Here is a 223,783-nt window from a genome sequence, read left to right on the forward strand (position 1 = left end):
GATGGCGGCGCCGTTCTTGTCCAGCAGCGGCACGCCTTGGGCCAGCGTGGATTGGCAAAACGTACAGGCGAGTGCGCAGTTCATACGTAGGGCGGCTCATCGTCGGGTGGGCGGGCGGCGCCGCAATAAACGGCGCCTTGCCCCTAGACAACGGCCTGGCGGGCCAACTCTTAAGCCGGCGCAAATCCCTAGGACAAAGCGAGTCGGCCGAACGGATGAGCCAGCCGGCGACGCTTACGCCGCATAGGCGGGCCGCAGGGCCACCGGGGCGGGTTCTGCCGTCATGTCGATGATGGTTTCGGCGGGTACCTTGAAGAAGGCTGCGGTGGCGGCCAGGCGCTTGGCCTGATCCTCCAGCGAGGCCGCGGCCGCGGCGGCCTGCTCGACCAACGCGGCATTTTGCTGCGTCACGTCGTCCATCTGCGTGACGGCACGGTTGATCTGGTCGATGCCGATGGACTGTTCGGTGGACGCCTCGGTGATCTCGGCCATGATCTGGGTCACGCGCTGCACCGAGGTCACGATTTCCTGCATGGTCTCGCCGGCCTCGCGCACCTGCGCGGCGCCGCTGTCCACGTTGTGGGTGGATTGCTCGATCAGATCTTTCACTTCGCGGGCGGCTTGCGCGCTGCGTTGCGCCAGCGAACGCACCTCGCCTGCCACGACGGCGAAGCCCTTGCCCTGTTCGCCCGCACGGGCGGCCTCCACCGCGGCGTTCAGTGCCAGGATGTTGGTCTGGAAGGCAATGCCGTCGATCACCGAAACGATCTCGGCGATGCGGCGCGAGCTGTCCGAGATGCGCGTCATGGTCTGGACGACCTGGTCGACGGCCTGGCCGCCGCGCAGCGCCACGCCGCGGCTTTCGGCCGCGAGCCCGTTGGCCTGGTGGGCGTGTTCGGTGTTCTGCTTCACGGCCGTGGCCAGCTCTTCCATGCTGGCCGCAGTTTCTTCCAGGGAGGCGGCCTGTTCTTCGGTGCGCGAGGACAAGTTGGTGTTGCCCGACGAGATCTCGGCAGCGCCGGTGTTGATCTCGTTCACGCTGCGGCGCACTTCGGCGACGGTGCGGGTCAGGCTGTCCTGCATGCGCTTGAGCGCCGCGAACAGCACGCCGATCTCGTTATGCGCGCCGACGGCCACGCGTTGGGTCAGGTCGCCCGAGGCGATGCGGTCGAAGTGCAGCGCGGCGTCTTTCAGTGGCAAGAGCACCTGACGGCTGATGAAGCGCCAGCATCCGGCTGCCAGGACGACCGCCAGGACCAGCATGATGATCGTGGCCAATTCCGCCAGGTTGTAGCGCTGGTCGGACGCTTCGTTGATCTGGGCGGCGCGCCGTTCAGTGTGCGCCAGGAAGGCGACGACCCGTTCTTCGAAGCGGGTGTCGGCCGCGCGGGCTTCGGCGACGGCGGTAACGTAGTTTTCCGCGGATTGCTTTTGCAGGGCCTCGCCCAGCGCATCGATGCTGCGCACATAGGCGTTGAAAATGCCGTCCAGGTCAGCGGTCAATTTACGCGCCGCCTCCGTGACTTTGGGCACGCGCTGGAACGTGGCGTAGCGTTGGCGGGCGTCGGCCAGAAACTTGCCGGCCTGGTCCACGCTGGCTTGCGCTTGCGCGCCACGGCCGGCTTCCACATCCAGGTAGGCGGCCACCAGCGTGATGCGGGTGCGCAGCAGTAGCACCTGGGTTTCGTAGAGCGGGCGGGTCTGTTCGGTGGCGACGCGGTTCAGGTCGTCGACGGCGTCGTCGGCCGCGCGGGCGAACACCCAGCCCATGCTGGTGGCGCCGGCCAGGGCCAGCACGAAAAGGACCAGGACGGCGAGCAGTCCGGTTCGGATTTTCAGGTTCTTAAGCATGCGCACGGCTCCTGCATAAGGCGGCCGGCGGGCCGGCAGCCAAGATCTAGTGGTAAACCCGTGGCAAATGTAAGTTTGAATTACATTTTTAACAATTGATCATTTTTCACTGGGACATTCTGGTTTCGGCAACGCCACGGCGGCCGTGTGCAGACAGGGCGGCCTGGGCCGGCGGCAGGCGCGCGCGGTCAGAACAGGGGAGAAGCGTCGCTGCGGATGAAGCGCAGGAACCGTTGGGCGGCGTCCGGCAAGGGCCGGGAGACATGCGTCTGGACCTGGATCTGCCCGCCGTTGAGCAGCGCGTCGTTCATCGGGCGGCAGACCAGCCGGCCCGAATCCAGGTGCTCGGCCGCCGACAGGCGCGCGCACAAGGTCACGGCGTTTCCGGTCAGCAGATAGTTGTAGACCGCCTCGGGGTGGTTGGACGTGAACGCGGGCGACAGGGTGGTGTTGTACAGGCTGGAGGCCATGTCCAGCACCCGGCGCAAGGCGCTGCCGCCTTCGGGCAGGGCCAGGGGATATGCCGACAGTTGGGTCAGGACGAGCGGCGACGTTGACGGCAGGACGCCGTCGCTAGCCAGCGGGTGGCCGGGCCGCATCACGGCGACGATCTCGGCCGGGCGCGCAACGATCACGGCAATGTCCTTTTCTGCCGCATGGCTATAGGTGAAGCCGATGTCCGCCTGTGCGGAGCGCACGCGTTCCGTGACCAGGCCGGCATCCAGGATGGTCAGGTTAAAGCGCACGGAAGGGTGCTCGGCCTGGAAGGCGGCGAATTTGCGCGGCAGTGCCTGGGCCGCGAAGCCGTGGGCGCCGGCGACCTTCACCGTCTGGGTAAAGCGGCCGTTCTGCCCGCCGATTTCGGCGTAGGTGCGTGCCGCGTCCGCTTCCACTCGGCGTGCATGATCCGCCAGGATGCGGCCCACTTCCGTCACGCGCATGCCCTTGGGATGGCGTTCGAACAGCTGGTTTTGCAAGCGTTGTTCCAGGCCGGCGATCTGTCGGCTGACGGCGGAACTGACCACATTCAGGCGTGCCGCCGCGCCATTGACGGACCCGGTGTCGACGACGGTCAGGAAATAACGAAGCGCGGTGCTATCGAATTGGAATCGCTTCATTGATGTGAATGCCGTAAATCTCAATGTCGAGTCCAGGCGGTTGGCAGCCGCAAAAATAGCGCGCGAGGTGGCAGTGGGATAGCCGCCCGCCACGGCGTCTTGTGAACGCGCAGGCCAACAGGTACGGACCAGGGAAGCGATGGCGGGTTGCGCCATGGATAGGCCGACAAGCGTCATCCGGAGAGTCCGGCGCGCCAGGACGCCAGCCCCGACGTGGCGGGACGGGCCGATGTGCCAGGGGTGGAATTTATTCCAGCTCCACCTTTTGCCACAATCGCAAATTTATCAATATTGCATTCTAATTTCGGCAATCGCGGCCGGCCTTGGCTTGATGCCGTTGCGGGCAAGCCTCGGAAATGCAAAACGCGCCCGAAGGCGCGTGCAGGAGTAGAAGGCGGGGGCGGCTTAGTCCACGACGAAACCACCCGGGCCGCTATGGCCCAGCAGCTCGCGTGCGCATTGAATCGCTTCACCAGGCGTTGCCACCGCCAGGAACGGCATGCCGAACGCGCGGGCCATTTTCTCGCCCTGCTTGCGGACCTTGTCCAGCGCATCCGTGTCGCGTTCGACCGCGATGAAAGCCCGGCAACGCGCCCTGAGCCGCGGCATGTTGGTGGTCTGCCATTCGATCATGGCCTTGCGATCTTCGTGGCCGGCTTCCTGGCGCATGTCGGGCACGACCATGACGAACGTCTGCGGGTTGTCCACCAGCAATTCCATTTCGCGAATCCAGCTGGTCGAATAGCCCTTGGGTGCACCGCCGTGCTTGGCGGTGACGATGGGGAATTGGGACAGGTCGTGGAAGAAAAACTGATCGCGGTTCATTCGAATTCTCCGTTGGGGTGGGCAGGCGCGCCGGGCTTGCAGCCGCAGCCGCCATAGAGCACCAGACTGTAGGAATCCAGCGCGAAGCCGCTGCGCTTGGCGATCTTCCTGACCAATTGCGCCATGGCGGGATCGCTGGATTCCAGGATCTGCCCGCAATGCGTGCAGACCATGTGGTCGTGGTGCCCCTTGTCGTTGAGCTCGAACACGGTGGTGTGCGCGTCGAGCTGAGTACGTTTGAGTAGGCCGGCGTCCTCAAGTTGCGTAATGACGCGATAAACCGTCGCCAGGCCGATGCTGCTGTGGTCCGAGATGAGGCTGCGGTAGACGTCTGCCGCGCTCATGTGCTGATTGGCCTGCTGATAAAAGATGTCCAGGATCTTCAGCCGGGGGAAGGTGGCTTTGATGCCGGCGTCGCGCAGCCGCGTGGTGTCCATGTGGTTTCTCCGTTCGGGGGGCTGATGCCCGACTGATGAGAATGATGTACATTTTCAACTGAACCCGCTAACGGGAACCCGTCAACCTGTAGCTCAAACCTGCCAACCATGCTTCATGTGGCTATCGCCGACCCGCTTCCCGACGTGCTGCTGACTCCGTTCAGCGTGCAGGGGCGACGCGAGTCCAAAGGCATTGCCGTGCCCTCGCATGTCCATGCCGAGGGCATGCTGGTGCTGGTGCACGAGGGGCTGGTGGTCGTGCAGGCCGGGACCGAGGTCTGGACGGTGATGCCGGGCAGCCTGGGCTGGATCCCGCCGGGCACGCCGCACGGCGCGCGCTGGTTCGGCGATGCGCGCGGTTCGTTCCTGTATGTGCGGCGCGACGTGTGCGACCGCCTGCCGGCGCACTGCCGTTCCTGGCCGTCGTCCAAGCTGATCGAGGCCCTGATCGACCGCTTCACCAGCAACCAGGACGGCGGGGTGTCGGGCGCCTATCAGGCGCAGCTGTTCGAGGTGCTGCTGCAAGAGCTCAAGCACCGCGAACACGCGCCCCAATTGCTGCCCATGCCGGTTGACGCACGCCTGCAGGACCTGGCCAATACCTTGCTGGATACGCCGGACGATACCGCCGGCATCGATGAATGGGCGCAGCGGCTGAACATGTCTTCACGCACGCTGATGCGCCGCTTCCGGCAGGAAACCGGCGTGACGCTAGGGCAATGGCGCCAGCAGGCCCGGTTGCTGCGCGCGCTGGAAATGCTGAGCCGCGGCGGCTCGGTGACCGAAGCCGCGCTGTCGGTCGGCTACGAAAGCACCAGCGCGTTTATCGGCAGCTTTCGCAGCGCCTTCGGCATGACGCCGACGCGCTACCTGGCGGACCGCTGACCGCGCGGGGCCGCGGCCTTCCGCCTTTACGCATCTTCACGTTTCTCCGACATTTTTGCGGATCTTCATTCGCGCCCTGTCCCTAGTATGGCGTCAGGGGTGGGCGGCTGCGTTCGTCCACCCATGATGTTTTTGGGGTGAGAAATGAATGACCTTTCGAGGCCGCATCGCACCGGTGCGCTGCTTATCCATGGGTTGGGCGGTACGGAGTTCGATATGGGCGCGCTGCACAAGGTGCTGGCGCGCGCGGGCGTGGAAACGCACGGCGTGACCCTGCCCGGCCACGCCGGACAGCCCGAAGACCTGCTGGATGTGCGGGTAGAGGACTGGATGGCCGTGGTGACCCAGCGCTATCGCGAGCTTTGTGGGCAATACGAGGTGGTGCACGTGATTGGCATGTGCCTGGGGGCGCTGCTGGCCGTGGAATTGTGCAAGCGGGAATCGCACACGCGTGGCGCGCTGGTGGTGCTGTCGGCACCCGTGTTCCTGGATGGCTGGAGCACGCCCTGGTATCGCGGCCTGCGGTATCTGCTGTACCACGTGCCGGGCGTGCCGCGCCGTATCCGGGTGCAGGAAGAAGACCCCTACGGCGTGAAAAGCGAGCTGGTGCGCGCGTTCATCAAGGCGGGCTTCGCGCGCGGCGACGGCTTTCATTACCAGTGGGTGCCGTTGGCCTGCGTACGGCAGGTCGACCGCCTGCGCGGCATGGTCCAGAAAGGGCTTGAGCATCTGGATTGCCCGACCCTGATCATGCATGCGGAAGAAGACGAGCTGACCAGTCCGCGGTCCGCCCGCTTCCTGGGTTCCCGCATCCCTGGCGCCACGGTGGTGATGTTGCAAGACAGCTATCACATGATCTGCGTCGACCACGAGCGTGACCGCGTCATGCGCGACGTGCTGGCCTTCCTGGGCAGGGACCCCGATCTGGTGCGGGTGCGCAAGCGGCCGGCGGCCGCCGATGCGGGTGTGCCGGCTCAGGCCGCGGCGGGCTGGTCCGGCAGCAGCGGACCTTGCGGGTCGTTTTCCGCATCCGGTCGCGGCGGCACCGGCGGCAAGCCCAGCCCCATGCGCAGACGCTGGCAATCGGGATTGGGCGAGCCGTCCGGCATCCAGATGTCGAATTCGCGGCACGGGGTGGGGCGGTTTTCGTAGATGGCGCAGTGGATGCCCGGCTGGCCGAGTTCGCCGCGCAACGAGATGCAGCGGCCGCCGCCCATCTCAGTGCCCTTCATACAGGCGCGCAGCGGGCTCATCTGGGTGACCAGTTCCACGGGGACGTGGCCGCCGTTTTCGCCCGCCAGTTCGCCGCAATAGAACGACACCCTGAAGTGGGAGCAACAGGCTCCGCAATCGAGGCAGGGGTTGGCGTCCGGTTTGTCACCGGCCAGCACGGCGGGTGAAACGAACGTCAGGACAGCGGTCTCTAGCAGGGACATGGAGGTGCGCGCGGACACGGCTGGCGCGGGATCTGGGGCGCAAATAGTAGCGGGATTCGGACTGCGGCCGCTACGACTTTTTTCGGGGACGTTGCTGCGGTAGCATCGGTGGCCTGATTGCCGCCTGGAGCGATGCCTTGAACGCTAAAACCGAATATCCTGACGGCCTGGCCCGCTGCGGCTGGGTGGATACGTCCGCCGAATACATGGCCTATCACGACAACGAATGGGGCCGTCCGCAAGGCGATGACCGCGCCTTGTTCGAACAGCTTTGCCTGGAAGGTTTCCAGTCGGGCCTCAGTTGGCGCACCATCCTGAACAAGCGCCAGGCGTTCCGGCGCGGCTTCGCGGATTTCGATCCGGCCAAGATGGCGCGCTTCGGTGAAAAGCAGGTCGCCGCCTTGCTGGCCGACGCCGGCATCGTGCGGCATCGCGGCAAGATCGAAGCGGTGATCAACAACGCGGCACGCGCGTTGGAAATGATCGAAAAGGAGGGCTCGCTTGCGGCGTTCTTCTGGCGCTTCGAAGCGCCGGCCGGCGCGCCGTCCACCTTGGGCGCGTCAACCTCCGAGCAATCCGTGGCCTTGTCCAAGGCGCTGAAGAAGCTGGGCTGGAAGTTCGTGGGGCCCACCACCGTCTACGCGTTCATGCAGTCGGTGGGCATGGTGAACGATCACAGCCCCGGGTGCCATTGCCACGCGCCCAGCGAAAAAGCGCGCAGGGAATTCAGGCGGCCGGCGGTCCGGCGGCCGGCGGACCGGCGGCCGGCGTAGCGGCGGGCGCGGCGGCTTGCTCGGGCACGTGGCCCGGCAGGCTGTAGCGGCCTTCGCGGTAGGCCCAACTGGGCCACAGCGCGTGCGCCAGCGCCTCTGTCGCCAGCGCCGGGTCCAGCGCCACCGGCGCGTAGTCTTCCGGCGCGGTATAGCGGTACTGCACGGGCGTCTTGTTGGGCGCCAGTACCAGCAGATCGTTTTCCTTCAGATAACCGTAGGTGCTGTCGTACTGCATGATGGCGCGCCCCGGTGTGCTGCGCGTCAGGTCGTGGCCGATCATCGGGTGCTCGGTGTCCACGCCGATGAGCGACAACAGGGTGGGCGGCAGGTCGATCTGGCTGATCAGGCGGTCGTCGCGGCGCGCTTCGATACCAGCGCCCAGGATCACGGCCGGGATGTGGAAGTGGCGCACGGGCACCAGGCTGGCGCCGAACACACGGGAATCGTGGTCGGCCGCCACCAGGAAGACGGTGTTTTCCCAATAAGGCGACGCCTTGGCGCGTTCGAAGAAGCGGCCCAGGGCCCAGTCGGCGTAGCGCACGGTGTTTTCGACGGTGGCCGGGTTGCCTTCAGTCTGGATGCGGCCGGCGGGGTATTCCCACGGTGAATGGTTCGATACGCTGAAGGCCAGCGTGAAGGTGGGCTGGTCGGCGTCTTCCCGCAGCAAGCGATCCAGCTGGTTGAACATGTCTTCGTCCGACGCGCCCCAGGTGCCCACGAAGGCCGGGTCCACGAAGTCGGCACGGTCGACGATCTGCTTGAAACCGTTGCCCAGGAAAAAGCCCTTCATGTTGTCGAAGTGCGATTCGCCGCCATAGATGAAGCGCGAATGGTAGCCGTGGCGGCCCAGCAGATCAGCTAGCGAGAAGAAGCCGCGTTGCGAGCGGGGCAGTTTCAGCACGGCTTGCGCGGGGGTGGGCAGAAAACCCGTGACTACCGCTTCCAACCCGCGCACCGAGCGGGTGCCGGTGGCGTAGGCGCGCGTGAAGGCCCACGATTCCCGCGCCAGCGCGTCCAGCTCCGGCGTGAGGTCGGCGCCGCCCAAGCCCGCGCTGTACTGCGCGCCCAGGCTTTCTTCCAGGATGATCACCAGGTTGAGCGGACGCGGCGTCTTGCGCGTGGCGGGCTGGCGATGCAGGCTGGGGTAGTCGGGGTTGGAGGGCGGGTTGGGCAGTTGGGCCTGCGCCAGCACCAGATCGTGCATCTTGGCGTCGTCCATGCCGCCGTATACGTCCGATGCCGACTTCTCGTTCTTCATGCTGTAGATGGCGTAGAACACGTTGTAAAGCGAGTTCAGGGCTAGCGTGTTGAGCATGCCATCGGAGCAGTAGGCGACCGAGGACGGGTTAATGGGGCGGTGGCCCAGCGTGCCGCGTATGGCCAGGATGACGATGGCCAGGATGGCCACGCTGGCAAGCGGCATCTGCCACCAGGTCAATTGCGCATCGGGCTGGGCATGGCCGAACAGTCCGAATGCGCCCCAGCCAATCACCGCCAGCCCGCCCAAGCCGCCCAGCAGCGCCAGCTTGTAGCCGCGCCAAAGCATGCCGGAGACTTCGCGCGGATGCTTCAGGTATTCCACGAACAGCCGGTTGGGCCGGGAGTCGTATTCCAGGATGAAAGGGGGCGAGGCGACTTCCAGGAAGGCCAGCAGGATGAACGCGACCAGATACCAGTAGCCGGCGATGGTCGCGGCGATGGGGAAGTGCCCCAGCAGGGGCGACAGCACCGCGGGCAACGCGGCCAACACGGCGATCTGGTGCGCGTCGATGCGCAGGCCGCCCAGCAGCAGCGGAAACAGGCCGCCAGCGTTACGCACGCGCTGCCATTGCCATGCGGCCAGCGCCAGGCGGCTGAGCGTCAGCAGCGCAAACGCCGCCACCACGAAAATCAAGGTTGAATGCCGCATCGGGCCTCCAGGTTGTTCTGCTATCCGACCCGAGGGGGCGGAATCAATCGTCCGCGCATTGGAGCAGGGCGCGCGTCGAAAATTCAGTGAGGTACTGCCTTCCGGTCACTTTCCCGGGGTCACAGCCATTTCGTTTTGTAACTGCCTGGCGCCAGGCCGGGAACACGGCGTGCTGCGCAAACCCGCAGGCGGCGATGTGTCGCCGTAAGGCGAAGGCCGGCCGGACGTTTCGCGGGCGGAAAGATCCGCACACATTATGGGGCCGGTTGGCTTAACCCTTGCGGTGCGCCGCGATACCCTTACCGGTAACAGAGGGCCGGCGGTCGGAGGCCGGCCACAACGCCAAGGATAATAACCATGACGCGCACAAGAAAAATAGCGATCGGGATTGTAGGGGGTCTGGCCCTCGTCGTGCTCGTGTTGGGAGTGGTCATCGCGACTTTCGACTGGAACCGGGCCAAACCCATGATCAACGAGCGCGCCAGCGCCGCCATCGGTCGACCGTTCGCCATCAATGGCGACCTGAGCGTCAAATGGGAGCGCGAGCCCGACGAAGGCGGCTGGCGGGCCTGGGTGCCGTGGCCGCACGTCATCGCCAACGATATCTCGGTGGGCAACGCGCCGTGGGCGAAAGCGCCTTACTTCGCCACGCTCAAGCGCGGCGAGTTCAGCCTGGCGCCGCTGCCCCTCTTGCGCCAGCGGGTGGTCATTCGCCGGATCCAGCTGACCGAGCCCGCCGCCGACCTGGAGCGGCTGGCCGATGGCCGCGCCAACTGGGTCTTTACCTTGCCCGAGACCGGCGAGCCCTCTCCGTGGGTGCTGGACATCAACGAAATCGGATTCGACAAGGGCCGGGTGGGGCTGGTCGACGAGATACTCAAGGCCGACCTGACTGTGCTGGTGGACCCGCTGGGCAAACCCGTGCCCTTCGCGGATGTGGCCGGCTCCGCCTTCGTGCCCGCGGACGGTGCGGCGCCCGCACCCCGCGACTACGTGTTCGGCTGGAAGGTGGACGGCAAGTTCAAGGGGCTGGCCACCAAGGGCGAAGGCAAGGTGGGCGGGATGCTGGCCTTGCAGGATGCCAAGCAGCCCTTTCCGGTGCAGGCGGACGTGGCGATCGGGGGTACCAAGGCGTCGGTGACGGGGACCTTGACCGATCCGGCCAACCTGGGCGCGCTCGACCTGCGGCTGAAACTGTCCGGCGCCTCGATGGCGCAGCTGTATCCGCTGACGGGCGTGACCTTGCCCGATACGCCGCCTTACTCCACCGACGGGCATCTGGTCGCCAAGCTGAACAACCCCGGCGGCGCCGTGTTCGACTACAAGGATTTCAACGGCAAGGTGGGCAACAGCGACCTGCATGGCGACATCACCTTCGCCTTGGGGGCGCCACGGCCCAAACTCACCGGCAAGCTCTCGTCGAAGCAACTGCGCATGGTCGACCTGGGGCCGCTGATCGGCGTGCCCGCGGGCGGCACGGCGGCGGCGCCCGCCGACCGCGCCAAGGATGCGCCCGCCAAGCCCAAGGGCGGCAAGGTGCTGCCGACGCAGGCTTTCCGCACCGACCGCTGGCGCGACATGGATGCCGACGTCTCGCTGGACGCGGGGCGCATCGTGCATGACAGCAAGCTGCCGCTGTCGGACCTGACGGTGCACGTGGTGCTGCAAGACGGCAAGCTGACGCTGGACCCGTTCCGTTTTGGCATTGCCGGCGGCAACATCAACGGCACCATCAAGCTGGACGGCGCCAACGAAGCGCTGACCGGGCGCGTCGATCTGCAGGCGCGCCGTCTGCGCTTGAAGCAATTGTTCCCCGCGACGGAAGCCATGCAGAAGACGCTGGGCGAATTGAACGGCGACCTGGCGATCAGCGGCACCGGCAATTCGGTCGCGGCGTTGCTGGGCTCGGCGACGGGCGACGTGAAGATGCTGGTCAACGACGGCGTCATCAGCCGCAGCCTGATGGAGATCGCCGGCTTGAATGTGGGCAACTACGTCATGTCCAAGCTGTTCGGCGACGACGAGGTGAAGATCAATTGCGGCGCCGCCGACCTTGCCATGAAGAACGGCGTGATGACGCCGCGCGTGTTCGTGTTCGATACCGAGAACGCGCTGATCAGCATCACCGGCACCGCCGATTTCAAGAACGAAACGATGGACATGGACATCACGCCGGACAGCAAGGGCTTCCGCATCTTCTCGTTGCGCTCGCCGCTGTACGTGCGCGGCACCTTTGGCTCGCCAGACGTGGGCGTGCATGTGTTGCCGCTGGCCGCGCGCGGCGCAGGCATGGTGGCATTGGGCGTGCTGTTGACGCCGGCGGCCGGTTTGCTGGCGCTGATCGCGCCCAGCACCACCGATGAAAACGCCTGCGGCCCGCTACTGGAACAGATGCGCAAACCGCCCAAGGCGCCTGCGCCCGCCGCGCCGAAGGGGAAATAGCCGCACGCCGGGCGCAGGCGTCTGCAGGGTCAACCCGGCAGATTAGCCCCGAAGGTCAGCCCGGCGATACGCGGCGCGAGCCGTCACGCGTGTCGTCGTCGGCGACGCACACGGTGTTGCGGCCATGGTTCTTGGCGTAGTACAGCGCCTGGTCCGCGCGTTGCAAGACGGCGTCCAGCGTGGCGCCGTGATCGGGGTAGCGCGCCACGCCCACCGATGCGGTGATGGGCGAACTGATGGCGCCCGGCGCGGGCTGCGCCGCCAACCGCTGGCGCAGGCGTTCGGCTGCCGAGACGGCTGCCGCCAGCGATGCGCCGGGCATCAGGATGACGAATTCTTCTCCGCCGGAGCGCGCCAGCGTGTCACCGCTGCGCGAGCCTTCGCTCATCAGCGTGGCCAGGGCTTGGAGGGCGCGGTCGCCGGCCGTGTGGCCATAGCGGTCGTTGATGGCCTTGAAGTGGTCCACGTCCAGGACCATCAGCGCTACCGGAGATTCGTCGGCTTGCAGCATCGCCAGCGCCTCGTCCAGGCCGCGTCGATTCAGCAGGCCCGTCAGCGTGTCGGTCGTGGTTTCGCGGCGCAGGTCGCGGATCTTGTGGTGGATCGACGCCAACCCCATCAGCAGCGCGCGCTTGAGCTGCGCCGCCTCGAAATACCAGGACCGCACATTGCGGATGCGGGCCGCCGAATCCGGATCCTGCATGTGCCGCGCGATGCCCGCCAGTTCACCCAGCGGGCGCGCGATCCAGCGCGACAGCAGCCAGATCAAGATCACCGACAGCAACAGCAACGGCAGGGCATTGCGGGCGGTGGCCATGAGCAGGTCGCTCAAGGGTTGCAAGGTGCTGTCCACCGGACGCTGCGCAATGATGCTCCACCCGGTGCTGGGCACCGGCGCATAGCCCGCCAGCATCTCGCGGCCCAGGCTGTCCGTGAAGCGCCGTTCTCCCGTCTCGCCGCGCCGGGCCGCGGCGAAGGCTTCGTCGTCGGGCGCCTTGTGCCCCAGCCGGCTGCGGTCGGGGTGAAAGATCAGCGTGCCATTGCGGTCCACCACATACAGGAAGGAATCGTCGCGGTAGAAATGCTGGCCCAGCAGGCGGTCCAGCACATTGTCTTCATGTAGGTACAAGGTGCCCGCGATATAGCCAAGATAGCGATAGTCGTGGGAGAAGATGGGGTACGAATACAGAATCAGCCAACGGCCGGTGCTGGTCTGATAGGGCTCGCTGATGATCGGTTGCTTGGTTCGGATGGCGGTCTTGGAGGCGTCGCTCGTCAACTGCTGGCCCAGCAATTCCGGATAGGCGGAGGACACGGCAATCACCTTGCCCTGTGGCGACACCACCACGCTGGAATTGAAGTGCCCCAGCTGTTCCTGCTGGCGCCGCGTTTCTTCCGCCATCAGCGCGGGCCGCGTTTCCATGTCGGCCAGCACGTCAGCGCTGTAGGCCAGATACCGCCTTACGTCGTTCAGGAAGGTATCGGTGGTCGAGGCCAGCTTCGAGGCATAGACGCGGTTAACCTCCAGCGCGTTGTGCAGCAACAGGTCGCGCTGCACCAGATAACTGGCGTGCAGGCCGCCGGCCAGCACCAGAACGACCGACAGCAGGCTGATCCACAGGATCAGGCGCCGAAGGTCGATGCGGAACATGGCCGACTCCGTCAGGATCGGGCGGGGCCCGGCGGCACGCCGGAAGGGGGCATGGCCCCAGTCAGCGCGTCCCAGGCGCACATGGCCTGACGCGCCACCGCTTGCAAAGTCTTGCGGGTGGCGCCGTCGCGCGCCTGGATGGACATGCCGTGCAGTACGGTCGTGTAGAAGGCCGCGAGGCTCTTCGTGTCGGCGCCGGCAGGCAGCTCGCCTTGCCCGACGCCCGCGTTCAGTCGGGCCAGGATGCGGCCTTGCATCTCGCGGCGGTTGTCGCACAGGAAGCCGCCGACGCTGGCGTGGTTGACGCTGCCCGACGGCGCGCCCAGCACGATCATGCAGCCAGGCGGCAGGCCGGGCGCGGTGAAGCGTTCGGCGGCGGCAAGCAACATGGACTGGATGCCGCCGCGGGCGGTGGGCGCGTCTTGCAGCGCGCGCCGGGACGATCCGCCTTCCGTTTCACGGTAGAGCTCGACCGCTTCACGAAATAGTCCTTCTTTTGAGCCGAATGCCCCATAAAGGCTGGGCGAGTTAATGCCCATCGCTTCCGTCAGATCGGTTAGCGATGCTCCTTCATATCCCTTCGACCAGAAGACTTCCATGGCCTTTTGCAAGGCCTGGGCCCGGTCGAAGTTCCGGGGGCGCCCACGTTCTGCCATGGGGCGATTTTACTCGCGACCGATATTTTGTGTTGATCGATAAAAAAATGATTGACGAGCGTGACATGGCCCGGCGATGATATTTGTACTGATCACTACAAATTAAGGAAGAACGATGGGCAACCTGACTGGAAAAGTGGCTTTCGTGACGGGCGGCAGCCGTGGCATCGGCGCGGCCATCGTGCGGCGCCTGGCGGCCGACGGCGCCAACGTGGCGTTCACCTATGTCAGCGCGTCGTCTGCGGACGCCGCGCAGGCGCTCGCCAAGGAACTGGCCGTGGACGGGCGCCGGGCGCGCGCCATCCAGGCCGATTCCGAAGACGCGCTGGCTGTGCGGCAGGCGGTGGAAGCGGCCATCACGGAGCTGGGTCCGGTGGACGTGCTGGTCAACAACGCTGGGATTTTTGTCGCCGGCCTGATCGGCGACACCAGCCTGGACGACTACGAGCGCACGATGGATATCAACGTGCGTGCGCCTTTCGTCGCGATCCGTACGGCACAGGCATCGATGCCCGACGGCGGGCGCATCATCAATATTGGCAGCTGCCTGGCCACGCGCGCCGGCCGCGCCGGCGTGGCCCTGTACTCCGCCAGCAAGTCCGCGCTGACCGGCCTGACGCAGGGCCTGGCGCGCGACCTGGGCACGCGCGGCATCACGGTCAACGTGGTGCACCCCGGCCCGATCAACACCGACATGAATCCGGCGGACGGCGAACGCGCGGGCGAACTGGTGGCCGTGCTGTCCTTGCCGCACTATGGCGAAACGCGCGACATCGCCGGGATGGTGGCCTTCCTGGCGGGCCCTGAGGGCCGCTACATCACGGGCGCGAGCCTGGCGGTGGACGGCGGCTACGCCGCTTGATATCGCACGTCAGAAAAGTTTTTTCGCACACGACTTGCACAAACCAAAAAACCTACATATAATCTTGCTTCTTCGCACTACACACATAACGGAACGCAGACAGCAGCAACGCACCGGCAACGGTAAAGAGCAGCTGAAAACGAATCGGAACTGAGTGGATTGCAGGGCTGTTAGCTCAGTTGGTAGAGCAGCGGACTCTTAATCCGTAGGTCGAGTGTTCGAGCCACTCACAGCCCACCAGAATTCAAAAACGCCTTAGCCGCCCAGCGACTAAGGCGTTTTTTCATTGGCGCGCCGTTTGAGCATGTCCTAACGATTCAAGCGCCAGACGCGACTCATACGCCCGACGCGTGTGGGCAAGCGCGTGAGATTGGCCGCCCCATATCTGCGGGTAAAGTGGACACCTCCACTCCGACTCACGCCCGGCATGCCAACGACCTTTGACGACGTTTACCTGATCACCCCGAAACAAGTGCTCGCTCGCTCGGACGAGGTCGACGCGCTGGAGGCCTGGCTGGGGGCGGAGCTGCCCTCCGGGTATCGCCAATTCGTCACCACGCTTGGCCAAGGCACCTATTGCGGTCGCTTGATGGTGCTGATGCCGTCGCAGATTCAGGCCGACTGCGAATCCGAACGCGCTTTTGTCCGGGAATACTTCGACGATTTCTGGGGCGAAGGCAGTTCGCTCTCGATGCAGGATGCGGCGCAGGGCGTGCCGTTTGCCGCTACGGTAGACGGCGACAAGATCTTCTACAGCATCGTTCGCCGCCAACTCTTCGTGTTGCCTCGGCACGGCCTCCACGTCCTCTGGATGCCGCAAGGCCTGGTCGACCCGCTGGATTGGGGCCTGCCAGTGCTTGAAGGTGCCTGGCGCTACTTTGATTCGCACATCGACCGCAGCATTGTCGAGTTGTTTTCGTCGGGCGCTTTTCAGCTTTCCGACATCGCAGCGCGAATCTGCCGGCGGTGGCCGCCCGCGCATCGGATCGATGCGGCATGGGGCTCCCGCTTGTTTCTGCCGGACCTCCGTGGCGCGGCACAGCTGACTCAAGCCCCCGGCGATACACGCGTCGGCGTGCGTCTGGAGTTTGACGACGCCGTGGCCAAGCACGTGGCGCCTTTCATCGCAGACCTGACGGATGAGGGCTTCCGGGTGACGGCTTCAGTGCGCAGTCAAAGCGCCGGGTCCTGATCACCCGCCGCACATCTTCGACCGGACTACCACGGCACGACGGACAGCGCCACCGACAAGACGACCACCAGCACAACAAGCGTCAGAATGTGATTGGTTCGCATATTTCCCTTTAGAGTATCGTGAAGCGTATCGAAGCCGCGGCGGCGTTCGCCGCGTTGCCTGTTCGTTGAGACAGCAAGATTTGTGCCCGGGGAGAGTCATGCGCGACGTTGTGCAATTGCGTCCTGAAGGCCTGTACTGTCCGGCCGGCCAGTTCTACATCGACCCGTGGCGGCCGGTGGCCACCGCTGTGCTGACCCATGGACATGGCGATCACGCCAGGGTGGGAATGGGCTGCTATCACACCAGTGCCGAAGGCCTGCCGATCCTGCAATGGCGATTGGGCGAGCAGGACTATCGCGTGCACGCCTACGGCCAGCCGTTCACGCTGGGCAATGCCCGTGTATCGCTGCATCCGGCCGGGCACGTCCTGGGTTCCGCACAAGTACGCATCGAGGCGGACGGCCAGACCTGGGTCGTGTCGGGGGACTACAAGCGTCAGCCGGACCCTACCTGCAGCCCATTTGAAGTCGTGCCCTGCGACACCTTCATCACCGAAGCCACGTTCGGGCTGCCGATCTATCGCTGGCCCAGCGCGGCGGACGTCGCCCGCGACATCGTGCAATGGCGAGATCTGTGCGCCGCGCGCGGCGAGGCCGCCATTCTGTATTGCTACGCGCTGGGCAAGGCGCAGCGCGTCCTGGCCGAGCTCAAGCCCTTCATCGACCGGCCTGTCTACGTGCATGGCGCCATCGCGGCCGGCGTGGACGTGTATCGGCAGGCGGGCATCGACATGGCCGACACGCGGCTGGTGATCGATGCCGACGGCAAGTCGCAGGCGGCGGCCGGCTTTGCGGGGGAGTTGGTCATTGCCCCGCCGTCGGCCGCGGGCAGCGCGTGGTTGCGGCGTTTTCGCCGCGCGCAGCAAGGCTTCGCGTCGGGCTGGATGCGGCTGCGCGGCAACCGCCGCCGCCGCAATATGGACCGTGGTTTTGTGGTGTCCGACCATGCGGACTGGCCGGATCTGCTGCGCACCATCCATGACACCGGCGCGCGCCGCGTCATCGCCACGCATGGCGACACGGACGCGCTGGTGCGCACGCTGAACGAAGCGGGCGTGGCGGCTGAAACGCTGGCCACGCAGTATGGCGAAGACGACTAGACATCGGAGGCGTACCCGGGCATGAAGCGATTCGCAGCGCTGTATCAGGAGCTGGACCGCAGTACCGCCACGTTGGACAAGCGGGCGGCGCTGGCCGCGTATTTCCGGGATGCGCCGCCGCGCGATGCTGCTTGGGCGCTGTACCTGCTAGCGGGCGGAAAGATCACCAGCGCACGCCGCAAGATTGCGGGCGTGGCCGAATTGCGCGCGTGGACCGCGGCAGCCTCAGGTACGGCGCCCTGGCTCGTCGACGCGAGCTATGACCAGGTCGGGGACCTGGCCGAAACGCTGGCGTTGCTGATGCCCGATCCCGCTCATCCGGCGCCGGAGCGCGGCTTGGCGGATTGGATCGAAGAGGTGTTGCTGCCGGTCGCCAACCGCGACGAGGTCGAGCGGCGCGACGTCATCGTATCCGCCTGGCTCGGCCTGCCGTTCGAGGAACGTCTGGTCTTCAACAAGCTGCTGACGGGCGCGCTGCGCGTGGGTGTGTCCCAACGCATGGTGCAGCAGGCGCTGGCCGAGATGTCGGGCGTGCCGATCGCGCGCATCGCCCAGCGGATGTTGGGCACCTGGGAACCCAGCCCCGCCTTTTTGCGCGACTTGCTCAGCGCCGAAGACCTGCCCGGCGACCGCCAACAGCCGTACCCGTTCTTTTTGGCGTCGCCGCTGGAGGGTTCGCCGTCTGCGCTGGGCCCCATCCAGGACTGGCTGCTGGAATGGAAATGGGACGGCATCCGCGCCCAGCTGATCCGCCGCCATGGCGAGGTGGCGTTGTGGTCGCGGGGCGAAGAACGCCTGGACGGCCGCTTTCCGGAAGTCGAGGCGGCCGCCGCGGCGCTGGACGTGGACTGCGTGCTGGATGGCGAACTGCTCGCCTGGCAGGAAGACGCGATCCAGCCCATGCCGTTCTCTGCCTTGCAGACGCGCATCCAACGACTTAAACCGGGTCCCAAGTGGCTGGCCGACGCGCCTGTTCGAATGTTGGCCTACGACCTGCTGGAGCTTGATGGCGCCGACTTGCGCGAACTGCCGCAGGCCGAGCGCCGCCGGCAGCTGGAGGCGCTGCTGCGTCGTCACCCGGATGCGCGCCTGGGGCTGTCGCCTTTGGTGGCGCCGGACAGTTGGGACGCCGCCGCCTCATTGCGCGAAGAGGCCCGCGAACGCGGCGTGGAAGGCTTCATGCTCAAGCGCAGCACTGCGGTCTACCAGAGCGGTCGGCGGCGCGGCGACTGGTGGAAATGGAAGATCGACCCGCTGACGATCGACGCCGTGCTGCTGTATGCGCAGTCTGGTCATGGTCGCCGCAGCACGCTTTACACCGACTACACGTTCGGCTTGTGGCAGGGCGACACGCTGGTGCCCATTGCCAAGGCGTATTCAGGCCTGGACGATAAAGAGATCCTGGCGCTGGACCGCTGGTTGCGCGCTCACACGCGCGAACGCTTTGGTCCTGTGCGCTCGGTGGAACCTGTCCAGGTCTTTGAACTGGGATTCGAGGGCGTCAATCTGTCCAAGCGCCATAAGTCCGGTGTGGCGGTACGCTTTCCGCGCATCTTGCGCTGGCGGCACGACAAGCCGGCAGCCGAGGCCGACCAGTTGGACACCTTGAAGGCGCTGGCACGATGACGGCAGCGCGGCGGGGTTGGGATGCGCCGCTGTCGGCCTGGTTCCAGGCGCAGGGCTGGAAGCCGGCGCCGTTTCAGCGTGAGACCTGGCGCCGTTATCTGGATGGCCAATCGGGGCTGCTGCACACACCGACCGGCAGTGGCAAGACGCTGGCCGCGTTCGGCGGGCCGCTGCTAGAGGCCCTGGCCGATCCGGCCACTGCGCACGGCGCGGCAGGCGCGGGGCCCCGGGTGCTGTGGGTCACACCGCTGCGCGCGCTGGCGGCCGATACCACGCGGGCGTTGTCCCAGGCGGCGCAAGCGCTGGAGGTGGACTGGACGGTTGCGCTACGCACCGGCGACGCCAGTGCGCGCGACAAGCGTCTGGCGCGCCAGGGCAAGGCGGACGTGCTGGTGATCACGCCCGAATCGCTGGCGTTGTTGCTGTCCTACGCGGATGCGTCGTCGCGCTTTCGCGCGCTGCGCTGCGTGGTGGTCGACGAATGGCACGAATTGCTGGGGAACAAGCGCGGCGTGTTGCTGCAGCTATGCCTGGCGCGTTTGCGCCGCTTGTCACCGGCGTTGCGCACGTGGGGCCTGTCGGCCACGTTGGGCAACCTGGATGAGGCGCGTGCCGTGTTGCTGCCTCATGCGCCGGATAGCCCGCTGGTGGCGGGAGCGGCGCCGCGCAAGGTCGTGATCTCGACGCTGCTGCCTGAGCGCAGCCGTGCCTTGCCGTGGGCCGGGCATCTGGGGCTGTCCCAGTTGCCGCGCGTGTTCAAGCGCTTGTTTGACGTCCGCGCCAGCCTGCTGTTCACCAATACCCGCGCGCAGGCCGAGCTATGGCATCGCGCTCTGGAATCCATCTGGCCCGAAGCGCCGTCCACGCTGGCGCTGCATCACGGTTCGTTGGACCCCAAGCTTCGGACGCAGGCTGAGCAAGGCTTGCGGGATGGCAGCTTGCGCTGTGTGGTCGCGACGTCCAGCCTGGATCTGGGCGTGGATTTTCCCGCGGTGGATCAGGTATTGCAGATCGGCAGCCCCAAAGGCGTCGCGCGGCTGTTGCAGCGCGCCGGCCGCGCCAAGCATCGGCCGGGTGAGTCCGGCCACGTGATCTGCGTCCCGGCGCAGGCGCTGGAACTGATCGAATACGCCGCAGCGCGTCAGGCCATCGCGCGCGGCGCCATCGAGTCGCGGCCGCCACCGCGCGGCAGCCTGGACGTCTTGGCGCAGCACGCCGTCACCCTTGCGCTGGGCGGGGGCTTCGACGCCGCTGCGCTTTATGAGGAGGTTCGCGGCACGCATGCCTACGCCGGGCTGGATGCCGCCACGTGGCAGGCCGTGCTGGATTTCATCGTTCAAGGTGGACGCGCCTTGTCGAACTATCCCGAGTTCCGCCGGGTGCAGCAGGATGACGACGGCTGCTATCGCGTCCATGATCGCCGCATCGCGCTGCGGCATCGGCTGTCGATCGGTACCATCACCGCTGATGGCGCCGTTTCGGTGAAGTACTTGCGGGGCGGCGGGCTGGGCTCGGTGGAAGAGGGCTTCCTGGCGCGCCTGCGCCCCGGTGACCACTTCCAGTTTGCCGGCCGGACGCTGGAACTGGTGCGGCTGGAAGGCATGACGGCCTACGTGCGCCGCGCCAAGGGCGGCAACGGACCGGTGGCGACCTGGCAGGGCGGGCGCATGCCGTTGTCCACCCAGTTGGCGCGCGAGGTCGAAAGCCTGTTCGCGCATCCTGGCAAGCACCCGGAGATGCGCGCCATGGAGCCGCTGTTGCGGATCCAGCTCGAGGCCAGCGCGCTGCCGGACCGGGGACGTCTGCTGGCCGAGCGCATCGGCACGCGCCGCGGCATGCACCTGTTCCTGTTCCCGTTCGCCGGGCGCGCCGTCCATGAGGGCATGGCCGCCATGATCGCGCTGCGGTGGGGGCGGCGGCAGGCCAACACGTTTTCATACACGGTCAACGACTACGGCTTGATGCTGACGCTGGCGGAACCCGCGGACCTTGACGACGCGCTGCTGCGTGAACTGCTTAGCCCCGAGCAGATGGCGGGCGACTTGCGCGATGGCGTCAACCTGGGAGAGCTGGCGCGCCGCCAGTTCCGCGAGATCGCCCGGGTGGCGGGACTGTTGACGCCTTCGCTGCCGGGCCGCGCGGCACGTTCCCTGCGCCAGGTGCAAGCTTCCAGCGGCCTGCTGTACGACGTGTTGCGCCGCTACGACCCGGACCATCTGTTGTTGGCGCAAGCCGAAAGGGAAGTCCTGGAATTCCAGTTGGAGGCGCCGCGGTTGCAGGCTGCGTTGCAGGACTGCGCGGCGCGGTCGCTGGAGCTGCGCGCGCCCCGCGCGTTGACGCCGTTGTCCTTTCCGCTATGGACGGAAAGCTTGCGCGGCCAGCTCAGCACGGAAACCTGGCAGGCCCGCGTCAAGCGCGCCGCCGCGCAATTGGAGAAGCGCTATGCCCGGATCGGGTGACGACGCCCTGCCCATCAAGCTGGCGAATGAACCGGTGGTGTTGCTGGGCGCGCGCGCCCTGTACTGGCCGGCACGGTCGCGCTTGATCATCGCGGATCTGCATCTGGGCAAGAGCCATGTCTTTCGCCAGGCCGGCATCGCCGTCCCGCGGGGCGCGACGCAGGATGACCTGCTGCGCCTGACCCGGTTGATCGACTCTACTGCCGCGCGCAGCCTATGGATCGTGGGCGATGTGCTGCATGGCCCGATGGCCCAGGCGGGGTGGCGGGATGCCTGGGCGCAATGGCGCAAGCTGCATGCGGACCTGGACGTGGCGGCCCTGACGGGCAACCATGACCGCGCCTTGGACGGCGCGGCGCTGAACCTGCGGCAACTGGGCGAATCTTTGGCCGACGGGCCTTTCCTGTTCCGGCATCTGCCGCACGCCGACCCCCATGGCCTGCACGTCATCGCGGGCCATGTGCACCCCAAGACTCGCGTGCCGGGCGTCCCCCGCAGTTGGCCGGCTTTCTGGCTTCGGGAAGGCATTACCGTGTTGCCCGCGTTTTCCGATTTCACGGGCGGGCACGCGGTCGGCGCCGGGGACGGCAGCGCCCTGGTGGCCTGCGTGGAGGGAAGCGCTTTGGCAGTGGGGCGCCTTGCGTCTTGCGGAACGAATCGCGAATAAATTATTATTAAGAATAATTCGCATTTATTTCTGGGCGCAGCAAGGCCCCGATCCTTTCGTCTCCCACAACCAGGTTTGCCCATCATGTCCGCGCCCGGGGCTCCCGCCCAAGCTATCGAAACGCTCTATGGCGACCATCACGGCTGGCTGCGCGGTTGGTTGCGCAAGAAGCTGGGCAACGCCTTCGACGCCGCCGACCTGGCGCATGACACCTACGTGCGGATCATCGCGGCGGGTACGACGCCGCAACCGGAACAGTCGCGCCGATACCTGACCCAAATCGCCAACGGCCTGCTGATCGACCTGTACCGCCGCCGCAATATCGAAGCCGCCTATCTGGACGCCGTCGCTTGCCTTCCCGAGGCGCAGGCGCCCTCGGAAGAGGCGCGGGCACTGGTGCTGGAGGCGCTGGTCGAGATCGACACCATCCTGCACAAGTTGCCGGCCAAAGTGCGCATGGCATTGCTGCTGTGCAAGCTGGACGGCTTGAGCTACCGCGATATCGCCGAACGCTTGAACGTGTCGGTGTCGTCGGTGGAGAAGTATGTGGCCGCCGCGCTGCTGGCTTGCTATCAAGCGCTCTACGATGACGCGGGCTGACGCGACGCCAGGAGTCGCGGGCCCGATCGATCCCGCGATTGTCCGACGTGCGTCGGAGTGGATGGCGCGGCTGTGGTCGGACACCGCGTCGGACGCGGACCTGGCGGCCTGTGCCCAGTGGCGGGCGGCGCATCCCGACCATGAACGTGCGTGGTCCCGTCTGCAGCTCATGGACGCCAAACTGGGCAAGGCGGCGGCCCCCGGCGCCAGCCGAGCCTTGCTGGAAGCGCCGTCGCGCGGGCGACGCCGGGCCTTGCAGGCCTTGGGCCTGGCCGTGGCGGCGGGCGGGACGGCGCTGGCTCTGCGCGAGTCCGGCGATTGGCAGGCCGTGCTGGCGGATCATCGCAGCGGCACCGGCGAGGTCCGCGAAGTGTCCTTGCCCGACGGCACCCGCGTGGTGCTGAACACCCGCACGGCGATCGACGTGCGATTCGATGCGGGCGAACGCCGCGTCATCCTCAGGCGGGGCGAGATCCTGGTGACCACCGCGCCGGATACAGCGCCTGCGCATCGTCCGTTCCGCGTGCAGAGCCGCCAGGGCATGGTGCAGGCGCTGGGCACGCGCTTCACGGTGCGCCAAGAGGCGGACCTGTCCCATGTGGCGGTTTTCAATGGCGCGGTCGATGTGTATCCCGCTGACGCGGTTGGGGCGGATAGCGGTGTAGTCCGCGTCAATAGCGGCCAGCGGACGGTTTTTTCCGTGCAGCGGGCGGAGCCGCCGGTGGCCGTGCGCGAGAGCGCCGCGGCGTGGTCGCGCGGCGTGCTGGTGGCGGAAAACATGCGGGTGGCGGATTTCCTGGAGGAACTGGGCCGCTACCGCGCCGGTTTCCTGCGTTGCGATGCCGCCGTGGCCGATTGGCGGGTGACGGGCGTGTTTTCGGTGCAGGACACCGACCGCGCCTTGCGCAACCTGATGCTGGGGCTGCCGTTGACTGTGAGCTACCGCACGCCGTACTGGGTGACCGTGCACGCGAAGGAGCCCGCGTAACGGGCGGAGCAGCGCGGTTGCAATTTATTTTTGCCAATCATTGAGGATTCCGCAGGTTCGTTCGGAAGACGTCAAAAGCACCTTCATCGTCCGTACTTCCAGGAACCTGCCGATGGCACGCCGCCGCACCCTTGAACTGAACCGCCACGTCGCCGTGGCCTTGATGCTGGCCGGGACTTCGCTGCTGCCCGTGTCCGCCGCGCAGGCGCAAGCCGCGAACCCGCTATCCACCCCCGAATCTCCCCGCCGCTACGACATCCCCGCCGGACCGCTGGACCGCACGCTGAATCGCTACGCCAGCGAGGCGGGCGTGGAGTTGTCCGTGGATGGGGCGTTGATCCAGGGCAAGACGTCGGCGGGGCTGGCGGGCAGCTACGGAGTGCAGGAGGGCTTTGCGGAGCTGTTGCGTGGGCAGGGCCTGCGCATCGTGCGCGGGGCCAGCGGCGCCTATTCCCTGCGGCCTGCGCCGGTGCCCGAGGCCGACGCGCGTGGCGCGACCACGTTGCCCGCGGTGACGGTGACGGGCAGTGCGGAATCGGCCGCGGGGCCGGTCGACGGCTATCTTGCCAAGCGCAGCGCCACCGGCACCAAGACCGACAGCACTATCCTCGAGACCCCGCAATCGATCTCGGTGGTGTCCGCGGATTTCATCAAGGAGATCGGCGCGTCCCGCCTTAAGGAAAGCCTGTCCTATACGCCGGGCATCAACACGTCGCCGTGGGGATCGGATTCCCGGTTCGACTGGACGATCATCCGGGGCTTTGACGCGCAGACGCCCGGCTACTACCTGGACGGTTTGCAGCTGCGCAACAACAACAGCTGGGCCGTCTGGCAGACCGAGGTCTACGGGGCCGAGCGCATCGAGGTGCTGCGCGGGCCGACGTCGGTGCTGTATGGGCAGAACGGGGCTGGTGGCATGATCAACGTGGTCAGCAAGCGGCCCACCGAGGAACCGTTGCACGAGATGGAAGTGCAGGTCGGCAACAACGCGCGACGCCAGGTAGCGGCGGATTTTTCCGGGCCGGTCGACGAGGCGGGCAAAGTGCTCTACCGCATCACCGGCCTGGCGCGCGACGCCGAACTGCCCGCCAGCGGCTTGCCGAACGACCGCTTCTACATCGCGCCTGCGCTGACCATCAAGCCGTCCAGCGACACGACGTTGACGCTGCTGTCGCACTATCTGCGCGTACGCGATGGCAGTTCGTATGGCAGTTTCCCGGAAGCGGGCACGTTGCAGCCCAACCCGAACGGCAAGTTCTCGCCGAAGACCTACGTGGGCGAACCGGGCTTTGACCGCTTCAACCAGGAACAGTGGATGGTCGGGTATATGCTGGAGCACCGTTTCAACGACACTTGGACGGTGCGGCAGAACGCGCGCTACGGCTATACCAGCGTGGACTATCGGCAGGTCTATGTGCGCGGCTTTGCGACGGTCGACGCCGACAATCCCAGCGATCCCTCCAATTTCCGCCTGTTGGACCGTTATCCGTTCGGCAGCAACGAGAACGCTCGGCTCTTCACGATCGACAACCAGGCGCAAGCCAAGTTGAGGCTGGGCGATTGGCAGCACACGTTCCTGGCCGGGCTGGACTACCAGCATTCGCGCAACTATCAGGCCACCTACAACGACGGCACGGTGGGACCGATCGACGGCTATTCGCCGGTGCACGGCAGCCCCGTGAACCCCGCCGACCCTTGGTTCGACGGCACCACCCGTCTGGCGCAGACGGGCTTCTATCTGCAGGACCAGATCAAGTGGGGCAACTGGGTCGCCACCCTGGGCGGTCGTTATGACCGGGCCTCCGCCGATGTCAGCAGCAATATCGACGGGTCGCGGACCAAGGTCGACGAACACAATTTCAGCGGCCGCGGCGGGCTGGTGTATCTGCATCCGAGCGGTATTGCGCCGTACTTCAGCTATGCGGAGTCGTTCTCGCCGACGGCCACCATCGATCCCGTCACCAACAGTCCGATGAAGCCGGAGACGGGGCGCCAGTACGAAGTGGGCGTGCGCTACGAGCCGCCGGGCGGCACCAGCCGCTACAGCGTCGCGGCGTTCGACCTGCGGCGCCGCAACTACATTACCTATACCGAGGATTTCCTGCCCAAGCAGACGGGCGAAGTGCAGGTGCGCGGCCTGGAGTTCGAAGCCGGGTTCCGCCCCGTGCCGCAGATGAATGTGGTGGCGGCCTACACCTATACCCCCAAAGCCGATGTGACGGCCAGCAGCACGCCCAGCGAAGTGGGCAAGCAGATGCAGGCAGTGTCGCGCAACCAGTTTGCGCTGTGGACCGATTACCGCTTCGGGTCGGGCATCAAGGTGGGCGTCGGCGCGCGCTACACCGGACCCAACCAGGGCTACGCAGAATCCGCATCGAAAAAACTGCCGGGCTACACGCTGATCGACGCGATGGTCGGCTATCAGATTCAGCGCTGGAATCTGGCGCTGAATGTGCGCAACCTGACCAACAAGACCTATCTGAGCAATTGCAGCCAGGGCGACTGCCGCTACGGCGACCTGCGTACGGTGCTGGCGACCGCCACCTACCGCTGGTAGTCCGGCATTAAGGGCCGGCTTAACGATGGGTAAACGCCCGCTAAATCACAGCGGGCGTCCGGCTCTTTATAGTGGCCGCATTGCCATCCAAGGAGCGCCGCATGTCCGATTCCACCGATACCCCTGTCCCGTCCGGCTACCCGCAAGCGGTGCTGTTCGACCTGCTGACCGCCTTGCTGGATTCCTGGACGGTCTGGAATCGCGCGGCGGGCAGCGAAGCCCAGGGCCGAGCCTGGCGCGCCGATTATCTGCGCCGCACCTATGGTTGCGGTGCGTATCAGCCCTATGAGCAATTGGTGCAAGAGGCGGCCGCCGCGGTGGGGCTTCCTGCCAGCGCGCCCCAGGCGCTGGAAGCGCATTGGGTGGAGCTGCCCGTCTGGGATGGGGCGCGCGAGCTGCTGCAGGCTTTGCGCCCGTATTGCCGCCTGGGTGTGGTTACCAACTGTTCCGACCGCCTGGGCCGCCAGGCAGCCAGTCTGCTGGGCGTGGACTGGGACGTGGTGGTGACGTCCGAAGAGGCGGGTTTCTACAAGCCTGATCCCCGGCCGTACGCGTTGGCGTTGGCGCGCTTGCAGGTGCGGCCGGAAGATGCCGCGTTCGTCGCCGGCTCGGGTTACGACCTGTTCGGCACCAGCAAGGTGGGCCTGCGCACGTACTGGCACAACCGCGTGGGGTTGTCCTTGCCCGAAGGGGCGCCCGCGCCGGAACGTGAATCCCCCCGCCTGGATGAGGCGCTGCCGTGGCTGGCCCGGTTCCGTACCGCCTGACCCGTTCGGGCGTCCCGTGGTGGTCCTTTTGGGGCCGTCCGCCAATACAAAATGTTGCTGGTCGCGCGGCCTCCCCTTGCTAGCATGGTTTACGCCGGAATGATCCGGCGCACCGATGGGATAGTGGAGGTTGCCATGAACTCAAGAACAATATTCAACCGGATCGCGGTAGTCGCGGCGGCGGGCGCGTTGCTGGCGGGGTGCGCCACGCAGCAGCAGACGAACACCGCCGTGGGCACCGGCGCGGGCGCGGCGGTCGGCGCCGGTATCGGCGCCTTGATCGGTCACGGCAAGGGGGCGGCCATCGGCGCCGGCATCGGCGCGGTGGCGGGTGGACTGGTCGGGTACAACTGGAAGGTCGTTAAGGATGACGTGCAGCAGTCTGGCGCGTCGTCCCTGGGGATCGATGTCGTGGAAATGCCCGACGGCAGCCTCAAGGTCAATATTCCCAGCGGCGTGTCGTTCGACACGGACAAGACGCAGTTGAAGCCCGCGTTGCTGCCGGTGCTCGACAGCGTCGCGCGTTCGCTCAACCAGCATCCGGAGCTGCGCACCAAGGTGGTCGGCCATACGGATAGCACCGGCGCGCTTGCGCATAACCAGACGCTGTCGGTCAACCGCGCCAAGAGCGTGACGGACTACCTGGCCAAGCAAGGCGTGGCGGCCGGGCGCATGGCGGTGGAAGGGCGCGGCCCGAACGATCCCATCGGCGATAATGCGACCGCCGAAGGGCGCGCGCTGAACCGGCGCGTGGAAATCTACCTGTACGCGGTCAAGCAATAAGGTCTGTCATGAGCATGTTTCCTCCCGCCCGTATCGGCACCGATATCGCCGTGGCTGCGTTGTCAGGCTGGCAGGCCGTGGCTACGCGCGATGCCATCGAGAAGCGCTTCCGCTTCCCGAATTTCAACGCGGCGTTCGGCTTCATGGCGCGGGTGGCCATGTTCGCGGAAAAGCTGAACCACCACCCGGAGTGGACCAACGTCTACAACCGGGTGGATGTGACGCTGACCACGCATGATGCCGGCGGCGTGACCGAACTGGATGTGCGCATGGCGCAGTTCATGGACGAGGCCGCCGCGCAGATGGGCGCGACGGCGCCGAAGGCAGGCGCTTAGGCGCCTTCGCCCGGTTCGCCGTCTTCGCGCGCTTGCAGATGGTCGATCAGGCGATCCAGCATGTCGCCCAGGACGCGTTGTTCGTCGGCATCCAGGCAAGCGAAGATCTCGTCATTGCGTTGCGCGATCAGCGCGATGATGCGCTGGTACTGCGCCACGCCTGCGACAGTCGGTGTCAGCACCACGCCGCGTCCGTCGGCGGCCGATAGGGCTTTTTCGACCAGTCCGCGTTCAACCAGCGCCTGGGCCGATCGGCTGGCCTGACCCTTGTTCAAGTTGGCCGACCGGGCCAGGTCGTTGACGGAGAGCGGCGCGTAGCGGCCGATCGCCGCCAGGCAGCGCGCTTCGCCTAACGGAATGCCGCAGTCTGACAGGTAGGCGCGATTCGTATCCCGGTCCGTGATCTTGTTGAGCACGTGCAGGCGATAGGTCAGGAATCGTTCCAGGGCAGGCGTTTTCACGTCGGGCGGGCAGGAGTGGCGGCGGGATAGTTTGCCACAGCGTCATCGCCCCGGCAGGCGCTTTCCGCCTGTGCCAGCGATGCCAGCGCGGACGCTGCATCCGGTTGCCGGCTCAGTAACGACAAACCGAGTATCGACAGGAACAGCGGCGCGTTCGATTCGCCCACGCGGGTCAGCGCCTGCGCCATGCCGGTATAGACCTGGTCCAGTTCTTCGTGGTTCATGCTTGGGCTTCCTTCTTTGCGGGCAGGGCGATCGAGGGATAGTAGGGAATGAGGGCGGTGCGCAGGGTCGCTGCGTCGGGGGCGGTCCAGCGGCCCAGCACATAGCCATCGGGGCGCAGCAGGTAGACCATGCCGTCAGCCGCGCCATAGCGTTGCCGCACTTGGCCATGTGCATCGTGCCAGCCGTCGGCGCCCACACGGACGACTTGCAGGGGATGCGGCAAGCTTTGCGTTGCCGCAGCCAGCGCATCCAGTTCCGCCGAGAGGGGCGCAGGGGGCGAGACCGCCAGCGCCACGAAGCCGCGGCCGAAGCATTCGCTCAGGTAGCGCGGCGCATCGCCGTCCTGCAGCAGGGCGTCGAGCGCGGGCTGGCCGGGTGCGGCGGCGGGGCCGGCCTGGGGGGCGCCATCCGCCAGATTCAGGGGCGAGGTGTCGTACGAAATGGGTGCGGATTGGCGCGGGTTGATCAAGGACCGCACGGTCTCGTCCGCCAACGCCAGCCGCAACGCGGCCTCGCGCATCAGGCGAAAACCGAAATCCGGTGGCGCCATGAATTCGGTGCTCTTCGCGCCGTAGGCCAGGTTTTGTCGGGTGGCGTGTACGCGTTCGACGCTGTAGCTGTCCAGCAGCTTGGCCGGCGCTAGGCCCTTCAGCACCCAGGCGAGTTTCCAGGCCAGGTTGCCCGCGTCGTCCAGGCCGGAATTCAGGCCCCGCACGCCGAAGATCGGCACCAGGTGGCCGGCGTCACCGGCGAACAGCACGCGGCCATGCCGATACTGGTCCAGCGTCAGGCACTTGGCGTTGTAGATGGAGATCCACAGCGGCTTCCAGGGGGCGGTCTCGCCGATCATGTCCAGATGGCTTTGCACGCGCGGTAGCACGTTCTCGGGCTTGACGGCTTCGTCGGGGTCTTCGTCGTCTCGGATCTGATAGTCCACGCGCCACACGTTGCCCGGCTGCCGATGCATCAGCAGCGTCGACCCGGGGTTGGAAGGGGGATCGAACCAGGCCAGGCGCTCGACGGGGCGGCTGGAGGCTTGCTCGATATCGACGATGACGTAGCGGCCTTCGTACTGCATGCCTTCCAGTTTCAGACCCATCGCTTCGCGCACCGTGCTGCGTCCGCCGTCGCAGGCGATCAGCCAGTCGGCGCGCACGGTCTGGCGCTGGCCGCCAGCATCCACCTCGACCGTGACGCCATCCGCATCCGCCTGCAATCCGGCTACCCGGGCCGACCATTGCAGCGCGGCCTGTCCGGGATGGCGCTGCATGGCTTGATGGGCGTATTCCTCGATCGAGTACTGCTGGATGTTCACCATCGGCGCATAGCGCTGCAACGGGTCATGCGGCATTTCAAAATGCAGGACTTCCCGGTCGCGAAAGTAGCTGCGCCCGCCGGTCCAGGGCAGCCCGGTTGCCATCAAGGGCTGGTCGGCGCCGGCCCAGCTCAGGATTTCCTGGGACCGGCGCGAAATGCAGATGGCGCGGCTGCCGGCGCAGTAATCATCGTCGGCTTCCACGGTGAGCGAGGCGATGCCGTATTCGGCCAGCAGGGCGGCAAGCGTGAGGCCGACGGGGCCTCCGCCGGCGATCAGGACGGGAACGTGCGAGGGGAGCGGCATCTTGTCTCCGATATGTAGTTGTGTGCGCAACTATATTCCCGAAAAGGTTGTGTACGCAACTACTTGCTCAGGACGAAAAAAAACCCGCCGGATCAGGGCGGGTCTTCGCGGGCGGAGCCCTGGGCGTCAGTTGCGCACGTAATAGATGCGCATCGCCTGCTGCTTCTGGCCGCCGTCCATCACGCGCAGCACCACCACCTTGGGGGTGAAGCCGTCGGGCAGTTTCAACTGACCCAGTGCGTAGTCGTAGCGGTCCACGTTCAGCGCCGGGCCTTCCGGCGTGACGGTGGCGGAGCGGCCGTTGGGGTAGCTGCCATCGATGGAGAACGTGAGCGTGCCCTTGAAGGGGGCGCCGGTGCGCTCTTCGCGCATGACCAGCACCTGGTAGTCCAGCTGGCCGGGGGCACGCTTGAAGGTGGCCGAGCGGATGCCCAGGTTGCCGCCGCGCGGATCGGGCGGCATGGCGTCCTGGAACAGGACCAGTTCCTTGTTCATGGTTTCGATCTTGCTGCGCGCGTCGGCCAGATCGGCGGTCAGTTTTTCGTGGCCCGACTTGTTGGCGTCGCGCTGCTGGGTGGCTTCGTCCAGTTGCGTCTGCAGGCGCTGGCGCTCCAGGTTGGAGGCGCTCAGTTCGCTATGCAGCGACTCGGACTGCTCTACCGTCAGGCGTTGCGGACCATAGTTGGTTTGCAGGAAGAGCACGCCGCCTGCACCCAGGGCAATTCCCACAAGAAGCAGGACAAGCCAGCGCGGCAGGCGTCGCGTGCGTTGACCGGGTTGGTATACGGAGGGCTTGAACACGGCCCGTTGCGATCTTCCAAACATCCCCATTCCTAGAAAACTTCCTGTGTGTTGCTCGTCCGCGCGGTGCCCGCGCGTGCCAAAGCGTCTGAGAATACCCCGTTAGTCGGGGGCGTTGGGTGCGCGGAAAATCCTGGTTGCGCACCTTGATATTGTGAAATATGTGAGCGTCAACGCGCCGCTGCGAGGAGCTCGGCGTCCAGGTCGGCAAGCCGTTCAGGGGTGCCGACATCAGTCCATCGGCCGGTATGGTGTGCGCCGCGCGCCAGGCCCTGAGCCATCGCCTGCCTAAAAAGGGGCAGCATGGGCATGGCCGTGCCGCGCGGGACATCCGCGAACAACGAGGGATGGTAGACGGCGATGCCTGCATAGGTCAAACGCGGTTCCCCCTGGGCGTGCAGGCTGCCGTCGGGCGCCAGCCGGAAATCGCCGTTGGGATGCTGGGCGGGGTTGTCCACCATCAGCAGCCAGGCTCCGCCGTCGGGCAGGCTGGCGGCCAGGCCAGGGGCCGCCGCAGGGTCCCAGTCGCACCAGACGTCCCCGTTCATCACCAGAAAAGGCGCGTTTCCCAGCAGTGGAAGCGCCTGGGCGATGCCGCCGGCCGTCTCCAGCGCGGTGCCTTCCGCCGAATAGCGGATCCGCACGCCGAAGGCGCCACCATCGCCCAATGCGCGCTCGATCTCGTGGCCGAGCCAGGCGTGGTTGATGACGACGTCGCGGATGCCGGCCGCAGCCAGGCGCTCCAGGTGCCAGACGATCAGCGGCTTGCCGCCGACCGCCAGCAGGGGCTTGGGAAGCTTGTCGGTCAGCGGGCGCATGCGTTCGCCGCGGCCCGCGGCAAGAATCATGGCTTGCATCAGAACGTGTACCCGACGCGGACCTGGCGGTCGTCCAGCTTGTCCAGCAGGCGCAGCAGGGGGGTGAAGACGCCATAGCGCTGGACGACCTGGCGTACGTAGCCGTTCACGCGTGGCATGTGGGCCAGGTAGTGCGCCTTGCCGTCGCGGTGGTTCAGGCGTGCGAACACGCCCAGGATGCGCAGGTTGCGCTGCAGGCCCATCCATTCGTAGGCGCGGTGGAAATCGGCGAAATCGGCCTCTACCGGCAACCCGGCGGCGCGCGCCATTTCCCAATAGCGGATAGCCCAGTCCAGCTGCTGCGGCTCTTCCCACGTGGTGCGGGCGTCGGTTACCAGGGACGCGAGGTCATAGGTGATCGGGCCGGCCAGGGCGTCCTGGAAGTCGATGATGCCCGGGTTGGGGCCGTATTGCGGCTGATCGCAGACCATGAGGTTGGGCGAATGGAAGTCGCGGTGCACCAGCACTTGCGCCTGGCCGCCATTGCTGGCCGACAGCAGCGCGAAGATCTTTTCCAGGGCGTTCGCCGTCTTGTCGTCCAGCGTCACGCCGTGGTGCGTTTGCACGTACCACTCGGGAAACAGCTTGAGCTCGTCGGCCAGGCGGGCCGAGTCATAGGACGCCAGTCCGGCGGTGGAGGCCTTCTGCAGCTGGACCAGGGCGGCCAGCGCCTCGCGGTAGAGCGTCTGGAGCTGGCTGTCGGACAGGCCGTCCTGGATGCGCTGGTAATAGGTCTGTTCGCCCAGGTCGGAGAGCAGCAGCAGGCCCAGGCCCAGGTCCTGAGCCAGCACTTTGGGCACATTCAGGCCGGCGTCGCCCAGCAATTGCCCCACGTGCAGAAAGGGGCGGCAGTCTTCATGGGCCGGGGGCGCGTCCATGACAATCAGGGTGCGCTTACCGGCGTCCAGCCTGAAATACCGGCGGAAACTGGCGTCGGCGGAGGCCGGGCGCAGCGTGTCCACGGCCAGATCCAGGTCGGCGGGCAGGCTTTCCAGCCAGTTGCGGATCTGCGCCAGGCGGGGGTCGTGATCGTTTTTCAAGGAAGATCCGTGTCAGAAAGGCAATATTGCTGAAATTTGCGTTCGGCGCACATAAGGCTGGGCGTATGGCGCGGCTTCTCTATAATACCGGCTCGTTTCCGTTCGCATTGGCCCTTCCGTGGCGCCCGTGCCAGGTTCCCCCATCGTCAAAAAAGGGCTGTTTTCACTCGTGCGCAAGGTTCGGTGGTTGATCCTCTCTGCTGTCAGCGTCGCCGCCGGGGCCGTTCAGGCCCAAGGTAGCCAGGGTCCGGCTTCCGCCGCATCATCCGCTACCGCGTCGCCCGCGGCCCCCGTGCTGCGCACGTCCCCCGGTTTGCGGGTGCATCGCTTGCCTGATGGCAGCATCCCCGCCTACATGGAAGCGGACAGCATCGAGGGCGATCCTGATTCCGACCTGACCCTGACCGGTAGCGCGCAAGTGCGCCGCATCGACGGCATCATCAAGGGCGACCGCATCAATTACCGCAAGGATACGGGCGAAGTCGACGTGCAGGGCAGCGCGCGCATGATGCGCGACGGCACGCTGGTGACCGGTCCGAACGCCAAGTTCAACGTCGACAAGTATTCGGGCGAAGTCGAGAAGCCCAACTTCTGGATGGGGGCCACCGGCGGGTTTGCCGTGGCCGAGCACGCGGACATCTTCAGCAAGTCGCAGATGCGGCTGCATACCGTCACGTACAGCGGCTGCGCGTGCGAGACGCCGTCCTGGTACATCAAGGCCAACACGGTCGACATCGACTTCGACGAGAACGAAGGCGTGGCGCGCAATGGCGTGCTGTATTTCAAGGATGTGCCGATCCTGGCGTCGCCCTACATGACCTTTCCGGTCAAGAAGGAACGCAAGTCCGGCTTCCTGATGCCGACCTACGGTACGACCAGCCAAGGCGGTTTCGATTTCTCGCTGCCCTACTACCTGAACCTGGCGCCCAACTACGACGCGACGATCCAGCCGCGCTACTTCTCCAAGCGCGGCATGCAGCTGGGTGGCGAATTCCGCTATCTGGGGGCCGGCTATTCGGGCACGCTTGACGGCACCTATCTGCCGAATGACAACATCACCAGCGAAGACCGCTGGATGTACTGGTGGCGTCATCAACAGCAGTTCTCGCATGGTTTCTATGCGGACTGGGACGTTGCTAAGGTGTCCGACGACAACTATTTCCGGGACATTTCCCAACTGGGCCTGAACCAGGCGTCCACCACCTACCTGCCGCAGCGTGCGCGGGTAGGCTGGTCCTCGACGTATTGGAGCACGTACGCACAGGTCTACAAATACCAGACCTTGCAAGATCCGGACGCTCCGCTGGTGCCACCTTACGACAAGGTGCCCGAGCTCTACCTGCGCGGTGCCCGCTATGATTGGGGCGGCTTCGACGTGGACTGGACGTCGACGGCGGTGCGCTTCCAGGTGCCCATGGTGGCAGGCCGCCGCAGCGGCCCGGAAGGCGATCGCCTGCAGTCCTATCCCACCGTGTCCTATCCGATCGTGCGGCCGGGCTGGTTCATCATCCCGAAGGCAGGCGTGAACTATACCCAGTACCAGACCAATTGGTATGGCAGAGACTGGTTGGGCCTGAATTCGGGCACGTCCAGCGCGGGCACGTCTTTTGGCTATCCGTCGACGCAATCGCGCACGGTGCCGATCATGTCCCTGGATGCGGGCCTGATCTTCGAACGCGACACCACATTGTTCGGCAAGGCGTCCACGCAGACCCTGGAGCCGCGCCTGTACTACCTGCGCGTGCCTTACCGCGATCAGTCCAAGCTGCCGGTCTACGATACGTCGCTGTCGGATTTCAGCTTTTCGCAGGCCTTTGAAGAGAACATCTACACGGGCGGCTGGGACCGTATTTCCAATGCCAACCAGCTGACTGCGGCGTTGACGACGCGGTGGCTGGACGCCAACACCGGCTTCGAACGCATGTCGCTGGCCGTGGCGCAACGACTGTATTTCGAAGACCAACAGGTCACGCTTCCGGGCGAAACGCCGCGTGAAAACGTGCGCTCCGACTTCCTCGTGGGCGCCAGCGCCGCACTGACCGACACGCTCAGCACTGACGTGGCGGCCCAGTACAACCCGTATGAAAACCAGTGGTCGCGCGGGTTGATCAGCGCGCGCTGGTCGCCGCAGCGCCTGACGACGGTGGCCGTGTCCTACCGTTATCAGCGCGACCCCCAGACCGGGGTTTCGTACCAGCCGCAGGGCCAGAATCAGGTCAGCCTCGCGCTGCAATGGCCCTTCACCAAGCGTTGGTACGGCGTTGGTCGGGTGGACTATTCCCTGCGTTCCGGGCCGTCCAGCACGGTGGCCAACACCACGGAATCGCCTCGCGTGACGCAGGCTATTGCGGGTCTGGAGTACAAAGGCGATTGCTGCTGGGTGGGCCGCGTGGTCTACCAGCGCTATGCCGTATCGGCTACGGACGCCAACTCCGCAGTGTTCTTCCAGCTTGAGCTGACGGGTCTGGGTTCCCTGGGAACCGATCCGATGAACCTGCTGAACAGAAGTATCCCCGGCTACACCAGCATTACACCGCCCGTGCCGGCTGGGACCACATTTGAAAGGTATGAATGATGCGTAGGTTGCACTCTTTGCGCCGCCTGTCCGGCAGCGCGCTGTTGCTGGCTCTTTGCGCCGGCCTGCCCGCCGCGCATGCGGCCGAGCAGACTGGCCGGGCCGCAAGCAATGGCGCCAAGGCCGCCCCGCAGGCTGCGGCTCCCGCAGCGAAAGGCGAGCAGTTCGTCGATGGCATCGCGGCCGTGGTCGACAAGGATGTGATCACGTTGCGTGAATTGCGCGAAGCATCGCTCCGCATTTCCGGTGAACTGAAGTCGCGCGGCATCCAGGTGCCCGATGACCAGACCTTGCAGCACCAGGTCCTGCAGCGTTTGATCATGGAGCGCGTCCAGCGCCATGAAGCCGACCGCCTTGGCATCCGTGTGGATGACGCCCAGGTCGATCAGGCGATCCAGACCATCGCCGGGCGCAACAAGATCAGCGTGGCGCAATTGCGCGGCGAAATTGAAAAATCAGGCACGACCTGGGATGCCTACCGCAAGTCGCTGCGCGATGAGATCCGCACGGATCGCCTGCGCCAGCGCGCGGTGGATTCCACCATCGTCATCTCCGATACCGAAGTCGATGCCTTCCTGAAGGACCAGCGCCGCAATCCGGCGTTTGGCGCGTCGCCGCAAGCCCAGCCGCAGCCGCAGGCTCAACCGGAACCTGCGCCCGAACAGGCTGCTGCGCCGTCCGGCCCGATGCTTTACGCCTTGGCGCAGATCCTGGTCCGCGTGCCGGAAGGCTCGTCGTCCGAACAGCTTGCCGCGTTGCGCAAGAAGGCCGAAGGCATCCTGGCGCGTGCCAAGCGCGGCGATGATTTCGCGAGCCTGGCGGCGGCGGCCTCGGACGGCCCCGAAGCCTTGCAAGGCGGTGTCATGGGCGTGCGTCCGTTGGACGGCTGGCCCGACCTGTTCGTCAAGGCCATCAGCAATCTGCAGAAGGGCGAGGTGACGAACCTGATCCAGAGCGGCAACGGTTTCCACATCATCAAGGTGATGGACCGCGGCACGGCGCAACCGGCTCCTGGCCGTACTGCGCGCGCCCCGGCGCCGGCACAGGCCCCGCAGCCCACGGCGCGTCCGCCGCAGGCCCCCGCCGCGCCGCAAGGTCCGACGGAAGTCATGCAGACCCGCGCGCGTCACATCCTGATCAAGACGTCGACCGTCATGAGCGACGAAACCGCCCGCCAACGCCTCGAACAGGTGCGTCAGCGCCTGGTGGCCGGCGATGCGAAGTTCGAAGACATGGCGCGTCAGTATTCGCAGGACTCCACAGCACCGCAAGGCGGCGAACTGGGATGGCTGAACCCGGGTGAAACCGTTCCGCCGTTCGAAGCTGCCATGAACGCCTTGAAGCCGGGCGAAATCAGCCCCCCGATCCAGTCGCCTTTCGGTTGGCACTTGATCCAGGTTGAAGAGCGCCGCCAACACGACGTTACGGACGAATTGGCCCGCATGAAAGCGCGCCAGATCCTGTTCGAGCGCCGTGCCCAGCCTGCTTTCGAAGATTGGCTCGACCAGTTGCGCGCGCAAGCGTACGTCGACAACCGTCTTGAAAAGCAGCAGAAGATCCAGCAGAACAACCGCTAAACGCATTACGGGCTTTTCATGTCTCAACACCAGGCGCGCAAGCGCTTTGGCCAGAACTTCCTGACCGACGAAAGCGTCGTCGAGTCCATCGTCCGGGCGGTTGCTCCCGCCCGTGACGATGCCGTGGTCGAGATCGGCCCGGGTTTGTCTGCGCTTACCCGGCCGCTGCTCGAGCGCTTGGATCACCTGACCGCGGTCGAGATCGATCGCGATCTGGCCGCCCGCCTGCGTAAGCAGTTCGAGGCAAGCCGCCTGACGGTAGTCGAAGCCGACGCGCTGACGGTGGATTTTTCACAGTTCGGCAACGCCCTGCGCGTCGTGGGCAATCTGCCGTACAACATCTCCAGCCCGTTGCTTTTCCATCTGATGGAGTGGGCCGACCACATCCGCGACCAGCATTTCATGCTGCAGCGCGAAGTGATCGACCGCATGGTGGCGCAGCCGGGGTCCGGCGATTTCAGCCGCTTGTCCGTGATGCTGCAATCGCGCTACCGGATGCACAAGCTGTTCGACGTGCCGCCGGAAGCGTTCGACCCGCCGCCCAAGGTGGTGTCGGCCATCGTGCGCATGGTGCCGCTGCCTGCGGACCGGCTGCGTCCGGTCAGTACGCGGGCGTTTGAAACGGTGGTGGCGCGCGCGTTCTCGCAGCGCCGCAAGATGCTGCGCCGCGTGTTGGCTGACTGGGCGCCGCAGGTACCTTGGGAAGCCCTGGATATCGCACCCACCGCGCGTGCGGAAGACATCTCGGTAGATCGCTACATCCGCCTGTCGGATGCGCTGGTGGAAGCGGGCATATTGCAGTCCGCTTGAGCCGCGATCCTCAACGAAAAAGCCCGCTGATGCGGGCTTTTTCGTTGGAGCGGAACGTGAGTCGAACCGGTGCGGCGTCCGATGGGTTGCGCGCGTTCGCCAATCACAGCATGCGCTTTTGCGCCGCCATCCACAGCAGCATCACATCGCGCGCGCGATCGGCAAGCAGCTTTTCCGCATCCGCCAGCGCCTGTTGCAGCGTGATGGGACCGGGGGCCAGGCTGAATGCCGCGCTGATGCCGCAGGCGTGCAGTGCTTCGTAGCCGTCGCCCAGCGAGCCCGCCAGCGCGACCACCGGCACGCCGGCCTGCTGCGCGATCCGGGCCACGCCTGCCGGTGTCTTGCCGCGCAGCGTCTGCGCGTCCATCCGGCCTTCGCCGGTGAACACCAGCGTGGCGCCCTCGATGGCCTGCGCCAGCCCGCCCAGTTCCGCCACGATCTCGACGCCGGGCCGGAAGTGCGCTTGCAGGAAGGCCTTGGCGGCAAACCCAAGGCCGCCGGCGGCGCCGGCGCCGGGTTCGTTGCGATGGTCCGCGCCCAGGTGCTGCGCGCAGACGTCGGCGAAATTCGTCAGCATCTGATCCAGCGCCAGCACCTGTTCTGGCGTGGCGCCTTTTTGCGGCCCGAAGATGTGCGAGGCGCCTTGCGGGCCACACAGCGGGTTGTCGACGTCGGAGGCGATGTCGATGCGGATGCCGGCCAGGCGCGGGTCCAGGCCACGCGTGTCGATGCGGGCCAGCTTGCCCAGCGAGCCTCCGCCTGGCGGCAGGCTGTGGCCCTCCGCGTCCATGAAGCGCACGCCCAACGCCGTCAGCATGCCGGCGCCGGCGTCGTTGGTGGCTGAGCCCCCCAGCCCCAGGATGATGCGCGTGGCGCCCGCGTTGATGGCGGCCAGCATCAGTTCGCCCACGCCGTGGCTGCTGGCGCGCATCGGGTCCCGCTTGGACGGGGCGATCAGTTCCAGGCCGGCTGCCGCCGCCATCTCGATGACGGCGGTGCCGTCTTCCAGCAACCCCCAGACCGCATCGACCTTATGGCCCAGCGCGTCATTGACGGTCAGTTGCCGCTCCTGGCCGCCGGTGGCGGCCAGCACGGCTTCGACCGTGCCTTCGCCGCCATCGGCCATTGGCACGCATACGGTATGGGCGCCGGGGCTGGCGGCTTTGACGCCGCGCGCAATGGCTGCCGCCGCATCGGGCGCGGAAACGCTTTCTTTGAAAGAGTCGGGAGCGATAACGATTTTCACGGGTTTGATTGGCCTGGTTGTAGGGTGGTGTGATGACCATGATACCCGTGCGGACGCAGGCGGCGTACCATAACGCTTTCGTTGTTTTCGCGAGAGTGGACCGTCATGCCTGTATTGCGCCGCACCAAAATTGTCGCCACCCTGGGCCCTTCGACTTCGTCGCCCGAACGCATTGATGCATTGATCCGCGCCGGCCTGGATGTGGCCCGCCTGAACTTCTCGCACGGCAGCGCGGACGACCACCGCGAACGCGCCCGGCTGGTGCGCGAGATCGCTGCCAAGCAAGGACGCTTCGTTGCCATCATGGGCGACCTGCAAGGTCCCAAGATCCGCATCGCACGCTTCACGGACAAGCTGGTGCAACTGCAGGTCGGCCAACCGTTCACGCTGTCGCGCGTGCATCCCAAGGAAGCCGGCAACGCCAGCATCGTGGGTATCGATTACCCGGAACTCGTGACGGACTGCCGCGTCGGCGACGAACTGCTGCTGGATGACGGCCGCGTCGTGCTGGTGGTGGACCGCGTCGAAGGCGACGAGGTCCACACGACCGTGACCGTGGGCGGACCGCTGTCGAACAACAAGGGCATCAACCGCCGCGGCGGCGGCTTGTCCGCGCCCAGCCTGACCGACAAGGACCGCGTTGACATCAAGCTCGCGGCCGAAATGGAACTGGACTATGTGGCCGTGTCGTTCCCGCGCTATGGCAGCGACATCGACGAAGCGCGCACCTTGCTGGCCGAAGCCGGCAGCCAGGCGTGGATCATCGCGAAGATCGAGCGCGCCGAGGCGGTGGCCGATGACGAAGCACTGGACGCCCTGATCCGCGCCAGCGACGGCGTGATGGTGGCGCGCGGCGACCTGGGCGTGGAAGTGGGCGATGCCGAACTGGTGGGCATCCAGAAGCGCATCATTCAGCACGCGCGCACGCTGAACAAGGTCGTGATCACGGCCACGCAGATGATGGAGTCGATGATCTCCAGCCCCATGCCCACGCGCGCCGAAGTGTCGGACGTGGCCAATGCAGTGCTGGACTATACGGACGCCGTCATGCTGTCGGCCGAAAGCGCATCGGGCCAGTATCCGGTGGAAGCCGTGCAGGCGATGGCGCGTGTGTGCCTGGGCGCCGAAAAGCACCCGACCACGACGAAATCGCATCACCGGGTGGGCGAGACCTTCACGCGCTGCGACGAGACCATCGCGTTGGCGGCCATGTATGCGGCCAACCACTTCCCGGGCGTGAAGGCGGTCATCGCGCTGACGGAAAGCGGGCATACGCCGTTGATCATGTCCCGCATCCGATCCGGCGTGCCGATTTACTGCTACAGCCCGCATAGCCTCACGCAGAACCGCGTGGCGATGTTCCGCGGCGTCTACACCGTGCCGTTTGCGCCGTCGGATTACGAACCGGCGGACCTCAGCAACGCTGCCATCGACGAATTGCGCAAGCGCAACCTGGTGAAGACGGGCGATTGGGTCATCCTGACCAAGGGCGATTTCTACCGCGACAGCGGCGGCACCAACGGCATGAAGATCCTGCTGGTGGACTAAGGCGGCGCATGCGGGGCGCCAGGCCCCGCTGCGGCGCTTAGCCGAAGAACCAGTAGCACACGCCGATCGCGGCCAGCACGCCGGCCAGGTCGGCGATCAGCGCGCAGCCCACCGCGTGGCGCGCGCGCAATATCCCCACCGATCCGAAATACACCGCCAGCACGTAGAAGGTGGTCTCGGTGCTGCCTTGCACCACCGCGGCCAGCAGCGCGGGGAAACTGTCCACGCCGTGGTGCGTCATGGTTTCCAGCATCATGGCGCGTGCCGCGCTGCCCGAGAACGGCTTGACCAGCGCGGTGGGCAGGGCGTCGACGAAACGCGTGTCCCAGCCCGCGTATTGCGCCAGCCAGCGGATGCCGTCCAGCAGGAAGTCCAATGCGCCCGAGGCCCGCAGCACGCCTACGGCGCACAGCATCGCTACCAGGTAGGGCAGCAGGCTCTTGGCGATGTCGAAGCCTTCCTTGGCGCCCTCGATGAAGGCCTCGTAGACCGGCACCTTCTTCCAGGCGCCCGCGATCAGGAACGCCAGCAGGATGCCAAAGAGCGTCAGGTTGCCCAGCAGCGACGACAGCGTGGCGATGGCAGCGGCCGACATGCTGGCCAGCAGCGCCATGAAGCCGCCCATGATCAGCGCCGCGCCGCCCAGCCACAACATCACGACCGGGTCCGTCAGGCGCAGCCGCTGGCAGGCGGCGACCGCCAGGAAGCCCGCGAGCGTGGATGCGCTGGTGGCCAGCAGGATGGGCAGGAACACCAGCGTCGGGTCCGCAGCACCCTGTTGCGCACGGAACATGAAGAGCGTGACCGGCAGCAGGGTCAGCGACGAGGCGTTCAGCACCAGGAAGAGGATCTGCGCGTTGCTGGCGGTTTCCGGCGTGGGGTTCAGCGATTGCAGTTCCCGCATGGCGCGCAGGCCGATCGGCGTGGCTGCGTTGTCCAACCCCAGGCCGTTGGCAGCGAAGTTCAGCGTGATCAGGCCAATGGCGGGGTGGTTGCGCGGCACCCCCGGCATCAGGCGTGCGAACAGCGGCCCCAGCAGCCGGGCCAGTTTTTCCACCATCCCGGCGCCTTCGGCGATGCGCAGGAAGCCCAGCCACAGCGTCAGCGTGCCGAAAAGCAGCACCATGACTTCGACGGATACGCGCGCCATGTCGAACAGGCTGGCCACCATGAGCCGGAAGACATCGGGGTCGCCGACGGCTAGCCAGCGGTACAGGGCGGCGGCTGCGGCAGTCAGGAAAAAGCCCAGCCAGAGTTTGTTCAGCATGCGGAATGTGCCCGGATAGCGGTTGATTGCGCACCAGCGCGGCGACGCCCATTGTCGCAGAGTCGGCACGCTCCAGCTTGGCCGCCTGCCGCCAATTCTGGTACTTTGGCCCGATACGCCCTAGGGCCATAACAGTGAGGGACACTCATGGATTTCAATGCCTGGCGCCGGCGCCGCATCTCGGAACCTGCGTATCGCTGGGCGCGCAACGCCCTGCCGCCCATGTCCGCGACCGAGCGCGAGGCCATCGAGGCCGGAGACACCTGGTGGGATGCTGACCTGTTCACGGGCAACCCCGACTGGCGCAAGCTGCTGGACGTGCCCGCCGCCACATTGACCCGCGAAGAACAGGCCTTCATCGATGGCCCCGTAGCCCAGCTATGTGCGATGCTGGACGAATGGGACATCACCTGGCGCCGGCGCGACCTGCCGCCGGAGGTCTGGGCGTTCCTGAAGGCGCAGCGCTTCTTCGGCATGATCATTCCGCGGCGCTATGGCGGGCTGGGCTTTTCGCCCTATGCGCATTCCGAAGTCGTGCGGCGGATTTCGGCGTACTCCGTGACGGCGGGCGTGACGGTCATGGTGCCGAATTCATTGGGCCCAGGTGAACTGTTGATGCAATTCGGCACGCCGGCGCAGCGCGACTACTGGTTGCCGCGCCTGGCCGACGGCCGCGAAGTGCCGTGCTTCGGCCTGACGAGCCCCGAGGCGGGCTCGGATGCCGCATCCATGGTGGACACCGGCGTCGTCTGTCGCCAGGTGGTGGACGGCCGTGAACTGATCGGCATCCGGCTGAACTGGCACAAGCGCTACATCACCCTGGGGCCGGTCGCCACGGTGCTGGGCCTGGCTTTCAAGATGTCCGACCCCGACGGCATCCTGGGCGGACCCAAGGACATTGGCATTTCGGTGGCGCTGGTGCCCACCGAGGCGCCGGGTGTCGAGATCGGGCGGCGCCACCTGCCCGCGATGCAGGTGTTCCAGAACGGCCCCAACAAGGGGCGCGACGTGTTTGTGCCGCTGGACGCGCTGATCGGGGGCGAGGCCCGCGCGGGCCAGGGCTGGAAGATGCTGATGAGCGCGCTGGCGGCGGGGCGCGGTATCTCGCTGCCTTCGCTGTCGGCGGCCGCAGCCGTCATGTGCGCGCACACGACGGGCATGTATGCCCGGGTGCGCGAGCAGTTCGGCATCCCCGTGGGCAAGTTCGAAGGCGTGCAGGAACAACTGGCCCAGCTGGCGGGCAATGCCTATATGGTGGAGGCCGCCCGGCGCCTGACCTGCGCCGCGCTGAACCAGGACGTGAAGCCGGCGGTGGTGTCGGGCATCATGAAATACCACGCGACCGAGCGCATGCGCGGCTCGGTCAACGCCGCGATGGACGTGCACGCCGGGCGCGCCGTCATCGACGGACCCAGCAATTACCTGGGCGGGCTGTACCGCGCGGTGCCGATCGCCATCACGGTCGAAGGCGCCAACATCCTGACGCGTAACCTGATCATCTTCGGCCAGGGCGCCATCCGTGCCCATCCCTATCTGATGCCGGAAATGCTGGCGCTGGCCAACCCGGACGAAGAGCGCGGCATCGAGGTCTTCCACGACGTGTTCTGGCGTCACCTGCGACATGCCGGCAAGAACACGCTGCGCGCCATCGGCCGCGCATGGACGGGCGCGGTGCTGGCGCCGTCGCCGGTGTCGGGCCCCACGGCCGGCCATTACCGGCGGCTGGGGCGCTATTCGTCCGGCTTCGCGCTGCTGGCGGACGCCACCTTGGCGCAACTGGGCGGCGGGTTGAAGCGGCGCGAAATGATTTCGGCGCGCTTGGGCGACATCCTGTCCGAGTTGTATCTGCTGTCGGCGGTGCTCAAGCGCTGGGAAGACGAAGGGCGCAAGCACGACGACCTGCCGCTGGTGCATTGGTGCATGGAGCAGGGCTACGCCAGCATCGAGAAAAGCCTGGACCAGGTGCTGCGCAACCTGCCGGGGCGGGTGCTGGCCTGGGGGCTGCGTGCAGCCATTCTGCCGCTGCGCCTGGCCAGGGGGCCGAATGACGCCTTGACGCGCGAATGCGCCGAGCTGCTCTTGAAGCCGTCTCCCACGCATGTGCGGCTGGCGGCCGACCTGCAGCGGGAACCGGGCAATCACCCGGCGACGGGCGTGCTGTTGGGAGGCGGCCGGGCGGGCGGCGACCCGTTGGGCGAGCTGACTCGCGCGTTCGCGCTGGTGGATGCCGTGCAGCCAATCCGCGACCGCCTGCGGCAATCCGGCGTGCGCGACTGGCGCGAAGCGCATCAGCGCGGCGCGATCACCGACACGCAGGCCGCGCAGCTGGAAGCGGCGGAGGCTCTGGTGTCGCAGGTCTTGCAGGTGGATGATTTCGCGCCGGAAGACTTGTCGCCGCAGGCGGCAACCGCAGCAGATGCGCCTGCTGCGGCGCATCCGAACCCGGGCGGTTAGTCGTCGGCGTTCGGGTCCATGCCCGGAAACAGGATTTCGGTGAAGCCGAACTTCGAGAAATCCTGGATGCGCGACGGATACAGGCGGCCGATCAGGTGGTCGCATTCATGCTGCACCACGCGGGCGTGAAAGCCTTCGGCTTCGCGCTCGATCAACTGGCCGTAGGGGTCGCGCCCGCTGTAGCGGATGTGGCGATAGCGCGGCACCTGCCCGCGCAGCCCGGGCACCGACAGGCAGCCTTCCCAGCCGTCTTCCATCTCGTCTGACAAGGGCGTGATGACGGGATTGCACAGGATGGTTTGCGGCACCGGGGGCGCATCGGGGTAGCGTTCGTTGCGGTCGAAGCCGAAGATCACCAGCTGCAGGTCCACGCCGATCTGCGGCGCAGCCAGCCCCACGCCTTGCGCGGCCGCCATGGTTTCGAACATGTCGTCGATCAGGGCGTGCAGCTCGGGCGTGTCGAAACGCTCCACCGGAGGCGCCACGCGCAGCAGGCGCGGGTCGCCCATTTTCAGGATGGGATGAATCATGATGTATGTCTCTTCTACGCGGTAGTTCTTTACCCGCCGGGCCGCCCCAAGGGGGAAAGGCCCCCCTCGGGGGGCAGCAAGCGCGCGTAGCGCGTGCGGCGTGGGGGCTATTTTTCGGCCGCCGGGCCGCCCCAAGGGGAAAGGGCCCCCTCGGGGGGCAGCAAGCGCGCGCAGCGCGTGCGGCGTGGGGGCTCTAGTCCTGCCGTCCTTTCTTCTGGATGAACTCGATCTTGTAGCCGTCGGGATCTTCCACGAAAGCGATGACCGTCTTGCCGTGCTTCATCGGGCCGGCTTCGCGGGTGACCTTGCCGCCGCGTTCCTTGACCTTGTCACAGGCTTCGTAGGCGTTGTCGACTTCCAGGGCGATGTGGCCGTAGCCGTTGCCCAGGTCGTATTTTTCGGTGTCCCAGTTGTGGGTCAGCTCGATGACCGCGCCTTCGGTTTCGTCCTGATAGCCCACGAAGGCCAGCGTGAACTTGCCTTCCGGGTAGTCGTTGCGGCGCAGGACGCGCATGCCGAGCACGTTGGTGTAGAAATCGATGGATTTGTCGAGGTTGCCGACTCGCAGCATGGTGTGGAGCATACGCATGGATATCTTCCTTAAGCGATGAGGGGTTGCGGGAAGCGCGGCGGAGCTCCGGCGCTTTCCCGAGTGATGCCGATGTCGCGCAGTGCGCCGCCCATGGCGTCGACCGCAAGCCGCATCTGTTCGGCGCCGAAAGCGCCAATGCAGCCGACCCGGAACGAGGGGTGTTCGGTGTTGCTGAAATTGCTGAGCACGTAGCCGCGGGCCTTGAGCGCGTCGACGAACAGCTGCAGGTTCCAGGTTGGGGCGTCCGGCGCGCAGACGTTGACGACGATGGGGCCCTGCAGGTCGCGAGGCAGATTGGGCGCAAGGCCCAGCTCGATCACGCCATCATATAGCGTGCGCATGTTCGCCGTGTAGCGCGCCAGACGGGCGACACGGCCTTCCTGCCGGTACAGGTCCAGCGCCACGGCCAGCGCCGCCAGCGTGGGCGCGGGCGGCGTGAAACGGGGGCCGGCATTGGGGACCAGCGTGTGCTGGTAGATATCGGCCAGGTCCAGCGACCAGCTGCCGGCGTTGCCGCGCGCAGCTTCCAGGCGGTCGATGCGCGCCACCACGAAGGCGGCGCCGGGCAGCCCTTCCAGGCATTTGTTGGCGGTGAGCACCACGGCGTCGACCGCGGGCAGCGCAGCCAGGTTCAACGGCAGCGCGCCGAACGCGGATACGGCGTCGACGATGACGCGGCGGCCCATCGCGTGGGCGATACGCGCCAGCTCGGGCACGTCATGGCAGATACCGCTGCCGGTTTCGCTGTAGACCAGCGCCAGGTGCGTCAGCGTCGGGTCCCGTTCCAGCGCCGCGGCGACGGCGACCGGGTCCACCCGTTCGGTCGCACCGACGGGCAGGGGCACGGCGACCCGGCCGGCCTCGCCCGCCAGCTTCTGCAGGCGGGACGCGTAGGCGCCCGTGGACGGCACCAGCAGGCGGCCGCCCGGCGCTACAAAGGTGCGGATCGCGGCTTCCACCGCGAAGTGCCCGCAGCCGGGCAGCGCCAGCGCGGCGTGTTCGTCGGGCGAGGCCTCGGCCACCCCCAGCACGCCCGCGCACACTTGGCGGTAGGTTTCGCGGAAATCGTTGTCCCACGGCGCGTAATCTTGCGCCATGGCGGCCTTCACCCGCGCGTCGGTCGTGACCGGGCCCGGAATCAGCAGCAACATTTTTGTGTCTCCAAGTCGCCTCAGAATTGAGGCAGGGAAGCGGGGTCGTGGCGCCGCAGAATATTCTTGGCGTCTTCGAAGTCAGGCAGGATCTGTCCCACTTCACGCCAGAAATCCTGACTGTGGTTCATTTCGCGCAGGTGGGCAAGCTCGTGCGCGATCACGTAATCGATGATGGCGGGCGCGAAATGGATCAGCCGCCAGTTCAGCATGATGTTGCCGTCGCTGGTGCACGAGCCCCAGCGCGTGGCGGCGGAAGACAGCCGCCAGCGGCGGATCTTCAGGCCGCTCACCTGCAGGAAATGCGCCAGCCGCGCGCCGAACCAGGCGCCGGCCCGCTGCTGCAACCAGGCTTGCGCCGCGTCGCGGATGCGGCTTTGCTCGGCCGTGGAGGGCAGGGCCAGCCAGAGGGTGTCGCCGTCCTGCGGCGCTTCCGCGTCGCCGGACAGGCGGGCCTGGCGGCTGTCGCCGCCCACGCCGATCAGGATGCGCTTGCCCAGGTAGGGCAGTTCACCACCCGGCTGCCAGCGCGTATGTGCTATGGCCAGTTGTTGCTTGCGGGCGTGCCATTCGCGCAGCTTGGCAAGGATCCAGCGCGCTTTCTCACGCACCGCGTCGTCGATCTGCGCCAGCGTGACCCAGCTGGGCGCGGTGACACGCAGGCCGTCGTCGGTGATCACGAAACCGATGCTGCGGCGGCGCGAGCGCAGCAGGACGAAACCGATGGGCTGATGTTCGGTCGGCACCTCGCGCCAGCGCGCGCCCGGGGGCAGCGGTTCGGGGCACGGGGTGGGGACGCGGGAGGACGCGTTGGGTGACAGCGTCAAGAGCGGCTCGCCCGCGGGGGCGGCGTCCGCTGGCGCGTCGGGGAAAAGCGTCTTCGGGGTGACGGGCTGCGGGGGCGTGGCCCGGGGCGCAGCAGGCCTGGGCGCGGCGGGCGGCTTCGGCGTGGCGATCAGCGGCGACGCGCCCTGGGGCGCGTCGTCTTCTTGCACGTCGAACAGGAGTTCGAGCTGATCAGTGCTGGACATACCTTTCAGGGTTGAGACGCCGCATTTCCCCTTCGATCCAGTCCTGGACCTTTTGGTTCAGTTCTTCGGGGGAGAGTCCCTTGGATTCTATCGCGGGACCGATCGATAGGGTGACCATGCCGGGATATTTGACGAAAGCGTTGCGCCGCCAGCACTCGCCGGCGTTATGCGCCACGGGTATGACCACCGCGCCGGTGCGCGACGCAAGCAGCGCGCCGCCCATCTTGAAACGCGCCGTCTTGCCCGGCGGCACGCGCGTGCCTTCGGGGAACAGCAAGGGCCAGCGCCCTTCGTCCAGGCGGGTCTGGCCTTGCTTGACCACCTGCTCAAAGGCATCGCGGCCCTTGGCGCGGTCAATGGCGATCATCCGCAGTAGCGCCAGGCCCCAGCCGAAGAACGGCACCATGTGCAGTTCTTTCTTGTAGACGAAGCAGACTTCGCGCGGCATGTGGGCCGGGAAGAACAGCGTTTCCCAGGCCGACTGGTGCTTGGACAGGATGACGGCGGGGCCGTCGGGTAGATTCTCCCAGCCCTTGACCTGCCAGCGGATGCCGCAGAACACCTTGGCGCCCCAGATGGCCAGGCGCGGCCAGCCCACGGTCAGCTTGTAGCGCCAGTGCAGCGGCAGCGGCGCCCACAGGATGCAGGCGAAGGCGTAGGGGATGACCGTGAGGGCCAGGAACAGGAAATACAGCAGCGAGCGTAGCCGGGCCATCGAATCAATTGTCCTGAAGCAGGGCGTCGGCTACGGCCGACAGGTCTTCGCATACGCGCGTGTTGTCAGGCAGGCCACCTTTGGCCAGCGTCTTCTTGCCGTTGCCGGTCTGCACCAGCCAGGGCGAGCAGCCGACGGAAGAGGATGCCTGCAAGTCACGCAACGAATCGCCCACGGCCGGCACGCCGGTCAGGTCGATGTCGTAGCGATGGCCGATCTGCTCGAACATGCCGGGACGCGGCTTGCGGCAGGTGCAGTTGTCATCCGGACCGTGCGGGCACAGGAACACGGCATCGATGCTGCCGCCGACTGCGGCCAGCTCGCGCCGCATCTTGGTGTGGATGGCGGTCAGCGTGTCCATGTCGAACAGGCCGCGCGCCAGGCCGGACTGGTTGGTGGCGACCACCACCTTCCAATCCGCCTGCGTCAGTCGGGCGATCGCTTGAAGGCTGCCCGGCAGGGCGATCCATTCGTCGGGATTCTTGACGAACGCATCGCTGTCCTGATTGATGACGCCGTCGCGGTCGAGGATGATCAGTTTCACTGTGCCAGCCTGGAAATGTCGGCCACCTGGTTCATCAGGCCATGCAGCTGGCTCAAGAGAGCCAGCCGGTTGGCGCGCACGGCCGGGTCTTCGGCCATGACCATGACGTCGGCAAAGAACGCGTCCACCGGTTCGCGGGCCTGGGCCAGCGTGGACAGGCTGCCGGCGAAGTCGCCGCCGGCCAGTTGGGCCTCGGCCTGCGGGCGCAGGGCGGCGACCGCGGCAGCCAGGGCCTTTTCGGCGGGTTCCACCAGCGCGGCGTCGTTGACCGCGCCGATGTCGCCTTCGGCCTTCTTCAACAGGTTGCCGATGCGCTTGTTGGCGGCGGCCAGGCTGGCGGCTTCGGGCAGTTGCGCGAAGGCGGCGGCGGCGCGCACGCGCTCGGCCACCTGATGCAGCGGCGGCGTCAGCGCGATCACGGCTTCCACCGCGTTGCGGTCGAAGTCGTTGATCAACTGGTTGCGGTAGCGCTCGTAGATGAAGGTGCGGACTTCAGCCAGCGTGTCGGCCGGGATCTTGCCGGCGGGGAACGTGCCCGCGGCCTGGTCCAGCAGGCCGTCGAGAGACAGCGGGCCGTCTTCGCTGATCTTCAGCCAGCCGCCGGCGGCCAGTTGTTCGAAGGCGCTGATCAGGCCCAGCGCGGCGCGGCGCAGGCCGAAGGGGTCGCGTTCGCCCGTGGGCGCCAGGCCGATGGCCCAGATGCCGACCAGCGTTTCCACGCGTTCGGCGATGAAGAGCGTGGCGGCGGTCAGCGTGTCTTGGGTGACCGGCGTGTCGTAGCGGTTGCGGTACTGGGTGCGCAGCGCTTCGACGACGCTGGCGGGCTCGCCATCGCCGGCGGCGTAGTACGCGCCCATGATGCCTTGCAGCTCGGGGAATTCGCCCACCATGTTCGAACCCAGGTCGGCCTTGGCCAGCATGGCGGCCCGGTCGGCGGCCGATACGTCGCCGCCCAGTTGGCCGGCCACGCCGCGGGCGATGGCGCGCACGCGTTCGACGCGTTCAAGCTGGGTGCCCAGCTTGTTGTGATAGACGATCGAGCCCAGTTGTTCGACGCGCGCAGCAAGCGGCGTCTTGCGGTCGGTTTCGAAGAAGAACTGCGCATCGGCCAGGCGCGGGCGCACCACGCGCTGGTTGCCTTCGACGATGTTCACCGGATTGTCCGTGTGCATGTTGCTCACGATCAGGAAGCGGTGCGTCAGGCGGCCGGTGGCCGGGTCGAACAGCGGGAAGTACTTCTGGTTCAGCCGCATGGTCAGGATCAGGCATTCCTGCGGCACTTGCAGGAACTGCTCTTCGAACTGGCCCACGTAGACGGTGGGGTGTTCGACCAGCGCCGTCACTTCGTCCAGCAGCGCAGCCACTTCCGGGTCATCGCCCAGGGTGGCCGACAGGCGGCCGGCATGGTCCAGCAATTGACGCTGGATCTCGTCGCGGCGGCCTTCGAAGGACGCCACGACGCGGCCCTTTTCTGCCAGGGTGGCGGCGTAGGAATCTGCGTCGGCGAACGACACCGGGCCCGTGCTCATGAAACGGTGGCCCAGCGTGTCACGGCCGGCGGTAAGGCCCAGCGCGGACACCGGCACCACGTCGGCGCCGAACAGGGCGACGAGACCGTGCGCCGGACGCACGAACTTGACGGACGTGACGCCATCAGCCAGCTGGTAACGCATGACCTTGGGGATCGGCAGGTTGTTCAGCGCGGTGTCCAATCCTTCCTGCAAACCCACGGCCAGTTGCGCGCCGGGGGCGGTGCCGCGGGCAACCAGGTAGTCCTGCTTGCCATCGGATTCGCGATCCAGCGTGGACAGATCGATGTTTTCCAGGCCCTTGGCGGCCAGCTTCTTTTGCAGCGCCGGGGTGGCGCGGCCGTCTTCGGTCAGGCCGATCTTCACCGGCATCAGCTTTTCGGCGTAGGGCTGGTCGGGCGCCTGCGCCAGCACGGCGGACAGGTGCACGGCCAGGCGGCGCGGCGTGGAATACGCAGTCACGGCGCAGCCGTCAGCCAAGAGGCCATGGCGCGCGAGCGTGGCGCGCACGCCTTCGGCAAAGGCCTGGCCCAGCTTTTGCAGGGCCTTGGGCGGCAGTTCTTCGGTCAGCAGTTCGACCAGCAGCGGGCGGATGTTCGTCGTCATTTATGCAGCCTCCCCGGCGGCCTTGGTGCGGGCCAGCATGGGAAAGCCCAGTCGTTCGCGGGAATCGTAGTAAGCCTGGGCGACGGCGCGCGACAGGTTGCGGATGCGGCCAATGTAGGCGGCGCGCTCGGTCACGCTGATCGCGCCCCGCGCGTCCAGCATGTTGAAGGTGTGCGCGGCTTTCAGCGCGGCCTCGTAGGCCGGCAGCGCCAGCGGCACGTCCATCAGGCGCTTGGCTTCGGTTTCGTAGTCATTGAAGTGCGCGAACAGCATGTCGGCCGACGAGTGTTCGAAGTTGTAGGTGGATTGCTCCACCTCGTTCTGGTGGAACACGTCGCGGTACAGCACGCGATTGCCGTTGGCGCCTTCGGTCCAGACCAGGTCGTACACGCTTTGCACGTCCTGCAGGTACATGGCCAGGCGTTCCAGGCCGTAGGTGATTTCACCCGTGGTCGGCGTGCAGTCCAAGCCGCCCACTTGCTGGAAATAGGTGAACTGCGTGACTTCCATGCCGTTCAGCCAGACTTCCCAGCCCAGGCCCCAGGCGCCCAGCGTCGGGTTTTCCCAGTCGTCTTCGACGAAGCGGATGTCGTGCTGCGTCGGGTCGATGCCCAGCGCCTTCAGCGAACCGATGTAGAGGTCCAGGATTTCCGGGGGCGCCGGCTTCAGCACGACCTGATATTGGTAATAGTGCTGCAGGCGGTTGGGGTTCTCGCCGTAGCGGCCATCCTTGGGGCGGCGCGAAGGCTGCACATACGCGGCGCGCCACGGCTCCGGGCCGATCGCGCGCAGGAATGTGGCCGTATGCGAAGTACCGGCGCCGACTTCCATGTCGTAGGGTTGCAGCAGGGCGCAACCCTGCTTGTCCCAGTATTCCTGGAGCGTAAGGATGATTTGCTGAAAGGTGAGCATAGGATTCTTGGAATTCGACTCGCCGGGGCAAGGCTTGCCTTGGGCGTGGGAAACCCGGCATTTTAACTGGCCCGGGCCTGTCCTGTTTCCCGATGGCCGTCGGGCAGTTACATCTACGTCTTTTGGACGCCCTCCGGGGCAGCGGGGATGTGGCCGAGGGGGGGCAGGGGAGTGGCGGGCGCCTCGCGGTTGTGCTGCTGGCGGACGCCGCGGCGGTCGCCGGCTGCGCCCGCAAACCAATGATCGTATGATTCCAGGTTGAGCCTCAAGTCTTATATAAAACCCGGAACCCGACGACACCCCGGGATTCCGAGAATTCCTGGAAGGAGCAGTCCCATGTCAGACCTGATCACGGTGGAAGTTACCGACGGCATCCAGATCATCACGATCAACCGCCCGGAAGCCAAGAACGCCATCAACCTGGAAACCGCCCAAGCCATGGCCGCCGCGCTGGACCAGCTGGACAGCCGCGACGACATCCGCATCGGCATCCTGACGGGTGGTGGCGGCACGTTCTCGTCGGGTATGGACTTGAAGGCATTTGCCAAATCGGGCCAGCGCCCCTACGTGGAAGGCCGTGGTTTTGCCGGCTTGAACGAAAAGCCGCCCAAGAAACCGCTGATCGCGGCCGTCGAAGGCTATGCGCTGGCCGGCGGTTGTGAAATGGCCCTGGCCTCCGACCTGATCGTGGCCGCCAGCAACGCCAAGTTCGGCCTGCCGGAGGTCAAGCGCGGCCTGGTGGCCGGCGCCGGCGGCATGCTGCGCCTGCCGCGCCGCCTGCCGTACCATATCGCCATGGAAGTGATCCTGACGGGCGAAATGCTGAGCGCCGAGCGCGCCTACTCGTTCGGCCTGGTCAACCGTCTGACGGAACCGGGCGGCGCGCTGGCCGGCGCGCTGGAACTGGCGCGCGCCATCGTCGAGAACGGCCCGTTGGCTGTGCAGACCGCCAAGAGCGTCGTGTCGCAGTCCGGCGACTGGGAGCAGGAAGGCATGTTCGACCGCCAGCGTCCGCTGATCGCGCACATTTTCTCGTCCGCCGACGCCAAGGAAGGCGCCACCGCTTTCGCCGAGAAGCGCAAGCCCGTCTGGCAAAGTAAGTGAGCCCCCACGCCGCACTCGCTGCGCTCGCTTGCTGCCCCCCGAGGGGGCGTCTTTTGCCTTGGGGCGGCCCGGCGGCAAAAGATATCTTTTCTCCACTGCGGCTGGCCAATTAGGCCGGTCGCGTTTTCATGTTTTTTCAAGCTCGTAAATCGCCATGTCCGTCATCATTAAAGAAGAAGACTTGATCCAGTCGATAGCCGATGGCATCCAGTTCATCAGCTATTACCACCCCGTCGACTACATCCGCCACTTGGCGCGCGCCTACGAGCGCGAGGAAAGCCCCGCCGCGCGTGACGCGATGGCGCAGATTCTCACCAATTCGCGCATGTGCGCCGAAGGCAAGCGCCCGCTGTGCCAGGACACCGGCATCGTCAACGTCTTCCTGAAGATCGGCATGAGCGTGCGCTTTGACACCAAGCGCACCCTGCAGGATCTCTGTGACGAAGGCGTGCGCCGCGGCTACCTGAACCCGGACAATCCGCTGCGCGCCTCGGTGCTGGACGATCCGCTGTTCGCGCGCAAGAACACGCGCGACAACACGCCCTGTATCCTGCACGTCGAACTTGTCCAGGGCGACAAGGTCGACGTGCAAATCGCTTCGAAGGGTGGCGGTTCTGAAAACAAGACCAAGTTCGCCATGTTGAATCCCAGCGATTCGCTGGTGGATTGGGTGCTGAAGACCGTTCCGACGATGGGCGCCGGCTGGTGCCCCCCGGGCATGCTGGGCATCGGCGTCGGCGGTACCGCCGAAAAAGCCATGCTGATGGCCAAGCAGTCGTTGATGGAAGACATCGACATGTACGAACTGCTGGCCCGCGGCCCGCAGAACAAGCTGGAAGAGCTGCGCATCGAACTGTACGAAAAGGTCAACGCGCTGGGTATTGGCGCACAGGGCCTGGGCGGCCTGACGACCGTGCTGGACGTGAAGATCAGCACCTTCCCGACGCACGCGGCTTCCAAGCCCGTCGCGATGATCCCGAACTGCGCCGCCACGCGCCACGCGCACTTCGAACTGGACGGCTCGGGTCCTGCGCGCCTGGATCCGCCGTCGCTGTCGGAATGGCCGGAAGTGCACTGGGCCCCCGACTACAACAAGTCAAAGCAAGTCGACCTGAACACGCTGACGAAGGAAGAAGTCGCCAGCTGGAAGCCGGGCCAGACACTGCTGCTGTCGGGCAAGATGTTGACCGGCCGCGATGCCGCGCACAAGCGCATCCAGGACATGCTGGCCCGCGGCGAACCGCTGCCCGTGGACTTCACCAACCGCGTGATCTATTACGTGGGCCCGGTGGATCCGGTGGGCGACGAAGTGGTCGGCCCCGCCGGCCCCACGACCGCCACACGCATGGACAAGTTCACCGACATGATGCTGGAGAAGACCGGCCTGATCTCCATGATCGGCAAGTCCGAACGCGGCCCGGTCGCCATCGAGGCGATCAAGAAGCACGGCTCGGCCTACCTGATGGCCGTCGGCGGCGCTGCCTACCTGGTGTCCAAGGCCATCCGCGGCGCCAAGGTGCTGGGCTTTGCTGACCTGGGCATGGAAGCCATCTACGAGTTCGACGTGAAGGACATGCCGGTGACCGTGGCGGTGGACGCCCAGGGCACCTCGGTCCACACGACCGGCCCGAAGGAATGGCAGGCCAAGATCGGCAAGATCCCGGTCGCGGTGGCGTAAGCAACGCGTGACATGAAAACGGCCGCTGAATCAGCGGCCGTTTTTTTTGGGCTAGCCGGCCTGCAACACCTGCAACACATTGCGCGCCGCGCCGACGCCCATCTTCACGTACGCGTCATGCGTCACGCCACCCACATGCGGGCTCAGGATCAGCCGTTGCTGGCCCTGGAAGCAGTGCGAGGCCGGCGGCGGTTCCTGCTGGAAACTGTCGAGCCCGGCATAGGCCACTTTGCCGCTGCGTACCGCGGCCAGCAGGTCGGCCTCGTTGACCAGGCCGCCGCGCGCGGTGTTGACCAGCAAGACGCCGTCACGGCACTGGGCCAGCGTGGCGGCGTTGACCAGTTCGCGGTTGTTGTCCGTCAGCGGGCAGTGCAATGAGATCGCGTCCGACTCGGCCCACAGCCGGGCAAGGTCGACCGTCTCTATCCAGGCCGGAACGCTTTTGGCGTATGGGTCATGCCCGATCACCCGCATGTCCAGGGCGCGCGCGACGGTGGCCACCCGCAGGCCGATGGCGCCCAGGCCCACCAGTCCGATGCAACGTCCGGCCAATTCGATGCTCTTGTGCGTGGCCTTGTCCCAATGGCCGGCGTGCATGCGGGCGTCCAGCGGCACGACGGACTTGGCGCAGGCCAGCAGCAGGGCGATGGCGTGTTCGGCGACCGCCGCGGCATTGGCGCCGGCCGCGGCTTTCACCGCGATGCCGCGTGCGCTTGCCGCCGCGCTGTCGATGGTGTCGATGCCGCTGCCGTGCTTCGCGATCACCCGCAGCGAGCGGGCGGCCTCGATCAGCGACGCGCTGACTTTGCCGTAACGGACGATCATCGCGACGGGGTCGTGCTGGCGCACCAGTGTCAGCAGGTCGTCTTCGGTCGGGCGCGCGCCGGCGTAGACCAGGCGATAGCCCCGGAGCTCGCGCACGGCCTCGTCCGCCAGATCAGCGCCGGTCACCAGCACGACGGATTGGGCGCCCGCAGTCATAGCGCTTCCCCTGCGGGCAAAACGCCGGCCGCGCGCAGCGCGTTGGCCAGCCACGGCGCACCGAGTTTGCCGGCCTTGATCTCCGCGATGCGGCGGGCTTCGGCGTCCACTTTCTGCTGGGCCAGCACCAGGATCTCGGCGACGTTCTCGCGCGGCACGACCACCACGCCGTCAGCATCGCCGACGATCAGGTCGCCCGGATTGACGGTGACACCCGCCAGCGACACGGGCCAATTCACGCGGCCGGGCAATCCCTTGGTCGGCCCGTTGGGGTTGGTGCCGACCGAGAAGACGGGAAAGCCGCTTTCGATGATCTCGTCGGAATCGCGCACGGCGGCGTCGACCACGAAGCCGGCCAGCCCGCTGGCCTGCGCCTGTGTCGTCATGATGGTGCCGCACAGCGCGGCCGAACGGTCGCCTTTGCCTTCGACGACGATGACGTCGCCGGGTTGCGCCAAGGCCAGCGCGGCATGGAACATCAGGTTGTCGCCGGGACGCAGTTCAACGGTGAAGGCTGGGCCGGCGACTTTCATCCGGGGCGATAGCGGCGCGATCCGGCCGCCCAGCGCGCCGCGGCGGCCGCCCACGTCGGCCAGGATCGCGGCCTGGAATTGGCTGGCCGCGCGGACCAGATCGGGGCTTACGCGCTGGATGTCGCGGCGGATGGCAGGGAGGGGTTTTTCGCTCATGATGGCAGTCTTGTCGTCGGGGGAATCGGGGTACGGGATCAGTCGATGCGGGCGCCGGATTGCTTCACGATGCCTGCCCACAGCGCGTGGTCCTTGCGCAGGCGTTCGCTGAACGCTTCGGGCGTGCCGCCCAGCACTTCGCCGCCTTCGGCGCGGATCTTTTCCTGGTATTCGGCGCTGGCCATCGCCTTGTTGGCGGCCGCGTTCAGGGTCTGGATCACGTCGGGCGGCGTGCCTGCCGGCACCATCAAGCCAAACCAGGTGTTGGCGTCGAAGCCGGCGTAGCCCGCTTCGCTGACGGTCGGCACATCGGGCAGTTCGGCCACGCGCTTGGCGGAGGTGACGGCCAGTGCGCGGAGCTTGCCTGTGCGGATCTGGCCCAGGGCCGTGGGGATGGACGACATGAACAGCTGCACCTGGCCGCCGAACAAGTCGTTCAGCGCCTGATTGGCGCCCTTGTAGGGGATGTGCTGCAGCTTGATGCCAGCGGACTGCTGCAGCATTTCGGCGGTCAGGTGCGCGACGGTGCCGTTGCCCGGCGACGCGAAGTTCAGTTCACCCGGACGGGCCTTGGCCTGCGTGACCACGTCGGCCAGAGTCTGGTAGCGGGAGTTGGACGCCACCACCAGCACCAGCGGGGCCGTGGCCACCAAGGCGACGGGGGCCAGGTCGCGGGCGGGGTTGTAGGACAGCTTGCTGTAGAGCGACGGATTGATGGCCAGGTTGCTGGTCTGACCCAGCACCAGCGTGTAGCCGTCCGGTGCGGACTTCACGGCGGTTTCCACGCCCAGGTTGCCGCCGGCGCCGGGGCGGTTCTCGGCCACCAGATTCCAGCCCGAGGTCCTGTTCAGCGCCACGCCCAGCTCGCGGGCGATGATGTCGGTGCCGCCGCCGGGCGGGAACGGAACGATCAGTCGGATAGGGCGGTCGGGGAAGGATTGCGCGAGCGCGCTGGCGCCGATCACGAGGCCGCCGATCAGCGCAGCCGCTTGGGAAAGCAGTTTCATGGTTGTCTCCAGTCTTATCGGAATGCTTGGTTGCGCCGGCCCGTCGTGTGCGGACCTGTGGGCGGGATCCACTATAGGAATGCGTTCCGCTCTATACAATGGCGTTTCGTCTGGTAAAACGCGGTGCGTACCGTGAAACGGAAAGGGACATGAAGAAAACGCCTGAAGTGCCTGTAGAACCGGCCCCATCCCCGGCGCCGGATGCGCGTGAATCGGGCGGCGTCATTGCGGTGGCGCGCGCGCTGCGCCTGCTGGAAGCGTTTCAGGTGGACGACGCGTTCGTGTCGCTGGCCGAATTGAGCCGCCGCGCAGGCATGCACAAGACGACTACGCTGCGCATTGCGCGCACGCTGGCCGAAGCGCGGTATCTGGTGCAGCGCGAAGAAGACGGGGCCTGGCGTTTGGGCCCGGCCGCAGGCTGGCTGGGCGCGCGCTACCAGGCGTCGTTCGACCTCAACAACGAGATCGAACCGACGCTGCGCGAACTGACACGCGAGACGGGCGAAAGCGCGTCGTTCTTCGTGCGCGAGGGCGACATACGAACGTGCCTTGTCCGGGTAGAAGGGCCGAAGGCGATCCGACACCACATCCGCATGGGTGAAGTGCTGCCGCTGGAAAAGGGCTCGCCGGGGCGCGTGCTGCTGGCCTTCTCAGGCGAACCGGGCGAGCCTTACGAAACTATCCGCCGCGACGGGTTCTATATTTCGATCGGCGAGCGCGAAGCGGAAATCGCCAGCGTGTCGGCGCCCGTGTTCGGCGCCAACTGGCGCTTGCTGGGCGCGCTGAGCGTGTCCGGGCCCGGCGGGCGCTTGCCGGGGGCGAAGCTGCAGAAATTCGCCAAGCTGATCAAGCAGAAAGCCAGCCACCTGTCGTATGTGCTGAGCGGCGGCGCGCAGCGCCAGGCGCCCACGCGCACGCAATGGCATCCGTAGCGCGCCCGCCGTCCTAGGCCGTCTTTGCGGTCGCCGCCTTGAACGCCGCGATGGCGTCGGCCGACTTGCCCAGCACGTCGCGCAGCACTTCCTCGGTGTGCTCGCCCAGCATGGGCGGCGCGCGCCGATACACGACGGGCGACGCCGAAAACCGCAGCGGGCTGGCGGTGACGGGCGCCGTGCCGCCGGCCGGATGCGGCAGGTCTCGCCGCAACTGCCGGGCCTGCGCCTGCGGATGCGCGAACGCCTGCGCGATGTTGTTGATCGGGCCGCACGGCACCCCCACCGCTTCCAGCTTGGCGATCCAGTCGTCGCGGCGGCCTTCCAGCATGATCGCCGTCAGGATGCCGATCAGCGTTTCGCGGTTGGTGACGCGCAGCCGGTTGGTGGCAAAGCGCGGGTCGTCGCCCAGTTCCGGCGCGCCGATCGCGCGGCAATACGCGCGGTACTGCGATTCATTGCCGGTGGCCACGATCAGGTGGCCGTCGCTGGCGGCGAACACCTGATAGGGCACCACGTTCTGATGCGCGTTGCCGGCGCGCGTGGGCGCGACACCGGAGTTGAAGTAGTTGGAGTTCTGATTGGCCAGCAGCGCCACATGGCTGTCCAGCAGGGCGATGTCCAGATGCTGCCCCAGGCCGCTGCGATGGCGCTCCTGCAAGGCCGCCAGGATCGCGACCGTGGCGTACATGCCGGTGACGATGTCCGTCACCGCCACGCCCGCCTTCTGAGGGCCGCCGCCGGGCAGGTCATCGCGTTCACCAGTGATGCTCATCAGCCCGCCCATGCCCTGGATCATGAAGTCGTAGCCGGGGCGTTGGGCAAACGGGCCGTCCTGGCCGAAGCCCGTGACCGAGCAGTAGATCAGGCGCGGATTGATGGCCTTCAGGCTGTCGTAGTCCAGGCCGTACTTGGCCAGGCCGCCCACCTTGAAGTTCTCGACCAGGATGTCGCTTGCCGCGGCCAGTTCGCGGATCAGCGCTGCGCCTTCGGGCGTGGCCATGTCGGCTTCGACCGAACGCTTGTTGCGGTTGGCGCTCAGGTAGTAGGCGGATTCGCTGGTGTCCCGGCCGTCGCCGTCCTTCAGATACGGCGGACCCCAGGCGCGCGTGTCGTCGCCGACATGGGGGCGTTCGATCTTGATGACGTCGGCGCCCAGATCGGCCAGGTTCTGCGTGCACCAGGGGCCGGCCAGGATGCGCGACAAGTCCAGCACGCGGATGCCGTCAAGCGCGGGCGGGCGCGTCATGATTGCACCGTCGCGGTGCCGTGGCTCATGACCACAAGATCGCGTTCGCGCGACCGCACCTGAAAGCGGATCTGTCCGTCAGGCATGCGCCAGATGTCGCATTGCAGGGTCTCGCCGGGATATACGGGCGCCGAGAACCGCGCGTTCAGGCTGGTCAGCCGCGACGCGTCGTAATCGCAGCAGCTTTTGACGATGGCGTGCGCCGCCACGCCATACGAGCACAGGCCGTGCAGGATCGGCCGTGGATAACCCGCCTGATGCGCGACGTCGGGGTCGGCATGCAGCGGATTGCGGTCGGCGTTCAAACGGTACAGCAGCGCGGCGCTGGGCGGAACGCGCAGTTCGCACTGCAGGTCCGGTTTGCCGCCGGGCACGGCGGGCAGGGCTTCGGGGCTGTCGTCGCCCTGGCCGAAGCCGCCGTCGCCGCGGCAGAACGTGCTTTGCCGCAAGGTGGCCAGGCAGGCGCCGCTTTCGTCGTGCAAGGTGCGCTCGGTGATGACGATGGCGCCCTTGTCCGCGCCCTTGTCGATCACATGCGTGTTGCGGCTTTTTCCGATGACGACGCCCGATGTCGGCAATGGCGCGTGCACGGTCAGGCGCTGCTCGCCGTGCACCACCTTCACCCAGTCGATGCCGGCGCGCGGGTCTTGCACCCAGAAGCCCGGGTAGCCCAGCACCACGCTCATCGTGGGGAAGGCCTGCAAGTCCTTTTCGTACACGTAGCGCAGCTGGCCGGCGTCTTCGGGGTCCTGGCCCAGGCCGATCCCCAGCGCATACAGCATGGTGTCTTTCTGCTCGTAGCGCTGACGCACCTCGTCAAAACGCCAGTTCTTTACGGTCGCGTAATCCAGGGGCATGGCGGTCTCAGATGGGATCCCAGTCGATCACGTCGGGCGAACGCTCCAACGTGTAGAAGTGCTTGCGCATGGCGGGCACGGCAATTTCAGCAATGCGTTCCGGCGTCCAGCCTTCGCTGTTGTGCACGGTGCGCAAGGGCCGCGGCTGGCTCATCAGCATGATCTCGTTGGCGCGCACGGCAAATATCTGCGCGGTGATTTCGCTGGCCGCATCGCTGGCCAAGTAGACGGCCATTGGCGCGACCTTGCCGGCTTCCATCTTCTTCAACTTTTCGACGCGGGCCTTCTCTTCGTCTGTTTCTGCCGGGATGGAACTCGTCATGCGGCTCCAGGCAAAGGGCGCGATGCAGTTCGAGCGCACGTTGTAGCGCGCCATGTCCAGCGCGATGGATTTGGACAGGGCCACGATGCCGAGCTTGGCGGCCGCGTAGTTAGCCTGGCCGAAGTTGCCGATCAGGCCGGAGGTGGACGTCATGTGCACGAAGGCGCCCGATTCCTGCTCGCGGAAATAGGGGGCTGCGGCGCGGCTCATGAAGAACGAGCCGTTCAGGTGCACGTCGATCACCTGGCGCCATTCCTCTTCACTCATCTTGTGGAAAACGCGGTCGCGCAGATTACCCGCGTTATTGATCACGGCGTCGATGCGGCCGAACGCGTCGATGGCGGTCTGCACCACGCGGCTCGCGCTGTCGTAGGCCGCCACGCTGTCGGTGTTGGCAACAGCCTGTCCGCCGGCCGAGACGATCTCTTTCACCACCGCTTGCGCGGGGCCTTCCGCGCCACCTTCGCCTGTCAGCGACACGCCGATGTCGTTCACGACCACCTTGGCGCCCGCCTGAGCCATCGCCAGCGCAATGCTGCGCCCGATGCCGCCACCCGCGCCCGTGACGACCACTACCTTTCCGGAAACCATGCCGCTCATTGCCTCTGACTCCTGTACTGCGGCGCATACGCCGCCTGTGGAAAACAGTTCCGCATCAACCCGTAGGGTTCGCGGAGTCGGGGCCTGCTAGTGTTAACAGGCCCTGGTGCATGGTAGATTCGACCCGGCATTCGAAGAATTCAAAATTAGAAATGCCCCCCTTCTGCGTGGTGGAACATGAGACATGATTTGACTGACCTGCGTTTGTTTCTGAACGTAGGGGAAACACTCAATCTGACCCGGGCTGCGGAACGCACCTTCCTGTCCTTGCCGGCGGCAAGCGCGCGGGTCAAGCACATGGAAGAGGCCTTTAAGGCGCGGTTGCTGGTGCGCCTGGCGACAGGGGTTGCGCTGACGCCGGCGGGCGAGGTGCTGCTCAAGCACGCCAACGCCGTCTTCCGGCAACTGGAATGCCTGAACGCCGACCTGCAACCCTATGCCAGCGGGTTAAAGGGACGCTTGAGGTTGCTGGCTAACACCACGGCCACCAATTCGTTCCTGGCCGACGCGCTGTCCACGTTCCTGGCGGAAAACCCCGACGTGGACGTGGAGCTTGAAGAGAAGATATCCGGGGACATCGTCATCGCGATCCGCGCAGGCGCCGGAGATCTGGGGTTAGTGGCCGGCAACATCGATGTGGAAGGGCTGGACGTCACGCCCTTGTTCCGCGATGAACTCACGGTGGTGACGTCGCTGGAGCATCCGCTGGCGGCCTCGAAGTCCGCGCATTTCGCAGACCTGGTCGACGCGTATCAGTTCGTCGGCATCCATCCCGACAGCGCCATCCAGACCTTCCTGGAAGACATCGCCAGCGGCCTGGGCAAGCGCATCTGCCAACGCGTGCACGTGGGCAGTTTCGAAGCGGTGTGCCGCATGGTGGAGGCCGGCGCGGGCATCGCGGTCGTGCCGCGCGCCTGCGCCGCGCGCTACAGCCGCCCCGACGCGCTGCATGTGCTGAAACTGGAAGACCCCTGGGCGCTGCGCGACCGCCTGCTGTGCCGCCAGCGAGGCCGCGACCTGCCCAGCTTCGCCGAGTGCTTCATCGAACACGTGCAGCGCGCCGCGCGCGGGCAATGAACGAAACGCAGCGGGGGCCGGATGGCCCCCGCCCCGTTTTCCCTAGGCCAAGTGTCGTATCCACGCGTCGCGCAGGCGCAGATTGTGTCCGCTTACCGAACTTTCCATCCCGTGCGAAAGAGGGGCTTTTGAAAATGTGTAGCGGCGATTGCCCGCGCTCGGAAAATAATAAATAAGAGCGGCGGGCAGCAGTTCTTGAAGCTTGACCGTGAATAACACCAAGACTCAGGAGACTGCAGTGATTGATCCTCAACGCCGCCGCGTCGTCGCGGGGCTGGGCGCCGCGTGCGCGGCCACCATCGTGCCCACCTTGTTTCCGGCCACCGCCCGCGCCGCCACGTGGCCCGGGCACGCCGTGACCTTCATCGTGCCTTTTCCCGCCGGCGGTCCGGTGGACACGACCGCGCGTTTCACCACGCAACCGCTTGGACAGTTGTGGTCGGTGCCTACCGTGGTGGACAACAAGTCGGGCGCGGGCGGGATCGTCGGTGCGCAGTTCGCGGCCAAGGCCGAGCCCGACGGCTACAACTTCTTCTTCGCGTCCATCCATCACGCGGTGCTGCCCAGCCTGCGCGACAACCTCAGCTACGACATCAGCCGCGACTTCGTGCCGGTCGGCATGGCGGCGGTGTTTCCCATCGTGCTGGTGGTGAACGCGTCCCTGCCCGTGAACACGGTGAGCGAACTGATAGCCTACGCCAAAGAGAACCCGGGCAAGCTCTCGTTCAGCTCGTCCGGCACCGGCGGCGGCACGCATCTGGCGGGCGAACTCTTCAATGCGATGGCCGGGGTGCGGATTCAGCACATCCCGTATCGCGGAAGCGCGCCGGCCATGCAGGACCTGCTGGGCGGGCAGGTGCAAGTGATGTTCGCGGACGGGCCGTCCGCCGTGCCGCACTTGAAGGGCGGCAAGGTGCGCGCGCTTGGCGTGGGCAACCCCACGCGATCGAGCATGTTGCCGGATGTGCCCACCATCGCCGAATCCGGTTTGCCGGGCTACGAGGCCTATTCCTGGAGCGGCGTGATGGCGCCCAAGGGCACGCCGCCGGACATCGTGAAGCGCATGAACGCCGATATGGTGAAAGTGCTGTCGGACCCCGCCACCGCCAAGGGCATGATCGCGGCCGGCGCCGAGCCCAAGCCCGGCACGCCCGAACAGTTCGGCGAATTCGTCCGCGACGAGATCGTGAAGTGGCGCGACCTGATCAAGACCGCGAACATCAAGCTGGAATAGGGCAACAGCGATCTTCGCGGCCGACGCTGGCGGGCCTGGGTTCAGGCCCGCCGCCTTGGCGTTTCACGCGGCCTGCAAGGCGTTGCGGGCGCTGCGGTATTCCGCTTCCAGTTGATCCACCAGCGTGGCGATGGGCAGGATCTCTTGCGCGGCGCCCACGCCCTGGCCCGCGCTCCAGACGTCCTTCCAGGCTTTGGGCCGGGAATTCTTGTCCAGGTTGGCGGGCGGCGCATCGCCTTGCCGGGCCAGTGCCAGGGGATCCAGTCCCGCGGCCTGGATGCTGGCGGAAAGGTAGTTGGCCGGCACGCCGGAGAAGTACGGGGTATAGGTCACGTCGGCCGCCTGCGCCTGCAATACCATTTCGCGATAGGCCTCGCCAGCCAGCGACTCCTGCGTGGCGATGAAGCGCGTGCCCATGTAGGCAAAGTCGCAACCCAGGACCTGGGCCGCCAGGATGTCCTTGCCGTGGCTGATGCAGCCCGATAGCGCTAGCGGGCCGTCATAGAACGCGCGGATCTCGTTGACCAGCGCAATGGGGTTGATCTGGCCCGCATGGCCGCCTGCGCCGGCGGCCACCAGGATCAGGCCGTCGACGCCCGCCTCCAGCGCACGCTTGGCGTGGCGTACGTTGGTGACGTCGTGGTAGACCAGCCCCCCGTAAGGGTGCACGGCCTGCACCACGGCTTCCGGCGCATGCAGCGACGTGATGATGAGGGGCACGCGCCGTTCGGCGCAGATGGCCAGGTCGCCCTGCCAGCGCGAATTGCTGGGATGGACGATCAGGTTCACGCCATACGGCGCGACGCGCGCGTCGGGGTCGGCCTGGCGCTTGGCGGCCAGGCCTTCCTCGATGCGGCTGATCCACTCGTGCAGTTGTTCCTGCGGACGGGCGTTCAGCGAGGGGAACGTGCCGATGATCCCCGCCGCGCATTGCGCCACGACCAGCGCCGGCCCAGAGACCAGGAACATGGGGGCGCCGATGATCGGCAAGCGGGTCTGGGCTTGTAGCGCAAGCGGAGGAGGCATCTGGGGCTCCGGGTGGGGTCAGTTCGCCTGGATGTTGGCGCTTTGGATGACGTCCGACCACAAGGCGTACTCGCGGTCGATACGGGATTGCAACGCCTTCGAATCGCCGGCGTTGATGGTGTAGCCGCCTTCGGTCATGGCCTGGCGGAAGGCGGGATCCTTGGATACGTCGTCCAGTGCGCGGGTCAGGCGAGCCGAGACGGCCTCGGGCAGCTTCTTGGGGCCGACCAGCGCGTACCAGCCCACCACTTCGTAGTCCTTCATGCCCGCTTCGATCATCGTCGGCACGTCGGGCAGTTCGGGGTTGCGGGTCTTGGACGTGACGGCCAGCGCGCGGGCCTTGCCGCTCTTGATGAAGGGGATGGCGGTGCTGGTGATGTCGAACATGAAGGTCACCTTGCCGCTGATCACATCCATCATGGCTGGTGAATTGCCGCGGTACGGAACGTGCAGCATCGATGCGTCGGCCTGCTTTTTCAGCAGCTCGGCCGACAGGTGGTTGGATGCGCCAATGCCGGCGGACCCGAACGACACGGCATCGGGATGCGCGCGCGCGTAGCCGACGAGTTCGCCCACGTTCTTGGCCGGAATCTGCGGGCCGATCAGCAGCACATTGGCGTAGTCGACCACCAGCCCGATCAGCGAGAAATCGCGGCGTGGGTCGAACAGCGTGCTGCGCTGGACCAGCGGCGACATGGTCAGGGTGGGGCTGGCGGCAAAACCCAGCATGTAGCCATCAGGTGGGGCCTTGGCGGTGGCGTCGGACGCGATCATGCCGCTGGCGCCGGCGCGGTTTTCCACCACGACGGTCTGGCCCAGCTTGTCGCCCAGGTATTTGGCGAAGACGCGGGCCGTGGTGTCGACGGGGCCGCCAGGGGCGTAGCCCACCAGCAGGCGGATGGGGCGTTCGGGGTAGGCGTCTGCCTGGGCGGACGTCGCCGTGGCAAGCGCCGCCACGGCGGTGGCCGCGGCGAAGAGGGTCTTGATGTTCACGCTGTTGTCTCCTTGTGTATAAGTGGCCGGTCGTGGAGCGGAACAGCGGGTCCGCGCCTACGCCAGCCCTTCTTTCAGCGGCTGCTTCAGGATTTTTCCGCTGACGGTCGTGGGAATGGTCTCGATGAGGATGATCCGTGCGGGCCGCTTGTAGGGCGCCAGTTGCGCGCGCAGATGCAGCATCAGCAGGTTGGTGTCGATCGTGGCGCCGGGCAGGGGTTCGACGAAGGCGATGACTTCCTCGTTCTGGTCGGCCGTGTTGCGTCCCACCACGGCGGATAGCCGCACGCCGGGGAATGCGTTGATCACCGATTCGACTTCGATGGGATACACGTTGAAGCCGGACCGGATGATCAGGTCCTTGGAGCGGCCGGCGATGAACAGCGCGCCGCTGTCGTCCACGAAGCCGATGTCGCCCGTGTTGAGCCAGCCGCCGGGCAGAAGCGCCTGCGCCGTCTGTTCCGGGCTGCGGTAGTAGCCCAGCATGACGCCTGGGCCGCGGATCAGGATGTCGCCGCGTTCGCCGGGTGCGGGGGTGCCGCTGTCGGGGCTGCCAATGCGCATTTCCACGCCTTCCACCGCATAGCCCGCCGAGCAGTCTGCGCGCGGGGCGTCGATGCGCGTGATGAACATCGACCCCGCGTATTCGGTGATGCCGTAGCCATGGTGCATCGGCACCCCGAAGTAGCGTTCGGCGTCGCGCTTGAGCGTGGGGTCGAGCGCCGCGCCGCCGGTGTACAGGTAGCGCAGCGCGGGCGCGCGCAGGTCGGCGCGCGGCGGCGCCACGGCCATCATGCGGCTGAACATGGTGGGCACGCCCTGCAGGATGCTGACGCCCGGGTGCGCCAGCGCCTTGAACGCGTCTTCGGCGTCGAAGCGGCTGCGCAGCACCAGGCTGGCGCCCGCATGCACGGTGGCCATCAGCACCGTGGCAATGCCGAAGATGTGCGACATGGGCAGCGCCGCATAGCCGATGTCGTGAGGCGTCAGCCGGCGGGACGCCGCGGATACGCGCGCAAAGTGCAGCAGGCCGCGATGCGGCACCATCACGCCCTTGGGTGCGCCCGTGGTGCCGGAGGTGTAGATCACGGTGGCCACTTCCGCCGCCAGCTCGCCGGCTTCCGCCTGCGTGGGCGTCGCGGCCCGCGCGGCCTGCACGCCCGGCCCCCAGACGGCGGGATTGGCGTCTTGCGCGGCGGCCGCCACGGCATGTGCGGCCGCCGCGGACGAGACGTCCGTGGTGTAGAGCAGCAGTTCGGGCTGGGCATGCTGGCGGATGTTGTCGACTTCGCGTGCGGACAGGCGGGCGTTCACGCCCACCGGCCAGGCGCCCGCGAGGCCGCATCCGAACAGTGCCGCAATCATCGCCGTGCAGTTTTCCCCCACCATCAGCACCCGGTGGCCGGGTTGCACGCCCTGGTCGCGCAGCCAGCCGGCGACGGCCTGCACGCGTTGCCACAGTTGGGCGTAGGTCAGCGTGCCGCCGCCCTCTTCGTACAGGCAGATGGCGTCGGGCCGCTGTTGCGCCTGCAGCGCGACGACTTCGTGGATGCGGGTGATGGGTTCTGCGTGGGACATCGGTGTTGCCGTGGCGTTCAAAGGGTGGCCTGGGTGCCCAGGATTGCGGTGGATTGGCTGGACAGCGTGCCGCCGTTGCCATGCACCAGCGCCAGTTGCGCATCGGCGACCTGGCGTGCGCCGCCTTCGCCGCGCAGCTGCCGGACGGCTTCGATCATGATGAACACGCCGTACATGCCGGGATGCACGCAGCACAGGCCGCCGCCGTTGGTGTTTACCGGCAGTCTGCCGCCCGGCGCGATGGCGCCGTCCGCGATGAAGTCCTTGCTTTCGCCCTTGGCGCAGAAGCCCAGGTCTTCCAGGAAGAGCAGGGTATTGATGGTGAAGGCGTCGTACAGTTCGACCACGTCGATGTCTTTCTGCGACACGCCCGCCATGTCGAAGGCGCGCTTGCCCGATTCGGCCGCGGCCGTCACGGTCAGGTCCTCCATGGACGAGATCTGCCGGTTCCAGACCGCGGTGGCGTTGCCCAGTACGTAGACGGGCGGGTGCGGCAGGTCGCGCGCACGGTCGGCGCGCACCAGCACGTAGGCGCCGGCGCCGTCCGTGACCAGGCAGCAATCGCGCACGCTCAACGGGTCCGACACCATGCGGGCCGACAGGATCTGGTCCAGCGTGGCGGGCTCGCGCAGTTGCGCCTCTGGATTCAGCTGCGCCCACTGGTTGGCTGCCAGGGCCACTTGCGCCAGATGTTCGCGGCGCGTGCCGTACTGGTGCATGTGGCGCGCGGCGGCCAGCGCGTACGACGACAAGGGGCTGAGCGGATCGTAGGGCGTTTCGTAGGGCTGGGGATCGAACTGCTTGCGGACCCGGCCGATTTCGGCCCGGCTCAGCGTGGAGGTGCGTTGCGTGCTGCCGTAGCAGACCAGCACCGCGTTGCACTGGCCGGAAGCCAGCGCATGCAGGGCGGGCATCAGATGCGCCACGAAGCTGGAGCCGCCCAGCATGGTGCTGTCGATGAAGGTCGGGCGAATGCCCAGGTGTTCGATCACCGGCATGGCCCACATCGGCGCGGCGACGCTGGCCGTGCAGATGCCGTCGATGTCGCGCATCGTCAAGCCGGCGTCGGCCACGGCGCGCTGCGCCGCCTGCACCAGGATTTCCATTTCGGTGTAGCCCGCGGCCTGTCCCAGGCCGGCGTGGCCCACCCCCGCCACGGCGACGGCGCCGCGCAGATCTTTCAGCGTCATGGCGCCTCCTTGTTGGGTACGAAGACCACGAGGCCGTGGCCGTCCTGCTGCGCCACCTGGGCGCGCACCGCCATGCCGATGTGCACGTCGGCGGGGGCGATGCCCTGCACGCGGCTCATCAGCCGGACGCCTTCCTGCAGGTCGACCAGCGCCACGTTGTAGTCGCCGCCCGCCTCGGGCTTGCGCCGCACCACGGTGGTGGAATAGATGGTGCCGCGGCCGTCGGGTTCGGCCCATGCCAGCTTGTCCGCCCCGCAGTGCGGGCAGATCATTCGGGGATAGAACACCGCGCGGTCGCAGCCGGCGCAATGCTGGATAAGAAAGCGGCCCTGGTCGAGCGCCTGGCGGTACTGCGCCTCGACGCCCTGCGACACGCCTTCCTGGTGATCGGGAACAGTCATGGTGCGATGGGATTCCAGTGGATGACGGCTGCTAGTGTCGGTACTGCCGCCGGGTTCGGCCATTCTTCATTGCTGAAGCAGGCCTTTTGCGGACCTGTAGTGGGGGGCGCCCTACATCCTGCGCGAAGCCGGTCTTCGGAAGAGGCAGATTGCCGGCCTCTCGGGGCCGTGGCTAGATACCGGGCAAAGGAGGTAGACCATGAACCTGACCTGGACGCGAGAAGAGCGCCAATTCCGCGACGAGGTGCGCGCATTCGCCGCCGCCAAGCTGCCGGACGACATCCGCGACAAGGTGTTGCGGCATCAACGGCTGGAACGCGAGGACTACGTGCGCTGGCACAACATCCTGGCCGACCACGGCTGGGGCGCGCCCAACTGGCCTGTGGAGCACGGCGGCACGGGCTGGAACGCGTTGCAACGCCTGATCTTCGAAGTGGAGTGCTTCAAGGCGGGCGCGCCGCGCCTGCTGCCCTTCGGCCTCTCCATGATCGGGCCCGTACTCATGAAGTACGGCAGCGCCGAACAACAGGCGCGCCTCTTGCCGCGCATGCTGCGCGTGGCGGACTGGTGGTGCCAGGGCTATTCGGAGCCGGGATCCGGCTCCGACCTTGCCTCGCTCAAGACCCGCGCGGTGCGTGACGGCGACGAATACATCGTCAATGGCCAGAAGACCTGGACCACGCTGGCGCAGTATGCCGACTGGATGTTCTGCCTGGTGCGCACCCACCCCGACGCGCGCGCGCAGCGCGGCATTTCGATGCTGCTGCTGGACATGCGCGCCCCGGGCGTGACGGTGCGCCCCATCCGCACGCTGGACGGCGGCCACGACGTGAACGAGGTCTGGCTGGAGGACGTGCGCGTACCGGTGTCCAACCTGGTGGGCGAAGAGAACCAGGGCTGGACCTACGCCAAGTACCTGCTGGGCCACGAGCGCACCGGCATTGCCGGACTGGGCCATTGCCATCGCGAACTGGGCATCTTGAAGCAGATGGCCGCGCGCGCGCAGTCGCACGGCAAGCCGCTGCTGGCCGACAGCCGCATCCGCGACCGTATTTCGCGGATCGAAGTCGACATCATGGCGCTGGAAATGCTGCTCCTGCGCGTGGCGTCCAGCAACGACGGCACGCCGGGCCCCGAGGCCTCGGTGCTGAAGATCCGGGGCTCCGAGATCCAGCAGGATCTGGCCATGCTGCAAATGGAAGTGGCCGGGCCGGACGCGTGGCCGTATGACCCCGACTGGCTGCAGGCCGGCGGCGATTTCCACGGTCCGGGCCCCGAGATGGCGGCGGCCGCAGGCGCGGGCTACGCCGATATGCGCAAGACCTCGATCTACGGCGGCACGACCGAAGTGCAGAAGGGCATCATCGCCCGCCTGGTGCTGGGCCTGTAGGCCCGCCCACGCGCAATCCGACAGGAAGACACGCATGGATTTCATCTACACCGAAGAACAGCGCATGCTGGCCGACAGCCTGCGCCGCCTGGTCGACCAGGCATGGACGTATTCCCAGCGCCGCGCCCGTCAGGCGGACGGCAAGCTGGACCCCAAGGCCTGGGGCGCGCTGGCCGAACTGGGCGTGCTGGGCCTGACCATCTCGCAGGACTTCGGCGGCTTTGGCGAAGTGCCTGCCAGCCTGCTGCCGGTGCATGTGGAACTGGGCCGCGGGCTGGTGTCCGAACCGGTCATTCCCAGCGCCGTCATGGGTGCGGCGCTGCTGGACGCCTGCGGCGACGCCGTGCGCGGCCGCTGGCTGCCCGCCATCGCATCGGGCGAGGCCATCGTCAGCGTGGCCTACCAGGAACCCGGCCGCCGCTACGACACGAACCCGCAGGGCTGCCGCGCGGCCAAGACGGCAGAAGGCTGGCGCCTGGACGGCGTCAAGCATCTGGTGTGGCACGGCGCCGCGGCCTCGGCATGGCTGGTCAGCGCGCTGGGCGCTGACGGGCAGACCCTGCTGCTGGCGGTGCCGGCCGACTCGGCGGGCGTGCGCGTCACCGATACGCCGACGCTGGACGGGGCGCGCTGCGCCCGGCTGGATTTCGACGCGGTGGGCCTGCCTGCCGACGCCTTGCTGGCCGAGGGGCCGGCGGCGGACGACGCACTGGCGCAGGCCTTGCAGTGGGGCACGGCGGCGCTGTGCGCGCATGCGGCGGGCGCCATGGACCGTTTGCTGGAGATCACGGTGGACTACCTGAAGACGCGCAAGCAATTCGGGCAGCCGCTGGCGTCGTTTCAGGCCTTGCAGCACCGGCTGGCCGAGATGTTGGTGGCCAAGGAGCTGGCCCTTTCGATGGCCTATGTGGCGGTCGCGGCCTTGACCGAACCGGATGCCGCGCAGCGCCGCCGCATGATCGCGTCGGCCAAGCTGGAAGCCGCGCGCGCGGGTCGCCTGGTGGCGCAGATGGCCGTGCAGTTGCATGGCGGCATGGGCATGACGGACGAACTGGACGTGGGCGACTATTTCAAGCGCTTGACGGTGGTGGACCAACTGCTGGGCGACACCGCCGAGCAACTGGCCGTGCTGGAGGAGCTGGCATGAGCGCGGCAACGTCACACACGGCCGAAGGCGGCGAGTACACCCAGATCCGCTTCACGTTGGATCAGGGCGTGGGCGTCATCACGCTTAACCGCCCCGACCGGCTGAACAGCTTCACCGAAGTCATGCACGCCGAACTGGCGCGCGCGCTGGACGCCATGGAGGCCGATCCGGGCTTGCGCGGGCTGGTGATCACGGGGGCCGGCCGGGGCTTTTGCGCCGGCCAGGACTTAAGCGAACGCAAGCCTTCTGACGACGGCTCGCGCCGCGACCTGAGCCAGATTCTTGAGAAGTGCTACCGGCCGTTGATTACTCGCCTGCGCGCCTTGCCCGTGCCGGTGGTTTGCGTGATGAACGGCGTGGCGGCCGGTGCCGGGGCCAGCCTGGTGCTGGCGTGCGACGTGGTGTTCGCCGTGGAGTCCTCGCGCTTCATCCAGGCCTTCAGCAAGATCGGCCTGCTGCCCGATGCGGGCGGCACCTGGTTCTTGCCGCGGCTGGTGGGGTCGGCCCGCGCCATGGGGGCGGCGCTGTTCGGCGAAGCGGTCAGCGCCCGGCAGGCGGAATCGTGGGGCTTGATCTGGCGCGTGGTGCCCGACGATGCGCTGGCGGCCACGCTGGCGGACGTCACGGCGACCTTGGCGGCCGGGCCCACGCGGGCCTATGCGGCGACCAAGGCGGCGCTGCATGCGTCCAGCGGCAACACGCTGGCGCAGCAGTTCGACCTGGAATGCCGGTTTCAGCGCGAGCTTGGCTACACCGACGATTACCTGGAAGGCATGCGGGCATTCGCGGAAAAGCGTCCGCCGGCGTTCACCGGCACCTGAGGCGGCTGGCGGCGCAGGCTGCGGGCATCAAGGCGCCCGCGGCACCTGGATCTGTTCGATGAGCTCGCGGGCGCAGCCGGGCAGGGCGTCGATGTCGCGCACCAGGAGCTTGCGCTCCCGCACCACCCACGGTTCGTCCAGCTCCACCACGCGCAGCTTGGTGTCGGCGCCGTAGCGACGGGCCGCGGAATCGGGGATGACGCCGATGCCGACGCCGGCCTGCACCATGCGGCAGATCGAATCGAAGCTGTAGAGCTGGATGCGTTGCGGCAGGCGCTGGCCGACGCGCTCCAGCTGGTCACGCAGGAAGGCAACCAGCGTGGAACCTTCGTGCATGGTGATGAACGGATAGCGCACGGCGTCCACCAGCTTGACCTTTTCCTGGTCCTGCAGCGGATGCCCGTTGGGCACCACCAGTACCAGCCGGTCGGTGCTGAAGTGGATCGTCTGCAATTCGGGCGCGTCCACGGGGCCCGCCACGATGCCCAGGTCGGTCGTGCCGTCCAGCACGCCGCGCACGATGTCGCGCGTCAGGCGTTCTTGCAGGTCGACCGTGACGCCCGGGTGGCCCGAGAGGAACTGCGCCAGGATGTCCGGCATGAATTCGGTGACGGCCGTGGTGTTGGCGAAGATGCGAATGTGGCCCGCGTCGCCGTCGGATTGCTCCTGGAAGTCGTGCTTCAGGTGGTCCACCTGCCGCATGATGACGCGGGCGTGCTGCAGCAGCTTCTGGCCGGCGGGCGTGATTTCCACGCCGCGGCTGTCGCGGTACAGCAATCGGGTGTTCAACTGGTTTTCCAGCGCTTTGATCCGCACGCTGACGGCGGCCAGGGACAAGTGCGCCCGTTTGGCCGCCTGGGTCAGGCTGGGGGATTCCGCGATGTGGATGAACAGGCGTAGGTCGGCAAGGTCGAAGTGCATGGGGCATATATTACGGCGCGCGGCGCCGGGGCTGGGCATGGGCGGTCGATTCAGGCGCCGCAAACCCCGCCTTGAGGAAAAACGAATTCACAACGGGGACGGCTTGCGGGCATGCTTCAGCTTGAAAAAACCCCACCAAAGGATATCGGCATGACTTCTACAGATCCGGCAGGCTGGATCGGCAGCGGCGAACGCAAGGCGGACGCGATGGATCCCGGCCACGCGGCGCGCATCGCAGCCACCCTGGGCGGCGCCGCGCCGGCCCAGGGCGAGGCCCTGCCGCCCCTGTGGCAATGGGCGTTCTTCATCAGCACGGTGGGTATGGACGGATTGGGGACGGATGGCCATCCCTCGCGCGGCGGTTTCCTGCCGCCGGCCCAGGACCGCAACCGCATGTGGGCGGGCGGTCGGGTGGAATTCCGCCAGCCGCTGAAGGTGGGCGTGCCCGCAGAACGCGTATCCACGGTGGCCGACGTTAAGGAAAAGACGGGCCGCACCGGGGCGCTGCTGTTCGTGACCGTGCGCCACGAATACCACCAGGCGGGCGAGATCGTCATCCTGGAAGAGCAGGACATCGTCTACCGGCAGCCGTCGCCGCCCAAGCTTGCGGGCAGCGAACCCGCGCCCCAGGCGCAATGGCGCGATACGGTCAATCCGACTTCCGTGCTGCTGTTCCGCTATTCGGCGGTGACCTTCAATGGCCATCGCATCCATTATGACCATCCCTACGTGACCGGCACCGAGGGCTATCCCGGCCTGGTGGTGCACGGTCCGCTGATTGCCACCGAGATGGTGGCCGCCTTTACCCGTGCCCATCCCAAGGCGCGCCTGACCCATCTGTCGTACCGCGGCCTGCGTCCGCTGATTTCGCCCGCGCCCTTCCAGGTGGCCGGCCGCTTGACCGAGCCGGGCGTGGCCCAGCTTTGGGCCGAGCAGGACGGCACGCTGGCCCACCAAGCTGAACTGAGGTTTACCGAATGAGCACGCAGGCAACCCGCCCCTTGGACGGCATTACCGTCGTCAGCCTTGAACACGCCATCGCCGCACCGTTCTGCACCCGCCAACTGGCCGACATGGGGGCGCGCGTCATCAAGATCGAACGCCCCGGCAGCGGCGATTTCGCCCGCGGCTACGACGAGCGCGTGCGTGGCCTGTCCTCGCATTTCGTCTGGACCAACCGCTCCAAGGAAAGCCTGACGCTGGACCTGAAGCGCGACGAAGCGGGCGGCATCATGGACCGCCTGCTGGAATCGGCCGACGTGCTGGTGCAGAACCTGGCGCCTGGCGCCGCGGCGCGGCTGGGGCTGTCGTTCGATGCCCTGCACAAGAAGTACCCGCGCCTGATCGTGTGCGACATCTCGGGCTATGGCGAAGGCGGTCCTTATCAGGACAAGAAAGCCTACGACCTGTTGATCCAAAGCGAAAGCGGCTTTCTGTCGGTCACGGGCACCAAGGACGATCCGGTCAAGGCCGGGTGTTCGATCGCCGACATCGCGGCGGGCATGTACGCCTATTCGGCCATTCTGAACGCCTTGCTGCTGCGCCAGCGGACCGGCCTGGGCAGCCGCCTGGACGTGTCCATGCTGGAAAGCATGGTCGAATGGATGGGCTTTCCCATGTATTACGCGTTCGAAGGCGCCGCGCCACCCGTGCGCGCCGGTGCCGCCCACGCGTCGATCTACCCCTACGGGCCGTTCCCGGTGGGTGACGGGTCCACCATCATGCTGGGCCTGCAGAACGAGCGCGAATGGCGCGTGTTCTGCGCCCAGGTACTACGCCAGGCAGACCTGGCCGAAGACCCGCGCTTCCTGTCGAATTCGCAGCGCACCGCCAACCGCGACGCCTTGCGCGACCTGATCGTGGCGGCCTTTGCCGACCTGTCCATCGCGCAGGTCACCCAGCGGCTGGAAGACGCGCAGATCGCCAACGCCCGTGTGAACGACATGGCCGGCGTCTGGGCGCACCCGCAACTGCAGGCACGCGCCCGCTGGAGCCAGGTGGACAGCCCGGCCGGCACGCTGCCGGCGCTGCTGCCGCCGGCCAGCAGCAATGCCTTCGCGCCGCGCATGGCCGCGGTGCCCTCCGTGGGCCAAAACACCGATGCGGTGCTAGCATCGTTGGGATACGCGCCGGATCAAGTGGCGCAGTTCCATGCCTCGGAGGTCGTGTGACGCATCCCGTCGTTCGTAGCGCCCTGTTCGTGCCGGCTTCGCGCGCCGAGCGCATCCCCAAAGCGCTGGCCGCCGGCGCCGACGCCGTCATCGTCGATCTGGAAGACGCCGTCGAGCATCTGGCTAAGGCCTCCGCTCGCGAAGCCCTGTGCGACTTCCTGGGGACGCATCGCCAGACGCGGCTGTGGGTGCGCATCAACGACGCGTCCACGTCCTGGCACGACGACGACCTGAAAGCCTGCCGGGGCCAGCCGGGCGTCGCGGGCATCCTCCTGCCCAAGGCCGAAAGCCTGGCGCAGGTGCGGCACGTGGCGCAGACGGGCTTGCCCGTCATCCCCATCATCGAAACGGCCCGCGGCCTGTTGAACGCGGCCGAGGTCGCCGCTACCCCCGGAGTGGCGCGGCTGGCCTTCGGCAGCCTGGACTACGGGCTGGACATGGGCCTGACGCCCGACACCCCCGGCGCGGAAACGGTGCTGGACCACGCGCGGGTGCAGGTATTGCTGCACACCCGTTCGGCCGGGCTGGCGCCGGCGCTGGACGGCGTCCATGCCGGCGTGCAGGACCAGGCGGGGCTGGCGCTTGCGGCGGGCCGCGCCCAGCAGATGGGGTTTGGCGGCATGCTGTGCATCCACCCCACGCAGGTGCCGGTGATCCACGCGGCCTTCGTGCCGGCGCAGGAAGAACTTGCCTGGGCGCGGCGCGTCGTGGCCGCGCACCGCGAGACGGCGTCGGGCACCTTCATGCTGGACGGCAGGATGGTCGATGCGCCTGTCATCGCGCGCGCACGCCTGGTGCTGGCGCAAGCCGGGGAGCAGGCCGGCGCCTAGCCGGGGCGGATCTCGCCTATCCTCGGGGTTCCCTTCCATTTTTCACAGGCTGCGCCATGAGCGATGCGCTCTTCATCGGACACACCTATATCGACGTCACCGTGCTGGCCGACGAATGGCCCACGGGCGACGAGAAGAGCGTGGCGCGGGACTATGCCGTGTCCTTTGGCGGCAACGCCGTCACGGCGGCATTCGCCTGCGCACGGCTGGGTTCTCCGCCTGACCTGATCTGCTCGCTGGCGCCCGACTGGCTGGGGCACATGTACACGGACATGGCGGCCGCGCATGGGGTGACGCTGCATGCGCGCCACGTGCGCCGCTCGTCCTTGTCCTTCATCATGCCCAACCACGGCAAGCGCGCCATCGTGCGCGCACGCGACGCGGACTACCTGAACGATTACCCCCGCCTGGACATCAGCGGCTATCGCGCGCTGCACCTGGACGGCCACCAGCCCGACGCCGCGCTGCACTACGCGCGGGCCTGCCGGGAGGCGGGCGTGCTGACGTCGCTGGACGGCGGCGGCGTGCGCGAGAACACCGACGAGCTATTACGCTATATCGACGTCGCCGTCTGTGCGGAGCGCATGTGCGAACAGCTGGGCCTGACGCCGGAAGGCTTGCTGGACTTGCTGAAAGCGCGCGGCTGCCGCATCGGCGCCGTGACGATGGGCGAACGCGGCATGCTTTGGTACGACGAGGACGGCCGCGTCGACACGCTGCCGTCGCTGGACGTGCCCGGCAACCGCATCGTGGATACCTCGGGGGCGGGCGACGTGTTCCACGGCGCCTATGTCTGGTCCTACCTGAACCGTCCTGACCAGCCGTGGGTAGAACACTTCACCTTCGCCCGCGCGGCGTCAGCCCACAAGATCCAGCATCTGGGCAACGAGGCCGGCCTGCCCAAGGTGGAAGACGTGGAACGGGCGATGATGGCATTTACGGCCAAGGCGGGGTGATCGTGTTTGGGGCGTCGGTGGGATGATGGGTTGCGCGCGCTTGGCGCCCGTTTCCTGAGCTGGACTCTCTCGCGCTCCACCCATCCTACCGGCCGCTTCCGTCAAGCCCGGGACCGTCGGTCGGTGCGGGGCAGACTTCGTAGGATGGGTGGAGCGCGAAAGCATGTGGCCAAAGACGCCGGCTCCAAACGCGCGGAACCCATCAGGCCCGGCAGCTATTCAACGATCCGTTCAATCGGCTGGTCATGGATCGCGTCGATCCATTCGCTGATCGGCTTGCCCTGCACGGCAATCTCCGGTGCCAGGTCGCGCAGCGGCATCAGCACGAATGCGCGCAGGTGCATGCGGGGGTGGGGCAGGATCAGCCGTTCGTGGTCCAGTTCCGTCTCGCCATACGCCAGCAGGTCCAGATCCAGCGTGCGCGGGGCGTTCTTGTAGGGGCGCAGGCGGCCATGGCGGTTTTCCAGCGCCTGCAGCGCATCCAGCAAGGCCAGCGGCGGCAGGCGTGTGTCCAGCGCCGCCACGGCGTTCACGAAGTCGGGGCCGGTGGCCTCAACGGGCGCGCTGCGGTAGAACGGCGACGCCGTCACGGCACTGACGCCGTCGGTGGCCTGCAGTTCGGCCAGCACGCGGCGCAAGGTGGCCGCGCTGTCGCCCAGATTGGCGCCCAGGCCGATGTAGGCGCGGACCAAGGGGGGCGACACGGTGTTATTCAGCGCTGGCCGGGCCGCGCGGCGATGAGCGGCGCGGACGGCGGCGCTTGCGCGGGGACGACGAAGCCGCCGGTCCGCTGCCGCCGCCACCAGCGTCGCCGGCTTCGCGCGGCAGGCGCGAGACCTCTTCGATCATGTCGGCGCGGGTGACGTCGTCGGCGTTGGCCAGGTCCATCCACCATTGCGCCAGCACGCTGTCGAACTCGCCGGCGGCGGCGCGCAGTTGCAGGAAGTCGCAGGCGGCGCGGAAACGCGGCTGTTCGATCATGCGGAAGATCGTCTTGCCCATGCGGCGCTCAAAACGCGGCTGCATGAACCAGATCTCGCGCATGTCCGACGAGAAGCGGCGCTGGATGGCCAGCTTCTCGGTCTGTTCGTCCAGCACCGAATCAGCGGCTTGCGACAAGGCGGGAATGGTGTGCTCGCCCTGGGCGCGCAGCTGCTTCCAGCGCACGTCCACCTGCTGCCACAGCAGGGCGGCAAACAGGAAGCTGGGGCTGATGGTCTTGCCGGCGCGCACGCGGGCGTCGGTGCGTTCCAGCGCCAGTTCCACGAAGTGTTCGCCGCCGGGTTGTTCCAGCACCACGTCCAGCAGCGGCAACAGGCCGTTGTGCAGGCCGTCGGCGCGCAGTTGGCGCAGGCAGTCCATCGCGTGGCCGCAGGTCAACAGCTTGAGCATTTCGTCGAACAGGCGCGAGGCCGGCACGTTTTCGATGAGCTCGGCCATGGTGCTGATCGGCTGGCGCGTGGCCGGGTCGATCGTGCCGTTGAGCTTGGCGGCGAAACGTACGGCACGCAGCATGCGGACCGGGTCTTCGCGGTAGCGCTTGACCGGGTCGCCGATGATGCGGACCTGGCGCTTCTTCAAGTCGGCCACGCCATTGTGGTAGTCGATGACTTCCTCGTTGTGCGGGTCGTAGTACAGCGCGTTCATCGTGAAGTCACGGCGCTTGGCGTCTTCTTCCTGCGAGCCGAACACATTGTCGCGCAGGATGCGGCCGTGCTCGTCGGTTTCCTGGTCTTCCGAGGCGGGCGCCCGGAACGTCGAGGTCTCAATGATTTCCTGGCCGAACACCACGTGCACCAGCTGGAAGCGGCGGCCGATGATGCGGGCGCGGCGAAACAGCGGGCGGATCTGTTCGGGCGTGGCGTTGGTGGCCACGTCGAAGTCCTTGGGCTCCAGGCCCACGATCAGGTCGCGCACGGCGCCGCCGACGATATAGCCTTCGTAGCCATGCTGGCGCAAGACTTCGCAGACCTTGATGGCGTGGCGCGAAACGTTACGGCGGTCAATGCCGTGCTTGTCGCGCGCGATGCGCAACGGCCCCCGGGGTGCCGGCGCGAACAAGCGGCCGACGAATTTTTTTATGGTTTCAGTGATCATTTAGGACTTCGAATCTTCCATGTGGTCGAACAAGTCGATCACTTGCCAGCCACGTTCCTGGGCGATATTGCGCAGGGTCGGGCTGGGGTTGGCGGCGATCGGACGGGTCACCTTTTCGAGCAGCGGTACATCATTGACCGAATCGCTATAGAAAAACGATTCGGAGAAATCCGCAAGCCCCAGGCCCATATTGGACAGCCAATCGTTCACGCGCACCACTTTGCCTTCCTTGAAGCTGGGCGTGCCCAGGATGCGGCCGGTGTAGCGGCCGCGCAGGTATTCGGCATCGGTGGCCACCAGGTGCGGCACGCCGAAGGCGCGGGCGATGGGGGCGGTGACGAAGCTGTTGGTGGCGGTGACGATGGCGCACAGGTCGCCGGCGTCCAGGTGGGATTGCACCAGTTCGCGCGCGTCGGTGGTGATGGACGGGCGGATGACTTCGCGCATGAATTCCTCATGCCAGTCCGCCAGGTCGTACGGCGAATGCGCCGCCAGCAGGCCGAGCATGAACTCGGCGGCCTGCTCGGCCGTGAGTTCGCCGCGGTTGTAGCGGTCCATCAGGTCGTCGTTCTGGCGGCGGGCGATGTCGGGGTCACCCGCGCGGCCCGTGCGTGCCAGATAGTCGGCCCATTGATAGTCGCTATCCAGCGGCAGCAGGGTGTGATCCAGGTCGAACAGGGCGAGACGTCGGGAGGTCATGTGCGTTGCGAATCAGGGTCTGCGAGCATGGCCCGCAGCAAGGGCAGGGTGATGGGGCGGCCGGTGGCCAGGGAATAGCGGTCCAGCGCGTCGAGCAGCGCGGCCAGTTTGCGGATGTCGCGCTCGTGGTGGATCAACATCCAGTTGATGATTTCGGGCGCCAGGTGCATGCCGCGTTCGGCGGCCTGGGCGGACAGCGCGGCCAGCTTGTCGGCGTCGGACAGAGGGTCCAGCCGGAACACCAGGTCCCAGCCCAGGCGGGTGCGCAGGTCTTCGCGCAGCGGCATCGACAGCGGCGCGCGGTCGCCGGCCAGAGCCAGCGCAAACGCGCGGCCCGTCGCGGCGGATTCACGCCAGCGGTTGTACAGCGCAAACAGGGCGGCCTGGCGGCTGTCGTCCATGCGGTGCACATCGTCCACCGCCACGAACTTGGGCATGGGCGACTTGGAATCGGCTTCGGCCAGGCGGCGCAGCATCATCTCGCCATTGGCGGGGTCGACGAAGACGGCGTCCGGGCGCGCAGTCAGCGCGCGCAGCAGATGGGTGCGGCCGCAGCCCGCCGCGCCCCAGATATAGAGGGCACGGCCAGGATTGAGCGCGCGCACGGCTGCCAGCGCTTCCCCGTTTGGGCCGGCGATATAGTTGTTCAGCGATGGCGCTGGCGCGGGAAGAACGTCGAGCAGCAGCTGGCGGTTCATGAGAGGTTATCGATCAGGCTTGCAGCGTCGCGAGGACATGCCGGTGTTGCCGGAAAAGCCAAAAAACGGTGATACAAAGGGCCGGCGCAAGATTAACCCGCCAGAAACTGGCAAAATCCATACCGGCCAACCCAACACTTTAAACCACCTGGGTGGATGGTGTCGCGCCCAAGCGCTTTGCCTGGCTTGGGTTTGCGCCATTTTTGCCCGCCAGCCCGCCTGGCCGGCTCCCGCCGCAATCGCCGCGCCCGGCTGGCTTGAACCCTGCTCCGGCCCGCAACATCGTAAAATGCAGGGCGTTCCACCAAATTCCCAGCAATTGTTACATACCCCACGGCATTTCTCATGACGAATCAACCTAAAGCCCCCTTGACCTACCGCGATGCCGGTGTCGACATCGACGCGGGCGACGCCCTGGTCGACCGTATCAAACCCCTCGCCGCGCGCACCATGCGCCCCGGGGTGCTGGCCGGTATCGGCGGCTTTGGCGCGCTGTTCGAAGTGCCGAAGAAGTACAACGAGCCCGTGCTGGTCTCGGGCACCGACGGCGTGGGCACCAAGCTGCGCCTGGCCTTCGAGTGGAACCGCCACGACACCGTGGGCATCGATCTGGTCGCCATGAGCGTCAACGACATCCTGGTCCAGGGCGCCGAGCCCCTGTTCTTCCTGGACTATTTCGCCTGCGGCAAGCTTTCGGTGGACACGGCGGCGTCGGTGGTGGGCGGCATTGCCAAGGGCTGCGAATTGTCGGGCTGCGCGCTGATCGGCGGCGAAACCGCTGAAATGCCGGGCATGTACCCGGACGGCGAATACGACCTGGCCGGTTTTGCGGTGGGCGCGGTGGAAAAGTCCGCGATCATCGACGGCAAGTCCATCAAGCCGGGCGACGTCGTGCTGGGCCTGGCCTCCAGCGGCGCGCATTCCAATGGTTATTCGCTGGTGCGCAAGATCCTGGAACGCGCCAACGCCAAGCCCACCGACGACTTCCACGGCCAGCCGCTGGTCGACGTCGTGATGGCGCCCACGCGCATCTACGTCAAGCAAGTGCTGGCCGCGCTGGCCAAGCACGGCACCGACATCAAGGGCCTGGCCCACATCACCGGCGGCGGCCTGCTGGACAACGTGCCGCGCATCCTGCAGCCCGGCCTGTCGGCCAAGCTGCACCGCGACGGCTGGGAAATGCCCAAGCTGTTCCAGTGGCTGCAAGAGCAGGGCGGCGTGGAAGACACCGAAATGCACCGGGTGTTCAACTGCGGCATCGGTATGGTGCTGGTGGTGGATGCGGCCCAGGCCGACGCCATCGCCGCGACCCTGCGTGAACAAGGCGAGACCGTCAACAAGATCGGCGAGATCGTCGAGCAAACGGAAGGCATGGCGCAGACCTTCGTGGTGTAAGCGCCCGCAGTCAAAAGAAAACCTGCCTTCGGCAGGTTTTTTTTCGGGTCTCGTCTTTGTGATGGCTGAAGGTTAGGGTTTGCCGGCCAGGGCCATCGCTACCGCGTCGATGGTCTGGGGCACGGCATCCGCCGCCAGGCAGTCGACGATGACGCGTTCGGGCTGGGCGCGCAGCCAGGTGATCTGGCGCTTGGCCAACTGGCGCGTGGCGGCGATGCCTTGTTCGCGCGCGGTGTCCAGGTCGATCTCGCCGTCCAGATGCGCCCACAGCTGGCGATACCCCACGCAGCGCACGGATGGTAGGCCGGGATGCAGATCGGACCGTGCGCGCAGGCCGCGCACTTCGTCCAGCAAGCCGTTGGCCAGCATGGCGTCAAAGCGCTGCTCGATCCGCGCATGCAGCGCACTGCGGTCGGAAGGTTCAAGACTGATGGTCAGGTACTGGTTGGCGTTGTCGTCCGGCGTGCGTTGGTCGCGCTGCAGCAGGGCGGACATGGGCTGCCCGGTCAGTTGGCATATCTCCAGCGCCCGCTGGATGCGCTGGCTGTCGTTGGGCGCCAGGCGCGCCGCCGTGACGGGGTCCTGCCGTGCAAGTTCGGCATGCAGCGCGGGCCAGCCCTGCGCGGCTGCGCGGGCTTCCAGTGCGGCGCGCAGGGCCGGGTCGGCCTGCGGCAGGTCGTCCAGCCCGTCGCGAAGCGCCTTGTAGTACATCATCGTGCCGCCGGCCAGTAACGGAATGCGTCCCCGCGCGCGGATCTCGTCGATCAGGCGCAGCGCGTCGGCGCGGAACTCGGCCGCCGAATACGACTGCGCCGGGTCCAGGATGTCCAGCAGGTGCTGCGGCACGCGGGCCTGTTCTTCCAGTGAGGGCTTGGCCGTGCCGATATCCATGCCGCGGTAGATCGTGGCCGAATCGACGTTGACGATCTCCATCGGCCAGCGTTCGGCCAGGGCCAGCGTCGAGGCGCTCTTGCCGGCGGCGGTGGGGCCGGTCAGGCAGATGACGGGCAGCGTGTCGGGAGAGGGGATCGACGACAAACCTATTGCCCGCGCAGAAAGAGCTTGTCCAGGTCCGACACCGACCACTGCACCCAGGTCGGGCGTCCGTGGTTGCACTGGTCGGCGCGTTCGGTCGTTTCCATCTGGCGCAGCAGGCCGTTCATCTCTTCGATGGTCAGCTTGCGGTTGGCGCGCACCGAGCCGTGGCAGGCCATGGTGGACAGCAGTTCGTTACGCTGTTCAGTCAACAGGCGCGAGACGCCCACGGCGCCCAGGTCGCGCAGCACGGCGCGGGCCAGCGTCTCGATATCGCCGCGCGCCAGGATGGCCGGCACGGAGCGCACTGCGATCGACGTGGGACCCGACGGGCGCATCTCGAAGCCCAGGTCGGCCAGTTGCTCTTCGAATTCCTCGACCGTGGCCACGTCCTTTTCCTGGGCGTGGAACACCACCGGTACCAGCAGGTCCTGGCGCGGCAGGCTGCGGGTGTCCAGCGCCTGCTTCAGCTGTTCGTACACCACGCGCTCATGGGCGGCGTGCATGTCCACCAGCACCATGCCGCGGCGGTTCTGGGCCAGGATGTAGATGCCGTGCAATTGCGCCAGCGCCATGCCCAGCGGGTGCTCCTCGTCGGCAGGCAGGCGGGGGGCGGGGCTGGGCTCGCTCACTGGCGTGACGGTCGTGGCCGTGCCGTCGGACAGCGGGCGGTACAGCGACTGCCAGTCCGCGGCCGGAATGCCTGCAGGTTCAGCATGCAGGCGGAAGGGCACCTGGGTGTGGGCGCGTTGCGGGGCCGGCGATGGGCGCAGGCCGTAGGTGGCGCTGCTGCCTGCGTGGCCGGCAGAATGGCTGCCCGGATTGCCGCCGGAATAACCCGCCCGGGGCGTGTCCGCCATTGGTGCCGGGCTGCCGGCGGGGGCGTTTTGCGGCGTGGGGGAAGGCGCGGGCGTGGAGCCCTGCGCAACGGTTTCGAAACCGCCGTCTTCCGCGTCGCGTTCCGCGGTGGGCGTGACGGCCGACGAGCCGCCCGTCTGCGCCAAGGTCTGACCGACGGCGTGCGACACGAAGCGGTGCACGGCGCCGCTGTCGCGGAAGCGGACCTCGTGTTTGGCCGGGTGCACGTTCACGTCCACGGCGGCGGGGTCGATGTCCAGGAACAGCACGTAGGCCGGCTGGCGGTCGCCATGCAGCACGTCCGCGTAGGCGGCGCGCAGCGCATGGCTGACGGTGCGGTCGCGCACGTAGCGGCCGTTCACGTACAGGTACTGGCGATCGGCGCGGGCGCGCGCGGCCGTCGGGCGGGTGATCATGCCGGCCAGGCTGACGGTGCCGACCGAATGCGACAACAGCAGGCCGTGCTCGGCGAATTCGGCGCCCAGCACGTCGCGGATGCGCTGCGGCGGTTCCGCCGGCAGCCATTGGCGTTGCGCGCGGTCGTGGTGGAACAGGCGGAATGCGATCTGCGGGTGCGCCAGCGCGATGCGCTCCATCGCGTCGACGCAGTGGCCGAATTCGGTGGCCTCAGAGCGCAGGAACTTGCGCCGCGCCGGAACCGCGTCGAACAGCTGGCGCACGTCCACGGTGGTGCCCGGCGGCCCCGAGGCGGGGCTGACCTGCATGCTGCCGGCGTCGATCTGCCAGGCATGCTCACCGTCGCGGGTGCGGGAAATGATGGTGACCTGGGCCACCGAGGCGATCGAGGCTAGCGCTTCGCCGCGGAACCCCATCGACGCCACGGATTCCAGTTCGTTCAGCGACCGGATCTTGCTGGTGGCATGACGCGCCAGGGCCAGCGGCAATTCTTCGGGCGGAATGCCGCCGCCGTCGTCTGTGACGGCGATCCGGCGGATGCCGCCGCCCTCCAGACGCACTTCAATGGCGCGGCCGCCCGCGTCGATCGCGTTCTCAAGGATTTCCTTGAGCACGGAGGCGGGCCGCTCGATCACTTCGCCAGCGGCGATCTGGCTGATGAGCAGGTCGGGAAGCGCAAGAATGGAACGGCGTTCGGTCATTAGGCTCAGGTCTGGTGGGGCTATGTGGATGATTTTAGCGCCATGGCCGGGTGGGCTATAGTCGCTGGGGATTAACCCTCTACCGACTTCCGGGCTGCTGAATGCTTGAATTTTTCAATATGGTGCTCCACATCGACAAGACGCTGGGCGTCTGGGTCGCGCAATACGGCGTGTGGGTGTACCTGGTGCTGTTCTTGATTGTGTTTGCGGAAACGGGGCTGGTCGTCCTGCCTTTCCTGCCTGGCGATTCCCTGCTGTTCATTGCCGGCGCGTTCGGCGCGACGGGGCATATTGATCCCGTCATGATGGGGGTGCTGCTGATCGTCGCCGCGATCTCCGGCAATACGCTGAACTACATGATCGGCCGCTACATCGGGCCACGCGTGTTCTCGATGAACCTGCGGTTCCTGGACCGGGGCGCGCTGATGCGCACGCACGCGTTCTACGAAAAGCATGGCGGCAAGACGATCGTCATGTCGCGCTTCATCCCTGTCGTGCGCACGTTCGCACCCTTCGTGGCGGGCGTGGCCGACATGTCGATGTCGCGTTTCCAGCTGTTCAACGTCCTGGGCGCGCTGCTCTGGGTCGTGAGCCTGGTCGCCGCAGGCTATTTCTTCGGCAACATCCCGCTGGTGCGTGAACACCTGAACACCATCGTGCTGCTGGGCCTGGCCGCGGCGATCGTGCCGGTCGTCGGCGCCGGCATATTCAAGCTGATCAAATCCCGCCGCTCGTAGGATGGGTGTAGCGCGCGAGGCTGTCGCCTAGAACGCCGGCCCGGCAGCGCGCGCAACCCATCAATCACACAGGGCCGCGCGACGGCTTTCCAAAAGAAAAAAAGGCGATGCGTCCAGAACGCATCGCCTTTTTTACGCCAGCGTGATCAGCTGACGTCGCCCAGCCGCGCCAGCGGCGGATTGGCGGTGAAGTAGCGCTGGATGCCGGTCATCATGGCTTGGGCCAGCTTGTCCTGGTGCGCGTTGCTGCGCAGCAGGGCTTCTTCCTGGGGGTTGCTGATGAACGCGGTTTCGACCAGCACGGAGGGGATGTCCGGCGCCTTCAGCACGGCAAAGCCGGCCTGCTCGACGCTGTTCTTGTGCAGGCGGTTGATCTTCTTGATCTCGTCCAGGAAGGCATTGCCGACCTTGAGCGAATCATTGATCTGCGCGGTGGTGGACAGGTCCAGCAGCACCTTGGCCACCTGGCGGTCGTGGCTGCCCAGGTTGACGCCGCCGATCAAGTCGGCCGCGTTTTCCTTGTCGGCCATCCAGCGCGCCTGAGCGCTGGTGGCGCCGCGCTGCGACAACGCGAACACCGACGATCCATTGGCAGACGGCTTGACCCAGGCGTCCGCGTGGATCGAGATGAACAGGTCCGCGTGCACGCGGCGGGCCTTCTGCACACGCACATGCAGCGGCACGAAGTAGTCGTCGTCGCGCGTCAGGTAGGCGCGCATGAAAGGCTGGCTGTCGATCAGCGCCTTCAGGCGCCGGGCGATGCGCAGCACCACGTCTTTTTCGCGCAAGCCGCTGCTGCCGATGGCGCCAGGATCTTCGCCGCCATGACCCGGATCCAGCGCGATGGTCAACATGCGCTGCTTGCCGCGGCCGGCGGTGGCGGGCGGTGGCTTGGGCGCCGTAGGCAGCGGCGGGGCCGGCTGCTGACCCTTCACACGGGGCGGTTCGGGCGGATCAGCGCGGGTTGCCGGATTGCGCTGGATGTCTTCCAGGATGCGTGCCAGGGGGTCGTCCGCGTCGGCCCCGCTTTTGTTCAGGATCGCCACCAGGGGATCCTGGGCGATCTTGGGGTACAGATCTAGCACCAGCCGGTATTGGTAGTCAGCCACGGGCTTGAGCGTGAACACCTGGGGCGCCACGGGCTGCTTCAAGTCGAACACCAGCCGCACGACGTTCGGGCGGTTCTGCGCTACGCGCAGGCTCTGGATATAGGGGTCGTCCGGGCGGACCTTCGAGACCAGGTCGTTCAGGGCCGCGCTGATGGTCAGCCCTTCGATGTCCACCACCAGGCGGTGGGGGTTTTCAAGCGTGAACTGTTCGGCCTTGAGCTCGCTGTCGAGTTCGAGGGTGACCCGGGTGTATTCGTCTGCCGGCCAGGTACGGACGGCCAGGATCGTCGCGGCCTGCGCCAGGCGCGGCAGAACCGGCAGGACGAGCAGCGTGGCCGCGACGCTGATCAGGCGGCGCCGGGTGGCGCCTGCCGAGGGAAGGGCGCCGTCTTTGGCGGGGGGACAATCGCGTTCAACCATGTTTGTCCTCGAGCGGTGTTCGCGGTCAGGGTGGCGTCACGTCCCTCGCCGGCATAAGCCAGGGAAATCAGCAGGTCGGGCGGGGGCAAAAGACCTTCGGCCCGCTCCGGCCATTCGATCAAAACGACCGCATCGTCACGCAGTAAATCCCGGAATCCTGCGTCCAACCATTCACGCGAATCACTAAATCTATAAAAATCAAGATGATAGAAGTATAAGTTAGAAACTTTATAGGATTCAAGCAGCGCGTAGCTTGGACTTTTGATTCGGCCAGTGATGCCGCATTCCCGCAACAATGCCCTGGTGAAGGCCGTTTTTCCTGCTCCGAGGTCCCCTTGAAGGTGGATACAAGCGCCTGCCGGGCCGGTTTTGCCCCCGGAAACCAAGGGGGCAAGCTGCCGCGCCAGCGATTCCGTGGCGGCTTCGTCGGGCAGGTGCAAGGTCAGGCTGCAAAGAGGGGCGGACATGGCGCTGGGCGAGTGGTAAAAAACGGTGGAGGGAACACGGATTCCAGCAATTATAGGAATGCGGGTTTCTGCTAATCTAATAAGTGATTGCTATTCTCAATAATGTCGCGCTTGGCGGGTGCCGCCGGCCGCGACTTACGTCGCCACGGAGTTGTACGCGCCATGAAGACCCGCATCGAAAAAGACACGTTTGGGCCCATCGAAGTCCCAGAGGATCACCTCTGGGGCGCCCAAACGCAACGTTCGCTGCATTTTTTCGCGATTTCGACCGAGAAGATGCCTGTTCCCCTGGTCAACGCCATGGCTCGTCTGAAGCGCGCGGCCGCCAAGGTCAACGCCGAACTGGGTGAGCTGGATCCGAAGATCGCCGACGGCATCATCCGCGCCGCCGACGAAGTCATCGACGGCAAATGGCCCAACGAGTTTCCGCTGTCCGTCTGGCAGACGGGGTCGGGCACGCAAAGCAACATGAACATGAACGAGGTGCTGGCCAATCGCGCCTCGGAGCTGCTGGGCGGCGTGCGCGGTGAAGAGCGCAAGGTGCACCCGAACGACCACGTCAATCGCGGCCAATCGTCCAACGACACCTTCCCGACCGCCATGCACGTGGCCGCCGCCGTCGAGGTCGAGCACCATCTGCTGCCGTCGCTGAAGAAGCTGCGCGCGACCTTCGCCGAGAAAAGCGCCGAGTTCTACGACATCGTGAAGATCGGCCGCACTCACCTGCAGGATGCGACCCCGCTGACGCTGGGCCAGGAACTCTCGGGCTATGTCGCGCAGCTGGACCTGGCCGAGCAGCAGATCCGGGCAACGTTGCCCGGCCTGCACCAGTTGGCCATCGGCGGCACCGCCGTGGGCACCGGCCTGAACGCGCATCCGCAATTCAGCGCCAAAGTGTCCGCGGACCTGGCGCACGCCACCGGCACGGCCTTCGTATCGGCACCCAACAAGTTCCAGGCGCTGGCCTCGCACGAAGCGCTGCTGTTCGCGCACGGCGCCCTGAAGGCGCTGGCCGCCGGCCTGATGAAGATCGCCAACGACGTGCGCTGGCTGTCCAGCGGCCCGCGCTCCGGCCTGGGCGAAATCAGCATCCCCGAAAACGAACCGGGCAGCTCGATCATGCCGGGCAAGGTCAACCCGACGCAGTGCGAAGCCATCACGATGCTGGCCGCGCAGGTGCTGGGCAATGACGTGGCCATCAACATCGGCGGCGCCAGCGGCAACTTCGAACTGAACGTGTTCAAGCCGCTGGTGATCCATAACTTCCTGCAATCCGTGCGCCTGCTGACCGACGGCATGGCCAGCTTCAACGAGCACTGCGCCGCGGGCATCGAGCCCAACCATGAGCGCATCGCCGAGCTGGTGGACCGTTCGCTGATGCTGGTGACGGCCTTGAATCCGCACATCGGCTATGACAAGGCCGCGCAGATCGCCAAGAAGGCGCACAAGGAAGGGCTGTCGCTGAAGGAATCCGCACTGGCGCTGGGGTATGTGACCGAGGCGCAGTTCGCCGAATGGGTCGTGCCGGGCTCCATGACCAACGCGCACAAGCCGTCCTGATCGGCTTTGCCAAAGCGTGACAATGGCCGCCTTCGGGCGGCCATTTTTCATGGGGCGGCGCGAGTCCGCCAAGCCTCGCGTAAACCGCATGAAATAAGGGAAAACCAGAAGATTTTGCCTTCGCCGGAAAGGCATTTTCTGAGGGGGGTGTCTGCGGATCCGCACGCTATGCGTGTGTAAGCATTTGCTGCTATTCTCCGTCATTCTGGCGGGCGCGTGTGCCACAAGCAATCCATAAAAGCAGCGCGAAACACGCAGCACACACGCAAAGCGCCCCCACCGTTAACTGCTGGTCCGCCTACAGGCGGGCACATCACAAAACGGGCCGTTTACATACGGGCTCGCAATCTTGGAGGAAACACACCTATGAATAAAGTTCGCTCCCTGGCCGTGGCTATCGCTTTGGCTACTGGCGCTGCCGGCACGCTTGGCGCCTCGGTCGCACACGCCGCCGACAAGTACCCCAGCAAGCCCATCCGCGTGATCGTTCCGTTCGCGCCCGGCGGTTCCACCGACATCATCGCGCGTCTGGTGACGCAGCGCATGAGCCAGGAACTCGGCCAGCCGATGGTTGTGGAAAACAAGGGCGGCGCAGGCGGCGCCATTGGTGCAGCGGAAGCCGCGCGCGCGGATGCCGACGGCTATACGCTGTCCATCGCCACCGTTTCGACGATGGCCGTGAACCCGGCTTGCCGTCCGAAGGACCTGCCGTACGATCCGATCAAGGACTTCCAGCCCGTCACCAACTTCGCCAACACGGCCAACGTGGTCGCTGTGAATCCGAAGTTCCCGGCCAAGGACTTCAAGGGCTTCGTCGAAGAGCTGAAGAAGAACCCGGGCAAGTACTCCTACGGCAGCTCGGGCACCTGCGGCGTGCTGCACTTGATGGGCGAGTCGTTCAAGATGGCCACGGGCACCGACATCGTGCACGTGCCGTACAAGGGTTCGGGCCCGGCCGTGGCGGATGCCGTCGGCGGCCAGATCGAAATCCTGTTCGACAACCTGCCGTCGTCGATGCCGCAGATCCAGGCGGGCAAGCTGCACGCCATGGCCATCGCATGGCCCGAGGAAATCGCTGCCGTCAAGGGTGTGCCGACCTTCAAGCAAGCCGGCTACCCCGTGCTGAACCAGCCGGTCTGGTACGGCCTGCTGGCACCCAAGGGCACCCCGATGGACGTCGTGAACAAGCTGCGTGACGCGGCTGTCGTGGCCCTGAAGGATCCGAAGGTCATCAAGGCGCTGGACGACCAGGGCTCGGCACCGTCGGGCAACACGCCGGAAGAGTTCGCCAAAGAGATCAAAGAGCAGTTCGACTGGGCTCAAGACGTCGTGAAGAAGCAGAACATCAAGCTGGACTGATGCTGCGCGCGGGGGCAGGCTTTGGCCCGCCCCGGTTTGCACGACAAAACGGGCGCCTTCGGGCGCCCGTTTTCTTTTGGCGTAGGGCTTGCAATTCAGGCCCGCAATTCAGGCCGGCAAGTCCAGCGCGGCGATGCGTTCGGCGCACGCTGCGCGCAAGCGTTCGATCAGGTCGCGGTGCAGGGACGACAAGGGGTCCTGGTTGCGCACCATGATGCTGATCGGCACGCGCAACGCGGGTTCCAGCCGGCGCAGGTGCATGCCCGGCCGCAACATCGCCTGCGCGGTGATGGCGTCAACGATGGCGTCGCCGCACCCCGCATCGACCAGCGCGCAGGCCACGTAATGCGTCTGCACCTGGATGGCGACTTGCGGGTCCAGGCCTTGCGCGTCCAGCGCCATCTGCAGCAAGGCGCCCGAAGCATCGCTGGCGTCCAGCACGATGAGCGTGCCGCCCGACGGCGTCGTCAGCTCCGGCAGCCGTATCGGGCCCGAACCGGCCGTGCGGCTCAGGTGCACCAGTTCAGTATGGCCCAGGCCCATGCGCGTCAGGCCGGGATAGTCGTTGGTGTCGAAGGTGACGGCAAGATCCAGTTCGCGGGTCAGCAGCCCCTGCACGAGTTCAGCGCTGTGATGCGTGTGGATATCGAAGGTGATGCCGGGCTGCGCGTCACGGCTGTCTCGCACCACGCCCGGCAACAGTCCCAGGCCAAGCGCGGGCGCGCATCCCAGGCGCAAGTGGCCGTTGGGTCGGTCGCGCAGGTTCGCAGCCAGACGGCGCACGCTGTTCAAGTCTTGCGAGAGGCGCGCGACCTCGGGCGTCAGGATGTCGGCCTCGTGTGTGGCGACCAGCCGGCCCTTTACGCGTTCGAACAGCTTGAAGCCCAGTTGGGCCTCGGCGTGCGCCAGCAGCTTGCTGGCGGCGGGTTGCGAGATATGCAGCGTGGCGGCGGCCTCGGTCAGGGATCCGGTACGGCGGATCGCTTCGAAAATCTCGATGTGGCGCAGGCGCATGGCTCGATGGGGAAGAAGGACCGGAACCGGGATTCTATGTCGGAAGGCGTGGAGCAGCCATTTCCGGCGCGCGGGCCGCAGCCCCGGGACAGCGGCGGGGGCCTTGATTATGATGGACGCCTGCCGGAACGCCGGCGCTACCCCGGAGCCAGATCATGCGCGCCTGCCGCTACGCCGCCGCCTTCCTGCTTGCAGCCGCCATGGCGGCTGCGCCCGCCGTGTGGGCACGCACACCGCAGGCGGCCGAAGACCGCAATCCCGAAGCCGCCAGCGGCACGCAGGCGCGCGAACTGGTGCGCGCGCCGCATTACATGATGGTCTCGGCCAACCCGCTGGCGACCCAGGCGGGCGAAGCAATGCTGCGCCGGGGCGGCAGCGTGGTGGACGCCGCCATCGCAACCCAACTCGTGCTGAATCTGGTGGAACCGCAATCTTCCGGTATCGGCGGCGGTGCGTTCATGGTGCTGTATTCGGCCAAGACCGGGCGCATCCAGACGGTTGACAGCCGCGAGACCGCGCCCGCGGCCGCACGCCCGGACCGCTTTCTGGATGCGCAGGGCAAGCCGCTGCCCTTCGCGCAAGCCGTCAACAACGGCATGTCCGTAGGCGTGCCCGGGTTGCTGCGCGGCCTGGAACTGGCCCACAAGGAAGCGGGCGTGCTGCCTTGGGCCGACCTGTTCCAACCCGCGATTGGGCTGGCGGAGCAAGGCTTTGCGGTGTCGCCCCGTTTGCATGCGCTATTGGCCGGTAACAAAGCCTTGCCCAGGCAGGCGGCTGCCGCGGCGTATTTCTATGCGCCTGACGGCGCGCCGTGGCCCGTGGGGCATGTGCTGAAGAATCCCGAATTCGCCGCCACGCTGCGTGCCGTAGCCCAGCAGGGCGCGGATGCGTTCTACCAGGGCGACATAGCCCGCGATATCGTGGCCGCGGTGCATGGGCACGCCACGCCAGGCGACCTCAGCTTGGCTGACCTGGCCAGCTACCGCGCCAAGACGCGCGACCCGGTATGCGGCGCATATCGCGGCTACCGACTGTGCGGCATGGCGCCGCCTAGCAGCGGCCCGATCGCCGTGCTGCAGATGCTGGGCGAGCTGGAACAGTTTCCGATGGCCAGCTTCGCGCCCGGCTCGGTCGAGGCCGTGCATTATTTTTCCGAAGCCGGGCGCCTGGCGTTCGCGGACCGCGACTTCTACGTGGCGGATCCGGATTTCGTTCAGGTGCCCGTGCGCGCCATGCTGGACCCGGCCTATCTGCACGCCCGCGGCGCATTGATCCAGCCCGACCGCAGCATGAAGGTGGCGCTGCCGGGCGACCCGGAAGGAAAGCTGCTGACGCTCGGCCGCGACAACGCGCTGGAGTTGCCGTCCACCAGCCATCTGGTGGCGGTGGACGCGCAAGGCAATGCGCTGTCCATGACGACCACGATCGAAAGCGAGTTCGGCAGCAAGATCTTCGTACGCGGCTTTTTGCTGAACAACGAGATGACGGATTTTTCATCGTCGTTCAAGGATCCGGAGGGGCGCTTGATCGCCAACCGCATCGAACCGGGCAAGCGCCCGCGCAGCGCCATGGCGCCGATCATCGTCCTGCGCGACGACAAGCCCGTCATGCTGGTGGGCTCGCCCGGCGGCAGCGCCATCATCAATTACGTGGCCAAGACGATCGTGGGCGTGCTGGATTGGGGGCTGGATATCCAGGCCGCGATTTCCCTGCCGAACATGGGCAGCCGCAACAAGGAAACCGAGCTGGAAAAGGGCACCGCGCTGGAAGCGCTGGCGCCTGCCCTTGAACGCATGGGGCACCCGGTGCGCATTACCGAATTCCCCAGCGGCATCCACGGCATCGTCATCGACGGCAACGGCCTGCAAGGCGGCGTGGACCCGCGGCGGGAAGGGCTGGCAGCCGGGGGCTAACCCCGGCGCCCGTCCTGCCTGTGGCGTTGAACTACTCCAGCGTGGATGGGTCCAGTTCCATACGCGCTTCCTTGCGGTGCGCCAGATAGGTCACGCCCCACATCACGACGCCCAACAGCAGCAACCAGCCCGCCACCTGATACTGGATGACGTCGCGCCCGGTCAGCGGCGTGACCAGGAACAGGCACGCCGCCGCGCCCAGCCAGGGAATGATGCGGTTGATGCTGAAGTGTTCATGCTTGACCTTGTCGCGGCGCAGGACCAGCACCGCGACGTTGACGAAGGCGAACACGCCCAGCAGCAGCAACGCGGTGGTGCCCCCCAGCGCGCGGATGGCTTCGGAATCCGCCAGCGCCACCAGGATGATCAGCCCCAGCGCCAGCACGGTGGTGAACAGGATGGCCGTCCACGGCGTCTGGTTCTTGCGGTGTACGTGCGCCAGGAAGGCCGGCAGCACGCCCTGGCGCGACATGCCGTAAAGCAGGCGGCTGGCCATCATCATGTTGATCAGCGCGGAGTTCGCCACGGCGAACATCGAGATGACGGGCATGATGTATTCCACCGGCAGGCCGGGAGCGGCGCGCTTGACCACCAGCACCAGCGGCGTCGAGCTCTTGGCCAGTTCGCCCACCGGCACCAGCGCCACTGCGCAGATGGACACCAGCACATAGATCACGGCGGTGATGCCCAGCCCGGTCAGCATTACCTTGGGAAAGATGCGGCTGGGATTATGGGTCTCTTCGGCCATGTTGACCGAATCCTCGAAGCCGACCATTGCGAAAAAGGCGAGCGCCGTGGCGGAAGTCACCGCCAGGAACACGCTTTTGTCTTCGGGCGTGTCGAACGCGATCACGCGCGAAAAGTCCGCTTGCCCTCCGGTAATGGCATAGAAGCCCAGCAGGATCACCATTAACAGGCCCGATAGTTCGATCAAGGTCAGCACCACGTTGGCCTTGACGCTTTCGGCCGCGCCGCGCAGGTTCACCAGCATCACCAGCAGCATGAAGCCCAGCGCGCCGAACGTGATCCAGGTCTTGTCCGCCTTGATGCCGAAGGCGGCGAAAAGATTGGCGGCAAACGCCTGCGACGCGGTGGCCGCGGACGTCAGCCCTGAACACATGACGGTGAAGCAGACGATGAAGGTCAGGAAGTGCACGCCGAACGCCTTGTGCACATAGAGCGCCGCACCGGCGGCCTTGGGATATTTGGTGACGAGTTCCAGATAGGACAGCGCGGTCAGCAAGGCCACCGCGAAGGCCACCAGGAACGGCAGCCAGGCCGCGCCGCCGACTTCGGCAGCCACCTGTCCGGTCAGCGCATAGACGCCTGTGCCCAGGATGTCGCCGACGATGAATAGCAATAATAGTTTGGGGCCCATCACCCGCTTGAGCGGGGCGTGTTCTTTCGTTTCATTCGTGGCCATGGTCCTTCTCCTCTTTCTTCGAATTTGGGGGAGGTGCTGCCCGGCAACGCGAGGCGACCCGAAAAGTCTACGGCGGCCGGTGGCCTTTCGATGCAACATCGGTGCAACGAAATGTCTTAGTTGTTGGCATTCGTTGAAAATGTGGACGTAGGATGGGTGAAGCGCGAGAGGACGTACGCAGGCACACCGACGCCAAACGCGCGCAACCCATCAAGCTGCATGGCAAGCAATGGCTGGATCAGCCACGGCACCAACGCTGCTTGATGGGTTGCGCGCGCTTGGCGCAGCAGTTCGTAGGGCGGTGCTCTCGCGCTTCACCCATCCTACGTGGTCGCGATGGCGGCCGTCTTATTGGGCGTCGGTCTGTGGCGCGAGCGCAGGCGGCAGCTTGCGCAGCGTGGCGGGCGTACGCGACAGTTTGATCGGCGAACCCACGCCTTGGTAGTCGCCCTGTTCCAGCACCATGCCGCGGTGGCGCGTGTGCGGATGCGCCAGGGCCTGGTCCACTGTTTGCACGGCGGCAGCCGGTACGCCGGCGCGCAGCAGGCGGTCGGCCAACGCGGCCGCGTCCTGCCCCGCCAGCAAGGTGGACAGCTCGTCGCGCAGGGCTTGGCGGTGCTGCAGGCGGTCGGCGTTGGCGGCATAGCGCGGGTCCGTCGCCAGGCCCGGCGCCTCCAGCACCTGCGCGAGCAATGCGAACTGCCGGTTGTTGCCGACCGCCAGGAAGATCGGGCCGCTGGCGGTGGGCAGCGTTTCGTATGGCGCGATGTTCGGATGCGCGTTGCCGCTGCGGCGGGGCACCTTGCCGCTGTAGAAATAATTAGCCGCATGCGGATGCAGCAGCGACAGCGCGCAGTCGTACAGCGTGATGTCCAGGAACTGGCCCAGGCCGCTGCGCGTCCGTTCATTCAGGGCAAGCAGGATGGCGACGGCCGCGTTCAGGCCTGTCACCATGTCCACGACCGGCAGGCCGACGCGGGTGGCGTCGCCGTCCGCCTCGCCGTTCACGCTCATCAGTCCGCACATGGCTTGTGCGCAGGCGTCGTAGCCCGGCAGCCCGCCCAACGGGCCATCCGATCCGAAGCCGCTGACGCGGCAATGGATCAGCTTGGGAAAGGCTTGGCTCAGGGTATCGAAACCCAAGCCCCACTTCTCCAGCGTGCCGGGCTTGAAGTTCTCGACCAGCACGTCGGCATCGGCCAGCAGGTGGCGCAGCAACTCCTGGCCGGCCGCCTGCGACAGGTCCAGCGTCATGCCTTCCTTGTTGCGGTTCACGCCGATGAAGTAGGACGCGGTGTCGCCCAGGAAGGGCGGGCCCCAGCCCCGGGTTTCATCGCCGCCGGGCGGCTCGATCTTCAGGACGTCGGCGCCGTGGTCGGCCAGGATCTGCGTGCAATAGGGACCGCCCAGCACGCGGGACAGGTCGATCACCTTGCAACCGGCAAGCGCGCCGGCATTCGGTAGGGTGGGGGCCATGGAGAGTCAGCTTCAGTCGATGGAAACGTTGGCGCTGGTGATGAGCTCGCGCCACTTGGGGACTTCGGTGGTGATGAACGCCGCCAGGCCTTGCGGGGTCTGGTCCTGCGCTTCGACGATGCCCTGCGAATGCAGGGTCTGCTTGATGGTCGGGTCCGCCAGCGCAGTCTTGAACGCCTGGTTCAACGTGTTCACCACGTCGGCCGGCGTGTCCTTGGGGGCGACGATGCCGAAGAAGACGCTGACGTCATAGCCCTTGAGGCCCTGTTCGGACAAGGTGGGCAGGTCGGGCAGGGCTTCCGAGCGCTGGGCGCTGGCCAGGCCGATGGCGCGCAGCTTGCCCGCCTTGATGTAAGGCAGCGCGGTCAGGATGTCGGTGAACGACATGGATACCTGCCCGCCCAGCAGGTCGTTCAACGCCGGGCCCGTGCCCTTGTAGGGGATGTGCATGATCTGCGTGCCGGCCATCTTGTTGAACAGGATGCCGGCCAGGTGCGACGAGGCGCCATTGCCGGACGAGGCGTAGCTGAGCTTGTCCGGATTCTTCTTGGCGTAGGCGATGAGCTCTTGCGCGTTGTTGGCCGGCACCGACGGGTTCACGACCAGGATGTTGGGCAGATGGCCCAGGCGGATGATGGGCGCGAAGCTGGTTTCGGGGTTGTAGCCCTGCTTCTTGTACAGGCTGACATTGATGGCCAGCGGGCCGGACGTGCCGAACAGCAGCGTGTAGCCGTCGGGCTTGGCCGAGGCTACGTATTCCGAGCCGATGTTGCCGCCCGCGCCGCTGCGGTTTTCGACGATGACGTTCTGCTTGAGCGGTTCGCGCAGTTTCTCGGCCAGCCGACGCGCCATGGCGTCAGTGGGGCCGCCAGGCGGGAAGGGCACGATCAGCGTGATGGGGCGGGCCGTGGGGAAGGCGTCCGCGGCCAAAGCGGGTGCGGACGGGGCCACGGCGGTGGCCGCCGCCAGCATCAGAGGGGCAAGAAGGCGTTTCATGGTGGTGTCTCCTGGGGGGGCGCGCCGGCTGTGCCGCCGGCGTCGGTTTACAGCGCGTAATGCAGGATGGTCTGGCAGGCCGCGCTTTCGTTGGGGGGGATGGCATAGGGATCGCGGGGCGCCAGGCGGTGCAGCAGCACCTGGTCGGCCAATTGCGCGCGGCTTTCCAGGCCGGCGCTGGTGGCTTCCCAGCGCAGCGCGGCCATCGATACCGCGTGGTACAGCAGCGATGCGGCTTGGCGGGCCAGTTCGGCATGGTCGCCCTGGGCGGCATGCTCGGCCAGCGCGAAGGTCTGTTCCAGGGCGTGCGCCTGCGCCTCGGCCAAGGAGGGCGGGCAGGGCGCGCCGTCAGCCAGCAGGCGGTCGATGTGGGCACGCAGCGCGGGCAGCGAATTTTCTTTCTTGATGGCGCGCAGTACGTCCAGCGCGACGATGTTGCTGGTGCCTTCCCAGATGGAGCCCAGATGGGCGTCGCGCACCAGGCGCGGTTCGGTCCATTCTTCGATGTAGCCGCAGCCGCCGCGCACTTCCATCGCGTCGCCCGTCACCTTGCGGGCGTCGCGGCAGGCGCGGAATTTGATCAGGGGCGTCAGGATGCGGGCCAGCGCGGGATCGGCCGCGCCGTGGTCCGCGTCGGCCAGCGCGCGGGCCGTCTGGAACATGACGCTGCGCGCCTGCTCGGCCCACACCGTCATCTTGACCAGTTGGCGCTGCATCAGCGGCATGTCGATCAGGCGCTTGCCGAAGGCGCGGCGGTTCTGCGACACGTAGATGGCTTCGGTGACCGCACGGCGCATCAGGCCGGCCGCGCGCATGCCGTTGGACAGGCGCGAGTTGTTGATCATGTCGGCCATGTGCTTGAAGCCGCGGCCGCGTTCGCCCACCAGCCAGGCGACCGCGCCCTCCAGCCGGATTTCACCGCTGGCCATGGAACGCGTGCCCAGCTTGTCTTTCAGGCGCAGGATGCGGTAGTGATTGTGGCTGCCGTCGGCCAGGTCGCGCGGCAGCAGGAAGAGCGACACGCCCTTCAAACCGGGCTGCGGCTCGCTGCGGGCCAGCACCATCGCAAAGCCGGCGTCGGGGTTCGAGCAGAACCATTTGTCGCCGTGGATGCGCCACGTGCCGTCGTCCTGCGCCTCGGCCGTGACTTCGGTGGCGCTGACGTCCGAGCCCGCGCCCTGTTCGGTCATGAACATGGCGCCCTGGCGCAAGGTGTCGAAGTCCTGGGAGGTGACCTGCGGCAGCACGCGCGCGACCAGCGCGGGGTCGCCGAACTTGCGCAGCGTGCGCGCCAGCGAATCCGTCATGCTGACCGGGCAGCACAGGCCAAATTCCGCCTGCACGAACAAGTGGCTCAGCGCGTACTTGGCGGCGGCCGGCATGGGCTCGGGCCAGCCCAGCACGCCGCCGCGGTGAGAGAGCGCCGCCAGGCCGAATTCGCTGTAGGCCAGGCGTTCGAGTTCGACGTAGGCCGGATGCTTGTCGACGCGGGATTCGTCGGTGCCGGCGCGGCTGCGTACGGACAGGGTGGGGGGATGCTTGTCCGCCGTGGCCGCCAGTTCGTCCATGACGCCGCCGGCCAGGCCGCCCAGCCGTTCCAGGTGGGGCAGCAGGTGGGCATGCAGCGCGGGCGGCAGGTAGCGCTGGCTGAGGGCCGCCGCATAGGGGTCCGCGTTGAAGAGGTTCAGGCCGCGGGAGTCCGGAACGGGTGTGGCGACGGTGGTCGGGGCAGCGGTCGGGGCGGCGGTCTTGGGGGTATCCATGGCGGCATCCTGCGGAAAACGGGGGAGATGGCCGATGTTGCGCGGGTCGATTAATCTATGCAAATACCGTTTTCGTGTAGAACAATCCATAAAAAATATAGATTTGGAGGGGACGATGGACCTGGATCCGCGCCTGTTGCGCTACTTCATCGCGGTGGCCGAAGAGCGCCATTTCAGCCGCGCCGCCACGCGCCTGCACATTTCGCAGCCGCCGCTCAGCTACGCCATCCGCCAGCTGGAAGACAACGTGGGCGCGCGCCTGTTGGCCCGCACCAGCCGTCACGTAGAGCTGACCGATGCCGGCCAGGTGCTGTACCGCGAGGCGTTGACCTTGCTGCGCCAGGCCGAAGAGGTGCGTACGCTGGTGCAACGGGTGGATGCGGGCCTGCGCGGCCGGCTGCGCATCGGCTTTGTGGGGTCCATGCTGTATCGCGGCCTGCCCGCGCTGCTCAACGCCATGCGGGCCGAGCTGCCTGACGTGGAGCACGTGCTGACCGAGCTGAACTCTTATGAGCAGATCGAAGCCGTCCGGCGCGGCGAGCAGGACCTGGGCTTCATCCACGCCAATCCGGTGCCGGACGAGGTTCACGCCCGCGATGTGATGGCCGAACCTTTTGTCGTGTGCCTGCCGGACTCGCACCCGCTGGCCGACCGCGCGTCGCTGCAACTGGCGGAACTGGCGGGCGATGATTTCGTCTTCTTCGCGCGCGCCGCGTCGCCCAGCTATTACGAGACGGTGCTGTCGATGTGCGTGGCGTCGGGGTTCATGCCGGTGATCCGGCACGAGGTGCGCCACTGGCTGAGCGTGGCGTCGCTGGTGTCGCAAGGGCTGGGGGTGTCGATCGTGCCAGCCTGCCTGTCGCGCAGCGGCCTGGCGGGAACGCGCTTCATCGCCTTCGGGCACGAGGCCCGGTCGGTCAGCCAGGTGATCTGGCCGGCCCAGGCGCGTTCGCCGCTGCAGCAGAAGGCGGTGGCGCTGGTGGCGCGCCAGTATCCGCCCGCCACAGCTAGCTGAGGCTTAGCGGAACACGACGGTCTTGTTGCGGTTCAGCAGGATGCGGTGTTCGACGTGGCTGCGCACGGCGCGCGACAGCACCAGGGATTCGATGTCGCTGCCGACCTGGGTCAGGTCCTGGGCGGTCATCGTGTGGTCCACGCGTTCGATGTCCTGATCGATGATCGGGCCTTCGTCCAGGTCGGAGGTCACGTAGTGGGCGGTCGCGCCGATGATCTTCACGCCGCGCGCATGCGCCTGGTGATACGGGCGGGCGCCCTTGAAGCTGGGCAGGAAGCTGTGGTGGATGTTGATGGCGCGGCCGTTCAGCGCGCGGCACATGTCCGCCGACAGGATCTGCATGTAGCGGGCCAGCACCACCAGGTCGGTGTTTGACTGCTCCACGATCTGCAGCACCTGCTTTTCCTGTTCTGCCTTGGTGTCCGCCGTGACGGGCAGGTAGTGGAACGGGATGTTGTAGGACGCGGCCAGGCTGGCGTAGTCGTTGTGGTTCGACACGATCGCGGCCACTTCGGCGTGCAAATGTCCGCTATGCACGCGGAACAGCAGGTCGTTCAGGCAGTGGCCCTGCTTGCTGACCATGATCAGCAGGCGTTCCTTGCGGCGCGCATCGTGCAGCTTCAGGTCCATGCCGTATTCGCTGGACAGCGTGGCCAGACGGCCGCGCAGGTCGTTGGCGGCCACGGCGGTGGGCAGGTCGAAGTGCACGCGCAGGAAGAACTGGCCCGTTTCCTCATCGCCGAATTGCTGCGAATCCAGGATGTTGCAACCCAATTCGAACAACAGGCCGCTGACGCGGTAGACGATGCCGGTGCGATCGGGGCAGGACAGGGTCAGGATGTAGTCGTTGTGCTGCATGGTGCGGAAATAGGCCGAGGTAAGAAGGGGAATGGGGCGGAATCAGGCGGCCAGGCGCGCCAGGGTTTCTTCCGCCAGGGCCAGGCTGGAGGTCAGCCCGGGGGATTCGATGCCGAACAGGTTCACCAAGCCGGGCACGCCATGCACGGCGGGGCCGGCGATGACGAAGTCGGCGGCGGGTTCGTGCGGCCCGGAGATCTTGGGCCGGATGCCGGTGTACCCGGGTGCCAGCGCATTGTCGGGCAGGGCGGGCCAGTAGCTGCGCACTGCTTCGTAGAACACGTCGGCGCGGGCCGGGTCCAGCGTGTAGTCTTCGGTGCCGACCCATTCGGTGTCGGGGCCGAATTTGGCCTGTCCGCCCATGTCCAGCGTCAGGTGCACGCCCAGCCCGGCATGCTGCGGCACGGGGTAGATCAGGCGCGAGAACGGAGCGCGGCCGGACAGCGTGAAATAGCTGCCTTTGCACAGGTAATCGGTGGGGATGCTGGCGGGCGGCACGCCGTCGATGCGGCGGGCCAGCGCCGGCGCCTGCAAGCCGGCCGAATTGATCAGCACGTTGCAGGTCAGGGTCATGGCTTCATCGCCGCCGAATTGCAGGTCGACCCCGCCTTCGGGACGGACGCGGCCGGACACCAGCGGCGTGTGGAACACGCATTGGGCGCCGGCGTTCTCGGCATCTCCCTGGAACGACAGCATCAGCGCGTGGCTGTCCACGATGCCGGTCGACGGCGACACCAGCGCGGCCGTGCATTGCAGCGCGGGCTCCAGGCGCATGGCGTCTTCGCCGGAAATGTATTGCAGGTCGTCCACGCCGTTGGCGCGGGCGCGCTGCGCGATGCCTTCCAGCTGGGCGGCCTGTTCGCGGTCGGTGGCCACGATGAGCTTGCCCAGCCGCTTGTGCGGAATGGCGCGTTCTGCGCAGTACGCGTACAGCAGATGCTTGCCGCGCACGCACAGGCGGGCTTTGAGGCTGCCGGCGGGGTAATAGATGCCGGCGTGGATGACTTCGGAATTGCGCGAGCTGGTCCCTGTGCCGATGGCTTCCGTGGCTTCGGCCACCAGCACTTCGCGGCCGGACTGGGCCAGCGCGCGGGCAATCGCCAGGCCGACCACCCCTGCGCCGATGACGACGCAATCGACGTCCACGCTCATGGCGCTTTCCTTTCGGACCGGGAACCCGCCGGGGTCAGGTCGAAGCCGCCGGCATGGAAGACCAGCGGCGGTTCGCTGCTGTGGCCGCAGCGTTCGACTTCGCCCACCATGATGATGTGGTCGCCTTCTTCGTAGCGGCTGCGGTTGCGGCATTCGAACCAGGCGGCGCAGTGGCCGTCCAGCATCGGCGTGCCGCCGGGCGCATGGTGCACGGTCAGGCCGGCGTAGCGGTCAGGCGTCTTGCCCGTGGCGAAACGCCGCGCCAGCGCAATCTGCTCGGCGCTCAGCACGTTGACCACGTAGCGTTCGCACCGCTCGAACGCCTCCAATGAGGATGAACCGCGCGACAGGCTCCAGAGGATCAGCGGCGGGTTCAGCGACACGGAGTTGAAGGAGCTGACCGTCAGCCCGATGGGGGCGCCATCAAGGCCGGCGGCAGTGACGACCGTTACGCCCGTGGCATAGCGGCCCAGCGCGGTACGGAAGAAAGAGGCGTCAAAATCGGGGGAGGAGGCGGGCATGCAATCGTTAAGTCGGGCGGGCGCGCGGGGCGCCCGGCATCAAGGCGACAGGCGTTCGATATTCCAGGCCGTGCCGTCGGCGACATAGCGCAGGCGGTCGTGCAGGCGCGAGGGCCTGCCTTGCCAGAACTCGAAAGCGGTGGGCTTCAGGCGGTAACCGCCCCAGTGCGGCGGGCGCGGCGGCTGTTCGCCGAAACGTTCGCGGAATTCCTGCTCGCGGGCTTCCAGCTCTTCACGGGTGATGGGCTGGCTTTGGCGCGAAGCCCAGGCGCCGATGCGCGAACCGGCGGGCCGGCTGTGGTAGTACGCATCCGACTCTTCGGCGGCGACTTTTTCCACCACGCCTTCGATCCGCACCTGGCGTTCCAGCGGCTGCCAGAAAAACAGCAGGCAGGCGCGCGGCTCGGCCAGCAGATCCTGGCCCTTGCGGGATTCATAGTTGGTGAAGAACGTGAAGCCGTGCTCGTCAAAGCCCTTGATCAGGACGATGCGGGCGCTGGGCTGGCCGTCGGCGTTCACCGTGGCGAGCGTCATGGCGTTGGGTTCCGGCACCTTGGCGGCCAGCGCTTCGTCGAACCAGCGGGAAAACTGCTGGAACGGGGACGCGGCGGCCTGGCTTTCCAGCAGGACGTTCTTTTCGTAGCTTTGACGCAGATCGGAGACGGACATGAGGCGTGGGATTCAGCGTTGATAACAGGGAGTTTATACCGCTTGGGGCATCGCTCCCTTATTGACCCCGCGCAGGTCTCAGGCATGTTTGGCGCCCGCGGCCGGGCGGGGGAGCTGTCAGCTGCCTTCCGGCAGCGGCCGCCCGTCCAGTTCCAGCCGGCGGGCAATGGCGTCCAGGCGGGCGTCATGGATGCCGGCGGCGCGTAGCGCCTGGGCGGTCTGGACCACGTAGTCGGTGCAGGGGCCGTAGCGGCCGGCGGCCCGGCGCACGATGGCCAGCAGTTCGGCATCGGGCAGGGCGCGGATGTAGGCCGGATTGTCCCGGTTCATGATGAAGACCAGCGCACGGACGGGGCCGGCGTCGGTTGCGCAGTTGATCCAGCGGGGCAGATAGGCCCCTGTGGACATCTCGCGTTCCCAGAGAGCGGGAAAATAGGTGGGCACCTGGTCGCCGGCCAGGCGGTAGACGACGCCCCGGCACGAACCTCCGCGGTCCAGCCCGAAGACAAGGCCCGGGCATTCCGGCGTGCCGCGGTTCACGCGCGACCACAGGCACAGCGCCCGGTGGTGCCCGCGCAAGGTCGCCAGGCGGCGTTCCATGAAATCGAAATCGGGGCGCCAGATCAGGGATCCGTACCCATATACCCAGACGTCTTCGCCGGATTGCCAATGCTGCAGGGCCTGATCCAGCGAGGCCTGCCTTTCCTCTGGCGTCCAGAGGCGAAAGGGCAGGCTGGCGCCGGCGATGCCGGCGGCGGGAGGAGAGGACTGCATGTTCACGACTACGGGTTCCGGTCAGACTCGAGCGGGGGATTGCGGTTGGCCCATCCGCCCGCCATCAGGGCCAGCGAATACGCCCAGAACAACGGGGCGACGCCAATTACCGCACCCAACGCGCCGAAGGTCAACGGCAGGGATACCTGTGACCCGTTGATCAGCGCCATCCGCAGGCCGACGGCTTCGGCGGCGCGGCCCGGCGGCGAATGCTGGTGCAGTAGAGATAGCATACTCGGTTGGCAGCACCCCAAGGCAAGGCCCAGGATGAACGACAGCACGATCAGGACGGTAACGTCGGTGAACAGCGGGTAAAGCATGAAATCGATGGCGGCCGTCGCCATGGCCACCCGCACCAGCGTCCAGGACCGCACACGGCGCATGATCAGCGGCAATACCAGGCGGATGACGAACGTTGCCGCTGCGAAGGACGCAAGAATGACGCCGATGGTGGTGGCCGACAGTCCGATGGCGACGCCGAAGATGGGCACGACGAACAAATGGGTGTCCCAGGCGCCGGACAGGATGGTGTTGACCATCAAGATGCGGCGCAACGCGGGGACGGCCAGCAATTCCGTCACCCGGCGGCGCTGTGCTTCTTTCGCGCCTGCCAGTTGCGAATCCACCGCCTTCAATTGGTGCCGCATCGCGTACAGCCCGATCCCGGACAGGATGGGGCCCAGGGCCAGCAGGCCGAAGGCCGTGCGCGTGCCCAGGTGGTCGATCGCCAGGCCGGCGATCAGCGGCCCGGAAAAGCCCGATCCGGCAAGCGCCAACGACATGAACGAAAAATTGCGCAGCCGTTGAGTGGGCTCGGCATGGCCCAGCAAATCTTGGGTGGCGACCTGGTGCAGCATGAACCCGATGCCGATACAGCAGGAGGCAATGAGAAGCGCGGTCTGGGTCTGCGAGATAAAGGGCAATGCGGTGCCGATCGCGACCAATGACGTCCCGATGACGAGGGGACGCACGATGCCCACCCGGTCGACCCAACGTCCGGCGCGGACCGAGAACAGCATCGGCAGCACGGCGAACACAGCCACCAGCGTGCCGACCTTGAAGGTCGACAGGCCCATCTGCAGCGCGGTCAGCGAAACGGTGATCCGTCCCCCGGTCAGGGCGACGTGATTCATCATTGCCAGCAGGCACAGCAGCACCGCCCCGGAAAATTCCGGGGAACTGGAAGGCGAGGAGGGGGATCTGTTGGAGGTAGACACGGCGTAACTGCATTTATTCTGGGCGGATCGTCGGTCTATGTCGAGGCACGGTTTTTTTGCACCGCCGCAAATTGTTTCAGCGCGTGGTGACAAGATAGGCGCCATCTAGCGGGCAAGTCGCGTGCTTACGGCGCAAGATGGCGGCACGTTCGCGGCATGTGCGCAATGCGGGGTTCCGCGCGTGCGCCGCAGACGTTGTATCGTTCTCACAACGGAACAATCGCGTGCGGGCTTGACGAACCGGTGCCGCTTTACTGTTTTTCACCGTTTTGACACAGATTGGCAGTGGTTTGGACAGAAGGCGCGTTTAGGATGGGCGCCTATGCTTTGCAATACCGGCGCGGGTTCGCGGCCCGCGCCTCCTCTAATCAGGTTCAATGAAAAAGTCCCGCAGCAAGTTCAAGCGTTATGCGCTGATCGCCGTCGTCGTCCTGCTTGTGGCGTACGTCCTGCGCGCCATGTTCTTTTCGGCGCCGCCGCCACCCACCTTCGCGGTGGGCGAAGTCAGCCGGGCAAATCTTGAAGACAGCGTGCTGGCCAGCGGCACCATCGACGCCATCGAGCGCGTCAGCGTGGGCGCCCAGGCAACCGGCCAGTTGAAGTCCCTGAAAGTGGCGCTGGGCGACCGCGTCAAGAAGGGCCAACTGGTCGCCGAGATCGACGACCTGACCCAGCAGAACGAACTACGCAATGCCGAAGCGGCCCTGCAGACGCGCCGCGCCGAACGCGCGGCCAAGGTCGCCACGTTGAAGCAGGCCGAGCTGGCGTTCAAGCGCCAACGCCAGATGCTGGCAGCCGACGCCAGTTCGCGCGAAGCCTTTGAGACGGCCGAGGCCACGCTGGCCGTGACGCGCGCGGAGATCGCCTCGCTGGACGCGCAGATCGCGCAGGCCGAGATCCAGGTCGACACCGCCCGCGTCAACCTCGGGTACACGCGCATCGTCTCGCCCATCGACGGCATGGTGGTGGCCGTGGTGACCAAGGAAGGCCAGACCGTCAACTCCATCCAGAGCGCGCCTACCATCATCAAGGTGGCCCAGGTCGACACCATGACGATCAAGGCGCAGATCTCGGAAGCCGACGTGACCCGCGTGAAGGCGGGGCTGCCGGTGTACTTCACCATCCTGGGCGAACCCGACCAGCGCTACCAGGCCAAGCTGCGCGCGGTGGAACCGGCGCCGGACTCCATCCAGAAAGACGACGCGACGTCGTCGCTGACGTCTTCCACCGGCAGTTCGACCACCGCCGCCGTCTACTACAACGGCCTGTTCGACGTGCCCAACCCCGACGAAAAGCTGCGCATTTCGATGACCGCCCAGGTCTTCATCGTGCTGGGCGAGGCCAAGGACGCCGTCGTGGTGCCGGCCTCGGCGCTGGGCAAGCGCGGCGAAGACGGCCGCTATGCCGTGCGCGTTGTCTTGAAGGACAACAAGACGGAAGTGCGTCAGGTCAAGATTGGCATGAACAACAACGTGCAGGCGCAGGTGCTGGAAGGGCTGGAGGTGGGCGAGCGGGTCGTGACGGCGGATTCTGCGCCTGCGGCCGCCGCGGCGCCGGGGGCCTGACATGAGCGGCCCGCTAATCTCGCTTTCCGGGGTGCGCCGCGAGTTCCCCGCGGGTGAGCAGACCATTGCCGTCCTGAAGGACATCAACCTGACCATCGAGGCCGGGGAAATGGTCGCCATCGTGGGCGCGTCCGGGTCGGGCAAGTCCACGCTGATGAACATCCTGGGCTGCCTGGACCGCCCGACCCGAGGCGACTACCGAGTCAGCGGTCGCAGCACCGGTGAACTTGGCCCGGACGAACTGGCCGAGTTGCGGCGGGAACACTTCGGCTTCATCTTCCAGCGCTATCACCTGCTGTCCGATTTGACTGCGCAGGGCAACGTCGAAATGCCGGCCGTTTACGCCGGCAAGCGCCGCGAAGCCCGGATGGCCCGCGCCGAGGAATTGTTGAAGCGGCTGGGGCTGGGCGACCGGTCTGAACACCGCCCCGGTCAGTTGTCGGGAGGCCAGCAGCAGCGCGTGAGCATCGCGCGCGCGCTGATGAACGGCGGCGACATCATCCTGGCCGACGAACCCACCGGCGCGCTGGACACGCATACCGGCCAGGAAGTACTGCGCATCCTGGAAGAACTGAACGCGGCCGGCCACACCATCATCATCGTCACGCACGATATGAATGTGGCGCGCCACGCGCAACGCATCATCGAGATCAGCGACGGCGAGATCGTCGCGGACAAGCGCAATCCCGACGCGCCGCGCCGGGACGCCGACCGCGACCCGCCGCCGGAATTGCCCAAGCGGCCCGCCTGGCAGTCGTACCTGGACCGCTGCGGCGAAGCGCTGCGCATGGCGCTGCTGTCCATGAACGCGCACCGGCTGCGCACGTCCTTGACCATGCTGGGCATCATCATCGGCATCGCGGCCGTGGTGTCGGTGGTGGCGCTGGGCGAAGGGTCGCGGCGCAAGATCCTGGAAGACATCAGCGCGATCGGCACCAATACCGTCGAGGTGTTCCCCGGCAAGGACTTCGGCGACGAGAAAGCCGTCAACATCCGCACGCTGGTCGCCGCCGATGCGGACGCCCTGGCGCGCGAACCCTATGTAGACAGCGTCACCCCCGAAGTCGTCACCAGCAACACGCTGCGCTATCGCAACGTGTCGGTCAACGGCTCGATCCAGGGCGTAGGCGAACAGTACTTCCGCGTGCGCGCGGTCAAACTGGCGCAGGGCAAGTTCTTCGACGAGACCAGCGTGGTGCGCCGGGCGCAGGAAGTGGTGATCGACGAAGGCACGCGACGGACCTTGTTCGGCTCGCATACGGACCCGATCGGGCAGGTGGTGTTCCTGGGATCGATGCCGGCCCGCGTGATCGGCGTGACCGAGAAGAAAGATTCCGTCTTCGGCAACAACGAATCGCTGAATGTCTGGATCCCCTACACCACCGCGCTGTCTCGCGTGCTGGGCCAGCAGCACTTGAAGAGCATTACGGTGCGGGTGAACGACGCCACGCCGCCGGCCGCGGCCGAGCGGGCCATCGAGCGCGTGCTGATGCGCCGCCACGTGGTGAAGGACTTCTTCGTGTTCAACACGGATGCCATCCGCAAGACCATCGAGCGTACGACGGCCACCATGACCTTGCTGGTGTCCCTGATCGCGCTGATCTCGCTGATGGTGGGCGGCATCGGGGTCATGAACATCATGCTGGTGTCCGTCACCGAGCGCACCCGCGAGATCGGCGTGCGCATGGCGGTGGGCGCGCGTCGCAGCGACATCATGCAGCAGTTCCTGATCGAAGCCGTGCTGGTCTGCCTGATCGGCGGCGCGCTGGGCATCATCCTGTCGCTGGCGCTGGGCGTGCTGGTGTCCAAGGCGACGGCAGGTTCGTTCCAGATGATCTATTCCACGGCATCGATGGTGGCGGCATTCACGTGCTCGACGCTGATCGGTGTGCTTTTTGGCTATTTGCCGGCGCGCAATGCGGCGCGCCTGGATCCCGTCGAGGCGTTGGCCCGGGAATGAGGACGATGAAAGCGGTTTCCCTGATTCGCACCCCCGCCGCCCTGGCGCTGCTTCTGGCGCTGGGCGGTTGCGGCAGCCTGCTGCGTACCGACTACGAACCCCCGCTGACCCAGGCGCCCGCCGCCTGGACGCATGGCGCCCCGGGCGACGCGCAAGCGCTGCTGGCCGACGGCGGCGCCTGGTGGCGTAATTTCAATGATCCGGTCCTGAACGGCCTGGTCGATGCCGTGCTGGCGCGCAACAACGATCTGGCCGCCGCGGCGATCCGGGTGCGCCGCGCCCAGTACCAGGCGGGGCTGACCGAAGACCAACTGATCCCCCAACTGGGCGGTAGCGCCAACGTGTCGCGCAACCGCAACCTGTACGGCGACCGCGCCATCGCGCGGACCAATGCCACCGAGCTGACCGTGAGCTACGAGGTCGACCTGTGGGGCAAGCTGTCGCGCCAGCGCGATGCCGCCCAGTGGGAGGCGCTGGCCACCGAGCAGGACCGCCAGTCCTCGGCCCTGTCCCTGGTGGGTACTACGGCCACGCTGTACTGGCAGACGGCCTTCATCAACCAGCGCATCGCCAGCAGCGAAGAAAGCATCGCCTACGCTCGCCGCACGCAGGACCTGGTGCGCGCGCAGTACGCCGCGGGCGGCGCATCGGCCCTGGAACTGGCGGAAGCTGAGCAGACTGTGGCCAGCCAGCAGGCGGCGCATACCCTGCTGGTGCAACAGCGCGTGGAATACACGAATGCGCTGACCATTCTGTTCGACGGCCCGCCCGACCGCAGCATGGCCGACCCGGCCCGGCTGCCGCAGTACCCGCTGCCCGAAGCACGCGCCGGCGTCCCCGCCGACCTGCTGGGCCGCCGCCCGGACCTGCGCGCAGCGGAACTGCGCTTGCGCGAAGCGCTGGCCACGGTCGACGCCACGCGCGCCAGCTTCTACCCCCCCGTCACCCTGACGGGCGCCGTGGGCAGCGCCAGCCCCACGCTATCGAACATCCTGCAAAACCCCGTCGCGTCCCTGGGCGTGGGCTTGACGCTGCCGTTCCTGCAATGGACGCAGATGCAGCTGAACATCAAGATTTCCAAGGCGGATTACGAAGAACGCGTCGTCAACTTCCGGCAGTCGCTGTATCAGGCGATGGCAGACGTGGAGAATGCGCTATCGAACCGGACGCAACTGGCGTTGCAGGCGGAGCAGTTGGCGGTATCGTTACGGGCGGCGCGTGACGCGGAACGCCTGTACGAAGTGCGCTACCGCGCCGGGGCGGTGTCGTTGAAGGACTGGCTGGACGCACAAGAGAAGCGCCGGACGGCGGAGATCGCGCGGGACGAGAACGGGTTGAATCGCCTGGTGAACCAGGTGACGGTTTATCGGGCGCTGGGCGGGGATGATGTTGTGGTTCGTTGATATCGGCGTTGGGTGTCGGCGGTTGTCTCGTTGCGTGATGTTCGAGGTTCTTTAGACGCCCGGCGTGGCGGTGGGGCGGGGCGCGCGGGTCAACGATTGCGGTCCGGAGCCTTCGCTCCGGACTGGCCCCGTCGTCATCTTCGTCCAGGCCTGCGGCCTTCCCTTCAGATTCCCTCGGGCGCATCGACTCCCCGCGCACCCCGCCCCACCGCCACGCCCGGCTCTGCTAATTGAAATCTGACGTCAGTTGGGGAGGATGGTTTGCTTGGGGTTCCCTCCCGCCATGGGTGGGTGGTGAAAGATCTTGCGGGCCTCGCCCCAGGCCGGCCGCGCGGGCGGCCTTTTGGGGCTTTCACGGCGTCTTGCGTTGGGGGGATGCCGCTTCGCGTGTACCCGCGGATTTTCGCGTCAATGTGGTGGTCGAAAATGATCGCAACCCCGGCAACCGCGCAAGCGACCTGCGCGACGACGTCGATCGACGTGTATGCCAATTGTGGCCGCCCGCGCGGCCGCAATTTGGCGGGCAGCGCAAGACTCGCCATTGCATACAGGTCTAGCAGCGCACCGACCCAAGACGGCGGCAGCCCGTCGTTGCGGTTGGCGTGCGGGCGCGCAACCTTGATGCGCCCGAGGGAATCTGAAGGCAGCGGCCGTAGGCCGCAACGAAGATGACGACGGGGACAGTCCGGAGCGAAGGCTCCGGACCGCAATCGTGGGCGCGCGCCCGCACGCCAACCGCGGCGATGGGCGACCTACGAAGCACAACGCGGGCCCCTAAACACCGACAACGCCCCGCCCTATAAAATACCCCCCATGAACTCCCCCGATCACCCGATCCCCCCCGCCGACCTCGACCGCCGCTTCGGCGGCCTGTCCCGTCTCTATGGCCCTCAAGCCCCCGCGCGCCTGCAAAACGCTCACGTTGCGGTCGCTGGCCTGGGTGGCGTCGGTTCCTGGACCGTCGAGGCGCTGGCGCGCTGCGGTGTTGGTGCATTGACCCTCATTGACCTGGACCACATCGCCGAATCCAACGTCAATCGGCAGATCCATGCGCTGTCGTCCACGCTGGGGCAATCCAAGGTGGATGCCATGGCCGAGCGGGTGCTGGCGATCAATCCGGAATGCCGGCTTACGCGGGTGGATGATTTCGTGTCGCCCGAGAACGTCGCCGACGTCCTGCCCGGGCCTTATACCGTCATCATCGATTGCACCGACCAGGCCACGGCCAAGATCGCCATGATTCTGCATGCCCGCGCGCTGGGCGTCCCGATGCTGCTGTGCGGCGGCGCGGGTGGCAAGACGGATCCGCTGGCGTTGCGGGCAGGGGACTTGTCGGCTGCGGTGAACGATGCCTTGCTGGCCAAGCTGCGCAACAAATTGCGCAAGGAGCATGGCTTTCCGCGCGCCTCCGATCAGAACGGCAAGGCGCTCAAGCGCGTGCCCAAGATGGGTATCCACGCGCTGTGGTTCGACCAGCCCGCCATCCTGCCTGACGCCTGGACCCGCCCCGTCGAGGGCGAGGACGACGTGGGCGCCTCGGGCCAGAACATCGCGCCGCAAGGGCTGTCGTGCGCGGGCTACGGTTCGGTTGTGACCGTGACGGCCGCCATGGGCATGGCGGCTGCCAACGAGGCGCTGCGGCTGGCGATCTGAACGCCGGCCGGTGGCCGCGTCACGGCGTACCGGCCGCCCGGCCTTCCCCTTACAGCGCCACGAACACCATCCCATCCTCGATCCTGACGGGGTAGGTCGCCACGTTTTCCCGCAAGGGGGAACACAACGCCCGGCCGTCGCGCACGTCGAAGCGGCCCTGGTGCAGCGGGCACTCGATCTCGTGGCCTTCCAGGAAACCATCGCACAGGCGGGCGTTGCCGTGCGTACAGAGGTTGGCGGTGGCGTAGACCTCGCCGTCGACACCGTATAGCGCGATCTCGCGGTCGCCCGCCAGCACGGCGATGACGTCTTCTTCCGGCACGTCGGCCCGCGCGATGGCCTTGATCCATTGCGTACTCATAGCGATTGTCCTGGTCAGATGGGATAGATGAGCGAATTTGGGATCAGTTCGCTGTCGAAGATGCACAGCCGCGATTCGAACTTCAGGCCGTCGGACGTCTGACGCACCACGTCCAGATAGCGTCCCACGTTGAAGACCGTCGTCAACTGGTTGGGCTTGGTGCGGAACACCGCGTAGCTGGCCTCGGATTCGATGCGGTCGCCGTCGGCCGACAGCACGCGTGGCGCGCCCACGACGTGGCGCTGGTAGTACGGGTCGTGGAAGATCGTGTCGGTGGCGCCGTAGATGCGGTCCTTCAGCATGCCGCGGCTTTCGAACGCCATGGTCGCCAGCGGATAGCCGCGCTCGTGGTTTTCGCGGGGCAGCACCTTGTAGGTGCAGTCTTCCAGGAAAAAGTCCGGCCATTTCTCCCATTCCTCGGCGTCCAGCGCGGCGGCGTAGTCGGCGTACAGGCGGGTCAGCTGGTAGTAGAGCGGAAAGTCCAGCATCGTCATGCCTCCATCACGCGACGCCAATACGCGTACATGCCGCGGATCAGCGTTTCGGTCACCATGTGGTCGGTGTTCTCGGCGGTCTTGCCGCCCAGTTCCGCCACGCTGCGGTGCCACGGCTTCTGTTGAAAACCCGCTTGCGAGAATTCGATGACTTCGCCGTCGTCGGCCGACACGAAGCCGGCCGGGCCGAACAGATTGGCCTGGCGCAGGCGCCGGCGTGTCATCTCGGGCGTGTCGTCGGCAAAGCCGAAGTGGGTCCAGACGAAATCGAAGGCGTCGTGGCCCACGGGCTGGATGTGGCGAGTGGACAGCGAATTCACCTGCTGCTGGATGATGACGCTGGGGAACAAGGTCATCAGCACGGCGGTAGGGCCGTTCCACCACGGCTCCTGGACGATGTCCAGAAAGCGGTCATCGTTCAGCGACATCTGCTCCTTGAAGCTGGACACGCCACTGGTGACGCTGCCTTTGCCGCCCTGGCCGCGCGTGGAAATCATGGCGGCGTGGCGGAAATGGCGGTCCATCTTCAGTTCCGACCGGTTGTCCGCGCGCCAGAGCCCAAAGGTGACGAACCAGGTATGCAAGAGGCCCGGGTGGTAGGGGTCTTTGATGTTCTCCTGCATCAGTTTCCAGTTGCCCGGAATGCGCTGGCGGCTGTAGCCGTGGATCACCAGTTCGCGGCCGTCGAAGACGCGGTCGAAGTAGTGCAGGATGTCCGGGCCCAGGTAGTCTTCCAGCGATTCCACGCCGTGGTCGAACGAGGCGAAGACCACGCCGTTGCGGCAAGCCACGGCCAGCTTGGTCAGGCTGTGTTCTTCAGGCTTGAAATCGGGCGGCATGCCGCCGTTCACCTTACCGTCCTGCTTCACGCCGCGCCGGAAGGGCACGCCGATCAGGTTGCCCTGCAGGTCGTAATTCCACTGGTGGTAGGGGCAGACAAATTCGCTGCGGTTGCCGGCGCGTTCGCGGCAGAACTGCACGCCGCGGTGGGCGCACACGTTTTCCACGACGCGCACCTGACCGTCGTTATCGCGCAGCAGGATGACGGACCTTTCGCCCACCGCAGTGCGCTTGAAGTCGCCCGGGTTGGGGATTTCGGCCTCCAGGCCCACGTAGCTCCAGTGTGAGCGGTAGAAGAAGCGCTCCAGTTCGCGCTGGTGCAGCGCGGCATCGGTGTAGACGCCGAAGGGGATACGGTGGGATCCGTCGCCCTGCCAGGGCGGAACGAAGGTAAGCGGCTGGTCGGGGGCGTTCATGGGCGGCCTCCGGGGTGGCCGCCCGGCCTACAGAGCGTGGCGGATTGCATGGCTTGTCTCCATTGTTCATCTGCGCCGCTGGGGCGGGCAGGACCCGCGCGGCATCGGCGCGGGCAGTTGTCGCCTCATCATCGGGCAGACTGCCGAATAAATAAATAGAATCTGCTTGATAAGACAGATCACCAAAATCAATATTGGTGGAGACAAGCGCATGAACCTGAAAGACGTGGACCTGAATCTGCTGGTCGTCTTCAATGAACTGCAGAAGCACGGCCGGGTATCCGCCGTGGCCCAGAGCCTGGGCATTTCGCAACCCGGCGTCAGCAATGCGCTGGGCCGGCTGCGCAAGCTGCTGGGAGACGAGTTGTTCCTGCGCACGTCGCGCGGCATGGTGCCCACGCCCTACGCGGAATCGCTCGCCCAGCCCATCGCCGATGCGCTGGGCGCGCTGCACAGCACATTGAACGCGCGGGCGCGCTTCGATCCCGCGCGCAGCGAACGGGCGTTCGTAATCGGCGTGAACGACGTAGGCGAAACGTATTTCCTGCCGCGTTTGATGCGGGCGCTGGATGGCGCGGCGCCCGGCGTCACGATCCGGACGGTGCGCACGACGTCGATCGACGTGAAAGACGAGATGGAGCGTGGCCGCATCGATCTGGCCATGGGTTTCCTGCCGGGCCTGAAAAGCGGCTTTTTCCAGCGCAAGCTGTTCAGCCAGCCCTACGTGTGCATCTTCCGGCGCGACCATCCGCTGGCGCGCTCAGGCGTAACGGCGCGGCAGTTCCGGGTGGCCGAACACGTGGCTATCGTGTCCGAAGGCACCGGCCACGGCGTGGTGGACGAGGTGATCGCACATGCCGGCATCCGCCGCCGCCTGCGGCTGACGGTGCCGCATTTCATGGCGGTGGGGCCGGTGCTGGCCGCCACAGACATGATCGCGGTGGTGCCCCAGCGATTCGCCGACTGCGCCTGTCAGCCTTTCGGCCTGGCGACGGCGCCCTGTCCCGTGAAGATCCCGGCGTCCGTCATCAACGTGTTCTGGCACGCCCGCAGCCACCGCGAACCCGCCAACCAGTGGTTGCGGCAAGTGGTGGTGGACGAGTTCGCGGATTGACGGGCGGTCAGAACTGGACTTGGGCGGACAGCGCGACGCTGCGGGGACTGCCCAGGTAATAGCTGTTGAGCCAGTAGTCTTTGCCTGTCAGGTTGTTGACGTTCAAGCGCAGCGTCAACGGGCGGCCCGACACCTTGGCTGCGTAACGCAGCCCCAAGTCGAAGGTGGTGTAGGAAGGCAAGCGGCTGGTGTTGGTGGCCGTCGCCCATTGCTTGCCCACATGGTAGACCCCACCGGTGACGCTGAGCCCCGGCGCGAAAGGCAGTGCATATTCGGAATAAAGTTTTGCCATGAATTTCGGGACGTTTATGGGAACCTGGCCGTCGTTGGCGCCTCCTTCGACGCGCGCATGCAGCAAGGTAGCGCCGCCCATAATGGTCCATCCCTCGGTCACCTTGCCCACGGCCGACACTTCGCCGCCGCGGTGGCGCTGAATACCGTCTTGCGCGTAGACATTTGCGCTGTTGGTGAATTCGTAGGATTTCTCGATATCGAACAACGCGCCGCTGACCAGCACGCCACCCAGTTCGGCCTTGATGCCCAGCTCCTTTTGCTTGCTTTGCATCGGCGGCATGGTCTGCAGCCGGTTGACGGCTTCCTCTGGCGCGATGCCTCCTTGCTCCAGGCCTTCGATATAGGTCGCATACGTCGTCAGCCATGGCGCGGGCGTAAAGATCAGGGACGCGTTGGGCGAGTTCCGGCCCCGGTCATAGTCCGGCTGGGTGGCGTTGCCATTTGCATCGCGGTCGATGGTCTGGATCGTGCTGCGGTTGATGCCGACCAGCGCCGACCACTGTTCATTGAACCGGATCAGGTCGCCAATCATGAAGTTGTCGTTGCGGACGCGACTGGAGAAGTACATCGCCTTGGACGGCGTGGACGGCCAAACCGGCTCCGCGACATGCGTAGGCGAATCCAGCCCATAGGGGCCCAGATACCCGGTGCTGGGGAAGTAGTTGGTCTGCCATTGCCTGTCCGTGTAGCCGTAATAGCCCATCGTGATCTTGTGGGCGACGGGGCCGGTGCCGAACGAGATGTCCGCCAACGCTTGCCATGATTCCGACTCGGTGCGGGTCGGGCCCACCTTCTGGCGTAACTGGAAATACTCACCGGGTCCGCGCACCGAGTTCATGGTGTGGTATTGCACGGGCCTGTCTTGATATTCGCGGATGTGCGCCACGCGCAGCGTCAGGTTGTCGCTGGCCTCATAGGTGGCGCGAGCCATCCATTTGCGGGTTTCGGTCTCGTCGCGGATCCACGGCTGGCTCCAGTTCTTGCTGGTGTCCAGGTTCGGGCGAGGCGCGCCTTCCCGGAAGAACCAGTAGGACGAAGGCGCCTGCATCTTGTAGTCGCCATAGGACGCGCCCAGCTCAAGCTTGAAGCGATCGGTGATGTTGAAGTCCAGTGCCGCGCTGGCCAGCGTGCGGTCGATCTTCTGGTCGTCCACCGCGGTGTCGCCGTCCTGGCGCACCAGGTTGACGCGATAGCCGACCTTGCCGTTGCTGTCGACGGGGCCGCCGAAGTCGCCGTGCACGTAGTACTGGCTACCGCCGTAGTTGCCTACCGTGATGCTGTTCAGCCGCTCTGCCGTGGGGCGCTTGTTGACGTAGTTCACCATGCCGCCGGGCGAGGCGGCGCCAAACAGGAATCCCGACAAGCCGTTCAGGATTTCGACCCGCTCTTTGTCTTCCAGCGACGCGGCAAAGCCGTACGAACGGCGCAAGCCATCTTCGGCCCGGTCGTAACTGTTGAAGCCGCGGATCTTCACCATCGGCGCCCATCCGCTGATCTGCGGCGTCTGCGACAGGGTGGACGGACTGATCTTGTAGACGTCGTCCGGGGATTGCGCCTGCACGTTCTGCAGCAGTTCCCGCGACACGACGTTGAAGGCGTAGGGCGTATGCTGCCAATCCATGCCGCCCAGCGCGCCGACGGAAGACAAGGTTCCCGAGCGGTAACCGTCGCTGGCCAGCCCGTCCTGTTGCAGGGCGGCGGTGGCCGACCCGGTGACGGTGACGCTGGGCAAGGTGGTCACCCCGGGCGTGAGGCTGGCGCGCAAGGTGTATTCGCCGCCGCCGCGGTTGACGGCTTCCAGCCCCGTTCCTGCCAGCAGCGCGTTCAGGCCGCCTTGCACCGATTGCCTGCCGCGCAGGCCGGGGCTGTCGCGGCCGGCGGTCAGCGACGCTTCGACCGACACCTGGATGCCAGCCTGCGCCGCGAACTGCGTCAGGACCCGGCTGAGCGCACCGGGCGCGATGTCGTAGTCGCGCTCGGCCGGCGCGGATTGCGCGGACTGCGCCACTGCCGGCACGGCGGTGGCCAGGGCGATGCCTAGCAAGCTGGAACGGATCGCCAGCGACAGGACGGTGCGGCGGATGGGGGGTGACGAATGCATGGCGGGGCCTTGTCGATAGGGAGAGAAGTCGGTCTTCACCCCGTATGCCAAACACGGGCATCGAAAAGGGAACCTCCGCCTGAAAATAGTTGCGCCCGGCGCGAATTACTTCGGAACCACGACCACCCACCAGGGCATGGTGGCCCGCACGCGCACCGGCAGCGTGGCCGCCAGCGCGGCCAGTACGCGGTCCGTGTCGCCCACGGCATAGGCGCCGACGATCCGCAGGTCGGCCACTTCCGGCGCACACCCCAGATAGCCGCGCCGGTAACGCGACAGCTCGGCGATGAAATCGCCCAGGCGCATGTTCTCGGCGACGATCAGCCCGTTGGACCACGAGCGGCGGGCCTCGTCGGCGGGCACCGGCGCGTCGGCGCCGGTGCGGGTAACGCGGGACTGCTGGCCGGCGTGCAGCAAGAGGGGGCGCGCACCTGCCTGCAATGGCTCGACGCTTACCGCGCCGTCAAACACCGCGACGACGCTGGCGCCGTCTTCCTGGTAGACGCTGTAGCGAGTGCCCAAGGCCCGCAGCCGCGCCTCGGCGGTGTCGACCACGAAGGGGCGGGCGGGCGACTGGATGTCGGGCGCGGTGTCGATCAGGATCTCGCCCGCGATCAGGTGGATGCGCCGCAGGTCCGCACGGTAGTCGACGTCGATCGCGCTATCCGTGTTCAACCACAGGCTGGCGCCGTCGGCCAGCCGGATTTGGCGCTGTTCGGCCAGGCCGGTGGCATGTTCGGCCGTCCAGACGCGCCACGGGGCGGTCCGTGCGGAAGCCCAGACGCCCAGGGCGGTGCCGCACAGCAGGGTCAGCATCTTCATGGCGCGCCGGCGCTGGGCGCGCTTGGCCGCTGCGGCATCCAGCAGGCGGTGCGCCATCGGCTTGTCGCCGCCGGGCACGTTCAGGAATTTGCCGCTGATGGCCTCGACCTGGCTCCAGGCCATCTGATGGGCGGGGTCCGCATCGTGCCATTGCCGCCAGCGCAACCGCTCATCGGCGGGCACCGCCGGAGCCCGCAACACCGCGAACCATTCGGCGGCTTCCTGCAAGACCTTGAAGCTGGGAGAGGCGCCGCGGGCGGGCATCATGGCGCGACCGGCGCCGGCGCCAGGCTTGAGGTCAGGCACTGCAGCATCGCCTGCGCCATGTATTTCTTCACCATGCGCTCGGACACCTGCAGCTGCTCAGCGATCTCGATATAAGTGAGGCCTTCCAGATGGGCCAGCAGAAAGGCGGTGCGGGCCTTGGGATTCAGCTGGTTCAGCAGCGCGTCCAGTTCGCACAGGGCGTCCATCAGCAGCGCGCGATCTTCGGGCGAGGGCAGGTGCGTGTCTGCGACGGTGGCCAGCGTGTCGTGGTAGGCGCGTTCCAGGTCCTGGCGCCGCCAGTGGTTCACGACCAGCCCGTGGGCGATCGTGGTCAGGAATGCGCGCGGTTCGCGTATCGGTTCCTGGTTGCGGAACAGGCGCACGAACGTGTCGTGCGCGATGTCGGCCGCGTCGAACGCGTTGCCCAGGCGCCGCCGCAACCATTCCTGCAACCAGCCGTGATGGTCGCAGTACAGGGACTCGATGCGGGCGGATGCCGCAAGGCGGGGGGAGGACACGATGGAACCGCTGACATGACGTCAATAAGAATGAGTATCAATTATTATTCAGCGGCGCCGGTTTGGCAATCGGCGCATGCCCTTGGCAGGCGGGCTCAGGCTTCCCGCAGCGTGACCGTGAACCAGCCGCGCAGGGCATTGGACAGGCGGATCTCGTCGGCGGCGTGCAGATCGGCCAGCGTCAGCACGCGTTCGCGGACGTTGCCCGTGTCCAGCAGTTCGCCGCGTTGCACGCCGGGCAGGCAGCCGCTATCGACCGGCGGGGTGTACCAATGGCCGTCCATGCGCAGGTACACGTTGCTGCGGCTGCCTTCGCACAGCTCGCCGCGTTCGTTCAGGTACAGCAGGTCGAAGATATGCGGGTGCGCGGGCAGCCATTCGATCGTCTTGGTGTACCAGGGGCGGTGCGTGGTCTTGTAGCGCAGCAGCGGTTCCGAGGAACGCAGCGCCTCGGGCGCCAGCATCACTTCCTGGATGGCGGGCAGCGGCGGCAGCCGGGCGGTCTGGATATGGCGGGACCCGTCTCGAGCGACCAGCAGGCGCAGGCGATGCGGGCCGGGGGTGACGAGCCCCATCGCGGCGATCATGATGTCGCCTTCCACCGACCGTCCGCCCCAGACATAGCCCAGTGCCTTGCAGGACGCCTCCAGGCGCTGCAGGTGACGGGCCAGCAGGGGCACGCGTTGTTCGGCATCGACCAGGATGGTCTCGATCAATTCGGGTTGCATGGGACTCTCCTGGGACAAGGCGGGCGGGGCCGCGCTCTATGCTACTCCCGCTGCCGCCATCCTACGGTTATATCGTCACGCGCGCAAAATCCGGGCCTTCCAATGGCATTCCTGCCATTCCTCCGCGGGGTTCGAGTCGTGCACGATGCCGCCGCCCACGCTGTAGACACCGTGGCCGCCGGGGTCCAGCACCAGGGTGCGGATCGCCACGTTCAACGAGAAATCGCCATCCGGCGCCAGCCAGCCCACGCTGCCGCAATACAGCCCGCGCGGCGCGGTTTCCATCTGGCGGATGCGGCGCATGGCGGCCACCTTGGGGGCGCCGGTAATCGAACCGCAAGGGAACAGGGCGTAAAGCACGTCTTGCAGCGTGGCCTCCGGCGCCAGTGCCGAGACGGTGGACGTCATGGTCCAGACCGTGGGGTAGCGTTCCAGCGAGAACAGCGCATCGACCTTGACCGAACCCGGCTGGGCCAGCCGGCCCAGGTCATTGCGCAGCAGGTCCACGATCATCAGGTTCTCGGCGCGGTTTTTTTCGCTGGCCAGCAATTCCTGGCCCAGGCGCGCGTCTTCGATGGGATCGGCGTGGCGCGGGGCCGTGCCTTTCATGGGGCGGGTCGTCAGCCGCGGACCTTCACGCCGCACAAAGAGCTCGGGTGAAAAAGACAGCACCGTGCGGTCGCCGTCCTGGATGAAGGCGCCGTGGGCCACCGGATTGCGGGCGGCGATGCGGCGGTAGAGCGTGGCCGGATCACCCTGGTACTGCAGATCCAGCGCTTGCGTGAAATTGACCTGATAGAGCTCGCCGTCGCGGATCAGCCCGCGGATGGCGTCGATCTGGCGCACATAGTCTGCTTCGGTCATGCGCGGCGCAGGCAGGCTGATGGACGCGGGCGCGCTGCCGGCGTCGGGCGCGTCCCACGGGGCCTCGTCGATCTTGCGTTCGAACACCAGCGCGGTCAGGCGGGGGCGTCCGTCGTCGCGCGGGGGCGTCCACGGGCCGGCGGGCGCGGCCAGGGCGGCCTCGGGCAACAGCCATTCGCCCAATTCGTAATCCAGCAACAGGGCGATCCATCGCCCTTCCCGCCGCGCGGCCTCGATGGCCGCCAGCGCGGGGGCGACGTCGGCCGCGGCGCGCGCTTCGATCCGGGAGCAAAAGCCCTCGAAGCGCAACGCGCGGCCGGCCAGCCGGTCTTCAAAACGACATTCCATGCGTATTACTGCGGTTGATGTGCCAGGAATTCCGTGAGGACGCGTCCGGTATGGGAGTGGTCGGCCAAGGTCATCACATGTTCCGGCGAGCCTTCGGCAACCAGTTGGCCGCCGCCCGTGCCGCCTTCGGGGCCCAGGTCCAGCAGCCAGTCGGCTTCGGCGATGACGTCCAGATTATGCTCGATCACAACGACCGTGTTGCCCGCCTCCACCAGGCGGTGCAGCACATGAATCAGTTTTTCCACGTCAGCCATCGACAAGCCCACCGTCGGTTCATCCAGCACGTACAGCGTGTGCGGAATGCGCGAGGCGCGGCCGGTCTTGATCAGGCCGTCGGTCAGGCGCGCCTTGGACAGTTCGGTCACCAGCTTGATGCGCTGTGCCTCGCCGCCCGACAGGGTGGGCGAAGGCTGGCCTAAGGTCAGGTAGCCCAGCCCCACGTCCTGCATCAGCTGCAGCGGGCGGTGGATCTTCGGGTGTGCCGCGAAGTAGCCGATGGCGTCGTCCACTTCCATGGACAGCAGTTCGCCGGCATTCTTGCCGCGCATTTGCACGCTGAGCGTATCGCTGTTGAAGCGCGCGCCGTTGCAGGCGTCGCACGGCACCTTCACGTCCGGCAGGAAGTTCATTTCGATGGTGCGCATGCCCTGGCCTTCGCAGACCGGGCAGCGGCCGTCGCCGGTGTTGAACGAGAACCGCGCCGCCGTCCAGCCGCGCATGCGGGCTTCGCGGGTATCGGCAAACTGCTTGCGCACGTCGTCCCAGAAGCCCACATAGGTGGCCGGGCACGAGCGCGGTGTCTTGCCGATAGGCGTCTGGTCCACTTCCAGCACGCGGTCGATGGCTTCCCAGCCCTTGATGCTTTCGCAGCCTGCCCAGCCCGGCGACTTGCCTTGCGAGACGGCCTGGCTCAGGTTGTCCAGCAGCACTTCACGCGCCAGGGTGGACTTGCCGGAACCGGAGACGCCCGTCACGACGCTCAGGCGGCCTACCGGGATCTTGGCGTCCACGCTGCGCAGGTTGTGCAAGCGCGCGCCGCGGATCTCGATCATCGGCGTGTCGGCCTCGACCGGGCGGCGCCCTTGCAGCGGGTGTTGCAGCGGTGTTTTCAGATAACGCCCGGTGACGGATTCCGGCGCATCCATCAAGTCCTGCACCGAGCCTTCCGCGACCACGCGGCCGCCGCGGATGCCCGCGCCCGGCCCGATGTCGATCACGTGCGAGGCGCGGCGGATCGTGTCTTCGTCATGCTCCACCACCACCAGCGTGTTGCCGTTTTCTTCCAGGCGGGCCAGCGCGTTCAGCAGGATGCGGTTGTCGCGCGGATGCAGGCCGATGGTGGGCTCGTCCAGCACGTAGCAGACGCCCTGCAGGTTGGAGCCCAACTGCGCGGCCAGCCGGATGCGCTGCGCCTCGCCGCCTGACAGCGTCGGGGCGGCGCGGTCCAGCGCCAGGTAGTTCAGCCCGACTTCCTGCATGAAGTTCAAGCGTCCGCGGATTTCCGTGAGGATGTCGCGGGCGATCTCGCCTTCGCGGCCGCGCGCCACCAGTCCGGTGAAGAACGTGTGCGCATCCGACACGGGCAGCGACGCCAGTTCTGCGATGGATTTGTCGCGCCAGCGCACGGCGCGCGCCACGCGGTTCAGGCGCTGCCCGTCGCATTGTGTGCAGGCCTTGGCCTCGCCTTCATACCAGGCGTTCCAGGCGGTTTCCTCGCCGGTCTGCTCTTCGTCGAAGCCTTGCAATTGCAGGCCCGTGCCGAAGCAGCCCGTGCACCAGCCGTGCTTGGAGTTGTACGAGAACAGGCGCGGATCGGGTTCGGGGAAGCTGGTGCCGCAAGACGGGCACGCGCGCTTGACCGAGAAATGCTGCTGCTGCAATTCGCTGTTCAACGCTTCGTGCAGCTTGTTCACCGGCCACACTACCGACATCACGCCCTGGCCGTTTTCCAGCGCGCTCTTGACCGCGGCGCGCAGGTCAGCCTCGTTGGCCGGGTCGACCACCACGTCCGCCACGGGCAGTTCGATGGTGTGTTCCTTATAGCGGTCCAGGCGCGGCCACGGGGCTACGGGGATGAACTCGCCGTCCACGCGCAGATGCGTATGGCCCTTGGAGCCGGCCCACTTGGCCAAGTCCGTGTAATAGCCCTTGCGGGCGGTAACCAGCGGAGCCAAGAGGCCGATGTGCTCGCCCTTGTGGTCGCGCAGCAGGCGGGCCACGATCTGGTCCGTGTTCTGCGGTTCGACGGCCACGTTGCAGTCCGGGCAGTACTGCGTGCCCAGCTTCACATAGAGCAGGCGCAGGAAATGGTGGATTTCCGTCATCGTGGCCACGGTGGACTTGCGGCCCCCGCGGCTGGTGCGCTGTTCGATGGCGACGGTGGGCGGGATGCCGAAGATGGCGTCCACGTCCGGTTTGCCCGCCGGTTGCACGATGGCGCGCGCGTAGGCGTTCAGCGACTCCAGGTAGCGGCGCTGGCCTTCGTTGAACAGGATGTCGAAGGCCAGCGTGGACTTGCCCGAGCCGGACACGCCGGTGATCACGGTGAACTTGTCGTGCGGGATCTCGACGCTGATGTTCTTCAGATTGTGTTCGCGTGCGTTGCGGATTTCGATCGCCATATTGCCCTGGCGGCGCGCGCGCATCACGGATTGCAGTGGCGTGCCTTCACCCGCGCCGTTGGCTTGGCCATACGTCGCGGCGGGTTCGGCGATGCGGGCGGTCAGGCCGGCCTGCTCCACTTCCTGCGCGTCGGCGTCGCTGGTCACGACCACGTCGGCCGGCAGGATGCTGACTTCGTAGTCGCGCAGCGCGGCGCCGGTGTGGGACTTGGGGTTGTCCATCAGGTCCTGAGGCGTGCCCACGCCAAGCACCAGGCCGCCGGCGTCGCCGCCTTCCGGGCCCAGGTCGATCAGCCAGTCGGCCGCGCGGATCACGTCCAGGTTGTGTTCGATGACCAGCAGGGTGTGGCCCGCGGCCAGCAGCTTGCGGAAGGCGCGCATCAGGCGCGCGACGTCGTCGAAGTGCAGGCCGGTGGTGGGTTCGTCGAACAGGAACAGGCTGCCCTTCTTGGCGACCTTGGCGGTAGAGATGCCGCTGCGCGCGGCTTCGGCCAGGTGGCCGGCCAGCTTCAGGCGTTGCGCCTCACCGCCCGACAGCGTCGGCACGGGTTGCCCCAGCCGCACGTATTCCAGGCCCACGTCGGCCAGCGGAGCCAGGCCCGTCTGCACGTCGCGCAGGCCCTTGAAGAAGTCCAGCGCTTCGCTGACCGTCATGGCCAGCACTTCGTCGATGGACGCGCTCTTGCCCAGGTGCTCGACACGCACTTCCAGCACTTCGGGGCGGAAGCGCTTGCCGTCGCAATCGGGGCAGCGCAGGTACACGTCGGACAGGAACTGCATTTCCACGTGCTCGAAGCCGGTGCCGCCGCAGGTCGGGCAGCGGCCGTCGCCGCCGTTGAAGCTGAATGTGCCGGCCGTGTAGGCGCGTTCGCGCGCCAGCGGGGCCTGGGCGAACAGCTTGCGGATGGCGTCGAAAGCGCCCACATAGCTGGCGGGGTTGGAGCGGGCCGTCTTGCCGATGGGCGTCTGGTCCACCATGACGACGTCGGCGATCTGCTCGGCGCCCAACAGGCGGTCAAACGCTCCGGGCGCTTCCGACGGCTTGCCCTTTTGCTTGAGCAGCGCGGGATACAGCACGTCCTGCACCAGCGTGGACTTGCCCGAACCCGACACGCCGGTCACGCAGACCAGCCGGCCCAGCGGCAACTCCACCGAAACATTCTTCAGGTTGTGCGCGTTGACGCCTTCCAGCAGCAGCCGCGGCGTGTTCTTGGCGACCGGCATCGGACGCGGCGCTTCCACGCGTTGGCGCCCACCCAGGTAATTGCCCGTCAGCGTGTCTGCGGCGCGCAGCTGCTTGGGCGATCCGTCGAAAACGATGTAGCCGCCGCGCTCGCCGGGGCCCGGGCCGATGTCGATGATGCGGTCCGCGGCCACCATGACCTGCGGATCGTGTTCCACGACTACCAGCGTGTTGCCGGCGTTGCGCAGCCGGTGCATGACTTCGACCACGCGGTGCATGTCGCGCGGGTGCAGGCCGATGGACGGCTCGTCCAGCACGAACAGCGTGTTCACCAGCGAGGTGCCCAGCGCGGTCGTCAGATTGATCCGCTGGACTTCGCCGCCCGACAGCGTGCGGCTCTGGCGGTCCAGCGTCAGGTAGCCCAGGCCCACGTCGCACAGGAACTTCAGGCGCGCGCGCACTTCGGTCATGAGCAGGTCGGTGGCCGCGTCCAGCGCGCCCGAAAACGACAGCTCGTCGAAAAAGCGCCGCACCCGCTCGATGGGCAGCAGCATCACGTCATGGATCGACAGGCCGCCCAGGTGGTTCAGCTGGTCGCGCGTCCAGTTGGCGCCCACCGGCATGAAGCGCTGGTAGCGGCCGTCTTCCGGCGGCAGCACCGTGTCGGCTTCTTCCTTGGTGCCCAGGCGCCACAGCAGCGCGTCGGGTTTGAGGCGAGCGCCGTTGCAGGTGGGGCAGGGCGTGTAGCTGCGGTATTTCGAGAGCAGCACGCGCACGTGCATCTTGTAGGCCTTGGTTTCGAGCCAGTCGAAAAAGCGCTGCACGCCGTACCACTGGTGCTTCCAGGCGTCGTTGCCGCCCTTCCAGTCGGGGGTGCCGTAGAGCACCCAGCGCTTGTGCTCTTCGCTCATCGCCTTCCAGGGCACACCCAGCGGCACGCCCGCGCGCGGCGCGTACTTCTGCAGTTCGTCCTGGCATTCCTTATAGGACGGCGTGGTCCACGGCTTGATCGCGCCTTCCAGCAGGGTCTTGTTCTCGTCCGGGATGACCAGGCCGAAATCGATGCCGATCACGCGGCCGAAGCCGCGGCAGGATTCGCAGGCGCCCAGCGGCGAATTGAACGAGAAGCTGCTGGGCAGCGGGTCGGTGTATTCGATGTTGCAGTCGGCGCAATGCAGGCGGTCGCTGTATTTCCAGATTTCCGCGTCGCCGCCTTCGGCGTCCATCACGTAGACGGCCAGGTGCCCGGCGCCCATGCGCAGCGCGGTGTCCAGCGCTTCCATCACGCGTTCACGCTCGGTGCCCGCAAAACGGAACCGGTCCTGGATGACGTGCAGGATGCGGCGCTCTTCGCCGGCGTCCTTCGCGGCCTTGCCCTTCTTGGCGCCTTTGGCGGCTTTACCGCCCTTGGCCGCGGCGGTGGCGCGCGGCACGGCGGTTTCCTCGGCGTGCACGCGGGTGTAGCCCTGCTGCTCAAGAAAGCCGCGCACTTCGTCTTCGGTGAAGTTGGCGGGCACGGCGATGGGGAAGGTCACGACCAGACGCGGATCCCCCGCCACTGCGGCGCGTTCGGCCAGCGAATGGTAGATGGAGTCCGGCGTGTCGCGGCGCACCACCTTGCCGCAGCCGCGGCAGTACAGCCGCGCGCCGCGCGCGAACAGCAGCTTCAGGTGGTCGTTCAGTTCGGTCATCGTGCCGACCGTGCTGCGCGAGCTGCGCACCGGGTTGGTCTGGTCGATCGCGATGGCGGGCAGGATGCCTTCGATGCGGTCCACCTGCGGCTTGTCCATGCGGTCCAGGAACTGGCGCGCATAGGGCGAGAAGGTTTCCACGTAGCGCCGCTGCCCCTCGGCGTACAGCGTGTCGAAGGCCAGCGAACTCTTGCCGGACCCGGATACGCCCGTCACAACGACCAATTCGCCGGTGGCGATAGTCAGGTCCAGGTTCTTGAGATTGTTCTGGCGTGCGCCAACGATGCGGATTTGGGAGCTCATGGACGGTATCGTAGCCTGAGGAAGCCGCCTGCCCGAGCGATAACCCTTCGCTGGTTTCGAGCGCGGCGATATGGAATAATTGCCTATATTGTGAGTCACTGGTCCATAATATGGACAGTTATAGGCTAACTAGCTGTACAAATAAACAGTATCGCAGATTCGTCTGACATTCGCGCTGTTTGCCTTGCGAATTCTGCGTGTTCATAGTTAAGGGCTGGTTGTCACTATTTGGGGACGTTCTTGTCGGAAACCAAGGTCGCGGGCGCTGCGGCGTTTGCCAAGTTCATGACCGTGCTGCAGGCGGTGGCCGACGCGCCCCAGCCGCCGACGGCCGCCTCGCTTGCGCGCAGCTGCGGCTACCCGCGCCCCACCGTCTATCGCATCGTGGCCGCGCTGGCCGAGCAGGGCATGGTGGCCGAAACCGGCGGCGTCTACCGACTGGGAACGCGCCTGATGTCCCTGGCCAGCCGTGCCTGGTCGCAGTTCGACCTGCGCGCCGCGCTGGCGCCCGACCTGCAGGCCCTGCGCGACGCCACGGGCGAAACCGTGCACCTGGCGGTGCCTGCCGGCCAGGAGATGATCTATATAGACAAGCTGGAAAGCCCGGGCCCGGTGCGCATGGTGTCGCGCGTGGGGTCGTCGGTGGCGCTGCATTCCAGCGCGGTCGGCAAGGCCTATCTGGCCGCCCTGGACGACGTCGCCCGCGAGCGCCTGCTGCGCGACCTGCCGCTGCCGGCGCGCATGCCCGGCACCGTGACCAGCCTGCCAGCCCTGCGGGCCGTCCTGGACGGGGACCGCGCCCGCGGCTACGCCATGGACAACGAGGAAAATGAAGCCGGCATCGTCTGCTACGGCGTGGCGCTGTGCGATGCGGCCGGCCGGCCCGTGGCGGGCGTCAGCGTCAGCACCTTGCTGTTCCGGCGGCGCGATGACCCGCAAGCCGCCTATATCGATCCCTTGCTGCGGCTGCGCGATGCCGCCGCGGCCAAACTCGCCGTCCTGCCGGCATCGTCCGGCGGCGTCTGACCGCCCGCCCCAGAGGAATTCCATGACCGCATCCGCTCCCATTGCCTCCAAGCTATCCGCCCTGTTGGCCGCCCGGGTCGTGCCTGTGCTGCGCTACACGGACGCGGCCACCGCCGCCTATGCCGCCGAAGTCGCCGTGGCGGCAGGTTGCACCACGCTGGAGCTGACCTGGACGATTCCCGGCGTGACCGACCTGGTGCGCGCGCTGCGCGACAAGCACGGCGCCAGCCTGCTGCTGGGCGTGGGCACGGTGCTGGACGAAACCCAGGCCCGCGAGGCGCTGGTGGCCGGCGCCGACTTCCTGGTATCGCCCGCTTTGGCGACCGAAATCGTGGACATGGCGCACGCGGCCGATGCCCTGTGCCTGCTGGGTGCGTTCACGCCCACCGAAGTGCTGGCCGCCCGCCGTGCCGGCGTGGACGTGGTGAAGGTGTTCCCGGCGGACACGGGCGGCCCCAAGCACCTCGCCGCGCTGAAGTCGGTGTACCCGGACACGATCTTCTGCCCCACGGGCGGCATCACTCAAGACAACATGCGCACGTACTTCGCGGCCGGCGCCGGGCTGGTGGGCATCGGCAGCAACCTGTACGACAAGGCCGCGTTCGCCGCGCGCGACACGGCGGCGCTGGTCGCCCAGATCACCCGAACCCGCGAGGCCGCCCATGGCTGATTTCGACATCGTCGCGCTGGGCGAGCCGCTGGTCGAACTGAACCAGACGCACAAGGGCCAACTGCAGTACCTGCAGGGCTTTGGCGGCGACACGTCCAACGCGGTCATCGCCGCTGCGCGCCAGGGCGCGCGCTGCGCCTACCTGACCCGCGTGGGCAATGATGCGTTCGGGGCGCAGTTCCTGGACTTATGGCAGTCCGAAGGCGTGGACACGACGGGCGTGCAGACGGACGACGACGCCCACACCGGGCTGTATTTCGTGCAGCACGGTCCCGACGGCCACGCGTTCAGCTATCTGCGCCGCGGCTCGGCCGCCAGCCTGATGAACCCGGCCTTGCTGCAAAGCGGCCTGATCGAACGCAGCCGTTTCCTGCACGTGTCGGGCATCAGCATGGCGATCAGCACCAGCGCCTGCGACACCGTGTTCGCCGCCATCGCCCGCGCGCATGCCGCGGGCGCGCAGGTCAGCCTGGATTCGAACCTGCGCCTGCGGCTGTGGCCGGTGGACCGCGCCCGCGCCGTCCTGCGCGAAGCCATGCGCGAGGCCGACGTGTTCCTGCCCAGCATGGACGACATGCAGCACCTGACCGGCAATGACGATCCCGAGCGCACGCTGGACTGGATTCGCGACGGCGGCGCGGCGGGCGTGGTGGTGCTGAAACTGGGCAAGGATGGCTCCATTATCGACGACGGGCGCACCCGGACGCCGGTTGCAGCCTTGCGCGTGGACGCCGTGGATGCCACGGGGGCGGGTGATTGCTTCGCGGGCAGCCTGCTGGCGCGCCGCTGCCAGGGCGATTCCTGGGAAGACGCCGTGCGCTACGCCAACGCGGCGGCGGCGCTGTCCACGTTGGGTTATGGCGCGGTCGATCCGCTACCGCGCGCGGAACAGGTGCTGGAACGGCTGAAATTGCTGGCGGGCTAGGCGGCATCAGGACCGGGCAGGGATCTTGGGGACGGATAGTATTCCTGCCTTGTACCCTGTCTTTCCGCCCCAATTGGCGTAGCCCAAGGATTTCAGGCTAAAATGCCAAGTTATCCGAATTTTTTCCGCCAGCCCTATTTCCGGTTGTGCGGGCCACTTTCCGCAAATTCAACAGGAGAATCAACATGGCTGAACGCAAACGCGTGCGTCGTAACACCCTGGAACGCCGTTGCTTGGGCAAGGCTTTCAAGCGCTTGTTCGTCAAGTCGCCCAAGGGTGTTTTCAAGATGCTGGAAAAGATCAAGCGCGTCTAATCAACGCCCTGATCTGAAAAAATCCCCGCACGGCGCAAGCTGTGCGGGGATTTTTCTTTTGGGACGCGGCCCGAATGAACAACCCGCGGGCGACGCGCGCGCCATCACTCCACCGCCGGCCCCAGCTTGGGCTTGATGAAATCCATGAATGCCCGCGTTTTCGCCGGCTGGATGCTTGACGGGTAAATCACGTAGATCGAGATCGGATCCACCGACCAGCCCGGCAATACGCGCCGCAGCGAATTGCGTTTGATGATCGGGTCCAGCGCCTGGCAGTGGGGCATCCGTGTGATGGCCAGATCCAACCCCGCCAGCGTGCCGGCGATGCTCATGTTGTTGGCGGCCAGATGGCCGCTGACCGGCACGATTTCGCTGTCCGTGCCGTTGTGCAGGGTCCAGTGCGAATGGGCGTCGTCGATGGTGGTGCGCAGGCATTGGTGCTGCGTCAGGTCGGCGGGCGTCTTGGGTTCGCCGTAGCGTTCCAGGTAGCGGTCGGAGGCGTACAGGTAATTGTTCAGCGACACCAGTTCCTGCACCACCGCGCCGTCGCTGCGCGCCACGGCCGCGCCGTTGCCATTGCCGTTGCCCGTGTCGATGGCGGCCAGCGGATAGTCGGTGTTGCGGCCAAAGCGCAGCACCACGTCAAACGGGGTGCCTTGCGCATCGGACGCGGTCATCATGCTCAGGTCGAACTCGCACTCCACTTCAGGATAGCGGTCGGTGAAATCGTTGATGGTTTCCGGCAGCAGCCAGATCGCCAGGCTGTAGGGCATGGACACGCGCAGGTTGCCGGATGGGCCGCCGGACAGCGACAGCAACTGCTCGTGCGCCAGGCGGGCTTCGTCGATCAGGCCCTGGCAGCGGCGCATATAGGCCGCGCCAGCCTCGGTCAGGTCCAGCCTGCGGGTATTGCGGTTGATCAGGCGCAAGCCGATCGCGCGTTCCAGTTCGTTGATGCGGCGCGACAGCGTCGACGTGGGCATGTCCAGCGCGCGCGCCGCCAGGCTGAAGCTCTTGCGCTTGGCAACCTCTACGAACAAGGCGATGTCATTGAGCTGGACGGTCGAAGCTTCCATAGGCATTCCGGATTTGGCCGCCCGAGTTTACGCCACTCCCGCGCGCGCCCCAACGCTTAAAGGTCCCGAATACCCGTCAAAAAATGCAGGGGTTGACAGATTTGATTGCAAATTCGAATGGGTCGGCATCGGTTAGCGCAGGCATATCCCCTACACTTCAGGCGAAAACAGTTAAGACCAAGACCGCAGCGGTGTCACGGAGATCGCAAAGGGGCATAGCAGGCATGACCGATACACCAACGTTTTTCACCGTTCTGACGCCCACCTACAACCGGGCGGGTACGCTGCACCGGGTGTATGAATCGCTTTCCCGGCAAACATTCAGGGACTTCGAATGGGTGGTGGTGGACGATGGTTCCACCGACAACACCCACGATTCCATCCTGGATTGGCAGACGCGCGCCGATTTTCCGATCCGCTACGTCTGGCAGAACAACCAACACAAGAAAACCGCGTTCAACCGCGGCGTGCGGGAAGCGCGCGGCCAACTGATCGTCGGCCTGGACAGCGACGACGAAATGCCGCCCGACGCGCTGGCTACCTTCAAGGACGCCTGGGAAAGCATTCCGCCCGCGCGGCGGGATTCCTATGTGGCCGTCACCGGCCTGTGCGCGCGCCCCGACGGCACGATCGTCGGCGACCGCTATCCGCAGGACGTGTTCGACAGCACGGCGGTGGACGTGTATTTCCGCTATCGCATCAAAGGCGAGAAATTCGGCTGTATGCGCACCGACATCCTCAGGAAATATCCGTTTCCCGAGGATGTGGCGGGTTTCGTGCCGGAAAGCCTGGTGTGGTGGGCGGTGGCGCGCGCGGGCTATCTCAGCCGCTTCATCAACCGCGTGGTGCGCACCTATCATGACACGCCGGGCGGCCTGAGCCAGGGCGCCGTGTCGGTGGCCAACAATGCGCAGGGCCTCTACCTGCTGGCCTGGGACATGCTGCAGCACCACCTGGAATTCTTCCGCTTCCGGCCACGCGAATTCATCATGGCGGCCGCGCGCTACACGCGTTTCCGGCTGCATCTGAAGCACTCCGGCGTGCCCACGGCCGTCCAGGCCTACCGCCTGACGAACCCGGCGGCGACCTTCATGGTGGCGGCGATGTGGCCCGTGGGTTATGCGCTCTACCGCCGCGACCGTCGGCGCGGCGTCGCGTAGGCGCATGCCCCGCCGGCGCGGGCCTCAGGCAGGCGCCGCCGCCGGCGCGCCGTGCCCCAGCCCCAGATACACCTCGACCACACGCGGATCCACCGCGACTTGCGCCGCGGGGCCTTCCAGCGTGACGGTGCCGGTCTCCAGCACGTACGCGTAGTCGGCCACCTGCAGGGCCGCGCGGGCGTTCTGCTCGATCAGCAGGATCGACACGCCCATCTCGCGCAGCCGTGCGACGATGCGGAACACTTCCCGCACGATGCGCGGCGCCAGCCCCAGGCTGGGTTCGTCCAGCATCAAGAGCCGTGGCTTGGCCATCAACGCACGACCCACGGCCAGCATCTGGCGTTCGCCGCCGGACAGCGTGCCGGCGAACTGGGCGTGGCGCTCCTTCAGGCGAGGGAACAGCTCATAGACCTCGGCCAGCGTCTTGTCCTGGTCGCGCAGGCCGCAACGGAAGCGGTGGAACGCGCCCAGCATCAGGTTGTCTTCCACCGTCATTTCGGCGAAGAGCTCGCGCTTTTCAGGCACCAGGTTCATACCGGCCGCCACCATTTCCTCGATCTCGGCGTGCGCCTGGGCCTTGCCGCCGAACACGATCTGGCCGGTCGACGGCAGCACGCCCATGATGGCGGACAGGAGAGTGGTCTTGCCGGCGCCGTTGGGGCCGATCACGGTCACGATCTGGCCTTCGCCCACCGTCAGGCTGATGTCCGACACGGCTTCCACCTTGTCGTAGGCGACGCGCAGGTCGCGCACTTCCAGCAGTTTCGCAGTCATCATTCCACTCCGCCCAGATAGGCTTCCAGCACCGCGGGGTTGTGCTGGATCTCGGCGGGCAGCCCTTCGGCGATCTTCTCGCCGAAGTCCATGACCACCACGCGATCCACCAGGCCCATCACGAAGTCCATGTCGTGCTCGACCAGCAGGATGGCCATGCCTTCCGCACGCAGCTTCTTCAAGAGTTCGGCCAATTCGCACTTTTCCTGATAGCGCAGGCCGGCCGCGGGCTCGTCCAGCAGCAGGATGCAGGGGTCGGAGGCCAGGGCGCGCGCGATCTCCAGGATGCGTTGCTGCCCCAGCGCCAGCGAGCCGGCTTCGTCATGCAAATGCTTGCCCAGCCCCACCCGTTCGACCTGCCGTGCCGCTTCGGCCAGCAGGCGGGATTCTTCGGGACGGTCCAGCCGCCAGGCGGCCGGCAGCACGCCGCGATGTCCGCGCAGGTGGGCGCCGATGGCCACGTTTTCCAGCACGCTCATGCGCGAGAGCAGGCGCACGTGCTGGAAGGTGCGCGACAGGCCCAGCCGCGCGATCTTGCGCGCGCCGACGCCCGCCACCGATTGGCCCAGCAGCGTGACTTGACCCGAGGTGGGCGTGTCCACGCCCGAAATCTGGTTGAACATCGTGCTCTTGCCGGCGCCGTTGGGGCCGATCAGCGCCAGGATCTCGCCCGCCCGGATTTCCAAGTTCATGGCATTGTTGGCGACCAGACCGCCGAACTTGCGCGTCACGTCCACGGCCTTGAGCACGACCTCGCCGCGTGGCGGCATCGGCTTTCGGGGCAGGGGTTCGGCGTCCATGTCCACGCGGCGCACGGGCTTCTTCACGCGGATCCAGCGCGTCAGCACCGGCCACAGGCCGCTGCGTGCACGGTGCAGCAGCAACACCATGCCAAAACCGAAGACGATGACCTCGAAGTTGCCGGTCTGGCCCAGCAGCTTGGGCATCCAGTCCTGCAGCCATTGCTTGAGCACGGTGAACACGCCCGCGCCAACCAGCGCACCCCAGACCTGCCCCGCGCCGCCGATGACGGTCATGAACAGGTATTCGATGCCCATCTGCAGGCCGAACGGGTTGGGGTTCACGAAGCGCTGCATGTGCGCGTACAGCCAGCCCGAGGCGCAGGCCTGCAGCGCGGCAATGATGAAGATCACCATGCGCGAACGTGCCGTGTCCACGCCCATCGACTCCGCCATCACGCGCCCGCCCTTGAGCGCGCGGATGGCGCGGCCCTCGCGTGAGTCCAGCAAGTTCTGCGTGGACCATACGGCAATCAGCAGGAACGCCCAGATCAGGTAATAGATGCTGCCGCCCTGGTTCAGCGACCAGCCGAACAGGTTGATGGCGGGGATGTCCGGGATGCCGGTGTGGCCGCCCAGGCCTTCGACGGAGCCGAAGGCGAAATACAGCGACAGGCCCCAGGCAATGGTGCCCAGCGGCAGGAAGTGGCCCGACAGCTTGAGCGTGATGGCGCCCAGCAGCCAGGCGATGAAAAGCGTCAGCACCAGTCCGGCCAGCAAGGTCAGCCAGGGCGAGGCGCCCAGCCAGGCCAGCCAGGTCGGCAGGGTGTCGGCGCGGGTGGTGAGCAGCGCCGTGGTGTAGGCGCCCACGCCCACGAAGGCGGCCTGCCCGAAGCTGGTCAGTCCGCCCACCCCGGTCAGCAGCACCAGGCCCAGCGCCACCAGCGCATACAGGCCGATGTAGTTCAGCAGGGTCACGTAGAACGGCGGCAAGGCCAGCGGCCCCAGCGCCAGCAGCGCCAGGAATACGAAGAGGATGATGCGGGGGTTCATTCGTCTTCTTCCTCGACGTGATGGCTTTTCAGCGAGCGCCAGAGCAGCACGGGGATGATCAGCGTGAATACGATGATTTCCTTGTAGGCGCTGGCCCAGAACGACGAGAAGGCTTCGATCAGGCCCACCAGGATGGCGCCGGCCGCGGCCAGTGGATAGCTGACCAGACCGCCGATGATGGCGCCTACGAAGCCCTTCAGGCTGACCATGAAGCCGGAGTCGAAGTACATGGTGGTGATGGGGGCGATGAGGATGCCCGACACCGTGCCGATCAGCGCGGCCAGGAAGAAGGTGGCGCGGCCAGCGAAGATGGGGGAAATGCCCATCAACCGTGCGCCCAGCCGATTGAAGGCGGCGGCGCGCAGCGCTTTGCCGTACATAGAACGTTCAAAGAACTGGTACAGCACGATGATCAGCACCGCCGACACCGCCACCACCCACAGCGCCTGGCTGTTGATGTTGATGGGGCCGAGTGCCAGGCTGGCGTCGCTGAAGGGCGCGGTGCGCGCGCCTTCGGCGCCGAAAGCCAGAAGGCCCAGGCCGACCAGCGCCAGATGGACGGCGATGGACACGATCAGCAGCACCAGCGTCGAGGCCGACGCGATGGGCTGGTAGAACAGGCGGTACAGCTGCGGGCCCATCGGCACCACCAGCATCAAGGTCAAGAGCGCCTGCACCGACATGGGCAATTGCGCCAGCGGCAGCTGATAGAACAGCGCCGCCAGGATCAGCGGATAGATCGCCTTGGCCGCGATACGCCAGAGGCCGCGGGCGCGGCCCGGACGCTTGGCGCGTGCCACCAGGTCGGCAGCCGCTTCGGCCAGCGCGAACGCCAGCAGCAGCCAGACCAGCAGCACGGGCTTGCCGGCCTGGATGGCCGCCATGGTCAGCGCGCCGAAGGCGACGAATTCGCCCTGGGGGATGAACAGCACGCGGGTAACGGTAAAGACCAGCAGGATCGACAACGCCAGCAACGCGTAGATCGCGCCGTTGGTGATGCCGTCCTGCCCAAGTATCAAGGCGATCTGAGCATTCATGCGAAATTCCGACAGGGACGGGAAATGCCGGGCGGCCCGAAGGCGGCCCGCGCAACGCGGACGGTTTGCGCCGTCCGCGCCGCGGTTAAGGCCTTACTTGACGAGCGCCCAGTTGCCGTCCTTCACGGTGATGAGTTCGCGACCGCGGTCGTCGAAGCCGCTGTGGTCGGCCGCGCTCATGTTGTAGACGCCTTGCGTGCCCACCAGCTCCTTGGTCTGTTCCAGCGCGTCGCGCAGGGCGCTGCGGAATTCCTTGGTGCCCGGCTTGCCGGCCTTCTCCGCCAGCGGCACGGCCTTTTCCAGCAGCAGGCCGGCGTCGTAGACGTTGGCGCCGAAGGTGGCGGGCTTGGAGCCGTTGAGCTTTTCGTAGGCCGCGATGTAGTCGCTGGCGACCTTCTTGGACGGGTTGCTGTCCGGCATTTCGGGCAGCACCAGCATCAGGCTGGCGGCCAGCACCGTGCCTTCGACCTTCTTGCCGCCCAGCTTCAGGAAGTCGGGCAGCGCGGCGCCGTGGGTCTGGTAGAACTTGCCCTTGTAGCCTTGATCGAACAGGGTCGTCTGCGGCAGCACGCTGGCGGCGCCGGGGGCGGCCACCAGCACGGCGTCCGGCTTGGCGGCCAGGATCTTCAGCGCCTGGCCCGTGACCGAGCTGTCGAAGCGCAGGTAGCGTTCATTGGCGGTGACCTTGATGCCCTTCTCGGTGGCCAGGCCCGAGAAGACCTTGTACCAGTTCTCGCCGTAGGGATCGTTCAGGCCGATGAAGCCGACCGTCTTCACGCCCGTCTTGACCATGTGGTCCACCAGCGCGCGGGCGATGATGTCGTCGTTCTGCGTGGTCTTGAACACCCACTTCTTCTGGTCGTTCATGGGCAGCACGACGGCCGCCGTGCCCACCGGCGCCAGCATCGGCACGCCTGCTTCGGCCGCGAACTGGATCACGCCCATGGCGTTGGGCGAACCCGACGGGCCGATCAGCGCGTCCACGTTCTGCTCCGAGATCAGCTTCTTGAAGGCGGTGACCGAGTTGGTGGAATCGCTGGCGTCGTCCAGCGAGATGTATTCCACCGTCAGGTCGCCGATCTTCTTGGGCAGCAGCGGCACGGTGTTCTTCTGCGGAATGCCGACCAGCGCGGTCGGTCCGGTGGAAGACGTGACCACGCCGACCTTGACTTGGGCCAGGGCGGGCAGGGCGAACAGGGCGGCGACGGCGGCGGCCGCGGCCAGGGGGAGTTTCTTCGACAGCATGGCAAAACCTCCGGATAGGGAGCAATGGGCGTGCGACTTGAAAACGGAGAAAACGGGGAACTGCGGGAATTACTTGTTGCTTAAACTTTCTATGGGGCAAGGCTCAGCACTGTAGACCCGGTCCCCGTGCTTACCTATCCGTCAAAACCCGAAGGGGCGGTTGGAATGCGGACTCAGATGGTGATGGAACTGACGCTGGCGCCGCCGCAGACGAACAGCGTCTGTCCGGTGACGAAGCTGTTCGCGGGGTCCGCGAAGAACATCACGGCGCGCGCGACGTCGTCCGAACGGCCCAGGCGCTTGACCGGGATGCCGTTGGCCAGCTGCTTTTCGCGTTCGCTGCCAGGTTCGATCACTTCGTAGAACATGTCCGTCTGGATGGGGCCGGGCGCCACGACGTTGACCGTGATGCCGTAGGGCGCCAGTTCCAGCGACCAGGTGCGCGCCATGCCGACCATGCCGGCCTTGGTGGCGGAATAGGCGGTACGCGTGGGAAGGCCCAGCGCGCCGCGCGAGGACATCATCACGATGCGGCCGAACTTGCGTTCCTGCATGCCGGGCAATGCCGCCTGCACCAGGGCAATCGCCGCGCCCAGGTGGATCTGGGTCAGGCCGTGCAGTTCTTCCTGCGTGACCTGCGGCAGCAGGTTGGGCCAGATGACGCCGGCGTTGTGGATAACGTGGCTGATGGGGAACTTGGCGGCGGCTTCCTGCCCGGCCTGGGCGGTGGCGTCGGCGTCCAGCAGGTCCACCTGCATGTTGTGCAGGCGGGGATGGCTGAAGTCGGCCGCGCGGCGTGCCATCGAAATCACTTCATAGCCTGCGTCCAGCATGCTGCGGCAGATTTCCGCTCCGATGCCGGCGCTGCCGCCGGTGACGAGGGCAACATTCGCTTGTGTCATGGATTCCCTTTGTTGGTTGTGGCCGCGGCCGGTCAGGCCTTGGGCGCCAGCGCCAGCACGCGGAGCGGGCTGCCCGAGCCGCTGCGGATCTTCAGCGGCGCCGAAAAGATCACCGCGCCGGTGGGCGGCAGCTGATCCAGGTTCGTCAGGCATTGCAGGCCGTAGCGGTTGTTGCCGTGCATGTAGTAGTGGCAGGGGTAGGGCGGATTCAGGTGATGGGCCTGGCCGGCGTCGGTGCCCACGGATTCGGTGCCGAAGCCGTGCACGTCGCGTTCCTTGATCAGCCACGGCACGACGTCCGCGTCGGGGCCGGGCGAGTGCGCGCCGTCCGCCTGCATGTTCAGGTATTCGGCGGGCTTGGCGCGCTTGGACCAGTCGGTGCGCATCAGCACCCACGAGCGCGCCGGGATGCGGCCGTGCTTTTCCTCCCAGGCCTTCACGAAATCGATGGTCAGCAGGAAGTCCGGGTTGTCGCGCGCTTCGGCGGAACAGTCGATGACGCAGGCGCTGGCGATGAATGACTCGATGGGGATCGTGTCCACCGTGTTGTCGGGCTGGTCCTTGCCGGTGACCCAGTGGGCCGGCGCATCGAAGTGGGTGCCCGTGTGTTCCGAGCACGAGAAGTTGTTCCAGTACCAGGCGGGGCCGCGCTCGTCATAGCGCGAGATCTCTTCCATGCGGAAGGGCCAGGCCTGGCCGAACTCCGGCGGCAGCACGATGGTGGGGAATTCCGGCGTCAGGGTCTCGGTCAGGTCCACCAGGCCGATGCGGCCCGACACCAGTTCCGACATGAATTGGGCAAGAATGTTCTGGCTCATGCTGTTGCTCCTCTTGGTTCGTGTGTTGTCGGGGGGGCCGTCAGGCGCCCAGTTCCCGTTCCAGTCCCTTGGGGTTTTCGGCCAGCCGGGCGCGGAATTCCTGCGCCACGTCGCCAACGTAGACGTCTTCGACCCCGTCCTTCAGCGCACGCACGATGGCGGCGGCGATGGCGGCGGGGGCTACGCGCGGCGGAGGCGTGCGTTGCTCCCATTCGTGGTCCACCGGACCGGGGAACACGTTCACCACCCGCACGCCCGCGCCGCGCATCTCGGCGCGCAGGCATTGCGCCAAGGACAGCGCGGCGGCCTTGGATGCCGACCACATGCCGCGCGCGGGCAGGTTCATGTGCGCGTAGATGGACAGTACGTTGACCCAGGCGGTGGCGCTGTTCACGCCGTCGGCAGCGCGGCCGCACAGGGCCGGGCCGAAGCACTGCGCCAGTCGCATCAGGCCCAGCACGTTCACATCCATGGCGTCGCGCGCGGTGTTCACGTCCTTGCGGCCCAGCAGGCCGCCTTCACGTTCCAGATCGGCCGTGTTCACCAGGATCTCGACCTTGCCGCCGATGGAGGCGGCCACGCGTTCGACGGAATCCGTGTCGGTAACGTCCATCACGACGGTTTGCACGTGCGGGTCGGCGGCCAGGGCGTCGAAGGCGTCGTCGCGCTTCCAGGCCTGCGGATCGCCCAGGAACACGGTGGGGCAGCCCGCATCCAGCAGGGCGCGCGCCACGGCCTGGCCCACCGCGGACTTGCCGTCCGTGACCAGGGCCCGGCGGAACTTCGGGTCGCACGAGGTCTCGCGCAGGGTCTTGTCGTCTTCCATGTTCGGGGTGTTCCTTTCTGGCAGGGCGATCATCACGGCCTGGCCGCTGCGGTCCAGCTTCAGCGCCAGCCGCACGCGGGCGCCGTCGGCGCAGTCCTGGTGCACGTGGGCAACGACCGAGGGGCCGGCGTCCATGCGCACGGTGCCCACGCGCCACGGCAGGCGTTCGCGGAAATAGAGGTCGTTGCTGTGGTGCAAGGTGGTGCTGACCAGCAGCACGCCGTTGGGGTCGGCCGGGCGCCAGGGCAGGTGCTCGGACAGGCAGTGGCCGCAGACTTCGCGGGGCGGGTATTGCACCGCGCCGCAGTCGGCGCAGGTTTGCAGGTCGAAACGGCCCTCGGCGGCGGCCGCGGTCAGCCCCAATGCGCTGCGGCTGCGCCAGCCGGGCGGCAGCGTGGGCTGGCGGGTACGCGCAACCGGGTTCTTCCGGGGCGGTTTGGCTAGCGTCTCGGTCATGCGTCGCTCCTGGCCAGAATGGCCGCGGCGGTGCATAGCCCGCGGTCGTAATTGATCATGCCGAAGCCGCTGACCATGCCGATGCGGGCATCGGCCACCTGCGTGCCGCCGGCCGTGCCGGTCAGCTGGCGCAGCGCCTCGACCATGCCCAGATAGCCGCCCGCGGCGCCTGCCTGGCCCACGGACAGCTGGCCGCCGTTGGTGTTGAACGGGAAGCTGCCGTCCACGGTGAAGGTGTTGTCGCGGATGAAGGCGGGGGCGGCGCCTTTTGCGCAGAAGCCCAGGTCTTCGATCTGCATCAGGTTGATGACCGGGTAGTCGTCATAGGCTTGCAGGAAGTCCATGTCGGCGGGCGCGGCGCCGGCTTGGCTATAGAGCTCGTCGATGTCCATGGTCCAGCCGCCGCGCGTCTGGATGGGATCGTCGATCCAGGCGTTGTGGCGTTCGATGGTGGACAGGATGCGGGCGTACGGCAGGTTCAGCGTGCGAGCCTGGGCCTCGCGCATGACGAGAAAGGCGTCGGCGCCCGCGCAGGGCATCACGCAATCGAACAGATGGATCGGGTCGGTGATGACGCGGGCGTCCAGGTATTGGGCCAGCGTCAGCGGCTTTTTCATCAGCGCGTGCGGATAGCGCAGGGCGTTGTCGCGCTGCGCCACGCACAGCTTGCCGAAGTCTTCGCGCGTGGCGCCGGTCGTGCGCATGTAGTTCGTGGTCAGCAGCGCGAAGCTGGCGTTGGGGCCGCCGGCACCGTAGGGATACACGGCGTCCTGCGCAAAGCGCGAGAACTGGCTGACGGTGTTGCGGAAGGAATCCACGTGGTTGGTGTCGCCCGCGATGCAGGCCACGATGTTCGCGTCGCCGGCCTGTACGGCGCGGGCCGCGCGGCGCAAGGCCGCCACGCCGCTGGCGCCGCCCATCGGGATGTGGTCCAGCCAGCGCGGGCTCATGCCCAGATGCTGGACCAGGCCCACGGCGGTATCGGGCGCCAGCGTGAAACTGGACACGCACAGGCCATCTACGTCCGCCTTGGCCACGCCGGACTGCCGGATCAGCGCGCCCAGTGCGCGCCCCAGCCACCAGTGGGCGGCGTGCGTGGAATAGCGCTCGTACGGGATCGTGACGGGCAGGGCCGCCACAATGCCGTCATAGCCCAGGCGGCTCATCGGGGCGCCTCCTGGCGTTTCTTCATGCCGGTCGTGTCGACGCAGCGTGCCGTGCCGGGCAAGGTGGGTGCCAGCGCCTTCATCTCGCCGCGCTGGATCTTGTTGGTGGTGGTGAGCGGCAGGCTGTCCACGAAGGCGACGTAGCCGGGCGCCTTGTAGTACGCCAGTTGTTCCAGGCACCACTGCACGATGCTGCGTGCGGCATCCGAGATGCCTGCATCGCCGGCGGGCAGCGATTCCGGCACGACGCAGGCCAGCACTTCGTCGCCACGCACGGCGTCGGGCACGGCGGCCACGGCCACGGCCTTGACCAGCGGATGCTGCATCAGCACGCTTTCGACTTCCACGGCCGAGATGTTCTCGCCGCTGCGGCGGATCACGTTCTTCTTCCGGTCGACGAAACGCAGCGCGCCGTCGTCCTCGCGGCGGACGATATCGCCCGTATGGAACCAGCCGTCCTGCCAGGCTTCGGCGGTGGCGGCCTCGTCCTTGAGATAGCCCGCGAAGAAACCGTAGCGCGGGTCGTCGCCCGCATGGCGCACCAGCAGTTCGCCGTGTTCGCCGGTGGCGGCCGGCTGGCCGGCGTCGGTCACGATGCGCACTTGCACGTCGTCTTCCTCGCGGCCGAAGCTGCTGGTGCCGATGTGGCGCGGCTCCTGGTTGGCGATGATGACGGCGCCGGCGCCGGTTTCGGTCATGGCCCAGGCTTCCAGCAGCGGAAAGCCGAAGCGGGCCTCAAACGGGGCGTGCAGCTTGCGGTCCACGCCTGCGCCGAAGCCGAAGCGGATGGCGGGTTGCAGGTCGCCGTCGGACGGCGGCGCCTTCATCAGGATGGCGGGCATGACGCCCAGGTAATGCAGCACGGTGGCGCCGGAATCCCGCACGCTGTCCCACCAGGTCTTGGGATGGAAGCGGTCCAGCGGGATCAGGCAGCCGCCCGTCAGCATCATGGCCATGGCCGAATAGGCCATCGCGTTCATGTGGACCAGCGGCAGCGGGGTCAGCATGCGCTCCTGGCCGGGACGCAAGGCGGCCAGTCCGCCGATGCGGGCGTACCAGCCGCCCGCGTGCAGGAAGTAGCGGTTCGGCAGGATGCAGCCCTTGGGGCGGCCGGTGGTGCCGGACGTGTACAGCAACGCGCATTCGCTCAGTTCGGTCGGGGCGGTGTCGCCCAGCGGAGCGGCAAAGGGCGCGGCGGGCGGTGCGTCGTCCGGACCCATCACACGCAAGGGGCGGCCGGCGCGTGCGGCGGCCGCCAGCAGGTCGGCGTGCCGTTCCGGCAAGGCGACGGCCAGCGCGATCTCGGAGTGGCCGGTCAGGTATTCCAGTTCGGCCGCGCGCAGGTCGGGGTTGATCGGCACGACCGATACGCCCAGCGCATTCAACGCGAACCAGTGCAGGAAAAACGACGGGCGGTTCTCCAGCAGCAGGCCGGCGCGGTGGCCGTGGCCATAGCCGGCGCGGGCATAAGCGGCGCGCAGCGTCTCGATGGCGTCGGCGGCGCGGGCGTAGGCCAGTTCGCCGGCTTCGATGCCATAGGCGGCTGCGGTTTCCGGCAGGATGCACAGGAAGGGCTGGGCGCCATGGCGCGACGCGGTGTCGCGGAAAGCCTGGTGGACGGTCGTGTTCACAAGCCGCTCCTACATGAACAATTGGATGTTGCCGAACGCGGCGTCGCAGTTGACGAGGTCAACGCGCTTCAAGCGGATACGCAGGGCGCCGTCCTGCTCCACCAGGTGGTGCGTGGTCCAGCCGGCGTAGAGCGTTTGGGCGTCCTGGCGGGTTTCGACGTAGTGGAAGGCGGTGCGCACGACGTGGCGGCCTTCGTCGGGCGCCGAGTCGGGATGGCCGTGTTCGATAGTCGGCGCCTGCAGCAGGTGGTGACAGCGGCTTTTCGGCTGCTGCGAAAACGTGCGCTGGCCGGCCAGCCGTTCCACGCGCACGCGCAGCAGCAGCTTGTCTTCGTACATCAGCGAGGCGTGCAGCTTCGGGTCCGTCTGACCGTGCGCCAGCGGCATCCAGTAGTAGCCGTCTTCGGTGTACAGGTCCAGCCAATCCTCGAAGCGCAGCTCGTCCAGCAGGCGCGCCTCGGCGTAGACAAAATCGATCAACTCGCGGTCGCTTGCGCTCATACCGACTCCGGTCCGGTCATGTAGCGGCCCCATGCGCGGTACTGGTTGCGCATCTGCCACTCATTGGTGCCATTGGTGGTGACGTTCTTCTGGTCGATTTCGTCGGGCGTGTACAGCCGGCCCACGTTCACCCAGTCGCGCGCGCGGGAATTCAGGCCGTCTTGCGCGCGTTCGTACATTTCCAGGTCGTCGTGGCCAACAACCGAGGTGGGCGCATTGATCAGCCGGTTGTACATGAGCGTGCGTTCCAGCAGCAGGTCGGGAGCGCCTACCAGGCGGAAGGTCCACGATTCGACCAGCGTGCGGTCCGCGGCGATGGGCTTGAATACTCGCAGCGTCTGGATCGGGCCCTTCACCATGATGTTGGGGAAGTACACGGTGTTGTGACGCACGTCGCCCAGGATCTGCTTGGCGCGCTCCTCGCCATAGGCGGCGACCATCGCGTCCCAATAGCCGGGCACGCCCGAGTAGGACGCGTGGATGGAGTCCGACACGCCCGTGTGGCCGTGCCCGTTTTCCCACACGCGGATGCCCATGTTCTCGAAGAACTCGTAAGGCGAGATGAAGGGCGCGAACAGTTCCACCGCCATGGGTTTGGGCGTGCCTTCCGGCGCCTGTTCCCAGACCTTCACGGCCGTGCCGGCCGACGATTCGTGCGCCACCATGGGGTGGCAGGTGTCGGTCTGGTTGTCGACCAGCATCTTCCAGTTGCAGCGGTGCATGTAGCGCAGCACGCCACCCGCCACTTCCAGCCGGCCCTCGGGCGAACGGTCGACCATGTTGTCCAGCGTGGACAGCGATTCGCCGAAGAAGTCCTCGAAGGACTGGCCTTCCGGATTCAGGCGGCAGAAGACGAACCCGCGATGGTTCTTCACGTCCTTGACGGCCGCCATGCCCTGGCTGGCTTCGCAGTTCTCCAGCCCGGTGTTCTCGTAGCCCTTCTTTAGCGGGATCGACAGCAGGCTGCCGTCCGTCTTGAAGGTCCAGGCGTGATACGGGCAGCGGAAGAACTTGCCGGTGTTGCCGCAGGCATCGCCCGCGACCATCGTGCCCTTGTGCGGGCAGCGGTTGTGCAGCACGCGCACGCTCTTGTCGCTGTGGCGGACCATCACCACGGGCTGGTTGCCCACGGTGGTGGTGATGTAGTCGCCCGGATTGGGCACCTGGCTGTCGTGGCCGACGTAGACCCAGGTGTTGGCGTATAGCCGCTCCATCTCGAGGTCGAACAGTTCCTGGTCGATGAACAGGTCCTTGTGGACTTCGGTATCGCGCAACAGGGCGCGGATGGCGTCGGGGTTATCGCGGTATTTGGCCATGGTCGCTTCCTTGTCCGGCCTTAAAGGTCCAGCACCAGACGCGCCGACTTCGCGCGCGAGATGCAGATCTGGATGATCTTTCCGCTGGCCTTCTCGGTATCCGAGAGGTAGTAGTCGCGGTGGTCGGGTTCGCCTTCCAGCACCGTGGCCTGGCAGACGCCGCACTCGCCGCGCTTGCAGTCAAACATCGGATCGCAGCCTTCTTCTTCCATGACGTCGACGATGGTCTTGTCGGCGGGGATGGTCAGCGTGCGGCCCGATTGGCGCAGCTCGACCTCGAACGGCTGGTCTCCGGCCTGCGGGGCGGCCGTGACGAACAGTTCGAAATGGATGTGGGCGTCGGGCCAGTGGCGTGCACGGGCTTCGTGGATGACGGCGTCGATCAGCCCTTTGGGGCCGCAGACGTACAGGTGCTGCTTCGGCGAGGCCGCGGCCAGCAACGCTTGCAGGTCGAAGCGGCACGAGGGGTCGTCGTCGGCATGCACGGTCAGGGCGTCGCCCGCCAAGGCGGCAAGTTCGGGCAGGAAGGCCAACTGGTCCTTGCTGCGTCCGCAGTAATGCAGATGGAAGTCGCGGCCGGCGGCTTTCAGCGCGGCGGCCATGGACGCCACCGGCGTGATGCCGATGCCGCCCGCGATCAGCACCACGGGCTCGTCGCCCGCAGGCGATTCATGCAGCGGAAAATCGTTCTTCGGGCCTTCGACCGTCAGCTCGTCGCCTTCGGCAAGCCCATGCATGTGGCGGGATCCGCCCTGGCTGGATTCTTCCAGCCGCACACCCAGCCGGTATTCCACGGGCTGGGCGAATTGCCCGGCCTGGGGCGCCAATTGCACCAGCGAATAGCAGCGCGGGTCGCGCAGGCCCGGCACCGTCACCTTCAGGTGCGCGCCCGGCCCGAAGGCGGGCAGCGGGCCGGCGTCCTCGCGCGCCAGGCGGAAGGATCGGATCAGCGGCGACTCTTGCCGGACTTCCCGGACGATCAGTTTGAGTGTCTGCACGGCGGTTGTCTCTCTGTGTTCTTGTCAGGCGGCCAGCTTGTCGGCCAGCTGGCGTTCCATGGGGCCGCACTTCTCGTTGGCCAGCGCGGTGTCGCGCAGGGCGCGCAAGGTGTCGGCGGCATCGGGGCGGCCCACCAGTTGCGCCGCCGCGGCGATCAGTTGGCGGTACTTGCCGCCGCCGCGCACATGCGTGTCGCTATAGCCCTTGACCAGGCGGCGGCAATTGACGGTTTCGACGGCCAGGGCGTAGTCCTGCGGCGCCAGGCGCGCGATCAGGTCCAGCCACTGCTCCAGGCCGGCGGATTCGATCTGGTGGCGCAGCGTGCTGCGGCGAAAGCGCCGCATGCCGGCCAGCGAATACAGCATCAGGAAGCCGCCCAGCGTGCTGCTTTGCATCAACCGGCCCTTGCCCAGGCGGCGTTCGACAAAGCCGCCGAAGGCCTTGGAGCCTTCCAGCCAGCGCCCCATCCGTACGGGCAGGGTCCCGCAGATCTCTTCCAGCCGCGGGTGCATGTAGTCGGTCGTCAAGACCAGCTGTTCCGGGCGCGCGCCCACTTCCTGGCGTACGCGGTCAAAGCGCGAGCCGCGCGTCTTCAGGTCGGCGACGCGGATCACGTCGTCGTAGGCCATGGCCGTGGCCACATAGCGGGCCGCGGCACAGGTGAGCGCCCACTGTTGGGCCTCACCGCCGTGTTGGGCGTCCAGGTCGCGCAGCGTCTTCATGCGGCGCAGGTAGTCGGCGGCGTAGGCGGCGTCCTGGAATTCCAGCTGGCGGCGCACGCCGGCCGTCAGCATGGGCTGCGCACAGGCGGGGAAATCGCGCTTGATGGTGTCTAGCAAGGCCTGGGTCTTGGGGCTGGCGGCGCGCTCGGGCACGGCGGGCACCGGGCGCGTCAGGTCGATGGCGGCCGGCTGGGCCGGGGCCTGGTGAGCGGCGTCAAAGCCCAGCGCGAAGGCGCGCAGGCTGGCTTCTACGCCCAGGCCCGCGCGGCGCACGGTGGCTTCGAAGTCTTCGCGGGAAAAGGGCAGGGCACCGCTGCCGGCCACCGCGCCGAACAGGCTGGCGCTGATGACGCTGCCGGCGCGGTCGGCCAGGTCTTGCAGGTCGAAGCACAGGAAGCGCTTGGCGGCGGCGCGGCCGGCCTCCAGTACCTTGTTGGGATCGGCGATGCCGTTGCCCGGCGCGGATTTTTCGCTGACGGCGTAGCTGCGGTGTGACGACGACAGCAACACCGTGCGTTCCGGGGTGACCAAGCCGCGCTGGATGGCGCGGCCGCCTTCCATCAGTTCAGCGGCCACCACCAGGTCCACGTCGCCCGGGGTGGGCATCAGCGCCAGGGCCGGCGGCCGGCCGGCTCGCTGCACGTCGGCCTCGGGCAGCAATTCCAGGTAGTAGATCGTGGCGCCGGTGCGCTGGGCCACGCCCGGCACGGACGTCGTCTGCGCCCACCAGCCAGCGTGCTCGGCCATGTCGACGATCCAGTCGGCCAATACGCCGCCGCCCTGGCCGCCCATGGCCAGGATGGCGATCTTGATCGGGTTGCCTTGTTGCAGTGCCACCGGGTTCATGAAGCTGTCGTCCTTACAGGGCGTATTGGGCCAGGCGCGCCGCGCGGCGGCGTTGCAGAAAACCGATGACGGCACCGCGTACCCGGGCCAGGAAGCGGTCGCCGCCCGTCGGGTTGTGCACGATGTCGGCGCGGTAGAAAGATGGGCACAGCACCGCGGCATGGGCGACTTCGCCGCAGTTGCCGCAGCCGACGCAGCTGCTTTCCACGTGCGCCACCGGGTCTTCCTTCAAGGGGTCGCCGCTGTCTTTCACCGACAGCGACGGGCAGCCCGACAGGCGGATGCAGGCGTGGTCGCCGGTGCAGACGTCGGGGTCCACGCCGAAGCGTTCCTTCACCACCCGCTTGCCTTCCTTGACTGCCTTGTTGAACAGCGGCTTGATGCGGCGCTGCTTGTTCAGCATGCATTCGGACTGCGCGATGATGACCTTGGGACCCTTGATGTCGGTGGTCAGCGCCTCTTCGATCGTGGCGCGCACGCGTGCGACGTCGTACGTGCGGTCCAGCGTGCGCACCCATTTCACGCCCACGCCGCGCACGGCATGGTCGATGGGGTTGTTGGTGGAACGGTCGGGGTTCTCGGCGCGAGACGACAGGATGTCCTGCCCGCCGGTCGCCGAGGCGTAGAAGTTGTCGACGATGACGATGACGCCGTCGTACTTGTTGAACACCGCGTTGCCGATGCCCGAGGACAGGCCGTTATGCCAGAAGCCGCCGTCGCCCATGATGGAGATCGGGCGCTTGGCGGCCGGCACGTTGAAGGCCGCCGCGCTGGACGCGCCCAGGCCGTAGCCCATCGTGGTGGCGCCCAGGTTGAAGGGCGGCAGGATGGAGAACAGGTGGCAACCGATGTCACAGGAAATATGGTGCTGCCCCAGCGTTTCCTGCGCCAGCGTCAGCGCGGAAAAGATGGGGCGTTCGGGGCAGCCCGTACAGAAGCCGGCGGGCCGTGGCGGCACGACGGACGCCAGGCCTTCCACCTGCTTGTGGAAGGTGATGGGCTGCTCTACGGCGACGGGCTTGGCCGGCTTCGGGCGCGAGACTTCGGTGATTTCCAGCTGGCGGGCCTCGGCTTGCGCATCAACCGCCACGGCCGGATGGGTCTGCAACGATTCCGGGCGGTGGCGCTTCAGGAATTCGCGCACGCCGTCGCGCATGACTTGCGTCGTGTACTCGCCCGCCATGGGCAGCACGTCCTTGCCGGACAGGTGGGTGTCAATGCCGGCTTTGCGCAGCACGGCATGCAGGTTCTGCTCGATGTAGTCAGGCTGGCCTTCTTCCAGCAGCAGCACGGCGCGCTTGTCGCGGCAGAAATCGATGACCTCGTCTTCGATGACCGGATAGGTCACGTTCATGACGTACAGCGGAATGCGGCTATTGCCGAAGTTGTCGGCCAGGCCCAGCAATTGCAGCGAACGGATGACGCCGTTGTACAGCCCGCCTTGCAGGATCAGGCCGATGTCTTTCTGGTCGCCGTCGAAGTGCTCGTTGAGCTTGTGTTCCTTGATGTAGCGGATGGCGGCGGGCCAGCGCTCTTTGATTTTTTCCTGCTCGTGCAGGAACGAGGCGGGCGGCAGCACGATGCGGCTGGTATCGCGCGCCGGGCTTTCCAGCGCTTCGGCCAGCGAAAAGGCGGGCCGCTTGTTTTCCTTGGCGATGAAGCGGCCGTGCACGTGGCAGCCGCGGATGCGCAGTTGCAGCATCACGGGCGTCTTGCTGGCTTCCGACAGTTCAAAGCCGTCTTCCACCGCCTTGACCATGCTTTCGAGGTTGGGGCGCGGATCCAGCAGCCAGATCTGCGACTTCATGGCGAACGCGTGCGAGCGTTCCTGCATGATGGACGAGCCTTCGCCGTAGTCTTCGCCCACGATGACCAGCGCGCCGCCCGTGACTCCGCCAGAGGCCAGGTTGGCCAGCGCGTCGGAGGCGACGTTGGTGCCTACGGTGGATTTCCAGGTGACGGCGCCGCGGATCGGGTACATGACCGAGGCAGCAAGCGTGGCGGCGGCGGTGGCTTCCGAGGCGCTGGCCTCGAAATGCACGCCCAGCTCTTGCAGGATGTCGTTGGCGTCGGCCAGCACGTCCATCAGGTGCGAGATGGGCGAACCCTGGTAGCCCGCCACATAGCCCACGCCGGATTGCAGCAGGCCTTTCGTCACGGCAAGGATGCCCTCGCCGCGAAACTCTTCGCCTTCGCCGATGCGCAACTGCTGGACTTCTTTTTTGAAAGACCTTTCAGCCATCTCGAACTCCTTCGCGGGCCGGATTGCCGGTCCTCAAGCCTTGCTGCCGTGCAGCATCGTCATGCCACGAAAACTTCATCTGAAAAATACTTTAGGAGTCAACGTTTTAGCTGTCAACAAAAAAGATGAAATTTCATAGAAATCAAAAAATATCACGCTAAAACAAGGGTGTATATACTGGTTGTTCTCTAGGCCGAGGGCGGTATTTCAGCGCCGGCATGGTGCAAAAACGGGTTGCGATTCCGGGTATACCCTGTGCTGCGCAACAGCATTGCGGTTCATCATGGCGCGTGTTTGCGCCGTCGTGGTGCAATGCGCTTTTCGGCCGTCGGCCAAACATGAATTCCGGTGCGTGGGAGCAAAGCAACATGCGGTTGGACAAGCAGCGGGACACGCTTCTGACAGGTCGGGGCGCGGCGGGGCCGCGTTTCGTCGACGGCTACCTGGCCTATCTGCTGGCGCAGGCCAGCCAGCGCATTTCGGCCGAATTCCATTTGCAGGTGAAGGCGGCCGGGTTGTCGGTCACCGAATGGCGCGTGCTGGCCAGCCTGGAAGGCAGCCCGGGCGAAACCATCGGCACGCTGGCGGTGCTGGCCATCACCAAGCAGCCGACGCTCAGCAAGGTGGTGCAGCGCATGGAGGCCGAAGGGCTGGTGGCGCGCACCGGCGTCCGCGCCGACCGGCGCCAGACGCGGGTCTGCATCACGAACAAGGGCACTCATCTGATCGCATCCCTCTGCGAGCAGGCGCTTCAGCATCAGAAAGCGGTGCTGGCGCCCTTCGGCGAAGAACGCGCCGCGCTGCTGATCGAGATGCTGGGCGTGCTGATGACGGAACACGTGCCGCTGGAGCTGCCGATCGACGCGGACGAGTAAGCCTGTTGCAGGCGCGCACTCGAACGCTGTTCGCTTCAATTATTTTGTTACAAGCATATATGTCCCCAATTGTTCTCTCTCTGTGAAAAGGGTCTCCGGTACGCATAAACCCTGAATTGACGCGGTTCTGGCGCGTAGGCACACTCGCGCCGGTATTCAGACTAATGTCAGGAGTTAACCCCTATGCGCCGCACCTTGATTGCTATCGCGATCGCCGCCGCCGTGGCTGTGCCCTCGATCGGGCAGGCCAAGTCCTTCCGCTGGGCCGCCCAGGGCGACATCCTCACCTTCGATCCGCACTCCCAGAACGAAGGCATGACGATCGCCGCCAACAGCTACATCTACGAACCGCTGGTGGACTACGACAAGACGTTCAAGGTGATGCCGCGCCTGGCGACGGAGTGGGAGCAGCTGTCGCCCACCCTGTACCGCTTCAAGCTGCGCCCGGGCGTGAAGTTCCATGACGGCGCCGCCTTCACGGCGGACGACGCGGTCTTCTCGATCCATCGCGCCATGGCCCCGACGTCGAACTACAAGGCCTACACGACCGGCATCAAGGAAGCGCGCAAGATCGACGACCTGACGATCGAGATCGAAACGTCGGCGCCCAACCCCGTGCTGCTGCGCCAGCTGACCAACGTGTTCATCATGAACAAGGCCTGGTCCGAAAAGAACAACATCGCCAAGCCGCAGGACTACGTCAACAAGGAAGAGACCTACGGCGCGCGCAATACCAACGGCACCGGCCCCTACAAGCTGAAGTCGCGCGAAGTGGACGTGCGCACGGTCTTCGAAGAAAACAAGGACTGGTGGAACAAGGCCGGCAAGGTCGGCAACGTGACCGAAGTGGTGTTCACGCCGATCAAGCAGAACGCCACGCGCACCGCCGCGTTGCTGTCCGGCGAAATCGACTTCGTGCTGGACCCGGCGGCCCAGGATCTGGAGCGCATCCGCCAGGCGCAAAAGGTCGTGGAAGGTAACGAATACCGCACCATCTACCTGGGCCTGGACCAGAAGCGTCCGGAGCTGCAGTACTCGAACATCAAGGGCAAGAACCCGTTCCAGGACATCCGCGTGCGTGAAGCGCTGTATCGCGCCATCGACGTGGACGCCATCAAGCGCGCCGTGATGCGCGGCCTGTCCGCGCCCACCGGCACGATGATCGCGCCGCAGGTGCATGGCTGGGCGGAATCCGTGCACAAGCGCGTGCCCTACGATCCCGAGAAGTCCCGCGCGCTGTTGAAGGAAGCCGGCTACGACGGCACCTTGAACTTCACGCTGGACTGCCCGAACAACCGCTACATCAACGACGAAGCCATCTGTCAGGCCGTGGTCGGCATGTGGGCCAAGGTCGGCGTGAAGGCCACGATGAACGCCATGCCGCGTTCCACGTACTTCCCCAAGGTGCAGTCGTTCGACACCAGCGCCTTCCTGTTTGGCTGGGGCGTGCCCACGTTCGACGCCATGTACTCCCTGCAGAACCTGATCCGCACCAAGGGCGAAGGCGCTGACGGCATGTACAACCTGGGCGGCTACAGCAACAAGGAACTTGACGTGATCATCGATCGCATCAAGACCGAAACCGACCCCGCCAAGCGCGACGCCGACATCATCACCGTGCTGCAAGGGCACGCCAAGGACTTCGGCCACATCCCGCTGCATGACCAGGTCATCCCCTGGGCGATGCGCAAGAACGTCACGGTCATCCACCGTGCCGACAATCGCCTCGTTGCGGATTGGGTCAAGGTTGACTGACCCTGATTAACCGGACGGCGTGGGGTCTACCCGACCCCCCGCCGTTTTGTTTTCTTCTTTTCCGCCGAGCGGTCCCAAGGAAAATACGCCCCCTTGGGAGGCAGCACGCACGCTGACCGTGCGCGGCGTGGGGGTATTTCCATCTATGTTTGCTTTCATACTGCGTCGCCTGTTGCAGGCCGTAGCGGTGATGCTCACCGTCGCGCTACTGGCCTTTGTGCTTTTTCAATACGTCGGCGACCCTGTCACCATCATGCTGGGGCAGGACGCCACCGATGCCGAGCGCATCGAGTTGCGTGAACGCCTGGGGTTAAACGAGCCCGCCATCGTTCAATTCGGCCATTTCGTGGCTAACGCGGTGCAGGGCAATTTCGGCATTTCCCTGCGCCAGAGCGAACCCGTTTCCACCTTGCTCAAATCCCGCTTGCCGGCCACCTTGGAACTATCCATGGTGGCGGCCTTGCTGGCGCTGGTCGTGGGCGTGCCGCTGGGCGTGTACACGGCGCTCAAGCGCAATAGCCTGGTGTCCCAGATGCTGCTGGCGGGTTCCCTGCTGGGCGTGTCGTTGCCCACCTTCCTGATCGGCATCCTGCTGATCCTGGTGTTCTCCGTGCAACTGGGATGGTTGCCCAGTTATGGGCGCGGCGAAACCGTCAGCGTGGGCTGGTGGACGTCGGGGCTGTTCACGGCCACCGGCTGGAAGCACCTGATCCTGCCATCCATCACCTTGTCGCTCTTCCAGATGACACTGGTGCTGCGCCTGGTGCGATCCGAAATGCTGGAAGTGCTGCGTTCGGACTACATCAAGTTCGCGCGCGCCCGGGGCCTGAAGCGTCGCGCCATCCACTTCGGCCATGCGCTGAAGAACACGATGGTGCCGGTCATCACCATCACCGGCCTGCAGCTGGGCGGCATCATCGCCTTCGCCATCGTCACCGAGACCGTGTTCCAGTGGCCGGGCATGGGCCTCTTGTTCATCCAGGCGGTCCAATTCGCCGACGTGCCGGTCATGGCCGCGTACCTGTGCCTGATCGCGCTGGTGTTCGTGGTGATCAACCTGATCGTCGATCTTCTGTATTTCGTCGTGGACCCGCGCTTGCGTTCGGGCATGACCCGTGCCGGGGGAGCTCACTGATGCGCGCCGTACTTAAACGCTGGTGGGACAGCGACCTTGCCTGGGCCTGGCGCCGGGCGCCCGTGGCCATCGTGGCGACCGTGCTGCTGGCGCTGCTGCTGATCGGCTCCTTCGGGGCCGGCTGGGTCGCGCCGCACAACCCCTTTGACCTGACCACGGTGGAATTGCTCGACGCCTTGCTGCCCCCCGCCTGGGAGGCCAACGGCCAGCAGACCTATCTGCTGGGCACCGACAGCCAGGGCCGGGATCTGTATTCGGCCATCCTGTACGGCACCCGCGTGTCGCTCCTGATCGGGCTGGCGTCGGTGGTGCTGTCCATGCTGATCGGCATCGTGCTGGGGCTGATCTCGGGTTACGCGGGCGGGCGCATCGATGCGTTCATCATGCGGATCGCCGACGTGCAACTGTCGTTCCCTGCGATCCTGATCGCGTTGCTGATCGACGGGGTGGCGCGCGCCGCCGTCCCGCGCGAGATGCATGAGCTGATCGCGTTCCCGGTGCTGATCGGCGCTATCGCGCTGGCTGGCTGGCCGCAGTATGCGCGCACGGTCCGCGGCTCCACGCTGGTGGAGAAGAACCGCGAATACGTGCAGGCCGCGCGCGTGATCGGCGTGGCATCCCCCGTGATCATGTTCCGCCACGTGCTGCCCAATGTGTTGGGGCCCGTGCTGGTGTTGGCAACGGTGCACCTGGCCACCGCCATCATCACCGAGGCGACGCTGTCGTTCCTGGGGGTAGGGGTGCCGCCGACGGCGCCGTCGCTGGGCACGCTGATCCGCATCGGCAATGACTTCCTGTTTTCCGGCGAATGGTGGATCACCATTTTCCCGGGCGCGGCGCTGGTGCTGCTGGTGCTGTCGGTCAACCTCCTGGGTGACTGGCTGCGCGATGCACTCAACCCGCGGCTGAATTGAGGTAACCATGAGCGCACTTCTAGAAGTCCGCAATCTGCGCGTGGAGTTTCCCACGCGCCGCGGCACGCTACGCGCCCTGGACGATGTGTCCTTTTCCATCCAGGCGGGCGAAGTCCTGGGCGTGGTGGGGGAATCGGGTGCCGGCAAATCGCTGACCGGCGCGTCCATCATCGGCTTGCTGGAGCCGCCCGGGCGCATTGCCGCAGGCGAGATCCTGCTGGCGGGCCGCCGCATCGACAACCTGCCCGACGAGCAGATGCGCCGCGTGCGCGGCCGCGAGATCGGCGCGGTGTTCCAGGACCCGCTGACCTCGTTGAATCCGCTGTACACGGTGGGCCGGCAGTTGGCGGAAACCATCGTCACGCACCTGGACATGACGTGGTCGCAGGCGCGCAACCGCGCGGTCGAACTGCTGGCGTCCACCGGCATTCCGGCGGCGCGTGAACGCATCGACCACTATCCGCACCAGTTTTCGGGCGGCATGCGTCAACGGGTGGTGATCGCGCTGGCCTTGGCGGCCGAACCCAAACTGGTGGTGGCCGACGAGCCCACCACCGCGCTGGACGTGTCCATCCAGGCGCAGATCATCGAACTGCTCAAACGCCTGTGCCGCGAACACGGCACGGCGGTGATGCTGATCACGCACGACATGGGCGTGATTGCGGAAACCGCTGACCGCGTGGCGGTGATGTATGCGGGCCGCGTAGCCGAGATCGGCCCGGTGGCGGACGTGATCCACAAGCCGCGCCATCCATATACGGCGGGGCTGATGGGATCGATCCCGTCGCTGGAGGGCCATCGCGACCGGCTGGTGCAGATCGATGGCAGCATGCCGCGCCTGAACGCAATTCCGCCGGGCTGCGCGTTCAATCCGCGTTGCGGGCAGCGCCTGCCGCGCTGCGCGACCGAGCGCCCCGACTTGCTGCCTGCGGGCACGTCACGCGCGGCCTGTTGGCTGCATGACAACGGCAATGCCCCCACGACACTCCCGCCTGGCGGGTTTGTCGCCCCCGACGGGGCGGGGTGGTCCGATGGCAAACGATCAGAGGAGGCAGCATGAGCGCGCCCTTGGTGGAAGTGAAGGACGCGGCGCGCTGGTTCGATGTGTCGCCGCCGTGGTTGGAACGCAAGCTGGCCGGCAAGCCCAAGGTGATGCTGCGGGCGGTGGACGGCGTGTCGTTCGAGATCGCCCGCGGTGAAACGCTGGCGCTGGTGGGCGAATCGGGCTGCGGAAAATCCACGGTCGCCCGCATGCTGGTGGGCCTGTATGGGTTGACGCGCGGCGATATCCGCTTTGACGGGCAGCCCTTGTCGCGCATGTCGGAGCCCGGCGGGCGCGCCTTGCGCAAGCGTTTGCAGATGATTTTCCAGGATCCCTATGCCAGCTTGAATCCGCGCTGGCGCGTGGGCCGCATCATTGCGGAGCCGATGCTGACGCATACCCAGATGACGCCGGACGAACGCGTGGCGCGGGTCAGCGAATTGTTGAAGCAGGTGGGCCTGGATCCGGCGGATCAGGGGCGTTATGCGCACCAGTTTTCCGGCGGGCAGCGCCAGCGCATTTCGATCGCGCGGGCCTTGGCGGTGAATCCGGAATTCCTGGTGTGCGACGAGCCGACGTCGGCGCTGGACGTGTCAGTGCAGGCGCAGGTGCTGAACCTGATGAAGGACCTGCAGCGCAAGCTGGGGCTGACGTACCTGTTCATTTCGCACAACCTGGCGGTGGTGCATCACGTAGCGGACCGGGTGGGGGTGATGTACCTGGGGCGCATGGTGGAAGTGGCGCCGCGCGACGAGCTATTCGCGCGGCCGCGGCATCCCTATACGCGGATGCTGCTGGAGGCGATTCCGGACATCAACGGAGCGGGCAAGCCGCGCACTGCGGTGGCCGGGGAAGTGCCGAACCCGCTGAATCCGCCATCAGGGTGCACGTTTCATCCGCGGTGTCCGCATGCGAATGATCGGTGCCGGGCGGAGGCGCCCGTGGCTCGGCTGGCGGGGGTTTCCGTGGTGGCTTGCCATGCCGAGGAGGAGGGGCGGATCGCTGCGTGATCCGTCTGTTCTTTAGGCGTCAGAGGGGCAGGGCGGGAAGATCTTGCGGGGCCGCCAAAGTCGGCCGCGCGGGCGGCCTTTTTTTGGCATTTGGTGCTGGGAGTTCGTTGCGTCGTAGGATGGGTGGAGCGCGTGGATGTGGTGGCAGAGGCGCTGGCGGCTATCGCGCGCAACCCATCACCCGGCTGCGCCGGGCTCTTTCCAATCAGTGGCGCGGCTCTTCGACGCGTTCGTACGGCGTGTCGTCGTCTTCATCGTCGTCGTCTTCTTCTTCCTCGCTCGGCTCCGGTTGCGGTTCTTCCGTCAGGGCGAAGGGCAGGACGTCTTCCAGGTTGTCGGACCAGGCGGATTCTTCGCCGTCGTGGTCCAGCTTGATGAAGCGCTCGCCTTCATTCATGGAAATCTGGACGGCCCAGAGGTAGAGGCAATCGTAGGTGTCGTCGTCGGCGTGGGGCAGGCCGCCGCGGTTGCCCAGGATGCGGGCGCCGGGGCCGCCGAGCTGGACGTGCGTCTGGTCTTCTTCGGTCTTGGCGTTCTCGTCCAGCGGCACGCCGTAGGTGACCCATTCGGTGCCTTCGTCGCCCAGGATCACTTCAGCCAGCACGGGCTTGCCCAGATAGGCGCTGAGCGCGTCGGCGGTCTTGGCCAGCATGTCCAGTTCGGATGCGCTGAAGTGGGTCACGGAGGCGGGAGGGGTAGCAGAGGCGGACATGAAGGGGTTCCTGGGCGCGATGAAGCCGCGACGGCACGGCAAGATACATGAGTCAGGCGTTATTGTCGCGCGATCGGCGTTGCAGTGCATCGGACGCTTGGATGACGACGCCAGGAGGCGCGGTCAGGCGGGGGCCGCCGCGCTGCGTTTGCGGGCGCTGTCGGGGGATTCGCCGGTCAGACGCTGGAACATCGCGATGAAGGCGGACGGCGTGCTGTAGCCCAGTTCGCGGGCCACTTCCTGCACGGGGCGGCCCGCGTCCAGCAGGCCCAGCGCCGACACGACGCGCAGGCGCTGGCGCCATTCGTTGAACGACATGCCCAGGTGTTGTTGGCAATGGCGCAGCAGCGTGCGTTCGGTGATGCCGGCGCTGGCGGCCCAGTGCGCCGCGCCGCGCTTGTCGCCCGGCATGCGCTGCAGCGCCGACAGAATGGGGGCCAGCACCGGATCGGTGCTTGACGGCAGGTAGCTCGCGTAAGCGCGGGCCTGGCGGAGCTGGTCGATGACGATCTGCGCCATGCGCCGGTCTTCCGGCGTAGCCGGATAGCGGATGCCGCGCCGTTCGAAGTCGGCCAGGATCGCCCGTGTGACTGCGCTGATCTCCAGCGTGCACGGCGCGTCCGGCAGGCCGGCGCAGGCCTCGGCCGGGATGTCGATGCAGGCGTAATGCACTTCGCCTTCGTTCTGGCAGCAGTGCTCCACGTGTGGCGGTATCCAGATGGCGTACTGCGGCGGGGACAGGTAGGTGACGCCATTGATGGCGATTTCCATGAAGCCCGACAGCGAAAAATTCAGTTCCGCCCACGGCGAGCTGTGGCGCTGCATGCTGGAATGCGGCGTGAAGTGCAGGATGCGGCAGGCCAGCGGATAGGGCAGGTGGCCGGCCAGGATGGGCGCGGTATCAGCCAGTTCCATGTCGGAAGTTCGTGCGAATTTGTCTGTTTTTCATTATATACGTCGTCTCGGACAGGGCCTACACTGGCCCCCTATCCTTATCGGCAAGACTCGTCCATGACGCGCGACACCCCCCACATTCCCGCCCGCTATCTCTTGTTCCCCTTGCTGGCGGCCCTGATCTGGTCGGTCAACATGATCGTGACCAAGATGGCCGCCGGCGTGATTTCGCCCGCCGTCATCGGCTTTTACCGCTGGGCGATCGCCGGCGCCGTGCTGACGCCGTTCGCCCTGCCGGGCGTGTGGGCGCAGCGCCGCCTGATCGTGCCGTACCTGCCCAAGTTCGCGGTGCTGGGCGGGCTCGGGATGGCGCTGTACCAGGGGCTGGCCTACGTGGCGGCCTCCAGCACCACGGCGACCAATATGGGCATTATCACGGCCATGATCCCGCTGCTGACCATCGCGGTGGGCGCAGTGGTGCTGCGCCAGCGGCCCACGCTGATGGCAATGCTGGGCGGCCTGGTGTCGCTGGCGGGGCTGGCGCTGCTGATCGGCGAAGGCGACCCGTCGCGCCTGCTGTCGGTAGGCGCGAACCCGGGCGATCTGCTGATGGGCCTGGCCGCGCTGGCCTATGCGCTGTACGGCGTGCTGCTGCGCCGCTGGGGCCTGCCGGTGGGACCGTGGCAGTCGCTGTACGTGCAGGTGGCATTCGGTGTGCTGTTCCAGCTGCCGGCCTTCCTGATGGCCGCGCCGTCCCCGCTGAACGCCGACAACGTGCCGCTGGTGCTGTACGCGGCGATCTTCCCGTCCCTGTTTGCGCCCTTCCTGTGGATGCAGGGCGTCAAGCACCTGGGCCCCAACCGGGCCAGCATCTTCCTGAATCTGATGCCGGTGGGCACCGTGGCGATCGCCGCGGTATTCCTGGACGAAAAGCCTCACGTCTTCCATATCGTGGGCGGCGCAATGGCGCTGGCCGGGGTGATGCTGGCGCAAATGCGCACGCCCCGCCTGGGCCTGCGCACCGGCAAAGCGGCGGGTTGAACGCCTTCGGCGGCTCCTGACGCGCGCCTGTCAGGGTTCCGGCCTACAATCGACGGTTCATCAGCTTTCTTTCCCTATACGAGCCCATGGCCCAATACGTCTACACCATGAACCGCGTCGGCAAGATCGTGCCGCCCAAGCGGCAGATCCTGCGTGACATCTCGCTTTCGTTTTTTCCTGGCGCCAAGATCGGCGTGCTGGGCCTGAACGGCTCGGGCAAGTCGACGCTGCTGAAGATCATGGCTGGCGTCGATAAAGAGATTGAAGGCGAAGCCATTCCCATGCCGGGCCTGAACATCGGCTATCTGCCGCAGGAACCGCAACTGAACCCCGAGCACACGGTGCGCCAGTCGGTGGAAGAGGGCCTGGGCGCTGTCGTTTCGGCCAAGAAGCGCCTGGACGAGGTCTATGCCGCCTACGCCGAGCCGGACGCCGATTTCGATGCCCTGGCTGCCGAACAGGCCGAACTGGAAGCCATCATCGCCGCGGCTGCATCCAGCGGTTCGGACGATATCGAGCACCAGATGGAAATCGCTGCCGACGCGCTGCGCCTGCCGCCCTGGGACGCCATCGTCGGCAACCTGTCCGGGGGTGAAAAGCGCCGCGTGGCCCTGTGCCGCCTGTTGCTGTCCAAGCCCGACATGCTGCTGCTGGACGAACCCACCAACCACTTGGACGCCGAAAGCGTGGAGTGGCTTGAGCAATTCCTGCACAAGTTCCCCGGCACCGTCGTCGCCGTGACCCACGATCGCTACTTCCTGGACAACGCCGCCGAGTGGATCCTGGAACTGGACCGCGGCTACGGTATTCCGTGGAAGGGCAACTACAGCTCGTGGCTGGAACAGAAAGAAGACCGCCTGAAGCAAGAAGAGTCCTCGGAATCCGCCCGCCAGAAGACCATCAAGAAGGAACTGGAGTGGGTGCGCCAGAACCCGAAGGGCCGCCAGGCCAAGGCCAAGGCGCGTCTGGCCCGCTTCGAGGAACTGTCGTCCTACGAATACCAGAAGCGCAACGAAACCCAGGAAATCTTCATTCCCGTGGGCGAGCGCTTGGGCAACGAGGCCATCGAGTTCAACAATGTCAGCAAGGCCTATGGCGACCGCCTGCTGATCGACAACCTGAGCTTCAAGGTGCCGCCGGGCGCCATCGTCGGCATCATCGGCCCCAACGGCGCCGGTAAGTCGACGCTGTTCCGCATGATCGCGGGCCGCGAGCAGCCGGATTCGGGCGAAGTGAACATCGGCCAGACCGTGAAGCTGGCCTATGTGGACCAGTCGCGCGATGCGCTGGAAGACAAGAAGACGGTGTTCGATGCAGTGGCCGACGGCGCCGACATCCTCACGGTGGGCAAGTTCGAAATGTCGTCGCGCGCCTATCTGGGCCGCTTCAACTTCAAGGGCGGCGACCAGAACAAGGTCGTGGGCCAGTTGTCGGGCGGTGAACGCGGCCGCCTGCACATGGCCAAGACGCTGATCGCCGGCGGCAACGTGCTGCTGCTTGACGAACCGTCCAACGACCTCGACGTGGAAACGCTGCGCGCGCTGGAAGACGCGTTGCTCGAGTTCCCCGGCAGCGTGATGGTCATCAGCCACGATCGCTGGTTCCTGGACCGCATCGCGACCCACATCCTGGCTTTCGAAGGCGATTCGCAAGCGGTGTTCTTCGACGGCAACTACCAAGAGTACGAAGCCGACAAGAAGCGCCGCCTGGGCGAAGAGGGCGCCAAGCCCAAGCGCCTGCGCTACAAGGCGCTGAAGTAAGCCTGAAAAAATCCCGGCCGATGCGCCGGGATTTTTTTGGGGCGTTGGCGTTTGACGGTGGGCGATGGGGGCGTGGCGGCGCGCGTTACCCGTAGGATGGGTGGAGCGCGGCACCGACATCGCAAGAACGCAAACGCCAAACGCGCGCAACCCATCGGCAGCATTGGCGTGCCAATCAATTTCGGCCGTCAAGCATCCGCTGCTTGATGGGTTACGCGCGTTCGACCTCTGTGCATTGATGCCAATCGTCTCGCGCTCCACCCATCCTACGTCCCGCCCCATCATCCACCCCTCGAACGGGGTATCCTAAGCCTTCAACCAGGAGCCTACGAACATGCTGCTGCAAGCCTCCGATTCCACGCTGCTCATCGTCGACATGCAGGGCCGGCTGATGCCGGTCATCCACGATGGCGATGCCGTGCTGGGCACGGCGCATAAGCTCGCACAGGCGGCGCGCCTGCTCGATGTGCCGGTGATCGCCACCGAGCATCACAGCAAGATGCTGGGCGTCACGGTGGATCCCCTGCGCGATATCGTGCAGGCCACGTTCCAGAAGATGCACTTCTCGTCCGCGCGCGAACCGGGTTTCGAGGCGTGGCTGCCTGCCGCGCGCAAGACGATCCTGGTGGCGGGGTGCGAGGCCCACATCTGCGTGCTGCAAACCGTGATCGGCCTGGCGGACATGGGCTTCAAGGCCGTGCTGGTGTCGGACGCGGCGGGCTCGCGCAAGCCTGCCGACCATCATGCGGCGCTGCGCCGCGCGCGTGCACATGGTGCAGAAATCGTCACTTCAGAAATGGCGATTTTCGAGTGGATGGAGACTTGCGAGCATCCGCGCTTCCGTGATGTGTTACGTCTGGTCAAATAACCGACGCGGCCTGCAACACTGTCCCGGGGGCGCGCAAAGATTCACTCGCCGTTTGACACAATTCCTGGGCAAACCTAACACCACCCGTGCGTTTATTTTGAGATCCTGAAAGCTCTAAACCCATAAGGGGACCGCGCGCTCGCGTCAGGTCCATGGTGCGGCCCCGGGGTACAAGAATAGGAGCCTCATCATGAAAATCGCATCTCTTTCCAAAATCTGTGTCGCACTGGCAATGACCGCTACCATGGCTGGCTGCTCGTCCTGGGACGGCATGAGCCATCGTCAGAAGAGCACGGTCGGCGGCGCCGCATTGGGCGGTGTCGCAGGCGCCGTGATCACCAATGGCGGCGTCCTGGGTACGGTGGGTGGAGCGGCGATCGGTGGTGTGATCGGCGATCAGGTCGGCAAACACTAAGCCCCCGCGCCCCAAGCAAAACGCCTGGCATTGCCAGGCGTTTTTTTTATCGTCGTGTTTTGCACGAGGGCCGAAGCGCGCCGGATGGCCGGCGCGCGTCGGCGTTATGGCGCCTCGTTTTGCGGGATCTCGATCTTCACTTCCAACACTTCCAGCGTGTCCTGGCGTTCCAGGTGCACCTTGATGTCTTCGGGGTTGATCTTCACGTACTTTGAAATCACGGCGATAAGTTCCTGCTGCAACTGCGGCAGGTAGTCGGGCGAGTCGCCGCGGCCCCGCTCGTGGGCCAGGATGATCTGCAACCGTTCCTTGGCAACGGAGGCGGAAGATTTCTTTTGACCAAGCAGAAACGACAGGAAGGACATTGCTTACTTGCCTCCGAACAGGCGTTTCAGAAGACCGGGCTTTTCGTAATCGGTAAAGCGCAGGGCCTTGTCTTCGCCAAGGTAACGGGCCACGACGTCCTTGTAGGCTTCGGAGACGTCGGTATCTTTCAGGTGGATGGCCGGCAGGCCTTGGTTCGACGCTTGCAGCACCGCTTCCGATTCGGGGATGACGCCGATCAGCTTGATGCGCAGGATGTCTTCGATGTCGCCCAGCGACAGCATTTCGCCGTCGACGACGCGCTTGGGGTTGTAGCGCGTGAGCAGCAGGAATTCCTTGACCGGCTCACCACCGTCCACGGCCCGCTTGGACTTGGCGGCCAGGATGCCCAGGATGCGGTCGGAGTCGCGCACCGACGAGACTTCCGGGTTCGTCACGACCAATGCGTCGTCGGCGAAATAGGCGGCCATCAGCGCGCCCGTTTCAATGCCGGCGGGCGAATCGCAGACGATGTACTCGAAGCCCATTTCCTTCAGGTCGTTGATGACCTTTTCCACGCCTTCCTGCGTCAGCGCGTCTTTGTCGCGCGTTTGCGAGGCGGGCAGGATGAACAGGTTTTCAAGCTGCTTGTCCTTGATCAGCGCCTGGTTGAGGGTGGCTTCGCCCTGGATCACATTGACGAAGTCGTACACCACGCGACGCTCGCAGCCCATGATGAGGTCGAGATTGCGTAGGCCGACATCGAAGTCGATGACAGCGGTCTTGTGGCCCCGCATCGCGAGGCCCGCGGAAAAACTGGCGCTCGTCGTGGTTTTACCCACGCCGCCTTTGCCGGAAGTCACCACAACAATGCGTGTCATGACGATCAAACCCTTATGTTCGAATAAATCGCGTTATCGTAAAGCAAAAAGCCCGTGTAAGGCTTCTTACAGAATGTGTTGAGACGTTCGCGCACCCGCGAAGAAAGCGGTCAGGCTTTCAACGCTTCGATGCGCAGGGTGTCGCCGTCAAGGCGAACCAGGGCGGGCTGGTTTTGCAGCGTCCGGTCCAGTTTGTCTTCCACCACGCGGTACACGCCGGCCACGGCAAGCAGTTCCGCGTCCAGATGCGTTGTGAAGATGCGCGCCGACGTGTCGCCGCGCGCGCCGGCCATGGCCTTGCCGCGCAAGGGGCCGTAGACGTGCACATTGCCGTCGGCGATGACTTCCGCGCCTTGGCTGACCATGCCGATGACGACCAGGTCCGTGTGCCGCGCGTAGACGCGCTGCCCGGAACGCAGGGGTTTGGTGATGACCAGCGCCGACGACGAATGCGGCGCGGCTTGCGTTGGCGCGGGCGCGGACGTGGTGCTGCTGGCTTCGCGCGCGGGTAGCGGCTCGGCCGAGGCGGCGGGCTTGTCCGCGGCGGGCGTCTCGGGGGCGGACGTATCGGTGGGCGCGGGCGCGGTCTCGACGGCGGCGGCCGGCACCGAGGGCACGGGCGTGGACACGTCGTTCGGCGGCGCGGTATCCACGATCGGGGCCGGGCGGGCGGCGGGGGTGGACAGTTCCACCGGCGTCAGGCCGGCTTCGCGCGCGGCTTTCAGGTTGGCGCCTTCGGCCACGACGCCGATCGGGGGCAGGTTATGGCTGCGCAACGCGGCCACCAGGGCCTTCCAATCGATCTTCTCGTCGACGCGGCTGGCGTCGATCACGACGGGTTCGTTCTCGAAGAAGCTGCCGGCGTCGGCCATGCGCTTGGTCAGCGCGGCAACGAGGCGTTCGGGGTCTGCGCTGTGCAGAACCACCCGGATGGCATACAGGGTGGCGCTTTTGAAGTCCAGGGCTAGCGATTCAGTGTTCATCTTGATTGTGGCTGGCGGTTCGGGCGCCAGGAAACGGCGCGCACAACCGGCTGCGGGATGTCGGGGATGATAACCCGCCGGGGGGCGGGGTGCGCAGCCGGCAAGACGAAAGAAAAAGGCGCCCGAAGGCGCCTTTTTCCGTGATACGCACGCGAGCGGGTCAGCCTTGCACCCAGGAATCGCGCAACGTCACGATGCGGTTGAGCACCGGAGCAGCTTCGGTGGATTCCTTCAGGTCGGCCGTGAAGTAGCCCAGGCGTTCGAACTGCCAGGTGGCGCCAGGCGTGGCGACGGTGCCGGGTTCCAGCCAGGCCGTGACGGTCTGCTTGGAGTTCGGGTTCAGGCAGGCCAGGAAGTCCTTGTCGCCGCCATCGGGGCGGGCGTCGGCGAACAGGCGGTCGTACAGGTGGATCTGGGCAGGCACCGCGTGGGCCGCGCTGACCCAGGTGATGTTGCCCTTGACCTTGACGCTGTCGGCGCCCGGCGTGCCGCTCTTGGTTTCCGGCAGGTATTCGGCCTGCACTTCGACGATGTCGCCGGCTTCGTTCTTGGTAAAGCCGGTGCAGCGCACGACGTAGCCGTATTTCAGGCGCACGGTGTTGCCCGGGAACAGGCGGAAGTACTTCTTCGGCGCTTCTTCACGGAAGTCGTCGCGCTCGATCCAGAGTTCGCGCGACAGCGGGAACTCGCGTACGCCGGCTTCCGGATCGTGCGGGTTGCGCGGCGCGGTGCAGATCTCGGTCTGGCCTTCCGGGTAGTTGGTGATGACGAGCTTGATCGGGTCCAGCACGGCCACCGAGCGGGCGGCGATGGGGTCGAGGTCGTCGCGCACGGCTTGTTCCAGCAGGCTGTAGTCGATGCGCGAATCCGACTTCGAGACGGCGGTGCGCTCGCAGAACAGGCGGATCGAGGCCGGCGTGTAGCCGCGGCGGCGCAGGCCGAAGATGGTCGGCATGCGCGGATCGTCCCAGCCGTCCACGTGGCCTTCCTGCACCAGTTGCAGCAGCTTGCGCTTGCTGGTGACGACGTAGCTCACGTTCAGGCGGGCGAATTCATATTGGTGCGGCAGCGGCTGGGCCAGCTTGCCGAGTTCGGCCAGGCGGGTCAGGATCCAGTCGTAGAACGGCCGCTGGTCTTCGAATTCCAGCGTGCAGACGCTGTGCGTGATGCCTTCCAGCGCGTCTTCCACCGGGTGCGCCCAGCTGTACATCGGGTAGATGCACCATTGGTTGCCCGTGCGGTGGTGGGTGGCGTGGCGCACGCGGTACATGACCGGGTCGCGAAGGTTGATGTTGGGCGACGCCATGTTGATCTTGGCGCGCAGCACCAGGCTGCCGTCCGGATGCTTGCCGTCGCGCATTTCGCGCAGCAACGCGACCGACTCCGCGGCCGGGCGGTTGCGCCAGGGCGAGTCGGTGCCGGGTTCGGTCAGCGTGCCGCGGTTGGCGCGGATGGCTTCGGGGCTTTGCTCGTCGACGTAGGCGTGGCCGGCTTCGACCAGCGCCTCGGCGAATTCATACATATAGCCGAAGTAATCACTGGCGAAATACAGGTTTTCCTGGCCGTTGTCGGCCTTCCAGTCGAAACCCAGCCAGCGGACGGCTTCGATGATGGCGTCGACGTACTCCTGGTCTTCCTTTTCGGGATTGGTATCGTCAAAGCGCAGGTGGCAGACGCCGCCGAAATCGCGCGCCAGCCCGAAGTTCACGCAAATGCTCTTGGCATGGCCCAGGTGCAGGTAGCCGTTGGGCTCCGGCGGGAAACGCGTGCGGATGCGGGCCGGATCCGGTTCCCCCTGCTGCTGCACGGCGGCCGGGCCAGGCTTGCCCGCCCAACGTTTGCCCTGGAAGCGGTTGGCTTCGAGGTCGTCCTGGACGATGTTGAGCAGGAAATTGGATGCAGCTGGGGTCGGCGTCGTGGCGGAGGTCATTCTTGAAAGAATAGGAAAAAGCGGCGACAAAGCGTCAATTTTGCCACGTTCCGCCGCGAGGGCCTTTTCAGACCCCCTGCAACCGGTTTCAAACTGCCCCCATTGTCTTGTAACTGGCTCTACACTACGGGCCATTATGGATATATCCACCCTTTCCCTGGCCCGTGCGCAGTTCGTGGCCAGCCTGAGTTTTCTGGCGCTGTTCCTGGCGATTTCCCTGGCGCTTGCCTGGGTGTTGCTGTTTTTCAAGGTGCGCGCGCGGTGGTCGGGCCGTGGCGGCTGGACGGCTGCCTACCGCTTCTGGGTGCGCATCTTTGCGCTGGCCTTCGTGCTGACCCTGGCGGCCAGCGTGCCGGTGCTGATCCAGATCGGCAGCCTGTGGGCGGGCCTGATGGACAAGATCGGCAATGTGGCCGGCCCCTTGCTGGGCTACGGCATCCTGTCCGTCTTCATCTTGAAGTCGTGTTTCCTGGGCGTCATGCTGTTCGGCCAGCGCCGTGTGTCCGATGGCGCGCACACCTTGGCGGTGCTGATGGTGGCCGTGGGCCAGTTGGTGGCGGTGTTCTGGGTGCTGGCGCTGCAATCCTGGATGCAGACCCCGGATGGCGCCATCCTCGTCGATGGGCGCTACCAGGTCTATGACTGGGCCGCCGTGGTGCTGAACCCCTCGGTGGGCTGGCGCATGGCGGTGGTGGTCGTGGGCGCGGCGCTGGCCGCCTCGTTCCTGATGATGGGCGTGACCGCCTTGCAGGCGCTGCGCCGCCCGTTGGGCGATGGCGAGCGCAATGCGTTCAAGACCGGGCTGGTGGTCGCGGTGGTCGCGGCCTTCCTGCAGGTGCCGGTGGCCACGGGCGCCGGCCAGATGGTCGCCAAGCTGCAGCCCGCCAAGGCCGCCGCCGCGGCCGGCTTCTGGGAAAGCGGCGCGGAACCCCAACTGGTGCTGTTCGGCTGGCCGGACGCGCGCGCGCACGTCAACGTGTCGGACGTGACCATCCGCAATGCCGGCGGCATGTGGCTGCACCGCAATGCGGACGGCACCTATCAGGGCCTGGATAAATATTCGGGCATGCTGCCGCCGGTGGCGTTGACCTTCTGGTCGTTGCGCGTGGCGGTGGGGTTGGGCCTGCTGATGCTGGCCGTGGCCTGTGTCACGTTCGTGTGGACCTTCCGCCGCGGGCTGGACCCCTCGACCCTGCCGGTCTGGTGGCAGCGCGTGCTGTGCGGCATGATGTTTTCCGGCGGCATCGCCGTGGTGGCCGGCTGGTGGGTGTCCATCATCGGGCTGCAGCCTTTCGTCGTCAACGGCACCATCACGCAATCCGAAGTGCTGGGGCAGACGGCGTCCAGCACCATTCTCTACGGGCTGGCGGGCTATGGCCTGCTGTATGCCTTGCTGCTGTCCGCGTTCGCCGCCATGCTGTTCCACGCGGCGCGCTATGGCGTGGTGCCGGTGCGCAAACTGGGCGGAGGTTCGCCATGATCGCCATGCTGGCCGCTTCGCAGGGCTTGAGCCCCGAAGACCCGTCCTTCTGGATGCCGCTGGCCTTCATGGGGCTGCTGTTCGTGGTGATCGCTGCAGGCATGGTCCTGGACGGCTTCGACCTGGGCGTGGGCATCCTGCTGCAATTGGCGCCTGAGCACGAGCGCGGCCGCATGATGTCGCTCTTGAGCCCCTGGCGCGATGCCAATGAATTCTGGTTGCTGCTGGGCATGGGCCTGTTCGCGTCGGCGTTCCCGTTCGCGTGGGGCGCGGTGCTGGGCAAGCTCTACGGGCCGCTGACCTTCATGGTGCTGGGCGTGGTGCTGCGCAGCGTGTCGTTCGAATTCCGCATCCGCGCGCGCAATGAAATGAAGCCGCGCTGGATCTTCGGTTTCTGGGCCGGCTCGATCATCACGGCGTTTGGCCAGGGCATGCTGCTGGGCCGGATCGCCACCGGCTACCAGTCCGACGCCGGCTACGGCTGGTTCGCGATGTTCGTGGGCCTGTGCGCCGTGGCGGCCTATGTGCTGTTGGGTGCGTCCTGGCTGGTCATGCGGGTGGATGGCGACTTGCAACGCCGGGCCGCCGGCTGGGCCCGCCACGCCATCCGCTGGACGGCGGTGGGCATGGTCGCGATCGCCGTGACGCTGGGGCTGGCCAACGCCGGCATCTTCTACAAGTGGAGCAACATCGCCCACCTGAGCCTGGCCGCCACGGTCTGGGTGATGATGCTGGCGGGCTACGTGGCGGCCGAGATGCTGCTGGCACGCCTGCCCGGCCGCGCGGACCGCTTCAGCTGGCTGCCGTTCGTGCTGTGCGTGGCGCTGTTCCTGCTGATGCTCAGCGGCCTGGCGTACAGCCTGTTCCCCTACCTGATCCTGGACGACATGACCTTGTGGGACGGCGCGGGCGCGCTGAGCTCGATGCGCCTGGTCATGGCCGGCGCGGTCGTGGGGATACCGGTGGTGCTGGTGTTCAACATCCTGGCGTACCGGTCGGTCTTCGGCAAGGAGCGCGCGCCGGTGCCGCTGTTGCCGCCGCCGTCGGCCTGACGGCGGCAGCGGGGCCGGCGCCTACAGCACCGGCTTGGCGACGCGTTGCAGGATCTCTTCGCCGTAGGCTTCGAGTTTGCGCGCGCCCACGCCGCTGATGTGGCTGAGCGCATCCATCGACTCGGGCTGGGCCAGGGCGATTTCGCGCAAGGTCGCGTCATGGAAGATGACGTAGGCGGGCACGCCGTGGCTCTTGGCCACTTCGCCGCGCCAGGCGCGCAGCGCCTCGAACACGGGTTGCAGTTCGGCCGGCAGGTCGATGGCGGCGGCCTTGGGGCGGCCATTGCTGGTCTTGCCCGAACGGGTCTTCTTTTCGGATTCGCGCCGCAGCATCAACTGGCGCTCCCCTTTAAGCACCGCGCGGCTGCCTTCGGTCAGCGCCAGCGTGCCGAACCCTTCGTTGTCCACCGTCAAGAGGCCTTGCGCCAGCAACTGGCGCAACACGCCGCGCCAGGCGGTGTCGCTCAGGTCTTCACCCACGCCGAACACGCTTAGCGTTTCATGGCCATGCTGCTTGGTGCGGTCGGTGACCTTGCCGCGCAGGATGTCGATGATGTGGCCCGCGCCGTAGCGCTGGCCGCGTTCTTTCCACAGGCGGTAAACAGCCGACAGCACCTTCTGCGCGGCGACTGTGCCGTCCCAGGCCTGGGGCGGTTCCAGGCAGACGTCGCAGTTGCCGCAGGCCGTGATCTGCTGGCCGAAATACGCCAGCAGCCGCACGCGGCGGCATTCCACGGTTTCGCACAGCCCCAGCATGGCGTCCAGTTGCTGGCCCAGCCGGCGGCGGTAGGACTCGTCGCCAGGGGATTCGTCGATCATGCGGCGCTGCTGCACCACGTCCTGCAGGCCGTAGGCCAGCCATGCGGTGGCGGGCAGGCCGTCGCGGCCGGCCCGGCCGGTTTCCTGGTAGTAGCCTTCGACGGATTTGGGCAGGTCGATGTGGGCGACGAAGCGCACATCGGGTTTGTCGATGCCCATGCCGAACGCGATGGTGGCCACCATCACCACGCCGTCCTCGCGCAGGAACCGGGCTTGGTTGGCGGCGCGCACCTGCGGGCTGAGCCCGGCGTGGTACGGCATGGCGTCGATGCCCTGATTGCACAGGAATTCGGCGGTTTCCTCCACGCGCGCCCGCGACAGGCCGTACACCACGCCGGACTCGCCTTCGTGTTCCGTGCGGATCATGTCCAGCAACTGCTTGCGCACTTCGTTCTTTTCGATGATGCGGTAGCGGATGTTGGGGCGGTCGAAGCTCGAGACGAAATGACGGGCGTCGTCCAGCGACAGGCGCTGGGCGATTTCCGTGCGCGTGTCGGCGGTGGCGGTGGCGGTGAGCGCAATCCGCGGCACGTCGGGCCAGCGCTCGTGCAGCATCGACAGGCCCAGGTATTCCGGCCGGAAGTCGTGGCCCCATTGCGACACGCAGTGCGCCTCGTCGATGGCGAACAGCGCGATGCGGCCGCGTTCCAGCAATTGCAGGCAACGGTCGGTCAGCAGTCGTTCGGGGGCAACGTACAGCAGGTCCAGCTCGCCGGCCAGGAACGCCTGTTCGACGTCGCGCGCCACCCGCCATTCCTGCGTGGAATTCAGGAACGCCGCGCGCACGCCCAGTTCGGTCAGGGCGTCGACCTGGTCCTGCATCAGCGCGATCAGCGGCGAGACGACGATGCCGGTGCCTTCGCGGACCAGCGAGGGAATCTGGTAACAGAGCGATTTCCCGCCGCCGGTCGGCATGAGGACCAGCGCGTCGCCGCCGTCGATCACCTGTTCGACAATGGCTTGCTGGTCGCCGCGGAAGGATTCGTAACCGAAAACGCGCTGCAACACGCCGAGGGCGCGCGCGTCAGACATGGGGGTAGGCCGGAAGCATCATGGCAGGGATTTTAAGCCGCAAATCCGGACGGCCCCTTTTACGGGGATATTTCCGTCCGTCTCGCGGTCCGGCTACCAGCTCAACCAGGTGCCGCGCATGAAGGTGTCGACCGGCATGCTCAGGTTGGCCCGCCATTCATAGTTGCCCGAAATGATGTCGCGGTCGGCGCCTACGGCCAGCTTCACCTTGGGGGCGACGAACATGCTGTGCGTCAGGCCCACGCGCTGTTCGGCCAGCGTCGACCCCTCATGCAGGCCGGAATAGGTGCCGCTGATCGTGCCCCAGCCCGTGATGGGCACGCCGGCCGACAGGGTGTTGCGCGACTGCGGGGCCGAGGCCACGCCGCCGGAGTAGGTGGACAGGTCGCCAAAGCCGGCGCCAATCTGTTCGTTGGTATAGCCCAGGTTCACGGCATCGGCCACGTCCACGCTGTAACCGAAGCGGTAGCGCCAGGCGTTGGACGCGTCGAAGGAGCTTTGGGTGGCACCGGCCTGGAACGTGCCGTATTCGCCGGCGGCGTAGGTGGTGCCCATGCCGCGGGTGGTCAGCGATGGCGCGCTCTGCATCTGGCCTTCCAGCGTCAGGGCGGGGGTCAGGCCGTAGCGCACGCTGCCGGTGCCGACCGAGGCGCCGTAGTCCACGGCGCCGGAACTGGCGGCCGGATCCATCCGGTTCAGCTTGCCCAGCGATGAGGAATAGCCAAAGCTGCCTTCGGGCACGGTGGCGGAGGAACCCGCCCAGTTGGCGATCTGCAGGCCGCCGACGGGCGCGCTGCTGCCCCAGGCGGGGGCGTTGGCGTTGATGTTGCCCACGGTGACCGAGGGCCCCGCAGTATTGCGGTAGACCCAGTTGCGGTCGCCGCCATAGCGCAGCCCGTCCTGGCCGCTGACCGAGGCGAACCAGGGCCGGGTGGGGCGCGACACGCCCGAGATTACGACGACCGGCACGCGGGGCAGGTCGCCGTCTTCCAGTGCGAAGGAGTAATCCGGCGTGCTTTCCTCGGCCGGTGCGGCGGCCGCCTGTTCGCAGCCCAAGGGGGGCGCGTCGGCCGCACCGGACAACGAGGATCCGATCCCCGGGATCAGTTCCGCGCCGCTGTCTTCCACACCCTGCACGCTGGTGTCCATCGCCGGTTCCGCCACTTGCAGGTCGCAAGGGGACGGATCCAGGGGAACGGCCCGCGAGTCGATCGACGGCGCCGGGCGCACGGGGATCGGCTGCACCGGGGACAGAACCCCGATGCCGCGCGCCATGCGGACCGGCGCCCCCTCGGCAGGCGGGGCAGCGAAATCAGGGGACGCTATCGGGGTGTCGCCGAACGCGGAAGCCAGCGGGCAGGACAAGCCCACCGCCAGCGCCGCGTGCAACAGCCGTCTGCGCCAGTGTGTAGGGGCGACCATACGGACCAGTGTAGAGAGGGGATGCCGCCGTAGCTGTAAACGATTTTTAGTAAACCGGACGAGCGGCAAGACCAGTCCGGTTATTTTAGGGCCAGTCCATGCCTCGACGGGCGTTTCAGGCAAAGCGCCGGAAAACACGGCGTACATCGTGCAACAGGTGTATTTCAGTTGATTTCTTGCCTCTTGCGGCCGGACGCGGCGCGCCTCACTATGGCATCCATGGACAATCCCCACACCAAGCTGCTGGTCGTCGACGACGACCCGGCGTTACGACAACTGCTGGCCGACTACCTGAATCGGCACGGCTACGACACCTTGCTGGCGCCGGACGCCACCGACCTGTCCTCGCGCATCACCCGCTATGCGCCCGACCTGCTCGTGCTGGACCGCATGCTGCCCGGCGGCGACGGCGCGGACGCCTGCCGTCGCCTGCGGGAGCAAGGCGAAGACATTCCCGTCATCCTCCTGACCGCCCGCGACGAAGCGGTGGACCGCATCATCGGCCTGGAAGCGGGGGCGGACGACTACGTGGGCAAGCCCTTCGACCCGCGCGAACTGCTGGCCCGCATCGAGGCCGTGCTGCGCCGCAAGCGCGGCCCGTCCGCGCTGACCAAGGATGCACCGGTCACGTTCGGCCCCTTCCTGTTCGACCCGTCCTCGCGCCAACTGTCGCGCGAAGGCACCGTGGTGAAGCTGACCGGCGGCGAAATCAACCTGCTTGAAGCCCTGGTGCGCAATGCCGGCAAGCCGCTGTCGCGCGAGCGCCTGCTGGCGCTGGCGCGCGACGACGACGCCGGCGAACGCAATGACCGCGCCATCGACATCGCCATCCTGCGCCTGCGCCGCGTGATCGAAGACGATCCCAAGCAGCCGCGCTGGATCCAGACCGTCTGGGGCATCGGCTACCGGTTTTCCCCCTGATGCGCTTTTCCCCCGGTTTCCTGGTGCCGCGTTCGCTGCGGGCGCGCCTGATCCTGCTGATCCTGGGTTCGGTGCTGCTGACGCAGGCGGCCACGCTCGTCACGGTGTCTTACTTCCGGCACAAGTTCCTGGAAGACGTGGCCATCGGCTACATCGTCACCACGATCCGCACCCTGCGCGCCGCCGTGTCCGAGGTGCCCGCCGAAGACCGCGCCGAGTTCGTGCGCACCGCGTCGCAGAACCAGTGGCGGCTGTGGTCGCGCGTGCTGCCGGCCGAAGCCAAGCTGCAACGCTTCAATGGCCGACGTCCCCCGCCGCCCCCGCGTGCCGCGCCGCGTCCGCCTCCCCCGCAGTCTTCGGCTGCTCAGCCGGGAGATACGCCGCGTCCGCCCCCGCCGCCCGAAGTGCGGGGCGACGACCATGACGCGGATGGCGACCGCGGCGACGACCACCGGGCCGACGCGCGCGACGCCGCCGACCGCGAGCGGGCGCGCGAAGAGCACATGCGCCGCTACAAGCCCGAGCCGGATGACATCCGCCGCGACCTGCGCGTGCTGGTGCAACTGCTGAACGAACGCCTGAACGACGGCACCCGCGTGGCGCTCTCGCGCGGCCCGGCCCCGGAGATCTTCATTTCACTGGCGCCCAATTCCGCCAGCGAAGATGTGCCGCGCTTGCGCGAATGGCTGGTCATCCCGCTGGACCGCCTGGATCCGCCCGTGGCCACGCCGTTCATCGCGGCCTGGCTGGGCGGCCTGGGCCTGTTGCTGCTGCTGGCGGTGGGCTTCTCGTGGCACATCACGCGGCCCATCACCCGGCTGGCTGATGCCGCCGACCGGCTGGCCGCGGGCCAACCCCAGCGCGTGGAGCCTTCCGGGCCACATGAAACGCGGGCGCTAGGCGTGCGTTTCAACGCCATGCTGGATGCGCTGGCCGAATCCGACTCGGTGCGCCGCACCTTGTTGTCGGGCCTGCCGCACGACCTGAAAGGGCCGTTGTCGCGGATGTGGCTGCGCATCGAGCTGGCCGACGATTCCAAGCTGAAGGAAGGCTTGCGCACCGATCTGCAGGACATGCAGCACATGGTTGATCAGTTCATCGGCTTTGTGCGCGGCACCGACCCCGCGGCCTACCGCTATGCGCCCATCGTGCTGTCCGACTGGCTGACCGAACGCGTCGGCGCCTGGCAGGGCGCGGGCACGGACATCCACCTGACGGCCGCCGACGACGACGCGCCGTTGGTGGTGCAGGCCGACGCCGTGGCGCTGGGCCGCCTGCTGGACAATCTGATCGGCAATGCCTTGAACCACGGCGCGCCGCCGGTGGACGTCAGCCTGCGCCGGGAAGAGCGCCACGCCGTGCTGGATGTGGCCGACCATGGCCCCGGTATCGTCGCCGAACGCCGCCAGGAGGCGCTGCGCCCGTTCAGCCGGCTGGATGATGCGCGCACGCGCACCGGCAGCGTGGGCCTGGGCCTGGCGCTGGCCGAGGCCATTGCCCGCGCCCACGGGGGCTCGCTGGAATTGCGCCAGGCGGAGTCCGGCGGCCTGTGCGTGCGGGTCAAGCTGCCCCTGTCCGAAACCGCATAGGGCGGCGGGGCCCTTTGCGGCCCCACCTAGGCGGCCCCACCTAGGCGGCCCCGCCATACGGTACGATGCATCCTGCTTCGTCCCTTGTCGTATCCGCACCATGGCCATTCAGTCCGATTCCCTTTCCTCCCGTCCCGACGCCCCCCGTATCGTGGCGCCGCAGCCGGTGTCGCCCAACGAGGAATCGATCGAACGCGCGTTGCGGCCCAAGGCGCTGCAGGAATACGTCGGCCAGCAGCGCGCCCGCGAACAGCTCGAGATCTTCATCGCCGCCGCCCGAAAGCGCGGCGAGGCACTGGACCACGTGCTCCTGTTCGGCCCCCCCGGGCTGGGCAAGACCACGCTGGCCCACATCATCGCGCACGAAATGGGCGTGCAGCTGCGCCAGACGTCCGGCCCCGTGCTGGAGCGCCCGGGCGACCTGGCCGCGCTGCTGACCAACCTGGAAAAGAACGACGTCCTGTTCATCGACGAAATCCACCGCTTGTCGCCGGTCGTCGAGGAAATCCTCTATCCGGCGCTGGAAGATTTCCAGATCGACATCCTGATCGGTGAAGGCCCCGCCGCGCGCAGCGTGAAGCTGGACCTGCAGCCGTTCACGCTGGTGGGCGCGACCACGCGGGCGGGCATGCTGACCAACCCGCTGCGCGACCGCTTCGGCATCGTCTCGCGGCTGGAGTTCTATAACGCGGCTGACCTTGGCCACATCGTCACGCGCAGTGCGGGCCTGCTCAACGCGGGCATCACGCCGGACGGCGCGGCGGAAGTGGCGCGCCGCGCTCGCGGCACGCCCCGGATCGCCAACCGCCTCTTGCGCCGTGTGCGCGATTACGCCGAGGTCAAGGCCAGCGGCACGATCGACGCCGACGTCGCCGGCCGCGCGCTGGCCATGCTGGAAGTGGACCCCCAGGGCCTGGACCTGATGGACCGCAAGCTGCTCGAAGCCATCATCCACAAGTTCGATGGCGGGCCCGTGGGCGTGGACAGCCTGGCGGCCGCCATCGGCGAAGAGCGCGACACCATCGAAGACGTGATCGAGCCCTACCTGATCCAGCACGGCTACCTGCAACGCACGCCACGCGGCCGCACCGCCACGCTGACGACCTGGCGCCATCTGGGCCTGACCCCGCCCACGGGCGTCAGCACCGGCGGCGGCGATCTGTTCGGCAAGTAGGCGCGGGCGGCGCGCAAACCGCGCGACGGGTTTATGATCCGGGGGTTTCGACATTCCTGCGATCAAAGGACCGGATTCCCATGCTGCCCGAATTGCCTACCTATGATGATGTCGTGCGCGCCAGCGAGCGCCTGGCCGGCAACGCACACCGCACGCCCGTCTTGACCTCGGCCACGGCCGACGCCATCAGCGGCGCCTCGATCTTCTTCAAGTGCGAGAATTTCCAGCGCATGGGCGCTTTCAAGTTCCGCGGCGGCTACAACGCCATCGCGCGCCTGACGCCTGAGCAGCGCGCTGCGGGTGTCGTCACCTTCTCGTCGGGCAACCACGCCCAGGCCATCGCGCTGGCCTCCAAGCTGCAAGGCGTGTCCGCCACGATCATCATGCCGCTGGACGCACCCGCGGCCAAGCGCGCCGCCACCGAAGGCTACGGCGGCAAGATCGTCACGTACGACCGCTACACCGAAGACCGCGAGCAGATCGCCCAGCGCATCCAGGCCGAGACCGGCGCCACGCTGATTCCGCCCTACGACCATGAAGACGTGATCACGGGGCAGGGCACCGCGGCCAAGGAGCTGTTCGAGGAAGTCGGCGAGCTGGACTATCTGTTCGTCTGCCTGGGCGGCGGCGGCCTGCTGTCGGGCTCGGCCTTGTCCGCGTTCGCGCTCAGCCCGCGCTGCCTGGTCTACGGCGTCGAGCCGGAAGCCGGCAACGATGGCCAGCAGTCGTTGCGCAAGGGTGAGATCGTGCGGATTCCGGCCCCCAAGACCCTGGCCGACGGCGCCGCCACGACGCACCTGGGCAACCTGACCTTCCCCCTCATCCAGAAGCATGTGCGCGACATCGTCACGGTGACGGATGCCCAATTGGTCACCACCATGAAATTCTTCGCTGAACGCATGAAGATGGTGGTCGAACCCACGGGTTGCCTGGGCGCGGCGGCCGTCATGCAGAACGTGGTACCGGTGCGCGGGGCGCGGGTCGGCGTCATCATCAGCGGTGGCAACGTCGACCTTCCGGCCTACGCCCGATTGCTGGCTTCCTGATCGCGATCGGCGGTTCGCCTGCCGGACCGCCGATGCGTGCTTGCGGTTGCCGCCCGCGCAAGGCAGAATCGGGACTCGATCCTGACAAACAGGAGGCTGCGGCATGCGTATCCTTATCATTGGTGGCACCGGTTTCATCGGCCGTCACCTGATTGCCCGGCTGTCCGGCGGCTTGCACCAGATGATTGTGCCCACGCGCCTTCTGGCGCGGGGCAGCGAACTGCAAGTCTTTCCCACCGTCACGCTGGTCCAGACCGATATCCACGATGACGCGGCGCTGGATGGCCTGGTCCGTGGTTGCGACGTGGTCGTGAACCTGGTGGGCATCCTGCATGGCAACATCGGCAAGCCGTACGGGTCGGACTTCGCGCGGGCCCACGTGCTGTTGCCCCAGCGCATCGCGCAGGCCTGCCGGCGCCAGGGCGTGCATCGCCTTCTGCATGTCAGCGCGCTGGGCGCCGATTCCCAGGGCGACAGCATGTACCAGCGCTCCAAGGGCGACGGCGAGGCCGCGATCAAGCATGAATTCCAGGCCGCGTCCGAAGGCGGCTGGACGATTTTCCGTCCGTCCGTCCTATTTGGGCCGGACGACAAATTCACCAATATGTTTGCCACGCTGGCGCGCTGGCTGCCCGTGCTGCCGCTGGCGGGCGCGCACGTGCGCATGCAGCCGGTCTATGTGGGCGATGTGGTGGAGGCGATGATGTCCGCCCTGGGCGACACGCACACCTGTGGCAAAACGTATGAGCTGGGCGGGCCGCAGGTCTACACGCTGGGCGAGATCGCGCGGCTGTGTGCGGCCTGGAGCGGCCATCCGCGGCCGGTGATCAGCATGCCGATGGGCGTGGGCCGCATCCAGGCCCGCCTGTTCGAATGCCTGCCGGGCAAGCCCCTGATGTCGCGCGACAACCTGGATTCCCTGCGCCGCGACAATATCTGCGCGGGGCCCATTGCGCCGGAACTGCACGTCGTGCCGACCGGGCTGGAGGCCGTCGCGCCTCGCTACCTGTAATCAGCGGGCCAGGGCCTTCAACGCCTGCTTGATCCCGTCCGACACGCCGACCCCTTCGGGCAGCGTCTTCAGTGCCGACAGCGATTCCTTTTCCGAATAGCCCAGCGCCAGCAGCGCATTCAGGATGTCGGACTGGTGGTCCGGCGTTGCATGCGAGGACGCGCCGATGTCCGCGCCCAGCTTGCCGCGCATTTCCAGCAGCAGGCGTTCGGCGGTCTTCTTGCCGATGCCGGGCACGCGAGTCAGGCGGCCCGATTCCTGCAAAGTGATGGCCTGCGCCAGATCCGCCACCGACATGCCCGACAGCACCGACAGCGCCGTGCGGGCGCCGATGCCGCTGACCTTGATCAGTTCGCGAAAGGCGCTGCGTTCGCTGGCCGTGCCGAAGCCATACAGGATGTGCGCGTCTTCGCGCACCGTCAGGTGCGTGTACAGCGTGACGCGCGCGCCGGTTTCCGGCAGCGCGTACAGCGTGCTCATGGACACGTCGATGTCATAGCCCAGTCCGCCCACGTCCACGCAGATGGTGGGGGGCAGCTTTTCGATCAGGGTTCCGGTGATGCGTCCGATCATGGTGATGAAGGCCTGGTAAAGGGGTAGGGCAGGAGAGGCGCGCGGAATGCGCGGCGAATGCGGGCATTCTATACGCGCAAGGGCGCGTTCAGCCGATCAGGCGTCCGTTGCGGATGCGCGTCTTGCCGCTCATGCGCAGCGACGTGCCCAGGCGTGCCAGCTTGTCTTGCAGCGGTCCGACGTGGGCGTGGCAGATGGCGCAGGCCAGCGCGTCGGCGGAGTCGGGGGCGGGCGTGCCGTCCAGCGCAAGCAGGTGCTGCACCATCATCTGCACTTGCTCCTTGGCGGCGCGTCCGGTGCCGACCACGGCTTTCTTGATCTGCAGCGCGGTGTACTCGTGGACAGTCAGCGAACTGTCGGCCAGCGCGCACAGCGCGGCGCCCCGCGCTTGCCCCAGCAGCAGGGTGGACGCGGGGTTGGTGTTCATGAAGACGATTTCCAGCGCGGCGACGTCGGGTTGCGTGTCGCGCGCCACCTGGCGCAGATTGTCCAGGATGACTTTCAGGCGTTCGGCCAGCGTCAGCGCCGGCGGGACCACGATGGTCCCGCTGGCCACATACCGCAGCCGCGAGCCGTCGGCATCGATCACACCGAAACCGGTGCGGCGCAAGCCGGGATCGATGCCGAGGACGCGCATCAGTGGCGGAAGTGGCGGGTGCCGGTCAGCACCATGGCGATGCCATGCTCGTCGGCCGCGGCGATGACTTCGTCGTCGCGCATGCTGCCGCCGGGTTGGATCACGCAGGTCGCGCCTGCCGCCACCACCACGTCCAGGCCGTCGCGGAACGGGAAGAACGCGTCAGACGCCACGGCCGAGCCCTTCAGGGTCAGGCCGGCGTTTTCCGCCTTGATCGACGCGATGCGGGCCGAGTCGATGCGGCTCATCTGGCCGGCGCCCACGCCGAGCGTCATGCCGCCGCCCACGAAGACGATGGCGTTGGATTTGACGTACTTGGCGACCTTCCAGGCAAAGGCCAGGTCGTTCATTTCCTGCTCGGTGGGCTGGCGCTTGCTGACCACCTTGAGCGCATCGCGCGGCACGTTGTAGGCGTCCGGGCTTTGCACCAGCCAGCCGCCGCCCACGCGCTTGATGTCCATGGCGTTCTGGCCCACGCCCATCGGCACTTCCAGCACGCGCACGTTCTTCTTGGCGGCCAGGATGGCCAGCGCGGCGCCGTCATAGGCCGGGGCCAGCAGCACTTCCAGGAACTGGGCGCTGACGGCTTCGGCCGTCGCGGCGTCCACCGGGCGGTTGAAGGCGATGATGCCGCCGAACGCGGAGGTCGGGTCGGTCTTGAATGCTTGCTGGTACGCGCCCAGCGTGTCGGCCGCCACGGCGACGCCGCAGGGGTTGGCATGCTTGACGATGACGCAGGCAGGCACGTCGAAGCTGCGCGCGCATTCCCATGCGGCATCCGCATCGGCGATGTTGTTGTAGGACAGTTCCTTGCCCTGCAACTGGCGGTAGTTGCCCAGCAGGCCGGCCGGACGCTGCGCGTCCACGTAGAAGGCGGCGGTCTGGTGCGGATTCTCGCCGTAGCGCAGCGCCTGCTCCTGCTTGATCTGCAGGGTCAGCGTGCCGGGCCATTCGGTGCGCGCCGGGACCGCTTCCTGGGCCGGTTCGGCTTCGGTCAGGCTGGTCAGGTAGGCGGCGATGGCGCCGTCGTAGGCGGCGGTGTGGGCGTAGACCTTCGAGGCCAGCGCCAGGCGCAGGCCGTAGGAGGTGCTGCCGTTCTTGTCCATTTCCGACAGCACGCGCGAATAATCGATCGGGTCGATCACGACCGTCACGCCGCCGGCTTCCGTGCCGTGGTTCTTGGCGGCGGCGCGCAGCATGGCCGGGCCGCCGATGTCGATGTTCTCGACCGCATCGGCGAACGTGCAGTCCGGCTTGGCGACGGTTTCACGGAAGGGGTACAGGTTGACCACCAGCATGTCGATGCGATCGATGCCCGCCGCCTTGATGGTGTCCATGTGCTCGGCGCTGTCCCGGCGCGCCAGCAGGCCGCCGTGGATCTTGGGGTGCAGCGTCTTGACGCGGCCATCCAGGATTTCCGGCGAACCCGTGTGGGCAGCCACTTCGGTGACGGTCAGGCCGGCGTCGGCCAGCAACTTGGCGGTGCCGCCAGTCGACAGCAGGCGTACGCCGCGCGCAGCCAGGGCGCGGGCAAATTCAACGATGCCGGTCTTGTCGGACACCGAAAGCAGGGCGGTTTCGATTTTCATGGTGGGGGACGGGAGTCGGGCGCAGCGCCTTTCTCGTTCAGGTCGGGATGGGAAATCGGAGGGCGGGGCGGACGGCGCCCGGCAAGGGGCCGTCCACGCGGAAAAGCTATACCTGGATATTGTGCGCCAGCAACTTCTTGCGCAGGGTGTTGCGGGTGATGCCCAGCATTTCGGATGCCCGCGACTGGTTGCCGCCCGACCGCTCAAGCGCTACTTCAAGCACCGGGCGCTCCACACAGCGCATCACCATGTCCCACATATCGTGGGGCTCGGATTCACCCAAGTCTTCGAAATAGCGCTCCAGGCTGGCGCGCACGCATTCTTCCAGGACATCTTTCTTGCTCATTTGAGTACAGATATTTTTATGTTGGTGTTGAGGCGGTTATGCCGCCAGCAGGGCTTCTGCGACCGGCGCCGGATGGGGCTCGCCGTCGCGCGAGATGATGTCGAACCAATCAGACACCGCCCGCCACTGGTCGCGGGTGTTGTCGATCAGGTTCATGCGGGCGCAGAACGAATCCGCGCCCGGCAGGCCGTCCAGATACCAGCCAATATGCTTGCGCGCCGTGCGTACGCCGGTGTGCTCGCCATAGAACCGGTAATGGTCGTCGAGATGTTCGAGCAACAGCTCGCGCATTTCCCCATACGAGGGAGGGGCCAGTGTTTCGCCCGTGCGCAGGTAGTGGTCGATTTCGCGGAAAATCCAGGGACGGCCCTGGGCCGCCCGGCCAATCATGACCGCGTCGGCGCCAGTGTAATCCAGGACGTGCCTGGCTTTTTCAGGCGAGTCGATATCCCCGTTTGCGATCACGGGAATCGTCAGCTCGGCCTTGACGGCGCGGATAGTGTCATATTCCGCCTCGCCCGTATAGAGGTCGGCGCGCGTGCGGCCATGCAAGGTCAGGGCCGCGATGCCGGCGTTTTCGGCCAGTTTCGCCACGCGCAAGGCGTTGCGGCTGTCGCGGTCCCAGCCGGTGCGGGTCTTCAGCGTGACCGGCACGCCCAGCGGCGCGCACGCCGACACGACCGCGTCCAGGATGCGGACGATCAGGTCCTCGTGGCGCAGCAGCGCCGAGCCGGAGGCCACGTTGCAGACCTTCTTCACCGGGCACCCCATGTTGATGTCGATGATCCGGGCGCCCTTGCCGGCGTTGAAGACGGCCGCTTCGGCCATCATGGCCGGGTCGGCGCCCGCGATCTGCACGGAAATGGGGGCGATCTCGCCGTCGTGGTTCAGGCGGCGGGACGTCTTGACGCTATCCCACAGCTTGGGGTTGCTGGCGGCCATTTCCGACACGGCATAGCCGGCCCCCAACTTCTTGCAGAGTTGCCGGAAAGGGCGGTCCGTCACGCCCGCCATGGGCGCGACAAGAACATTGTTGGGAAGGGTCCATTGGCCTATGCGCATGGTCACATTTTAACCGGCTCGATCGAACCCCCGTTTTCAGCTGGCAACAGCTTGGTAACAAACGGGGGCGAAAGCAGTCGATTCCGCACCCCGGGCGGGGGCGGAACGAGTGCGGAATCAGGCGCGGAAACCTTGCAGCAGATGTTGGGCCAGGGGCGCGCGCAACGGGGAGGCCAGATCCATCCCCAGCAAGGCCAGCCCGCACGCATGCTCCACCGGGGCCAGGCCGGTGGCGAACACGCGGGGCATCAGGTCGGTCAGGCCGGCGGTGATGAAGCGGTCGACCTGGCGCGCTTGCGCGAACTCCGCCAACAGGGCGGTGGGACTGGCTTCGGGGCGGGCCAGCCAGCCCGCCAGCGTCTGCGCCAGGCGGGCGGCGTCGCGCAGCCCCAGGTTCAGGCCCTGGCCCGCGACGGGGTGCAGGGTCTGGGCGGCATTGCCGATGGCGGCCACGCGGCCTTGCACTTGCGCCCGGCGGGCGGCCAGCGACAGCGGAAAGACATGGCGCGGCGCCTGGCTGGACAGCCGGCCCAGGCGGTCGCCGAAGGCGGCCGACAGCGCCTTCGAGAAAGCCGTGTTGTCCAGCGCGGCCAGTTCGGTGGCGCGATCCGGGGCGCTGCACCACACGACGGAATAGGCGTCCGGCGTTTGCGGGTGGGGAAGCAGGGCCAGCGGCCCTTCGGCGGTGAAGCGTTCCCAGGCCCAGCCGCGGCGCGGCAGGGTGGCATGGGCGGTGGTCAGCACCGCGTGCTGGCCGTAGTCGCGGCGTACGTCGGCCGCGCCCGCGCCGTCGGACTGCACGGCGACCTGGCAAAGCAGCGTGGTGTCGCCCTGCACGATGCGCACGCCGTCCGCGTCCTGGCTGTCCACGCGCGCGGCAGGGCCCGGCAGGACGGTGACGCCACAGGCGGCCACGCATTCGTCCAGCTTGGCGTGCAGCCCCGAATAGGCGACGACGCTACCCAGCTGCGGCACGCCGAAGTCGGTGTTCTGGATCACGGTGCGGCCCAGCCGTCCGCGCTGCGATACATGGATGTTGCGGATGTCGGCCGAACGTTCGGGCCAGGCATGCAGCGATTCCAGCAGCACGCGGCTGCCGTGGTTCATGGCCAGCACGCGGGGGTCGGCCGCGGGCACGGCCGCGGCAGGCGTCGCCGGGGCGGGAGCGGCGCCCGCGAGCAGCGCGATGCGCGCCGGATCCGGCGCCACGCGCGCCAGCATCAGGGCCAGAACGCGGCCCACGGGGCCGGCGCCAAGAATCGCAATGTCGAAGGCGGATGCAGTCATGTCCCGATTTTAACCGTCCACTACAATCCGGGACAGCCAGCGCGGTGGGTCGCGCGGCCCACCCCACCCGGTTGATCGATATGACGCAGGTTCAGGCTTCCCCTTCGCTATCCGCCGTATCCGCTCGCCGCCCGCGCGGCAAAGTCGCCGTGGGGCTGCTGGCCTGCCTGTTCGGCTGGCTGGGCGCCCATTGGTGGTATCTGGGCCGGCGCCACGCCTGGCTGGTCACCACACTGTCGCTCGTCTGCCTGTTCTGCGCGTTTCGCTTCTACCCCGTCTGGTACGACAACCCCGCGTTCTTCCTGGTCTTCATTCCGATGATCGACGGGTTCATCGAAAGCGCGGTGTTCTCGCTGATGCCGGACGAGAAATTCGACCGTCTGTACAACCCCGAGCTGGGCCGCCCCACCTCCACGGGATGGGGGCCGGTGCTGGTCGCCATCCTGGCCTGCCTGGTGGGCTCGGTCGTCTCGATGTTCGCCATCGCCATGGTGGTGGTCTACGTCTGGGTGGCGATGGGCTGGCTGGACGGGCTGGTGCTGTAGGGTCGGGGCTGTGGGGCGGGCTATTCGCGCATCAGCGCTTCGATCTCGCTGGCCTCTACGGGCACGCCACGGGTGATCAGTTCACAGCCTTCATCCGTCACCAGCGCATCGTCCTCGGTGCGGATACCGATATTCCAGTAGCTCTCCGGCACATCGTCCGCCGGGCGCACATAGATGCCCGGCTCGATCGTCAGCATCATCCCGCGCTCCAGCTTGCGCCAGGGGCGGTCGGCGCCCTGGGCGGGGCCCGGCTGGCGGTAGTCGCCCACGTCATGGACGTCCAGGCCCAGCCAGTGGCCGGTGCGGTGCATGTAGAAGCGGCTGTAGTCGCCGGATTCCAGCACCCCGTCCAGCGATCCCTTCAACAGTTTCAGGTCCAGCATGCCTTGCGCCAGCACGCGCAGCGCGGCTTCGTGGCCGTCGTTGAAGGTGCGGCCGGGGGCGGTGGCCTGGGCCGCCGCTTCCTGCGCCGCCACCGTCAGGTCGTACAGTGCGCGCTGCGGGCCGCTGTAGCGGCCGTTTACGGGAAAGGTCCGGGTGATGTCGCTGGCGTAGCTGTCCACCTCGCAGCCGGCGTCGATCAGCACCAGGTCGCCGTCGCGCAGCACGGCTTCGCCCGCCGGGTAGTGCAGCACGCAGGCGTTGGCGCCCGTCGCGACGATGCTGTTGTAGGCCACCGCCTGAGCGCCGTGGCGACGGAATTCATACAGCAGCTCGGCTTCCAGCTCGTATTCGTGCATACCGGCGCGGGCGACGCGCATGGCGCGCGCGTGCGCCCCGGCCGAGATCTTGGCGGCGCGCCGCATCGCGGCGATTTCGGCCGGGTCCTTGATCAGCCGCATTTCCGCCAGCAGCGGGCGGATGTCCTGTTGGCGCGAAGGCGGCGCGTGGCCGGCGCGGCTGGCGTCGCGCGCCGTAGCCAGCCAGCGGTGCAGGCGGCCGTCGGTGCGCTTGTCGCCGGCCAGCGGCGCGTACAGGGTGGGGTGGTCCAACATCAACGTGGGCACCACTTCGTCCAGGGAGTCCAGCGCGTGCGCATCGTCGAAACCGAAATAGGCGGCGGCCGCTTCGGGGCCGAAGCGCTTGCCTTCCCAGATCTCGTGTTCCACGTGGCGCGGGCGGCAGAACAGCACGGCGCGGTCGGTCGCTCCTGCGATCAGCACCAGCCAGGCACCGGGTTCGGTGAACCCGGTGAGGTAGAAGAAGTCGCTGTCGTGACGGTACGGGAATTCGGCGTCGCGGTTGCGGATTGCCTCGGGGGCGGTGCTCAGGATGGCGATGCCGCCGCCGTCGGCGCGCATCCGGTCCATCAGGCGTTGGCGCCGGGCGGCGAAGGGGGCGATGTCGGCGGGAGGCAGGCTCATGGCGGGCAGGGGCGCGAACCCCGCGAAGGTGTGGATGCGGCTTACTTTACCCCGCTATCGCGCGGAAACAACAGCGGGCGGGGTTCCCGCGGCGTCCGCGCGGGATTCACTGGACCGTCAGATTCGCGCTGCTACAATCGCGGCTCTGTCATTGGGGAGTAGCCATCCTTTGTCCCCAAAGGAGTTAGCGTCAACAGACTTGGTGGTTCAGGGCCGCGTAGCGGTTGCTAGAACTCCATGGCGCTAACGGTTTCCATGCAAGCGGCCTGCCCGCCGCATGGATCAGCCAGGCGAGACCTTTGGCCGCGTTGCGTTCACCCTAGCCGGGCGAGCCGCAGCGTCGCGCCAATTGGTTTCTGCTCGTCCGGCTGTGTTCATATGTTGCTCACCCTGTTTCTGTTTTTCCTGTCCGCGGCAGTGATTTACTTCGCCTGCGAATTCTTCGTCAATGGCGTTGAATGGGTCGGACACCGCTTCCATCTGGGCGCCACCGCCACCGGCACCGTGCTGGCCGCGTTCGGCACCGCATTGCCGGAAAGCGCGGTCACCTTCATGGCCGTCATGTTCGGCGACACCCCGGAGCAGAAAGACATCGGCGTCGGCGCGGCCATGGGCGGCCCCCTGGTGCTGGCGACCCTGGCGTACGCCGTAGTGGGCTTCGCCCTGTGGCGCGCGCGCCGGGGCCAGACGACGCAAGCCAACTGTATCAACGCGGACCAGCGCCGGCTGGCCCGCGACCAGGCCTGGTTCATGGGCATCTTCATCTTCAAGGTGGGCCTGGGCCTGCTGGCCTTCGCGTGGAAGCCCTGGCTGGGCATCCTGTTCCTGGCGACGTACGGCCTGTACATCAAGCGCGAACTGAGCCATGACGAGGAACGGACCGACAGCGAGGACCTCGAGCCGCTCAAGCTGCGCCCCCGCGATGAGGACCCGACCATGTTCTGGGCCGCGACGCAGACGATCCTGGCGCTGGTGGTCATCGCGGGCGCCTCGCACGTGTTCGTCAACCAGATCGAAGTGCTGGGAATTTTCATGGGCGCGTCGCCGCACGTGGCCGCCTTGCTGCTGGCGCCCGTCGCCACCGAATTGCCCGAAATCATGAATGCGCTGATCTGGGTGCGCCAAGGCAAGGAACGCCTGGCGCTGGCCAACATCTCGGGCGCGATGATGATCCAGGCCACCATCCCCAGCGCCTTGGGTATCTTCATGACGCCGTGGCTGCTGGATGCCCCCTTGCTGGCCGCGGGCCTGTTCACGATGCTGTCGATCGGCCTGCTGTGGCTGCGTTTCCGCCGCTCGGTGATGAGCGTGCCGGCGTTGTCGGCGGTGGGCGGCTTCTATGCCTTGTTTGCGGCATATCTGGGGTGGCACTTCTACGCCTGAGCCCGGACCCTGGTGCGAATTGCGGCGCAGGCTCGGCAGGGCCTGCGCCGCTTTTGCATTTTTTGGCGGTTTTCCGGGCAGTTAAGGCCCATAAACCTTGTCCATCAGTGGAAACCCGCGTAAACTTCCGTTGTTATCCATCCCAGGAGCAGTCTTCGTGAATACCGATTCCGGCGAAAGTAGTCGATCTTGCATCGACCTCGCTGTCTGACAGGAAACACGCAGAACTCCATCTGCCGCATCCTGTCATGCAGGTTGCGGCGTATCCCAAGCCTCGGGCGTAAGCCCCGGCAATAGCGCAGGCCTTCGGCTTGCCGGGAATCTCCCCAACGTAAACCGCCAGAACCGCCGCTTGCCGCAGCGCCAGCGTTCGTGCACGTCTTGTGTTCGTCCGTCATGCGCCGCGCAGTTGCGCTCGCGTACTCGCGATCACGCTCCCCATTCTTGCAATGGAGGTCGTTATGCGTTTCTTCGACTTGTTCCTACGCCGCGCTGGCGTGGACCGCGCCACCGCCCTGGGCCGCCGCCGCGGCACGTCGCGCTTGACGGTCATCTGTCCGCGCGACGAACTGGGCGCCTTGCGCAAGCAGATCTGCCTGGACTTCAGCGCCGCCGGCCTGGATGTCTCGCAAGTGCAGATCGACCAAGGCCAGGACCCGAGCATGGCGTCGGCTTGCATCACCGTCAATTGCCCCCCGGAACTGCGGGCGGAACTGATGTCGCAAGCGCGCCGCCTGAGCGCCAATCCCGCCGTGCGCCACGTGCATTTCGGCGCGCAAGCCGCCGCAATGGCCTGACGCCAGCGCCTATCCCCACAGGAGAGATCATGCCTAGTGCCTTAGACCCCGAACCTCGATCGCGCCAAGTGCATGGCGCCGGCATGCCTGTCTGACCTGTCATCTCCCTGCGAGCCGACCGGCCGGACAGTCATCCCGGTTCCGACGGACTCCGCAGCAAAGAATCTCCGGCCACGCCCCCAGAGGCCAACGGCGCCGGTTTCGATTCCCTAGCTAGCCCCCTTTCCGTTTTCCGCACCCGGCGCGACTTCGACGCGATCCGGACACCGGCAACTTTGCCCCGGTGCCTGCGCACGCCTGTACGCGGCGGATTGACGGCTTTCCCGCGAAAGCCGCGGCCCGCTGCTGCCCGCGCGCAGCCCGAGGGGCAGGCGCGCCCGTGTCTCCGACAACAACACCAAAAACCGGAGCACTCCGATGTTTACGTTCCTGAAATCGTTTTTTTCTTCCGCCGCCGGCCGACGGCGCGCAAGCCGCCACTTCCGGCGGTCCCCCATGCTTGAGCAAGGCGGCGATACCGTTGCGGCGTCCGCCGCTTCCGACACGTCGCGCCGCGCCAACCGCCGCATGCTCGACATGTCCCGCATGGGCCTGGATGCCTTGTTTTCGCTGCTGGGCAGCGGCCGGGGAGGCCTGTCTGAAGACCAGGCGCAGACCGCGCGCGAGCGCCACGGCGCCAACGAGGTCGACCATGAAAAGCCCCTGTCCTGGCCCGCCCACCTGTGGCTGTCCTACCGCAACCCGTTCAACCTTCTGTTGACCGCGCTTGCAGCCCTGTCGTGGCTGACCGATGTGTGGATGGCTGAACCGGACGACCAATCGTGGACGGCGGTCGTGATCATCGGATCGATGGTCGTGATTTCGACGGTGCTGCGCTTTGCGCAGGAACTCCGTTCGAACCGGGCGGCCGAGGCATTGAAGGCCATGGTGCAGAACACCGCCACCGTGCTGCGCAGCGGCCCGATGGCGTCAACCGGGGACGGCACCGGCCACCGCCCCTACGGCGCGCCCCTGCACGAGTCCGGCTCGCATCAGCTGGAAGTGCCGCTGGCGGAGCTGGTGCCGGGTGACGTGGTGCTGCTCTCCGCGGGCGACATGATTCCCGCCGATTGCCGCATCCTGAACGCCAAGGACCTCTTCATCGCGCAGGCTGCTCTGACGGGCGAATCGCTGCCGGTCGAAAAGCATGCTGTCCAGCGCGTGGAGACCGGCAATTCGCTCGAGCTGGAGAACATGGCCTTCATGGGGACCAATGTGGTCAGCGGCTCGGGCAGCGCGCTGGTCGTGGCGACGGGGGGCAACACGTATTTCGGCCAACTGGCAGGACGCGTCACCCAGGCCACCCGCGTGCCCACGCAGTTCCAGCAGGGCATCAACCGCGTCAGCTGGGTGCTGATCCGCTTCATGCTGGTCATGGCGCCGATCGTCATGCTGATCAACGGGTTCACCAAGGGCGACTGGCTGGAAGCGCTGCTCTTCGCGCTGGCCATCGCGGTGGGGCTGACCCCCGAGATGCTGCCGATGATCGTCACGGCCACGCTCGCCAAGGGCGCATTGCGCATGTCGGGCCGTAAAGTCGTCGTCAAGCGGCTGGATGCCATCCAGAACCTGGGCGCGATGAACGTGCTGTGCACCGACAAGACCGGCACGCTGACGCAGGACCGCATCGTGCTGGAGCGCCACACCGACGTCTACGGCACCACCAGCGACGATGTGCTGGCCTATGCCTACCTGAACAGCTACTACCAGACCGGCCTGAAGAACCTGCTGGACGTGGCGGTGCTGCAGCACGCCGAAGTGCAGCGTCGCCTGAACCTGGCGTCCCGCTACCGCAAGGTCGATGAGATCCCTTTCGACTTCTCGCGGCGCCGGATGTCGGTGGTGGTCAACGAGACCGAAAACGGCCGCGACCACCACGAACTGATCTGCAAGGGGGCGCTGGAAGAAATGCTGTCTGCCTGCACGCGGTTGCGTGTGGGCAGCGAGGTGCACCTGCTGACCGATTCGCGCCGAGCGGACATCCGCCGGGTGACGGCCGAGCTGAATCGCGATGGCCTGCGGGTGATCGCGGTGGGCGTCAAGGAAATGCCGCCCACGCAGGAGGTCTATGGCGTGGCGGATGAATCTGACCTGGTGCTGGTGGGCTATATCGCCTTCCTGGATCCTCCCAAGGAATCGACCGGCCCCGCGCTGGCGGCGTTGAAGGCCTCTGGCATCGAGGTCAAGGTGCTGACGGGCGACGTCGAGCTGGTCACGCAGAAAGTCTGCCGCGAAGTGGATTTCGAGGTGCGCAAAGTCTATCTGGGCGCCGAGATCGAGGCCATGAACGACACGCAGCTTGCCGCCGCCGTGCTCGAAGCGAATGTGTTCGCCCGGCTGACGCCCGCGCACAAGGAGCGCATCGTGCGCAGCCTGCGCGCGCAAGGCAACACAGTGGGTTTCATGGGAGACGGCATCAATGATGCGCCCGCTCTGCGCGCCGCCGACGTGGGTATTTCGGTGGATTCCGCGGTGGATATCTCGAAGGAGGCGGCCGACATCATCCTGTTGGAAAAGAGCCTGATGGTGCTGGAAGACGGCGTGATCGAAGGCCGCAAGACCTTCTGCAACATGCTCAAGTACCTGAAAATGACCGCCAGCTCGAATTTCGGCAACGTGTTTTCGGTATTGGTGGCCAGCGCCTTCCTGCCTTTCCTGCCGATGCTGCCCATTCACCTGCTGCTGCAGAATTTGATGTACGACATTTCCCAGACGGCGATTCCGTTCGACAATGTCGACGAAGAACTCCTGAAAAAGCCGCAGCAATGGGACCCGGACGGATTGGGTCGCTTCATGGTGTTCTTCGGTCCGATCAGCTCCCTCTTCGACATCGCCACCTATGCGCTCATGTGGTACGTGTTCCAGGCCAACGCGCCTGAGCATCAGACGCTGTTCCAGTCGGGCTGGTTCGTCGAAGGCTTGTTGTCGCAGACCTTGATCGTGCATATGATCCGCACCCGCAAGATTCCCTTCCTGCAAAGCCGTGCCGCATGGCCGTTGATGGCGATGACGCTCATGGTGGTGGTCATGGGGCTGATCCTGCCGTTCTCGCCGCTGGCTGAATACTTCCAGCTGCAAGCGTTGCCGTGGAGCTACTTCCCGTGGCTGGTGGGCATCTTGTTGAGCTACTGCGTCCTGACGCAACTGCTCAAGGGCATCTGGGTACGCCGCTACGGCTGGCAATAAGTCTGTGCATGCTGCGGCGGGCCGCAACGCCCGCCGCCATCGGGAGAAGAATATGAGAATCGCATTCTGTGCCGCCGCGGTGGCAGGCGGCTTGGGGCTGCCGCTGGCGGCGCTGGCCGCCGATGAGGGATACGGCGTGCACCTGTACGGCATCGTGGACGCCGGCGTGGCCGTGACGAGCGTGTCGGGGCAGGGCAGCCACAGCGGCCTGCTCAACGGCGGCCTGACGGATTCCCTTTGGGGCTTGCAGGGCGCCGAGGACCTGGGCGGAGGCTGGCATAGCCGTTTCCAGCTGGAAAGCGGCTTTAACCCGTCCAACGGCAACTCGGAGGAAGACGGCCGCTTGTTCAACTACGCGGCGTGGGTCGGGCTTGGCCACGACAGCGTGGGCGAAGTCCGGTTCGGGCGCCAGCACACGATCGGCCAGCTTTACGGGAACGCGCTGGAGATCGCCTCGTGGAAGGACATGGGCATGGGCGCCACCTTCAAGGCGTCCGACAATTTCCAGTTGAGCAATATGGTGAATGTCACTTCGCCTACCTGGAACGGGTTGCAGGCGGGCGTCGGCTATTCGTTCGATGCCGGGGACCAGGGCCAATTCCGCACGAATCAGAACAATCGCGCGCTGAGCATGGGCCTGAAGTTCGAAAGCGGGCCCTTGCTGGCCGTGGCCACGTGGGACCAGCTGCGGTTGGCCCAGGCGCCCGAAGGCAGCGGTGGGCGTCCCCAGGCGTTGCAGTTGGGGGCCTCGTACGATTTCGAAGTGCTCAAGCTGTCCGTGGCCTGGTCGCGCCAGAAGAACGGCTATGCGGGGCTGGACGGGGGCGATCCCGACGGCTTGGGGATGGGCTTGGGTCCGGCGCCTTTCGTGCGCGGCGGCACGGTCGACGCGTGGCTGGCGGGCGTCAGCGTACCCGTCGGCCCGGGTGCCATCCTTGTGCAATGGTCGCTGGCGCGGCCGAACTGGCATTGGGACAACGGTATGACGGCGCGCAATGCGCAGCTTGCGACCTTGGGTTATACCTACGCGTTGTCCCCGCGCACGACGCTATACGGATTTGCCGGTTACGCGTCGAACTACACGCTGGACAACCAGTTCGACCCCGACAATTCCCACACCACGCGTGTCGGCGCGGGCATTTCGCACCATTTCTGATCCCTCCGGGCCACCGGAGCACGGGCTGGCGGGGTCTACTACAATCGGCGGGGATGGCGCATCGCGCCCGTCCCGTCTTCCCCGATGTCTTCCGGATGGCCCGTATGGATAGTCTTGAATGGCTCATACCCTGGGAGTTCTCTCCCACTCTGGTCGCTTCCTTCGTGGTGGCGATTGTGCTGTTCGTGCGCGGCCAGCGGGTTCACCATGTGACGGGTGCGCGCCGCGTCTTCTTCTGGGCGGGCCTGGTGCTGCTGTACCTGTCGATGCATACGCGGGTGGACTACTACGCCGAGCGCATGTTCTTCATCCACCGCATCCAGCATCTGGTGCTGCACCATCTGGGGCCGCTGCTGGTGATGGCGGCGTTTCCGGGGCAGGTCATGCGGGCAGGGTTGCCCATGGCCTGGCGCGTCCGGCTGCGTGATTTTCTGCGCACGGGCACGGGCCGCGCCACCGTCGCGGTGCTGACCAACAAGATCTTCGTGCCGACGCTGTTCGTCTTCCTGGTACTGGTCTGGCTGATTCCGTCGGTGCAGTTCTATTCCATGCTGGACTGGCGCCTGTACCGGCTGATGAACTGGTCGGTCGTGATCAGCGGCTTCATGTACTGGAACCTGATCCTGGACCGCCGTCCCGCGCCCCCTGCGGCCATGACGCCGGGCGGCCGGGTCATCTCGCCCGTGCTGACGATGCTGCCGCAAATGGTGGCGGGCGCGGTCATCGCCTTCACCGAAAGCGACATCTATCCCTTGTTCGAGCTGTGCGGCCGCGCCATCGCGATGTCCGCCCAGACCGACCAGACCATCGGCGGCCTGACCATGTGGATACCGGCGGCGCTGGTGGAGGTGATCGGCTTGATGGTGGCGCTGGGCACCTTGATGCGCCTGTCAGGCAAGGGCCGCTTGCGCAAGGCCGACCGCGATGCCCGCGCACGGGCCAAGGCGCGCGCGGCGGCATCCGCCTAGCGCGGCCATGCGGCCTGCTTATTCCGGCAGCAGGCCGTGGTACTTCTTGCCCAGGGCTACGGTCGCCTGGAACATGCCCGCCTTGTTGCCGCAGTCGTAACGCACGCCGTCGAAGCGGTGCGCAAATACCGCACGTTCGCGCATCATCGAGGCAATGCCGTCGGTCAGCTGGATTTCATTGCCGGCGCCCATCTTGGTCGAGCGCAGGTGATCGAAAATGGCGGCTTCCAGCACGTAGCGGCCCACGACCGCCAGGGTGGACGGCGCAGCGTCGGGCTCGGGCTTTTCAACGATATGCGTGACGCGTTCGGTCCGGGCATCCAGCCGCGTATCGCCGCCGCGCGTGGCCACGATCCCGTACTTGCGGGTGTCGGCGCGCGGCACGTCCTGCACGCCCAGCACGCTGGCGTTCTGCGCCACGGCGATGTCCACCAGCTGCTTCATGGCGGGCGTGTCGGCGTCGATCAGGTCGTCGGCCAGCAGCACGGCAAAAGGCTCGTCGCCCACGGCGGGAGCGGCCGACAGCACGGCGTGGCCCAGGCCTAGCGGGGCCGATTGCCGGATGTAGAGGCAATTGACGTGCGCAGGTAGAATGCCCCGCACCATCGCCAGCAGCTCGTGCTTACCTTTGCTTTCCAGGTCGGATTCGAGCTCAGGCGCGGAGTCGAAGTGGTCTTCGATGGCGCGCTTGTTGCGGCCGGTCACAAAGATAAGGTCGGTGATGCCCGCGGCAACGGCCTCTTCCACGGCATATTGAATCAGCGGCTTGTCGACCACGGGCAGCATTTCCTTGGGCATCGCCTTGGTGGCGGGCAGGAAGCGGGTGCCCATGCCGGCGACAGGGAAAACGGCTTTACGGACGGGACGCATTGAGACCTCGTTTGGGGTATCGGTGAAACATTTTAAGCTCATCGCTATCATAGGCTTATGAACCGCAGGAAAATGCCATCCATTTGCTCTATTGCGAAACGGGGCGCGATTGCCGGACTGTGCGCCGCCTTGCTCGCCCCCTCCATCCCCGTTGCTGCCTGGGCGCAGCCGGTGGGCCTGCCCACGATGGGCGCCGCGTCCGCAGCCGATCTTTCACCCATGCTGGAACGCAGCCTGGGCGAAGCCATCATGTCGCAAGGCCGGCGCGACCCGACTTACGTCGACGACCCTGAACTCAGCCAGTATCTGACCACCATGGGCCGCAAGCTGGCGGCCTTTGCGCCTGGCGCGGTGCCGGAAGTAGAGATGTTCGGCGTGCGCGACCCCGAAATCAACGCCTTCGCCATGCCCGGCGGCTTTATCGGCATCAATACCGGCCTGATCGTCTCCTCGGGCAGCGAATCCGAGTTGGCTGCGGTGGTGGCCCACGAAATCGGCCACGTCGTGCAGCGCCACATCGCGCGCGGCATGACGCAGCAAAGCCAGAACGGCATGCTGATGCTGGCCAGCCTGGCCGGCGCGCTGCTGGCGGCCCTGGCGGGCGGAGGCGGCAACCTGGCGATGGGCGTGGCCGCCTTCGGCCAGGCCGCGGCCATCAACCGTCAGCTGGGTTTTTCCCGCGATGCGGAACGCGAGGCCGATCGTGCCGGCTTCCAGATGCTTACCAAGGCCGGGTACGACGCCGAAGGCATGTCGCAGATGTTCTCGCGGCTGATGAACGCCTCCCGCCTGAACGAAGGGGCAGGCGGCGGCTCATGGGCCAGTACCCACCCGCTGTCGATCGAGCGTATGTCCGATGTGCAGAACCGCGTGCGCTCGGTGCCGCCGACGCGCCACGTGGATTCGGACGATTTCTGGTACGTGCGCGCCAAGATGCGCGTGGTGCAGGGGCGCGATGCCGTCAGCTTGCGCTCGGCCGGCCAGCAGTTGCAGGACGAGGCACAGGCCTTGTCCGGCGTGCGCCAGTCGGCCGCGTATTACGGCCTGGCCCTGCAGGCCTTCCAGCGCAACAACCTGACCGAAGCCGACCGCCTGTGGAATCTGGCCACGGCAGGGGGGCGCAATTCCGCCCAGTTGGCCAAGCTCAGCGTCGATATCGCGCTGGCCCGCAAGGAGTATCCGCGCGCGCTTGAACTGGCGCAGTCGGCCACCAAGCGCTGGCCCGACCAGCGCGCACTGGGCATCGCCTACGCCCAGGCTCTGCAAAGCAACGGCCGCCACGCCGAGGCGCAGGACTATCTGCGTGCCAAGATCAAGCAGTGGGGCAGCGACGAGCCGAGCCTTTATCAGATGCTGGCGCAAAGCGAGGAGCGCAACGGCAAGCCGGTACAGGCCCGGCGCGATCTGGCGAGGTACTACCTCATGACCGGCGCATTCGCGGCGGCGGAATCGCAGTTGCAGCAGGCGCGCGGGCTGTCTACCGACTTCTACGAGCAATCGCAGATCGACGTGCAGATCAAGGAAGTGAAGGACAAGCTTGCCGAAGAGCGGCAACTGCTCGAGCGCTTCAAGTCGGGGTAAGGCGGCAGGGGGAATGCCCGGGGGCGCCCCCCGGGGATTTCCTACAGGCTGGTTTCGAAGAATCGGCCCAGGCGCTGGGGCAGCCAGTTCAGGTGCGCCGGGAAAGGGCCCGTGGGAAAGCCGGCATGCCCGCCGTCGGTGGGCTGATGCAGCAGGATGACGGGCGCGCATTCTTCCGGTTTGGGCAGCGACGCCGCCGGGATGAACGGGTCGTTGCGGGCGTTGAGCACCAGTGTCGGCACCGAGATCTTCGGCAGCCAGGGCTTGCTGGATGCGCGCGTCCAGTAATCCAGCGCATTGCGAAAACCATGCATTGGTGCGGTGTAGGTGTCATCGAATTCGCGCAGGTCGTGCGCGTGCGCAATGCGCATCACGTCGATGGACCCGGGAAAGCGGTGGGCCTTCTCCAGCACCTTGTGCTTGAGCGTCTTCAGGAAATGGGCCGAGTAGACGCGCCGGTTGAACATGCCGGTCGATAGCGTCTTGCCGCAGGCGACCAGATCCAGCGGCACGGAAACCCCCGCGGCGGCGGTCAGCCAGCCGGTGTCTTCCTGGTGTTCCCCCAGATACTTGAGCAGCGCGTTGCCGCCCAGCGAGACGCCCACGGCATGCCAACGCGCATGCGGAATGCGGCTGCGCACCGTTTCCAGCAGGAAACCCACCTCGGCGGAATCACCGGAGTAATAGGCGCGCGCCAGGCGGTTGGGTACGCCCGAGCAACCCCGGAAGTGCGCGATCACGACGATCCAGCCGCGCGCGCGGAAATAGTGTGCGACGGACTGGGCGTAGCGGCTGTTGCTGCCGCCTTCCAGCCCGTGGAACAGGATCAGCGCGGGCGTGTCGGGCGTTTGCGGCAGCGATTTCCAGTCCGCATCCGTCATCCACCGCGCCGCGGCGGTCTTGCCATTGGCGACCGGGCCTTGCCCGCTGACGGGCGCGCCGTCGGCAGCCTTGTGCGGGAACAGGCCCGGGCCGGTCCAGTCGAAGTCCACGAAATCGGTGTCCGGCGTTTCCACCCGGTCGCGCACGAACGCGATCCGGTGGTATTGCGCGAATACCGAGGCGTATACCGTCTGGGCATCGCCTCCGGGCAACCAGGAGGGAACGGGGCAGGGGGACGTATCTAGACGAGCAGCGGCCAACTAAAAATCCACCCGATTCAATGCAGCATGTCGGGTACGTCGTGCAAATCGAGCACCCCGGCTTCCGTGGGCGCCGGTGACGAATGGTGCATGACCATGCGCCAGCCGGTGGGGCCCTTGTGGTAGATGTTCGTGGCGTAGCAGTTTGCGAACTGCGTGCCTTCCCGCGTGCGCACCGCCACCTGCTCCACCAGCACGTGCACCGCGCACATCATGCTGAGCATGACCAGCGGGCGCAGCGGGCGGACGTGCAGCGGGCCATTGGCCAGCACCTGCTGCCAGGATTCGTTCACCGCCGAGTGGCCGACGATGCGGAGTCCGCCCGGGTGGATGCAGACGACTTCCTCGTCGTCGGCCCACACCTGCATCAGGCGGACGGTGTCCCCCAGTTCCAGGGCTTCGTAGAACGCGTGTTCGGCTTCTTCGGGGGTGGCAAACATGGCTGCGAGTGGCGGGTAGGCGTTGTGCGGCGGCTTAGTGGTGGCCGTGCAGCACGGTACCGGCTTTCAGACGGTACTCGGCGCCGCAGTAGGCGCAGCTGGCGGAGCCGGTACGGGCTACGTCCAGGAAGACGCGGGGGTGCATGCTCCAGAGCGGCGCCTTGGGGCCGGGACAGAACACGGGCAGGTCTTCAGCGCCGACCTCGATGACTTCGTGAGCGTGGGGGACGGCGGCCGGGGCAGCAGCGGTCATGGATATTCCTGAAAAAAGAACCGATAAACGGCAGGTTGGGGCAATGATGCGGCCCTGTCAGGGACAAGGCCACGCGAATCAGACTTTACTTAGCCAGTGATGGTACTTCGGGATGCGGCCATGCACCATGTCAAAAAATGCAATCTGCAACTTCTCGGTCACCGGGCCGCGCCGGCCTGCGCCGATCTGGCGGTTGTCGACTTCGCGGATCGGCGTGACTTCCGCGGCGGTGCCGGTGAAGAAGGCCTCGTCGGCGATGTAGACGTCGTCGCGCGTCAGGCGCTTGGTGACCACGCGCAACCCGAAATCGGCCGCCAGCGCATGGATGGTCGAGCGCGTGATGCCGGTCAGGGCGGAGGCGATCTCGGGTTCGCAGAGCACGCCGTCTTTCACGATGAACAGGTTTTCGCCGGAACCCTCGGCCACGAAGCCGTCGGTGTCCAGCAGCAGGGCCTCGTCGTAGCCGTCTTGCAGGGCTTCGGTATTGGCCAGGATGGAATTGGCGTACGTGGTGGCCACCTTGGCGCGCGGCATCGTGACGTTCACGTGCTGGCGGGCGAACGACGACACCTTCACGCGGATGCCTTGCGACAGGGCGTCTTCACCCAGGTATGCGCCCCACGGCCAGGCGGCGATCGCCACGTGGACGCGGGCGCCCTTGGGCGACACGCCCATCTTTTCCGGGCCGTAGAACACCAGCGGCCGCAGGTAGCCGGATTCCAGCTGGTTCCCGCGCACGACCATCCGCTGTGCTTCGTTGATCGTGTCGCGATCGAACGGCATGGGGATCTGGTAGATGTGCGCTGAATTGAACAGGCGGTTGGTGTGGTCTTCCAGGCGAAAGATGGCAGTGCCGATCTCGGACTTGTAGGCGCGCACGCCTTCGAAGACGGACAGGCCGTAGTGCAGGGAATGCGTCAGGACGTGCGTCGTCGCGTCTCGCCATGGGACGAGCTTGCCGTCATACCAGATGAAACCGTCGCGGTCAGCCATCGACATGGTCTTCTCCACACAGAGCGCCAGGACTGGCGCAGCGCGCCAGGCCCCAAGGGGTCAAGAATCTTGAGGCGCCTATTGTATCAAGCGGCGAGGTTACAATACCGGCCTGTCCGCGCACCGGCGTGGTGCCATTCGGCCCGCGCAACCCGTTAGAGTTCCCATGTCGTCCTGTCCGAATCGCCAGGGGTCAGCCGTTGTCCTCTGAATCCGCGCTTCCCGAAATCCGCCAGGAACGCCTGGCCGCATTCCGCGCCGGTATCCATGCCATCGTGCCGGCCCTGATCGCCACGGCGACCTGGGGCCTGGTGACCGGGGTGGCCATGGTCAAGTCCGGTTTGACCGAGACCATGGCGCTGGCCATGACCCTGCTGCTCTACGCGGGGTCCGCCCAACTGACGTCGTTGCCGCTGATCGCCACGGGCGCGCCGCTGTGGCTGATTTTCGCCGCCGGCTGCGTCGTGAACCTGCGCTTCATCATCTTCGGCGCGGCGCTCCATCCCTATTTCCGCCACATGTCCTGGCCCAAGCGGCTGGGACTGGGCTACTTCACGACCGACATGGGTTTCGTGCTGTTCATGCCGCGCTACGGCGATTCGGCCGAACGGGGCACCCGCGAGCAACTGTGGTTCTTCCTGGGCACGATCGTGCCCGGCTGGCTGGTCTGGCAGTCGTCCTCGATCGTGGGCATCTACCTGGGCGCGATGGTGCCCACGAACTGGTCGCTGGACTTCGCCGCGGTGCTGGCGCTGCTGGCGATCACCGTGCCGCTGGCCAGTTCCAAGCCGATGCTGGTGTCCATGTTGGCGGCGGGCGTCGTGGCCTGGGTAGGGCAGGTGCTGCCGCTGCGCCTGGGGCTGGCGGCGGCCGTCATCGCCGGCGTTGCCGCCGGCATGTGGGCTGAACGTTTCTTCAAGGCGCGTCCATGACCCTCTGGCCCTCCGAGCTCTACGTCTATTCCGCCATCCTGCTGCTGGCCTTGTGCAGCGTGCTGACGCGCGCCGGCTTCATGCTGTTCGGCGACTACATTCCCCTGCCGGACGGCGTGCGCCGCGCCTTGCGCTACGCCCCCGCCGCCGCGCTGACTGCCATCGTCGTCCCGGACCTGCTACCCTGGAAGGCAGGCCTGGGGCCGGTCTTCGACTACAAATTGGTGGCCGGCGTCGTCGCCATCCTGGTGTTCCTGCGCACCCGCAGCGCGGTCCTGGTGATCGTCGTGGGCATGGTGGTGTTGTGGGGCCTGCGCTGGTTGGCAGGTTGACGTCCGCAATTCGGCCATAAATAGTCCACCAGGTGGACATACACGCAGTTTGAGCGTGTGGTAAGGCGCCTGCGCTAAAATTAAGTTATCCACAGCAATCCGGGCCTGGTACTGCCCTCATAAGTATCGAATCCAGAATGCGCCTACTGGCCTGCAAGGCAGGGTGCCGATTGTCCGCGAAGCCGAAAGCGCTTTGCGGCGATTTGCGTGCCGTCGCGTTGCGGCCCCACGTATTCGGATTGCCCCGATGCATATGTAGTGCAGTGCATGTAGCACTCTCGTTTTGTTCTTTTTCACTGGTCCCGGTATCTGCCAAACCCTGATGACTGAATCCACTCAATCCGTAGCACCCACCGCTGACGCGCCCGCGCCGACGTTCGCCGATTTCGGGCTGCACCCCCTGTTGCTGCAGTCCATCGCCGAAACCGGCTACACGATCCCCACGCCCATCCAGGCCCAAGCCATCCCCGTCGTGGTGGAAGGGCGCGATGTCATGGGCGCCGCGCAAACCGGCACCGGCAAGACGGCCGCGTTCACGCTGCCCATCCTGCACCGGCTGATGCCCCTGGCCAACGCCAGCGCGTCGCCCGCGCGGCATCCGGTGCGTGCGCTGATCCTCACGCCCACGCGTGAACTGGCCGACCAGGTGTACGAAAGCGTCAAGCGCTACAGCAAGCAGACGCCGCTGCGTTCGGCCGTGGTGTTCGGCGGTGTGGATATCGGTCCGCAAAAGGAAGCGCTGCGCCGCGGTTGCGAAGTGCTGGTGGCCACGCCCGGCCGCTTGCTGGACCACGTCGAACAAAAGAACGTGAACCTGAGCCAGGTCGGCATCCTGGTGCTGGACGAAGCGGACCGCATGCTGGACATGGGCTTCCTGCCCGACCTGGAACGCATCATCCGCCTGCTGCCCACGCAGCGCCAAGGCCTGCTGTTCTCGGCCACGTTCAGCAACGAAATCCGCAAGCTCGGCCGTTCGTACCTGAACCACCCAGTTGAAATCGAAGTCGCGGCGCGCAACGCCACCGCCACGACGATCACGCAGATCGCCTACAAGATGTCCGGCGACGCCAAGCGCGCCGCCGTCGTGCATCTGGTGAAGTCGCGCGGCCTGAAGCAGGTCATCGTGTTCTCGAACACCAAGATCGGCACGGCGCGCCTGGCGCGCGAACTGGAACGCGACGGCGTCAAGGCCGAATCGATCCACGGCGACAAGACGCAGGCCGACCGCATGAAGGCGCTGGAAGCCTTCAAGGCCGGTGAACTGGAAGTGCTGGTGGCCACCGATGTGGCTGCCCGCGGCCTGGACGTGGCCGGCGTGCCTTGCGTCATCAATTACGACCTGCCCTACAACGCCGAAGACTATGTGCACCGCATTGGCCGTACCGGCCGCGCGGGCGCGTCGGGCGAAGCCATCGCCCTGTTCACGCCGGACGAAGAGCGCTTCCTGCTCGACATCGAAAAGCTGATCAAGCGCGAAGTGCCGCGCGGCACCCTCGACCTGCCGGCCGACGCCGTGGCGCGCAGCCACCGCCGCAGCGACGAGCGCAGCGGTTCGTCCTCGCGCGAAGGCCGTGAATCCAGCCGCGACAGCCGTGGCGACCGGGGTGACCGTGGCCGTTCGTCGGATCGCCGCTCGGGCTATACGTCCGGCAGTTCGCGCCAGCCGGTCGACGATTTCTTCCTGAAGCCCTACGAGCCGTCGGCGTCTTCCTCGACGGCCGAAGAGCCGGCGCCCAGCAACAACACCAATGGCAACTCGTCCTCGGCGCCCAAGCGCCAGGTGGCGGTGCTGCTGGGCGGTTCGCGCAAGAACTGATTGCCTTCGGGCCTGAAAATGCCCGACGATAAAAAAAACCCGCAACGCTGGAAGGCTTGCGGGTTTTTTATCGCGGGTTTTCTCTTGCGGGCTGCGGGCTCAGGCCGCCAGCAACTTCGGCAGATCCGGCAGTTCCGTGGCAACAGCCGGGCTATTCGCATCCACGCTTTCCAGCAGCCGCTCCAGGTGCCCGATATGCGGCAGCATGGGGCCGTAGAACACGACGCGGTTGCCGATCTGCACCAAGAGGGTGGGAAAGTTCTCGACGTCTTCGTCGCCCAGCAGTTCCGCATGGTCTTCGATGTCGATCCAGGCGAAGACATGCTGCGGCAGCGTAGCGGCCAGCGCCTGCAGCTTGGGCTTGTATTGCTCGCAGGTGTCGCACCAGGCCGCGCAGAAACAGGCCACCAGCCAGGTGTCGGGGGTTGCGCCAAGCCGCGCGCGCAGGGCGGCAAGGTCAGTGCCGGGTACGAGTAGAGACATGTGAGCAGATGAAGGCGTGTTTGACTATCATACCTGGGATGTCCACCCCCTTTTTCCGCTCCCATGACTGCTTTGCGCACTGATTCCCCCCGCCCCGGCAACGGCCGCTTGACCGCCGCAGGGGCCGGCGCCGTCAGCGTGGGCCAGGCGTTCAAGCGCGCGCTCGTCTCCCAGTGCCACCCGAGCATGCTGTTCGCGGTGCTGCTGCCGTTCCTGATCGCACTCATCGGCGCCTTCTTGCTGCTGTATCTGTTCTGGACGCCGCTGAACGAATGGCTGGCCGCCGAGGCGGCGCGCTGGGACTTCGTGAACCGCGCCGAGGACTGGATGCTTGCGATGGGGCTGTTCTCGCTCAAGATCTATCTGGTCCCGATCATCGCGGTGGCCATCCTGCTGCCCGTGTCGGGCATCCTGGGCCTGGCGATCGCGGCCGTCTTCGTCATGCCGCTGGTGCTGCGCCACGTGGGGCAGCGCGAGTACGCCGGCGTGACGCGGCAAGGCAGGAACGCCACCGCGGTCAGCGTGTGGAATGCCGTCTGGGTGTCGGCGGCATTTGCCGCCGGCTGGCTGCTGACGCTGCCGCTGTGGCTGGTGCCGCCCATGGCCATCGTGCTGTCGATCTTCTGGTGGGCGTTCGCGTTCTCGCGCATGATGCGCGTGGACGCCATCGTCGAACACGCCAGCCCGGAGGAACGCAAGCTGATCCTGGAACGCAATAACGGCGGCTTCTGGACTATCGGCCTGATCTGTTCGCTCTTGAATTTGTTGCCGCCCGCGTGGATTATCCTGCCGGTGTTCTCGGCGCTGGTCTATGCGCATTACGGACTGGACGCGTTGAAGCGCTTGCGCGAGGACCGCGTCATCGACGCCTGACCGGCGTCTTCCCCTCTTACCCTTTGGAATCGGACATGGCCGCAGAATCCGCCGCCCGCCGCATCGGCCTCATCATCGTCGGGGATGAAATCCTCTCGGGCCGCCGTCAAGACAAGCATTTCTCGAAAGTCGTCGAGCTCCTGAGCGCGCGCGGCATGCAACTGGGCTGGGCCGAAGTGCTGCCCGACGATCGCGATACGCTGGTGGCGGCCTATCGGCGCAGCTTCGCCAGCGGCGACGTGGTGCTGTCCTGCGGCGGCATCGGCGGGACGCCCGACGACCACACCCGCCAGGCCGCCGCCGCGGCGCTGGGCCTGCCGCTGGCCTTGCACCCCGAAGCCGAAGCGGCGATCGCGCTGCGTACCGCCGAAATGGCAGCCAAAGGGCAGGGCACGGCCGACATGAGCGCGCCCGAAAACCAGCAGCGGCTGCAGATGGGCATGTTCCCCGAAGGCTGCGAGATCGTTCCGAATCCGTACAACCGCATTCCGGGCTTCTTCATCCAGGACCACACGTTCGTGCCGGGCTTCCCGGTCATGGCGTGGCCGATGCTGGAATGGACGCTGGACACCCGTTATCGTGCACTGCAGCATGTGCGCGCCCACGTCGAGCATTCCTTCCTGGTATTCAGCATGCCCGAATCGCGCATCACACCGGCCATGATCACTGTGGAAACCCGGTGGCCGGACGTGCGGGCGTTCAGCCTGCCCAGCGTCGGAGAAGCCGGCGGCACCCCGCATATCGAGCTGGGCGTCAAGGGCGAACCTGCCGCTGCCGCAGAGGCACTCGAGTTCTTGCGGGCCGAAGTGTTGCGCCTGGGCGGAAAGTTGGCACCACCGGCCGCCAACTGACGCCGATCGGCAATAAACGGGTGCGGACCCCGTTTATTGCTGAAAAACCCATTGCCAAATGGCGCGGTAAATTTCACAATACGGGAAAGAACTGTTTGCTGCGTTGCCGCAAGGCCGGTTTTTTTCGGCGGTGCGGTGCGAGCCCTAACCTTCCCCTATGCCCCGTCTTTCGCCCCCCCGCAATCCCCTGGACGCCGAAACCGAAGGCGCTCCCGCCCATCCCATCGCGATCCAGGTGATCGAGCGCGCCATGCGCCTTCTGGATGCCCTGGCCGCCCAGCAGGACCCGGTCACGCTCAAGGAATTGTCGGCGACCACCGGCCTGCATGCTTCCACGGCGCACCGCATCCTGAACGACCTCGTCGTGGGCCGCTACGTCGAACGCGTCGATAACGGCCTGTACCAGCTGGGCATGCGTCTGCTGGAACTGGGTTCGCTGGTGAAAGGGCGCCTGAACGTGCGTGAAGCGGCCATTTCGGCGATGCGCTCGCTGCATAAGCTGACGGGGCAGACCATCAACCTGTCGGTCCAGCAGGGCGACGAGATCGTCTACATCGACCGCGCCTGGAGCGAACGTTCGGGCATGCAGGTGGTGCGCGCCATCGGCGGCCGCGCGCCCTTGCACCTGACCTCTACCGGCAAGCTTTTCCTGTCCACCGGCGACACGCGCCAGGTGCGCGCCTATGCGTTGCGCACCGGCCTGGCCGGCCACACGCGCAACAGCCTGACCGACCTGGACCGCCTGGAGCGCGAGCTGGCCCTGGTGCGCCGCCATGGTTATGCGCGCGATAACGAAGAGCTGGAGCTTGGCGTGCGGTGCATCGCCGCCGGCATTTTCGACGACACCGGCAAGCTGGTGGCGGGACTGTCGATTTCGGCCCCGGCCGAACGCCTGCAGGACGACTGGATCAAAGCCTTGGTCGATACCGCGGCCAGTATTTCCGAAGCCTTGGGCTACGAACCGTCCGTGTCCACCGGTTTCAACGGCTTGGGGATGGCGGCGGAAGCACTGCGCCCGTAGGATGGGTGAAGCGCGAAAGGCCAGTTCCATGAAATGTAGGCCTGGAGCGCGCGCAACCCATCAAGCGGCGCCCGCGCCATCCCGAAAAAAAGCCCCTTGAATACTCAAGGGGCTTTTTCTTTTTCTTATGCCAGCGGCGTTATTGCTGTTCGACGCCAGCCTTCTTGAACAGCTCGGCCCACTGGGGCACTTGCTGCTTGACCTTGGCGTCCAGCGCTTGCGGGTTCGCTTCGGTGGTCAGCACGGTGGCGCCCAGCTGTTTCATGCGGTCCTGGAACTTGGGGTCGGCCAGACCCGTCTGCAGGCTCTTGATCAGCTTGTCCACGACGGGCTTGGGCGTGCCCTTCGGCACCCACATCCCGTGCCAGATGCCCACGTCAAAGCCCTTGTAGCCGGACTCGTCCATGGTGGGCAGGTTGGGCAGCGTGGGAACGCGCTTCAGGCTGGTCACGGCGTAGGCCTTGACCTTGCCGCTTTCGATCTGCTGCGTGGTGTTGGTGGTCTGGTCGCAGAGCAGGTCCACCTGCTTGCCCAGCAGGTCGTTCATGGCAGGCGCAGTGCCCTTGTAGGGGATCGTCAGCAGTTGTACGCCCAGCGCTTCGACCAGCATGGTGCCGCACAGATGGCTGGCGGCGCCGATGCCGGCGTTGGCCAGCGAGACCTTGTCCTTGTTCTGTTTGACGTATTCGGCCAGTTCCTTGATGTTGTTGGGCGGGAAGTCCGAGCGCGCGATGATGGTCATGGGCACGTCGACGACCAGGCCGATGGGCTCAAAGCTCTTGTACGGGTCGTAGCCGGGGTTCTTGTACAGAGACGGCGCGGTGGAGAAGCCGGCGTGCATCAGCAGGATGGAATAGCCGTCCGGCTGGGCGCGGGCGACTTGCGTCGTGCCGATGGTGCCGCCGGCACCCCCCTTGTTTTCGACCACAACCGTCTGGCCCAGACTCGGCCGCATGGCTTCCGCCAGCGAGCGGGCGACGTTGTCGGTCGGGCCGCCTGCAGCGAATGGCACCACCATATTGATGGGGCGCTCCGGATATTCCGCGTGGGCGGCGCCGGCCGCGAGCATGGCGCTGGCCGCGAGCAGGGCCGAAAGCGTGCGGGGAATTAGGGTCATGAAGTCTCCAATTGCAGGGTTTTGCTTGCTGCGATTTAGTTTTGACCGCTGACTTTTGATTTGTATTTGTCTGTCATCAGCGTGAAAGCAGTTTAGAAAAGAATTGATACGCCGTCATGTCCGGTATTTCCCGAATCATGGGAAATTCTTGAGCAGGATCAAAGTCGTGCAGGGGCGTGCACCGTTAAAGTGCAAATACTTGTTGCGTTGCACAAAAACTGCTTGACAAGAAATCCTGCCAGTCTAGAATGTGAATTGTGCAGTGCATCAAACGGGCCGGCGGTAGCTTGTAGTACCAGTTTCCGCGCACGTTTTTATTTTTCGTCGCAGACAACCATCCTGACTTGCCGGAAGCTTCCGGCTACCCACAAAGGAGCATCCTATGAGCGCAATTCCGCAACAAGTTCTGGACCGTCAAAAGGCCAGCATCAACACTTTCGTGGCCGCCCAGTCCGCCGTTTTCGCTGGCTTTGAAAAGCTGGTCGAGCTGAACCTGAAGGTCGTTCGCGCCACCCTGGACGAAGTCGCCCAGCGTTCGCAACAAGCCGCCGAAGTGAAGGACCCGCAAGAAGCCGCGGCGTTCGCCTCCGGTCTGCTGCAGCCGGGCGCTGAAAAGGCCATGGCTTACACCAAGCACGTGTATGACATCGTTGCCGGCGTCCAAGGCAGCCTGGTCAAGCTGACCGAGGAACAGATCGCCGAAGGCCAGCAACAGCTGAGCGAAGCCGTCGACCAGTTCTCGAAGAACGCCCCGGCTGGCTCGGAAAGCGCCGTTGCCCTGTTCAAGTCCTCGCTGGCCACCGCGACCAGCGCCTACGATTCCGTCACCAAGGCCGCCAAGCAGGCTGCTGAAGTCGCCGAATCGAACCTGAATGCCGCCGCCAACGCGACCTTCAAGGCTGCAACGGATGCCGCCGATGCCGCCACCAAGGTTGCCAACCGCAGCCGTCGCAGCGCCTAAGTCTCTGACGCGCGATGCTGCGTAAATCGCAGTAATGTAGTACTGTTGAGTGACAGAGCAGAGCTGGAATTAGGGCCACCCACCGGGTGGCCCCTTTTTTTTGTGTGGCCGCTTTGACGAAAAAGCGCCCGGTAGGAGGCCCTTAGGGGCCCTTAGGGGGTTTTTAGGGGGCAGCCACAAGCTTTATTTTTTGGCCACCGCGCGCACGCATTCCGCCACCAGCGCGGGGCCGCGATAGATCAGGCCGGTGTACAGCTGCACGGCATCGGCGCCGGCGGCCATTTTTTCGCGGGCCTGCTGGCCCGACAGCACGCCGCCCACGCCGATGATGGCCAGGCTGTTGCCCAGCTGTTCCTTCAGGCGGCGGATCACCTTCAATGACAGTTCATGCACCGGCGCGCCCGACAGGCCGCCGGCTTCGTCTGCGTGCGCCTGGCCCGCGACCGAATCGCGCGACAGCGTGGTGTTGGTGGCGATGACGCCGTCGATGCCATGGCGCGGCAGCGTGTCGGCGATCGCGTCGATCTGCTCTTGTGTCAGGTCGGGGGCGATCTTCACCGCCATCGGCACGCGGCGCTGGTGCTGATCTTCCAGCGCCCGGCGCTTGTCCGCCAATTGCGCCAGCAGCGCCGACAGTTCGTCGCCGCTTTGCAGCGCGCGCAGGTTCTTGGTGTTGGGCGATGAGATATTCACCGTCACGTAGTCGGCATGGGGGTACACGCCTTCCAGGCCGATCAGATAGTCGTCGGCCGCGCGCTCGATGGGCGTATCGGCGTTCTTGCCGATGTTCAGGCCCAGGATGCCGCCTTGCTTGCGCCACTGGCTGCGCTGCACATTGGCCAGGAACGCGTCCAGGCCCTGGTTGTTGAAGCCCAGCCGGTTGATGAGCGCGTTGGCGCGCGGCAGGCGGAACATGCGCGGCTTCGGGTTGCCGGGTTGCGCGCGCGGGGTGACCGTGCCGACTTCGATGAAACCAAACCCCAGATTGCCCAGCGCGTCGATATAGGCGCCGTTTTTGTCCAGGCCTGCCGCCAGCCCGATCGGGTTGGCCAGCTGCATGCCCATCAGCGTGCTGGGCGCCTTGGGCTGCGCGTGCATCAGCTTGCGCGTGGCGCCGCACTCGTAGGCGCGTTGCAGCCCCGACAGCGTGACTTCGTGGGCGGTTTCCGCGTCCATGGCGAACAGCGCCGGGCGGGCCAGGGGATAGGCGTGGAAGAGGATAGACATGGGGCGGAATTGTAGAGCGAATTTCGCCAGCCTTGCGGCCAGGGCCGAGGGCTTGCAGGCACGCGGGCGGAAGAAATCAGGGGGACGGAACGACCCGGTCGCGCCATTCGCCGTCGGACAGGAATTGCGCGGGGTGAAAACTGGATTTATAGGACATCTTGCGACTGTCCTCGATCCAGTAGCCCAGGTACAGCCAGGGCAGGTTCAGGTTGCGGCACTGCTCGATCTGCCACAGGATGCTGTAGGTGCCCAGGCTGCCTTCGATATCGGGATCGTAGAAGGTATAGACCGACGACAAGCCATCATCCAGCACGTCGATGATGGACACCATCATCAGCACCCCATCGGGGTCGCGGAATTCCACCAGGCGCGTATTCACGCGGCTGGTGAGCAGGAACTGCGCATACTGGGTGCGGCTGTCTTCGTCCATGCCGCCGCCCGGATGCCGGCCCTGTTGATAACGCGTATACAGCCGGTAATGTTCGGGCGACCACGCCAGTTCGGCCACGAAGGACTGCAGGTTCTGGTGGTCGCGCCAGGCGCGGCGCTGGCTGCGGTTGGGCGCAAACCCGGCGGTATCCACGCGCACCGGCACACAGGCCTGGCAGTTGTCGCAATGGGGGCGGTAGGTGAACAGCCCGCTACGGCGAAAGCCTTGCTCGACCAGCTGCGAGTACGTGCCCGCGTTAATCAGATGGCCGGGCGCGGCGACCTGCGACCGAGCCTGTCGACCCGGCAGGTAGCTGCAAGGGTAGGGAGCGGTTGCGTAGAACTGCAGCGTGGAGAAGGGAAGTTCTTTGAGCTGGCTCATGGGGAATGACGCATCGCGACGGCAAGTCCGCGACGTGATGCCTACATATTAACGCCTAAGTTGGCGTCGGATGCGGCATCGGGCAACAGGCGTCCACCGCTGTCCAGGATGCCCCGCGTCCACGGGATGGGCGCGTCTGCCGTCGCCTGGCGCACGTGCTGCAGAAAGCGGGTCCGCGCGATGGGCCGGGCGCCCAGGCTGGCCAGGTGCCGCGTCTGCTGCTGGCAATCGATGCATTGCACGCCATGGCTGCTCAGGTAGCGCACCAGGTAGGCCAGCGCGATCTTCGACGCGTTGGGCACGCGGGTGAACATGGATTCACCGAAGAACATGCGCCCCAGGCTGATGCCGTACAGGCCGCCGGCAAGCTCGCCATCGATCCAGGTTTCGATGCTGTGCACATACCCGGCCTGGTGCCAGCCCGCGTAGGCCTGCTGCATGGCGCTGGTGATCCAGGTGCCGGGCTGGCCATCGCGCGGGGCGGCGCAGTGCGCCATCACCTGAGGGAAGACGGTGTCCACGCGCACCTGCACCCGGGGCGAAGCGTCGTGTTCCTGGCTGGCGATCTGGCGCAGCAGCTTGCGCAGTGAATGCGAAGGGGAAAAATCCTTCACTGCCAGCACCATGCGGGGATCGGGACTCCACCACAGCACGGGCTCGCCTTCCGAATACCAAGGGAAGATGCCGTTGGAGTAGGCCTGGATCAGGCGCTCCTGGGACAAGTCCGCCCCTGCCGCCAGCAGGCCATCGGGATCCGTCAGTGCGAATTCGGCTGGTGGAAACGGGGTGTCGGCGGCAAGCCAGGGCAGCTTCAACGGTGCGATTCGAGGGTGTAGTGGTGGGGGGCGAAGACGCCTTGCTTGCGGTCTTCAAAGTAGTGCCGCAGCGTCGTGGCGACCGTACGGAACGCCAGATCGTCCCAGGGGATTTCGGCTTCGTCGTACCAGCGGGCTTCCAGGCTTTCGGGGCCGGGATCCAGTTCGGGGCCCAAGGCCTGGGCCAGGTAGAACACGTGCACCTGGTCGATCTGGGGCAGGTCGATCAAGGTGTAGAGCTCGCCCAGCTGGATGCGCGCGCCGGATTCCTCCAGCGTTTCGCGGGCCGCGCCCTGCGCGGTGCTCTCGCCCAGCTCCATGAAGCCGGCGGGCAGCGTCCAGGTGTTGTAGCGCGGCTCGATCGCGCGCCGGCAAAGCAGGATGCGGTTTTCCCAGACCGGGACCGTGCCGACCACCAGGCGCGGATTCTGGTAGTGGATCGCGCCGCAGTGATCGCAGATGTCGCGTTCACGGTTGTCGCCTTCCGGCACCCGGCGATTGACGGGCGTGCCGCACTGGCTGCAAAAAAGCGAACGGCGGGGGGCGGGGAAGTATTCGATGGACGGTTTCGCGGTCATGGGTAGGATTCTAACGGCTGCGGCGGGCAGTGGCGCGCCGCCCCGGGGCGGCAGGCGCCGGGACGCCGAAGCGCGCTTCCAGGTGTTCGACGAAAGACCGCACCTTGGGCGACAGGAAGCGCCGGTGGGGATAGATGGCGTACATGGAGATCGGGGTGTGTGCGTAGTCGGCCAGCAGCGTCACGAGCCGCCCGGCACGGATATCGTCGCCCACCAGGAATTCAGGCTGCAGGATGACCCCGTGCCCCGCCAGCGAGGCGGTGCGCAGCACGTCGCCGTTATTGGCGCGCAGCGCCGCATTCACGCGGACCAGATGTGTCACCCCATCTTTCTCGAAATGCCATTCATTGCCGGTGCTGGCGTAGGCGTAGTGCAGGCAGCGGTGCTGCTTCAGGTCTTCGGGCGTCTTGGGCGTGCCGTGGCGCTTCAGGTAGGCGGGCGCGGCGCAGACCCGCAATTGCTGCGGCGCCAGGGGGCGGGCCACCAGCGAAGAATCCAATAGCGGGCCGATGCGCACCGCCACGTCATAGCCGTCCTCGACCAGGTCGACGACCCGGTCATTCAAGTCCAGGTCAATGACGACGTCGGGATAGCGCTGCAAATATTCGGCAATGGCGGGGCCCAGGTGCAGGATGCCGAACGACACCGGTGCACTGACCCGCAGGCGGCCGCTGGGGCGTTGCCCTTCGGCCTGCAGCGACAGCTCCAGGTCGGCCACTTCGGCCAGGATGGGGCGCACGCGGTCATAGAAGGCGCGCCCGGCGTCGGTCATGCTGAGCTTGCGCGTGGTGCGGTTCAACAGGCGCACCCCGTACTTCTGTTCCAGATAGGCGATCTGCCGGGTCACGACGGACCGGGCTTGGCCCATCTTGTCGGCGGCAGCCGCGAATGAGCCCAGTTCCACGACCTTGGCGAAGGTCTGCATGGCGGTATGGGTGTCCAAGATTGTTTCCTAACGGGGAACAATAATTTGCAATTCTGCATGTTTATCTTTGTTTTTGGAATCGCAAGAATAGCGCCCAAGATGAATCTTCCCGTATCGGGCGATTCCTGAACCGCTCAAGGAGAGCCCAATGATTGATACCCGTACCGCGCCCTACGCCGCGCTGTTGCTGCGTGTCGCCCTCGGCGTCATGTTCCTGGCCCACGGCCTGACCAAGTTGCTGGTGTTCACGCTGCCTGGCACCGCGCAGTTCTTCGCCAAGATCGGCTTTGCCGGTTGGCTGGCCTACCCGGTCACGTTCTTCGAAGTTGCCGCGGGCGCGCTGCTGATCCTGGGCATCGTGCCGCGCTGGGTGGCTGCCATTGCCGTGGTGCAGTTGTTCGTGGCGTCTACCGTCCACTTCGGCAATGGCTGGGGCTTCAGCAATGCGGGCGGCGGCTGGGAATACCCGATCTTCCTGACCGTGGGCGCCGCCGTGCTGGCGTTGCTGGGCGACGGCAAATTTGCGCTGGTCAAAAGCGGCCGCGGCTGATCGCTGCGCGCACCAGACTGTCTACCGAGGCGGTCATGGTTGACGGGGCGGCCGGCTCATAGAATGAGCCGGCCGCCCTTTTTCATTCAGGAGTCTTGATGATTGTTTCGATGCGATTGATCCGACGCGCCGCGGGCGCCTTGCTGCTGGCCGCCGTCTTATCGCCCGTCGCCCAGGCAAGTCCCGAGCAAGAAGCCGCCAACAAGGCCGCGGTGCTGGCCTTCTACGAAAAGGGGCTGAACCAGAAGGATGCGGACGCGGCGCTGAAGTATGTGGGCGACCGCTACGTGCAGCACAACCCGAACGCGGCCGACGGCCCCGAAGGCTTCCGCAAGTTCGTCGCCTTCCTGCGCGACAAATTCCCCCAGTCACATAGCGAGATCAAGCGTGTCTTCACGGATGGCGATTACGTGATCCTGCATGTGCACGCGGTGCGCGAACCGGGCACGCGCGGCAATGCCATCATCGATATCTTCCGGCTTGAGCAAGGCAAGATCGTCGAGCATTGGGATGCGGTGCAGCCCATTCCGGAGCAGTCCGCCAACACCAACGGCATGTTTTGATCTTGGGTGTCGATCCGGCTTGGCCGGATCAGTCTTGCGTCGCGCGGGGATTGGGATCGAATCCCAGTGCCTGCGCAACGGCATTCCGGGCTATCGCTTGCAGCGGCGCGGCCGGGTAGGCGTCGGGCCATGACGCCTGAATTACGTGACCGGTGGGCAGGTCGGCCAGCGCGTCAAGCAAGGGCGCGCCGGTATCCGACACCAGCTTTTCCAGCAACGCGGGCAGGTCCCGGTCCAGCACGATCGCGCCGCCTGCCGGCGTCATCGCATACAGTTGGCCGGCATCATCCAGCCACCATCCGCTGATGGATTCGACCGGCTCATTCGTGTGGGTGAGCAGGCGGCGGCTGTCGTCGCTCAGGCGCAAGACGAACGGGGCGGCGTCCAGGCGCAGGAAGACGCGCTGCGGCCCGTTCTGGAAGAACCAGCGGCCCGAGTCGTCGTGTTCATAGTTGCGGCTGATGAAATCCAGGATCTGGCTGTTGGTGATGGATTCGCCCTCGCCGCCTTGTGCAGCCTGGCCTTGCGGGTGCAGGCGCCAGCGGCCGCGGCCGTCCAGCGACAGCCATCCGAATACCGCTGGCACATCGGGCCAGCGGGCGATTGCGTCCTTCACCGATTGATCCATGTTCAGGGCCGGATGATGATGGGGGGCGGGTTGATGATGATGGCCGGCGCCGCCATGGGCATGACGACTTGCGGCGGCGCCATGTAGCCCTGACGGTAGTCGTCACGGCATTTGCGCTTTTCCTGGTATTCGCCGTTGCGCTTCCATTTGCGCTCGACCCTGCAATTGCCTTCCCAATACTTCTCTTTGTACTCGCGGCCGTGGCGATGGTGGTGGCGATCGGAGTCGGCTTCGGCCGCCAACGGTGCAAGCGACAGCACGGCGGCGGCCGACAAGGCCAGCAATGGGGAACAAGCGCGGGAATTCAGAATGCGGTGCATGGGTTCGACGTCAGATGAAAACGGCGTCACCATAGCAATCATTCGATTGACAGCGCGTAGGGATGCGTAACGAGATGCTGGGGGAGGGGGGAAAGATGCTGGAGGCGCAAGCCGGAATCGAACCGACGTACACGGATTTGCAATCCGCTGCATAACCACTCTGCCATTGCGCCAGCACTTGCAAGAAAAAAGGAAGCGCGGTGTTGGCCGTTGCTTCCTTTTTGTATTTGGAGCGGGAGACGAGTCTCGAACTCGCGACCTCAACCTTGGCAAGGTTGCGCTCTACCAACTGAGCTACTCCCGCTTGGGTACTGCTTTGTACTGCTTCGTACTACTTACTGCGTGCATTGCTGCATGCAGTGGTGAAATTCGCGATGACTTCTCGCTTGGCCGTTTCCACCAAAGACAGCGATTATACACAGAATTTTCAAAGAAACGCTGCGAATCGAAATCTGGAGCGGGAGACGAGTCTCGAACTCGCGACCTCAACCTTGGCAAGGTTGCGCTCTACCAACTGAGCTACTCCCGCATTTCCCTGCACTGAAAAACAGGTGGATTGATGTAATCCAAAAGTTGTTCTTTGCAAGAGAGGCGGAAGTATACAGAAATTTAAAAAGTTTGCACGCGGCGAGGGGAATAAAGTCGAATTTCGTGACTGAGCCGGTGGGCTTAATCGCTTATTTCGCAAATGACGCGGTGCGTGCGCAGTTGCTGTTGCGCATCCAGATAGCACAGCATCACGCTGTTCTCCAGGCATGCGATCGTGGCCGCGCTGGCCAGTTCGGGCGGCAGGCTGCCAAGGTCGAATGCGATGCTCGCCGCGGGGTCCGCCTTGTGACGTATCTGCGCGAGGATGCGGTCAAGCCGCAGGGTCAACTGGCGGATGTCGCGGGTATCGGGCAAGGCGTGGGCGTGCAACGCGATGTCCGCGGAGGCGCAAACGGCTTCCAGCGGCGCCAGTTCGCTGGTTTGCCGGTACAGTGCATGCAGCGTGGGGTGCCGGGCGGTGCGGGGGAGGTCGCGCAGCGCCGGGTCGCCGGTCGCAAGCGTGATCAGGTGGTCCGGTTTCGGAGATGCGATCGGAGGGCTCATCCGGTACAGGATGCGCCGTTTGAAGTGATGCACCGTCATCATCGAAGAGGCGAACATCAGCAGCAGCGCCAACAGCAAGGGCATCAGCCAGATCATCAGGCTGGGGCGGTCGGTGAACGGGTGCAAATAGTTTTCGACCGCGGCTGGGTAGAAGTAGCGCAGCAGCGGCTTGAACATGAGCCCTTCGTTCAGCGCATCAGTGACCCAGCTGATCAGTACGACGGAACCGATCGCGTAGCTGGCGGTTTTCAAGCGGTGCAGCAACACCGCGCGGCTAATTGCCTTCATGGCGCAGGCCTCCTGGAGATTGGCCGAGGGTGTGTCACGCGCGGCCGGGAAGACCATCGATTATGCCCAGCGGGGCGAAGGTTGGGCTCGCGCCTGCGCCCGGCTCTGCCGAAGGTTTGATATCCGGCAACTCAGGGAGGAACGCAATCGGTCCGGCGCTTGGGAAATGCAGGCTCGTCCGGGCCTGCCAGCAGCTCGGCCAGGCGCGTTCGCGACGCAGCCGGCAAAAGGGCTGGGTTCGCGCCCGCATCGATCAGTTGGGTCGCGACCGGTTTTCTGCCTATGCGCACGGCCTCCTCAAGCGCGGAGATGCCGTTGCGAGGCCGGGCGTCCAGATCCGCGCCATGCGCGCGCAGCAGGCGCAGGAACTCGGCTGTGCGCGGCGATTGCGTATCGCGCATGAAATCGGACAAGGCGGTGATGGGCGCGGTGCCGGGATAGGGGTCTGCGCCGTTGATGACGGCATTTACCGGCAAGCCCTGGGTGTCGATGAGCCATCTGCCGACTGTGGTCGCGGCGCCGCCTGCGGCCGCCACGAGCAGGGTGTCGTTCTGGTCCAGGGTCTTGCCGCGCAAGGTCAGCGGCACGCCATTGGCGGCGAGCATCTTCACGGTGTCCAGGCGATCGAGTGTGGCCGCTGTCCACATTGCCTCGCGCCGCGCCGACATGTCGCTTGCGGGCAGCAGCAAGGCCACGAGCGCGTCGTCGCGCTTGGCGATCGCGACGCTCAAGGCGGAAAGCGCCGGCAGGTACCGGCCTTCGCAGGTGTACAGGTCCATAGAGGGCGCGGTCAGACTGGCGCTGACCGTCGCGCCTTGTGCGATCAGGTGGCTGGCCACTTGGTGGGCGCGTGCCATTGTCGCGTTCATCAGCAGGCCCTGGTCGGTGATTCCTTCGCGGCATGCCGCGGCGCAGGATTGCTGCGCCAAGGTCAGGGCGGCGACGTCGTCGCTACGCACTGCGTTCCAGATGGCGCTGCGTTGCTGGAGGCTGCGGCGGTCCAGCCAGTTGTCCCAGACGGCTTTGCAGGCGACGGCGGCAAAGGCGATGGTGGGCAGGGCCTGGATGATCAGCACGATACGCAGCCACCGCAAGCGCGCGCCCAATCGCCAGGCCAGCAGGTTGCATAGGAACGATATGGCGTTTCCCAGGCCGAGCCCCATCAACCCCAGTGCCAAGGCCAGGTTCGGGAACATGCCGCCTGAGGAGTTCGTGGCGAGGCCGGCAATGCCCGCGATCACGCCCGCAACGAGCGACAGGCCGGACAAGATGGCAAGCAAGGGATTGAAGGCGGGGGCAGGGGAGTGCGGCATGCCCGGGAATGTACCGCGGATGTGCGGCCATGCTTGCTGCACGCATATCGAGCGGGCATGAAAAAAGGGCCCGTAGGCCCTTTTTAATGATCCGCAGAATTTTCTGTAAAACGCTGCAAATCTGAATTGGAGCGGGAGACGAGTCTCGAACTCGCGACCTCAACCTTGGCAAGGTTGCGCTCTACCAACTGAGCTACTCCCGCGTGGATTCTGAAAAAACGATCCAGAACCTTTTTCTTATGCACTCTGATCAACTTGGTTATCGATCAGAAGGCGCGCATCTTACATGATTTTTTTGAGTTTGTCATGAGCATGATGTTGCTTGAACATCAGGCCCAAACACTCAATCAAGTAATATGAGCGAAGACAGAAACTATAGCATAGCCAGTAGCACCCATGTCAAATCCTGCCCCCTCCAGCGCCGCCCCTGTTGCGTTAATCCCCACTGCCCAAGACCTGACCCGTCTGAATACGCTGGGGTTGGCGTCCCGTGCCGACGCGTTCGTCACGTTGGACGACCCTGCGCAATTGCCCGCCTTGTCGGAGCTGGCACGACAAGCCGACTCCCTCCTGGTGCTAGGCGGCGGCAGCAATGTGGTACTGCCCCAGCGGGTGCCGGGCCTGGTTGCGCAGGTGGCTTTCAGGGGCGTGCGCTTGCTGGAGGCGCGGTCTGACGCGTGGTTGGTCGAGGCCGCGGGCGGCGAGAACTGGCACCGCTTCGTGGAAACCTGCGTCCACAACGGCTGGGACGGCTTGGAGAACCTGGCGTTGATTCCGGGGATGGTGGGGGCAGCGCCCGTTCAGAATATTGGCGCCTATGGCGTGGAATTCGAAGAGCGCTTCCATAGCCTGACTGCCTGGGATGTGCCGGCGGGGCGGTTGGTTGAAATGTGCGCAGCCGATTGCCGCTTTGCCTACCGCGATAGCGCGTTCAAGCACGACGCGCCGGGCCGCTGGATCATCGTCAGCGTGCGTTTCGCGTTGCCCCGGCCCTGGCGGCCGGTGCTGGGCTATCCCGACCTGCAGCGCCATGCGCGGCTGACGCAAGGCACGCCCACGGCGCGCGACATTTTCGATGCGGTGTGCGAGATCCGCCGCGCCAAGCTGCCCGACCCCGCCGTCACCGGCAATGCGGGCAGCTTCTTCAAGAATCCCATCGTGGCGGCTAGCGTGCGCGACAGCCTGGTGACGCAATTTCCGGGGCTCGTGTCGTACGCCCAACCAGACGGCCGCTACAAGCTGGCCGCAGGCTGGCTGATCGATCAATGCGGCTGGAAGGGGCGGGCATTGGGCGCGGCTGGCGTGCACGATCGGCAGGCGCTGGTGCTGGTGAACCGCGGCGGGGCGAATGCCGCGGACATCATGGGCTTGGCGCACGCGATCCAGCAGGCTGTCGCCGAACGCTATGGCGTCACGCTGGAGCCGGAGCCCGTGGTGGTCTGAACGGCCAACGCTTCGTCTCCGACCGCCTCTCGCGGGCGAAAAAAAAGGATCCCGAGGGATCCTTTTTTTGTATTTTCGGGACCTTAAAGGCCCAGCACCGATTGCATGTCGTACAAGCCGTTGTGCTTGTCTTCCAGGAAGCGCGCAGCGCGCAGCGCGCCTTCCGCGTAGGTGGCGCGGCTGGCCGAGCGGTGCGTGATTTCGATGCGCTCGCCGATGCCGCAGAACGACACGGTGTGATCGCCCACGATATCGCCGCCGCGCAGGACCGAGAAGCCGATGGTGCCGGGCTTGCGTACGCCGGTGTCGCCGTGGCGGCTCCAGGTGGCCACGTCCGGCAGGGCAACGTCCCAGGCCGATGCGATGGTCTCGCCCATCTTCAAGGCGGTGCCCGAGGGGGCGTCGACCTTGTTGCGGTGGTGCGCTTCGAACACTTCGACGTCGTAGCCGGAATTCAGGATGCGCGCCGCCATGTCCAGCAGCTTGAGCGTGGCGTTGACGCCGACGCTCATGTTAGGCGCGAACACGATGGCGATCTTCTGCGCGGCCACGTCGATGGCGGCGCGGCCGTTGTCATCGAAACCGGTGGTGCCGATCACGGCGCGCGTGCCGTGCTTGACGCAGGCCTGCAAGTGCTCGAGCGTGCCTTCGGGGCGGGTGAAGTCGATCAGGCAGTCGGCCTTGGCCAGCGCATCGAGGTCATCGGTGAGGAGCACGCCCGTCTGTTGGCCGAGCGGTGCGCCGGCATCCTGGCCCAGGGCGGTGGAGCCCTTGCGGTCCAGCGCAACCGTCAGTTGCAGGCCGGTGGACTTGAGGACGGCATCGATCAGCATCTGGCCCATACGGCCGCTGGCGCCGGCAATTGCAATACGCATGTAAAAGAATCCTAGGGGGTTAGCGGAGCGGCTCGGGCGAGTTGCCGGGCTGGCCGGGGTACTGGTTCAGCGGGCTGACCGGGGCGGCCGAGTCGCGCTTCTTCTGTTCCGCTTCTTCCTTCAGCCGGGCTTCGTCCTGGTCCAGGCGCTTGTCGGCCTTTTCGTCGGCCGTGGAGCTGGGCGTGTTCAGCTGATAGGGTTGCAGGTCAGGCTGCTTGTCGCCTTCCCAACGGGTCAGCCGGTCGTTTTCGAACCAGACGGTGAACTTGCGTTCGCGGGCTTCGCCGTAGCCGGGCTTGTAGTAGTAGGGGTAGTCCCAGCGATTGGCGTGCAGCACGCTGGTCAGCGTGGGGCTGCCCAGCGCGAAGCGCACTTGTTCGCGCGTCATGCCGGGTTGCAGCAGGGCGACCTGTTCCTGGGTGATCCAGTTACCTTGCTGGACGCCAGCCTTGTAGGGGAAGCCCCACTTGTCTCCCGTGCAACCGGCAAGGGCGACGGCCAGGGCGGCAACGGCCAATCCGGTCTTCAGCGAGCGGGAGGGAATTCGTGCAATCATGGACACTACGCGCCCCTATTATTTGGAAGCAGACAAAACCGTTATCATAAAGGTTTCATAAGGATAGTTCCGCGGGGCGGCATGAATTCAGGGGAGCCGGCTCGCGGCGCGCCCCACATCCTTGCCCATGCCAACGCGGACGGAGAGCGATTACACCATGAGCGACCAAAGCGAACTGAAGAACATGGGTTTGAAGGCGACTTTTCCCCGCCTGAAAATTCTTGATATTTTCCGTAAATCCGACCAGCGGCACCTCAGCGCCGAAGACGTCTACCGCGCCTTGATCGGCGAAAACGTCGAAATCGGCCTGGCGACTGTCTACCGCGTGCTGACCCAGTTCGAACAGGCCGGTATTCTTGCCCGCAGCCAGTTCGACAGCGGCAAGGCCGTGTTCGAGCTCAATGACGGCGATCACCACGATCACCTGATCTGCACGAACTGCGGCAAGGTGGTGGAGTTTTCGGATCCGGACATCGAAAAGCGCCAGCAAAAGATCGCCAAGGACAACGGCTTCGCGTTGGAAAGCCACGCGATGGTGCTGTACGGCATCTGCGGCAGCTGCCTGAAAGGCCGCTAAGCCGCCTGCGTTCGTCCCACGGCCTACGGCCGCGCTCGCCGCGGGTTCGTGAGTCTCAAAGCCCCTTCAATCAGAAGGGGCTTTTTGTTGGGCGGCAAATAAAAACCCCCCGAGCACGGCCACGGGGGTTATCCGAAGGCGGATAGCGATCAGGCGGCGGGTTGGCCGAAGCCTTCCAGCATTTCTCGGGCGTGTTCGCGCGTCGTGGCGGTGAGCTTGATCCCGCCCAGCATGCGGGCGATCTCTTCGACACGGGCAGGGGCGTCCAGCTCTTCGATGCTGGAGCGCGTGGTGCCGCGCGATTCGGTCTTGCTGACGAGGAACTGGTTGTTGCCGCAGGCGGCGACCTGCGGCAGGTGGGTGACGCACAGCACCTGATGGCGTTCGCCCAGTTCGCGCAGCAGTTTGCCGACCGATTCCGCCACCGCGCCGCCGACGCCGCTGTCGACTTCGTCGAAAATCAGCGTGGGCACTCGGGCCGCGCGGCTGGCGATGACGGACAACGCCAGCGAGATGCGCGACAGTTCGCCGCCTGAGGCGACCTTGGCCAGAGGGCGGGGCGTGGTGCCGGCGTGGCCGGCCACCAGGAATTCAACTTGCTCGTTGCCGTGCGCGGACGGTGCGCACGCCGCCAGCGTGGGCTCGAACTTGCCGCCTTGCATGGCCAGCGTCTGCATGGCCTGCGTGACCTGTTTGCCCAGGTCTTTCGCGACCTTGCGGCGGGCAGTGGTGAGTTTGGCGGCCACCGCATCGTATTGCACCTGGGCGGCGGAGAATTGGGCGCGCAGGGCATCGATGTCGCCCGCGGCCTGCAACGCGGCCAGTTCGGCGTGCAGCGAGTCACGCAATTCGCACAGGGCGTCGGGTTCGACGCGGAACTTGCGGGCGGTCTCGAACACGAGGCCCAGGCGCGACTCCACCTCGGCCAGACGCTTGGGGTCCAGGTCGACGCGGCTGACGTAGTTGTTCAGGTCGGATACGGCTTCGCTGATCGCGATGCGGGCGGATTCCAGTTCGTCATGCACGCCTTGCAGGCCGGGGTCGTGCCGCAGCATCTGCTGGATGCGGTGGTTGGCCGCCGTGATGCGGTGATGCGCGGAATCGCCTTCGCCGTCCAGCGCTTCCAGGATCTGCGAGGCGCCGTCCAGGAGGGATTGGGAATGCGACAGCCGGGTGTGCTCGGATTGCAGCGAATCCCATTCGTCCGTGCCCAGCGCCAACTGGTCCAGTTCTTGAACCTGCCATTGGATACGATCGCGCTCGGTCGCCAGGCTGGCGGCGTCTTTCTCCGCGGCTTCCAGCTGCCGCGCCAACGCGCGCCATTGCTTCCAGGCCTGGCCGACGGCCTGGCGCAGATCGCCGTGGCCGCCATGGGCGTCGAGCAGGTCGCGCTGGGCATCGGGGCGCATCAGGCTTTGATGGGCATGCTGGCCGTGGATGTCGACCAGGCTGTCGCCCAGCTCGCGCAACTGGGCCACGGTGGCGGGCGTGCCGTTGATATAGGCGCGGCTGCGGCCTTGCGCATCGATGACGCGGCGCAACGACAGTTCGTCGTCGGCGTCGATCTCGCGTTCGGCCAGCCAGGCGTGCAGCGACTTGGGCGTGTCGAAGACGGCGGTGATGTCGGCGCGGGGCGCGCCTTCACGCAGCATGCTGGCGTCGCCGCGTTCGCCCAGGGTCAGCGCCAGCGCATCCACCAGGATGGATTTGCCCGCGCCGGTCTCGCCGGAGAAAACGGTGAAGCCGGCGCCGAAATGGATCTCGGTCTGTTCGACGATGACGAAGTCGCGGATATGCAGGGTGCGCAGCATGTCGGGGCGCTTACTACTCTACGTTGTCGGTGGCTTGGGGCATCAGGTTCCAGTGCAGCTTGCGGCGCAGGGTGGAAAAGAAGCTGTAGCCCTCGGGGTGCACGAAGCGGATGGTATAGGGCGCACGCTGCACGACGATGCGGTCGCCCGGTTGCAGGTCCGACCAGGTCTGCATGTCGAAATGCACGCTGGCGCCCACCTCGACCCGGCCCATGGCGGTAAGGGTCATGTTCAGCACGCCGGTGTCGGGGATGACGATAGGGCGGTTCGACAGCGTTTGCGGCGCGACGGGGACCAGCACCATGGCGTTCATGCCGGGGTGCAGGATGGGGCCGTTGGCCGACAGGGCGTACGCGGTGGAACCCGTGGGCGTGGCGATGATCAGGCCGTCGGCGCGTTGCGTGTACATGAAGGCACCGTCCAGCTCTACGCGCACTTCGATCATGCCGCCGCGCCCGGCGCGGTTCAGCACGACGTCGTTCAAGGCCGACGCGGAATACATCTTCTGGTCGCCGCGCCACACGCTGCCTTCCAGCAGCATGCGCTCTTCGATCTGGAAGCTGCCTTCGAGCACGCGCGCCAGCGCGCCATGCGCGTCTTGCAGCGGAATGTCGGTGATGAAGCCCAGCCGCCCGTGGTTGATGCCGACGAGCGGCACGCCGAAGGGCGCCAGGTGGCGGCCCGCGCCCAGCACGGTGCCGTCGCCGCCCATCACGACGGCCAGCGACGCGCGCTGGCCGATTTCCTCGAGGGTGGCAACGGGGTATTCGGTCAGGCCGGTATTACGCGCGGTATCGGCATCGATGAGCACGTGCCTGCCCGCTTGCGTCAGCGCGTGCGCAAGGGCTCTCAGCGGTGTGTCCAGGCCGGTGTCCTGGTATCTGCCGATCAGGGCGACGGTAGGAAAGTGCATGGATGCGTGCGTATCGAAAAAGGTAAACCCAGAAAGCCGAAACCCGCCCGGAGGGGGGCTGATTAGCCGATTATATGGGGCCGCATATCTGCTTGCGGGACAAAAATCGCCTTAAGTGGAAAAGATTCCCTAAAATACCTGTTATGGATGACCGCGCACGCGCACTACTGAAAGCGTTGATAGAACGCTACATCGCCGATGGGCAGCCAGTCGGCTCGCGGACGCTATCGAAAGTCTTCGACTTGTCCCCGGCCACGATCCGCAATGTGATGGCGGACCTGGAAGAGCTGGGGCTGATCCATAGCCCGCATACGTCCGCCGGCCGTGTCCCCACGCCGCGGGGCTATCGCATGTTCGTCGATTCCTTGCTGGCCGTGCAGTCCTATCAGCTGCAACCGCACAACATGGGCGAAATGCTGTCGGCCGCCGAACCCACCCGCGCCGTCAATGCCGCGGCCGCGCTGCTGTCTAACCTGACGCAGTTCGCCGGCGTGGTGCTTACGCCCAAGCGCGCCCAGGTGTTCCGCCAGATCGAATTCATCCGGCTGTCCGACAAGCGGGTGCTGCTGATCATCGTCACGCCCGACGGCGACGTTCAGAACCGCATCCTGTTCGTGCAGCGCGATTACGTCGAAGCCGAATTGCTGGAAGCCGGCAATTTCTTCAACATGCATTTCGCCGGCAAGTCCTTCAATGCGGTGCGCCAGACCTTGTCCACCGAGCTTGCCCAACTGCGCGAAGACATCTCGCGCCTGATGCAGGCAGCGGTGGAGGCCAGCGCCGAAGCCGCCGAAGACGGCGACGCCATGATCATTTCCGGCGAACGCAAACTGCTGGACGTGACGGACATCGCGTCCGACATGGACCGGTTGCGCAAGATGTTCTCGCTGTTCGAAAAGAAGACCGACCTGCTGCAGCTGCTGGACGTGTCCAGCCGCGCGCAGGGAGTGCAGATTTACATCGGCGGCGACTCGCAACTGGTGCCGATGGAAGAAGTGTCGGTCATTACCGCGCCCTACGGCGTGGACGGCAAGGTGGTGGGCACGCTGGGCGTGATCGGTCCCACCCGCATGGCGTACGAGCGCGTCATTCCCATCGTGGACATCACGGCGCGTTTGCTGTCCAACGCCCTCAGCCACAACCAGTAGGTCCATTCAAAGCTACATCCTCCTTGCGGAGGAAGGGGAGTTTTTGTGTTTCTTCGTCTGTTCAAGTACCTGTGGCCTGAACGCTATCTGCCGGAAACCGAGCAGGACGACCCCTTCAATGAAGATCCGCCGCCGCGCGGGCCCGGCAAGGTTGGCGTGCTGCTGGTGAACCTGGGCACCCCGGACACGCCGGACAAGGCCGGCATCAAGAAATACCTGGGCGAATTCCTGTCCGACCCCCGTGTGATCGAAATCCCCCGCTACCTGTGGAAGCCCATCCTGCACGGGCTGGTGCTGACCTTGCGCCCCAAGAAGCTGGCGCCGCGCTATGCCGGGGTGTGGCTTAAAGAGGGTTCGCCCCTGATGGTCTACAGCCAGCGCCAGGCCGATGGCGTGCGCGCGGCTTTGCACGCGGCGGGCATCGACGCGGTAGTGGAATTGGGCATGCGCTACGGCAACCCGTCGATCCCCGACGCGATCACGCGCCTGCGGGCCGCGGGCTGCGAGCGCATCCTGACCGTACCGCTGTATCCGCAGTACGCCGCCAGCACCACGGCCACCGTGGTCGACGCGGTGACCCGTCACGCCGCCCGTCTGCGCGACCAGCCCGAACTGCGCTTTACCAAGCGCTTCCATGAAGACCCGGCCTGGCTGGATCCGCTGGCCGCGCGCATCGAAGCCTTTTGGCGCGAACATGGCAAGCCGCAGAAGCTGGTGATGAGCTTTCACGGCCTGCCGCGCTATTCGATCGAGCTGGGCGACCCCTATTACCGCGATTGCATGGAATCGGCGCGCCTGTTGTCGCAGCGGCTGTCCTTGCCCCGCGAACAGATCGAAGTGACGTTCCAGAGCCGTTTCGGCACTGCCCGCTGGCTGGAGCCCTACACCGAACCTACGCTCAAGGCGCTGGCGGCCTCGGGGGTGACGGAGGTGGATGTGGTGTGTCCGGGATTTGTGGCAGACTGTCTGGAAACCCTGGAAGAGATCAGCCTGGAATGCCGCGACGCGTTTGTCGAGGCAGGCGGCACGCAGTTCCGATACATCCCCGCCTTGAATGACGATCCGGCCTGGATTGCCGGCCTGGC

At 66.2% G+C, this 223,783-nt stretch carries 200 protein-coding genes, 5 tRNA genes, 1 pseudogene and 1 riboswitch (2 of these 207 running past the window's edge); of the genes and pseudogenes, 87 read left to right on the plus strand and 119 right to left on the minus strand.

Annotated elements, in window-relative coordinates; translation table 11 throughout:
• From AC3WMU_RS19220 to AC3WMU_RS19240, 5 genes are all read right to left on the minus strand, one after another.
• Positions 1-84 carry the 5' portion of a ClpX C4-type zinc finger protein gene (locus AC3WMU_RS19220; protein WP_006226294.1) on the minus strand. The gene continues 204 nt to the left of window position 1, outside the view, so only the first 84 of its 288 coding nucleotides appear in the window; its start codon is at positions 82-84; its stop codon lies off the left edge, out of view.
• A 150-nt stretch (positions 85-234) separates the two neighbouring features.
• The gene (locus tag AC3WMU_RS19225; protein WP_424625280.1) at positions 235-1,851 is read right to left on the minus strand and encodes a methyl-accepting chemotaxis protein; all 1,617 of its coding nucleotides are present in this window, start codon (positions 1,849-1,851) and stop codon (positions 235-237) included.
• Positions 1,852-2,039: 188 nt separating this feature from the next.
• Positions 2,040-2,969 (minus strand): LysR family transcriptional regulator, encoded by a 930-nt coding sequence (locus tag AC3WMU_RS19230; RefSeq protein ID WP_424625281.1) that lies wholly within the window; start codon positions 2,967-2,969, stop codon positions 2,040-2,042.
• A 405-nt stretch (positions 2,970-3,374) separates the two neighbouring features.
• Positions 3,375-3,794 carry a hypothetical protein gene (locus tag AC3WMU_RS19235; RefSeq protein ID WP_006226297.1) on the minus strand — a complete coding sequence of 140 codons (420 nt, stop codon included), beginning with the start codon at positions 3,792-3,794 and terminating at the stop codon, positions 3,375-3,377.
• Positions 3,791-4,231 (minus strand): transcriptional repressor, encoded by a 441-nt coding sequence (locus AC3WMU_RS19240; protein WP_006226298.1) that lies wholly within the window; start codon positions 4,229-4,231, stop codon positions 3,791-3,793. Before AC3WMU_RS19240 ends, AC3WMU_RS19235 begins: the two co-directional genes overlap by 4 nt.
• 108 nt (positions 4,232-4,339) lie before the next feature.
• On the opposite strand from AC3WMU_RS19240, the gene AC3WMU_RS19245 reads away from it, so the two are divergent.
• Positions 4,340-5,116, plus strand: a complete 777-nt coding sequence (locus AC3WMU_RS19245) for a helix-turn-helix transcriptional regulator (protein WP_006226299.1) — start codon at positions 4,340-4,342, stop codon at positions 5,114-5,116.
• 144 nt (positions 5,117-5,260) lie between these two features.
• Positions 5,261-5,974 (plus strand): annotated as a pseudogene (locus AC3WMU_RS19250) (alpha/beta hydrolase); the annotation flags it as partial.
• 116 nt (positions 5,975-6,090) lie between these two features.
• On the opposite strand, the gene AC3WMU_RS19255 reads toward AC3WMU_RS19250, so the two are convergent.
• Positions 6,091-6,552 (minus strand): YkgJ family cysteine cluster protein, encoded by a 462-nt coding sequence (locus AC3WMU_RS19255; protein WP_088587645.1) that lies wholly within the window; start codon positions 6,550-6,552, stop codon positions 6,091-6,093.
• 137 nt (positions 6,553-6,689) lie between these two features.
• Here AC3WMU_RS19255 and AC3WMU_RS19260 point away from each other — a divergent pair, with 137 nt between their 5' ends.
• The gene (locus tag AC3WMU_RS19260) at positions 6,690-7,325 is read left to right on the plus strand and encodes a DNA-3-methyladenine glycosylase I (protein WP_492282832.1); all 636 of its coding nucleotides are present in this window, start codon (positions 6,690-6,692) and stop codon (positions 7,323-7,325) included.
• On the opposite strand, the gene AC3WMU_RS19265 is transcribed toward AC3WMU_RS19260, so the two are convergent.
• Positions 7,279-9,234: an LTA synthase family protein gene (locus AC3WMU_RS19265; protein ID WP_492282833.1), complete on the minus strand. Its 1,956-nt coding sequence runs from the start codon at positions 9,232-9,234 to the stop codon at positions 7,279-7,281. The two genes, AC3WMU_RS19260 and AC3WMU_RS19265, sit on opposite strands and share 47 nt — an antisense overlap.
• A 357-nt stretch (positions 9,235-9,591) precedes the next feature.
• Between AC3WMU_RS19265 and AC3WMU_RS19270 the strand changes: the two genes are divergently transcribed.
• The gene (locus AC3WMU_RS19270; protein WP_424625282.1) at positions 9,592-11,676 is read left to right on the plus strand and encodes an AsmA family protein; all 2,085 of its coding nucleotides are present in this window, start codon (positions 9,592-9,594) and stop codon (positions 11,674-11,676) included.
• Positions 11,677-11,731: 55 nt separating this feature from the next.
• Here the strand turns inward: AC3WMU_RS19270 and AC3WMU_RS19275 are convergent, their stop codons facing one another.
• Complete coding sequence (locus tag AC3WMU_RS19275) at positions 11,732-13,327, minus strand: sensor domain-containing diguanylate cyclase (RefSeq protein WP_006226305.1); 1,596 nt, start codon at positions 13,325-13,327, stop codon at positions 11,732-11,734.
• Positions 13,328-13,338: 11 nt separating this feature from the next.
• Entirely contained in the window at positions 13,339-13,983 is a 645-nt protein-coding gene (locus AC3WMU_RS19280) for a TetR/AcrR family transcriptional regulator (protein WP_006226306.1), read from the minus strand.
• A gap of 115 nt (positions 13,984-14,098) precedes the next feature.
• On the opposite strand from AC3WMU_RS19280, the gene AC3WMU_RS19285 reads away from it, so the two are divergent.
• The 13 genes from AC3WMU_RS19285 to AC3WMU_RS19345 all read left to right on the plus strand — a co-directional run bounded on the left by AC3WMU_RS19285 (position 14,099) and on the right by AC3WMU_RS19345 (position 28,023).
• Positions 14,099-14,845: an SDR family oxidoreductase gene (locus tag AC3WMU_RS19285; protein ID WP_424625283.1), complete on the plus strand. Its 747-nt coding sequence runs from the start codon at positions 14,099-14,101 to the stop codon at positions 14,843-14,845.
• A gap of 164 nt (positions 14,846-15,009) precedes the next feature.
• Positions 15,010-15,085: transfer RNA gene (locus AC3WMU_RS19290), tRNA-Lys, on the plus strand.
• A gap of 124 nt (positions 15,086-15,209) precedes the next feature.
• Positions 15,210-16,037, plus strand: coding sequence for an SMI1/KNR4 family protein (locus AC3WMU_RS19295; RefSeq protein WP_492282834.1), 828 nt, complete (start codon positions 15,210-15,212; stop codon positions 16,035-16,037).
• Positions 16,038-16,239: 202 nt separating this feature from the next.
• Positions 16,240-17,241, plus strand: a complete 1,002-nt coding sequence (locus AC3WMU_RS19300; RefSeq protein ID WP_006226309.1) for a ligase-associated DNA damage response exonuclease — start codon at positions 16,240-16,242, stop codon at positions 17,239-17,241.
• 21 nt (positions 17,242-17,262) lie between these two features.
• On the plus strand, positions 17,263-18,867 hold the full coding sequence (locus AC3WMU_RS19305; RefSeq protein WP_454676168.1) for an ATP-dependent DNA ligase: 1,605 nt from the start codon (positions 17,263-17,265) through the stop codon (positions 18,865-18,867).
• A complete protein-coding gene (locus AC3WMU_RS19310; RefSeq protein ID WP_492282835.1) occupies positions 18,864-21,326 on the plus strand; it encodes a ligase-associated DNA damage response DEXH box helicase in 2,463 nt (820 codons plus the stop codon). The genes AC3WMU_RS19305 and AC3WMU_RS19310 overlap by 4 nt, the downstream gene beginning before the upstream one ends.
• The gene (pdeM, locus tag AC3WMU_RS19315) at positions 21,310-21,993 is read left to right on the plus strand and encodes a ligase-associated DNA damage response endonuclease PdeM (protein WP_006226312.1); all 684 of its coding nucleotides are present in this window, start codon (positions 21,310-21,312) and stop codon (positions 21,991-21,993) included. Before AC3WMU_RS19310 ends, pdeM begins: the two co-directional genes overlap by 17 nt.
• Positions 21,994-22,077: 84 nt before the next feature.
• Positions 22,078-22,593 carry a sigma-70 family RNA polymerase sigma factor gene (locus tag AC3WMU_RS19320; RefSeq protein ID WP_085946966.1) on the plus strand — a complete coding sequence of 172 codons (516 nt, stop codon included), beginning with the start codon at positions 22,078-22,080 and terminating at the stop codon, positions 22,591-22,593.
• Complete coding sequence (locus AC3WMU_RS19325) at positions 22,580-23,581, plus strand: FecR domain-containing protein (RefSeq protein WP_492282836.1); 1,002 nt, start codon at positions 22,580-22,582, stop codon at positions 23,579-23,581. The genes AC3WMU_RS19320 and AC3WMU_RS19325 overlap by 14 nt, the downstream gene beginning before the upstream one ends.
• Positions 23,582-23,693: 112 nt before the next feature.
• The gene (locus AC3WMU_RS19330) at positions 23,694-26,138 is read left to right on the plus strand and encodes a TonB-dependent siderophore receptor (RefSeq protein ID WP_006226315.1); all 2,445 of its coding nucleotides are present in this window, start codon (positions 23,694-23,696) and stop codon (positions 26,136-26,138) included.
• 101 nt (positions 26,139-26,239) lie between these two features.
• Complete coding sequence (locus AC3WMU_RS19335) at positions 26,240-26,905, plus strand: HAD family hydrolase (protein WP_006226316.1); 666 nt, start codon at positions 26,240-26,242, stop codon at positions 26,903-26,905.
• Positions 26,906-27,040: 135 nt separating this feature from the next.
• Positions 27,041-27,688 (plus strand): YiaD family glycine zipper/OmpA-like lipoprotein, encoded by a 648-nt coding sequence (locus AC3WMU_RS19340; protein WP_035213772.1) that lies wholly within the window; start codon positions 27,041-27,043, stop codon positions 27,686-27,688.
• Positions 27,689-27,696: 8 nt separating this feature from the next.
• Positions 27,697-28,023: a 4a-hydroxytetrahydrobiopterin dehydratase gene (locus AC3WMU_RS19345; RefSeq protein ID WP_006226318.1), complete on the plus strand. Its 327-nt coding sequence runs from the start codon at positions 27,697-27,699 to the stop codon at positions 28,021-28,023.
• On the opposite strand, the gene AC3WMU_RS19350 is transcribed toward AC3WMU_RS19345, so the two are convergent.
• The 6 genes from AC3WMU_RS19350 to AC3WMU_RS19375 all read right to left on the minus strand — a co-directional run bounded on the left by AC3WMU_RS19350 (position 28,020) and on the right by AC3WMU_RS19375 (position 33,028).
• Positions 28,020-28,484 carry a MarR family winged helix-turn-helix transcriptional regulator gene (locus tag AC3WMU_RS19350; RefSeq protein ID WP_006226319.1) on the minus strand — a complete coding sequence of 155 codons (465 nt, stop codon included), beginning with the start codon at positions 28,482-28,484 and terminating at the stop codon, positions 28,020-28,022. The two genes, AC3WMU_RS19345 and AC3WMU_RS19350, sit on opposite strands and share 4 nt — an antisense overlap.
• Positions 28,481-28,708 (minus strand): hypothetical protein, encoded by a 228-nt coding sequence (locus AC3WMU_RS19355; RefSeq protein ID WP_454676172.1) that lies wholly within the window; start codon positions 28,706-28,708, stop codon positions 28,481-28,483. Before AC3WMU_RS19355 ends, AC3WMU_RS19350 begins: the two co-directional genes overlap by 4 nt.
• Entirely contained in the window at positions 28,705-30,330 is a 1,626-nt protein-coding gene (locus tag AC3WMU_RS19360; RefSeq protein WP_454676173.1) for an FAD-dependent monooxygenase, read from the minus strand. The genes AC3WMU_RS19355 and AC3WMU_RS19360 overlap by 4 nt, the downstream gene beginning before the upstream one ends.
• Positions 30,331-30,456: 126 nt before the next feature.
• Entirely contained in the window at positions 30,457-31,155 is a 699-nt protein-coding gene (locus AC3WMU_RS19365) for a DUF6776 family protein (protein ID WP_492282837.1), read from the minus strand.
• 146 nt (positions 31,156-31,301) lie between these two features.
• Positions 31,302-31,988, minus strand: coding sequence for an N-acetylmuramate alpha-1-phosphate uridylyltransferase MurU (gene murU / locus AC3WMU_RS19370; RefSeq protein WP_492282838.1), 687 nt, complete (start codon positions 31,986-31,988; stop codon positions 31,302-31,304).
• Positions 31,988-33,028: an aminoglycoside phosphotransferase family protein gene (locus AC3WMU_RS19375; protein ID WP_280028998.1), complete on the minus strand. Its 1,041-nt coding sequence runs from the start codon at positions 33,026-33,028 to the stop codon at positions 31,988-31,990. The genes murU and AC3WMU_RS19375 overlap by 1 nt, the downstream gene beginning before the upstream one ends.
• Positions 33,029-33,197: 169 nt before the next feature.
• Here AC3WMU_RS19375 and AC3WMU_RS19380 point away from each other — a divergent pair, with 169 nt between their 5' ends.
• From AC3WMU_RS19380 to rsmA, 3 genes are read left to right on the plus strand one after another with little or no spacing between them, the layout of a single operon-like run.
• The gene (locus AC3WMU_RS19380; protein ID WP_035213792.1) at positions 33,198-35,603 is read left to right on the plus strand and encodes an LPS-assembly protein LptD; all 2,406 of its coding nucleotides are present in this window, start codon (positions 33,198-33,200) and stop codon (positions 35,601-35,603) included.
• Entirely contained in the window at positions 35,600-37,180 is a 1,581-nt protein-coding gene (locus AC3WMU_RS19385) for a peptidylprolyl isomerase (RefSeq protein ID WP_006226326.1), read from the plus strand. The genes AC3WMU_RS19380 and AC3WMU_RS19385 overlap by 4 nt, the downstream gene beginning before the upstream one ends.
• Positions 37,181-37,198: 18 nt before the next feature.
• On the plus strand, positions 37,199-37,990 hold the full coding sequence (gene rsmA / locus AC3WMU_RS19390) for a 16S rRNA (adenine(1518)-N(6)/adenine(1519)-N(6))-dimethyltransferase RsmA (RefSeq protein WP_088587674.1): 792 nt from the start codon (positions 37,199-37,201) through the stop codon (positions 37,988-37,990).
• A gap of 103 nt (positions 37,991-38,093) precedes the next feature.
• Here the strand turns inward: rsmA and AC3WMU_RS19395 are convergent, their stop codons facing one another.
• Positions 38,094-39,236: a glycerate kinase gene (locus AC3WMU_RS19395; RefSeq protein ID WP_424625295.1), complete on the minus strand. Its 1,143-nt coding sequence runs from the start codon at positions 39,234-39,236 to the stop codon at positions 38,094-38,096.
• Positions 39,237-39,341: 105 nt separating this feature from the next.
• On the opposite strand from AC3WMU_RS19395, the gene pyk reads away from it, so the two are divergent.
• Positions 39,342-40,784 carry a pyruvate kinase gene (pyk, locus tag AC3WMU_RS19400; protein WP_006226329.1) on the plus strand — a complete coding sequence of 481 codons (1,443 nt, stop codon included), beginning with the start codon at positions 39,342-39,344 and terminating at the stop codon, positions 40,782-40,784.
• Positions 40,785-40,821: 37 nt separating this feature from the next.
• Here the strand turns inward: pyk and AC3WMU_RS19405 are convergent, their stop codons facing one another.
• The gene (locus AC3WMU_RS19405; RefSeq protein WP_088587676.1) at positions 40,822-42,051 is read right to left on the minus strand and encodes a nucleoside recognition domain-containing protein; all 1,230 of its coding nucleotides are present in this window, start codon (positions 42,049-42,051) and stop codon (positions 40,822-40,824) included.
• Between the two features lie 147 nt (positions 42,052-42,198).
• Between AC3WMU_RS19405 and AC3WMU_RS19410 the strand changes: the two genes are divergently transcribed.
• Positions 42,199-44,505 carry an acyl-CoA dehydrogenase gene (locus tag AC3WMU_RS19410; protein ID WP_280028996.1) on the plus strand — a complete coding sequence of 769 codons (2,307 nt, stop codon included), beginning with the start codon at positions 42,199-42,201 and terminating at the stop codon, positions 44,503-44,505.
• Here AC3WMU_RS19410 and def read toward each other — a convergent pair.
• The 8 genes from def to glyQ form a co-directional block, all read right to left on the minus strand.
• Positions 44,502-45,035 (minus strand): peptide deformylase, encoded by a 534-nt coding sequence (def, locus tag AC3WMU_RS19415; RefSeq protein ID WP_006226332.1) that lies wholly within the window; start codon positions 45,033-45,035, stop codon positions 44,502-44,504. The two genes, AC3WMU_RS19410 and def, sit on opposite strands and share 4 nt — an antisense overlap.
• 193 nt (positions 45,036-45,228) lie before the next feature.
• The gene (gloA, locus tag AC3WMU_RS19420) at positions 45,229-45,624 is read right to left on the minus strand and encodes a lactoylglutathione lyase (RefSeq protein ID WP_006226333.1); all 396 of its coding nucleotides are present in this window, start codon (positions 45,622-45,624) and stop codon (positions 45,229-45,231) included.
• A gap of 11 nt (positions 45,625-45,635) precedes the next feature.
• Positions 45,636-46,778 (minus strand): 2-aminoethylphosphonate--pyruvate transaminase, encoded by a 1,143-nt coding sequence (locus tag AC3WMU_RS19425; protein WP_492282839.1) that lies wholly within the window; start codon positions 46,776-46,778, stop codon positions 45,636-45,638.
• A 20-nt stretch (positions 46,779-46,798) separates the two neighbouring features.
• Positions 46,799-47,809: a M48 family metallopeptidase gene (locus tag AC3WMU_RS19430; protein ID WP_006226335.1), complete on the minus strand. Its 1,011-nt coding sequence runs from the start codon at positions 47,807-47,809 to the stop codon at positions 46,799-46,801.
• Positions 47,796-48,524, minus strand: coding sequence for a lysophospholipid acyltransferase family protein (locus AC3WMU_RS19435; protein ID WP_006226336.1), 729 nt, complete (start codon positions 48,522-48,524; stop codon positions 47,796-47,798). Before AC3WMU_RS19435 ends, AC3WMU_RS19430 begins: the two co-directional genes overlap by 14 nt.
• A gap of 4 nt (positions 48,525-48,528) precedes the next feature.
• Complete coding sequence (gmhB, locus tag AC3WMU_RS19440; RefSeq protein ID WP_006226337.1) at positions 48,529-49,068, minus strand: D-glycero-beta-D-manno-heptose 1,7-bisphosphate 7-phosphatase; 540 nt, start codon at positions 49,066-49,068, stop codon at positions 48,529-48,531.
• On the minus strand, positions 49,065-51,203 hold the full coding sequence (gene glyS / locus AC3WMU_RS19445) for a glycine--tRNA ligase subunit beta (protein ID WP_492282840.1): 2,139 nt from the start codon (positions 51,201-51,203) through the stop codon (positions 49,065-49,067). The genes gmhB and glyS overlap by 4 nt, the downstream gene beginning before the upstream one ends.
• Positions 51,204-52,115 carry a glycine--tRNA ligase subunit alpha gene (glyQ, locus tag AC3WMU_RS19450; protein ID WP_006226339.1) on the minus strand — a complete coding sequence of 304 codons (912 nt, stop codon included), beginning with the start codon at positions 52,113-52,115 and terminating at the stop codon, positions 51,204-51,206.
• 336 nt (positions 52,116-52,451) lie between these two features.
• Here glyQ and AC3WMU_RS19455 point away from each other — a divergent pair, with 336 nt between their 5' ends.
• Both AC3WMU_RS19455 and AC3WMU_RS19460 read left to right on the plus strand, forming a co-directional pair.
• The gene (locus AC3WMU_RS19455; protein ID WP_006226340.1) at positions 52,452-53,219 is read left to right on the plus strand and encodes a crotonase/enoyl-CoA hydratase family protein; all 768 of its coding nucleotides are present in this window, start codon (positions 52,452-52,454) and stop codon (positions 53,217-53,219) included.
• A 154-nt stretch (positions 53,220-53,373) separates the two neighbouring features.
• Complete coding sequence (locus AC3WMU_RS19460; RefSeq protein WP_454676180.1) at positions 53,374-54,897, plus strand: fumarate hydratase; 1,524 nt, start codon at positions 53,374-53,376, stop codon at positions 54,895-54,897.
• Between the two features lie 51 nt (positions 54,898-54,948).
• Here AC3WMU_RS19460 and AC3WMU_RS19465 read toward each other — a convergent pair whose 3' ends face one another.
• The 3 genes from AC3WMU_RS19465 to AC3WMU_RS19475 are packed head-to-tail and all read right to left on the minus strand — an operon-like array spanning position 54,949 to position 57,574.
• Complete coding sequence (locus AC3WMU_RS19465; protein ID WP_492282841.1) at positions 54,949-55,878, minus strand: NAD(P)-dependent oxidoreductase; 930 nt, start codon at positions 55,876-55,878, stop codon at positions 54,949-54,951.
• A complete protein-coding gene (locus AC3WMU_RS19470; RefSeq protein WP_492282842.1) occupies positions 55,875-56,567 on the minus strand; it encodes an RraA family protein in 693 nt (230 codons plus the stop codon). Before AC3WMU_RS19470 ends, AC3WMU_RS19465 begins: the two co-directional genes overlap by 4 nt.
• A gap of 38 nt (positions 56,568-56,605) precedes the next feature.
• Positions 56,606-57,574 carry a Bug family tripartite tricarboxylate transporter substrate binding protein gene (locus tag AC3WMU_RS19475; RefSeq protein WP_492282843.1) on the minus strand — a complete coding sequence of 323 codons (969 nt, stop codon included), beginning with the start codon at positions 57,572-57,574 and terminating at the stop codon, positions 56,606-56,608.
• Positions 57,575-57,723: 149 nt separating this feature from the next.
• Here AC3WMU_RS19475 and AC3WMU_RS19480 point away from each other — a divergent pair, with 149 nt between their 5' ends.
• On the plus strand, positions 57,724-58,506 hold the full coding sequence (locus tag AC3WMU_RS19480; RefSeq protein ID WP_492282844.1) for an IclR family transcriptional regulator: 783 nt from the start codon (positions 57,724-57,726) through the stop codon (positions 58,504-58,506).
• Between the two features lie 13 nt (positions 58,507-58,519).
• On the opposite strand, the gene AC3WMU_RS19485 is transcribed toward AC3WMU_RS19480, so the two are convergent.
• From AC3WMU_RS19485 to AC3WMU_RS19495, 3 genes are read right to left on the minus strand one after another with little or no spacing between them, the layout of a single operon-like run.
• Complete coding sequence (locus tag AC3WMU_RS19485; RefSeq protein WP_427956934.1) at positions 58,520-59,755, minus strand: CaiB/BaiF CoA transferase family protein; 1,236 nt, start codon at positions 59,753-59,755, stop codon at positions 58,520-58,522.
• A complete protein-coding gene (locus tag AC3WMU_RS19490) occupies positions 59,752-60,612 on the minus strand; it encodes a MaoC/PaaZ C-terminal domain-containing protein (protein WP_280028978.1) in 861 nt (286 codons plus the stop codon). The genes AC3WMU_RS19485 and AC3WMU_RS19490 overlap by 4 nt, the downstream gene beginning before the upstream one ends.
• A 7-nt stretch (positions 60,613-60,619) precedes the next feature.
• Positions 60,620-61,534: an SDR family NAD(P)-dependent oxidoreductase gene (locus AC3WMU_RS19495; protein WP_492282845.1), complete on the minus strand. Its 915-nt coding sequence runs from the start codon at positions 61,532-61,534 to the stop codon at positions 60,620-60,622.
• 177 nt (positions 61,535-61,711) lie between these two features.
• Between AC3WMU_RS19495 and AC3WMU_RS19500 the strand changes: the two genes are divergently transcribed.
• Positions 61,712-62,611 carry a LysR family transcriptional regulator gene (locus AC3WMU_RS19500; RefSeq protein ID WP_006226345.1) on the plus strand — a complete coding sequence of 300 codons (900 nt, stop codon included), beginning with the start codon at positions 61,712-61,714 and terminating at the stop codon, positions 62,609-62,611.
• A gap of 238 nt (positions 62,612-62,849) precedes the next feature.
• Positions 62,850-63,845: a Bug family tripartite tricarboxylate transporter substrate binding protein gene (locus AC3WMU_RS19505; protein ID WP_280028974.1), complete on the plus strand. Its 996-nt coding sequence runs from the start codon at positions 62,850-62,852 to the stop codon at positions 63,843-63,845.
• A 63-nt stretch (positions 63,846-63,908) separates the two neighbouring features.
• Here AC3WMU_RS19505 and AC3WMU_RS19510 read toward each other — a convergent pair whose 3' ends face one another.
• The 5 genes from AC3WMU_RS19510 to AC3WMU_RS19530 are packed head-to-tail and all read right to left on the minus strand — an operon-like array spanning position 63,909 to position 69,033.
• Complete coding sequence (locus tag AC3WMU_RS19510) at positions 63,909-64,871, minus strand: NAD(P)H-dependent flavin oxidoreductase (RefSeq protein WP_492282846.1); 963 nt, start codon at positions 64,869-64,871, stop codon at positions 63,909-63,911.
• Positions 64,872-64,889: 18 nt separating this feature from the next.
• Positions 64,890-65,864, minus strand: coding sequence for a Bug family tripartite tricarboxylate transporter substrate binding protein (locus tag AC3WMU_RS19515; protein ID WP_424626326.1), 975 nt, complete (start codon positions 65,862-65,864; stop codon positions 64,890-64,892).
• A 57-nt stretch (positions 65,865-65,921) separates the two neighbouring features.
• Entirely contained in the window at positions 65,922-67,442 is a 1,521-nt protein-coding gene (locus AC3WMU_RS19520) for a class I adenylate-forming enzyme family protein (protein WP_492282847.1), read from the minus strand.
• A gap of 17 nt (positions 67,443-67,459) precedes the next feature.
• Positions 67,460-68,632 carry a thiolase family protein gene (locus tag AC3WMU_RS19525; RefSeq protein ID WP_454676183.1) on the minus strand — a complete coding sequence of 391 codons (1,173 nt, stop codon included), beginning with the start codon at positions 68,630-68,632 and terminating at the stop codon, positions 67,460-67,462.
• Positions 68,629-69,033: a Zn-ribbon domain-containing OB-fold protein gene (locus AC3WMU_RS19530; RefSeq protein WP_280028966.1), complete on the minus strand. Its 405-nt coding sequence runs from the start codon at positions 69,031-69,033 to the stop codon at positions 68,629-68,631. The genes AC3WMU_RS19525 and AC3WMU_RS19530 overlap by 4 nt, the downstream gene beginning before the upstream one ends.
• Positions 69,034-69,232: 199 nt before the next feature.
• Here AC3WMU_RS19530 and AC3WMU_RS19535 point away from each other — a divergent pair, with 199 nt between their 5' ends.
• From AC3WMU_RS19535 to paaG, 3 genes are read left to right on the plus strand one after another with little or no spacing between them, the layout of a single operon-like run.
• The gene (locus AC3WMU_RS19535) at positions 69,233-70,423 is read left to right on the plus strand and encodes an acyl-CoA dehydrogenase family protein (RefSeq protein ID WP_492282848.1); all 1,191 of its coding nucleotides are present in this window, start codon (positions 69,233-69,235) and stop codon (positions 70,421-70,423) included.
• Between the two features lie 34 nt (positions 70,424-70,457).
• Complete coding sequence (locus AC3WMU_RS19540) at positions 70,458-71,570, plus strand: acyl-CoA dehydrogenase family protein (protein ID WP_280028964.1); 1,113 nt, start codon at positions 70,458-70,460, stop codon at positions 71,568-71,570.
• The gene (gene paaG, locus AC3WMU_RS19545) at positions 71,567-72,391 is read left to right on the plus strand and encodes a 2-(1,2-epoxy-1,2-dihydrophenyl)acetyl-CoA isomerase PaaG (protein ID WP_280028963.1); all 825 of its coding nucleotides are present in this window, start codon (positions 71,567-71,569) and stop codon (positions 72,389-72,391) included. Before AC3WMU_RS19540 ends, paaG begins: the two co-directional genes overlap by 4 nt.
• A 27-nt stretch (positions 72,392-72,418) precedes the next feature.
• On the opposite strand, the gene AC3WMU_RS19550 is transcribed toward paaG, so the two are convergent.
• Positions 72,419-73,312, minus strand: a complete 894-nt coding sequence (locus AC3WMU_RS19550; RefSeq protein WP_006226357.1) for a LysR family transcriptional regulator — start codon at positions 73,310-73,312, stop codon at positions 72,419-72,421.
• Positions 73,313-73,462: 150 nt separating this feature from the next.
• Here AC3WMU_RS19550 and AC3WMU_RS19555 point away from each other — a divergent pair, with 150 nt between their 5' ends.
• The 4 genes from AC3WMU_RS19555 to AC3WMU_RS19570 are packed head-to-tail and all read left to right on the plus strand — an operon-like array spanning position 73,463 to position 77,269.
• Positions 73,463-74,293: an HTD2 family dehydratase gene (locus tag AC3WMU_RS19555; protein WP_006226359.1), complete on the plus strand. Its 831-nt coding sequence runs from the start codon at positions 73,463-73,465 to the stop codon at positions 74,291-74,293.
• On the plus strand, positions 74,290-75,483 hold the full coding sequence (locus AC3WMU_RS19560) for a CaiB/BaiF CoA transferase family protein (RefSeq protein ID WP_035213773.1): 1,194 nt from the start codon (positions 74,290-74,292) through the stop codon (positions 75,481-75,483). The genes AC3WMU_RS19555 and AC3WMU_RS19560 overlap by 4 nt, the downstream gene beginning before the upstream one ends.
• A complete protein-coding gene (locus AC3WMU_RS19565) occupies positions 75,480-76,313 on the plus strand; it encodes an HpcH/HpaI aldolase/citrate lyase family protein (RefSeq protein ID WP_006226361.1) in 834 nt (277 codons plus the stop codon). The genes AC3WMU_RS19560 and AC3WMU_RS19565 overlap by 4 nt, the downstream gene beginning before the upstream one ends.
• A 56-nt stretch (positions 76,314-76,369) precedes the next feature.
• Positions 76,370-77,269 (plus strand): sugar kinase, encoded by a 900-nt coding sequence (locus tag AC3WMU_RS19570; RefSeq protein ID WP_427956955.1) that lies wholly within the window; start codon positions 76,370-76,372, stop codon positions 77,267-77,269.
• Positions 77,270-77,484: 215 nt separating this feature from the next.
• Here the strand turns inward: AC3WMU_RS19570 and AC3WMU_RS19575 are convergent, their stop codons facing one another.
• From AC3WMU_RS19575 to hda, 4 genes are read right to left on the minus strand one after another with little or no spacing between them, the layout of a single operon-like run.
• Positions 77,485-77,973 carry a 2-amino-4-hydroxy-6-hydroxymethyldihydropteridine diphosphokinase gene (locus tag AC3WMU_RS19575; RefSeq protein WP_454676187.1) on the minus strand — a complete coding sequence of 163 codons (489 nt, stop codon included), beginning with the start codon at positions 77,971-77,973 and terminating at the stop codon, positions 77,485-77,487.
• Positions 77,974-77,977: 4 nt separating this feature from the next.
• Positions 77,978-79,366, minus strand: coding sequence for a polynucleotide adenylyltransferase PcnB (gene pcnB / locus AC3WMU_RS19580; protein ID WP_006226365.1), 1,389 nt, complete (start codon positions 79,364-79,366; stop codon positions 77,978-77,980).
• Entirely contained in the window at positions 79,367-80,065 is a 699-nt protein-coding gene (locus tag AC3WMU_RS19585; protein WP_006226366.1) for an HAD family hydrolase, read from the minus strand.
• Complete coding sequence (hda, locus tag AC3WMU_RS19590; RefSeq protein WP_088587700.1) at positions 80,062-80,763, minus strand: DnaA regulatory inactivator Hda; 702 nt, start codon at positions 80,761-80,763, stop codon at positions 80,062-80,064. The genes AC3WMU_RS19585 and hda overlap by 4 nt, the downstream gene beginning before the upstream one ends.
• Positions 80,764-81,108: 345 nt before the next feature.
• On the opposite strand from hda, the gene purM reads away from it, so the two are divergent.
• A complete protein-coding gene (gene purM, locus AC3WMU_RS19595; protein ID WP_088587701.1) occupies positions 81,109-82,158 on the plus strand; it encodes a phosphoribosylformylglycinamidine cyclo-ligase in 1,050 nt (349 codons plus the stop codon).
• Between the two features lie 72 nt (positions 82,159-82,230).
• On the opposite strand, the gene miaA is transcribed toward purM, so the two are convergent.
• Positions 82,231-83,196 (minus strand): tRNA (adenosine(37)-N6)-dimethylallyltransferase MiaA, encoded by a 966-nt coding sequence (gene miaA, locus AC3WMU_RS19600; RefSeq protein ID WP_492282849.1) that lies wholly within the window; start codon positions 83,194-83,196, stop codon positions 82,231-82,233.
• A gap of 2 nt (positions 83,197-83,198) precedes the next feature.
• Complete coding sequence (gene mutL, locus AC3WMU_RS19605) at positions 83,199-85,169, minus strand: DNA mismatch repair endonuclease MutL (RefSeq protein ID WP_492282850.1); 1,971 nt, start codon at positions 85,167-85,169, stop codon at positions 83,199-83,201.
• Positions 85,170-85,270: 101 nt separating this feature from the next.
• Here mutL and AC3WMU_RS19610 point away from each other — a divergent pair, with 101 nt between their 5' ends.
• On the plus strand, positions 85,271-85,906 hold the full coding sequence (locus AC3WMU_RS19610) for a VTT domain-containing protein (RefSeq protein ID WP_006226371.1): 636 nt from the start codon (positions 85,271-85,273) through the stop codon (positions 85,904-85,906).
• A 146-nt stretch (positions 85,907-86,052) separates the two neighbouring features.
• On the opposite strand, the gene AC3WMU_RS19615 is transcribed toward AC3WMU_RS19610, so the two are convergent.
• Both AC3WMU_RS19615 and tsaE read right to left on the minus strand, forming a co-directional pair.
• Positions 86,053-87,435, minus strand: coding sequence for an N-acetylmuramoyl-L-alanine amidase (locus AC3WMU_RS19615; RefSeq protein WP_006226372.1), 1,383 nt, complete (start codon positions 87,433-87,435; stop codon positions 86,053-86,055).
• Entirely contained in the window at positions 87,363-87,902 is a 540-nt protein-coding gene (gene tsaE, locus AC3WMU_RS19620; RefSeq protein WP_006226373.1) for a tRNA (adenosine(37)-N6)-threonylcarbamoyltransferase complex ATPase subunit type 1 TsaE, read from the minus strand. The genes AC3WMU_RS19615 and tsaE overlap by 73 nt, the downstream gene beginning before the upstream one ends.
• A 162-nt stretch (positions 87,903-88,064) precedes the next feature.
• Between tsaE and fumC the strand changes: the two genes are divergently transcribed.
• Positions 88,065-89,462, plus strand: coding sequence for a class II fumarate hydratase (gene fumC / locus AC3WMU_RS19625; RefSeq protein ID WP_492282851.1), 1,398 nt, complete (start codon positions 88,065-88,067; stop codon positions 89,460-89,462).
• 366 nt (positions 89,463-89,828) lie between these two features.
• A complete protein-coding gene (locus tag AC3WMU_RS19630; RefSeq protein WP_280028939.1) occupies positions 89,829-90,821 on the plus strand; it encodes a tripartite tricarboxylate transporter substrate binding protein BugE in 993 nt (330 codons plus the stop codon).
• A 108-nt stretch (positions 90,822-90,929) separates the two neighbouring features.
• Here the strand turns inward: AC3WMU_RS19630 and AC3WMU_RS19635 are convergent, their stop codons facing one another.
• A complete protein-coding gene (locus AC3WMU_RS19635; RefSeq protein WP_006226377.1) occupies positions 90,930-91,835 on the minus strand; it encodes a LysR family transcriptional regulator in 906 nt (301 codons plus the stop codon).
• 155 nt (positions 91,836-91,990) lie between these two features.
• Here AC3WMU_RS19635 and ggt point away from each other — a divergent pair, with 155 nt between their 5' ends.
• Positions 91,991-93,748 carry a gamma-glutamyltransferase gene (gene ggt / locus AC3WMU_RS19640; RefSeq protein ID WP_492282852.1) on the plus strand — a complete coding sequence of 586 codons (1,758 nt, stop codon included), beginning with the start codon at positions 91,991-91,993 and terminating at the stop codon, positions 93,746-93,748.
• A gap of 31 nt (positions 93,749-93,779) precedes the next feature.
• On the opposite strand, the gene AC3WMU_RS19645 is transcribed toward ggt, so the two are convergent.
• From AC3WMU_RS19645 to AC3WMU_RS19660, 4 genes are all read right to left on the minus strand, one after another.
• Positions 93,780-95,171: an APC family permease gene (locus tag AC3WMU_RS19645; RefSeq protein WP_492282853.1), complete on the minus strand. Its 1,392-nt coding sequence runs from the start codon at positions 95,169-95,171 to the stop codon at positions 93,780-93,782.
• A gap of 348 nt (positions 95,172-95,519) precedes the next feature.
• The gene (locus AC3WMU_RS19650) at positions 95,520-96,647 is read right to left on the minus strand and encodes a CaiB/BaiF CoA transferase family protein (RefSeq protein WP_006226380.1); all 1,128 of its coding nucleotides are present in this window, start codon (positions 96,645-96,647) and stop codon (positions 95,520-95,522) included.
• Between the two features lie 12 nt (positions 96,648-96,659).
• Positions 96,660-97,643 carry a Bug family tripartite tricarboxylate transporter substrate binding protein gene (locus tag AC3WMU_RS19655; RefSeq protein ID WP_492282854.1) on the minus strand — a complete coding sequence of 328 codons (984 nt, stop codon included), beginning with the start codon at positions 97,641-97,643 and terminating at the stop codon, positions 96,660-96,662.
• A 47-nt stretch (positions 97,644-97,690) separates the two neighbouring features.
• Entirely contained in the window at positions 97,691-99,406 is a 1,716-nt protein-coding gene (locus AC3WMU_RS19660) for an acyl-CoA dehydrogenase family protein (protein WP_492282855.1), read from the minus strand.
• Positions 99,407-99,521: 115 nt separating this feature from the next.
• On the opposite strand from AC3WMU_RS19660, the gene AC3WMU_RS19665 reads away from it, so the two are divergent.
• Entirely contained in the window at positions 99,522-100,421 is a 900-nt protein-coding gene (locus tag AC3WMU_RS19665; protein ID WP_492282856.1) for a LysR family transcriptional regulator, read from the plus strand.
• A 3-nt stretch (positions 100,422-100,424) separates the two neighbouring features.
• Here the strand turns inward: AC3WMU_RS19665 and purU are convergent, their stop codons facing one another.
• The 6 genes from purU to AC3WMU_RS19695 all read right to left on the minus strand — a co-directional run bounded on the left by purU (position 100,425) and on the right by AC3WMU_RS19695 (position 105,612).
• A complete protein-coding gene (purU, locus tag AC3WMU_RS19670) occupies positions 100,425-101,279 on the minus strand; it encodes a formyltetrahydrofolate deformylase (protein ID WP_492282857.1) in 855 nt (284 codons plus the stop codon).
• 42 nt (positions 101,280-101,321) lie between these two features.
• A complete protein-coding gene (locus tag AC3WMU_RS19675; protein WP_492282858.1) occupies positions 101,322-102,431 on the minus strand; it encodes an NAD(P)/FAD-dependent oxidoreductase in 1,110 nt (369 codons plus the stop codon).
• Entirely contained in the window at positions 102,428-102,952 is a 525-nt protein-coding gene (locus AC3WMU_RS19680; RefSeq protein WP_006226386.1) for a flavin reductase family protein, read from the minus strand. The genes AC3WMU_RS19675 and AC3WMU_RS19680 overlap by 4 nt, the downstream gene beginning before the upstream one ends.
• Positions 102,953-102,991: 39 nt before the next feature.
• Positions 102,992-103,621, minus strand: a complete 630-nt coding sequence (gene pdxH / locus AC3WMU_RS19685; RefSeq protein WP_088587712.1) for a pyridoxamine 5'-phosphate oxidase — start codon at positions 103,619-103,621, stop codon at positions 102,992-102,994.
• 117 nt (positions 103,622-103,738) lie between these two features.
• Positions 103,739-104,401, minus strand: coding sequence for a gamma-glutamylcyclotransferase (locus AC3WMU_RS19690; RefSeq protein ID WP_035213776.1), 663 nt, complete (start codon positions 104,399-104,401; stop codon positions 103,739-103,741).
• Positions 104,402-104,403: 2 nt separating this feature from the next.
• Positions 104,404-105,612, minus strand: coding sequence for an MFS transporter (locus AC3WMU_RS19695; protein WP_085946962.1), 1,209 nt, complete (start codon positions 105,610-105,612; stop codon positions 104,404-104,406).
• Positions 105,613-105,989: 377 nt separating this feature from the next.
• On the opposite strand from AC3WMU_RS19695, the gene AC3WMU_RS19700 reads away from it, so the two are divergent.
• The 4 genes from AC3WMU_RS19700 (at position 105,990) to AC3WMU_RS19715 (ending at position 112,193) form a co-directional block, all read left to right on the plus strand.
• Positions 105,990-107,177 (plus strand): efflux RND transporter periplasmic adaptor subunit, encoded by a 1,188-nt coding sequence (locus AC3WMU_RS19700; protein WP_006226391.1) that lies wholly within the window; start codon positions 105,990-105,992, stop codon positions 107,175-107,177.
• Between the two features lies 1 nt (position 107,178).
• A complete protein-coding gene (locus tag AC3WMU_RS19705; protein WP_006226392.1) occupies positions 107,179-109,137 on the plus strand; it encodes a MacB family efflux pump subunit in 1,959 nt (652 codons plus the stop codon).
• A 5-nt stretch (positions 109,138-109,142) separates the two neighbouring features.
• Positions 109,143-110,540 (plus strand): efflux transporter outer membrane subunit, encoded by a 1,398-nt coding sequence (locus tag AC3WMU_RS19710; protein WP_492282859.1) that lies wholly within the window; start codon positions 109,143-109,145, stop codon positions 110,538-110,540.
• Between the two features lie 813 nt (positions 110,541-111,353).
• Positions 111,354-112,193, plus strand: coding sequence for a tRNA threonylcarbamoyladenosine dehydratase (locus AC3WMU_RS19715; RefSeq protein WP_006226394.1), 840 nt, complete (start codon positions 111,354-111,356; stop codon positions 112,191-112,193).
• Positions 112,194-112,242: 49 nt separating this feature from the next.
• Here AC3WMU_RS19715 and AC3WMU_RS19720 read toward each other — a convergent pair whose 3' ends face one another.
• The 3 genes from AC3WMU_RS19720 to AC3WMU_RS19730 are packed head-to-tail and all read right to left on the minus strand — an operon-like array spanning position 112,243 to position 114,304.
• Positions 112,243-112,554 (minus strand): non-heme iron oxygenase ferredoxin subunit, encoded by a 312-nt coding sequence (locus tag AC3WMU_RS19720; protein ID WP_006226395.1) that lies wholly within the window; start codon positions 112,552-112,554, stop codon positions 112,243-112,245.
• 14 nt (positions 112,555-112,568) lie between these two features.
• Positions 112,569-113,042: an aromatic-ring-hydroxylating dioxygenase subunit beta gene (locus AC3WMU_RS19725; RefSeq protein WP_035213777.1), complete on the minus strand. Its 474-nt coding sequence runs from the start codon at positions 113,040-113,042 to the stop codon at positions 112,569-112,571.
• Positions 113,043-113,044: 2 nt separating this feature from the next.
• The gene (locus AC3WMU_RS19730) at positions 113,045-114,304 is read right to left on the minus strand and encodes an aromatic ring-hydroxylating dioxygenase subunit alpha (RefSeq protein ID WP_006226397.1); all 1,260 of its coding nucleotides are present in this window, start codon (positions 114,302-114,304) and stop codon (positions 113,045-113,047) included.
• A gap of 211 nt (positions 114,305-114,515) precedes the next feature.
• Between AC3WMU_RS19730 and AC3WMU_RS19735 the strand changes: the two genes are divergently transcribed.
• On the plus strand, positions 114,516-115,418 hold the full coding sequence (locus AC3WMU_RS19735) for a LysR family transcriptional regulator (protein ID WP_006226399.1): 903 nt from the start codon (positions 114,516-114,518) through the stop codon (positions 115,416-115,418).
• A gap of 7 nt (positions 115,419-115,425) precedes the next feature.
• Here the strand turns inward: AC3WMU_RS19735 and AC3WMU_RS19740 are convergent, their stop codons facing one another.
• From AC3WMU_RS19740 to uvrA, 6 genes are all read right to left on the minus strand, one after another.
• The gene (locus tag AC3WMU_RS19740; protein WP_424626311.1) at positions 115,426-117,813 is read right to left on the minus strand and encodes a TonB-dependent siderophore receptor; all 2,388 of its coding nucleotides are present in this window, start codon (positions 117,811-117,813) and stop codon (positions 115,426-115,428) included.
• Between the two features lie 105 nt (positions 117,814-117,918).
• Positions 117,919-118,941 (minus strand): FecR domain-containing protein, encoded by a 1,023-nt coding sequence (locus AC3WMU_RS19745; protein WP_006226401.1) that lies wholly within the window; start codon positions 118,939-118,941, stop codon positions 117,919-117,921.
• Positions 118,899-119,420, minus strand: a complete 522-nt coding sequence (locus AC3WMU_RS19750) for a sigma-70 family RNA polymerase sigma factor (RefSeq protein ID WP_280025909.1) — start codon at positions 119,418-119,420, stop codon at positions 118,899-118,901. Before AC3WMU_RS19750 ends, AC3WMU_RS19745 begins: the two co-directional genes overlap by 43 nt.
• A gap of 95 nt (positions 119,421-119,515) precedes the next feature.
• Positions 119,516-120,148: an aminotransferase class IV family protein gene (locus AC3WMU_RS19755; protein ID WP_006226403.1), complete on the minus strand. Its 633-nt coding sequence runs from the start codon at positions 120,146-120,148 to the stop codon at positions 119,516-119,518.
• Positions 120,149-120,223: 75 nt separating this feature from the next.
• Entirely contained in the window at positions 120,224-121,360 is a 1,137-nt protein-coding gene (locus AC3WMU_RS19760) for an aminodeoxychorismate synthase component I (protein WP_454676197.1), read from the minus strand.
• A 5-nt stretch (positions 121,361-121,365) separates the two neighbouring features.
• Positions 121,366-127,158, minus strand: a complete 5,793-nt coding sequence (gene uvrA / locus AC3WMU_RS19765; RefSeq protein ID WP_454676198.1) for an excinuclease ABC subunit UvrA — start codon at positions 127,156-127,158, stop codon at positions 121,366-121,368.
• 240 nt (positions 127,159-127,398) lie between these two features.
• On the opposite strand from uvrA, the gene AC3WMU_RS19770 reads away from it, so the two are divergent.
• The 4 genes from AC3WMU_RS19770 to AC3WMU_RS19785 all read left to right on the plus strand — a co-directional run bounded on the left by AC3WMU_RS19770 (position 127,399) and on the right by AC3WMU_RS19785 (position 130,093).
• The gene (locus tag AC3WMU_RS19770; protein WP_280025906.1) at positions 127,399-128,184 is read left to right on the plus strand and encodes an IclR family transcriptional regulator; all 786 of its coding nucleotides are present in this window, start codon (positions 127,399-127,401) and stop codon (positions 128,182-128,184) included.
• A gap of 22 nt (positions 128,185-128,206) precedes the next feature.
• Positions 128,207-128,854, plus strand: a complete 648-nt coding sequence (locus tag AC3WMU_RS19775; RefSeq protein ID WP_492282860.1) for a bifunctional 4-hydroxy-2-oxoglutarate aldolase/2-dehydro-3-deoxy-phosphogluconate aldolase — start codon at positions 128,207-128,209, stop codon at positions 128,852-128,854.
• Positions 128,847-129,779 carry a sugar kinase gene (locus AC3WMU_RS19780; RefSeq protein WP_088587725.1) on the plus strand — a complete coding sequence of 311 codons (933 nt, stop codon included), beginning with the start codon at positions 128,847-128,849 and terminating at the stop codon, positions 129,777-129,779. The genes AC3WMU_RS19775 and AC3WMU_RS19780 overlap by 8 nt, the downstream gene beginning before the upstream one ends.
• 185 nt (positions 129,780-129,964) lie before the next feature.
• Positions 129,965-130,093, plus strand: a complete 129-nt coding sequence (locus AC3WMU_RS19785) for a hypothetical protein (RefSeq protein ID WP_006226408.1) — start codon at positions 129,965-129,967, stop codon at positions 130,091-130,093.
• Between the two features lie 104 nt (positions 130,094-130,197).
• On the opposite strand, the gene AC3WMU_RS19790 is transcribed toward AC3WMU_RS19785, so the two are convergent.
• Positions 130,198-131,169: a LysR family transcriptional regulator gene (locus tag AC3WMU_RS19790; RefSeq protein WP_006226409.1), complete on the minus strand. Its 972-nt coding sequence runs from the start codon at positions 131,167-131,169 to the stop codon at positions 130,198-130,200.
• A 224-nt stretch (positions 131,170-131,393) separates the two neighbouring features.
• Between AC3WMU_RS19790 and AC3WMU_RS19795 the strand changes: the two genes are divergently transcribed.
• Positions 131,394-132,329: a glycosyltransferase family 2 protein gene (locus AC3WMU_RS19795; RefSeq protein ID WP_006226410.1), complete on the plus strand. Its 936-nt coding sequence runs from the start codon at positions 131,394-131,396 to the stop codon at positions 132,327-132,329.
• Positions 132,330-132,353: 24 nt separating this feature from the next.
• Here the strand turns inward: AC3WMU_RS19795 and AC3WMU_RS19800 are convergent, their stop codons facing one another.
• The 14 genes from AC3WMU_RS19800 to AC3WMU_RS19865 all read right to left on the minus strand — a co-directional run bounded on the left by AC3WMU_RS19800 (position 132,354) and on the right by AC3WMU_RS19865 (position 149,603).
• Positions 132,354-133,103: an ABC transporter ATP-binding protein gene (locus AC3WMU_RS19800; RefSeq protein ID WP_492283044.1), complete on the minus strand. Its 750-nt coding sequence runs from the start codon at positions 133,101-133,103 to the stop codon at positions 132,354-132,356.
• Positions 133,103-134,896 carry a branched-chain amino acid ABC transporter ATP-binding protein/permease gene (locus AC3WMU_RS19805; RefSeq protein WP_006226412.1) on the minus strand — a complete coding sequence of 598 codons (1,794 nt, stop codon included), beginning with the start codon at positions 134,894-134,896 and terminating at the stop codon, positions 133,103-133,105. Before AC3WMU_RS19805 ends, AC3WMU_RS19800 begins: the two co-directional genes overlap by 1 nt.
• Positions 134,893-135,933, minus strand: coding sequence for a branched-chain amino acid ABC transporter permease (locus AC3WMU_RS19810; protein WP_006226413.1), 1,041 nt, complete (start codon positions 135,931-135,933; stop codon positions 134,893-134,895). Before AC3WMU_RS19810 ends, AC3WMU_RS19805 begins: the two co-directional genes overlap by 4 nt.
• A gap of 93 nt (positions 135,934-136,026) precedes the next feature.
• Positions 136,027-137,178 (minus strand): ABC transporter substrate-binding protein, encoded by a 1,152-nt coding sequence (locus AC3WMU_RS19815; RefSeq protein WP_006226414.1) that lies wholly within the window; start codon positions 137,176-137,178, stop codon positions 136,027-136,029.
• A 173-nt stretch (positions 137,179-137,351) separates the two neighbouring features.
• The gene (locus AC3WMU_RS19820; RefSeq protein ID WP_006226415.1) at positions 137,352-138,080 is read right to left on the minus strand and encodes an SDR family NAD(P)-dependent oxidoreductase; all 729 of its coding nucleotides are present in this window, start codon (positions 138,078-138,080) and stop codon (positions 137,352-137,354) included.
• Positions 138,081-138,112: 32 nt separating this feature from the next.
• Positions 138,113-138,898 carry a cyclase family protein gene (locus tag AC3WMU_RS19825; RefSeq protein ID WP_006226416.1) on the minus strand — a complete coding sequence of 262 codons (786 nt, stop codon included), beginning with the start codon at positions 138,896-138,898 and terminating at the stop codon, positions 138,113-138,115.
• A 40-nt stretch (positions 138,899-138,938) separates the two neighbouring features.
• Positions 138,939-140,180, minus strand: coding sequence for an SDR family NAD(P)-dependent oxidoreductase (locus tag AC3WMU_RS19830; RefSeq protein WP_492282861.1), 1,242 nt, complete (start codon positions 140,178-140,180; stop codon positions 138,939-138,941).
• Complete coding sequence (locus tag AC3WMU_RS19835) at positions 140,177-141,346, minus strand: thiolase family protein (protein WP_280025901.1); 1,170 nt, start codon at positions 141,344-141,346, stop codon at positions 140,177-140,179. The genes AC3WMU_RS19830 and AC3WMU_RS19835 overlap by 4 nt, the downstream gene beginning before the upstream one ends.
• The gene (locus AC3WMU_RS19840) at positions 141,343-142,977 is read right to left on the minus strand and encodes an AMP-binding protein (RefSeq protein WP_427955647.1); all 1,635 of its coding nucleotides are present in this window, start codon (positions 142,975-142,977) and stop codon (positions 141,343-141,345) included. The genes AC3WMU_RS19835 and AC3WMU_RS19840 overlap by 4 nt, the downstream gene beginning before the upstream one ends.
• A gap of 9 nt (positions 142,978-142,986) precedes the next feature.
• Positions 142,987-143,478, minus strand: coding sequence for an aromatic-ring-hydroxylating dioxygenase subunit beta (locus AC3WMU_RS19845; protein ID WP_006226420.1), 492 nt, complete (start codon positions 143,476-143,478; stop codon positions 142,987-142,989).
• Positions 143,475-144,794 carry an aromatic ring-hydroxylating dioxygenase subunit alpha gene (locus tag AC3WMU_RS19850; RefSeq protein WP_006226421.1) on the minus strand — a complete coding sequence of 440 codons (1,320 nt, stop codon included), beginning with the start codon at positions 144,792-144,794 and terminating at the stop codon, positions 143,475-143,477. The genes AC3WMU_RS19845 and AC3WMU_RS19850 overlap by 4 nt, the downstream gene beginning before the upstream one ends.
• 20 nt (positions 144,795-144,814) lie before the next feature.
• Complete coding sequence (locus tag AC3WMU_RS19855) at positions 144,815-145,792, minus strand: PDR/VanB family oxidoreductase (RefSeq protein ID WP_454676202.1); 978 nt, start codon at positions 145,790-145,792, stop codon at positions 144,815-144,817.
• A 24-nt stretch (positions 145,793-145,816) separates the two neighbouring features.
• The gene (locus AC3WMU_RS19860) at positions 145,817-147,361 is read right to left on the minus strand and encodes an indolepyruvate oxidoreductase subunit beta family protein (RefSeq protein WP_006226423.1); all 1,545 of its coding nucleotides are present in this window, start codon (positions 147,359-147,361) and stop codon (positions 145,817-145,819) included.
• A 13-nt stretch (positions 147,362-147,374) separates the two neighbouring features.
• Positions 147,375-149,603 carry a ferredoxin family protein gene (locus AC3WMU_RS19865; protein WP_006226424.1) on the minus strand — a complete coding sequence of 743 codons (2,229 nt, stop codon included), beginning with the start codon at positions 149,601-149,603 and terminating at the stop codon, positions 147,375-147,377.
• A gap of 368 nt (positions 149,604-149,971) precedes the next feature.
• On the opposite strand from AC3WMU_RS19865, the gene AC3WMU_RS19870 reads away from it, so the two are divergent.
• From AC3WMU_RS19870 to AC3WMU_RS19895, 6 genes are all read left to right on the plus strand, one after another.
• Positions 149,972-150,478 (plus strand): MarR family winged helix-turn-helix transcriptional regulator, encoded by a 507-nt coding sequence (locus AC3WMU_RS19870; RefSeq protein WP_006226425.1) that lies wholly within the window; start codon positions 149,972-149,974, stop codon positions 150,476-150,478.
• Positions 150,479-150,661: 183 nt separating this feature from the next.
• Complete coding sequence (locus tag AC3WMU_RS19875) at positions 150,662-152,233, plus strand: ABC transporter substrate-binding protein (RefSeq protein WP_492282862.1); 1,572 nt, start codon at positions 150,662-150,664, stop codon at positions 152,231-152,233.
• Between the two features lie 145 nt (positions 152,234-152,378).
• Positions 152,379-153,368, plus strand: a complete 990-nt coding sequence (locus tag AC3WMU_RS19880) for an ABC transporter permease (protein ID WP_006226427.1) — start codon at positions 152,379-152,381, stop codon at positions 153,366-153,368.
• Positions 153,368-154,282 (plus strand): ABC transporter permease, encoded by a 915-nt coding sequence (locus AC3WMU_RS19885; RefSeq protein WP_006226428.1) that lies wholly within the window; start codon positions 153,368-153,370, stop codon positions 154,280-154,282. The genes AC3WMU_RS19880 and AC3WMU_RS19885 overlap by 1 nt, the downstream gene beginning before the upstream one ends.
• Before the next feature lie 7 nt (positions 154,283-154,289).
• Entirely contained in the window at positions 154,290-155,342 is a 1,053-nt protein-coding gene (locus tag AC3WMU_RS19890) for an ABC transporter ATP-binding protein (protein ID WP_492282863.1), read from the plus strand.
• The gene (locus AC3WMU_RS19895) at positions 155,339-156,334 is read left to right on the plus strand and encodes an ABC transporter ATP-binding protein (RefSeq protein WP_492282864.1); all 996 of its coding nucleotides are present in this window, start codon (positions 155,339-155,341) and stop codon (positions 156,332-156,334) included. The genes AC3WMU_RS19890 and AC3WMU_RS19895 overlap by 4 nt, the downstream gene beginning before the upstream one ends.
• 205 nt (positions 156,335-156,539) lie before the next feature.
• Here the strand turns inward: AC3WMU_RS19895 and AC3WMU_RS19900 are convergent, their stop codons facing one another.
• Both AC3WMU_RS19900 and AC3WMU_RS19905 read right to left on the minus strand, forming a co-directional pair.
• On the minus strand, positions 156,540-157,046 hold the full coding sequence (locus AC3WMU_RS19900) for a hypothetical protein (RefSeq protein WP_492282865.1): 507 nt from the start codon (positions 157,044-157,046) through the stop codon (positions 156,540-156,542).
• Between the two features lie 123 nt (positions 157,047-157,169).
• A complete protein-coding gene (locus tag AC3WMU_RS19905; protein ID WP_492282866.1) occupies positions 157,170-157,961 on the minus strand; it encodes an AraC family transcriptional regulator in 792 nt (263 codons plus the stop codon).
• Between the two features lie 96 nt (positions 157,962-158,057).
• On the opposite strand from AC3WMU_RS19905, the gene AC3WMU_RS19910 reads away from it, so the two are divergent.
• The 4 genes from AC3WMU_RS19910 to AC3WMU_RS19925 all read left to right on the plus strand — a co-directional run bounded on the left by AC3WMU_RS19910 (position 158,058) and on the right by AC3WMU_RS19925 (position 162,024).
• A complete protein-coding gene (locus AC3WMU_RS19910; RefSeq protein ID WP_006226433.1) occupies positions 158,058-158,981 on the plus strand; it encodes a DMT family transporter in 924 nt (307 codons plus the stop codon).
• Between the two features lie 86 nt (positions 158,982-159,067).
• Positions 159,068-160,741: an energy-dependent translational throttle protein EttA gene (gene ettA, locus AC3WMU_RS19915; protein ID WP_006226434.1), complete on the plus strand. Its 1,674-nt coding sequence runs from the start codon at positions 159,068-159,070 to the stop codon at positions 160,739-160,741.
• Positions 160,742-161,075: 334 nt separating this feature from the next.
• Complete coding sequence (locus AC3WMU_RS19920) at positions 161,076-161,609, plus strand: isochorismatase family protein (RefSeq protein ID WP_492282867.1); 534 nt, start codon at positions 161,076-161,078, stop codon at positions 161,607-161,609.
• Between the two features lie 190 nt (positions 161,610-161,799).
• Entirely contained in the window at positions 161,800-162,024 is a 225-nt protein-coding gene (locus AC3WMU_RS19925) for a YMGG-like glycine zipper-containing protein (RefSeq protein WP_006226436.1), read from the plus strand.
• Between the two features lie 104 nt (positions 162,025-162,128).
• Here AC3WMU_RS19925 and minE read toward each other — a convergent pair whose 3' ends face one another.
• From minE to AC3WMU_RS19945, 4 genes are all read right to left on the minus strand, one after another.
• Positions 162,129-162,389: a cell division topological specificity factor MinE gene (gene minE / locus AC3WMU_RS19930; RefSeq protein WP_492282868.1), complete on the minus strand. Its 261-nt coding sequence runs from the start codon at positions 162,387-162,389 to the stop codon at positions 162,129-162,131.
• A gap of 3 nt (positions 162,390-162,392) precedes the next feature.
• Positions 162,393-163,208 carry a septum site-determining protein MinD gene (gene minD / locus AC3WMU_RS19935; protein WP_006226438.1) on the minus strand — a complete coding sequence of 272 codons (816 nt, stop codon included), beginning with the start codon at positions 163,206-163,208 and terminating at the stop codon, positions 162,393-162,395.
• Positions 163,209-163,318: 110 nt separating this feature from the next.
• Positions 163,319-164,191 (minus strand): septum site-determining protein MinC, encoded by an 873-nt coding sequence (minC, locus tag AC3WMU_RS19940; protein WP_280025894.1) that lies wholly within the window; start codon positions 164,189-164,191, stop codon positions 163,319-163,321.
• Between the two features lie 160 nt (positions 164,192-164,351).
• On the minus strand, positions 164,352-166,121 hold the full coding sequence (locus AC3WMU_RS19945; RefSeq protein WP_454676205.1) for a glutamine--tRNA ligase/YqeY domain fusion protein: 1,770 nt from the start codon (positions 166,119-166,121) through the stop codon (positions 164,352-164,354).
• A 136-nt stretch (positions 166,122-166,257) separates the two neighbouring features.
• Here AC3WMU_RS19945 and AC3WMU_RS19950 point away from each other — a divergent pair, with 136 nt between their 5' ends.
• Positions 166,258-167,601: a cytochrome ubiquinol oxidase subunit I gene (locus tag AC3WMU_RS19950; RefSeq protein ID WP_006226441.1), complete on the plus strand. Its 1,344-nt coding sequence runs from the start codon at positions 166,258-166,260 to the stop codon at positions 167,599-167,601.
• Positions 167,598-168,653 (plus strand): cytochrome d ubiquinol oxidase subunit II, encoded by a 1,056-nt coding sequence (locus tag AC3WMU_RS19955; RefSeq protein WP_006226442.1) that lies wholly within the window; start codon positions 167,598-167,600, stop codon positions 168,651-168,653. Before AC3WMU_RS19950 ends, AC3WMU_RS19955 begins: the two co-directional genes overlap by 4 nt.
• Positions 168,654-168,674: 21 nt before the next feature.
• Here AC3WMU_RS19955 and recQ read toward each other — a convergent pair whose 3' ends face one another.
• Both recQ and AC3WMU_RS19965 read right to left on the minus strand, forming a co-directional pair.
• Complete coding sequence (recQ, locus tag AC3WMU_RS19960; protein WP_006226443.1) at positions 168,675-170,504, minus strand: DNA helicase RecQ; 1,830 nt, start codon at positions 170,502-170,504, stop codon at positions 168,675-168,677.
• Between the two features lie 93 nt (positions 170,505-170,597).
• Positions 170,598-171,926: a fimbrial protein gene (locus tag AC3WMU_RS19965; RefSeq protein WP_492282869.1), complete on the minus strand. Its 1,329-nt coding sequence runs from the start codon at positions 171,924-171,926 to the stop codon at positions 170,598-170,600.
• Positions 171,927-172,145: 219 nt separating this feature from the next.
• On the opposite strand from AC3WMU_RS19965, the gene AC3WMU_RS19970 reads away from it, so the two are divergent.
• The 5 genes from AC3WMU_RS19970 (at position 172,146) to AC3WMU_RS19990 (ending at position 177,668) form a co-directional block, all read left to right on the plus strand.
• A complete protein-coding gene (locus AC3WMU_RS19970; RefSeq protein ID WP_006226445.1) occupies positions 172,146-172,847 on the plus strand; it encodes a response regulator in 702 nt (233 codons plus the stop codon).
• Complete coding sequence (locus tag AC3WMU_RS19975; RefSeq protein ID WP_006226446.1) at positions 172,847-174,436, plus strand: sensor histidine kinase; 1,590 nt, start codon at positions 172,847-172,849, stop codon at positions 174,434-174,436. The genes AC3WMU_RS19970 and AC3WMU_RS19975 overlap by 1 nt, the downstream gene beginning before the upstream one ends.
• Before the next feature lie 100 nt (positions 174,437-174,536).
• Positions 174,537-175,610: a Holliday junction branch migration DNA helicase RuvB gene (gene ruvB / locus AC3WMU_RS19980; RefSeq protein ID WP_315139755.1), complete on the plus strand. Its 1,074-nt coding sequence runs from the start codon at positions 174,537-174,539 to the stop codon at positions 175,608-175,610.
• A gap of 80 nt (positions 175,611-175,690) precedes the next feature.
• The gene (locus tag AC3WMU_RS19985; protein ID WP_006226448.1) at positions 175,691-176,656 is read left to right on the plus strand and encodes a threo-3-hydroxy-L-aspartate ammonia-lyase; all 966 of its coding nucleotides are present in this window, start codon (positions 175,691-175,693) and stop codon (positions 176,654-176,656) included.
• 103 nt (positions 176,657-176,759) lie between these two features.
• Positions 176,760-177,668 carry a complex I NDUFA9 subunit family protein gene (locus AC3WMU_RS19990; protein WP_006226449.1) on the plus strand — a complete coding sequence of 303 codons (909 nt, stop codon included), beginning with the start codon at positions 176,760-176,762 and terminating at the stop codon, positions 177,666-177,668.
• Here AC3WMU_RS19990 and ruvA read toward each other — a convergent pair whose 3' ends face one another.
• The 6 genes from ruvA to AC3WMU_RS20020 form a co-directional block, all read right to left on the minus strand.
• Positions 177,669-178,241 (minus strand): Holliday junction branch migration protein RuvA, encoded by a 573-nt coding sequence (gene ruvA, locus AC3WMU_RS19995; protein WP_006226450.1) that lies wholly within the window; start codon positions 178,239-178,241, stop codon positions 177,669-177,671. It lies immediately after the preceding gene.
• An 88-nt stretch (positions 178,242-178,329) separates the two neighbouring features.
• Complete coding sequence (gene ruvC, locus AC3WMU_RS20000; protein ID WP_006226451.1) at positions 178,330-178,878, minus strand: crossover junction endodeoxyribonuclease RuvC; 549 nt, start codon at positions 178,876-178,878, stop codon at positions 178,330-178,332.
• Positions 178,878-180,467, minus strand: a complete 1,590-nt coding sequence (purH, locus tag AC3WMU_RS20005; RefSeq protein WP_492282870.1) for a bifunctional phosphoribosylaminoimidazolecarboxamide formyltransferase/IMP cyclohydrolase — start codon at positions 180,465-180,467, stop codon at positions 178,878-178,880. Before purH ends, ruvC begins: the two co-directional genes overlap by 1 nt.
• A 106-nt stretch (positions 180,468-180,573) precedes the next feature.
• A complete protein-coding gene (locus AC3WMU_RS20010; protein WP_006217670.1) occupies positions 180,574-180,813 on the minus strand; it encodes a helix-turn-helix domain-containing protein in 240 nt (79 codons plus the stop codon).
• A gap of 36 nt (positions 180,814-180,849) precedes the next feature.
• A complete protein-coding gene (gene dusB / locus AC3WMU_RS20015) occupies positions 180,850-181,875 on the minus strand; it encodes a tRNA dihydrouridine synthase DusB (RefSeq protein ID WP_035213781.1) in 1,026 nt (341 codons plus the stop codon).
• A 117-nt stretch (positions 181,876-181,992) separates the two neighbouring features.
• Positions 181,993-183,162 carry a UbiH/UbiF/VisC/COQ6 family ubiquinone biosynthesis hydroxylase gene (locus AC3WMU_RS20020; RefSeq protein ID WP_088587750.1) on the minus strand — a complete coding sequence of 390 codons (1,170 nt, stop codon included), beginning with the start codon at positions 183,160-183,162 and terminating at the stop codon, positions 181,993-181,995.
• Between the two features lie 80 nt (positions 183,163-183,242).
• Here AC3WMU_RS20020 and AC3WMU_RS20025 point away from each other — a divergent pair, with 80 nt between their 5' ends.
• On the plus strand, positions 183,243-183,707 hold the full coding sequence (locus AC3WMU_RS20025) for a TM2 domain-containing protein (protein ID WP_492282871.1): 465 nt from the start codon (positions 183,243-183,245) through the stop codon (positions 183,705-183,707).
• A gap of 20 nt (positions 183,708-183,727) precedes the next feature.
• Here AC3WMU_RS20025 and AC3WMU_RS20030 read toward each other — a convergent pair whose 3' ends face one another.
• Positions 183,728-185,071 (minus strand): aminopeptidase P N-terminal domain-containing protein, encoded by a 1,344-nt coding sequence (locus AC3WMU_RS20030; RefSeq protein WP_006226456.1) that lies wholly within the window; start codon positions 185,069-185,071, stop codon positions 183,728-183,730.
• A 134-nt stretch (positions 185,072-185,205) separates the two neighbouring features.
• A riboswitch (yybP-ykoY riboswitch) is annotated at positions 185,206-185,370 on the plus strand.
• Positions 185,371-185,449: 79 nt separating this feature from the next.
• Here AC3WMU_RS20030 and AC3WMU_RS20035 point away from each other — a divergent pair.
• From AC3WMU_RS20035 to AC3WMU_RS20055, 5 genes are all read left to right on the plus strand, one after another.
• Positions 185,450-186,454: a sodium:calcium antiporter gene (locus tag AC3WMU_RS20035; RefSeq protein ID WP_006226457.1), complete on the plus strand. Its 1,005-nt coding sequence runs from the start codon at positions 185,450-185,452 to the stop codon at positions 186,452-186,454.
• A 461-nt stretch (positions 186,455-186,915) separates the two neighbouring features.
• Positions 186,916-187,251 carry a hypothetical protein gene (locus AC3WMU_RS20040; protein ID WP_006226458.1) on the plus strand — a complete coding sequence of 112 codons (336 nt, stop codon included), beginning with the start codon at positions 186,916-186,918 and terminating at the stop codon, positions 187,249-187,251.
• A 417-nt stretch (positions 187,252-187,668) separates the two neighbouring features.
• Positions 187,669-190,476: a magnesium-translocating P-type ATPase gene (gene mgtA / locus AC3WMU_RS20045; RefSeq protein ID WP_424625451.1), complete on the plus strand. Its 2,808-nt coding sequence runs from the start codon at positions 187,669-187,671 to the stop codon at positions 190,474-190,476.
• Between the two features lie 52 nt (positions 190,477-190,528).
• Positions 190,529-191,632, plus strand: coding sequence for a porin (locus AC3WMU_RS20050; RefSeq protein WP_492282872.1), 1,104 nt, complete (start codon positions 190,529-190,531; stop codon positions 191,630-191,632).
• 95 nt (positions 191,633-191,727) lie between these two features.
• Positions 191,728-192,600, plus strand: a complete 873-nt coding sequence (locus AC3WMU_RS20055) for a cytochrome c oxidase assembly protein (RefSeq protein ID WP_085946990.1) — start codon at positions 191,728-191,730, stop codon at positions 192,598-192,600.
• Between the two features lie 18 nt (positions 192,601-192,618).
• Here AC3WMU_RS20055 and galU read toward each other — a convergent pair whose 3' ends face one another.
• A complete protein-coding gene (gene galU, locus AC3WMU_RS20060; RefSeq protein ID WP_006227684.1) occupies positions 192,619-193,470 on the minus strand; it encodes a UTP--glucose-1-phosphate uridylyltransferase GalU in 852 nt (283 codons plus the stop codon).
• 57 nt (positions 193,471-193,527) lie between these two features.
• Here galU and AC3WMU_RS20065 point away from each other — a divergent pair, with 57 nt between their 5' ends.
• The gene (locus tag AC3WMU_RS20065) at positions 193,528-195,051 is read left to right on the plus strand and encodes a M48 family metalloprotease (RefSeq protein ID WP_341767833.1); all 1,524 of its coding nucleotides are present in this window, start codon (positions 193,528-193,530) and stop codon (positions 195,049-195,051) included.
• A gap of 41 nt (positions 195,052-195,092) precedes the next feature.
• Here AC3WMU_RS20065 and AC3WMU_RS20070 read toward each other — a convergent pair whose 3' ends face one another.
• The 4 genes from AC3WMU_RS20070 to AC3WMU_RS20085 form a co-directional block, all read right to left on the minus strand.
• Positions 195,093-196,193 carry a YheT family hydrolase gene (locus AC3WMU_RS20070; protein ID WP_006227686.1) on the minus strand — a complete coding sequence of 367 codons (1,101 nt, stop codon included), beginning with the start codon at positions 196,191-196,193 and terminating at the stop codon, positions 195,093-195,095.
• A 17-nt stretch (positions 196,194-196,210) separates the two neighbouring features.
• The gene (locus AC3WMU_RS20075; protein WP_006227687.1) at positions 196,211-196,633 is read right to left on the minus strand and encodes a YybH family protein; all 423 of its coding nucleotides are present in this window, start codon (positions 196,631-196,633) and stop codon (positions 196,211-196,213) included.
• Between the two features lie 34 nt (positions 196,634-196,667).
• Complete coding sequence (locus AC3WMU_RS20080) at positions 196,668-196,886, minus strand: zinc-finger domain-containing protein (protein ID WP_006227688.1); 219 nt, start codon at positions 196,884-196,886, stop codon at positions 196,668-196,670.
• A 78-nt stretch (positions 196,887-196,964) separates the two neighbouring features.
• The gene (locus AC3WMU_RS20085; RefSeq protein ID WP_492282873.1) at positions 196,965-197,885 is read right to left on the minus strand and encodes a branched-chain amino acid transaminase; all 921 of its coding nucleotides are present in this window, start codon (positions 197,883-197,885) and stop codon (positions 196,965-196,967) included.
• A 194-nt stretch (positions 197,886-198,079) separates the two neighbouring features.
• On the opposite strand from AC3WMU_RS20085, the gene AC3WMU_RS20090 reads away from it, so the two are divergent.
• From AC3WMU_RS20090 to AC3WMU_RS20100, 3 genes are all read left to right on the plus strand, one after another.
• Positions 198,080-198,811, plus strand: a complete 732-nt coding sequence (locus AC3WMU_RS20090; RefSeq protein WP_006227690.1) for an AzlC family ABC transporter permease — start codon at positions 198,080-198,082, stop codon at positions 198,809-198,811.
• Positions 198,808-199,143 carry an AzlD domain-containing protein gene (locus AC3WMU_RS20095; protein ID WP_006227691.1) on the plus strand — a complete coding sequence of 112 codons (336 nt, stop codon included), beginning with the start codon at positions 198,808-198,810 and terminating at the stop codon, positions 199,141-199,143. Before AC3WMU_RS20090 ends, AC3WMU_RS20095 begins: the two co-directional genes overlap by 4 nt.
• A 322-nt stretch (positions 199,144-199,465) precedes the next feature.
• Positions 199,466-200,959: a DEAD/DEAH box helicase gene (locus AC3WMU_RS20100; RefSeq protein WP_006227692.1), complete on the plus strand. Its 1,494-nt coding sequence runs from the start codon at positions 199,466-199,468 to the stop codon at positions 200,957-200,959.
• Positions 200,960-201,058: 99 nt separating this feature from the next.
• Here the strand turns inward: AC3WMU_RS20100 and AC3WMU_RS20105 are convergent, their stop codons facing one another.
• Positions 201,059-201,442, minus strand: coding sequence for a thioredoxin family protein (locus tag AC3WMU_RS20105; protein ID WP_006227693.1), 384 nt, complete (start codon positions 201,440-201,442; stop codon positions 201,059-201,061).
• 63 nt (positions 201,443-201,505) lie between these two features.
• Between AC3WMU_RS20105 and AC3WMU_RS20110 the strand changes: the two genes are divergently transcribed.
• The 3 genes from AC3WMU_RS20110 (at position 201,506) to AC3WMU_RS20120 (ending at position 204,187) form a co-directional block, all read left to right on the plus strand.
• Entirely contained in the window at positions 201,506-202,315 is an 810-nt protein-coding gene (locus tag AC3WMU_RS20110) for an EI24 domain-containing protein (RefSeq protein WP_492282874.1), read from the plus strand.
• A gap of 35 nt (positions 202,316-202,350) precedes the next feature.
• Positions 202,351-203,166 (plus strand): competence/damage-inducible protein A, encoded by an 816-nt coding sequence (locus AC3WMU_RS20115; RefSeq protein ID WP_006227695.1) that lies wholly within the window; start codon positions 202,351-202,353, stop codon positions 203,164-203,166.
• A 157-nt stretch (positions 203,167-203,323) separates the two neighbouring features.
• Positions 203,324-204,187: an IclR family transcriptional regulator gene (locus AC3WMU_RS20120; RefSeq protein ID WP_006227696.1), complete on the plus strand. Its 864-nt coding sequence runs from the start codon at positions 203,324-203,326 to the stop codon at positions 204,185-204,187.
• 139 nt (positions 204,188-204,326) lie between these two features.
• Here the strand turns inward: AC3WMU_RS20120 and AC3WMU_RS20125 are convergent, their stop codons facing one another.
• Positions 204,327-205,304, minus strand: coding sequence for a tripartite tricarboxylate transporter substrate binding protein BugD (locus AC3WMU_RS20125; protein WP_006227697.1), 978 nt, complete (start codon positions 205,302-205,304; stop codon positions 204,327-204,329).
• 382 nt (positions 205,305-205,686) lie between these two features.
• Here AC3WMU_RS20125 and phaP point away from each other — a divergent pair, with 382 nt between their 5' ends.
• The gene (gene phaP, locus AC3WMU_RS20130; protein ID WP_006227698.1) at positions 205,687-206,265 is read left to right on the plus strand and encodes a TIGR01841 family phasin; all 579 of its coding nucleotides are present in this window, start codon (positions 205,687-205,689) and stop codon (positions 206,263-206,265) included.
• A 183-nt stretch (positions 206,266-206,448) separates the two neighbouring features.
• On the opposite strand, the gene AC3WMU_RS20135 is transcribed toward phaP, so the two are convergent.
• From AC3WMU_RS20135 to AC3WMU_RS20155, 5 genes are all read right to left on the minus strand, one after another.
• Positions 206,449-207,492, minus strand: coding sequence for a quinone-dependent dihydroorotate dehydrogenase (locus AC3WMU_RS20135; RefSeq protein WP_088587759.1), 1,044 nt, complete (start codon positions 207,490-207,492; stop codon positions 206,449-206,451).
• A gap of 76 nt (positions 207,493-207,568) precedes the next feature.
• The gene (locus tag AC3WMU_RS20140; protein ID WP_006227701.1) at positions 207,569-208,303 is read right to left on the minus strand and encodes an arginyltransferase; all 735 of its coding nucleotides are present in this window, start codon (positions 208,301-208,303) and stop codon (positions 207,569-207,571) included.
• Between the two features lie 41 nt (positions 208,304-208,344).
• Entirely contained in the window at positions 208,345-209,118 is a 774-nt protein-coding gene (gene aat / locus AC3WMU_RS20145; RefSeq protein ID WP_006227702.1) for a leucyl/phenylalanyl-tRNA--protein transferase, read from the minus strand.
• A complete protein-coding gene (locus AC3WMU_RS20150; protein WP_006227704.1) occupies positions 209,115-209,696 on the minus strand; it encodes an NUDIX hydrolase in 582 nt (193 codons plus the stop codon). The genes aat and AC3WMU_RS20150 overlap by 4 nt, the downstream gene beginning before the upstream one ends.
• A gap of 10 nt (positions 209,697-209,706) precedes the next feature.
• A complete protein-coding gene (locus tag AC3WMU_RS20155; RefSeq protein ID WP_006227705.1) occupies positions 209,707-210,639 on the minus strand; it encodes a LysR family transcriptional regulator in 933 nt (310 codons plus the stop codon).
• A gap of 130 nt (positions 210,640-210,769) precedes the next feature.
• On the opposite strand from AC3WMU_RS20155, the gene AC3WMU_RS20160 reads away from it, so the two are divergent.
• Entirely contained in the window at positions 210,770-211,171 is a 402-nt protein-coding gene (locus AC3WMU_RS20160) for a DoxX family protein (RefSeq protein WP_006227706.1), read from the plus strand.
• A 110-nt stretch (positions 211,172-211,281) separates the two neighbouring features.
• Complete coding sequence (locus AC3WMU_RS20165) at positions 211,282-211,734, plus strand: nuclear transport factor 2 family protein (RefSeq protein WP_035214199.1); 453 nt, start codon at positions 211,282-211,284, stop codon at positions 211,732-211,734.
• Between the two features lie 28 nt (positions 211,735-211,762).
• Here the strand turns inward: AC3WMU_RS20165 and AC3WMU_RS20170 are convergent, their stop codons facing one another.
• The 8 genes from AC3WMU_RS20170 to AC3WMU_RS20205 form a co-directional block, all read right to left on the minus strand.
• The gene (locus AC3WMU_RS20170) at positions 211,763-212,362 is read right to left on the minus strand and encodes a DUF2946 family protein (protein ID WP_492282875.1); all 600 of its coding nucleotides are present in this window, start codon (positions 212,360-212,362) and stop codon (positions 211,763-211,765) included.
• Positions 212,363-212,364: 2 nt separating this feature from the next.
• Positions 212,365-212,682: a hypothetical protein gene (locus tag AC3WMU_RS20175; protein ID WP_035214200.1), complete on the minus strand. Its 318-nt coding sequence runs from the start codon at positions 212,680-212,682 to the stop codon at positions 212,365-212,367.
• 99 nt (positions 212,683-212,781) lie between these two features.
• Positions 212,782-212,855 (minus strand) — tRNA-Cys (locus AC3WMU_RS20180).
• 55 nt (positions 212,856-212,910) lie between these two features.
• Positions 212,911-212,986 (minus strand) — tRNA-Gly (locus tag AC3WMU_RS20185).
• Between the two features lie 149 nt (positions 212,987-213,135).
• Positions 213,136-213,211 (minus strand) — tRNA-Gly (locus tag AC3WMU_RS20190).
• Between the two features lie 140 nt (positions 213,212-213,351).
• On the minus strand, positions 213,352-214,062 hold the full coding sequence (locus AC3WMU_RS20195; protein ID WP_492282876.1) for a hypothetical protein: 711 nt from the start codon (positions 214,060-214,062) through the stop codon (positions 213,352-213,354).
• Between the two features lie 131 nt (positions 214,063-214,193).
• On the minus strand, positions 214,194-215,375 hold the full coding sequence (locus tag AC3WMU_RS20200; RefSeq protein WP_492282877.1) for an ankyrin repeat domain-containing protein: 1,182 nt from the start codon (positions 215,373-215,375) through the stop codon (positions 214,194-214,196).
• Positions 215,376-215,502: 127 nt separating this feature from the next.
• Positions 215,503-215,578: transfer RNA gene (locus tag AC3WMU_RS20205), tRNA-Gly, on the minus strand.
• Positions 215,579-215,771: 193 nt separating this feature from the next.
• On the opposite strand from AC3WMU_RS20205, the gene murB reads away from it, so the two are divergent.
• The gene (murB, locus tag AC3WMU_RS20210) at positions 215,772-216,818 is read left to right on the plus strand and encodes a UDP-N-acetylmuramate dehydrogenase (protein ID WP_035212737.1); all 1,047 of its coding nucleotides are present in this window, start codon (positions 215,772-215,774) and stop codon (positions 216,816-216,818) included.
• An 83-nt stretch (positions 216,819-216,901) separates the two neighbouring features.
• Here murB and dapB read toward each other — a convergent pair whose 3' ends face one another.
• Together dapB and AC3WMU_RS20220 are read right to left on the minus strand one after the other, a co-directional pair.
• Positions 216,902-217,693, minus strand: a complete 792-nt coding sequence (gene dapB, locus AC3WMU_RS20215; protein ID WP_006223537.1) for a 4-hydroxy-tetrahydrodipicolinate reductase — start codon at positions 217,691-217,693, stop codon at positions 216,902-216,904.
• A 19-nt stretch (positions 217,694-217,712) separates the two neighbouring features.
• On the minus strand, positions 217,713-218,249 hold the full coding sequence (locus AC3WMU_RS20220; RefSeq protein ID WP_035212739.1) for an outer membrane protein assembly factor BamE: 537 nt from the start codon (positions 218,247-218,249) through the stop codon (positions 217,713-217,715).
• A 157-nt stretch (positions 218,250-218,406) separates the two neighbouring features.
• On the opposite strand from AC3WMU_RS20220, the gene fur reads away from it, so the two are divergent.
• Positions 218,407-218,826 (plus strand): ferric iron uptake transcriptional regulator, encoded by a 420-nt coding sequence (gene fur / locus AC3WMU_RS20225; RefSeq protein WP_006223539.1) that lies wholly within the window; start codon positions 218,407-218,409, stop codon positions 218,824-218,826.
• A 149-nt stretch (positions 218,827-218,975) separates the two neighbouring features.
• Here the strand turns inward: fur and recN are convergent, their stop codons facing one another.
• Together recN and AC3WMU_RS20235 are read right to left on the minus strand one after the other, a co-directional pair.
• Positions 218,976-220,637 (minus strand): DNA repair protein RecN, encoded by a 1,662-nt coding sequence (recN, locus tag AC3WMU_RS20230; RefSeq protein WP_280025870.1) that lies wholly within the window; start codon positions 220,635-220,637, stop codon positions 218,976-218,978.
• 13 nt (positions 220,638-220,650) lie between these two features.
• Entirely contained in the window at positions 220,651-221,550 is a 900-nt protein-coding gene (locus AC3WMU_RS20235) for an NAD kinase (RefSeq protein WP_006223541.1), read from the minus strand.
• A 143-nt stretch (positions 221,551-221,693) separates the two neighbouring features.
• On the opposite strand from AC3WMU_RS20235, the gene hrcA reads away from it, so the two are divergent.
• Together hrcA and hemH are read left to right on the plus strand one after the other, a co-directional pair.
• Positions 221,694-222,698: a heat-inducible transcriptional repressor HrcA gene (gene hrcA / locus AC3WMU_RS20240; protein ID WP_006223542.1), complete on the plus strand. Its 1,005-nt coding sequence runs from the start codon at positions 221,694-221,696 to the stop codon at positions 222,696-222,698.
• A 45-nt stretch (positions 222,699-222,743) separates the two neighbouring features.
• Positions 222,744-223,783, plus strand: partial view of a ferrochelatase gene (gene hemH, locus AC3WMU_RS20245; RefSeq protein ID WP_006223543.1) — the 5' portion only. The gene runs 85 nt beyond the window's last position; only the first 1,040 of its 1,125 coding nucleotides appear in the window; it begins with the start codon at positions 222,744-222,746; the stop codon falls past the right edge of the window.

It is taken from the genome of Achromobacter sp. FW305-C-13, from assembly GCF_058783475.1.

Excerpts from the sequence above, each read along its gene's own strand:
- AC3WMU_RS19500 (WP_006226345.1), top strand. The coding sequence starts at position 61,712 with ATGAGACATGATTTGACTGACCTGCGTTTGTTTCTGAACGTAGGGGAA.
- AC3WMU_RS19610 (WP_006226371.1), top strand. The coding sequence starts at position 85,271 with ATGCTTGAATTTTTCAATATGGTGCTCCACATCGACAAGACGCTGGGC.
- AC3WMU_RS19735 (WP_006226399.1), top strand. The coding sequence starts at position 114,516 with ATGAACCTGAAAGACGTGGACCTGAATCTGCTGGTCGTCTTCAATGAA.
- AC3WMU_RS19820 (WP_006226415.1), bottom strand. The coding sequence starts at position 138,080 with ATGACACAAGCGAATGTTGCCCTCGTCACCGGCGGCAGCGCCGGCATC.
- AC3WMU_RS20025 (WP_492282871.1), top strand. The coding sequence starts at position 183,243 with ATGACGCAGGTTCAGGCTTCCCCTTCGCTATCCGCCGTATCCGCTCGC.
- AC3WMU_RS19230 (WP_424625281.1), bottom strand. The coding sequence starts at position 2,969 with ATGAAGCGATTCCAATTCGATAGCACCGCGCTTCGTTATTTCCTGACC.
- AC3WMU_RS19950 (WP_006226441.1), top strand. The coding sequence starts at position 166,258 with ATGGATATATCCACCCTTTCCCTGGCCCGTGCGCAGTTCGTGGCCAGC.
- AC3WMU_RS19425 (WP_492282839.1), bottom strand. The coding sequence starts at position 46,778 with ATGTTGCTGCTGATTCCGGGCCCGGTCACGACCGACGCGCGGGTGAAG.
- AC3WMU_RS19875 (WP_492282862.1), top strand. The coding sequence starts at position 150,662 with ATGCGCCGCACCTTGATTGCTATCGCGATCGCCGCCGCCGTGGCTGTG.
- murB (WP_035212737.1), top strand. The coding sequence starts at position 215,772 with ATGTCAAATCCTGCCCCCTCCAGCGCCGCCCCTGTTGCGTTAATCCCC.
- uvrA (WP_454676198.1), bottom strand. The coding sequence starts at position 127,158 with ATGAGCTCCCAAATCCGCATCGTTGGCGCACGCCAGAACAATCTCAAG.
- AC3WMU_RS19285 (WP_424625283.1), top strand. The coding sequence starts at position 14,099 with ATGGGCAACCTGACTGGAAAAGTGGCTTTCGTGACGGGCGGCAGCCGT.
- hda (WP_088587700.1), bottom strand. The coding sequence starts at position 80,763 with ATGAACCGCCAGCTGCTGCTCGACGTTCTTCCCGCGCCAGCGCCATCG.
- AC3WMU_RS19665 (WP_492282856.1), top strand. The coding sequence starts at position 99,522 with ATGGACCTGGATCCGCGCCTGTTGCGCTACTTCATCGCGGTGGCCGAA.
- mutL (WP_492282850.1), bottom strand. The coding sequence starts at position 85,169 with ATGACCGAACGCCGTTCCATTCTTGCGCTTCCCGACCTGCTCATCAGC.
- AC3WMU_RS20050 (WP_492282872.1), top strand. The coding sequence starts at position 190,529 with ATGAGAATCGCATTCTGTGCCGCCGCGGTGGCAGGCGGCTTGGGGCTG.
- rsmA (WP_088587674.1), top strand. The coding sequence starts at position 37,199 with ATGTCTCAACACCAGGCGCGCAAGCGCTTTGGCCAGAACTTCCTGACC.
- ettA (WP_006226434.1), top strand. The coding sequence starts at position 159,068 with ATGGCCCAATACGTCTACACCATGAACCGCGTCGGCAAGATCGTGCCG.
- pcnB (WP_006226365.1), bottom strand. The coding sequence starts at position 79,366 with ATGATCACTGAAACCATAAAAAAATTCGTCGGCCGCTTGTTCGCGCCG.
- fumC (WP_492282851.1), top strand. The coding sequence starts at position 88,065 with ATGAAGACCCGCATCGAAAAAGACACGTTTGGGCCCATCGAAGTCCCA.
- AC3WMU_RS20220 (WP_035212739.1), bottom strand. The coding sequence starts at position 218,249 with ATGATTGCACGAATTCCCTCCCGCTCGCTGAAGACCGGATTGGCCGTT.
- AC3WMU_RS19265 (WP_492282833.1), bottom strand. The coding sequence starts at position 9,234 with ATGCGGCATTCAACCTTGATTTTCGTGGTGGCGGCGTTTGCGCTGCTG.
- AC3WMU_RS19965 (WP_492282869.1), bottom strand. The coding sequence starts at position 171,926 with ATGGTCGCCCCTACACACTGGCGCAGACGGCTGTTGCACGCGGCGCTG.
- AC3WMU_RS20110 (WP_492282874.1), top strand. The coding sequence starts at position 201,506 with ATGACTGCTTTGCGCACTGATTCCCCCCGCCCCGGCAACGGCCGCTTG.
- AC3WMU_RS19435 (WP_006226336.1), bottom strand. The coding sequence starts at position 48,524 with ATGGCCCGGCTACGCTCGCTGCTGTATTTCCTGTTCCTGGCCCTCACG.
- AC3WMU_RS19360 (WP_454676173.1), bottom strand. The coding sequence starts at position 30,330 with ATGCCGCTCCCCTCGCACGTTCCCGTCCTGATCGCCGGCGGAGGCCCC.
- ruvC (WP_006226451.1), bottom strand. The coding sequence starts at position 178,878 with ATGCGCGTCCTCGGCATCGATCCCGGCTTGCGCCGCACCGGTTTCGGT.
- recN (WP_280025870.1), bottom strand. The coding sequence starts at position 220,637 with ATGCTGCGCACCCTGCATATCCGCGACTTCGTCATCGTCGAACAGACC.
- AC3WMU_RS19345 (WP_006226318.1), top strand. The coding sequence starts at position 27,697 with ATGAGCATGTTTCCTCCCGCCCGTATCGGCACCGATATCGCCGTGGCT.
- purU (WP_492282857.1), bottom strand. The coding sequence starts at position 101,279 with ATGCAGCACAACGACTACATCCTGACCCTGTCCTGCCCCGATCGCACC.
- AC3WMU_RS19275 (WP_006226305.1), bottom strand. The coding sequence starts at position 13,327 with ATGTTCCGCATCGACCTTCGGCGCCTGATCCTGTGGATCAGCCTGCTG.
- AC3WMU_RS19270 (WP_424625282.1), top strand. The coding sequence starts at position 9,592 with ATGACGCGCACAAGAAAAATAGCGATCGGGATTGTAGGGGGTCTGGCC.
- AC3WMU_RS20080 (WP_006227688.1), bottom strand. The coding sequence starts at position 196,886 with ATGACCGCTGCTGCCCCGGCCGCCGTCCCCCACGCTCACGAAGTCATC.
- AC3WMU_RS20200 (WP_492282877.1), bottom strand. The coding sequence starts at position 215,375 with ATGCCGCACTCCCCTGCCCCCGCCTTCAATCCCTTGCTTGCCATCTTG.
- AC3WMU_RS19700 (WP_006226391.1), top strand. The coding sequence starts at position 105,990 with ATGAAAAAGTCCCGCAGCAAGTTCAAGCGTTATGCGCTGATCGCCGTC.
- AC3WMU_RS19895 (WP_492282864.1), top strand. The coding sequence starts at position 155,339 with ATGAGCGCGCCCTTGGTGGAAGTGAAGGACGCGGCGCGCTGGTTCGAT.
- AC3WMU_RS19225 (WP_424625280.1), bottom strand. The coding sequence starts at position 1,851 with ATGCTTAAGAACCTGAAAATCCGAACCGGACTGCTCGCCGTCCTGGTC.
- purH (WP_492282870.1), bottom strand. The coding sequence starts at position 180,467 with ATGAAAATCGAAACCGCCCTGCTTTCGGTGTCCGACAAGACCGGCATC.
- AC3WMU_RS19845 (WP_006226420.1), bottom strand. The coding sequence starts at position 143,478 with ATGAGCGCAAGCGACCGCGAGTTGATCGATTTTGTCTACGCCGAGGCG.
- AC3WMU_RS19525 (WP_454676183.1), bottom strand. The coding sequence starts at position 68,632 with ATGACGCTGAAAGATCTGCGCGGCGCCGTCGCCGTGGCGGGGGTGGGC.
- AC3WMU_RS19485 (WP_427956934.1), bottom strand. The coding sequence starts at position 59,755 with ATGACGCGCCCGCCCGCGCTTGACGGCATCCGCGTGCTGGACTTGTCG.
- AC3WMU_RS19800 (WP_492283044.1), bottom strand. The coding sequence starts at position 133,103 with ATGACTGCGAAACTGCTGGAAGTGCGCGACCTGCGCGTCGCCTACGAC.
- AC3WMU_RS19850 (WP_006226421.1), bottom strand. The coding sequence starts at position 144,794 with ATGGCCAAATACCGCGATAACCCCGACGCCATCCGCGCCCTGTTGCGC.
- pyk (WP_006226329.1), top strand. The coding sequence starts at position 39,342 with ATGCCTGTATTGCGCCGCACCAAAATTGTCGCCACCCTGGGCCCTTCG.
- AC3WMU_RS20175 (WP_035214200.1), bottom strand. The coding sequence starts at position 212,682 with ATGCACCGCATTCTGAATTCCCGCGCTTGTTCCCCATTGCTGGCCTTG.
- AC3WMU_RS19540 (WP_280028964.1), top strand. The coding sequence starts at position 70,458 with ATGGATTTCATCTACACCGAAGAACAGCGCATGCTGGCCGACAGCCTG.
- AC3WMU_RS19900 (WP_492282865.1), bottom strand. The coding sequence starts at position 157,046 with ATGTCCGCCTCTGCTACCCCTCCCGCCTCCGTGACCCACTTCAGCGCA.
- AC3WMU_RS20150 (WP_006227704.1), bottom strand. The coding sequence starts at position 209,696 with ATGACCGCGAAACCGTCCATCGAATACTTCCCCGCCCCCCGCCGTTCG.
- AC3WMU_RS19325 (WP_492282836.1), top strand. The coding sequence starts at position 22,580 with ATGACGCGGGCTGACGCGACGCCAGGAGTCGCGGGCCCGATCGATCCC.
- pdxH (WP_088587712.1), bottom strand. The coding sequence starts at position 103,621 with ATGTCCGTCTCCGATCTGCGTCAAAGCTACGAAAAGAACGTCCTGCTG.
- AC3WMU_RS20030 (WP_006226456.1), bottom strand. The coding sequence starts at position 185,071 with ATGAGCCTGCCTCCCGCCGACATCGCCCCCTTCGCCGCCCGGCGCCAA.
- AC3WMU_RS19460 (WP_454676180.1), top strand. The coding sequence starts at position 53,374 with ATGTCCGTCATCATTAAAGAAGAAGACTTGATCCAGTCGATAGCCGAT.
- AC3WMU_RS19550 (WP_006226357.1), bottom strand. The coding sequence starts at position 73,312 with ATGCACTTCGACCTTGCCGACCTACGCCTGTTCATCCACATCGCGGAA.
- AC3WMU_RS19675 (WP_492282858.1), bottom strand. The coding sequence starts at position 102,431 with ATGAGCGTGGACGTCGATTGCGTCGTCATCGGCGCAGGGGTGGTCGGC.
- AC3WMU_RS19725 (WP_035213777.1), bottom strand. The coding sequence starts at position 113,042 with ATGCTGGACTTTCCGCTCTACTACCAGCTGACCCGCCTGTACGCCGAC.
- AC3WMU_RS19455 (WP_006226340.1), top strand. The coding sequence starts at position 52,452 with ATGTCAGACCTGATCACGGTGGAAGTTACCGACGGCATCCAGATCATC.
- AC3WMU_RS19495 (WP_492282845.1), bottom strand. The coding sequence starts at position 61,534 with ATGAGCGGCATGGTTTCCGGAAAGGTAGTGGTCGTCACGGGCGCGGGT.
- AC3WMU_RS19705 (WP_006226392.1), top strand. The coding sequence starts at position 107,179 with ATGAGCGGCCCGCTAATCTCGCTTTCCGGGGTGCGCCGCGAGTTCCCC.
- AC3WMU_RS19645 (WP_492282853.1), bottom strand. The coding sequence starts at position 95,171 with ATGGCCACGAATGAAACGAAAGAACACGCCCCGCTCAAGCGGGTGATG.
- AC3WMU_RS19365 (WP_492282837.1), bottom strand. The coding sequence starts at position 31,155 with ATGTTTGGAAGATCGCAACGGGCCGTGTTCAAGCCCTCCGTATACCAA.
- AC3WMU_RS20195 (WP_492282876.1), bottom strand. The coding sequence starts at position 214,062 with ATGAAGGCAATTAGCCGCGCGGTGTTGCTGCACCGCTTGAAAACCGCC.
- AC3WMU_RS19430 (WP_006226335.1), bottom strand. The coding sequence starts at position 47,809 with ATGTCCAGCACTGATCAGCTCGAACTCCTGTTCGACGTGCAAGAAGAC.
- mgtA (WP_424625451.1), top strand. The coding sequence starts at position 187,669 with ATGTTTACGTTCCTGAAATCGTTTTTTTCTTCCGCCGCCGGCCGACGG.
- AC3WMU_RS20140 (WP_006227701.1), bottom strand. The coding sequence starts at position 208,303 with ATGAGCCAGCTCAAAGAACTTCCCTTCTCCACGCTGCAGTTCTACGCA.
- AC3WMU_RS19810 (WP_006226413.1), bottom strand. The coding sequence starts at position 135,933 with ATGAATGCTCAGATCGCCTTGATACTTGGGCAGGACGGCATCACCAAC.
- AC3WMU_RS19475 (WP_492282843.1), bottom strand. The coding sequence starts at position 57,574 with ATGAAACTGCTTTCCCAAGCGGCTGCGCTGATCGGCGGCCTCGTGATC.
- AC3WMU_RS20120 (WP_006227696.1), top strand. The coding sequence starts at position 203,324 with ATGCCCCGTCTTTCGCCCCCCCGCAATCCCCTGGACGCCGAAACCGAA.
- AC3WMU_RS19990 (WP_006226449.1), top strand. The coding sequence starts at position 176,760 with ATGCGTATCCTTATCATTGGTGGCACCGGTTTCATCGGCCGTCACCTG.
- AC3WMU_RS19310 (WP_492282835.1), top strand. The coding sequence starts at position 18,864 with ATGACGGCAGCGCGGCGGGGTTGGGATGCGCCGCTGTCGGCCTGGTTC.
- AC3WMU_RS19655 (WP_492282854.1), bottom strand. The coding sequence starts at position 97,643 with ATGAAACGCCTTCTTGCCCCTCTGATGCTGGCGGCGGCCACCGCCGTG.
- AC3WMU_RS19925 (WP_006226436.1), top strand. The coding sequence starts at position 161,800 with ATGAAAATCGCATCTCTTTCCAAAATCTGTGTCGCACTGGCAATGACC.
- tsaE (WP_006226373.1), bottom strand. The coding sequence starts at position 87,902 with ATGTCCGCCCCTCTTTGCAGCCTGACCTTGCACCTGCCCGACGAAGCC.
- AC3WMU_RS19885 (WP_006226428.1), top strand. The coding sequence starts at position 153,368 with ATGCGCGCCGTACTTAAACGCTGGTGGGACAGCGACCTTGCCTGGGCC.
- AC3WMU_RS19890 (WP_492282863.1), top strand. The coding sequence starts at position 154,290 with ATGAGCGCACTTCTAGAAGTCCGCAATCTGCGCGTGGAGTTTCCCACG.
- AC3WMU_RS19300 (WP_006226309.1), top strand. The coding sequence starts at position 16,240 with ATGCGCGACGTTGTGCAATTGCGTCCTGAAGGCCTGTACTGTCCGGCC.
- AC3WMU_RS19805 (WP_006226412.1), bottom strand. The coding sequence starts at position 134,896 with ATGAACCCCCGCATCATCCTCTTCGTATTCCTGGCGCTGCTGGCGCTG.
- AC3WMU_RS20235 (WP_006223541.1), bottom strand. The coding sequence starts at position 221,550 with ATGCACTTTCCTACCGTCGCCCTGATCGGCAGATACCAGGACACCGGC.
- AC3WMU_RS20100 (WP_006227692.1), top strand. The coding sequence starts at position 199,466 with ATGACTGAATCCACTCAATCCGTAGCACCCACCGCTGACGCGCCCGCG.
- AC3WMU_RS19520 (WP_492282847.1), bottom strand. The coding sequence starts at position 67,442 with ATGTCCCACGCAGAACCCATCACCCGCATCCACGAAGTCGTCGCGCTG.
- AC3WMU_RS19405 (WP_088587676.1), bottom strand. The coding sequence starts at position 42,051 with ATGCTGAACAAACTCTGGCTGGGCTTTTTCCTGACTGCCGCAGCCGCC.
- AC3WMU_RS19815 (WP_006226414.1), bottom strand. The coding sequence starts at position 137,178 with ATGCTGTCGAAGAAACTCCCCCTGGCCGCGGCCGCCGCCGTCGCCGCC.
- fur (WP_006223539.1), top strand. The coding sequence starts at position 218,407 with ATGAGCGACCAAAGCGAACTGAAGAACATGGGTTTGAAGGCGACTTTT.
- AC3WMU_RS19635 (WP_006226377.1), bottom strand. The coding sequence starts at position 91,835 with ATGCGCCTGCGCCACATCGAGATTTTCGAAGCGATCCGCCGTACCGGA.
- dapB (WP_006223537.1), bottom strand. The coding sequence starts at position 217,693 with ATGCGTATTGCAATTGCCGGCGCCAGCGGCCGTATGGGCCAGATGCTG.
- minE (WP_492282868.1), bottom strand. The coding sequence starts at position 162,389 with ATGTCCTTCCTGTCGTTTCTGCTTGGTCAAAAGAAATCTTCCGCCTCC.
- AC3WMU_RS19330 (WP_006226315.1), top strand. The coding sequence starts at position 23,694 with ATGGCACGCCGCCGCACCCTTGAACTGAACCGCCACGTCGCCGTGGCC.
- AC3WMU_RS19570 (WP_427956955.1), top strand. The coding sequence starts at position 76,370 with ATGAGCGATGCGCTCTTCATCGGACACACCTATATCGACGTCACCGTG.
- AC3WMU_RS19835 (WP_280025901.1), bottom strand. The coding sequence starts at position 141,346 with ATGAGCCGCCTGGGCTATGACGGCATTGTGGCGGCCCTGCCCGTCACG.
- AC3WMU_RS19305 (WP_454676168.1), top strand. The coding sequence starts at position 17,263 with ATGAAGCGATTCGCAGCGCTGTATCAGGAGCTGGACCGCAGTACCGCC.
- AC3WMU_RS20020 (WP_088587750.1), bottom strand. The coding sequence starts at position 183,162 with ATGACTGCATCCGCCTTCGACATTGCGATTCTTGGCGCCGGCCCCGTG.
- AC3WMU_RS20035 (WP_006226457.1), top strand. The coding sequence starts at position 185,450 with ATGTTGCTCACCCTGTTTCTGTTTTTCCTGTCCGCGGCAGTGATTTAC.
- AC3WMU_RS19825 (WP_006226416.1), bottom strand. The coding sequence starts at position 138,898 with ATGAGCCAGAACATTCTTGCCCAATTCATGTCGGAACTGGTGTCGGGC.
- AC3WMU_RS19385 (WP_006226326.1), top strand. The coding sequence starts at position 35,600 with ATGATGCGTAGGTTGCACTCTTTGCGCCGCCTGTCCGGCAGCGCGCTG.
- AC3WMU_RS19730 (WP_006226397.1), bottom strand. The coding sequence starts at position 114,304 with ATGAACGCCCCCGACCAGCCGCTTACCTTCGTTCCGCCCTGGCAGGGC.
- AC3WMU_RS19650 (WP_006226380.1), bottom strand. The coding sequence starts at position 96,647 with ATGGCCCCCACCCTACCGAATGCCGGCGCGCTTGCCGGTTGCAAGGTG.
- AC3WMU_RS19560 (WP_035213773.1), top strand. The coding sequence starts at position 74,290 with ATGAGCACGCAGGCAACCCGCCCCTTGGACGGCATTACCGTCGTCAGC.
- AC3WMU_RS19905 (WP_492282866.1), bottom strand. The coding sequence starts at position 157,961 with ATGGAACTGGCTGATACCGCGCCCATCCTGGCCGGCCACCTGCCCTAT.
- AC3WMU_RS19790 (WP_006226409.1), bottom strand. The coding sequence starts at position 131,169 with ATGGAAGCTTCGACCGTCCAGCTCAATGACATCGCCTTGTTCGTAGAG.
- AC3WMU_RS19680 (WP_006226386.1), bottom strand. The coding sequence starts at position 102,952 with ATGCCCGCCTCCTCCCCCGATTTTGACGCCTCTTTCTTCCGTACCGCG.
- recQ (WP_006226443.1), bottom strand. The coding sequence starts at position 170,504 with ATGTCTGACGCGCGCGCCCTCGGCGTGTTGCAGCGCGTTTTCGGTTAC.
- AC3WMU_RS20095 (WP_006227691.1), top strand. The coding sequence starts at position 198,808 with ATGACCCTCTGGCCCTCCGAGCTCTACGTCTATTCCGCCATCCTGCTG.
- AC3WMU_RS19740 (WP_424626311.1), bottom strand. The coding sequence starts at position 117,813 with ATGCATTCGTCACCCCCCATCCGCCGCACCGTCCTGTCGCTGGCGATC.
- AC3WMU_RS20065 (WP_341767833.1), top strand. The coding sequence starts at position 193,528 with ATGAACCGCAGGAAAATGCCATCCATTTGCTCTATTGCGAAACGGGGC.
- glyS (WP_492282840.1), bottom strand. The coding sequence starts at position 51,203 with ATGACGACGAACATCCGCCCGCTGCTGGTCGAACTGCTGACCGAAGAA.
- AC3WMU_RS19335 (WP_006226316.1), top strand. The coding sequence starts at position 26,240 with ATGTCCGATTCCACCGATACCCCTGTCCCGTCCGGCTACCCGCAAGCG.
- AC3WMU_RS19320 (WP_085946966.1), top strand. The coding sequence starts at position 22,078 with ATGTCCGCGCCCGGGGCTCCCGCCCAAGCTATCGAAACGCTCTATGGC.
- AC3WMU_RS20040 (WP_006226458.1), top strand. The coding sequence starts at position 186,916 with ATGCGTTTCTTCGACTTGTTCCTACGCCGCGCTGGCGTGGACCGCGCC.
- AC3WMU_RS20055 (WP_085946990.1), top strand. The coding sequence starts at position 191,728 with ATGGCCCGTATGGATAGTCTTGAATGGCTCATACCCTGGGAGTTCTCT.
- AC3WMU_RS19775 (WP_492282860.1), top strand. The coding sequence starts at position 128,207 with ATGACCGCATCCGCTCCCATTGCCTCCAAGCTATCCGCCCTGTTGGCC.
- AC3WMU_RS19945 (WP_454676205.1), bottom strand. The coding sequence starts at position 166,121 with ATGACCTCCGCCACGACGCCGACCCCAGCTGCATCCAATTTCCTGCTC.
- AC3WMU_RS19355 (WP_454676172.1), bottom strand. The coding sequence starts at position 28,708 with ATGAACCACGAAGAACTGGACCAGGTCTATACCGGCATGGCGCAGGCG.
- AC3WMU_RS19530 (WP_280028966.1), bottom strand. The coding sequence starts at position 69,033 with ATGACTGTTCCCGATCACCAGGAAGGCGTGTCGCAGGGCGTCGAGGCG.
- AC3WMU_RS19985 (WP_006226448.1), top strand. The coding sequence starts at position 175,691 with ATGCTGCCCGAATTGCCTACCTATGATGATGTCGTGCGCGCCAGCGAG.
- AC3WMU_RS20165 (WP_035214199.1), top strand. The coding sequence starts at position 211,282 with ATGCGATTGATCCGACGCGCCGCGGGCGCCTTGCTGCTGGCCGCCGTC.
- AC3WMU_RS19480 (WP_492282844.1), top strand. The coding sequence starts at position 57,724 with ATGAAGAAAACGCCTGAAGTGCCTGTAGAACCGGCCCCATCCCCGGCG.
- pdeM (WP_006226312.1), top strand. The coding sequence starts at position 21,310 with ATGCCCGGATCGGGTGACGACGCCCTGCCCATCAAGCTGGCGAATGAA.
- galU (WP_006227684.1), bottom strand. The coding sequence starts at position 193,470 with ATGCGTCCCGTCCGTAAAGCCGTTTTCCCTGTCGCCGGCATGGGCACC.
- AC3WMU_RS19245 (WP_006226299.1), top strand. The coding sequence starts at position 4,340 with ATGCTTCATGTGGCTATCGCCGACCCGCTTCCCGACGTGCTGCTGACT.
- AC3WMU_RS19490 (WP_280028978.1), bottom strand. The coding sequence starts at position 60,612 with ATGCCCCTGGATTACGCGACCGTAAAGAACTGGCGTTTTGACGAGGTG.
- AC3WMU_RS19710 (WP_492282859.1), top strand. The coding sequence starts at position 109,143 with ATGAAAGCGGTTTCCCTGATTCGCACCCCCGCCGCCCTGGCGCTGCTT.
- phaP (WP_006227698.1), top strand. The coding sequence starts at position 205,687 with ATGAGCGCAATTCCGCAACAAGTTCTGGACCGTCAAAAGGCCAGCATC.
- AC3WMU_RS19465 (WP_492282841.1), bottom strand. The coding sequence starts at position 55,878 with ATGACTGCGGGCGCCCAATCCGTCGTGCTGGTGACCGGCGCTGATCTG.
- AC3WMU_RS20085 (WP_492282873.1), bottom strand. The coding sequence starts at position 197,885 with ATGTCGATGGCTGACCGCGACGGTTTCATCTGGTATGACGGCAAGCTC.
- glyQ (WP_006226339.1), bottom strand. The coding sequence starts at position 52,115 with ATGCTCACCTTTCAGCAAATCATCCTTACGCTCCAGGAATACTGGGAC.
- ruvB (WP_315139755.1), top strand. The coding sequence starts at position 174,537 with ATGGCCATTCAGTCCGATTCCCTTTCCTCCCGTCCCGACGCCCCCCGT.
- murU (WP_492282838.1), bottom strand. The coding sequence starts at position 31,988 with ATGCAAGCCATGATTCTTGCCGCGGGCCGCGGCGAACGCATGCGCCCG.
- AC3WMU_RS19280 (WP_006226306.1), bottom strand. The coding sequence starts at position 13,983 with ATGGCAGAACGTGGGCGCCCCCGGAACTTCGACCGGGCCCAGGCCTTG.
- AC3WMU_RS19470 (WP_492282842.1), bottom strand. The coding sequence starts at position 56,567 with ATGAGCGAAAAACCCCTCCCTGCCATCCGCCGCGACATCCAGCGCGTA.
- AC3WMU_RS20170 (WP_492282875.1), bottom strand. The coding sequence starts at position 212,362 with ATGGATCAATCGGTGAAGGACGCAATCGCCCGCTGGCCCGATGTGCCA.
- AC3WMU_RS20105 (WP_006227693.1), bottom strand. The coding sequence starts at position 201,442 with ATGTCTCTACTCGTACCCGGCACTGACCTTGCCGCCCTGCGCGCGCGG.
- AC3WMU_RS19630 (WP_280028939.1), top strand. The coding sequence starts at position 89,829 with ATGAATAAAGTTCGCTCCCTGGCCGTGGCTATCGCTTTGGCTACTGGC.
- AC3WMU_RS19975 (WP_006226446.1), top strand. The coding sequence starts at position 172,847 with ATGCGCTTTTCCCCCGGTTTCCTGGTGCCGCGTTCGCTGCGGGCGCGC.
- AC3WMU_RS19255 (WP_088587645.1), bottom strand. The coding sequence starts at position 6,552 with ATGTCCCTGCTAGAGACCGCTGTCCTGACGTTCGTTTCACCCGCCGTG.
- AC3WMU_RS19660 (WP_492282855.1), bottom strand. The coding sequence starts at position 99,406 with ATGGATACCCCCAAGACCGCCGCCCCGACCGCTGCCCCGACCACCGTC.
- AC3WMU_RS19535 (WP_492282848.1), top strand. The coding sequence starts at position 69,233 with ATGAACCTGACCTGGACGCGAGAAGAGCGCCAATTCCGCGACGAGGTG.
- AC3WMU_RS19785 (WP_006226408.1), top strand. The coding sequence starts at position 129,965 with ATGGCTGAACGCAAACGCGTGCGTCGTAACACCCTGGAACGCCGTTGC.
- AC3WMU_RS19955 (WP_006226442.1), top strand. The coding sequence starts at position 167,598 with ATGATCGCCATGCTGGCCGCTTCGCAGGGCTTGAGCCCCGAAGACCCG.
- AC3WMU_RS20160 (WP_006227706.1), top strand. The coding sequence starts at position 210,770 with ATGATTGATACCCGTACCGCGCCCTACGCCGCGCTGTTGCTGCGTGTC.
- AC3WMU_RS19910 (WP_006226433.1), top strand. The coding sequence starts at position 158,058 with ATGACGCGCGACACCCCCCACATTCCCGCCCGCTATCTCTTGTTCCCC.
- hrcA (WP_006223542.1), top strand. The coding sequence starts at position 221,694 with ATGGATGACCGCGCACGCGCACTACTGAAAGCGTTGATAGAACGCTAC.
- AC3WMU_RS19410 (WP_280028996.1), top strand. The coding sequence starts at position 42,199 with ATGGATTTCAATGCCTGGCGCCGGCGCCGCATCTCGGAACCTGCGTAT.
- AC3WMU_RS19755 (WP_006226403.1), bottom strand. The coding sequence starts at position 120,148 with ATGCAACCCGAATTGATCGAGACCATCCTGGTCGATGCCGAACAACGC.
- AC3WMU_RS19240 (WP_006226298.1), bottom strand. The coding sequence starts at position 4,231 with ATGGACACCACGCGGCTGCGCGACGCCGGCATCAAAGCCACCTTCCCC.
- AC3WMU_RS19235 (WP_006226297.1), bottom strand. The coding sequence starts at position 3,794 with ATGAACCGCGATCAGTTTTTCTTCCACGACCTGTCCCAATTCCCCATC.
- AC3WMU_RS19865 (WP_006226424.1), bottom strand. The coding sequence starts at position 149,603 with ATGGCTGAAAGGTCTTTCAAAAAAGAAGTCCAGCAGTTGCGCATCGGC.
- minD (WP_006226438.1), bottom strand. The coding sequence starts at position 163,208 with ATGACACGCATTGTTGTGGTGACTTCCGGCAAAGGCGGCGTGGGTAAA.
- AC3WMU_RS19615 (WP_006226372.1), bottom strand. The coding sequence starts at position 87,435 with ATGGTTGAACGCGATTGTCCCCCCGCCAAAGACGGCGCCCTTCCCTCG.
- def (WP_006226332.1), bottom strand. The coding sequence starts at position 45,035 with ATGATTCATCCCATCCTGAAAATGGGCGACCCGCGCCTGCTGCGCGTG.
- AC3WMU_RS20010 (WP_006217670.1), bottom strand. The coding sequence starts at position 180,813 with ATGAGCAAGAAAGATGTCCTGGAAGAATGCGTGCGCGCCAGCCTGGAG.
- ggt (WP_492282852.1), top strand. The coding sequence starts at position 91,991 with ATGCGCGCCTGCCGCTACGCCGCCGCCTTCCTGCTTGCAGCCGCCATG.
- AC3WMU_RS19760 (WP_454676197.1), bottom strand. The coding sequence starts at position 121,360 with ATGGAATGTCGTTTTGAAGACCGGCTGGCCGGCCGCGCGTTGCGCTTC.
- AC3WMU_RS19870 (WP_006226425.1), top strand. The coding sequence starts at position 149,972 with ATGCGGTTGGACAAGCAGCGGGACACGCTTCTGACAGGTCGGGGCGCG.
- paaG (WP_280028963.1), top strand. The coding sequence starts at position 71,567 with ATGAGCGCGGCAACGTCACACACGGCCGAAGGCGGCGAGTACACCCAG.
- minC (WP_280025894.1), bottom strand. The coding sequence starts at position 164,191 with ATGAACACTGAATCGCTAGCCCTGGACTTCAAAAGCGCCACCCTGTAT.
- AC3WMU_RS19830 (WP_492282861.1), bottom strand. The coding sequence starts at position 140,180 with ATGACCGAGACGCTAGCCAAACCGCCCCGGAAGAACCCGGTTGCGCGT.
- AC3WMU_RS19920 (WP_492282867.1), top strand. The coding sequence starts at position 161,076 with ATGCTGCTGCAAGCCTCCGATTCCACGCTGCTCATCGTCGACATGCAG.
- AC3WMU_RS19860 (WP_006226423.1), bottom strand. The coding sequence starts at position 147,361 with ATGAACCCGGTGGCACTGCAACAAGGCAACCCGATCAAGATCGCCATC.
- AC3WMU_RS20115 (WP_006227695.1), top strand. The coding sequence starts at position 202,351 with ATGGCCGCAGAATCCGCCGCCCGCCGCATCGGCCTCATCATCGTCGGG.
- AC3WMU_RS19780 (WP_088587725.1), top strand. The coding sequence starts at position 128,847 with ATGGCTGATTTCGACATCGTCGCGCTGGGCGAGCCGCTGGTCGAACTG.
- dusB (WP_035213781.1), bottom strand. The coding sequence starts at position 181,875 with ATGCGCATAGGCCAATGGACCCTTCCCAACAATGTTCTTGTCGCGCCC.
- AC3WMU_RS20125 (WP_006227697.1), bottom strand. The coding sequence starts at position 205,304 with ATGACCCTAATTCCCCGCACGCTTTCGGCCCTGCTCGCGGCCAGCGCC.
- AC3WMU_RS19715 (WP_006226394.1), top strand. The coding sequence starts at position 111,354 with ATGAACTCCCCCGATCACCCGATCCCCCCCGCCGACCTCGACCGCCGC.
- AC3WMU_RS19340 (WP_035213772.1), top strand. The coding sequence starts at position 27,041 with ATGAACTCAAGAACAATATTCAACCGGATCGCGGTAGTCGCGGCGGCG.
- AC3WMU_RS19970 (WP_006226445.1), top strand. The coding sequence starts at position 172,146 with ATGGACAATCCCCACACCAAGCTGCTGGTCGTCGACGACGACCCGGCG.
- AC3WMU_RS19585 (WP_006226366.1), bottom strand. The coding sequence starts at position 80,065 with ATGACCTCCCGACGTCTCGCCCTGTTCGACCTGGATCACACCCTGCTG.
- AC3WMU_RS20135 (WP_088587759.1), bottom strand. The coding sequence starts at position 207,492 with ATGTCTATCCTCTTCCACGCCTATCCCCTGGCCCGCCCGGCGCTGTTC.
- AC3WMU_RS19795 (WP_006226410.1), top strand. The coding sequence starts at position 131,394 with ATGACCGATACACCAACGTTTTTCACCGTTCTGACGCCCACCTACAAC.
- AC3WMU_RS19510 (WP_492282846.1), bottom strand. The coding sequence starts at position 64,871 with ATGCCTCCTCCGCTTGCGCTACAAGCCCAGACCCGCTTGCCGATCATC.
- ruvA (WP_006226450.1), bottom strand. The coding sequence starts at position 178,241 with ATGATCGGACGCATCACCGGAACCCTGATCGAAAAGCTGCCCCCCACC.
- AC3WMU_RS19880 (WP_006226427.1), top strand. The coding sequence starts at position 152,379 with ATGTTTGCTTTCATACTGCGTCGCCTGTTGCAGGCCGTAGCGGTGATG.
- AC3WMU_RS20075 (WP_006227687.1), bottom strand. The coding sequence starts at position 196,633 with ATGTTTGCCACCCCCGAAGAAGCCGAACACGCGTTCTACGAAGCCCTG.
- purM (WP_088587701.1), top strand. The coding sequence starts at position 81,109 with ATGACGAATCAACCTAAAGCCCCCTTGACCTACCGCGATGCCGGTGTC.
- AC3WMU_RS19555 (WP_006226359.1), top strand. The coding sequence starts at position 73,463 with ATGACTTCTACAGATCCGGCAGGCTGGATCGGCAGCGGCGAACGCAAG.
- AC3WMU_RS19720 (WP_006226395.1), bottom strand. The coding sequence starts at position 112,554 with ATGAGTACGCAATGGATCAAGGCCATCGCGCGGGCCGACGTGCCGGAA.
- gloA (WP_006226333.1), bottom strand. The coding sequence starts at position 45,624 with ATGCGTATGCTCCACACCATGCTGCGAGTCGGCAACCTCGACAAATCC.